Annotated in this window: 221 protein-coding genes (2 of these 221 cut by a window edge); 93 read left to right on the forward strand and 128 right to left on the reverse strand. The window is 64.3% G+C overall.

The features are described from left to right. The 4 genes from D0T21_RS13795 to D0T21_RS32075 form a co-directional block, all read right to left on the reverse strand. Window positions 1–172, reverse strand: partial view of an MASE4 domain-containing protein gene (locus tag D0T21_RS13795; protein ID WP_116990159.1) — the 5' portion only. Its footprint begins 2,315 nt before the window's first position; 172 of the gene's 2,487 nt are visible here — the first part of the coding sequence; the start codon lies at window positions 170–172; its stop codon lies off the left edge, out of view. A gap of 65 nt (window positions 173–237) precedes the next feature. Beyond that, the gene (locus D0T21_RS32730; protein WP_116990160.1) at window positions 238–1,113 is read right to left on the reverse strand and encodes a LytTR family DNA-binding domain-containing protein; all 876 of its coding nucleotides are present in this window, start codon (window positions 1,111–1,113) and stop codon (window positions 238–240) included. Then, on the reverse strand, window positions 999–1,454 hold the full coding sequence (locus D0T21_RS13805; protein WP_116990161.1) for a sensor histidine kinase: 456 nt from the start codon (window positions 1,452–1,454) through the stop codon (window positions 999–1,001). Before D0T21_RS13805 ends, D0T21_RS32730 begins: the two co-directional genes overlap by 115 nt. Next, the gene (locus D0T21_RS32075) at window positions 1,397–1,588 is read right to left on the reverse strand and encodes a hypothetical protein (RefSeq protein WP_158568009.1); all 192 of its coding nucleotides are present in this window, start codon (window positions 1,586–1,588) and stop codon (window positions 1,397–1,399) included. The genes D0T21_RS13805 and D0T21_RS32075 overlap by 58 nt, the downstream gene beginning before the upstream one ends. Before the next feature lie 211 nt (window positions 1,589–1,799). Here D0T21_RS32075 and D0T21_RS13810 point away from each other — a divergent pair, with 211 nt between their 5' ends. Then, the gene (locus tag D0T21_RS13810; RefSeq protein WP_199538467.1) at window positions 1,800–2,642 is read left to right on the forward strand and encodes a DUF2306 domain-containing protein; all 843 of its coding nucleotides are present in this window, start codon (window positions 1,800–1,802) and stop codon (window positions 2,640–2,642) included. On the opposite strand, the gene D0T21_RS13815 is transcribed toward D0T21_RS13810, so the two are convergent. Continuing rightward, window positions 2,639–3,094, reverse strand: coding sequence for a nuclear transport factor 2 family protein (locus D0T21_RS13815; RefSeq protein ID WP_116990162.1), 456 nt, complete (start codon window positions 3,092–3,094; stop codon window positions 2,639–2,641). The genes D0T21_RS13810 and D0T21_RS13815 overlap by 4 nt on opposite strands. Before the next feature lie 72 nt (window positions 3,095–3,166). Here D0T21_RS13815 and D0T21_RS13820 point away from each other — a divergent pair, with 72 nt between their 5' ends. Further along, entirely contained in the window at window positions 3,167–3,766 is a 600-nt protein-coding gene (locus D0T21_RS13820; protein WP_116990163.1) for a TetR/AcrR family transcriptional regulator, read from the forward strand. Here D0T21_RS13820 and D0T21_RS13825 read toward each other — a convergent pair. After that, complete coding sequence (locus tag D0T21_RS13825) at window positions 3,743–4,129, reverse strand: hypothetical protein (RefSeq protein WP_116990164.1); 387 nt, start codon at window positions 4,127–4,129, stop codon at window positions 3,743–3,745. The genes D0T21_RS13820 and D0T21_RS13825 overlap by 24 nt on opposite strands. A gap of 100 nt (window positions 4,130–4,229) precedes the next feature. Between D0T21_RS13825 and D0T21_RS13830 the strand changes: the two genes are divergently transcribed. Further along, window positions 4,230–4,649: a hypothetical protein gene (locus tag D0T21_RS13830; RefSeq protein ID WP_116990165.1), complete on the forward strand. Its 420-nt coding sequence runs from the start codon at window positions 4,230–4,232 to the stop codon at window positions 4,647–4,649. Then, entirely contained in the window at window positions 4,646–5,101 is a 456-nt protein-coding gene (locus D0T21_RS13835; RefSeq protein ID WP_147328104.1) for a hypothetical protein, read from the forward strand. The genes D0T21_RS13830 and D0T21_RS13835 overlap by 4 nt, the downstream gene beginning before the upstream one ends. A gap of 27 nt (window positions 5,102–5,128) precedes the next feature. Here the strand turns inward: D0T21_RS13835 and D0T21_RS13840 are convergent, their stop codons facing one another. The 7 genes from D0T21_RS13840 to rpsF all read right to left on the reverse strand — a co-directional run bounded on the left by D0T21_RS13840 (window position 5,129) and on the right by rpsF (window position 9,874). After that, entirely contained in the window at window positions 5,129–6,139 is a 1,011-nt protein-coding gene (locus tag D0T21_RS13840) for an inorganic phosphate transporter (RefSeq protein WP_116990167.1), read from the reverse strand. A gap of 23 nt (window positions 6,140–6,162) precedes the next feature. Beyond that, on the reverse strand, window positions 6,163–6,789 hold the full coding sequence (locus D0T21_RS13845) for a DUF47 domain-containing protein (protein ID WP_026334225.1): 627 nt from the start codon (window positions 6,787–6,789) through the stop codon (window positions 6,163–6,165). A gap of 74 nt (window positions 6,790–6,863) precedes the next feature. Further along, window positions 6,864–8,249: a replicative DNA helicase gene (locus tag D0T21_RS13850; RefSeq protein ID WP_116990168.1), complete on the reverse strand. Its 1,386-nt coding sequence runs from the start codon at window positions 8,247–8,249 to the stop codon at window positions 6,864–6,866. Between the two features lie 121 nt (window positions 8,250–8,370). Beyond that, window positions 8,371–8,823, reverse strand: a complete 453-nt coding sequence (rplI, locus tag D0T21_RS13855; protein ID WP_116990169.1) for a 50S ribosomal protein L9 — start codon at window positions 8,821–8,823, stop codon at window positions 8,371–8,373. Between the two features lie 34 nt (window positions 8,824–8,857). Continuing rightward, window positions 8,858–9,148, reverse strand: a complete 291-nt coding sequence (gene rpsR / locus D0T21_RS13860) for a 30S ribosomal protein S18 (RefSeq protein WP_008450941.1) — start codon at window positions 9,146–9,148, stop codon at window positions 8,858–8,860. 15 nt (window positions 9,149–9,163) lie between these two features. After that, a complete protein-coding gene (gene priB, locus D0T21_RS13865; RefSeq protein WP_116990659.1) occupies window positions 9,164–9,469 on the reverse strand; it encodes a primosomal replication protein N in 306 nt (101 codons plus the stop codon). An 18-nt stretch (window positions 9,470–9,487) separates the two neighbouring features. After that, window positions 9,488–9,874, reverse strand: a complete 387-nt coding sequence (gene rpsF / locus D0T21_RS13870) for a 30S ribosomal protein S6 (protein ID WP_026334223.1) — start codon at window positions 9,872–9,874, stop codon at window positions 9,488–9,490. Between the two features lie 240 nt (window positions 9,875–10,114). On the opposite strand from rpsF, the gene lexA reads away from it, so the two are divergent. Next, window positions 10,115–10,753, forward strand: coding sequence for a transcriptional repressor LexA (lexA, locus tag D0T21_RS13875; RefSeq protein ID WP_116990170.1), 639 nt, complete (start codon window positions 10,115–10,117; stop codon window positions 10,751–10,753). Window positions 10,754–10,757: 4 nt separating this feature from the next. Here lexA and D0T21_RS13880 read toward each other — a convergent pair whose 3' ends face one another. The 21 genes from D0T21_RS13880 to D0T21_RS13980 form a co-directional block, all read right to left on the reverse strand. After that, entirely contained in the window at window positions 10,758–11,252 is a 495-nt protein-coding gene (locus D0T21_RS13880) for a hypothetical protein (protein WP_116990171.1), read from the reverse strand. A 59-nt stretch (window positions 11,253–11,311) separates the two neighbouring features. After that, complete coding sequence (locus D0T21_RS13885) at window positions 11,312–12,556, reverse strand: cystathionine gamma-synthase family protein (protein WP_116990172.1); 1,245 nt, start codon at window positions 12,554–12,556, stop codon at window positions 11,312–11,314. Between the two features lie 55 nt (window positions 12,557–12,611). Then, window positions 12,612–14,135: an amidophosphoribosyltransferase gene (gene purF, locus D0T21_RS13890; RefSeq protein ID WP_116990173.1), complete on the reverse strand. Its 1,524-nt coding sequence runs from the start codon at window positions 14,133–14,135 to the stop codon at window positions 12,612–12,614. A gap of 39 nt (window positions 14,136–14,174) precedes the next feature. Then, the gene (locus tag D0T21_RS13895) at window positions 14,175–14,663 is read right to left on the reverse strand and encodes a CvpA family protein (protein ID WP_116990174.1); all 489 of its coding nucleotides are present in this window, start codon (window positions 14,661–14,663) and stop codon (window positions 14,175–14,177) included. 17 nt (window positions 14,664–14,680) lie between these two features. After that, window positions 14,681–15,703, reverse strand: a complete 1,023-nt coding sequence (locus tag D0T21_RS13900; protein WP_116990175.1) for an SPOR domain-containing protein — start codon at window positions 15,701–15,703, stop codon at window positions 14,681–14,683. A gap of 22 nt (window positions 15,704–15,725) precedes the next feature. Further along, window positions 15,726–17,015 carry a bifunctional tetrahydrofolate synthase/dihydrofolate synthase gene (folC, locus tag D0T21_RS13905; protein ID WP_116990176.1) on the reverse strand — a complete coding sequence of 430 codons (1,290 nt, stop codon included), beginning with the start codon at window positions 17,013–17,015 and terminating at the stop codon, window positions 15,726–15,728. Window positions 17,016–17,197: 182 nt separating this feature from the next. Beyond that, complete coding sequence (accD, locus tag D0T21_RS13910; RefSeq protein ID WP_116990177.1) at window positions 17,198–18,070, reverse strand: acetyl-CoA carboxylase, carboxyltransferase subunit beta; 873 nt, start codon at window positions 18,068–18,070, stop codon at window positions 17,198–17,200. Between the two features lie 122 nt (window positions 18,071–18,192). Beyond that, a complete protein-coding gene (locus tag D0T21_RS13915) occupies window positions 18,193–18,474 on the reverse strand; it encodes an antitoxin (RefSeq protein ID WP_116990178.1) in 282 nt (93 codons plus the stop codon). A 3-nt stretch (window positions 18,475–18,477) separates the two neighbouring features. Beyond that, the gene (locus tag D0T21_RS13920; RefSeq protein WP_116990179.1) at window positions 18,478–18,756 is read right to left on the reverse strand and encodes a BrnT family toxin; all 279 of its coding nucleotides are present in this window, start codon (window positions 18,754–18,756) and stop codon (window positions 18,478–18,480) included. 69 nt (window positions 18,757–18,825) lie between these two features. Continuing rightward, the gene (gene trpA, locus D0T21_RS13925; protein ID WP_116990180.1) at window positions 18,826–19,623 is read right to left on the reverse strand and encodes a tryptophan synthase subunit alpha; all 798 of its coding nucleotides are present in this window, start codon (window positions 19,621–19,623) and stop codon (window positions 18,826–18,828) included. Window positions 19,624–19,633: 10 nt separating this feature from the next. Next, on the reverse strand, window positions 19,634–20,887 hold the full coding sequence (trpB, locus tag D0T21_RS13930) for a tryptophan synthase subunit beta (RefSeq protein WP_373886671.1): 1,254 nt from the start codon (window positions 20,885–20,887) through the stop codon (window positions 19,634–19,636). Further along, on the reverse strand, window positions 20,832–21,545 hold the full coding sequence (locus tag D0T21_RS13935) for a phosphoribosylanthranilate isomerase (RefSeq protein WP_116990660.1): 714 nt from the start codon (window positions 21,543–21,545) through the stop codon (window positions 20,832–20,834). The genes trpB and D0T21_RS13935 overlap by 56 nt, the downstream gene beginning before the upstream one ends. Window positions 21,546–21,554: 9 nt before the next feature. Further along, window positions 21,555–22,358, reverse strand: coding sequence for a tRNA pseudouridine(38-40) synthase TruA (truA, locus tag D0T21_RS13940; protein ID WP_116990182.1), 804 nt, complete (start codon window positions 22,356–22,358; stop codon window positions 21,555–21,557). A gap of 48 nt (window positions 22,359–22,406) precedes the next feature. Beyond that, window positions 22,407–25,106 carry a FimV/HubP family polar landmark protein gene (locus tag D0T21_RS13945; protein ID WP_301546338.1) on the reverse strand — a complete coding sequence of 900 codons (2,700 nt, stop codon included), beginning with the start codon at window positions 25,104–25,106 and terminating at the stop codon, window positions 22,407–22,409. A gap of 294 nt (window positions 25,107–25,400) precedes the next feature. Further along, the gene (asd, locus tag D0T21_RS13950) at window positions 25,401–26,528 is read right to left on the reverse strand and encodes an aspartate-semialdehyde dehydrogenase (protein ID WP_116990184.1); all 1,128 of its coding nucleotides are present in this window, start codon (window positions 26,526–26,528) and stop codon (window positions 25,401–25,403) included. 33 nt (window positions 26,529–26,561) lie between these two features. Beyond that, window positions 26,562–27,632 carry a 3-isopropylmalate dehydrogenase gene (gene leuB, locus D0T21_RS13955; protein ID WP_116990185.1) on the reverse strand — a complete coding sequence of 357 codons (1,071 nt, stop codon included), beginning with the start codon at window positions 27,630–27,632 and terminating at the stop codon, window positions 26,562–26,564. A gap of 15 nt (window positions 27,633–27,647) precedes the next feature. Continuing rightward, window positions 27,648–28,295 (reverse strand): 3-isopropylmalate dehydratase small subunit, encoded by a 648-nt coding sequence (gene leuD, locus D0T21_RS13960; protein ID WP_116990186.1) that lies wholly within the window; start codon window positions 28,293–28,295, stop codon window positions 27,648–27,650. 54 nt (window positions 28,296–28,349) lie between these two features. Next, the gene (locus D0T21_RS13965) at window positions 28,350–28,475 is read right to left on the reverse strand and encodes an entericidin A/B family lipoprotein (RefSeq protein ID WP_008450980.1); all 126 of its coding nucleotides are present in this window, start codon (window positions 28,473–28,475) and stop codon (window positions 28,350–28,352) included. A 31-nt stretch (window positions 28,476–28,506) separates the two neighbouring features. Further along, the gene (gene leuC / locus D0T21_RS13970) at window positions 28,507–29,910 is read right to left on the reverse strand and encodes a 3-isopropylmalate dehydratase large subunit (protein ID WP_116990187.1); all 1,404 of its coding nucleotides are present in this window, start codon (window positions 29,908–29,910) and stop codon (window positions 28,507–28,509) included. Between the two features lie 240 nt (window positions 29,911–30,150). Then, window positions 30,151–32,058 carry a chemotaxis protein CheA gene (locus D0T21_RS13975; protein WP_116990188.1) on the reverse strand — a complete coding sequence of 636 codons (1,908 nt, stop codon included), beginning with the start codon at window positions 32,056–32,058 and terminating at the stop codon, window positions 30,151–30,153. Next, on the reverse strand, window positions 32,058–32,882 hold the full coding sequence (locus tag D0T21_RS13980) for a protein phosphatase CheZ (RefSeq protein ID WP_116990189.1): 825 nt from the start codon (window positions 32,880–32,882) through the stop codon (window positions 32,058–32,060). The genes D0T21_RS13975 and D0T21_RS13980 overlap by 1 nt, the downstream gene beginning before the upstream one ends. Before the next feature lie 390 nt (window positions 32,883–33,272). Here D0T21_RS13980 and D0T21_RS13985 point away from each other — a divergent pair, with 390 nt between their 5' ends. From D0T21_RS13985 to D0T21_RS14010, 6 genes are all read left to right on the forward strand, one after another. Beyond that, on the forward strand, window positions 33,273–33,740 hold the full coding sequence (locus D0T21_RS13985) for a universal stress protein (RefSeq protein ID WP_116990190.1): 468 nt from the start codon (window positions 33,273–33,275) through the stop codon (window positions 33,738–33,740). A 92-nt stretch (window positions 33,741–33,832) separates the two neighbouring features. Then, window positions 33,833–34,477, forward strand: a complete 645-nt coding sequence (locus D0T21_RS13990) for a response regulator transcription factor (RefSeq protein WP_008450985.1) — start codon at window positions 33,833–33,835, stop codon at window positions 34,475–34,477. Window positions 34,478–34,778: 301 nt separating this feature from the next. Beyond that, the gene (locus D0T21_RS13995) at window positions 34,779–35,576 is read left to right on the forward strand and encodes a Crp/Fnr family transcriptional regulator (RefSeq protein ID WP_116990661.1); all 798 of its coding nucleotides are present in this window, start codon (window positions 34,779–34,781) and stop codon (window positions 35,574–35,576) included. A gap of 174 nt (window positions 35,577–35,750) precedes the next feature. After that, window positions 35,751–35,951: a hemin uptake protein HemP gene (gene hemP / locus D0T21_RS14000; RefSeq protein ID WP_116990191.1), complete on the forward strand. Its 201-nt coding sequence runs from the start codon at window positions 35,751–35,753 to the stop codon at window positions 35,949–35,951. A gap of 87 nt (window positions 35,952–36,038) precedes the next feature. After that, entirely contained in the window at window positions 36,039–36,371 is a 333-nt protein-coding gene (locus D0T21_RS14005; RefSeq protein WP_116990192.1) for a hypothetical protein, read from the forward strand. A 14-nt stretch (window positions 36,372–36,385) separates the two neighbouring features. Next, on the forward strand, window positions 36,386–37,687 hold the full coding sequence (locus tag D0T21_RS14010; protein ID WP_116990193.1) for a DUF2325 domain-containing protein: 1,302 nt from the start codon (window positions 36,386–36,388) through the stop codon (window positions 37,685–37,687). A gap of 57 nt (window positions 37,688–37,744) precedes the next feature. On the opposite strand, the gene D0T21_RS14015 is transcribed toward D0T21_RS14010, so the two are convergent. The 6 genes from D0T21_RS14015 to D0T21_RS14040 all read right to left on the reverse strand — a co-directional run bounded on the left by D0T21_RS14015 (window position 37,745) and on the right by D0T21_RS14040 (window position 45,180). After that, window positions 37,745–40,489: a TonB-dependent receptor gene (locus tag D0T21_RS14015; protein WP_116990194.1), complete on the reverse strand. Its 2,745-nt coding sequence runs from the start codon at window positions 40,487–40,489 to the stop codon at window positions 37,745–37,747. Window positions 40,490–40,769: 280 nt separating this feature from the next. Further along, window positions 40,770–42,134, reverse strand: coding sequence for a sulfite reductase subunit alpha (locus tag D0T21_RS14020; protein WP_116990195.1), 1,365 nt, complete (start codon window positions 42,132–42,134; stop codon window positions 40,770–40,772). Then, window positions 42,131–43,141 carry an FAD:protein FMN transferase gene (locus D0T21_RS14025; protein WP_116990196.1) on the reverse strand — a complete coding sequence of 337 codons (1,011 nt, stop codon included), beginning with the start codon at window positions 43,139–43,141 and terminating at the stop codon, window positions 42,131–42,133. Before D0T21_RS14025 ends, D0T21_RS14020 begins: the two co-directional genes overlap by 4 nt. Window positions 43,142–43,158: 17 nt before the next feature. Further along, window positions 43,159–43,989: a DUF4198 domain-containing protein gene (locus D0T21_RS14030; RefSeq protein WP_116990197.1), complete on the reverse strand. Its 831-nt coding sequence runs from the start codon at window positions 43,987–43,989 to the stop codon at window positions 43,159–43,161. A gap of 9 nt (window positions 43,990–43,998) precedes the next feature. Then, window positions 43,999–44,514, reverse strand: a complete 516-nt coding sequence (locus tag D0T21_RS14035) for a DUF2271 domain-containing protein (RefSeq protein ID WP_116990198.1) — start codon at window positions 44,512–44,514, stop codon at window positions 43,999–44,001. An 18-nt stretch (window positions 44,515–44,532) separates the two neighbouring features. Continuing rightward, window positions 44,533–45,180 carry a PepSY-associated TM helix domain-containing protein gene (locus D0T21_RS14040; RefSeq protein ID WP_116990199.1) on the reverse strand — a complete coding sequence of 216 codons (648 nt, stop codon included), beginning with the start codon at window positions 45,178–45,180 and terminating at the stop codon, window positions 44,533–44,535. 169 nt (window positions 45,181–45,349) lie between these two features. On the opposite strand from D0T21_RS14040, the gene D0T21_RS14045 reads away from it, so the two are divergent. Continuing rightward, entirely contained in the window at window positions 45,350–45,847 is a 498-nt protein-coding gene (locus D0T21_RS14045) for a pyridoxamine 5'-phosphate oxidase family protein (RefSeq protein ID WP_116990200.1), read from the forward strand. 61 nt (window positions 45,848–45,908) lie between these two features. On the opposite strand, the gene D0T21_RS14050 is transcribed toward D0T21_RS14045, so the two are convergent. The 3 genes from D0T21_RS14050 to D0T21_RS14055 all read right to left on the reverse strand — a co-directional run bounded on the left by D0T21_RS14050 (window position 45,909) and on the right by D0T21_RS14055 (window position 47,723). Further along, window positions 45,909–46,268, reverse strand: a complete 360-nt coding sequence (locus D0T21_RS14050; protein WP_116990201.1) for a KGG domain-containing protein — start codon at window positions 46,266–46,268, stop codon at window positions 45,909–45,911. Between the two features lie 147 nt (window positions 46,269–46,415). Continuing rightward, on the reverse strand, window positions 46,416–46,547 hold the full coding sequence (locus tag D0T21_RS32735; protein ID WP_301546339.1) for a hypothetical protein: 132 nt from the start codon (window positions 46,545–46,547) through the stop codon (window positions 46,416–46,418). A 222-nt stretch (window positions 46,548–46,769) separates the two neighbouring features. Next, the gene (locus D0T21_RS14055) at window positions 46,770–47,723 is read right to left on the reverse strand and encodes an aldo/keto reductase (RefSeq protein WP_116990202.1); all 954 of its coding nucleotides are present in this window, start codon (window positions 47,721–47,723) and stop codon (window positions 46,770–46,772) included. 89 nt (window positions 47,724–47,812) lie between these two features. Between D0T21_RS14055 and D0T21_RS14060 the strand changes: the two genes are divergently transcribed. Both D0T21_RS14060 and D0T21_RS14065 read left to right on the forward strand, forming a co-directional pair. After that, the gene (locus D0T21_RS14060) at window positions 47,813–48,703 is read left to right on the forward strand and encodes a LysR substrate-binding domain-containing protein (RefSeq protein ID WP_116990203.1); all 891 of its coding nucleotides are present in this window, start codon (window positions 47,813–47,815) and stop codon (window positions 48,701–48,703) included. A gap of 77 nt (window positions 48,704–48,780) precedes the next feature. Continuing rightward, window positions 48,781–49,287, forward strand: coding sequence for a GAF domain-containing protein (locus D0T21_RS14065; RefSeq protein ID WP_116990204.1), 507 nt, complete (start codon window positions 48,781–48,783; stop codon window positions 49,285–49,287). An 11-nt stretch (window positions 49,288–49,298) separates the two neighbouring features. Here the strand turns inward: D0T21_RS14065 and D0T21_RS14070 are convergent, their stop codons facing one another. Next, entirely contained in the window at window positions 49,299–50,042 is a 744-nt protein-coding gene (locus tag D0T21_RS14070) for a GntR family transcriptional regulator (RefSeq protein WP_116990205.1), read from the reverse strand. A gap of 285 nt (window positions 50,043–50,327) precedes the next feature. On the opposite strand from D0T21_RS14070, the gene D0T21_RS14075 reads away from it, so the two are divergent. Further along, window positions 50,328–53,006, forward strand: a complete 2,679-nt coding sequence (locus D0T21_RS14075; protein ID WP_116990206.1) for a TonB-dependent receptor — start codon at window positions 50,328–50,330, stop codon at window positions 53,004–53,006. 110 nt (window positions 53,007–53,116) lie between these two features. After that, entirely contained in the window at window positions 53,117–53,386 is a 270-nt protein-coding gene (locus D0T21_RS14080; protein WP_116990207.1) for a hypothetical protein, read from the forward strand. A gap of 6 nt (window positions 53,387–53,392) precedes the next feature. Here D0T21_RS14080 and D0T21_RS14085 read toward each other — a convergent pair whose 3' ends face one another. From D0T21_RS14085 to D0T21_RS14115, 7 genes are all read right to left on the reverse strand, one after another. After that, the gene (locus tag D0T21_RS14085) at window positions 53,393–54,616 is read right to left on the reverse strand and encodes an RNA polymerase sigma factor (protein WP_199538480.1); all 1,224 of its coding nucleotides are present in this window, start codon (window positions 54,614–54,616) and stop codon (window positions 53,393–53,395) included. 31 nt (window positions 54,617–54,647) lie between these two features. Beyond that, window positions 54,648–55,460 carry a YciI family protein gene (locus D0T21_RS14090; RefSeq protein ID WP_116990209.1) on the reverse strand — a complete coding sequence of 271 codons (813 nt, stop codon included), beginning with the start codon at window positions 55,458–55,460 and terminating at the stop codon, window positions 54,648–54,650. A 34-nt stretch (window positions 55,461–55,494) separates the two neighbouring features. Beyond that, window positions 55,495–55,908 (reverse strand): YciI family protein, encoded by a 414-nt coding sequence (locus tag D0T21_RS14095; protein WP_116990210.1) that lies wholly within the window; start codon window positions 55,906–55,908, stop codon window positions 55,495–55,497. Window positions 55,909–55,920: 12 nt separating this feature from the next. Further along, window positions 55,921–56,394, reverse strand: a complete 474-nt coding sequence (locus D0T21_RS14100) for a VOC family protein (protein WP_199538468.1) — start codon at window positions 56,392–56,394, stop codon at window positions 55,921–55,923. A 105-nt stretch (window positions 56,395–56,499) separates the two neighbouring features. Next, complete coding sequence (locus tag D0T21_RS14105) at window positions 56,500–57,435, reverse strand: alpha/beta fold hydrolase (RefSeq protein ID WP_116990212.1); 936 nt, start codon at window positions 57,433–57,435, stop codon at window positions 56,500–56,502. A 164-nt stretch (window positions 57,436–57,599) separates the two neighbouring features. Continuing rightward, window positions 57,600–58,181: a cohesin domain-containing protein gene (locus tag D0T21_RS14110; RefSeq protein ID WP_116990662.1), complete on the reverse strand. Its 582-nt coding sequence runs from the start codon at window positions 58,179–58,181 to the stop codon at window positions 57,600–57,602. An 87-nt stretch (window positions 58,182–58,268) separates the two neighbouring features. After that, entirely contained in the window at window positions 58,269–61,181 is a 2,913-nt protein-coding gene (locus D0T21_RS14115) for a M12 family metallo-peptidase (RefSeq protein WP_229211476.1), read from the reverse strand. Between the two features lie 434 nt (window positions 61,182–61,615). Between D0T21_RS14115 and D0T21_RS14120 the strand changes: the two genes are divergently transcribed. The 3 genes from D0T21_RS14120 to D0T21_RS14130 all read left to right on the forward strand — a co-directional run bounded on the left by D0T21_RS14120 (window position 61,616) and on the right by D0T21_RS14130 (window position 66,160). Continuing rightward, the gene (locus tag D0T21_RS14120) at window positions 61,616–62,401 is read left to right on the forward strand and encodes a CPBP family intramembrane glutamic endopeptidase (RefSeq protein ID WP_158568010.1); all 786 of its coding nucleotides are present in this window, start codon (window positions 61,616–61,618) and stop codon (window positions 62,399–62,401) included. 118 nt (window positions 62,402–62,519) lie between these two features. Then, window positions 62,520–65,210: a DNA mismatch repair protein MutS gene (gene mutS, locus D0T21_RS14125; protein ID WP_116990216.1), complete on the forward strand. Its 2,691-nt coding sequence runs from the start codon at window positions 62,520–62,522 to the stop codon at window positions 65,208–65,210. After that, window positions 65,210–66,160, forward strand: a complete 951-nt coding sequence (locus tag D0T21_RS14130; RefSeq protein WP_373886674.1) for a hypothetical protein — start codon at window positions 65,210–65,212, stop codon at window positions 66,158–66,160. Before mutS ends, D0T21_RS14130 begins: the two co-directional genes overlap by 1 nt. 10 nt (window positions 66,161–66,170) lie before the next feature. On the opposite strand, the gene D0T21_RS14135 is transcribed toward D0T21_RS14130, so the two are convergent. Continuing rightward, window positions 66,171–66,713 (reverse strand): peptidylprolyl isomerase, encoded by a 543-nt coding sequence (locus D0T21_RS14135; protein WP_116990219.1) that lies wholly within the window; start codon window positions 66,711–66,713, stop codon window positions 66,171–66,173. Between the two features lie 103 nt (window positions 66,714–66,816). On the opposite strand from D0T21_RS14135, the gene D0T21_RS14140 reads away from it, so the two are divergent. The 3 genes from D0T21_RS14140 (at window position 66,817) to D0T21_RS32860 (ending at window position 68,971) form a co-directional block, all read left to right on the forward strand. Further along, on the forward strand, window positions 66,817–67,938 hold the full coding sequence (locus tag D0T21_RS14140; protein ID WP_116990221.1) for a cupin domain-containing protein: 1,122 nt from the start codon (window positions 66,817–66,819) through the stop codon (window positions 67,936–67,938). 17 nt (window positions 67,939–67,955) lie between these two features. After that, window positions 67,956–68,432 (forward strand): hypothetical protein, encoded by a 477-nt coding sequence (locus D0T21_RS14145; protein WP_116990223.1) that lies wholly within the window; start codon window positions 67,956–67,958, stop codon window positions 68,430–68,432. 296 nt (window positions 68,433–68,728) lie between these two features. Next, on the forward strand, window positions 68,729–68,971 hold the full coding sequence (locus D0T21_RS32860) for a hypothetical protein (RefSeq protein ID WP_116990225.1): 243 nt from the start codon (window positions 68,729–68,731) through the stop codon (window positions 68,969–68,971). A 123-nt stretch (window positions 68,972–69,094) separates the two neighbouring features. Here D0T21_RS32860 and bamC read toward each other — a convergent pair whose 3' ends face one another. The 10 genes from bamC to D0T21_RS14200 all read right to left on the reverse strand — a co-directional run bounded on the left by bamC (window position 69,095) and on the right by D0T21_RS14200 (window position 78,558). Beyond that, window positions 69,095–70,210 carry an outer membrane protein assembly factor BamC gene (gene bamC / locus D0T21_RS14155; protein WP_116990227.1) on the reverse strand — a complete coding sequence of 372 codons (1,116 nt, stop codon included), beginning with the start codon at window positions 70,208–70,210 and terminating at the stop codon, window positions 69,095–69,097. A gap of 138 nt (window positions 70,211–70,348) precedes the next feature. Then, a complete protein-coding gene (dapA, locus tag D0T21_RS14160) occupies window positions 70,349–71,224 on the reverse strand; it encodes a 4-hydroxy-tetrahydrodipicolinate synthase (RefSeq protein WP_116990229.1) in 876 nt (291 codons plus the stop codon). Between the two features lie 84 nt (window positions 71,225–71,308). Beyond that, a complete protein-coding gene (locus tag D0T21_RS14165; RefSeq protein ID WP_116990231.1) occupies window positions 71,309–71,857 on the reverse strand; it encodes a bifunctional 2-polyprenyl-6-hydroxyphenol methylase/3-demethylubiquinol 3-O-methyltransferase UbiG in 549 nt (182 codons plus the stop codon). Continuing rightward, window positions 71,854–73,056: a tryptophan--tRNA ligase gene (locus tag D0T21_RS14170; RefSeq protein ID WP_116990233.1), complete on the reverse strand. Its 1,203-nt coding sequence runs from the start codon at window positions 73,054–73,056 to the stop codon at window positions 71,854–71,856. Before D0T21_RS14170 ends, D0T21_RS14165 begins: the two co-directional genes overlap by 4 nt. Window positions 73,057–73,064: 8 nt before the next feature. Beyond that, window positions 73,065–73,742 carry a site-2 protease family protein gene (locus tag D0T21_RS14175; protein ID WP_116990235.1) on the reverse strand — a complete coding sequence of 226 codons (678 nt, stop codon included), beginning with the start codon at window positions 73,740–73,742 and terminating at the stop codon, window positions 73,065–73,067. Window positions 73,743–73,849: 107 nt separating this feature from the next. Continuing rightward, window positions 73,850–74,473, reverse strand: a complete 624-nt coding sequence (locus D0T21_RS14180) for an L-threonylcarbamoyladenylate synthase (RefSeq protein WP_116990236.1) — start codon at window positions 74,471–74,473, stop codon at window positions 73,850–73,852. A gap of 43 nt (window positions 74,474–74,516) precedes the next feature. After that, window positions 74,517–75,401: a protease HtpX gene (gene htpX, locus D0T21_RS14185; RefSeq protein WP_116990238.1), complete on the reverse strand. Its 885-nt coding sequence runs from the start codon at window positions 75,399–75,401 to the stop codon at window positions 74,517–74,519. Window positions 75,402–75,517: 116 nt separating this feature from the next. Further along, complete coding sequence (locus tag D0T21_RS14190; RefSeq protein WP_116990239.1) at window positions 75,518–76,351, reverse strand: 3',5'-nucleoside bisphosphate phosphatase; 834 nt, start codon at window positions 76,349–76,351, stop codon at window positions 75,518–75,520. 29 nt (window positions 76,352–76,380) lie between these two features. Next, window positions 76,381–77,421 (reverse strand): threonine/serine dehydratase, encoded by a 1,041-nt coding sequence (locus D0T21_RS14195; protein ID WP_116990240.1) that lies wholly within the window; start codon window positions 77,419–77,421, stop codon window positions 76,381–76,383. A gap of 252 nt (window positions 77,422–77,673) precedes the next feature. Further along, entirely contained in the window at window positions 77,674–78,558 is an 885-nt protein-coding gene (locus tag D0T21_RS14200) for an alpha/beta fold hydrolase (RefSeq protein WP_116990242.1), read from the reverse strand. 166 nt (window positions 78,559–78,724) lie between these two features. Here D0T21_RS14200 and D0T21_RS14205 point away from each other — a divergent pair, with 166 nt between their 5' ends. Next, window positions 78,725–79,249 carry a gamma carbonic anhydrase family protein gene (locus tag D0T21_RS14205; protein WP_116990244.1) on the forward strand — a complete coding sequence of 175 codons (525 nt, stop codon included), beginning with the start codon at window positions 78,725–78,727 and terminating at the stop codon, window positions 79,247–79,249. Window positions 79,250–79,252: 3 nt separating this feature from the next. Further along, window positions 79,253–80,218 (forward strand): Hsp33 family molecular chaperone HslO, encoded by a 966-nt coding sequence (hslO, locus tag D0T21_RS14210; RefSeq protein ID WP_116990246.1) that lies wholly within the window; start codon window positions 79,253–79,255, stop codon window positions 80,216–80,218. A gap of 54 nt (window positions 80,219–80,272) precedes the next feature. Here hslO and D0T21_RS14215 read toward each other — a convergent pair whose 3' ends face one another. The 5 genes from D0T21_RS14215 to D0T21_RS14235 form a co-directional block, all read right to left on the reverse strand. Beyond that, the gene (locus D0T21_RS14215) at window positions 80,273–80,569 is read right to left on the reverse strand and encodes a hypothetical protein (protein ID WP_116990248.1); all 297 of its coding nucleotides are present in this window, start codon (window positions 80,567–80,569) and stop codon (window positions 80,273–80,275) included. Further along, on the reverse strand, window positions 80,566–80,997 hold the full coding sequence (locus D0T21_RS14220; protein WP_147328105.1) for an SUKH-3 domain-containing protein: 432 nt from the start codon (window positions 80,995–80,997) through the stop codon (window positions 80,566–80,568). The genes D0T21_RS14215 and D0T21_RS14220 overlap by 4 nt, the downstream gene beginning before the upstream one ends. A 71-nt stretch (window positions 80,998–81,068) precedes the next feature. After that, a complete protein-coding gene (locus tag D0T21_RS14225) occupies window positions 81,069–81,356 on the reverse strand; it encodes a hypothetical protein (RefSeq protein WP_116990250.1) in 288 nt (95 codons plus the stop codon). Window positions 81,357–81,367: 11 nt separating this feature from the next. Beyond that, window positions 81,368–81,781 (reverse strand): hypothetical protein, encoded by a 414-nt coding sequence (locus D0T21_RS14230; protein ID WP_116990252.1) that lies wholly within the window; start codon window positions 81,779–81,781, stop codon window positions 81,368–81,370. 10 nt (window positions 81,782–81,791) lie between these two features. Further along, window positions 81,792–82,115: a hypothetical protein gene (locus D0T21_RS14235; protein ID WP_116990253.1), complete on the reverse strand. Its 324-nt coding sequence runs from the start codon at window positions 82,113–82,115 to the stop codon at window positions 81,792–81,794. A 114-nt stretch (window positions 82,116–82,229) separates the two neighbouring features. Here D0T21_RS14235 and D0T21_RS14240 point away from each other — a divergent pair, with 114 nt between their 5' ends. Both D0T21_RS14240 and D0T21_RS14245 read left to right on the forward strand, forming a co-directional pair. Continuing rightward, window positions 82,230–84,629 carry a TonB-dependent receptor gene (locus tag D0T21_RS14240; protein WP_116990255.1) on the forward strand — a complete coding sequence of 800 codons (2,400 nt, stop codon included), beginning with the start codon at window positions 82,230–82,232 and terminating at the stop codon, window positions 84,627–84,629. Between the two features lie 128 nt (window positions 84,630–84,757). Then, window positions 84,758–85,798: a glycerophosphodiester phosphodiesterase gene (locus D0T21_RS14245; RefSeq protein ID WP_373886675.1), complete on the forward strand. Its 1,041-nt coding sequence runs from the start codon at window positions 84,758–84,760 to the stop codon at window positions 85,796–85,798. 70 nt (window positions 85,799–85,868) lie between these two features. Here D0T21_RS14245 and D0T21_RS14250 read toward each other — a convergent pair whose 3' ends face one another. Further along, the gene (locus tag D0T21_RS14250; RefSeq protein WP_116990258.1) at window positions 85,869–87,281 is read right to left on the reverse strand and encodes a HAMP domain-containing sensor histidine kinase; all 1,413 of its coding nucleotides are present in this window, start codon (window positions 87,279–87,281) and stop codon (window positions 85,869–85,871) included. Beyond that, window positions 87,278–87,973, reverse strand: a complete 696-nt coding sequence (locus D0T21_RS14255) for a response regulator (protein ID WP_116990259.1) — start codon at window positions 87,971–87,973, stop codon at window positions 87,278–87,280. Before D0T21_RS14255 ends, D0T21_RS14250 begins: the two co-directional genes overlap by 4 nt. A gap of 158 nt (window positions 87,974–88,131) precedes the next feature. On the opposite strand from D0T21_RS14255, the gene D0T21_RS14260 reads away from it, so the two are divergent. Further along, the gene (locus tag D0T21_RS14260; RefSeq protein WP_158568011.1) at window positions 88,132–88,911 is read left to right on the forward strand and encodes a MipA/OmpV family protein; all 780 of its coding nucleotides are present in this window, start codon (window positions 88,132–88,134) and stop codon (window positions 88,909–88,911) included. Here D0T21_RS14260 and D0T21_RS14265 read toward each other — a convergent pair. Further along, window positions 88,905–89,591, reverse strand: coding sequence for an SCO family protein (locus D0T21_RS14265; RefSeq protein ID WP_116990263.1), 687 nt, complete (start codon window positions 89,589–89,591; stop codon window positions 88,905–88,907). The genes D0T21_RS14260 and D0T21_RS14265 overlap by 7 nt on opposite strands. After that, the gene (locus D0T21_RS14270) at window positions 89,572–90,858 is read right to left on the reverse strand and encodes a selenium-binding protein SBP56-related protein (protein WP_116990265.1); all 1,287 of its coding nucleotides are present in this window, start codon (window positions 90,856–90,858) and stop codon (window positions 89,572–89,574) included. Before D0T21_RS14270 ends, D0T21_RS14265 begins: the two co-directional genes overlap by 20 nt. Window positions 90,859–91,007: 149 nt before the next feature. Between D0T21_RS14270 and D0T21_RS14275 the strand changes: the two genes are divergently transcribed. Together D0T21_RS14275 and D0T21_RS14280 are read left to right on the forward strand one after the other, a co-directional pair. Next, complete coding sequence (locus D0T21_RS14275) at window positions 91,008–91,274, forward strand: type II toxin-antitoxin system Phd/YefM family antitoxin (RefSeq protein WP_116990663.1); 267 nt, start codon at window positions 91,008–91,010, stop codon at window positions 91,272–91,274. A 7-nt stretch (window positions 91,275–91,281) separates the two neighbouring features. Beyond that, window positions 91,282–91,539, forward strand: a complete 258-nt coding sequence (locus tag D0T21_RS14280; RefSeq protein WP_116990267.1) for a Txe/YoeB family addiction module toxin — start codon at window positions 91,282–91,284, stop codon at window positions 91,537–91,539. 8 nt (window positions 91,540–91,547) lie between these two features. Here D0T21_RS14280 and D0T21_RS32435 read toward each other — a convergent pair whose 3' ends face one another. The 3 genes from D0T21_RS32435 to D0T21_RS14295 are packed head-to-tail and all read right to left on the reverse strand — an operon-like array spanning window position 91,548 to window position 95,882. Continuing rightward, a complete protein-coding gene (locus D0T21_RS32435) occupies window positions 91,548–92,300 on the reverse strand; it encodes a DUF4440 domain-containing protein (RefSeq protein WP_116990268.1) in 753 nt (250 codons plus the stop codon). A 57-nt stretch (window positions 92,301–92,357) separates the two neighbouring features. Next, on the reverse strand, window positions 92,358–93,539 hold the full coding sequence (locus tag D0T21_RS14290) for a hemin-degrading factor (RefSeq protein ID WP_116990271.1): 1,182 nt from the start codon (window positions 93,537–93,539) through the stop codon (window positions 92,358–92,360). Between the two features lie 9 nt (window positions 93,540–93,548). Then, window positions 93,549–95,882, reverse strand: coding sequence for a TonB-dependent receptor domain-containing protein (locus tag D0T21_RS14295; protein ID WP_116990272.1), 2,334 nt, complete (start codon window positions 95,880–95,882; stop codon window positions 93,549–93,551). Between the two features lie 198 nt (window positions 95,883–96,080). On the opposite strand from D0T21_RS14295, the gene D0T21_RS14300 reads away from it, so the two are divergent. Continuing rightward, window positions 96,081–97,157 (forward strand): poly(3-hydroxybutyrate) depolymerase, encoded by a 1,077-nt coding sequence (locus D0T21_RS14300; RefSeq protein WP_116990275.1) that lies wholly within the window; start codon window positions 96,081–96,083, stop codon window positions 97,155–97,157. A gap of 18 nt (window positions 97,158–97,175) precedes the next feature. Continuing rightward, window positions 97,176–97,664 carry a hypothetical protein gene (locus D0T21_RS14305; RefSeq protein WP_116990277.1) on the forward strand — a complete coding sequence of 163 codons (489 nt, stop codon included), beginning with the start codon at window positions 97,176–97,178 and terminating at the stop codon, window positions 97,662–97,664. Window positions 97,665–97,741: 77 nt separating this feature from the next. Here the strand turns inward: D0T21_RS14305 and D0T21_RS14310 are convergent, their stop codons facing one another. The 14 genes from D0T21_RS14310 to D0T21_RS14375 all read right to left on the reverse strand — a co-directional run bounded on the left by D0T21_RS14310 (window position 97,742) and on the right by D0T21_RS14375 (window position 107,830). Beyond that, entirely contained in the window at window positions 97,742–98,077 is a 336-nt protein-coding gene (locus tag D0T21_RS14310) for a hypothetical protein (RefSeq protein WP_116990280.1), read from the reverse strand. After that, a complete protein-coding gene (locus tag D0T21_RS14315) occupies window positions 98,070–98,444 on the reverse strand; it encodes a hypothetical protein (RefSeq protein ID WP_116990282.1) in 375 nt (124 codons plus the stop codon). Before D0T21_RS14315 ends, D0T21_RS14310 begins: the two co-directional genes overlap by 8 nt. A 93-nt stretch (window positions 98,445–98,537) precedes the next feature. Continuing rightward, window positions 98,538–99,071: a gamma carbonic anhydrase family protein gene (locus D0T21_RS14320; protein WP_116990664.1), complete on the reverse strand. Its 534-nt coding sequence runs from the start codon at window positions 99,069–99,071 to the stop codon at window positions 98,538–98,540. A 4-nt stretch (window positions 99,072–99,075) separates the two neighbouring features. Next, window positions 99,076–99,702 carry a glutathione S-transferase N-terminal domain-containing protein gene (locus D0T21_RS14325; RefSeq protein ID WP_116990284.1) on the reverse strand — a complete coding sequence of 209 codons (627 nt, stop codon included), beginning with the start codon at window positions 99,700–99,702 and terminating at the stop codon, window positions 99,076–99,078. A 15-nt stretch (window positions 99,703–99,717) separates the two neighbouring features. Next, window positions 99,718–100,410: an aspartate/glutamate racemase family protein gene (locus D0T21_RS14330; protein WP_116990286.1), complete on the reverse strand. Its 693-nt coding sequence runs from the start codon at window positions 100,408–100,410 to the stop codon at window positions 99,718–99,720. A 93-nt stretch (window positions 100,411–100,503) separates the two neighbouring features. Continuing rightward, window positions 100,504–100,893, reverse strand: a complete 390-nt coding sequence (locus D0T21_RS14335) for a VOC family protein (protein ID WP_116990665.1) — start codon at window positions 100,891–100,893, stop codon at window positions 100,504–100,506. 53 nt (window positions 100,894–100,946) lie between these two features. Further along, window positions 100,947–101,258, reverse strand: coding sequence for a DUF4124 domain-containing protein (locus D0T21_RS14340; protein ID WP_116990287.1), 312 nt, complete (start codon window positions 101,256–101,258; stop codon window positions 100,947–100,949). A 78-nt stretch (window positions 101,259–101,336) separates the two neighbouring features. Next, window positions 101,337–102,251, reverse strand: coding sequence for a L,D-transpeptidase (locus D0T21_RS14345; RefSeq protein WP_116990288.1), 915 nt, complete (start codon window positions 102,249–102,251; stop codon window positions 101,337–101,339). Between the two features lie 51 nt (window positions 102,252–102,302). Beyond that, on the reverse strand, window positions 102,303–102,704 hold the full coding sequence (locus D0T21_RS14350; RefSeq protein ID WP_116990289.1) for a VOC family protein: 402 nt from the start codon (window positions 102,702–102,704) through the stop codon (window positions 102,303–102,305). A 4-nt stretch (window positions 102,705–102,708) separates the two neighbouring features. Beyond that, complete coding sequence (locus D0T21_RS14355; protein ID WP_229211477.1) at window positions 102,709–103,506, reverse strand: transporter substrate-binding domain-containing protein; 798 nt, start codon at window positions 103,504–103,506, stop codon at window positions 102,709–102,711. 7 nt (window positions 103,507–103,513) lie between these two features. Then, window positions 103,514–103,834: a cell division protein FtsB gene (gene ftsB, locus D0T21_RS14360; protein ID WP_116990291.1), complete on the reverse strand. Its 321-nt coding sequence runs from the start codon at window positions 103,832–103,834 to the stop codon at window positions 103,514–103,516. A 43-nt stretch (window positions 103,835–103,877) separates the two neighbouring features. Continuing rightward, window positions 103,878–105,161, reverse strand: a complete 1,284-nt coding sequence (gene eno / locus D0T21_RS14365) for a phosphopyruvate hydratase (RefSeq protein WP_116990292.1) — start codon at window positions 105,159–105,161, stop codon at window positions 103,878–103,880. A gap of 129 nt (window positions 105,162–105,290) precedes the next feature. Then, on the reverse strand, window positions 105,291–106,145 hold the full coding sequence (gene kdsA, locus D0T21_RS14370; protein ID WP_116990293.1) for a 3-deoxy-8-phosphooctulonate synthase: 855 nt from the start codon (window positions 106,143–106,145) through the stop codon (window positions 105,291–105,293). Next, window positions 106,142–107,830 carry a CTP synthase gene (locus tag D0T21_RS14375; RefSeq protein ID WP_116990294.1) on the reverse strand — a complete coding sequence of 563 codons (1,689 nt, stop codon included), beginning with the start codon at window positions 107,828–107,830 and terminating at the stop codon, window positions 106,142–106,144. Before D0T21_RS14375 ends, kdsA begins: the two co-directional genes overlap by 4 nt. A gap of 223 nt (window positions 107,831–108,053) precedes the next feature. On the opposite strand from D0T21_RS14375, the gene D0T21_RS14380 reads away from it, so the two are divergent. Together D0T21_RS14380 and D0T21_RS14385 are read left to right on the forward strand one after the other, a co-directional pair. Further along, entirely contained in the window at window positions 108,054–108,473 is a 420-nt protein-coding gene (locus tag D0T21_RS14380; protein WP_116990666.1) for a PRC-barrel domain-containing protein, read from the forward strand. Further along, complete coding sequence (locus D0T21_RS14385; protein WP_116990295.1) at window positions 108,473–108,658, forward strand: hypothetical protein; 186 nt, start codon at window positions 108,473–108,475, stop codon at window positions 108,656–108,658. Before D0T21_RS14380 ends, D0T21_RS14385 begins: the two co-directional genes overlap by 1 nt. Here the strand turns inward: D0T21_RS14385 and D0T21_RS14390 are convergent. Further along, the gene (locus tag D0T21_RS14390) at window positions 108,655–111,828 is read right to left on the reverse strand and encodes an error-prone DNA polymerase (protein WP_116990296.1); all 3,174 of its coding nucleotides are present in this window, start codon (window positions 111,826–111,828) and stop codon (window positions 108,655–108,657) included. The two genes, D0T21_RS14385 and D0T21_RS14390, sit on opposite strands and share 4 nt — an antisense overlap. 343 nt (window positions 111,829–112,171) lie before the next feature. Between D0T21_RS14390 and D0T21_RS14395 the strand changes: the two genes are divergently transcribed. From D0T21_RS14395 to D0T21_RS14425, 8 genes are all read left to right on the forward strand, one after another. Beyond that, complete coding sequence (locus D0T21_RS14395) at window positions 112,172–114,454, forward strand: TonB-dependent receptor plug domain-containing protein (RefSeq protein WP_373886672.1); 2,283 nt, start codon at window positions 112,172–112,174, stop codon at window positions 114,452–114,454. A 139-nt stretch (window positions 114,455–114,593) separates the two neighbouring features. Beyond that, complete coding sequence (locus tag D0T21_RS14400) at window positions 114,594–115,055, forward strand: DUF2844 domain-containing protein (protein ID WP_116990298.1); 462 nt, start codon at window positions 114,594–114,596, stop codon at window positions 115,053–115,055. A gap of 10 nt (window positions 115,056–115,065) precedes the next feature. Further along, complete coding sequence (locus D0T21_RS14405) at window positions 115,066–116,838, forward strand: DUF3443 domain-containing protein (RefSeq protein ID WP_116990299.1); 1,773 nt, start codon at window positions 115,066–115,068, stop codon at window positions 116,836–116,838. A 319-nt stretch (window positions 116,839–117,157) separates the two neighbouring features. Continuing rightward, window positions 117,158–119,254 (forward strand): bifunctional 2',3'-cyclic-nucleotide 2'-phosphodiesterase/3'-nucleotidase, encoded by a 2,097-nt coding sequence (locus D0T21_RS14410; protein ID WP_116990300.1) that lies wholly within the window; start codon window positions 117,158–117,160, stop codon window positions 119,252–119,254. A gap of 58 nt (window positions 119,255–119,312) precedes the next feature. Further along, window positions 119,313–120,056 (forward strand): tetratricopeptide repeat protein, encoded by a 744-nt coding sequence (locus tag D0T21_RS14415; protein WP_116990301.1) that lies wholly within the window; start codon window positions 119,313–119,315, stop codon window positions 120,054–120,056. 72 nt (window positions 120,057–120,128) lie between these two features. Then, a complete protein-coding gene (locus tag D0T21_RS31705; protein ID WP_116990302.1) occupies window positions 120,129–120,413 on the forward strand; it encodes a hypothetical protein in 285 nt (94 codons plus the stop codon). Window positions 120,414–120,415: 2 nt separating this feature from the next. Beyond that, the gene (locus D0T21_RS14420) at window positions 120,416–120,706 is read left to right on the forward strand and encodes a type II toxin-antitoxin system RelE/ParE family toxin (protein WP_116990303.1); all 291 of its coding nucleotides are present in this window, start codon (window positions 120,416–120,418) and stop codon (window positions 120,704–120,706) included. Between the two features lie 81 nt (window positions 120,707–120,787). Then, entirely contained in the window at window positions 120,788–121,294 is a 507-nt protein-coding gene (locus tag D0T21_RS14425; protein WP_116990304.1) for a hemerythrin domain-containing protein, read from the forward strand. A gap of 22 nt (window positions 121,295–121,316) precedes the next feature. Here D0T21_RS14425 and coaD read toward each other — a convergent pair whose 3' ends face one another. From coaD to D0T21_RS14450, 5 genes are all read right to left on the reverse strand, one after another. Then, window positions 121,317–122,465 carry a pantetheine-phosphate adenylyltransferase gene (coaD, locus tag D0T21_RS14430; protein WP_116990305.1) on the reverse strand — a complete coding sequence of 383 codons (1,149 nt, stop codon included), beginning with the start codon at window positions 122,463–122,465 and terminating at the stop codon, window positions 121,317–121,319. Between the two features lie 32 nt (window positions 122,466–122,497). Next, complete coding sequence (locus tag D0T21_RS14435) at window positions 122,498–123,874, reverse strand: ATP-binding protein (RefSeq protein WP_229211478.1); 1,377 nt, start codon at window positions 123,872–123,874, stop codon at window positions 122,498–122,500. A gap of 8 nt (window positions 123,875–123,882) precedes the next feature. Next, window positions 123,883–124,542 (reverse strand): response regulator transcription factor, encoded by a 660-nt coding sequence (locus tag D0T21_RS14440; RefSeq protein WP_020701705.1) that lies wholly within the window; start codon window positions 124,540–124,542, stop codon window positions 123,883–123,885. A 43-nt stretch (window positions 124,543–124,585) separates the two neighbouring features. Beyond that, the gene (locus tag D0T21_RS14445; protein ID WP_116990307.1) at window positions 124,586–126,094 is read right to left on the reverse strand and encodes a Do family serine endopeptidase; all 1,509 of its coding nucleotides are present in this window, start codon (window positions 126,092–126,094) and stop codon (window positions 124,586–124,588) included. A 156-nt stretch (window positions 126,095–126,250) separates the two neighbouring features. Next, window positions 126,251–126,709, reverse strand: coding sequence for an Hsp20 family protein (locus D0T21_RS14450; protein ID WP_116990308.1), 459 nt, complete (start codon window positions 126,707–126,709; stop codon window positions 126,251–126,253). Window positions 126,710–126,971: 262 nt separating this feature from the next. Here D0T21_RS14450 and D0T21_RS14455 point away from each other — a divergent pair, with 262 nt between their 5' ends. The 4 genes from D0T21_RS14455 to D0T21_RS14470 all read left to right on the forward strand — a co-directional run bounded on the left by D0T21_RS14455 (window position 126,972) and on the right by D0T21_RS14470 (window position 130,973). Continuing rightward, entirely contained in the window at window positions 126,972–128,852 is a 1,881-nt protein-coding gene (locus tag D0T21_RS14455) for a M61 family metallopeptidase (RefSeq protein WP_116990309.1), read from the forward strand. A 117-nt stretch (window positions 128,853–128,969) separates the two neighbouring features. Further along, on the forward strand, window positions 128,970–129,839 hold the full coding sequence (locus tag D0T21_RS14460) for a sensor domain-containing diguanylate cyclase (protein ID WP_229211479.1): 870 nt from the start codon (window positions 128,970–128,972) through the stop codon (window positions 129,837–129,839). A 99-nt stretch (window positions 129,840–129,938) separates the two neighbouring features. After that, window positions 129,939–130,577, forward strand: coding sequence for a glutathione S-transferase family protein (locus D0T21_RS14465; RefSeq protein ID WP_116990311.1), 639 nt, complete (start codon window positions 129,939–129,941; stop codon window positions 130,575–130,577). A 48-nt stretch (window positions 130,578–130,625) separates the two neighbouring features. Then, complete coding sequence (locus tag D0T21_RS14470) at window positions 130,626–130,973, forward strand: hypothetical protein (protein ID WP_116990312.1); 348 nt, start codon at window positions 130,626–130,628, stop codon at window positions 130,971–130,973. Between the two features lie 5 nt (window positions 130,974–130,978). On the opposite strand, the gene D0T21_RS14475 is transcribed toward D0T21_RS14470, so the two are convergent. The 3 genes from D0T21_RS14475 to imuA are packed head-to-tail and all read right to left on the reverse strand — an operon-like array spanning window position 130,979 to window position 133,893. Further along, a complete protein-coding gene (locus D0T21_RS14475; RefSeq protein ID WP_116990313.1) occupies window positions 130,979–131,734 on the reverse strand; it encodes a S9 family peptidase in 756 nt (251 codons plus the stop codon). A 31-nt stretch (window positions 131,735–131,765) separates the two neighbouring features. Beyond that, a complete protein-coding gene (locus D0T21_RS14480; RefSeq protein WP_116990314.1) occupies window positions 131,766–133,244 on the reverse strand; it encodes a DNA polymerase Y family protein in 1,479 nt (492 codons plus the stop codon). Continuing rightward, window positions 133,174–133,893, reverse strand: coding sequence for a translesion DNA synthesis-associated protein ImuA (gene imuA, locus D0T21_RS14485; RefSeq protein WP_116990315.1), 720 nt, complete (start codon window positions 133,891–133,893; stop codon window positions 133,174–133,176). Before imuA ends, D0T21_RS14480 begins: the two co-directional genes overlap by 71 nt. Before the next feature lie 133 nt (window positions 133,894–134,026). On the opposite strand from imuA, the gene D0T21_RS14490 reads away from it, so the two are divergent. After that, window positions 134,027–135,280, forward strand: a complete 1,254-nt coding sequence (locus tag D0T21_RS14490) for a putative Na+/H+ antiporter (RefSeq protein WP_116990316.1) — start codon at window positions 134,027–134,029, stop codon at window positions 135,278–135,280. A 3-nt stretch (window positions 135,281–135,283) separates the two neighbouring features. On the opposite strand, the gene D0T21_RS14495 is transcribed toward D0T21_RS14490, so the two are convergent. After that, complete coding sequence (locus D0T21_RS14495; RefSeq protein WP_199538470.1) at window positions 135,284–136,432, reverse strand: PHB depolymerase family esterase; 1,149 nt, start codon at window positions 136,430–136,432, stop codon at window positions 135,284–135,286. An 89-nt stretch (window positions 136,433–136,521) separates the two neighbouring features. Further along, entirely contained in the window at window positions 136,522–140,874 is a 4,353-nt protein-coding gene (hrpA, locus tag D0T21_RS14500) for an ATP-dependent RNA helicase HrpA (protein ID WP_116990317.1), read from the reverse strand. Between the two features lie 55 nt (window positions 140,875–140,929). Here hrpA and argA point away from each other — a divergent pair, with 55 nt between their 5' ends. Together argA and D0T21_RS14510 are read left to right on the forward strand one after the other, a co-directional pair. Then, entirely contained in the window at window positions 140,930–142,240 is a 1,311-nt protein-coding gene (gene argA / locus D0T21_RS14505) for an amino-acid N-acetyltransferase (protein WP_116990318.1), read from the forward strand. A gap of 34 nt (window positions 142,241–142,274) precedes the next feature. Continuing rightward, window positions 142,275–142,547, forward strand: coding sequence for an oxidative damage protection protein (locus D0T21_RS14510; RefSeq protein WP_116990319.1), 273 nt, complete (start codon window positions 142,275–142,277; stop codon window positions 142,545–142,547). A 44-nt stretch (window positions 142,548–142,591) separates the two neighbouring features. Here D0T21_RS14510 and D0T21_RS14515 read toward each other — a convergent pair whose 3' ends face one another. Next, a complete protein-coding gene (locus tag D0T21_RS14515; RefSeq protein ID WP_229211480.1) occupies window positions 142,592–142,972 on the reverse strand; it encodes a hypothetical protein in 381 nt (126 codons plus the stop codon). After that, complete coding sequence (gene rpiA / locus D0T21_RS14520) at window positions 142,972–143,649, reverse strand: ribose-5-phosphate isomerase RpiA (RefSeq protein WP_116990320.1); 678 nt, start codon at window positions 143,647–143,649, stop codon at window positions 142,972–142,974. The genes D0T21_RS14515 and rpiA overlap by 1 nt, the downstream gene beginning before the upstream one ends. 228 nt (window positions 143,650–143,877) lie before the next feature. On the opposite strand from rpiA, the gene D0T21_RS14525 reads away from it, so the two are divergent. The 6 genes from D0T21_RS14525 to D0T21_RS14550 all read left to right on the forward strand — a co-directional run bounded on the left by D0T21_RS14525 (window position 143,878) and on the right by D0T21_RS14550 (window position 147,248). After that, complete coding sequence (locus D0T21_RS14525) at window positions 143,878–144,249, forward strand: response regulator (RefSeq protein WP_116990321.1); 372 nt, start codon at window positions 143,878–143,880, stop codon at window positions 144,247–144,249. Window positions 144,250–144,251: 2 nt separating this feature from the next. After that, window positions 144,252–144,878, forward strand: coding sequence for a chemotaxis protein CheC (locus D0T21_RS14530; protein ID WP_116990322.1), 627 nt, complete (start codon window positions 144,252–144,254; stop codon window positions 144,876–144,878). Next, window positions 144,875–145,849, forward strand: coding sequence for a sensor domain-containing diguanylate cyclase (locus D0T21_RS14535; protein WP_116990323.1), 975 nt, complete (start codon window positions 144,875–144,877; stop codon window positions 145,847–145,849). The genes D0T21_RS14530 and D0T21_RS14535 overlap by 4 nt, the downstream gene beginning before the upstream one ends. A gap of 74 nt (window positions 145,850–145,923) precedes the next feature. Next, the gene (locus D0T21_RS14540; RefSeq protein ID WP_116990324.1) at window positions 145,924–146,331 is read left to right on the forward strand and encodes a DoxX family protein; all 408 of its coding nucleotides are present in this window, start codon (window positions 145,924–145,926) and stop codon (window positions 146,329–146,331) included. A 63-nt stretch (window positions 146,332–146,394) separates the two neighbouring features. Continuing rightward, complete coding sequence (locus tag D0T21_RS14545; protein WP_116990325.1) at window positions 146,395–146,823, forward strand: DUF6265 family protein; 429 nt, start codon at window positions 146,395–146,397, stop codon at window positions 146,821–146,823. Further along, window positions 146,820–147,248, forward strand: a complete 429-nt coding sequence (locus D0T21_RS14550) for a VOC family protein (protein ID WP_116990326.1) — start codon at window positions 146,820–146,822, stop codon at window positions 147,246–147,248. The genes D0T21_RS14545 and D0T21_RS14550 overlap by 4 nt, the downstream gene beginning before the upstream one ends. 8 nt (window positions 147,249–147,256) lie before the next feature. Here the strand turns inward: D0T21_RS14550 and D0T21_RS14555 are convergent, their stop codons facing one another. Continuing rightward, window positions 147,257–148,105 (reverse strand): AraC family transcriptional regulator, encoded by an 849-nt coding sequence (locus D0T21_RS14555; RefSeq protein WP_116990327.1) that lies wholly within the window; start codon window positions 148,103–148,105, stop codon window positions 147,257–147,259. A gap of 91 nt (window positions 148,106–148,196) precedes the next feature. Between D0T21_RS14555 and D0T21_RS14560 the strand changes: the two genes are divergently transcribed. From D0T21_RS14560 to D0T21_RS14570, 3 genes are read left to right on the forward strand one after another with little or no spacing between them, the layout of a single operon-like run. After that, window positions 148,197–149,633, forward strand: coding sequence for a cytochrome P450 (locus D0T21_RS14560; protein WP_116990328.1), 1,437 nt, complete (start codon window positions 148,197–148,199; stop codon window positions 149,631–149,633). Window positions 149,634–149,686: 53 nt separating this feature from the next. Further along, on the forward strand, window positions 149,687–150,259 hold the full coding sequence (locus D0T21_RS14565) for a hypothetical protein (protein ID WP_147328106.1): 573 nt from the start codon (window positions 149,687–149,689) through the stop codon (window positions 150,257–150,259). A 48-nt stretch (window positions 150,260–150,307) separates the two neighbouring features. Next, complete coding sequence (locus D0T21_RS14570; RefSeq protein WP_116990330.1) at window positions 150,308–150,823, forward strand: hypothetical protein; 516 nt, start codon at window positions 150,308–150,310, stop codon at window positions 150,821–150,823. A gap of 18 nt (window positions 150,824–150,841) precedes the next feature. On the opposite strand, the gene D0T21_RS14575 is transcribed toward D0T21_RS14570, so the two are convergent. Beyond that, window positions 150,842–151,702: a hypothetical protein gene (locus D0T21_RS14575; RefSeq protein ID WP_147328107.1), complete on the reverse strand. Its 861-nt coding sequence runs from the start codon at window positions 151,700–151,702 to the stop codon at window positions 150,842–150,844. 222 nt (window positions 151,703–151,924) lie between these two features. On the opposite strand from D0T21_RS14575, the gene D0T21_RS14580 reads away from it, so the two are divergent. Next, on the forward strand, window positions 151,925–152,239 hold the full coding sequence (locus D0T21_RS14580; protein ID WP_116990332.1) for a transcriptional regulator: 315 nt from the start codon (window positions 151,925–151,927) through the stop codon (window positions 152,237–152,239). 43 nt (window positions 152,240–152,282) lie between these two features. Beyond that, a complete protein-coding gene (locus D0T21_RS14585) occupies window positions 152,283–152,453 on the forward strand; it encodes a BrnA antitoxin family protein (RefSeq protein WP_229211509.1) in 171 nt (56 codons plus the stop codon). A gap of 13 nt (window positions 152,454–152,466) precedes the next feature. On the opposite strand, the gene eda is transcribed toward D0T21_RS14585, so the two are convergent. Next, window positions 152,467–153,090, reverse strand: coding sequence for a bifunctional 4-hydroxy-2-oxoglutarate aldolase/2-dehydro-3-deoxy-phosphogluconate aldolase (eda, locus tag D0T21_RS14590; RefSeq protein ID WP_116990334.1), 624 nt, complete (start codon window positions 153,088–153,090; stop codon window positions 152,467–152,469). A 3-nt stretch (window positions 153,091–153,093) separates the two neighbouring features. Then, window positions 153,094–155,016: a phosphogluconate dehydratase gene (gene edd, locus D0T21_RS14595; protein WP_116990335.1), complete on the reverse strand. Its 1,923-nt coding sequence runs from the start codon at window positions 155,014–155,016 to the stop codon at window positions 153,094–153,096. 209 nt (window positions 155,017–155,225) lie between these two features. Here edd and pgi point away from each other — a divergent pair, with 209 nt between their 5' ends. The 6 genes from pgi (at window position 155,226) to D0T21_RS14625 (ending at window position 161,165) form a co-directional block, all read left to right on the forward strand. Further along, a complete protein-coding gene (pgi, locus tag D0T21_RS14600) occupies window positions 155,226–156,875 on the forward strand; it encodes a glucose-6-phosphate isomerase (RefSeq protein WP_116990336.1) in 1,650 nt (549 codons plus the stop codon). A gap of 4 nt (window positions 156,876–156,879) precedes the next feature. After that, window positions 156,880–157,776: an SMP-30/gluconolactonase/LRE family protein gene (locus D0T21_RS14605; RefSeq protein ID WP_116990337.1), complete on the forward strand. Its 897-nt coding sequence runs from the start codon at window positions 156,880–156,882 to the stop codon at window positions 157,774–157,776. Window positions 157,777–157,896: 120 nt separating this feature from the next. Then, entirely contained in the window at window positions 157,897–159,369 is a 1,473-nt protein-coding gene (gene zwf, locus D0T21_RS14610; protein WP_116990338.1) for a glucose-6-phosphate dehydrogenase, read from the forward strand. After that, entirely contained in the window at window positions 159,370–160,224 is an 855-nt protein-coding gene (locus D0T21_RS14615; protein WP_116990339.1) for an SIS domain-containing protein, read from the forward strand. It begins immediately after the preceding gene. 100 nt (window positions 160,225–160,324) lie between these two features. Then, entirely contained in the window at window positions 160,325–160,819 is a 495-nt protein-coding gene (locus tag D0T21_RS14620; protein WP_116990340.1) for a hypothetical protein, read from the forward strand. After that, the gene (locus tag D0T21_RS14625; RefSeq protein WP_147328108.1) at window positions 160,803–161,165 is read left to right on the forward strand and encodes a hypothetical protein; all 363 of its coding nucleotides are present in this window, start codon (window positions 160,803–160,805) and stop codon (window positions 161,163–161,165) included. Before D0T21_RS14620 ends, D0T21_RS14625 begins: the two co-directional genes overlap by 17 nt. Window positions 161,166–161,192: 27 nt before the next feature. On the opposite strand, the gene D0T21_RS14630 is transcribed toward D0T21_RS14625, so the two are convergent. Further along, window positions 161,193–162,335, reverse strand: a complete 1,143-nt coding sequence (locus tag D0T21_RS14630) for a serine hydrolase (RefSeq protein ID WP_116990342.1) — start codon at window positions 162,333–162,335, stop codon at window positions 161,193–161,195. Window positions 162,336–162,521: 186 nt separating this feature from the next. On the opposite strand from D0T21_RS14630, the gene tal reads away from it, so the two are divergent. From tal to D0T21_RS14660, 6 genes are all read left to right on the forward strand, one after another. After that, window positions 162,522–163,457 carry a transaldolase gene (gene tal / locus D0T21_RS14635; RefSeq protein WP_116990343.1) on the forward strand — a complete coding sequence of 312 codons (936 nt, stop codon included), beginning with the start codon at window positions 162,522–162,524 and terminating at the stop codon, window positions 163,455–163,457. 177 nt (window positions 163,458–163,634) lie between these two features. Continuing rightward, entirely contained in the window at window positions 163,635–164,861 is a 1,227-nt protein-coding gene (locus D0T21_RS14640; RefSeq protein WP_116990344.1) for an efflux RND transporter periplasmic adaptor subunit, read from the forward strand. A 12-nt stretch (window positions 164,862–164,873) separates the two neighbouring features. Further along, a complete protein-coding gene (locus tag D0T21_RS14645; protein WP_116990345.1) occupies window positions 164,874–168,026 on the forward strand; it encodes an efflux RND transporter permease subunit in 3,153 nt (1,050 codons plus the stop codon). After that, window positions 168,019–169,524: an efflux transporter outer membrane subunit gene (locus D0T21_RS14650; RefSeq protein ID WP_116990346.1), complete on the forward strand. Its 1,506-nt coding sequence runs from the start codon at window positions 168,019–168,021 to the stop codon at window positions 169,522–169,524. The genes D0T21_RS14645 and D0T21_RS14650 overlap by 8 nt, the downstream gene beginning before the upstream one ends. 96 nt (window positions 169,525–169,620) lie before the next feature. Continuing rightward, entirely contained in the window at window positions 169,621–170,706 is a 1,086-nt protein-coding gene (locus tag D0T21_RS14655; RefSeq protein WP_116990347.1) for a patatin-like phospholipase family protein, read from the forward strand. A 135-nt stretch (window positions 170,707–170,841) separates the two neighbouring features. Beyond that, window positions 170,842–172,569: a methyl-accepting chemotaxis protein gene (locus D0T21_RS14660; RefSeq protein WP_116990348.1), complete on the forward strand. Its 1,728-nt coding sequence runs from the start codon at window positions 170,842–170,844 to the stop codon at window positions 172,567–172,569. On the opposite strand, the gene D0T21_RS14665 is transcribed toward D0T21_RS14660, so the two are convergent. The 6 genes from D0T21_RS14665 to D0T21_RS14690 all read right to left on the reverse strand — a co-directional run bounded on the left by D0T21_RS14665 (window position 172,566) and on the right by D0T21_RS14690 (window position 178,786). Further along, window positions 172,566–173,810, reverse strand: a complete 1,245-nt coding sequence (locus tag D0T21_RS14665) for an anthrax toxin-like adenylyl cyclase domain-containing protein (protein WP_158568012.1) — start codon at window positions 173,808–173,810, stop codon at window positions 172,566–172,568. The two genes, D0T21_RS14660 and D0T21_RS14665, sit on opposite strands and share 4 nt — an antisense overlap. Window positions 173,811–173,898: 88 nt before the next feature. Beyond that, window positions 173,899–175,158 (reverse strand): radical SAM family heme chaperone HemW, encoded by a 1,260-nt coding sequence (gene hemW / locus D0T21_RS14670; protein ID WP_116990350.1) that lies wholly within the window; start codon window positions 175,156–175,158, stop codon window positions 173,899–173,901. Continuing rightward, window positions 175,155–175,739: an RdgB/HAM1 family non-canonical purine NTP pyrophosphatase gene (rdgB, locus tag D0T21_RS14675; protein ID WP_116990351.1), complete on the reverse strand. Its 585-nt coding sequence runs from the start codon at window positions 175,737–175,739 to the stop codon at window positions 175,155–175,157. Before rdgB ends, hemW begins: the two co-directional genes overlap by 4 nt. A gap of 301 nt (window positions 175,740–176,040) precedes the next feature. Beyond that, on the reverse strand, window positions 176,041–176,772 hold the full coding sequence (gene rph / locus D0T21_RS14680) for a ribonuclease PH (RefSeq protein ID WP_116990352.1): 732 nt from the start codon (window positions 176,770–176,772) through the stop codon (window positions 176,041–176,043). A 12-nt stretch (window positions 176,773–176,784) separates the two neighbouring features. Then, a complete protein-coding gene (locus D0T21_RS14685) occupies window positions 176,785–177,750 on the reverse strand; it encodes a PP2C family serine/threonine-protein phosphatase (protein WP_116990353.1) in 966 nt (321 codons plus the stop codon). Between the two features lie 19 nt (window positions 177,751–177,769). Then, window positions 177,770–178,786 (reverse strand): serine/threonine-protein kinase, encoded by a 1,017-nt coding sequence (locus D0T21_RS14690; protein ID WP_116990354.1) that lies wholly within the window; start codon window positions 178,784–178,786, stop codon window positions 177,770–177,772. A gap of 88 nt (window positions 178,787–178,874) precedes the next feature. On the opposite strand from D0T21_RS14690, the gene D0T21_RS14695 reads away from it, so the two are divergent. Together D0T21_RS14695 and D0T21_RS14700 are read left to right on the forward strand one after the other, a co-directional pair. Then, a complete protein-coding gene (locus D0T21_RS14695) occupies window positions 178,875–179,765 on the forward strand; it encodes a YicC/YloC family endoribonuclease (RefSeq protein WP_116990355.1) in 891 nt (296 codons plus the stop codon). Window positions 179,766–180,021: 256 nt separating this feature from the next. Then, complete coding sequence (locus D0T21_RS14700; RefSeq protein ID WP_373886676.1) at window positions 180,022–181,410, forward strand: NCS2 family permease; 1,389 nt, start codon at window positions 180,022–180,024, stop codon at window positions 181,408–181,410. A gap of 46 nt (window positions 181,411–181,456) precedes the next feature. Here the strand turns inward: D0T21_RS14700 and D0T21_RS14705 are convergent, their stop codons facing one another. The 10 genes from D0T21_RS14705 to D0T21_RS14750 are packed head-to-tail and all read right to left on the reverse strand — an operon-like array spanning window position 181,457 to window position 193,530. Next, window positions 181,457–181,825, reverse strand: coding sequence for a response regulator (locus D0T21_RS14705; RefSeq protein ID WP_116990357.1), 369 nt, complete (start codon window positions 181,823–181,825; stop codon window positions 181,457–181,459). Window positions 181,826–181,841: 16 nt separating this feature from the next. After that, entirely contained in the window at window positions 181,842–183,314 is a 1,473-nt protein-coding gene (locus D0T21_RS14710) for an ATP-binding protein (protein WP_116990358.1), read from the reverse strand. Further along, the gene (cheB, locus tag D0T21_RS14715; RefSeq protein ID WP_116990359.1) at window positions 183,311–184,402 is read right to left on the reverse strand and encodes a chemotaxis-specific protein-glutamate methyltransferase CheB; all 1,092 of its coding nucleotides are present in this window, start codon (window positions 184,400–184,402) and stop codon (window positions 183,311–183,313) included. The genes D0T21_RS14710 and cheB overlap by 4 nt, the downstream gene beginning before the upstream one ends. Next, window positions 184,399–186,732, reverse strand: coding sequence for a response regulator (locus D0T21_RS14720; protein ID WP_116990360.1), 2,334 nt, complete (start codon window positions 186,730–186,732; stop codon window positions 184,399–184,401). The genes cheB and D0T21_RS14720 overlap by 4 nt, the downstream gene beginning before the upstream one ends. Before the next feature lie 15 nt (window positions 186,733–186,747). Continuing rightward, the gene (locus tag D0T21_RS14725) at window positions 186,748–188,520 is read right to left on the reverse strand and encodes a methyl-accepting chemotaxis protein (protein WP_116990361.1); all 1,773 of its coding nucleotides are present in this window, start codon (window positions 188,518–188,520) and stop codon (window positions 186,748–186,750) included. Further along, window positions 188,521–189,063 carry a YfiR family protein gene (locus tag D0T21_RS14730; protein WP_116990362.1) on the reverse strand — a complete coding sequence of 181 codons (543 nt, stop codon included), beginning with the start codon at window positions 189,061–189,063 and terminating at the stop codon, window positions 188,521–188,523. Next, window positions 189,051–190,988 (reverse strand): TonB-dependent siderophore receptor, encoded by a 1,938-nt coding sequence (locus tag D0T21_RS14735; protein ID WP_116990363.1) that lies wholly within the window; start codon window positions 190,986–190,988, stop codon window positions 189,051–189,053. The genes D0T21_RS14730 and D0T21_RS14735 overlap by 13 nt, the downstream gene beginning before the upstream one ends. Window positions 190,989–191,001: 13 nt before the next feature. Continuing rightward, window positions 191,002–191,613 (reverse strand): chemotaxis protein CheW, encoded by a 612-nt coding sequence (locus D0T21_RS14740; RefSeq protein WP_116990364.1) that lies wholly within the window; start codon window positions 191,611–191,613, stop codon window positions 191,002–191,004. Then, window positions 191,613–193,088 (reverse strand): protein-glutamate O-methyltransferase CheR, encoded by a 1,476-nt coding sequence (locus tag D0T21_RS14745; RefSeq protein ID WP_116990365.1) that lies wholly within the window; start codon window positions 193,086–193,088, stop codon window positions 191,613–191,615. Before D0T21_RS14745 ends, D0T21_RS14740 begins: the two co-directional genes overlap by 1 nt. Then, window positions 193,078–193,530 (reverse strand): chemotaxis protein CheW, encoded by a 453-nt coding sequence (locus D0T21_RS14750; protein ID WP_116990366.1) that lies wholly within the window; start codon window positions 193,528–193,530, stop codon window positions 193,078–193,080. The genes D0T21_RS14745 and D0T21_RS14750 overlap by 11 nt, the downstream gene beginning before the upstream one ends. A 148-nt stretch (window positions 193,531–193,678) precedes the next feature. Here D0T21_RS14750 and D0T21_RS14755 point away from each other — a divergent pair, with 148 nt between their 5' ends. The 4 genes from D0T21_RS14755 (at window position 193,679) to D0T21_RS14770 (ending at window position 197,825) form a co-directional block, all read left to right on the forward strand. Next, window positions 193,679–194,431 (forward strand): DUF72 domain-containing protein, encoded by a 753-nt coding sequence (locus D0T21_RS14755; protein ID WP_116990367.1) that lies wholly within the window; start codon window positions 193,679–193,681, stop codon window positions 194,429–194,431. 83 nt (window positions 194,432–194,514) lie between these two features. After that, window positions 194,515–195,153 (forward strand): guanylate kinase, encoded by a 639-nt coding sequence (gmk, locus tag D0T21_RS14760; protein ID WP_116990368.1) that lies wholly within the window; start codon window positions 194,515–194,517, stop codon window positions 195,151–195,153. A 24-nt stretch (window positions 195,154–195,177) separates the two neighbouring features. Then, complete coding sequence (rpoZ, locus tag D0T21_RS14765) at window positions 195,178–195,381, forward strand: DNA-directed RNA polymerase subunit omega (RefSeq protein WP_026334175.1); 204 nt, start codon at window positions 195,178–195,180, stop codon at window positions 195,379–195,381. Between the two features lie 113 nt (window positions 195,382–195,494). Further along, on the forward strand, window positions 195,495–197,825 hold the full coding sequence (locus D0T21_RS14770) for a bifunctional (p)ppGpp synthetase/guanosine-3',5'-bis(diphosphate) 3'-pyrophosphohydrolase (protein ID WP_116990369.1): 2,331 nt from the start codon (window positions 195,495–195,497) through the stop codon (window positions 197,823–197,825). Between the two features lie 52 nt (window positions 197,826–197,877). Here the strand turns inward: D0T21_RS14770 and D0T21_RS14775 are convergent, their stop codons facing one another. The 5 genes from D0T21_RS14775 to D0T21_RS14795 all read right to left on the reverse strand — a co-directional run bounded on the left by D0T21_RS14775 (window position 197,878) and on the right by D0T21_RS14795 (window position 204,895). Then, the gene (locus D0T21_RS14775; RefSeq protein WP_116990370.1) at window positions 197,878–199,632 is read right to left on the reverse strand and encodes a hypothetical protein; all 1,755 of its coding nucleotides are present in this window, start codon (window positions 199,630–199,632) and stop codon (window positions 197,878–197,880) included. Between the two features lie 32 nt (window positions 199,633–199,664). Then, the gene (locus D0T21_RS14780; protein WP_116990371.1) at window positions 199,665–201,335 is read right to left on the reverse strand and encodes a hypothetical protein; all 1,671 of its coding nucleotides are present in this window, start codon (window positions 201,333–201,335) and stop codon (window positions 199,665–199,667) included. 315 nt (window positions 201,336–201,650) lie between these two features. Beyond that, window positions 201,651–202,499 carry a hypothetical protein gene (locus tag D0T21_RS14785; RefSeq protein WP_116990372.1) on the reverse strand — a complete coding sequence of 283 codons (849 nt, stop codon included), beginning with the start codon at window positions 202,497–202,499 and terminating at the stop codon, window positions 201,651–201,653. A gap of 19 nt (window positions 202,500–202,518) precedes the next feature. Next, on the reverse strand, window positions 202,519–203,085 hold the full coding sequence (greB, locus tag D0T21_RS14790) for a transcription elongation factor GreB (RefSeq protein WP_116990373.1): 567 nt from the start codon (window positions 203,083–203,085) through the stop codon (window positions 202,519–202,521). A 64-nt stretch (window positions 203,086–203,149) separates the two neighbouring features. Next, complete coding sequence (locus tag D0T21_RS14795) at window positions 203,150–204,895, reverse strand: carboxypeptidase-like regulatory domain-containing protein (protein WP_116990374.1); 1,746 nt, start codon at window positions 204,893–204,895, stop codon at window positions 203,150–203,152. 172 nt (window positions 204,896–205,067) lie between these two features. Here D0T21_RS14795 and D0T21_RS14800 point away from each other — a divergent pair, with 172 nt between their 5' ends. The 12 genes from D0T21_RS14800 to D0T21_RS14855 all read left to right on the forward strand — a co-directional run bounded on the left by D0T21_RS14800 (window position 205,068) and on the right by D0T21_RS14855 (window position 218,143). Beyond that, window positions 205,068–205,637 (forward strand): hypothetical protein, encoded by a 570-nt coding sequence (locus tag D0T21_RS14800; protein WP_116990375.1) that lies wholly within the window; start codon window positions 205,068–205,070, stop codon window positions 205,635–205,637. Between the two features lie 26 nt (window positions 205,638–205,663). Then, window positions 205,664–206,848, forward strand: a complete 1,185-nt coding sequence (locus tag D0T21_RS14805; protein ID WP_116990376.1) for a sensor histidine kinase — start codon at window positions 205,664–205,666, stop codon at window positions 206,846–206,848. A 33-nt stretch (window positions 206,849–206,881) separates the two neighbouring features. After that, complete coding sequence (locus tag D0T21_RS14810; RefSeq protein ID WP_116990377.1) at window positions 206,882–207,529, forward strand: response regulator transcription factor; 648 nt, start codon at window positions 206,882–206,884, stop codon at window positions 207,527–207,529. Between the two features lie 172 nt (window positions 207,530–207,701). Further along, the gene (locus D0T21_RS14815; protein ID WP_116990378.1) at window positions 207,702–209,279 is read left to right on the forward strand and encodes a GGDEF domain-containing protein; all 1,578 of its coding nucleotides are present in this window, start codon (window positions 207,702–207,704) and stop codon (window positions 209,277–209,279) included. A gap of 298 nt (window positions 209,280–209,577) precedes the next feature. Beyond that, complete coding sequence (locus D0T21_RS14820; protein WP_116990379.1) at window positions 209,578–211,188, forward strand: flagellin; 1,611 nt, start codon at window positions 209,578–209,580, stop codon at window positions 211,186–211,188. Between the two features lie 90 nt (window positions 211,189–211,278). Then, entirely contained in the window at window positions 211,279–211,668 is a 390-nt protein-coding gene (locus D0T21_RS14825; RefSeq protein ID WP_116990380.1) for a flagellar protein FlaG, read from the forward strand. A 245-nt stretch (window positions 211,669–211,913) separates the two neighbouring features. Next, entirely contained in the window at window positions 211,914–214,604 is a 2,691-nt protein-coding gene (gene fliD, locus D0T21_RS14830) for a flagellar filament capping protein FliD (RefSeq protein ID WP_116990381.1), read from the forward strand. 28 nt (window positions 214,605–214,632) lie between these two features. Continuing rightward, window positions 214,633–215,067, forward strand: coding sequence for a flagellar export chaperone FliS (gene fliS / locus D0T21_RS14835; RefSeq protein ID WP_116990382.1), 435 nt, complete (start codon window positions 214,633–214,635; stop codon window positions 215,065–215,067). 3 nt (window positions 215,068–215,070) lie between these two features. Beyond that, window positions 215,071–215,400 (forward strand): flagellar protein FliT, encoded by a 330-nt coding sequence (locus D0T21_RS14840; RefSeq protein ID WP_116990383.1) that lies wholly within the window; start codon window positions 215,071–215,073, stop codon window positions 215,398–215,400. Between the two features lie 14 nt (window positions 215,401–215,414). Continuing rightward, window positions 215,415–217,049, forward strand: coding sequence for a flagellar hook-length control protein FliK (locus D0T21_RS14845; RefSeq protein WP_116990384.1), 1,635 nt, complete (start codon window positions 215,415–215,417; stop codon window positions 217,047–217,049). Then, a complete protein-coding gene (locus tag D0T21_RS14850) occupies window positions 217,046–217,378 on the forward strand; it encodes an EscU/YscU/HrcU family type III secretion system export apparatus switch protein (protein WP_116990385.1) in 333 nt (110 codons plus the stop codon). The genes D0T21_RS14845 and D0T21_RS14850 overlap by 4 nt, the downstream gene beginning before the upstream one ends. Before the next feature lie 6 nt (window positions 217,379–217,384). Then, window positions 217,385–218,143 carry a flagellar brake protein gene (locus D0T21_RS14855; protein WP_116990386.1) on the forward strand — a complete coding sequence of 253 codons (759 nt, stop codon included), beginning with the start codon at window positions 217,385–217,387 and terminating at the stop codon, window positions 218,141–218,143. On the opposite strand, the gene fliE is transcribed toward D0T21_RS14855, so the two are convergent. Then, on the reverse strand, window positions 218,140–218,484 hold the full coding sequence (fliE, locus tag D0T21_RS14860) for a flagellar hook-basal body complex protein FliE (protein WP_116990387.1): 345 nt from the start codon (window positions 218,482–218,484) through the stop codon (window positions 218,140–218,142). The two genes, D0T21_RS14855 and fliE, sit on opposite strands and share 4 nt — an antisense overlap. A 227-nt stretch (window positions 218,485–218,711) precedes the next feature. Between fliE and fliF the strand changes: the two genes are divergently transcribed. The 4 genes in view from fliF to fliI are tightly spaced (at most 1 nt apart) and all read left to right on the forward strand, a layout consistent with a single transcriptional unit that may run on beyond the window. Further along, the gene (fliF, locus tag D0T21_RS14865) at window positions 218,712–220,463 is read left to right on the forward strand and encodes a flagellar basal-body MS-ring/collar protein FliF (protein WP_116990388.1); all 1,752 of its coding nucleotides are present in this window, start codon (window positions 218,712–218,714) and stop codon (window positions 220,461–220,463) included. Continuing rightward, window positions 220,456–221,454, forward strand: coding sequence for a flagellar motor switch protein FliG (fliG, locus tag D0T21_RS14870; RefSeq protein ID WP_008451337.1), 999 nt, complete (start codon window positions 220,456–220,458; stop codon window positions 221,452–221,454). Before fliF ends, fliG begins: the two co-directional genes overlap by 8 nt. Then, window positions 221,454–222,209 carry a flagellar assembly protein FliH gene (locus D0T21_RS14875; protein ID WP_116990389.1) on the forward strand — a complete coding sequence of 252 codons (756 nt, stop codon included), beginning with the start codon at window positions 221,454–221,456 and terminating at the stop codon, window positions 222,207–222,209. The genes fliG and D0T21_RS14875 overlap by 1 nt, the downstream gene beginning before the upstream one ends. A gap of 1 nt (window position 222,210) precedes the next feature. Continuing rightward, window positions 222,211–223,379, forward strand: the 5' portion of a protein-coding gene (fliI, locus tag D0T21_RS14880) for a flagellar protein export ATPase FliI (RefSeq protein ID WP_116990390.1). Its footprint extends 256 nt past the window's final position; 1,169 of the gene's 1,425 nt are visible here — the first part of the coding sequence; its start codon is at window positions 222,211–222,213; the stop codon falls past the right edge of the window.

A 223,379-nucleotide genomic window follows, 5' to 3' on the forward strand; every position in this document is an offset into this window, starting at 1 on the left:
AGATGGGGATGAAGGCGGCCAGCGCTGGCAGCGGCTCCTTGGTGTAAGGCAGCAGCGCGCAAAAGACCAGCGCCGACACCAGCGTGAGCACCAGCGCGCGCTTGCGCGCCGGCCGGTCTGCTTCCATCAATGGCAACAATGGCAAGTTTGCTGCCGGCGACGTCTCCGTCATGCATCCTCCGCGGTGGTTGCGGGCCTTTCAGCCTGCAAGTCATTGTACATCGGCGCGCAGCGGACTTACATCTGGCGAAATAAATGCAGGTAACTGCGGCTTACCTGCAACACATCCTGGCGATGCTTCAGATGGATTTGCGCGGTTTCATTGTCGCCACGTATCACATGGCTGATCGCGCCCAGCCTGACCACCGCCGAACGGTGCACCTGGGCGAAATGCTGGGCATCGAGCTGAGCCAGCAGTTCCTTCAGCGGCGTGCGGATCAGGGCTTCGCCCGCCTGGCCGTGGTCGCCGCGCCAGGCCACCAGCGTGTACTTTTCATCGGCGCGCAAAAAATCGATCTCGTCGACTGAAATCATGCACAGCGCCTGCCCCACTTGCGCACGTATCCAGCGCAGCTGCGGCGGCGCTTCCGGCTTGGCCAGCTGCGCCGACAACTGCGCCAGCAGCAGCGCCATGTCCGGCGCCGGCTGGGCATCGGCGCGCACGCGCTGCTGCAAGCGCGCCACGGTTTCCGCCAGCCGCACCGCCTCCACCGGCTTGACCAGGTAGTCGAGCGCGCCTCGCTCGAAGGCCTGGATCGCGTATTCGGTGTAGGCGGTGACGAACACCAGGTGCGCGCGGCGGCCGATCTGCATCGCCGCCTCCACGCCCGACAGGCCAGGCATGTGCACGTCGAGAAAACAGATGTCGGGTTGCAGCGCGTTGAATTGTTCGACCGCCTCGCGGCCGTTGCGCGCCTGCGCCACCACGTCCAGCTCGGGCCAGGCTTGCGCCAGCAGGCGGGTCAGCGATAGCCGCAGCAGCGGTTCGTCGTCGGCAATCAGCGCGGTGGCGCGCGCACCGTCATCGCCGGCCCGCCCGCATCGGCAAGTCCAGCTCGGCGCACACGCCGTGCGGCTGCACCGCGGACAGGCGCAAGGCCGCGTCGGCGCCAAACACCAGCAGCAGCCGTTCGCGCAAAGAACAGGCCGCTGCCGGCCGCTTGCAGGCCGATGCCGGTATCGATCACCTGCGCATGGCAACGGCCATCGCGCAGCCGCACGCTGAGGTCGATGCGGCCGCCTTCTTCGCTGGGATCGATGCCGTGGCGAATCGCGTTCTCGACCAGCGTCAGCAAGGTGGTCGGCGGACATTGCAGCGGCAAGGCGGCATCGTCGGCCGACAGCGTGAACTGCAAGCGGTCGGGCATGCGCATATGCATCAGCTCCAGATAGGCGATCAGGCTGCCCAGCACGGCCGATGCCTGCGGTGAGCCGGAGTCAACCAGCTCGCGCACATGAAGCTCGAATGCCAGCCGAGGCCGATCGGCAGCCCGATCACGAAGGATGCACACAGCGTGAAGCGCACGCGCCGCCGGCCCAGCAGCAAGGCGAAACCGTGCGGCGGCGCGGCGGTCAAAGTAGTAGACATGAGCCGATTATAGGCCACGGATTCAGGCGGAATTTCGGCATCGGCGGGGTTATTTTTCAGCCGCCTGCAGCCATCGTCATTCGTCGGCGCCGGCCGTGCTTCGTCGCAAAAGGGTCGTCGTTGGTCGGATACGACTGGTGTGCACCGGCGCCTTCGGCCATATTCCGATGCGGCGCCGGCATGCGGCGAAGCACAACCCTGGAGGAGTGAGATGTCGGATACCCTGATGATGAACGGCGCCGCGCCCTATGGCCGCAAGATGCGCGTACGCGCCGGCCAGGCGCTGAAGGCCGCGGCCGCGTTCTGGTTCGCGGCGATGGTGGCCGGCCAGGCGGTCTTCGTGACCTATATCGTGTCGTTCTATGGCGGCGCGGTGGCGGCGGGCGATTGGATGCGCTGGAATAAGGTACTGCCGGTCGGTTACGTTCCCGGCGATCGCGTGGGCAACTCCGCGCTGGCCGCGCATCTGGCGATCGCCGCCCTCGTCACGCTGGCGGGACCGTTGCAGCTGATCCCGGCGATACGGGCGCGCTTCCCGGCGTTCCACCGTTGGAACGGGCGCATCTATGTAACGGTCTCCATCGTCACCGGCATCGCCGGCACTTACATGGTCTGGACCCGCAACGCGGCCGGCGACATGACCCAGCATAGCGGCACCACGCTGAACGCCGTGCTGATCACGCTGTGTGCTGTGATGGCGGTGCGCCACGCGCTCGCGCGCCGGCTGGACGTGCACCGGCGCTGGGCGCTGCGACTATTTCTGGTGGTGAGCGGCAGCTGGTTTTTCCGCGTCGGCCTGCTGTTCTGGATTCTGGTCAACGGTGGTCCGGTCGGTTTCGATCCCAAGACCTTCACCGGCCCGGCGCTCAACGTACTGGTGTTCGGCGAATCGCTGCTGCCGCTGGCGCTGCTGGAACTTTACCTGCGTGCGCGCGACGCTGGAGGCCCTGCGCGCAAGCTGGCCGCGGCAGCCGGCCTGACGCTGCTGACGCTGGCAATGGGAGTGGGAATTTTCGGCGCCAGCATGGCTATGTGGCTGCCCCATATTCCCTAGGCGTCGCTGATCGGCGCGGCGGCGGCCTCGGCGATGCCGCTCGCGGCCATGCCGCGGCAGTAGCGCTCCAGTTTCGCCGTGTCGCAGTGGACCTCCAGCTTGCTCACGCGGCCCCAGCGCAGTTCGAATTCATGCACGCCCTGGTTGGAGCCGGTGCTGCCGTCTGGCAGCGTGAAGCGGTCCTTCCACGTCACGGTGGCGACCGTGCGCCACGGCCAGCCGGTGACGGCGATGGCGTCGATCTCGAAGCGCAAGCCCGGCAGCAGCCGCGCCAGGCGCGCGTACCACTGCGCGGTCGACGCCATCGTGCGGCGCTCGCCAGCCAGCGGATGTTGACCGTGCATCACGTGACGGTGCGCGGTCGCGAACTGCGGCAGTACCCGCTCGTAGGCGCCGGCATTGATATCCCCAAAAGCACGCCGCAGCTTGCGGTCAACGATAAAGTGGTACATGGCGAACTCCAATCTTTACACTGGAAAGATCTGTATAGTGCGATGATATCTTTCTCATGTCAAGATAACTTTATGGTCACCAAACCCTACCACCACGGCAATCTGCGCGACAGCCTGCTCGATGCCGCCGACGCCCTGCTGGCGCAGGATGGCGCGCAGGCGCTCACCTTGCGCGAAGTGGCCAAGGCGGCCGGCGTGTCGCATGCAGCGCCCTACCATCACTTCGCCAGCCGCGAGCAATTGCTGGCGGCGGTGGCGGCACGCGCCTTCGCCGGACTGGCTGCGGCCATGGCGACGGCAGACAACGACCATACGCGCGGCCAGGGCGAGCGGCTGATGGATATCTGCGAGGTGTATGTCGAATTTGCGCGCGCGCGGCCGGCGCAATTCCGTTTGATGTTCGGCCCGCTGCTGGCGCAGAAGTCCCACTACCCGGATTTGAAGCAGGCGGCCGAAGGCGCGTTCAATGTGCTGGTCACGGCGGCCACCGCTTTCGACGCGCCGCGCGGCCCGGAACTGGCCTTGACCGGATGGAGCCTGGCGCACGGACTGGCCAACCTGGCGATCGACGAGGCGTTCACGGATTTACCGATAGCAGTGCCCGCGCCGTCGGTGCTGGCGCGGGCGATGACGGCGCGGATGCTGGGATTACAGGGCGGCGTCGACCAGTAGCTGCGGCTGCAAGGCGCGGATGCGCAGCTCGGTAAAGTAGCCGCCCGCCTCGTTGTAGCGCAGGTAGTGGCGACCGCAGTTCAGGCAGCGCGAGACCTGGCTCAGGTTGCACGGATAGTAGCGCGGCGCGATCGGCGCGTCGTCGCTTTCGTAGCGCGTGCCGTGCGGGTGATATTCGGCGAAGGTCGGCTCGTCGTACGGATCGTCCATCAGCGTGCCGATTTCCTCGAAGCGATCCAGCTCCAGCGACGTCGGCAAGCGCTGCCAGGCCGCCAGCGAAACAGTACTGCAACTACAGGGTGCCGTCACTCCAGCAGAAGTCTGGGCCAACAGCATCAGTTGCGCAAAATCGATTTTCAGCATGGAATGCCCATCAAAAGGATTTTCGATTCTACTGCAATCCAGATCAACTTGCCGCCACGTGAAGAGGCCTCAATTACCCTAGCACTTCGGCGAGGAGAATATGGAGCTCAGAATTTTAACGTGGCTGTTTCCCTGGTTGATGGCTGTGCTTGAGTTCCTACTGAGAGCCAGTTCGGGAAATCCTGATGCGGTGGCATTCATCGGCCCAACTGTCGGCGGCACGGCCCTGGGGATGTTGTTGCCACTTACGCACGCCAGCTTATTAGTGAAAGGGCACTCCCCGCAGGCCGAAGGCTCCGCGAACACAGGCTTGATTGATCCAACCGCCGACCAGTGGGCTCAGCGCATCAATATCATTCTCTGGCTCGGCCTGGCTGCGTGGGCAGCCAGCCTTTATCTCAGCATCAATCACAGTAGCCCCTACTTTCCGCAACTGGATGGAGTGCGAACTTCGCTCTTAATTGGTTTTATACTTTGGACGTGCGCCGTCTTAGCAGACCTCATTCGAGGAGGCAAATGATGAACTGGGAATCACTCAAGGAAGGCCTTTTATTGATAGGCATCGGGATGACGGCCTCAGTAATTGTCGGCATCATCGCCACGATCATCCGAGATCGTTATCTCCAGAGAAAACCGGAGGATGACTACACCTACGTCGTCAAGAGTAAAAAAGGAGGCAAAAAGACCGTCGTCGTATTGCCGCCGGACCTACCAGAAACCGCACAGCAAGATATTATGCGCGTAGCGTATGAAAACCTGGGATTACCCCCGATGGTGCACTATCCTGTACCGATGCCCAGATGCGAAAGCAATCTTTGGCTCTTGCGCCACCATAAAACCAAAGCATTCAAGAATGGCGATTCACAGGCAGTCCGAATCCCGACAGAAATCGCTTACGATCGGCCGGATATTGATTTGGATATCCAGCGTATCGGCGACGAGCTCCGCATTCGTCCGGCACAAAGCCAATAAAAAAGGGAGCCGAAGCTCCCTTGCGTATTACATGATGTGGTGACCAACCCACCAGGCCAGCGCGGCCACGAAGGCCGAGGCCGGGATCGTGAACACCCAGGCCCACACGATATTGCCCGCCACGCCCCAGCGCACCGCCGACATCTTCTGCGCCGAACCGACGCCGACGATCGCACCGGTGATGGTGTGCGTAGTCGAGACCGGCACGCCGAAGTGCGAAGCGATCAGCAAGGTCAGCGCGCCGCCGGTTTCGGCGCAGAAGCCGCCCACCGGTTTGAGCTTGGTGATCTTCTGGCCCATGGTCTTGACGATGCGCCAGCCGCCGAACAGCGTGCCGAACGAGATCGCCGTGTAGCACGAAATCACCACCCACAGCGGCGGCGCCGTGTCGCCGACCGGCACCTGGCCGACCGCGATCAGCAGCATCCAGATGATGCCGATGGTCTTCTGCGCATCGTTGCCGCCGTGGCCCAGGCTGTATGCGGCGGCCGACGCCAGTTGCAGGCGGCGGAACCACTTGTCGACCCGGCGCGGCGTCGAGCGCACGAAGATCCACGACACGATCAGCATGATGATGGAGCCGAACACAAAGCCCATCAGCGGCGACAGGATGATCCACTGCACCGTCTTCAGCAGGCCGCCGCCGACCAGCGCGCTGGTGCCGGACTTGGCCACCGCGGCGCCGACCAGGCCGCCGATCAGCGCGTGCGACGACGACGAGGGAATGCCGTAGTACCAGGTGAACAGATTCCACACGATGGCGCCGACCAGCGCGCCGAAGATCACGTATTGATCGACGATGCCCGGATCGATGGTGCCCTTGCCCACCGTCGAGGCGACGTGCAGGCCGACCACGAAGATCGCGGTGAAATTGAAGAACGCGGCCATGGCCACCGCCGTCTGCGGCTTGAGCACGCCGGTCGAGACCACGGTGGCGATCGCGTTGGCGGCGTCGTGGAAGCCATTCATGAAGTCAAACACCAGCGCCAGGGCGATCAGGATGCCCAGCACGTAGATGCTGATTTGTAGGGTATGCATGTTGGACTATTCTTTTGTAGTTATTATGCGTTTTCGACGATGATGCCTTCGATGATGTTGGCCACATCTTCGCAACGGTCGGTCACGGTTTCCAGGATCTCGTAGATGGCCTTCATCTTGATCAGGTTGCGCACGTCCGGTTCATCGCGGAACAGCTTGGACATGGCGGCGCGCATCACGTGGTCGGCGTCCGATTCCAGGCGGTCGATCTCTTCGCAGATGGCGACGATCTGGCGCGAGTTGTCCATGTTGTGCAGCAGGGCCACGGCGTCGCGCACCTTCTCGGCGCAGGCCAGCACCAGCTCGGCCAGGCGCTTGGCTTCCGGCGTGACCGAATGCAGGTCGTACAGCGAGACGGTCTGGGCGGCGTCTTCCAGCAGGTCGAGGATGTCGTCCATGCGGGTGATCAGCTTGTGGATGTCGTCGCGGTCGATCGGCGTGATGAAGGTCTTGTGCAGCAGGTCGACGGTGGCGTAGGTGATCTTGTCGGCTTGCTTTTCGATGCTTTCAATCGCGTGCACGCGATTTTCCAGATCGTCGAAATTGGACATCAGGCCCAGCATTTCTTTTGCACCTTTGACGCACAGCTCGGCGTGTTGGTTAAACAGGTCAAAAAATTTGCCCTCGGTGGGCATCAAACGTCCAAACATTTTATTCTCCGTTCCATTAATTACTGCAGATCGCCGTCCAGGATATGGACGGCGTAAAGATTAGTCGCCCTGGCTTAATCGCCTTGATACAGCGCCAGGTTACCGACATAGTTGCCAAACTTGGTGTACTGGCCGATCCAGGTCAGGCGTACCGAGCCGATCGGGCCGTTACGCTGCTTACCGATGATGATCTCGGCCGTTCCTTTATCGGGCGAGTCCGGGTTGTAGACCTCGTCGCGATACAAGAAGATGATGACGTCCGCATCCTGCTCGATAGCGCCGGATTCGCGCAAGTCGGACATGACGGGACGTTTATTGGGACGTTGCTCCAGCGAGCGGTTCAGCTGCGACAGCGCGATCACCGGGCACTGCAGCTCTTTGGCCAGGCCCTTGAGCGAGCGCGAGATTTCCGAGATCTCGGAGGCGCGGTTGTCGCCCTGGGTCGAGCCTGTCATCAGCTGCAGGTAGTCGACCACGATCAGGCCCAGCTTGCCGCATTGGCGCGACAGGCGGCGCGCGCGGGCGCGCATTTCGATCGGGTTCAGCGCCGGGGTCTCGTCGATATAGACCTGGGCGTCGTTCATTTTCTGGATGGCGTGCGTCAGGCGCGGCCAATCCTCGTCGTTCAGCTTACCGGTACGCAGGCGGTGCTGGTCCAGCTGACCGACCGAGCCCAGCATACGCATGGCCAGCTGCACGCCGCCCATCTCCATCGAGAACACGGCGACCGGCAGGCCCTCTTCCACCGCGACGTTCTCGGCGATGTTCATAGAGAACGCGGTCTTGCCCATCGACGGACGGCCGGCCACGACCACCATGTCGCCCGGCTGCAGGCCGGAGGTCATGCGGTCGAGGTCGATCCAGCCGGTCGGCACGCCGGTGATCTCGGACTGGCTTTCGCGTGAATACAGTTCGTCGATGCGCTCGACCACCTGGGTCAGCAGCGGCTGCACGGGGGTCCAGCCGGCGGCGCCGCGGGCGCCCTGCTCGGCGATGGCGAAGATCTTCGATTCGGCCTCGTCGAGCATCTGCTTGACTTCCTTGCCTTGCGGGCTGAAGGCCTGGCCGGAAATTTCGTCGGCGACCGTGATCAGCTGGCGCAGGATGGAACGATCGCGGACGATCTCGGCGTAGCGGCGGATGTTGGCGGCCGATGGCGTGTTTTGCGCCATCGCGTTCAGGTAGGTCAGGCCACCCACGTCCTCGGCCTTGCCCAGCTGGGACAGGGTTTCAAACACGGTGATGACGTCGGCCGGCCTGGACGCGTTGATCATCTTGACGATCTGCTCGAAGATGATGCGGTGGTCGTAGCGGTAGAAGTCGTCCGGATTCATCATATCCGCAATGCGGTCGAACGCCGCATTATCGCGCAGCAGGCCGCCGATGACGGACTGTTCTGCTTCGATGGAATGCGGCGGGACGCGGAGTGAATCTATTTGCGGATCGGAGGGGGCGTTCATGGCGCGAATTATACCTGCTTGCTTGAGCCGTATTACAAATTTATGACGAGAAAAAAGCCGGGCAAGCCCGGCTTTTTCAATGTGTTGCCATACCGACCAGACGTCGCCGCCCGGTCGAATATTAGGCGGCTTCGCCTACGACAGCAACGGTCACTTCTACCACCACGTCGGTGTGCAGAGCAACGCTTACTGGGTGCTCGCCAACGGTCTTCAGAGGACCGGTAGGCATGCGCACAGCAGCTTTTTCAACAGCGAAACCAGCTTTGGTCAGCGCTTCAGCGATGTCGAAGTTGGTGACCGAGCCGAACAGACGGCCGTCAACACCAGCTTTTTGCGAAACGGTCACGGTCATGCCGTTCAGTTTCTCGCCTTGGGCTTGAGCAGCAGCCAGCTTTTCAGCAGCGGCTTTTTCCAGTTCAGCGCGCTTGACTTCGAATTCAGCAACGGCGGACGCGGTAGCGCGGCGAGCCATTTTTTGCGGAATCAGGAAGTTACGTGCGTAACCGTCTTTAACTTTAACGACTTCACCCAGGTTGCCCAGGTTGACGACTTTTTCTAACAGAATGATTTGCATAGTTCTTCTCCAGGATCTTATCTAGACGACGCGATTAAGCGTGGTGCAGATCGGTGTAAGGCAGCAGCGCGAGGTAGCGAGCGCGCTTGATTGCGGTGTCAACTTGACGCTGGTAGTGCGCCTTGGTACCGGTCAGACGTGCTGGCATGATTTTGCCGTTTTCCTGGACGAAGTCTTTCAGGGTGTCGACGTCTTTGTAGTCAACTTGTTCTACGTTTGCGGCGGTGAAGCGGCAGAATTTCTTACGCTTGAACAAAGGATTCTGTTGCTTGCGCTTTTCTTTCAGCTTGAGCTTGTTTTTGTCGAACTTTTTACCGAATGCCATTTTAGGCTCCTGTATCTAAATTGAGCTGTCTGGGACAGCACTAAAATCAATGATGTGAAACACCAGGCTTTTGCTATTGCGATTCTTCTTGTTCAGGAAACCGTTGAACTGATACATGCCTGCCAGTGGCGCCTGACTGAAGCGGCCTGAAATCTCGCCCGCGGCAACCGCGGAAATTTCAAACTCGCTCAATCGGGCGATGCCTGCCTCGGTCTGCTGGGATCGGTGCTGGAGTACAGCGTTCACGATCGGCATGCCGGCCGGGGTGTAGCGCAAGGCGTCCCGTTCGGCGATCAAGGCAATAAACTGGAGCTGGTTCAGCTCGGCTCCTGGCAACAATTAGGCCGCAGGAGCAGCAGCAACTGCTGGAGCTTCGGTGCGATGCGATTTCGCTGCATCTTCACGTTGTACCGACTTCATCATCGGCGAAGGAGCGGTTTCCGCTTTCTTCATCTTGACGGTCAGGTGACGCAGCACGGCATCATTGAATTTGAAGGCGGTTTCCAGCTCGACCAGGGTCTCGTTGTCGCATTCGATGTTCAGGCAGATGTAGTGTGCTTTAGCCAGTTTCTGGATCGAGTAAGCCATCTGACGACGACCCCAATCTTCAACACGGTGCACGGCGCCGCCGCGGGTGGTTACCGAGGCTTTGTAACGCTCGATCATGGCGGGCACTTGCTCGCTCTGGTCCGGGTGGACGATAAATACTATTTCATAGTGACGCATGCAAACTCCCTTAAGGACTGTGAATATAGCCCACCCTGGCGTCAAGACAGGTGTGGGAAGAGGTAAGCCCGCGACTATATCAGCTTTTCCGGCAAAAGACCAGCACCTGCGGCGACGCCAAATCCCCTCTCCTATGAGCCTTCATGAATTTATTTCGCGCAAAGCAACAAATTCCCTTGCATTTCGCTTCACACTGTACAAAAATACAGACTGTCTATATACACAGGCCCAAAGCACTCTATGATCAAGCTCACCGCAAGACAGGAACAAATTCTCAATCTGATCAAGGATGCCATCGAAAACACCGGCTTCCCGCCGACCCGTGCCGAAATCGCCAATGAACTGGGCTTCAAATCCGCCAACGCGGCCGAGGAGCATCTGCAGGCGCTGGCGCGCAAGGGCGCGATCGAGATCGCCGCCGGCACTTCGCGCGGCATCCGCCTGCTGGGCGTGCACGCCGAGCCGGCCGCCTCCAAGGTGCCGGTGTCGCTGATGATGTCGCTGCCGCTGATCGGCCGCGTGGCCGCCGGCTCGCCCATCCTGGCGCAGGAAAATCTGGAGACCAGCTACAGCGTCGATCCGGCCATGTTCTCCTCCAAGCCGGACTACCTGCTGAAGGTGCGCGGCGAATCGATGCGCGACGCCGGCATCATGGACGGCGACCTGCTGGCCGTGAAGAAGGTGGACAGCGCCAAGAACGGCCAGATCGTCGTGGCCCGCATCGGCAACGACGTCACCGTCAAGCGCTATCGCAAGACCGGTTCCCTCGTCGAACTACTGCCGGAAAACCCGGACTTCAAGATCATCAAGGTCGATCCTGAAGCGGACGAGTTCGCGCTGGAAGGCCTGGCGGTCGGCCTGATGCGCAGCTGGCACTAAACGCCTAGCGCTTGCCGGCCGTCTCCGGCAGGTGCGACAGGTCGCGCGCGCTCAAGGCGATGTCGCCGCGCCGGCCTTCCCACGCGGCCTGCGCCAGCGTGACCGCATCCGCCTGGCGCCTGGCCTCGTCCGCCACCCGCACGAACACCTCGCTCATCAAGGTCTGCGCGGCGTCGATTTCATCGTCTGTCATCAGGTCGGCCAGGTCGGGAGGAATGCTCTTGCCGACCGGGAGCGCGGCATTGTAATTGGCAAGGAACTGGTCGTAGCAGCTGCGCCACGCGGCCAGCGCCCGCGTCACCGCAGGGCCGCCGGCCAGAGCCGGACGCATCGGAATGTTGGGAGGCTGGCAGTTGAAACGGGCCAGCGCAATATCGGCGCCGTCGTAGCGGCTGGTGTAATACTCGATCTCGGCTTGCCGCGCCAGGCGGCGAGCCTGATCGTCGGCGAAGGCGTTACTTGACAGCACGGTCAAGGCAAGTACCCATGCTGCTCTCATAACGCCTCCTCCCGCTTAGCAAAATTGAAAGCTTAGATTATCACAACTCGGCGCACCGATCAGCAAGCTTCCAGTGCGCAGGTGAAGTCGTCCAGCAAATCGTCGGTATCCTCGATGCCGACCGAGACCCGTATCAGCGACTCGGCAATGCCCATCGATGCCCGGCGTTCGGCGCCCATCTCGAAGAAGATGGTGTGCGCCACCGGGATGATCAGCGTGCGCGTATCGCCCAGGTTGGAGGCTGGAATGGCCAGCTTCAGGCGGTTCAGGAAGTCGAAGCAGTCGATGCCGTCCTTCAGCTCAAAGCTCAGCAGCGAGCCGAAGCTGCGGAACAGTTCGCTGGAGATGGCGTGCTGCGGGTGCGACGCCAGGCCCGGGTAGTAGACGGCGGCCACGCGCTCGTCCGCCTCCAGCAGCCTGGCCAGCGCCAGCGCATTGGCGCTGGTGCGCTCCATGCGCAGCGCCAGCGTCTCGGCGCCGACGGCGATGTGGTGCGCCGCTTCCGGCGCCAGCGACGAGCCGAAGTCGCGCAAGCCCTTGGCGCGGATCTGCGCCAGCCCCCATTGCAGCGGCGCGGCCTTCTTGTAGTTCTCGTAGATGTTCGGGAAGCGGGTCCAGTCGTAGGCGCCGGTATCGGTCAGGCTGCCGCCCAGCGCGTTGCCGTGGCCGCCGATCGACTTGGTCAACGCGTTGACCACCAGGCCGGCGCCGACCGACTTCGGACGGAACAGGTATGGCGTGGTCATCGTGTTGTCGACGATGTAGAGGATGCCGCGCTGCTGGCACAGCTCGCCGATGCGCTTGAGGTCCGCCACTTGCGTGCGCGGGTTGGCGATGGTCTCGACGAACACCACGCGGGTCTGGTCGGTGATGGCGGCGGCGACGTTGGCGACATCGGTGGCGTCGACAAACGACACGGCCACGCCCTGCGCCATGGTGGTCTGCCACAGGCTGTTGGTGTTACCGAACAAGAACGACGACGACACCACATGGTCGCCCGCGCGCAGCAGCGACTGGAACACGGCGCCGATCGCGCCCATGCCGGTGGCGAAGCAGATCGTGCCGACGCCCTGCTCCATCTTGTTGACCTTGTCTTCAAGGGCGGAGATGGTCGGGTTGCCCTGGCGGCCATAGCGGAAGCCCGGCTCCTTGCCCTGGAACACCGAGGCCAGCTGGCGCGCGTCGGCGTAACCGAAGGCGACCGAGGTGTGGATGGGCTTGTGCAGCGAACCGTGCTCGATGCCCTTCTGGCGATCGTTATGCAGAATGGTGGTGGTGAAGCCGTAGTTTTTCTTGTCGTTCATGTTCAAGCAGTCAAAAAAAAAGCCCGGTGCGGAATGATCCGCACCGGGCGCGACATCAGCCTTCGGCGGTCGCGAGATTCAGATTCAGTTGCGAGCGTCCAGCATCCTCGGGGCCGGCGGCCTTCGGATGGTGGCGCGCGTATTCCAGCTTGTCCAGGTAGTCCTTGGAGATGTCGCCGGTGACGTAGACGCCGTCGAAGCACGAAGCCTCGAAGTTCTTCAGCGCCGGGTTGACGTCGGAGATGGCGCGCTTCAACGCGTCGATATCCTGGTACACCAGGTGATCGGCGGTGATCTCGCGGCAGACTTCCTCGGTGCTGCGGCCGTAGGCGATCAGCTCGTCACGGGTAGGCATGTCGATGCCGTACACGTTAGGGAAGATCACCGGTGGCGCCGCCGAAGCGAAGATCACCTTCTTGGCGCCGGCTTCGCGCGCCATCTGCACGATCTCGCGGCTGGTGGTGCCGCGCACGATGGAGTCATCCACCAGCAGCACGACCTTGTCCTTGAACTCGGAAGCGATGGCGTTCAGCTTCTGGCGCACCGACTTCTTGCGCGCAGCCTGGCCCGGCATGATGAAGGTACGGCCGATGTAGCGGTTCTTGATGAAGCCTTCGCGGTATTCCACGTTCAGCGCCAGCGCCAGCTGGATCGCTGCTGGACGCGACGAATCCGGAATCGGCATGACGACGTCGATCTCGCCATCCTTGAATTCGCGCTTGATCTTCTCGGCCAGGTACTCGCCCATTTTCAGGCGGGTGGCGTACACGGAGGCGCCGTCGATGACGGAATCCGGACGGGCTAGGTAGACGAACTCGAACACGCAAGGGTTGAGCGATGGATTGTCGGCGCACTGGCGCGAATGCAGCTGCTTGTCGGCGTCGATGAAGACGGCCTCGCCCGGCGCGATGTCGCGCACGAAGCGGAAGCCCATGCCTTCCAGCGCCACGGACTCGGAAGCGATCAGGTACTCGGCGCCCTGCTCGGTTTCGTTGATGCCCAGGCACAGCGGACGGATGCCGAACGGATCGCGGAAGGCCAGCAGGCCGACGCCGGCAATCTGCGCCACGGCAGCGTAGCCGCCGCGCACGCGGCGATGCAGCACGGTCACGGCGTTGAAGATGGTTTCAGCGTCGATCGAGATGCCGGTGGTGGCTTTCTGGATCTCGTGGGCCAGCACGTTCAGCAGCACTTCCGAATCGGAATCGGTGTTGATGTGGCGACGGTCGTTCTGGAACATTTCTTTTTTGAGCTGTTCCCAGTTGGTCAGGTTGCCGTTGTGCGCCAAGGTGATGCCGAACGGGGCGTTGACGTAGAACGGTTGCGCTTCTTCCTCGCTCGACGAACCGGCGGTTGGATAGCGGCAGTGACCGATGCCGGAATTGCCTTGCAGCGTACGCATGTTACGGGTACGGAAAACGTCACGAACGAGGCCGTTGGCCTTGTGCATGGCGAACATGCTGCTGTGATTGGTCGCGATACCTGCCGCATCCTGGCCGCGGTGCTGCAGCAGCAGCAATGCGTCATACAGCAGTTGATTGACAGGTTGATGGGATACGACGCCGACGATGCCACACATGATGTTGCTCCTGGACTTGGTGCTACAGATTTAAAGAATTCAAAAATTCACATGCTGCGCCATGGCAGCGGGAAGAAAGGCTTTCACCGTATGCGCTCCGGTCTCCGCGAGCGGACTCAATAGCGCATCCTTCCAGAATGCTTGTTGCGGTATCGACGTCATCCCACACAGGATGACACCAGCCAGCACAATTACAAGGCCGCGACCGAAGCCGAACACCATGCCCAGCGCGCGATCAACCAGGCTGAGGCCGCCGGCATCGAGCAAGGCGCCCAGCGCCATGCCCAACAGGCCCGTCAAAATCTTCACACCGATAAACAGTGCGATAAAGGCAAGGATCAAGCGCAGCACCTCGCCCGGCACCACCGGCGGCAGCATAGTCGCCAGCACGGCGGCGTAGGCGTTGGCGACCACGAAGGCCACCACCCAGCCCGCCAGCGACAACACTTCCTTCACCAGGCCGCGCATCATGCTGATGATGACCGACGCAACCAATACAAAAATCACCAGATAATCGAATATCGTCACGTCGGGCGCCTGCGGGGTCAGACGGTTTCGAGACGGCCGCTCAGGCCCATGGCGCTCAGCTTGGCCCGCACTTTTTCGGCCTCATCCTTGTTGGTGAACGGTCCCACGCGCACGCGGGTGATGTCACCTGACGGCGTCTTTTGCGTGAAGGAGCTGATGCCGGCCTTCTTCAATTTGTCGCGCAGCTCGTCGACCTTGCCCTGGTCGCTAAACGCGGCCACCTGCAATACGAATTTCTGGCCGGTTTCGGCAGCGGCGGCCGGCTTGGCGGCGGACTTGCCTTCCAGGATGGCCAGCGCGCGGGCGTCTTCCGAGGTCGCGGCCGGCTTGGCGTTGTCGGCCTGCTTGGCGGCCTTGGCTTCGGCCAGCTTGCGCTCGGCGTCCGCCTTGGCCTTGGCTTCGGCTTTCACTTCGGCCTGCTTGCGTTCGACTTCCAGCTTGTAGTCGGCGTCCTGGCGGGCCTTGGCTTCGTTGTCCGCTTTGTTCTTGGCGATGGTCTCCGCCTTGGCCTTGGCTTCGGCCTTCAGTTCGGCATCGCGCTTGGAGGTATCGACCTTGACGGGCGCCACCACCAGCGGAGCGGCCGGCGCGGCGGCAGGCTTGGCCGGCTTGACGTCGTCGACGATTTCTTCCCGGCTGTCCAGGGCGGCGCTCTGCGCTACCGGCGCGGCGGCGGCCGCAGCAGGGGCTGGCGCAGGAGCAGCCTCGGCTGGCTTGTCCTTGGCGGGAATCTTGATTTCAATATCGGACGCCAGCGGCTTCGGTTCGGAATCTAGCACCATCGGCAAGCCGATGGCGACGCCCAGCGCCAGCGCGATGGCGCCAACCAGGCGGCGGCGCGCGCGTTTCTTTTCCGGCAACACCGGATCGTCCGCTTCGCGGTCTTTGCCGCGGCGGGATTTGGCGGAACCATCCGCCGACGAGGCGCGCTTGGAGCGTGCGCGCTCCGTCGCGGCCTGGTCATCTGCGCTGGTGTAATAGCCGCTGTCCTGACCAGCGGTCTCTTGCTTGTTTTTACCGAGTTTCGAGAACAAGCCCATGCGTGATTTCAGTCCTGTGCGTTCAATGGAATGCGGATTTTCGTGCCGCCATGACGCCGGCGACCGTGAGGAAAGATCCAAAGACCACAATTCTATCATTCTCCCCGGCTCGGCTGATCGCATTTGCATACGCCGCGGCCGGATCGTCGAAGATATTGATGGTGCGCTCGGCTTTTTCTTCTTGCACGATTTGCACCTTGGCCGCCAGTTCCGAGGCGCTGGCCGCGCGCGGCGACGGCAGGTTGGTCAGGCACCAGTGGTCCACGTGCTCGGACATGGCGGCGATCACGCCGTCGATATCCTTGTCGTGCATGGAGCCGAACACGGCATAGGTGTACGGGTGGAAGCCCATATTGCCGAGGTTCTGGTTCAGCGCCGAGGCCGCGTGCGGATTGTGCGCCACGTCCAGGATCACCGTCGGGCGGCCAGGCAGCACCTGGAAGCGGCCCGGCAGCTCCACCGTCACCAGGCCAGTGCGCACTTCCTGCGCGCCGACCGGCAGTTCCATCTTCAGCGCCTCCAGCGCGGCCAGCACGGCTGCGGCGTTGAGGATCTGGTTGGCGCCGCGCAGGCTAGGATAGGCCAGCGAATTGCGGCGCTGCGAGCGGCCGCCGTAGTTCCATTGCTGCTTGTCGCCGGAATAGTTGAAGTCACGGCCCATCAGCCACAGGTCGGCGCCGATGGCGTTGGCGTGGTCGATCAGCGATTGCGGCGGCACCGGGTCCGAGCAGATCGCGGTCTTGCCGGCGCGGAAGATGCCGGCCTTTTCGAAGCCGATCGCCTCGCGCGTGTCGCCCAGATAGTCGGTATGGTCGATATCGACGCTGGTGACGATGGCGACGTCGGCATCGACGATGTTGACCGCATCCAGGCGGCCGCCCAGGCCCACTTCCAGGATCGCGACATCCATGCCGGCGCCCGCCAGCAGGTGCATGATGGCCAGCGTGGTGAATTCGAAATAGGTCAGCGGCGTATCGCCGCGCACCGCTTCGACCGCGTTGAAGGCGGCCACCAGCACTTCGTCGCTGGCCAGCTTGCCGTTGATGCGGGCGCGCTCGTTGAAGTCCAGGAAGTGCGGCTTGATGTACAGGCCGACCTTGTAGCCGGCGCGCATCAGCACCGATTCCAGCATGGCGCAGGTCGAACCCTTGCCGTTGGTGCCGGCCACCATGACGACCGGGCAGCTGAAACTCAGTTGCAGGCGCTCCTTGACGGCGAGCACGCGGTCCAGGCCCATGTTGATGACGGTTTCGGCGTGGCGCGACTCAAGCAGTGCAAGCCAGGCGGGCAAAGTAGTTGGGAGATTCGGCATGATGGGGGCTCAGAAATGAAAAACGGCGCGCAGGCCGGCATGATAGCCGATTGCGCGCCGTAGCGTGAGGGAGTGACTAGGCGGTTGCTTCAAAATGAGCGCAGCAAGGCGCGGCGGCGAAGACAGTGCGTTAGCACGGCGAGACGCCGCAACGCCGCTGCGGTCTTTTTGAAGCGACCGCTTTAGGCCAGCACTTCCACCGCTTGATTTTGCAGCAGTGCCATCAGACGGGCGATTTCTTCGCGCATCTTGCGGCGGTCGACGATCATGTCGACGGCGCCCTTGGTGACCAGGAACTCGGCACGCTGGAAGCCTTCCGGCAGTTTCTCGCGCACGGTGTTTTCGATCACGCGCGGGCCGGCGAAGCCGATCAGCGCTTTTGGCTCGGCGATCACAACGTCACCCATGAAGGCGAACGATGCGGACACGCCGCCCATGGTCGGGTCGGTCAGCACGCTGATGAACGGCAGCTTCTTGTCGGACAGCTTGGTCAGCATGGCGGTGGTCTTAGCCATTTGCATCAGCGACAGCAGGCCCTCTTGCATGCGGGCGCCACCGGTGGCGGTGATGCAGATGAACGGCACTTTCTGTTCCAGGGCCACTTGCGCGCCGCGCACGAAGCGCTCGCCGACCACGGAGCCCATCGAGCCGCCCATGAATTCGAATTCGAAGCAGGCCACCACGCAAGGCAGGCTCATGATGGCGCCGCCCATGACGATCAGCGCATCGGTCTCGCCGGTGGCTTCCATCGCTTGCTTGAGGCGGTCAGGGTATTTCTTGCTGTCTTTGAATTTCAGCGTATCGACCGGCAGGGTGTCCATGCCGATTTCGTAGCGGCCGCCGGCGTCGAACAGGCTGTCGAGGCGTTCACGGGCGCGGATGCGCATGTGATGGTCGCATTTCGGGCAAACGTGCAGGTTCGATTCCAGATCGGTGCGGTACAGCACGGCTTCGCAGGATGGGCACTTGACCCACAGGCCCTCGGGCATGGTCTTGCGTGCGGCAGCGTCGGAACGCTGGATACGTGGGGGCAGCAGTTTTTCCAACCAACTCATAAATTCTCCTTGCAGCTAACTTGTGGCCGAAGTGTAGCCGTTTCTTGCCCCCCTGTCGAACTTTGCTGTACAACAATTTTTAAGGTTCGTCATGGAATTGGCGGGTTTTTAGAGGTAAACCACTACGTCTTCGTCTCGAGTTCGATCTGCCGTTCAATGTAGGCATCCAGGTCTTTCCGCTCTTCCAGTGTCGGAAAACCAATGTTGAGCACCCTGCCAGCACTCGCTAGCTTCTGCAAATAGAGCTGCATCACCTTTTCTACAGGAAAGCCAAAGGCGTCGCCAAGCTTTTGAAAGTAAGCCAGGGAATCGAAGTCCAATCGGAACGCAACTTCCTTACTCAGCTTCTCGAAAAAAGGGTTCGGCACCCGTTTCATCTTGGAAAAGTCATACTCTTTACGCATTGATCACTCCTCAGAATACTGTTTCCGCTCCGATTTTGATGCTCTTCTCGCGGAAATGATGCGAACACCGTCATCGCCCAGAAAACAGTAGCTAATCAACAATAAAATTTCGCGGCGCCGGCTTTGGGCTAATAGCTGGTGACGGTCTTCGTGATCGGCATGCCCGGAATCCAGCCATGATTGGGCATATGGATCTCGGAATGCATCTTTGGCCTCGTCAAAACTCACTCCATGCTTGCGGAGGTTGGATCTGGCCTTGCGGGCATCCCATTCGAAGCGCACGACCGCTCCCCTTCAACATAGTCAGTTCTTAACTATGTATCAAGGTGAGCGGTCGGGATTTGCGGGAGGTCAGGCGTCGAGGGCGGCGCGGATGCCGCTGACGAAGGTTTGCACGGCGGCGACGGCGCCGTCTTTGCCGGCGGTTTCGATTTCCTGGATGATGCGGCTGCCGATCACAACGGCGTCGGCCACCTCGGCCACGGCGCGCGCGGTGGCGCCGTCGCGGATGCCGAAGCCTACGCCGATCGGCAACTGCACATGCTTGCGGATCGCCGTCAGGCGCTCAGCCACTTCCACCGTGTCGATATTGCCGGCGCCCGTCACGCCCTTCAGCGAGACGTAGTAGCTGAAACCGCCACCGACCTTGGCCACCTGCGCGATGCGCTGCTCGGTCGAGGTCGGCGCCAGCAGGAAGATCAGGTCCAGCTCGGCGGCGCGCATGGCGGCCGCGAACTCTTCACACTCTTCCGGCGGGTAATCCACCACGATGGCGCCATCCGCCCCCACCGCCTTCGACTTGGCGATGAAGGTGGCCGCGCCGATGCGCTCGATCGGATTGGCATAGCCCATCAGCACCACCGGCGTGGTCTGGTTGGTCTTGCGGAATTCCGCCACGTAGCCGAACACGTCATGGATGCCGACGCCGTGGGCCAGCGCCCGCTCGCAGGCGCGCTGGATCACCGGGCCTTCGGCCATCGGATCGGAAAACGGCACGCCGAGTTCCAGGATGTCGGCGCCGCCGGCCACCATGGCGTGCATCAGCGGCACGGTCAGTTCCGGCGCCGGATCGCCGGCGGTGATGAAAGTGACGAGCGCGGTTTTTTTGTGCGCCTTCAGGGCGCTGAAAGTTGCTGCGATTTTGGACATGTCGTTTTCCTTAGTTGAAGTTCAAACCCATACGTTCTGCAACCGTATGCATGTCCTTGTCGCCCCGACCCGACAGGTTGGCCAAAATAATTTGATCTTTAGGCAAGGTTGCCGCCAGCTTGGCCGCGTACGCCAGCGCGTGCGACGATTCCAGCGCCGGAATGATGCCTTCGATATGACAACAATCGTGGAAGGCCTGGAGCGCCTCCTCGTCCGTGATCGACACGTATTCCGCGCGGCCAATGTCCTTCAGGTAGGCATGCTCCGGCCCCACGCCCGGATAGTCGAGGCCGGCAGAGACCGAATGCGTCTCGATGATCTGGCCGTTCTCATCCTGCAGCAGATAGGTGCGGTTGCCGTGCAGCACGCCCGGATAACCCTTGGTCAGCGAAGCGGCGTGCTTGTCGCCGTCCAGCCCCTCGCCCGCCGCCTCGACGCCGATCAGGCGCACCTGTTTCTGGTCGATATACGGATAGAAGATGCCCATGGCGTTGGAGCCGCCGCCGATGCAGGCGACCACGCAATCTGGCTGGCGGCCGGTCATTTCCGGCATCTGCACCAGGCACTCCTCGCCGATCACCGACTGGAAGTCGCGCACCAGCATCGGATAAGGATGCGGGCCGGCCACGGTGCCGATGATGTAGAAGGTGTTTTCAATGTTGGTGACCCAGTCGCGCATCGCTTCGTTGAGCGCATCCTTCAAGGTCTTGGAACCGGACTCCACCGGCACCACGGTCGCGCCCAGCAGCTTCATGCGGTAGACGTTCTGCGCCTGGCGCTTGACGTCCTCGCTGCCCATATAGACCACGCACTCCAGCCCGAAACGGGCGCAGATGGTGGCGGTGGCGACGCCATGCTGGCCGGCGCCGGTCTCGGCGATGATGCGCGGCTTGCCCATGCGCTTGGCCAGCAAGGCCTGGCCGATGACGTTGTTGATCTTGTGGGCGCCGGTGTGGTTCAGGTCTTCGCGCTTGAAGTAGATCTGCGCGCCGCCGGCCAGTTCGGACCAGCGCTTGGCGTAGTAGATCGGCGACGGCCGGCCGACAAAGTGCTTGAGCTCGTAACGGAACTCGTCGAGGAACTCGGGATCTTTGCTGTAGCGCTCGTAGGCTTCGTTGAGCTCGGCCAGGGCGTAGGTCAGCGTTTCGGCGACGAAGGAGCCGCCGTAGGGGCCGAAATGGCCTTTGGTATCGGGAAGGTTGTAGTCTTTAGCGTGGAACAACGGCTTCGCTGGGGCGTTCATCATGGTGGATTTCGCTTTCATTCATGGTATCTCCGGCCCGCACCGCCGCGACAAAGTCGGCGATCTTGCGGGCATCCTTGATCCCCCTGGACGCTTCGACACCACTGCTGATGTCGACGGCGTAGGGGCGTACACCGACCACCGCGTCAGTCGCGTTGTGTACGCTCAAGCCACCACTTAAAACGACCCGAGGCGCGAGATCTTTTGGAATGAGAGACCAATCAAAACCCTTTCCTGCACCGCCATAGGCATCCACATAGGTATCCAGCAACAGGCTGGTGAACAAGGGACTGGCGGCGCGGCATAGCTGCTCGTATTCTAGCAAATCGGACGGAAGTGTGTCGGGTTTGACGCGGAACACGCGCATGAACTGCCGCCCGGCCGCCGCCGCGATGGCGGCGGACTGCTCCACCGTCTCGTCGCCGTGCAGCTGGATCAGCGAGATCGGCGCGATGTTGCAGGTGGCCGCCACTTCTTCCGGCGTGGCGTTGACGAACAGGCCGGTGCAGGTGATGAACGGCGGCACGGCGCGGATCAGCTCGGCGGCCTGCTGCGGCGTCACGTAGCGCGGGCTCTTCGGATAGAACACGAAGCCGATCGCATCGGCGCCGGCCGCCACCACGGCTTGCACATCTTCCAAGCGGGTCAAACCGCAAATCTTGATACGCGTGCGTGCCATGTTCATCCTTTAAAACCAGGGCAAGGCGCTGGTGATCTCCAGCGGCAATTCCCATTTGGGGTCGTAGTCGATTTTGGCCAGGTACAGGCCGTCCGGCATGAAGGTCGGCGCGGCGGCGTGGCGGTCCTTGGTTTCCAGCAGCTGGCCCAGCCATTCCGGCTTTTCGCGCCCGGTGCCAATATAAACCAGCGAGCCGACCAGGTTGCGCACCATATGATGCAGGAAGGCGTTGGCGGTGATGGTGAACACCACCAGCTCGCCATGACGCTTGATCTGGATGTCATGCATCAGCTTGACCGGCGACTTGGCCTGGCATTGCGCGGCGCGGAAAGCGGTGAAGTCGTGCCAGCCGAGCAGCGGCGGGATGGCCTGCTGCATCAGCTCCACATCCAGCGGACGGAAGCAGAAGCCGGCGCGCCCTTCCAGCAGCGGCGAACGGGTCGGATTGTTGTACAGCACGTAGTGATAGGTGCGGGCGCGGGCGCTGAAGCGGGCGTGGAAGAAGTCGTTGACGCTCGGGTCGCCATCGAGCTGCTTGGCCCAGCGCACCGCGATCGACGGCGGCAGGAAAGCGTTGACGCCGCGCACCCAGGAATGGGTATCGCGCACCAGCTCGGTGTCGAAGTGGACCACTTGTTCGAGGGCGTGGACGCCGGTGTCGGTGCGGCCGGCGCAGGTGGTGGCCAGCGGCACCCTGGCGAATTTCTCCAGCGCCTGTTCCAGCTTATCCTGGACCGTGTGGCCGTCCGCCTGTTTCTGGTAGCCGTTCCACGCGGTTCCGTCGTACTGGACGCCGATTGCTATCCGTTTCAATTGCTGCCCGATGTGATGTCAGAGTCAGCCATTATATACGGAGCGGCATTACCCCAATTGGGCGCGCATCGCGTTGGCCTTGGCGATCTGGTCGTCGCTGCCGCCGCGCAGCACTTCGTCCAGCAGTTCGCGCGCGCCTTCCTTGTCGCCGATCTCCTGGTAGGCGATCGCCAGGTCCAGCTTGGTGTCCATTTCCATGTGGTGCGCCGACAGCGTGTCGTCGCGCGCGTGGGATGGCGCGGCGTCGGCCGCAGCCGGCGCGCCGGCGCCGCCCAGCGCGGTATCCAGGTCGAGGTCGATGCCGGACAGGTCGAACTCCTGAGCGGCCGGAGCCGGTGCCGGGGTGACTTCTTCCGCGCCTTGCAGCGCGTCGGCGAAGTCGCCGGCGTCGAACTCGGCGGCCTGCGCCGGGACAGGCGCAGGCACGGCCGGCAGTTCCGGAATCTCAAAATTCATCAGGTCGAGGTCCAGCGGGTCAGTGCTGGCCGACGGCAATCCAGGCGCCACCGCCTCGGCCGGCAGGTCCAGGCCGAAGTCCATGCTCAGGTCTTCCGCCGGCGCAGGCGCTGGCTCTGGCGCCGGAGCCGGTGCGGCCGGTGCGTCGAAGGCCAGGTTGAAGGCGTCTTCCGGCGAGGCTTCCGGTTCGGCCGCAGGGGCCGGCGCTGGCGCGGCGGCGGCCGGCTCGAAACTCAGGCCGCCCAGGTCGAAGTCCATCAGGTTGTCGGTTTCCGCCGCCACCGAAGCTGGCGACACGGAGGCATCGGCTGCCTGCGGCAAGGCGGTATCCATCTCGCTGCCGAAATCCATCAGGTTGCTGTTGTTGTCGCTGGCGGCAGGCGGGGCGTCGAAACCCAGATCCAGGTCGAGACCGCCTGCAGCAGGCGCCGGAGCCGGCGCAGGTGCGCTGAAGTCGTTGCTGAAGTCCGATGCGCTGAACGCGGCGGCGCCGGCGGCGATACCGGCGGCGGCCACGGCCGGCGCGGCGGCGAACATGCCGGCGCCATCGTCGGCGGCAGCACCGCCTTCGGCGTACAACGGATTGCCGGCATCCAGCGTGCGGCCCATGGCGGCGGCTTGCGCCCATTCATCGCCCTGGCCGCGCGTCATCGAATACAGCTCGGAGGCCTGGCTCTCGAACGCGCGCGCGTCCTTGCGGGTCACGTAGATTTCCAGCAGCTTCAGGCGCACCGCGTGGCGTTCCGGATGGCTGCGCAGCGCCTCTTTCAGGATTTCTTCTGCCTGGGCGTCGCGGCCGTAGGCGATGTAGACGTCGGCTTCCGCCACCGGATCGACTTCATTGGTGTCGAGCTGGCTGGCCGATGGCGCGAAGTTGGAATTGAACACGCTGTTGTTGGTGTCGACGCTCTGGCCGCCGGCTTCGGCAATCAGCGCCTGCGACGGGATCGCGGTGTCGCCGAGGATGCTGGTCTCGTCCTTTGGCACTTCGAACTTCTTGCGGCGGCGCGAGGCGATCAACGCGCCGACAGCTGCCAGCAGGGCCGCCGCGGCCACACCGACGTATTGCAGGTTGTCCATGATCGTTTCGAACAGGCTAGGCTCGGCCAAATGCTTGGGCGGCACCACCAGTGAACGCTTGGGCTTGGCCGGCACGGACGCTTCCACCTGGGCCGAAGCTGAAGCCGACACAGGCGCGGAGGCCACCGCCGAAGCCGATGGTTTCGCGCTGTCCGCGCCAGCCTTGCTCTTCACCGCCATCAGGTTTTCCAGGTCGTGGACGTTCTTTTCCAGTTCCTTGGTGCGGGCGGCGGCTTCGTCCAGTTCCTTCTGGTGGGCGATCTTGTCTTCCACCGCCATGCCGGTCTTGCCCGCGACCGGCGCGCCGGAGGTGGTTTTCGACAGTGTCAGCTTGTCCTTGGCGGCGTTGACGGCGTTTGGTTTTTCTTCCACCTTGGCGGTGATCTTGCCCGACACGTTCTGGCTGGTGTCCGGCTCCTTGGCCGGCGTGCTGTTGGCCACCTGCCCCGCCAGCTTGGCGCGGTAGGCGTTGAAATCGGCCGCATGCGCGACCACCACGCCGCGCGCCTCGCCTTCCGGCGCGGTGTTGCGGATGGTGTCGGCGTCCGGCACGGCCAAGATCTGGCCCGACTTCAGGCGGTTCATATTGTTGCCGGAGAAGGCTTCCGGATTGGCGCGGTACAGCGCCACCAGCATCATGTCCAGCGACACATCGACCGGCTTGACCTGGTTGGCGATGCGGGTCAGGTTGTCGCCGGATTTGACGGTGTATTCGCTGGCGGCCTGCTTGGCCGGCGCAGCAGGCTGGCGCACCGGCGCCGGCGTACTCTGCGCCACCGGTGCTGCGGCCGGCGCGGCCGCGACAGGCGCGGCGCTGCGGCCCAGGTCGACCGGCGCGGCCACTTGCGGCGATTGCGTCGCGCGCATGTCAGCCGGGTCCAGCAGGAAGGTGTATTCGCGGACCATGCGGCCACCGGTCCAGTTCAGTTCCAGCAGCATGTCGACGAAGGGCTCATTGACCGGCTGGGTCGACGTCACGCGTATCAACTGGCGGCCGTTGCGCTGTTCGATTTCGAAGCGCAGCGACAGCAGGGTCGGATTGAAATCGATATTGGCGGTGCGGAAGGCTTCGGCCGGCGCCAGCTTGGCGACCAGCGCGCCGGCTTCGTCCGCCGAGACCGCGGTCAGTTCGATCTCCGCTCGCAGCGGCTGCCCCAGCGACGATAGGACCGTCAGCTTGCCGAGCCCGGCGGCGTTGGCGGAGGCCGCCACTAACACTGCACTGGCGACAGCCCCGGTGAGTGTCTTCAACGCGAAGGAAACAATGCTGGAGCGAGTTGGTACGTGCATAGTGGGCGGCATCAGGTTGTCAGAGGGAAAATGTTACTTTCCCAGATATACCAACATATCATCATGCTCCAGAGCATGCAAGCTTTGCACGATGTTTCTCTAGTGATACATGAGGATGTGTAACGTCTATGCCTACTTTAAACCAAAAAAAGGGGTTTTCCCTATGAGAGCTCATAGAGAAAACCCCTTCTGCTTTAACAATTGCCCGAGGGCTTGTTACTTGTCCAGCACGATGCGCAGCATGCGGCGCAGCGGTTCGGCCGCGCCCCACAGCAGCTGGTCGCCGACGGTGAAGGCCGACAGGTAGTCGTCGCCCATGCTCATCTTGCGCAGGCGGCCGACCGGGATCGTCAGGCTGCCGGTGGCGGCCGCTGGCGACAAGTCCTTGACCGACGCTTCACGGGTGTTCGGCACCACTTTGACCCACTGGTTGTTGGCGGCGATGATGTCGTGGATCTCGTCGATCGGCACGTCTTTCTTCAGCTTGATGGTCAGCGCCTGCGAGTGGCTGCGCATGGCGCCGATGCGCACGCACAGGCCGTCGACCGGGATGGCTTTCGAACCGAAGTCCGCGCCCAGGCCCAGGATCTTGTTGGTCTCGGCGCCGCCCTTCCACTCTTCCTTCGACTGGCCGTTGCCCAGGTCCTTGTCGATCCAAGGGATCAGGTTGCCGGCCAGCGGCGCGCCGAACTGCTTGGTCTCTTCGGCGCTCAGGCCGTGCTGGGTGGCCAGCACCTGGCGGTCGATTTCCAGGATCGCCGCAGCCGGATTGTCCAGCAGCGATTTCACCGACGAATTGATGGTGCCGAACTGGGTCAGCAGTTCGCGCATGTGCTGGGCGCCGCCGCCCGATGCCGCCTGGTAGGTCATGGAGGTCATCCACTCGACCAGGTTGTGCTGGAACAGGCCGCCCAGGCCCATCAGCATGCACGACACGGTGCAGTTGCCGCCGATGTAGTTCTTCACACCCTTGCCCAGCGCGTCCTTGATGACGTGCAGGTTGACCGGGTCCAGCACGATGACGGCGTCCTTCTCCATGCGCAGCGTGGAGGCGGCGTCGATCCAGTAGCCGTTCCAGCCGGCCGCGCGCAGTTTAGGGAACACTTCGGTGGTGTAGTCGCCGCCCTGGCACGAGATGATGATCTCGCACTTTTTCAGTTCGTCGATGTCGGTCGCGCTTTTCAGTTTGGTTTCATTCTTCGCCATCGCCGGGGCGTCGCCGCCCGGGTTCGAGGTGGTGAAAAACACCGGTTCGATGTGGGCGAAATCGCCCTCTTCCTGCATGCGCTGCATCAGGACCGAACCAACCATGCCGCGCCAACCTACCAAGCCTACGAGTTTCATTTTGCTCTTCCTTGTCTTAAATATTTATACCGTTTATACCAAAGCCTTGACCACCGCGTTGCCCATCTCTTCCGTGCCCACCTTGGTGGTGCCGGCTTCGTAGATATCGGCGGTGCGCAGGCCTTGCGACAGTACGTGCTTGACGGCGTTCTCGATACGGTCGGCCTGTTCGGCCTTGTTCAGCGAGTAGCGCAGCATCATCGCGGCCGACAGAATCGTCGCCAGCGGATTGGCGATGCCCTTGCCGGCGATGTCGGGCGCGGAACCGTGCGACGGCTCGTACAGGCCCTTGTTGTTGGCGTCCAGCGAGGCCGACGGCAGCATGCCGATCGAACCGGTCAGCATGGCCGCCTGGTCGGACAGGATGTCGCCGAACATATTGCCGGTGACGATGACGTCGAACTTCTTCGGCGCGCGCACCAGCTGCATCGCGGCGTTGTCGACGTACATGTGCTCCAGCGCGACGTCAGGGTATTCCTTGTGCACGTCGGTGACGATGTCTTTCCAGAACTGGAAGGTTTCCAGCACGTTGGCCTTGTCGACGCTGGTCAGGCGCTTGCCGCGCTTTTGCGCGGCCTGGAACGCCACGTGGGCGATGCGACGGATTTCGCCTTCGGCATAGCGCATGGTGTCGAAGCCTTCGCGCTGGCCCTTGAAGGCGCCGTCCGGGCACTCGCGCACGCCGCGCGGCTGGCCGAAGTAGATGTCGCCGGTCAGTTCGCGGATGATCAGGATGTCCAGGCCGGACACCACTTCAGGCTTCAGGGTCGAGGCGTTGGCCAGGTCCGGATACAGGATGGCCGGACGCAGGTTGGCGAACAGGCCCAGCTGCTTGCGCAGGCCCAGGATCGCCTGCTCCGGACGCAGCGCGCGTTCCAGCGTGTCGTACTGGTAGTCGCCGACGGCGCCGAACAGCACCGCGTCGGCCGCCTTGGCCAGCGCCAGCGTGCCTTCCGGCAGCGGGTGGCCGTGGGCCGCGTAGCCGGCGCCGCCGACCGGCGCGCTTTCCAGCTCAAATTTTTCGCCCAGCACGTTGAGGACCTTGACGGCTTGTGCGACGATTTCCGGGCCGATACCGTCGCCCGGGAGGATAGCGATTTTCATGGTTACTTTTCGAGATTAGATGACGTTGGCCAACCAAGGTTGGGTTGCCAGATGGCGCTCTTCGAAGCCGCGGATAGCGTCGGCGTGACGCAGGGTCAGGCCAATATCGTCGAGCCCGTTCATCAGGCAGTATTTGCGGAAGGCGTCGATCTCGAAGGGATAGGAGACGCTGCCATTGCTGGTGGAGATGCGCTGCTGCTCAAGGTCGACCACCAGACGGTAACCGGGGAAGGCCTTGACTTCATTAAACAGATGGTCGATCTGCGTTTCGGATAAAACGATGGGCAGCAAGCCGCTTTTGTAGCAGTTGTTAAAGAAGATGTCGGCGAACGACGGCGCGACGATGGCGCGGAAGCCGTACTGGTCCAGCGCCCACGGCGCGTGCTCGCGCGAGGAGCCGCAGCCGAAGTTCTTGCGGGTCAGCAGGATCGAGGCGCCCTGGTAGCGCGCCTCGTTGAGCACGAAGTCGGGATTGAGCGGACGCACACTGTTGTCCTGGCCCGGCTCGCCGTGGTCCAGGTAGCGCCACTCGTCGAACAGGTTCGGGCCGAAGCCGGTGCGATGAATCGACTTCAAAAATTGCTTCGGAATGATGGCGTCGGTGTCGACATTGGCGCGGTCGAGCGGGGCCACCAGTCCTTCGTAGATCGTAAATTTATCCATGATTCTCGTTCGGGTTGTGCGACGGCGGACCGTCGCGGCCCGCCGTGCTGCGGTTTATTTTTTGGTCGAAGCGCCTTCCAGCGACTCACCGACTTTTTTGACGTCCTTGCCGAAGCCGTTGACGGTGTTGCAGCCGGTCAGGATCAGCGCGATGATGGACAGGGCGAATAGTTTTTTCATGATGAGGATTTCTCGTTATGGTTCAATCAAATCAACGCAGGCTGCGTACGTCGACGAAATGGCCGGCGATACCGGCTGCCGCTGCCATCGCGGGAGACACCAGATGGGTGCGTCCGCCCTGGCCTTGGCGTCCTTCAAAATTGCGGTTCGAGGTGGAGGCGCAGCGCTCGCCCGGTTCCAGGCGGTCGGCGTTCATCGCCAGGCACATCGAGCAGCCCGGGTCGCGCCATTCGAAACCGGCGTCCTTGAAGATGCGGTCCAGGCCTTCCTTCTCGGCCTGGTCTTTCACCAGTCCGGAGCCCGGCACCACCATCGCCAGCTTGACGTTGGAGGCGCGGTGCTTGCCGCGCACGACGTCGGCGGCGGCGCGCAAGTCCTCGATGCGCGAGTTGGTGCAGGAGCCGATGAAGACCTTGTCGATGCGAATGTCCTCGATCGCCGTGTTGGGCTTGAGGTTCATATACACCAGCGCCTTTTCCATCGCATCACGCTTGACGCTGTCTTTTTCCAGGTCTGGATCCGGCACGCGGCCGTCGATCGAGGTCACCATTTCCGGCGACGTGCCCCAGGTCACCTGCGGCTTGATCTCGGCGGCGTTGAGCGTGACCACCAGGTCGAACCTGGCGCCGGCGTCCGAATGCAGCGTGCGCCAGTAGTCGACCGCGCGGTCCCAGTGCGGACCGGCCGGCGAAAACGGACGGCCCTTGACGTAGTTGATGGTGACGTCGTCGACGCCGATGATGCCGGCGCGCGCGCCCGCTTCGATCGCCATGTTACAGACCGTCATCCGGCCTTCCATCGACAGCGCGCGGATGGTCGAACCGCCGAACTCGATACAGTAGCCGGTGCCGCCGGCGGTGCCGATCTTGCCGATGATGGCCAGCACCACGTCCTTGGCGGTGACGCCGACCGGCAGCGCGCCGTCGACCTGCACCAGCATGGCCTTGGATTTCTTTTGCAGCAGCGTCTGGGTGGCCAGCACATGCTCCACTTCCGAGGTGCCGATGCCGTGCGCCAGCGCGCCGAAGGCGCCGTGGGTCGAGGTGTGCGAGTCGCCGCAGACCACGGTCATGCCCGGCAAGGTCGCGCCCTGCTCCGGCCCGATCACGTGGACGATGCCCTGGCGCTTGTCGTTCATGTTGAAGTAGGTCAGGCCGTAGGACTTGGCGTTCTTGTCCAGCGTTTCCACCTGCAGGCGCGAAACCGGGTCGGCGATGCCGTCGGCGCGGCCGGTGGTCGGCACATTGTGGTCGGCCACCGCCAGGTTGGCGGACACGCGCCACGGCGCACGGCCGGCGGCGCGCAGGCCGTCGAATGCCTGCGGGCTGGTGACTTCATGCACCAGGTGGCGGTCGATGTACAGGATCGTGGTGCCGTCTTCCTCGGCCTTGACCACGTGGGATTCCCAGAGTTTGTCGTAAAGCGTCTTCATGATGATTTATGAGTACCCAATTAAGGGAACTACTTCTGCCTGTGTGAGTGATCCACTTCGATTATGCCATATTGTGCAATGCGGTAGCGGCCGCCGCTGGCCGGCCTCGTGAGCCGATGCAGTTCCGCCTACTGATACACTTTTTATGACTCCTTTTGCAAAATTCGGTGTTGAAACAAAACTGCGAATAAAAAAAAGCCTGCGTGAACGCAGGCTTTTGGACTTTCTGGCCCTGTCCTCAGACTAGGCCGCCATGCGTACACTACCTCGACATCCGTCCATTAGGAACGATAGGCCCACCACTAGCACCAGTTCGCCTTCGGCCGAACGCGCGGTGCCGGTAATACCTTCGACACTAATCGCGGTCATCGGTTTAATCACCAGGTCGGCAGTACCGTCGACCGCTTCCACCGCCAGAATGTACGGCTGTGGTGCAGCGACAACAATACCCACCTTCTCGCGGCAGCTCTCGTAGCCCAGCGAATCGGCCAGCGAACGGACCGGCAACGGACGACCCTGGTCTTTCAGCACCGGCGCGCCGCCCACTTCCATGAACACTTCCGGCAGCTCGACCACGCGCTGTACCACGGCCATCGGCAGCGCCAGCGCGGCGCCCGAGGTCGAGACCAGCATGGTCGGCACGATCGACAGCTCGATCGGCAGGCGGATGGCGAACTTGGTGCCCTTGCCCAGCGCCGATTCGATGTGGATGGCGCCGCGGTTCTTCTCCACCGCGGTCTTCACCACGTCCATGCCGACGCCACGGCCGGACACGCTGGAAGCGACTTCCTTGGTCGAGAAACCCGGCAAGAATACCAGCTGGAAGCATTCGTCGTTGGTCAGCTGCACCGATTCCGAGATCAGGCCTTTTTGCTGAGCCTTGGTGCGCAGCACCACCGGATCCATGCCTTTGCCGTCGTCCTGAAGCACAATCATAACGCTATTTGCTTCCTGCCATGCTTTGAGCGAAATATAAGCCTTGGCCGGCTTGCCCGCCGCGAGGCGGTCTTCCGGCGATTCGACGCCATGGTCCAGCGAATTGCGCAGCATGTGCACCAGCGGATCGTACAGGCTGTCCACCACCACGCGGTCGACTTCGGTCTCCGCGCCTTCGATGGTCAGTTCGACGTCCTTGCCCAGGTCTTTCGCCAGTTCGCGCACCAGGCGCGGGAACTTCTGGAACAGGCGGCCGACCGGCTGCATGCGGGTCGCCAGGGTGGCGCGCTGCAGTTCGGTGGAGTAGCGCGAGGCGCGTTCCAGCGTTTCCGCCAGAGTCGCCATCAAGGTCTGGGCCTGGCCTTCGAACTTGAATTGCAGCAGGCGCTCCAGCAGCACGGCGGCCTGGTTGGCGGCCTGCACCGATTCGCCGGCCACTTCCAGCAGTGCGTCCAGCTTGACGGCGTCGACCCGGATCGATTCTTCCTTGGCCGGCGCGGCGTGCGGACGCTCTTCGCGTTTTTCGGCGGCTTCGCGCTTGGCGGGACCGGAGGTCGGACCGGCGGCGTGCACGGCGGCAACGACGGCGGCCAGTTCGGCGGCCGGCAACGGGGCCGATGGCGCACGCGTTTCTGCGGCTGGGGCCGGCGCCGCTGCCGATGCGGCAGGTTTGGTGTAGCTACCGGCAGGCATCACGGTTTCATACATGCCTTCCCAGTCCAGGCCGTCAGGCGACGGCGCGGAAGCTGGTGCCGCGGCTGGGGCCGGAGCGGCGGCAGCCGCGGCCGGGGCAGGCGCCGGCGCGGCGGCCTTGGCCGGAGCAGCGGTGGTCTTGCCTTCGATGGCGTCGGTCAGGATGACTTCCAGATCCTTGGGCATGGCCGGCAGGCTGTCCGGCTCGGCGCCGTTGTTCAGTTCGGCCAGCTGGTCGGCCACGAAGCCGGACGCTTGCAGCGCCGCCTCGATCGCGATCGGCGTCACCGGCGCGGCGCCGGTGCGCAGTGCGTCGAACAAGTTCTCGGTCAAGTGACATGCCGCCACCATCGCCGGCAGGCCCATGAAACCGGCGCCGCCCTTGATGGTGTGGAAGGAGCGGAACACCGCATTCAATGTTTCTTTATTGTCCGGGTCGCGTTCGAGCCGCAGCAGATGCTCTTCAACGTTGACCGCAAGATCCATCGCCTCGACGACGAAATCCTTCAGCATATCGTCCATTAGAATCCCAGGTCAGCAAGCAGGTCGTCGACATTGTCCTGGTTCAGCGCTACGGCTGGAGCCGAAGGGCCGGACATCAGGGACACTTCTTTTTGCGCGATTTTCTCGCGTACCGCCGGTGGTGCATTGTCGCGCAGCAGTTCTGCCAGTTCGTGCTCCACCGTCTTGGTGATGGTCACGACTTTCTTGATCAGCTGGCCGGTGATGTCCTGGAAGTCCTGGGCCATCATGATTTCCAGCAGGCGGGCTTTTTCCGCTTCGGTGGCCACCGACACGGCCGCCGCAAACGCCTGCGAGTCGCCGGCCAGCTGCTTGAACTGGTCCAGGCTCAGCTTGCCTGCGAACAGGTCGGCCCAGCGGGTTTCCATTTCCTTGGATTTCTTCGACAGCACATCCTGCTCCGGCATGCCCTCGTCCAGGGTGTTGAGCACCTTGTTGGCGGCTTGTTCGGTCAGGGTGGCGACGTATTCGAGGCGGTCCTGGGCGTCGTTGATCTGCGACGACGCCTCGGTCAGCGCCTTGTCGTAGCCCAGTTCGCGCAGCGAATCGTGCAGCAGGCGCACGATGCCGCCCAGGCGTTCGAACATCGGCTTGTCTTCGCCGTCGGCGCCAGCCTCGGCCGGCGCTGCGGCGGACGCAGCGGCAACAGGCGCCGGGGCGGGAGCGGCAGGCGCTGCATCCGCAGGCCGGGCCGACGACACTTCGTCGAACAGGCTTTCCAGGTCGTCCTCGGCGGGAGCAGGCGCTGGAGCAGGCGCTGCCGTCTTGCTCTGAGCAGACACTTCATCAAATAGTGCGTCGAAATCGTCAGCGGCGTTGGTCATAATCCCTGCTTCTCCATAATTTGTAAAATTGCTGCCCTAAACTTGCATGCTTGTGATGACGCTCGGCAATATAACGCTCTTACCCGAGTGTAGCAGGGCGCAGCCAGATTATTCAATCCCAGAGTCGGGTCGCCTGCCCTGCGCTCCGGGTCCAAGCCAAGTTTCGTTGTATTTGGAGATACTAACATTGGTTAGATAGACAAAACACGCCTTGAGACACAAAAGTAGTGCTCGGGTGCAAAAAAAGCGGGTAAAAAGTATGAAAGCCAACACGGGCGCCTCAGCATAAAGCGCTTTTATTTGATAATCATCAAGTCTTTCCATACTAACAATAATGTAAATCGGGGCTACAATTAAGAGCAGCCAGCTGGTTTTAAAAGGAGGTTCATCATGTACCGCAAAATCTTGATTACCACCGACGGTTCCGCCGTTTCCAGTAAAACCGCCTGCGCCGGGGTGGCGTTTGCCGAACAGATGAAGGCCGAAGTGCTGGTGCTGTTCGTGGCGCCGGAATACCAGTATCCGATCTATGTCGAAATCATCCCGCCCAGCTACCCCAGCGAGGATGAATACCGCGCCGCCATGCTGCGCGCCGGCCAGGAACATACGCAGGATGTGGTCGAGTCCTGCGCCAAACGCGGCGTGCCGTGCGAGGCGCTGACGGCGTTTGCGGAAAGCACCGCGCACAAGATCGTCGATGTGGCGGAAAAACACCATTGCGACCTTATCTTCATGGGCTCGCATGGCCGCAGCGGCTGGGGCCAGCTGCTGCTGGGCAGCGTAACCAACAAGGTGTTGTCGCACGCTAAGACACCGGTGCTGGTGCATCGCCTGATCAAGGAGCCCGGCAGCAAATAAAACGCGGTCGAGATGCTTTTTGTAGTAAGATAATAAGATTAGTTCAAACACAATAATACTTACTTTTAATTACTTTTTCCTCAAGCATCTCTATGATTCGAATTGTCATTGCCGACGACCACACCATCATGCGCGAAGGCCTCAAGCGCATACTCGACGGCGCTCCCGACATCGACATCGTAGGCGAAGCCATCGACGGCTTCGAAGTCCTGGGCCATGTGCGCCAGGGCGGTTTCGACCTGCTGCTGCTGGACTTGTCCATGCCCGGCCGCAGCGGCGTCGACCTGATCCGCCAGATCAAGGCGGAGGCGCCCAAGCTCGCCATCCTGATCCTGACCATGCATGAAGAAGAGCAGTACGCGGTGCGCGCCATCCGCGCCGGCGCCCAGGGCTATCTGACCAAGGAAAGCGCCGGCACCCAGCTGGTCGGCGCCATCCGCAAGGTCGCTTCCGGCCGCCCCTACATCAGCACCGAAGTGGCCGAGCAACTGGCGCTGAACATCATGATGCCCAACGAAAGCCTGTTGCATAAACAGCTGTCGGACCGCGAGTTCGAAGTGTTTTCGCTGTTGGTGGCCGGCAAGTCGATCACTGAAATCGCCAACAGCCTGCACCTGAGCGTCAAGACCGTCAGCACCCACAAGACCCGCATCATGCAGAAAATGGGCATGAGCTCGCTCTCGGAGATGGTTCAATATGCTGTGGCTCATCGTCTGTTATCCCCCTTCAAGACCTGATTTTCTCGTCCGCCGTTAGGACAACTCCTACAATGCTGCGCTGCCTCCTACGCGCATATTCAGCCATTGCTGATATCTATCTCCTCCCCTCGTTGGCATACTGAAATCATAGATTCATGCTGCACGGCTACAGACTCGCAGCAAGATGCCGTGCGACACCACAACAGGAAACCAAGCAGCGCGGCGCAGCCCAGTTCCCACCCTATCGAAAAGCAATACCTGTACACAGGAGATCAACATGCTGTCTACGCAAACGTCTGAAATTCGCCCGGCCACCACTGCCACCATGCAGTCCTCCTCGATGGAGGCAGGCCGTCAGCGTCAGGGACGGCTCTGGTCGAACCTGAAGGAAGTCTGCGATTTGCTACACATCCCGGCGGCCTGTTCGGTCACCAACGAGGAGCTGCTGTTCCAGCACGTGCAGTTCAAGACGGGGCAGCGCATCCACACCATCGGCCAGCCCTTCGACACGCTGTACATCGTCAACTCCGGCTTCCTGAAGACGGTGCTCATCGACGAGTTCGGCAACGAGCAGGTGCTCAGCTTCCCGATGAAGGGCGACATGCTGGGCGTGGACGGCATCCACACCCGCCACTACTCGTCCGAGGCGGTGGCCTTGTCCGACTGCGACCTGATACTGCTGCCGTTCAAGAAGCTGACGGCGCTGGGCCGGGTCCACCTGGAGCTGGAAAACATGATGTACGGCGTCATGAGCCGCGAGCTGGTGCGCGAGCAAGCCATGATCGGCATGCTGGGCGCGCTCAGCGCCGAGGCGCGCGTGGCGCGCTTCCTGGTGTCGCTGGCCGAGCGCTTCGCCCAGATGGGCTACTCCAGCAAGCTGTTCAACCTGCGCATGACGCGCCACGAAATCGGCAGCTACCTGGGGCTGACGCTGGAGACCGTCAGCCGCACGCTGTCGGCCTTCAACGAAATCGGCCTGATCAGCGTGGACCAGCGCACCATCGGCATCAAGGATCCGGAAGCGCTGAAAACCCTGCGCCGCCTGCCGCCCTCGCGCACCCGCGCCAAGCAGCTGGCGGCCGCCAAGACCAAGGGCGCCGAGAGCGACGCCCCGGCGCAATTGCTGGCGGCGCTGTGATGTAAGCACGCGCCAGCTCATGAACCCAGCTTGGGCCCGGTCACTCCTGCCGGGCTCTTTTTTATTCCCCTCCACATGGTGGCTCAATAACTCCTAAATAACACTTGCATTCCTTCCGTGCTTCCACAATAATGAATGCAAATACGAATCATTCTTATTTAAGGAACTCCAAAGATGACCACCGCCCTGCCCGCCACCCCACCCGCCATCACCGCCCACGCCAAAACCATCGTTGCCGCGCCGGCGATCGTGCCGATCAAGCGCATCACCAGCGCCAGCCTGATGGAAGACGGCCGCGAAGTCGAGATCGAACATGCAGGCCGCATCTACCGCCTGCGCATCACCCAGCTCAACAAGCTGATCCTGACCGCCTGAGGTCACCCCGGGCGCCGCCGCGCCCGCCCCGCCCGAGTAGCCAGCCGCAAGCCAGCCAGACTTCCTAACTGAAACCAGGAGCGTTTGATGGCCATAGACCGTAGCAATCCGATTTTTCTCGCCCCCTCCCATGGCGGACACAATCCAGAACTGATGCTGTCCGCCGTGCTGCATCTGATGTCGCACTACACGGCCGGCAGCGACGAGGCCGGCGGCTGTGTCAAGCTTGCCTCGGTGATCGAACGCCACCTGAAAGCGCTGGCCAGCCTGCCGGACCTGGCGCCGGTGCTCAGCGCCACCTGCCAGCAGCTGTCCGAGCAGTGGGCCGGCGTGGTCGAGCGCAATATGCACCTGCAGGAAAAGAGCAACTTCCTCAGCCGCATCATGGCGCGCGCGCGTATCGCGCCGGCCACGGTCTAAGGAGAGCCATTCCCATGTGCGACAAACACGATCCGCTGGCGGCCATCATCGCCGCCGCCATGCCGCAGGTGGCCGGCACGCTGGCGCCCGCCTCCACCGCGCCGCCGCGCCCCGCCGAGCAGCAGGTGCTCAAGCCCGCCATCACCAGCGTCATGGCGGCGCTGCGGCCGCAGGACGACACCCACGCCTCGCGCCGCCGCCGGCTGTGGGAGCTGGGCCATGCCTGCCATTGCCCGCTGGTCGGCGTCGGCTTTCCGCTGGGCGTGCTGCGCAAGCTGGTCGACAAGGTCACGTCCGGCAAGGTGCTGGCCGACGACTATGAAGTGCACGTCGGCGCCGTCACCGAGTGCGGCAGCCGCAACCGCCTGTCGGAAGCGCTGCAAAAGGAACTGGAGCGCCGCTACGCCGCCGTGCTGCTGCGCTTCCGCGCCGCCAAGAGCACCGCCCAGGTCGCCGAGCTGTGGAACACGGCAGTCGCCAACGGCGACGTCGCCGGCGCCTTCTGGGCCGGCCTGACGCATCCGCGCTGCAACGCCGAACTGGAAGAACAGATGTGCCGCGACCTGCACATGGTGCAGCACCAGGCCGGCGCCTGCGTGCGCGCCGACATCAACAAATTCAACGCCACGCTGGCCGACAATGCGCGCCTGACGCACGACCTGGCCAAGGCCCAGCAACGCGCCGCCGCGCTGCTGGCCGACAAGAGCGCGGACGCCGAAAAGCACGCTGCCCAGCTGATGCAGCAGCGCGCGCAGGCGGTCGGCAAGGACAGCATGATCGATTCGCTCAAGGCCGAGCTGGAGCAGTTGCGCGAGTCCATCCCCGGCCTGGAGACCCGCGCCAAGCTGGCCGAGCGCCTGATGCAGATGGATGAACGCGAGCGCGCCATGCGCAACCAGATCACCGAGCTCAAGCTGGAACTGGCGAAGCTGCAGACGGCGGCGGAACCGGCGCCGATACTGGAGGAAACGCGCCAGGTCGTCGAGCACGTCATGAAGATGCCGCTCAGCCTGAACGACCGCGCGGTGCTGTGCGTGGGCGGGCGCAGCGGCAACGTCGCCACCTACCGCGAACTGATCGAACGCGAAGGCGCGCAGTTCGCCCACCACGACGGCGGCCTGGAAGACAACGCCAACCGCCTCGACGCCAGCCTGGCGGCGGCCGACCTGGTGATCTGCCAGACCGGCTGCATCAGCCACAGCGCCTACTGGCGGGTCAAGGACTACTGCAAGCGCACCGGCAAGCGCTGCGTGTTCATCGACAACCCCAGCATCTCCAGCCTTGCACGCGGTCTCGAACAAGCGAGCGCCGAATAAAAAAAGCCCTGACCAATACTACCGGTCAGGGCTTCATTACATTACAGGATCAACAGCTTAGAACGCCAGCGTGCCGGTCATGTAGAAGGTGCGGCCCAGCTGGTCCGCGTAGCGTGGATCGAAGCCGACCTGGTGGCCCGACGAAGCGCGCAGCGACAGCGGCGGTTCGCGGCCGGCCAGGTTCTTCACGCCCATGCGGATAGCCGCGGTCTTGGTCAGCGCCAGCTTGCCCTGCCAGTCGATCGTCAGGTACGACGGCACCCACAGACGGATGATCTCGTCCTTGCCGCTATCGACGTTACGCACGGTCGCTTGCGCGTCCTGGTAGCCGTTGCGATAGTTCGCGCTCAGCGTGTTGCTTACTTTGCCGGTATCCAGCGTCAGCGCGGCGCGCACGATGTGGCGGAAGGCTACCTTGTTGTCGACGCCGAAGAAGTTCATGTCGCTGGTCCAGTCGCCGTCGGTGCCCGGACGGGTGTAGTCCGACTTCATCAGGTAGGTGCCGTTCAGGTTGGCCGTCAACTGGCCGAACGAGAACTTCTGGCGACCCACCATGTCGTAGTCGATACCCTGGTTGTGGGTCTTGCCGATGTTGATCGACAGACTCTTCATCGCCCAGTAGGTGTTGCCGGTCGACGGTTCGGTGAAGGTGGTGAACAGGTCACGGAACTTGGCCGGGGCGGCAAAGATCTGCTGCTCGCTGATCGACGACACGGCGTCGGTGATCTTCACATCCCACAGGTCGGCGCCGAACGAGAACGAGGCGTTAGGCTCGACGCGGAAACCGATCGAGTACTGCTTGGAACGCTCAGGCTTCAGGTTCTCGTTACCGCCGGACAGCAGGTTGTACTGCACATTGCCTGGACGGCACTGGTCGGTGCCAGGGAATGGGCAAGCGTAGCTGTTCGAGGTCACGCCGGCGCTGACCAGCGGCTGGCCGATGTCGAGCATGCTAGGCGCCTTGAAGCCGGTGCCGTAGGAGCCACGCACCAGCACCGTCTTGACCGGCTGCCAGCGGGCCGACACCTTGTAGGTGCTGGCCGACTGGGTCTCGCCCATCTTGCGGTTGACCAGCAGGTTGTCGATGCCGGCAATGCTGTCGTAGCGGCCGGCCAAGGTCACTTCCAGTTCCTTGGTCAGCGGCGCCAGCAGCTCGCCGAACACGCCGTACGATGCGCGCTTCATGTCGTAGGCTGGCTGGGCGGTCAGGTTGTAGATCTTGCCGCCGGCCGCGTCGGCCGATGGAGTCTGCTCGTAAGCATACTCGCGGTAGTCGGCGCCGATACCCAGGTTGGCGGCGCCGCCTGGCAGCGTGAACACTTCACGCGAACCGTGCGCGTCCACACCCTTCAAGGTGGTCGACGCTTCGCGCACCGAACCGTGGTAGATCGAGTTGGCGATCTGCGCCTTGGTGGCGTCGCTCTGGTTGCCGATCGGCGCGAATGGATTGAAGGCGTTGGTGGCCAACATGTCCTTGAATTCCTTGGTCATCGCGTAGCCGCCGACATAGCGCTCGTCGAGCTTGTTGCGCGACCAGGTCAGGCCGGTGCCGAAGCTCCAGGCGCCGATATCGCCTTCCGCGCCCACCACCAGGTGCTGGGCGTCGGTGATGGTCTGGCTGTCGCGGGTGCCCCAGTCGTAGGTGCGGTAGCTGCCCGACACTTGCTTGACGTTGGCGGCCTGGTCGGCGGTCAGGTAAGGCAGCACGTAGGTGTTGTAGCGGTCCGAACCGGGCGCGATGGTGAACGGCGCGATGTTCTGCGCGATGCGCGCGGTCAGGTCCAGGCGCGACAGCGCCATTTCGGCGAACACGGTGATGTCTTCGCTGGCCTTGTACTGGGCCTTGGTGAAGAAGCTGTCACGCTTGTTCTGCGGCGAGATTTCCACCGCTGGCGTCGAGTCGAACGAGCAGTTGTGGGTATCGGCCGTGTTGTTCAGGCTCAGGTAGGTCTGCGTCGGGCAGCTGCCGTTCTGCATCAGGTACGGGCTGAAACCGATAGGCGCCAAACCCTTGTTGAAGGTCACGCCGACGTTGGCAGGTGCGGCCGCCGGGCTGGTACGGTCGTAGATGTAGTTGTGGCCGTTGTAGTTGAACGGGATATACGAAGTCGATGCGAACGAACGGTCGGTCGCCTTGACCGGGCTCTGCTCGTCGTGGCGGTAGGTCGCCAGGATGTTGTAGCGGTCTTCCTGCAGGTCGCCGAAGCCGTAGGTCAGGTTGGTGTTGTACGACTGGCCTGGACGGCCGCTGGTCGGCTGCGAGTAGGTAGCATCGATGGTGCCGCCGTGGGCGTTTTTCTTCAGGATGAAGTTGATCACGCCGGCGATCGCGTCCGAACCGTACAGGGCGGAAGCGCCGTCGGTCAGGATCTCGACGCGCTCAACCGCGCTCATCGGAATGGAGTTCAGGTTGATGGTGCTGCCCGAGCCGGTCGGCGCAATGCGGCGGCCGTCCAGCAGGACCAGGGTGTAGCTCTCGCCGATGTTGTGGATCGAGGCCGAGACGATGCCGCCCGAGTTCGAGCCGGCCGCGGTGGCGGCGATGCTGAAGCCCTGCATCGCTGGCAGCGATTGGATCAGGTCGGCCACGGTGGTGGCGCCGGTCTTGGCGATTTGTTCCTGCGACAGGCGCTGCACTGGCAGTGCGCCTTCCACGGCGATGCGCTTGATGCTCGAGCCGGTGATTTCAACCTTCTGCATGGCCTCGTCCGCAAACGCCTGGCCCGCGATCAGTACGGTGCCGGTCAGCACGCTCAGGGCGATGCGCACGGAGCGTACGCCGATTTTTTCTTGCAATACCATTCAAACTCCCGAATAAAAACATAGAAATCGAGAGCAATACCAACAACGCTATAAGTCGAAGTGGCCAACATTGCTCTTCGATAACGGAATTATCGGGCCTGGCCGTACAATATGGTACATAGTTGAAACAAATTTAGAACAAACCTCACAAGTTCGACATTTACGCCAATTTACAAAATTTAATTTCAATATGCGAAAATTTTATATCATATAAAACGTAATATTTTATTATCATCAGAACAACTGGATTTGCACCGCATTGGTGCGTTGTAATAAAGCGTCAATAAACGTCGCGCCGATAGCGTCCGGCGGCGGCCAGCTGGTCCAGTGCCTCGCGCCCCAGCGCGGCGGCCAGCGCGGCGTCGACGCCGGCCGCCATGCCGTCCAGGCTGCCGCACACATAGATGGCGGCGCCGGCCGCGACCCAGGCGCGCACCGCGTCCGCCTGCTCGGCCAGACTGTCCTGCACGTAGCGACGTTCAGGCTGGTCGCGCGAGAACACCATGTCCAGTTTTTCCAGTTTGCCGTGCAGCTGCCAGGTCGCCAGCTCGTCGCGATAGTGGTAGTCGTGGGCTTCGTTGCGCTCGCCGAACAGCAGCCAGTTGCGAGCCCGTCCGTTCGTCGTGCGCGCCTTCAGGTGGCCGCGCAGGCCGGCGATGCCGCTGCCGTTGCCGATCAGGATCAGCGGCCGCTGGGCGTTGTCCTCCAGGCGGAAGCGGCGGTGCTGGCGCAGCCGCAACTGGACCGCCTCGCCCAGCCCGGCCTGCTGCGTCAGCCAGCCGGAGGCGGCGCCGTGGCTGCCGTCCGCATGCGTGTGCAGGCGCACCAGCAAATGCACGCGGCCGTCGGCCGGCATCGAGGCGATCGAGTATTCGCGGGCGCGCTCGGGATCGGACGGCGCCGCTACCTGCACCAGGTCGCCCGACTCCCAGGCCGGCAGTTCGCCGTCCTGCGGTTCCAGTTCCAGGTGGTAGAGCGGCGCGCCGGCGCTGCCCGGATTGAGCAGCTTGCGTTTGACCAGCCGCCACTGGTCGAAGGCCGGCGCGCTCCAGTCCGGCGCATCGCTGGTGCCGGCCAGATGGCTGAGCTGCTGACGCCAGGCGCCGATGGCCTCGGCCGAACTGCGGTTGACCTCGATGCGCGGGAACAGGCTTTGCGCGCCCTGCGCTTGCAGCCACTGGTCCAGCGCACGGCCGAAGCCGCAGAACTGGGCGTAGGCGCTGTCGCCCAGCGCCAGCACGGCGTAATGCAGTTGCGGCAGCGCCAGGCCGTTAGTCATCAGGCGGCCGGCAAAGGCGGCGGCGGCGTCCGGCGCATCGCCCTCGCCGTAGGTGCTGACCAGGAACAGGATGCGCTCGGCGCGCTGTAAATCTTCGGCATGCAGTTCGGACAGCTCGCTCATCTGCGCGGAGATGCCGGCCAGCCGCAGCGTCGCCAGCGTCTGCCCGGCCAGTTCCTCGGCGTTGCCGGTCTGGCTGGCGTAGGCGACGATCCAGCCGGGGTTGGCGGCAGCCTCGGCCTTGGCGCGCTGCGCCGCCACGCGCTTGCGGCGCATGCGCAGGTAAGGCGCCAGGCACACCAGCGCGTAGCTCATGGCCAGGCTGGCTACCAGCATCAAACGGGTGGGGTCGTTGGTCCAGATCATTCGTCGAGCATGCTGCGTAAATGGGTACTCATGTGTTCGGTGAAACCGCCGTCGCGCTGGCGGACGACGAAGCGCACCGCCAGTCCTTGTTGTTCGGCCAGGCGCAGGCCGTGCTCGCAGCCCAGCACCGTCAGCGCGGTGGACCAGGCGTCGGCCGCCATGCATTGCGGATGGACCACGGTGACCGAGGCCAGGTCGTTGGCGATCGGCATGCCGCTGCGCGGATCGATGGTGTGGGAATAGCGCTGGCCGTCCAGCTCGAAATAGCGGCGGTAGTCGCCCGAGGTCGCCACCGACAGGCCGTGCAGCGCCAGCACCAGTTCGTCAGGCTGCGGCGCTGCCGTGTCGGCCACCTGCTCCAGCGCCACCCACCACGGCTGGCCGTCCGGCTTGACGCCGGCGCCGCGCAGCTCGCCGCCGACTTCGACCAGGCAGTGGGCGTAACCCTGGGTCTTCAAAAAATACGCCAGCCGGTCCACGCTGTAGCCCTTGGCCACGGCCGACAGGTCCAGCTGCACGCCGCCCGGCTGCAAGGCACGGCGGCCTTTGCGCTCCAGCAGCACCGGCTGCGACGCAAAGGCCGCGCCGATCTGCGCGGCCGACGGCGGCACAAAATCCGGCTGGTCGAACCTGCCATACGGGCCGAAGCCCCACAGGTTGACCAGTGCGCCGGCGCAGGGATCATAGGCGCCGCCCGACGCGCTGGCCACGTCCAGCGCAAAGGCCAGCACATCGAAAAACGCCGGCGGCAGCTGCTGCCAGCTGCCCGCGTCGGCGCGGTTGAAGCGGCCCAGGTCGGAGTCACTTTCCCAGTGGCTCATCTCCGCCACCACGGCGTCCAGCTGCTGCTGCAACCCTTGCTGCAGATGGGTGCAGGCATCCTCCGGCGCGCACACCAGCCGCACCGACCAGCTGGTGCCCATGCTGCGTCCGCCGAAATCGCGGATCACGCCGCCGGCGGGCGCCGGCTCGTCGTCAACGACATGGGGCAGCAATACACGACGCATGGCAGAAATACCGCGCCTTATTGCGGCAGGATTTCCACCGTCGCCGCATAGCTGACGCGGCGCGGAGGCATCTGCGGCGGCTGGCCCGGCGCTTGCGGCGCGACGGCTGGCCACGCGCTGCTGACCAGGTACATGCCCGCAGCCGGCAGCTCGAACGTCACTTCGCCGTTGGCGTCGGTGTTCTTGCGCAGCTCACCCAGCGTGCCGCGATAACGCACGCCGCCCGGGATCAGGCTGAAGCCTTGATTAGCGGCCGGCTTGCCATCCAGCAGGAAGCGCCAAGTGGCCTTCTCGCCTGCGCGCATATCGTTCGGGTGCGTCACCGGCACCAGCTCCAGGCCGACGCCGGTCGGCTTGAACACCGCCAGGTCCGGCGCGCCGGTCGAGACGAAGGTCTCCAGGCGGCTCTGCATGCGCGTCAGCTTGACGTCGGTCGCATCGGCCGGCACATCCTTGGCCAGCGTTTCCTCGCTGCCGCGGAAGCGCTTCATCTCGCCTTCCTTGCTCTTGTAGCTGCCCGTCACGCCCTGCGACACCAGTGCGATCTTGTAGGTGCCTGGCTTCGGCAGCTTGAGGTCGAAGGTGTTGCGCAGCTTGCCGTTGTTGACGTTTTCCATGGCCAGCTTGCCGCCGTCCGGGCCGGTGATGACGATGCCGTCCAGCTTGAGCGGCTGGTGGTCGATATCGAACAGGCCTTCGGAAATGGCGGCGTCCACGGTCAGCCAGGCTTCCTTGCCTTCGACGATGGTCGACGACGGCAGCAGCCACGGCTTGTGCGCCTGCGCGTTCAGCGACACGGCCGACAGGCCGGCCAGCGCCAGCGCGATAAACGATTTATACAGTTTCATGGACAGGCCTTAAGGTTTGAGTTGTACCACCACGGCGCCCAGCTCTTCCTTGCCCTGGCCACTCACGTTCTGCGCCGACTTCGGCGGCCATTGCAGCGGCACCTTGACGGCTTCGCGGCCGCCGGCTTCGCGGGCCGCTTCCACCACCAGCGTGTACTGGCCGGCCGGCAGCTTGTCCAGCGCCGCTTTCGCGCCCGGGAAGGTCAGTGACTGTTCGCCCGGCGCCCTGGTCGCGCCGCTGACGCCGTCCATCGGCATTTCCACGTCGCGGCCGCTCTTGCGCCACCACTGGCGCACATCCTTGAGCCACTTGGTGCCGGCGTTGTCCTTCTTCTTGACGTCGTACAGCACGGCCAGGTTGGCGACCACTTTCTGGTCGGCGTTTTCCAGCCACGCGGCGATGTAGGGACGGTGGTATTCCGCCACGTTCAGTTGCGGCACTTCGAGTTTGAGCGCCAGCTCGGCGCCCATGGCCGTGGCGCTGGCCAGCGGCAGACTGAGGGCGATGGAATAGCGTAATTTCATGGAGTACCTGTCGTGAGTTTAATGAATGAACAGCAGTGCAATGACAAATGGAATCAGGATGCCCAGGCCCACCATCGGCCAGGTAAAGGGCCGGTTGGCCGCGTGGAATTTCAGGATCAGCAGACCGGTGATGCAGAACACCAGGCAGGCGCCGGCGAAGATATCAATGAACCAGTTCCAGGCGGCGCCGGTGTTGCGGCCCTTGTGCACGTCGTTGAGCCAGGAGATCCAGCCGCGGTCGGTGTTTTCGAATTCGGCGGCGCCGTCTTCCAGCGCGATGCGCACCCAGGCGTCGCCGCCGGCCTTCGGCAGCGGCAGGTAGACTTCATCGGCGGCCCACTCGGCGACGCGGCCGCCGGCCTGCACCTTCCACGTATCGCGCAGCCATTGTTCGGCGGCGGCCGGCAGCGGCTCCCTGGCGCCGTCGTGCCCGGCGGCGTAGGCGCGCAGCTGCGCCGTCAGCGCGGCGGGCGCGGTGGCCTGCTGGCGCACGACGGCCGGCTTGGCCTCGATCTGCGTCGAATGGTTGAGGGTGATGCCGGTAATGCTGAACAAGAACATGCCCATCAAGCACATCGCCGAACTGACCCAATGCCATTGGTGCAGATGCTTGAGCCAAACGGCACGGCTGGCGTTGCGGGCGGAGGCTGCGGCTTGGGCGCTCAAGGGCTATCCTTCAATCGGTGAAAAGTAGATGATAATGATTATCATTTGCAAAGTCAATCGCCAGCATGTATCGCAAATGTAAAACTACGTGAAGTCACGCACGGTGTTCATCCCCTCATGCGGCTAAGGTGGAGCATAACTCTGTCCACCCTCATCACGGAGGCGCATCATGCCGCTCTACAACCAGGAACAAATCGCCACGCTGGCCGCCAAGATCAAGGATGTGCGCTTCGGCATGTTCACCACCTGCGACGACGAGAGCGTGCTCAGCAGCCGCCCGCTGGCGCCGCAGCAGATCGACAACGAAGGCAATCTGTGGTTTTTCACCGCGGACGACGCCGACTTTACCACCGCCTTGCAGCAGCATCCCGGCGTCAACATCAGTTTTTGTAATCCGGCGGAGAACCTGTACCTGTCGGTGTTCGGCCAGGCCAGCCTGTTGAAGGACCGCGCCAAGGCACGCGAGCTGTGGCGCCCGATGACGCGCAGCTGGTTCCCCGGCGGCCTGGACGATCCGCACCTGGCGCTGATACGGGTGCGCATCCAGACCGCCGAATATTGGGATGTGGGTGCCAGCAAGATGAAGCAGCTGTTCGAACTGGCCAGGGCCGCCATCGGCGGCCGCACGCCGCAGCAGACGGGGCCGCATACGACGATCTGCCTGTAAAGAAGACGACGAAAAACGCCCGCACGGAAGTCCATGCGGGCGGCCAACTATCGTTCAACGCTTACGACTTGGAGCTGGAACCGCTCGACGATCCCGAACGGCTGGAGCCGCTGCGACCGCCTTTGCTGTTGTCCTCCTCGTCTTCCTTGCCGCCGCTCTGCGACGAGCTGCCGGGTGTGCTGCTCTGGCTGCTGCGCGCATCGTTCTTGTGGCTCATGCTGCCGGCCCGGCGCGCTTCTTCGGACGTGAATTCGTGCGCCGTGCCTTTCTCGTGAGCCGCGCGGCCTCCTTCGGCCGCGATCTCACGCTGCTGTTGCGGGTCCATGGACGCGAAGCCGCGCTTGCTGGTGTCCTTCTGCTGGCTGCCCGTTTTATCGCCTTGCTTGCTGCCTTGGTCATTGCCCTGATTGGAAGTGGCCATGATGGTCTCCTCGTGAAAACTACCGCTAACTGACCCTGCTTGCTACACAGGAGCAGTCATCGTAGTTCACGACCCAACCGCACAATATAGGACGCGTGCAGACGGCGACGTAGGACCATTCCGTGTACCGGTTACACGGCCGCCGGTTCAAACGGTATCGATGAATTCCGTCATGAAGCACAGGTTGTCGTTCACCTCCTGGTTGATGATGACCTGCTCCTCGCCCACCATCAGCATGGCCTGGATATCCGGCGACAGCCTGGGCGGCCCGTATGGCACTGCCTTTTCTCCGTTGGACGATATTCTCTGTTTCCCCTGACGCGGTAAGACGGCGTTCTTTTTTCTGGTCGACATATGTTATCCGTTTTCGATGGTCAACAAACGCGCGCGACGCGTGGGCCGCAACGCACTGACTCCAAGAGTATCGCGAGCCGCGCGCGCGCGCCATCGGAGGCTGCCTACAACTTTCGTAGGAGTGTCTCGGAAAACGGCTAGGAGTCGCTAGGAGTTGAGTCCTTTCATGCCTTCCTGCGGGTAGCGCGCGCCGACGGCGATACCGGGCGGCAGCGCCGCGCCGATGCGGGCCAGCTCTTCCGCGCTGAGCTGCACGCGCAGCGCGCCCAGGTTCTCCAGCATGTAAGGGATGCGCTTGGTTCCCGGGATGGGGACGATGTCGTCGCCCTGCGCCAGCAGCCAGGCCAGCGCCAGCTGCGCCGGCGTGCAGCCCTTGTCGCCGGCGATCTCGCGCACGATGTCGACGATGCGCTGGTTGGCCGCCATGTTTTCCTCGGCAAAGCGCGGGCTGAACTTGCGGAAATCGCCCTCTTCCAGCGGCACCGCTTTGCCGGTCAGGAAGCCGCGGCCCAGCGGGCTGTAGGCGCAGAACGCGGCGCCCACTTCGCGGCAGGCTTGCAGCACGCCGTCTTCCGGATCGCGCGTCCACAGCGAGTATTCGCTTTGCACGGCGGCCACCGGATGCACGGCGGCGGCGCGGCGCAAGGTGGCGGGCGATACTTCGCACAGGCCGATGCCGCCGATCTTGCCCTGGCGGACCAGTTGCGCCAGGGCTTCCATCGATTCTTCCAGCGGGGTCTCCGCCAGGTTCAAACGGTGTATATAGTATAAATCGATATGCTCGATATCCAGCCGGCGCAGCGAGGCCTCGCAGGCGGCGCGAATGTAGGCCGGCGAGTTGTCGATGCGGCGCTCGTAGTTGCCGGCCTTGCGCACCAGGCCGAACTTGGTGGCCAGCGTCACCTGCCCGCGCTTGCCGCGCAGGAAGCGGCCCAGCAGCTCTTCGTTGTGGCCGGCGCCGTAAGAGTCCGCCGTGTCGAACAGCGTCACGCCCGCCTCGTAGGCGGCCTCCAGCGTGGCCAGCGATTGCGCGTCGTCGGTGGCGCCGTAGAACTCCGACATGCCCATGCAGCCAAAACCCATACCCGATAATTTCTTCATGCTGAACTCCGTTGTTGGTCGATGGAGATGAGTCTAGCCACTGTGCGCGGCGGGCGGAATGAGCAAAAACGTGATACCTTTTTAGTATCATGAGAAAACTCGATACCAACGCATTACAGATGTTCGTCGCCGTCGCCCAGTGCCTGAACTTTCGCCAGGCCGCCGAGCAGCTGCACATGACGCAGCCGCCGCTGAGCCGCGCGGTGCGGCAGATGGAGGAGCGCCTCGGCGTCAAGCTATTCGAGCGCGACACCCAGCACGTGGCGCTGACGCCGGCCGCCAGCGAACTGCTGCCGCGCGCGCTGCGCATCCTGGCGCTGCTGGACCAGGCCGAACAGGCGCTGCAAGCACGCCAGCCCGCCATGCGGCTGCGGCTGGGCATGACGTCGTCGATGGAGTCCGACCTGTACCGCGCCTTCACCGACGGTATCTCGACCGAGCTCGGCGGCGTCGACGGCGCGGCGCTGGACACCGTGTTCGACGCCTCGCCGCGCCTGGTCGCCCGCCTGCGCGCGCGACGGCTGGACGCGGCCATCATCGCGCTGCCGACCAAGACCTTCGACCTGCCCGTGCTGCAACTGGGCAAACAGCCGACCCTGGTGGCGCTGTCGAGCCGCCATCCGCTGGCCAAGCGCCGCAGCCTGGCGCTGGCCGACCTGCAAGACCAGCCGGTGTACTGGTTCGAACGGGCGCGCCAGCCGGCCTTCTTCGACCACAGCCACGCGGTGTTCCGCAAGCACGGCTTCGCGCCACGCTTCCTGCTCGAGCCGCACGACCATCATGTGCTGCTCAGCGACGTCGCGGCCGGCAAGGGCATGGCGCTGCTGCCGACTTCGTTTGCGGCGATCAGCCGCAGCGGCGTGGCCTACCGCAAGCTGAAGGAAGGCGACGAACTGGCCGCCGGCCTGGGCCTGATCGTGGCCGAAGACCACCCTGCCGCCGCCCTGCTGCGCCGGCTGGCGACCGAGACGCTGGGCTAGTCCTGGGCCGATACACAGCACGTTGGCGTGGAAACGGCTACCATATCGTCCTGGAAAATTTTTCTTAAAAGATCATCATGACTTTCACCCTCAGCGACACCGCCTACAGCACCGACACTCCCGAAGCCAAGCTGGCCATGTTCGACGACCTGCGCTCGCAGCTGACCGGCCTGGTCCACGGCGAAAGCGACCTGATCGCCAACACCGCCAACTTCAGCTCGCTGGTGTTCAACAGCATGCCGGGCCTGAACTGGGCCGGTTTCTACTTCCTCAAGGGCGACGAACTGGTGCTGGGACCGTTCCAGGGCAAGCCGGCCTGCATCCGCATCAAGAAGGGCCGCGGCGTCTGCGGCACCACGGTGGTCGAAGGCAAGTCCATCGTCGTGGCGGACGTGCACGCCTTCCCGGGCCACATCGCCTGCGACGTCAACTCGCGTTCGGAGCTGGTGGTGCCGGTGCGTGGCGTGGACGGCGAGATCGTCGGCGTGTTCGACCTCGACAGCCCGCTGCCAAACCGCTTCGACCAGACCGACGCCGACGGCGTCGAGATGCTGGTCAAGATTCTCGAAGCCACGCTGGTTTAAGCAGCGCTTGCTCAGACCGAGCTGAGCTCCGCCACGAAATCGTAGGCGTCGCCGCGGAAATACGAGCGGCAAAACTCCACCACCCGGCCGTCGGACAGGAAACCCAAGCGTTCGACGGCCAGTCCCGCATCCGCCTCGCGCGCCCCCAGCAGGCGCGCCTGCTCCTCGCTCAACAGCAATGCCGACAGCCGCTGCAAGGCCCGCACCGGCCGGTTGCCGCTGCGGTTCAACGCCTCGTACATCGATTTATCCACCGCGTCCAGCGACGGCAGGCAGTCGGCCGGCACCGTCGCGTATTCCACGCACATCGGCGTGTCGTCGGCAAAGCGGATGCGGTGGAAACGATACACCGGCTCGCCCGGGCTGAGGCGCAGCCGCGCCGCCTCCTCGCTGGTGGCGGCGCCGGCGCTGCGGTCCAGCCAGGTGCTGCTGGGCTGCCGGCCGCGCGCCCGCATGTCCTCGGAAAATGAACTGAGCTTGGAAAAATTCTGCTCGATGCGCGTGTGGTTGATGAAGTTGCCCGAACCGGGACGCCGCACCAGCAAGCCCTCCGCCACCAAACCGTCGAGCGCCTTGCGCACCGTCAGCCGCGACACATTCAAATCGCTGGCCAGCTTGCGCTCCGGCGGCAGGGCGTCGTCCGGCAACAGCACGCGCTGAGCGATGGCCTCGCGCAAGGCGCGCTGCAACTGGTGATACAGCGGCAGGCTGCTGGTATCGCTGAGCACTTTCATGATGTTGGTCAATGTCACCATACGATTCCCTTTGCCACACTAGTACCAATTAAGTACCAAAATTTAACGGTCGTCTTGAAGTATTTTTAACATTTCGCACCAAACAGGTGAATATTAAGCGATTTTTTGTCTAAAAAACACCACAACCACCTTATTTTTCACAACTGGTAGCGCTTTGGTATCATTGTTTACAGTATATTGGCATCGAACTGGTTTGGTTGTTTGGTTTGCAAGGGGGAATCTTGCGAAAGATTCATCATCACAAGAAGTGAACAGGCCCGTCCTGGGCCATTTTGGAGATTTGCAATGACGTTTCGACATCACGCAGCAAGCACCACCACCTCGGCCCGCACTGGCCTGACACCGATCGCCGCCGCCGTCGGCATGATGATCGCCGCCGCCGTCTACGCAACGCCGGCCATGGCGCAACAGGCCACGCCGCCTGCCGACGCCCCCTCCTCCATCGTGACCGTTTCGGGCGTACGCGCCGCCCTGGAACAGTCGCTGAAGCAAAAGCGCAATGCCGACTCGGTGGTTGAAGTGGTGACCGCCGAAGACATCGGCAAGATGCCGGACAAAAACGTCGCCGACGCCATCCAGCGCCTGCCCGGCGTGAACATCCAGTCGTCGGCCGGCGGTGAAGGCGGCTTCGGCGAGAACGACCGCGTCAGCCTGCGCGGCACCAGCCCATCCCTGCAACAGACCCTGTTCAACGGCCACGCCATCAGCACCGGCGACTGGTTCGTGCTGAACCAGTTCGGCGGCAACGTCGGCCGCTCCAGCAGCTTCTCGCTGCTGCCGTCCGAGCTGGTCAGCTCGGTCGTGGTGCACAAATCGCAGACCGCCGACCTGGTCGAAGGCGGCGTCTCCGGCGCCATCGACGTCATCACCCGCCGTCCGCTGGAATTCAAGAAGGCGCTGACGCTGGAAGCATCGGTGCAGGCCGTGTACAACGATCTGGCCAAGAAGACCGAGCCGCAATTCTCCGGCCTGTTCAACTGGAAGAACGACACCAACACCGCCGGCGTGCTGGTGCAGGCGTTCTCGGAAAAAACCACGGTGCGCCGCGATGGCCAGGAAGTGCTGGGCTATGTGACGGTAGGCAAGAACAGCGCGGCCGCCACGGCCAATCCGGCGCTGGCAGGCCTGTACGTGCCGACCTTTATCGGCGCCTCGCTGTTCGAACAGAAGAAAAAACGCGAAGGCGGCGCTTTCGACGTTGAAATCAAGCCGTCGAAAGAGCTGACGCTGGACCTGAACGGCTTCTACTCCAAGCTGGACGCACCGCACCAGAACACCAACTGGCTGGCGGCGCCCGGCAACTCCTTCAACCGCGACAACCGGGTGCCATTAAGCGTCGTCACCAAGGGCGGCACCATCACCGGCGCCTCCTTCGCCACCAACTCGGGCGAGGTCGACAACATCTACCGTCCGGACGCCGGCGGCGAAGCCTACTACGTCGATTTCAACTTCCGCTACCGCGCCACGCAGGACCTGACCTTCAGCGGCAAGGCCGGCATGACCCACGGCGAAGGCTGGGACCATGGCGACGTCTACTACCAGAACAATGTCAGCGGCGGCATGACCTACCAGCTGAATGGCCTGAGCCCTGCCAGCGTTTCCTATCCCGGCGGCGTCACCACCTCGCCGGGCAGCACCGCCTGGGGCGGCGGCGGCGAGTCGCAGTCGATCGACAAGGAACACTACGCCCAGCTGGACGGCGAGTTGCGCATCAGCGAAGGCGTGCTCGATTCGATCAAGTTCGGCGTCCGCGCCACCGACCACAAACGCAGCGCCGAGCACCCGCTGGAATCCAAGCTGGGTCCGCTGGGCGCCACCAATCCCGGCCCGGCCTGGAGCGGCCAGCAGTATCCGAGCGACTTCGGCTCCAACCTGGGCGGCAACCTGTCGTCGGCCTACTTCCGCTACGACGGCGCGGCGATCGGCGCCTGGGGCGCGGTGCCGGGCAACCGCGTGCTGGACTTCGTGGCCCGCCACAACTGGCAGGATGAATTCAAGGTCAACGAGAAGACCACCGCGCTGTACGGCATGGCCAACCTGACCGGCGACAGCTGGAGCGGCAACGTCGGCCTGCGCGGCGTGCGCACCAAGCAGACCTCGATCGTCAACCTGTCCGGCGGCACCAACCCGATCACCGGTTCGGCCTTCGGCCCCTACACGCCGACGACCTTCGAACGCACCTACAACGACGTGCTGCCTAGCGCCAACGTCAAGTACGACGTGAACCAGGACCTGGTGGTGCGCGGTGCGCTGGCCCGGGCGATCTCGCGTCCCGACTACAGCGCGCTGGGCGGCTCGGTGTCGCTGAACGACGATGCGCTCAGCGCTTCGGGCGGCAACGTCAAGCTCGATCCGGTCCGCTCCAACAACGCGGAAGTCAGCGCCGAGTGGTACTTCGCGCCAAAATCCTCGCTGTCGGCCGGCCTGTTCTACATGGACCTGGTGTCGGTGGTGGCGCAGGGTGGCAGCGTGGGCACCTTCTTCAACAACAAGCAAGGCAAGATGACGGAGTACCAGATCACGTCACCTTACACCACCAGCGGCAAGAACAAGGGCGTGGAGCTGAGCTACCAGCAGCCTTTGTTCAGCAGCTTCGGCGTGCTGGCCAACTACACCTACGCCGACGGCAAGCTGGCTGACGGCACCGAGCTGCTGAATTCCTCGAAGAGCACCTACAACATCACCGGCTTCTACGAGGATGCCAAGTTCAGCGCTCGCCTGGCGTACAACTACCGTTCCAGCTACAAGGCCGGCGTCGACCGTGGCGCCGCCCAGCACGTGAAGGGCGCTGGCAATCTGGCGGGCTCGTTGAACTACAAGATCAACGAGCAGCTGTCGATCACCTTCGACGCGCTGAACCTGACCAACACCACCATCAAGATGTACGCGGAAACGCCTGACCAGCCGCGCGCGTTCTACTCGAACGGCCGCACCTTCTACCTGGGTCTGCGCGCCAAGCTGTAATCGCTGGGTTGTAACAAGGTTGTTGTACCAAGGTTTGCTGGCCCTTAACTCCCGTGGGGGCCAGCTTTTTTTGCTACAATTTTCTTCATCGTGAAAAATGAGGAAATATCATGAAAAAGTTTATTGCTTTGGCACTGACAGCGCTGATGTTGAGCAGCGAATCGGCCTATGCGGCCGGATGTCTTAAAGGCGCCGCTGTCGGCGCTGTTGCGGGCCACGTCGCCGGCCATCATGCGGTTGCGGGAGCCGTCGGCGGGTGTATCGTTGGTCGCCATCTGGCCAAGCAAAAGGCCAAGCAGGAAAAGCAGGAGAAGGAAGCCGCGGAAGCTGCGCAAGCGAAACAGTCGCCGCAGCCTCCGCAATCCGCGCCGGCTAAATAACGCCGTTTATTGGGCGGCGGCGCGCGCCAGCAGCAGGGTGCGCTCGCGCTCGTTCTGCGTCAGTTGCGCCGCGCGTTCGAATTCGTGGCGCGCTTCGTCATGGCGTCCCAACTTGGCCAGGAAGTCGCCGCGCACGCTGGGCAGCAGGTGGTAGTTCTTCAGCGCCGCCACATCCATCAAGCCATCGACCACTTCCAGCCCGGCCGCCGGCCCGAAGGCCATCGCCAGCGCCACCGCGCGGTTCAGCTCCACCACCGGCGACGGCGTCAGCTGCGCCAGCGCGTCGTACAGCGCGGCGATGCGCTGCCAGTCGGTATCGGCCGCCTGCCGCGCGCGCGCATGGCAGGCCGCGATGGCCGCCTGCACGCCATAGGAGCCGAGACCGCGCCCGGTTTGCTCGGCGCGCGCCAGCGCCGCCAGGCCGCGCCGTATCAGCAGCTGGTCCCAGCGCGCGCGGTCCTGTTCCAGCAGCAGGATGGGTTCGCCCTTCGGCCCCACGCGGGCGCGGGCGCGCGAGGACTGGATTTCCATCAACGCCACCAGGCCGTGCACTTCCGCTTCGTCCGGCGCCAGCTCGGCCAGGATGCGGCCCAGCCGCAGCGCCTCCTCGCACAACGCCGGCCGCATCCAGTCGGCGCCGGCGCTGGCGGAATAGCCTTCGTTGTAGATCAGGTAGATCACTTGCAGCACCGACGCCAGCCGCTCCACCAGCTCGTGCGCGCGCGGCGCTTCGAACGGCACCTTGGCCTCGGCCAGCGTGCGCTTGGCGCGCACGATGCGCTGCGCCACCGTCGCTTCCGGCACCAGGAAGGCGCGGGCGATTTCCTCGGTGCTCAGGCCGCCCAGCATGCGCAAGGTCAGCGCCACCCGGCCGTCGGTCGGCAGCACTGGATGGCAGGCCACGAACACCAGCCGCAGCAGGTCGTCACCGATATCGTTTTCCAGCGCGTCGGCCACGGCCGCATCGAGGTTGGGCGCGGCGTCCTGCAGCACGCCTTCGATTTCGTAGGTAAGTTCGGCTTCCTTTTCCTGGTGCAGTTGGCGGCGGCGCAGCACGTCCAGCGCGCGGTTCTTGGCGACCGTGGTCAGCCAGGCGGCCGGCTGGTCCGGCACGCCGGTTTCCGGCCAGCGCTCCAGCGCCATCACCAGCGCATCCTGCGCCAGCTCCTCGGCCTGGCCAACGTCGCGCAGCATGCGCGCCAGCACGGCAATGATCTTGGCGGATTCCATCCGCCATACCGCCTCGACAATCTTGGGGACGTCAGCCGCCACGGGCTTTTTTCCTGAAGGCTTCGCGTAGGCCGGCCTCCAGCAGCTCGGCGCGCAGGCGCTCTTCGGCGGCGCGCATTTCCGGCGTAAATTCCTGGTGGGCGATGCGCTCGCAGGCTTCGCGGATTTCCAGCGTCAGGTCGCCGGGGCTTGGGTAGGGATAGGTCTTGGCCCAGGCGATGGCCTCGTCGAGCGAGGCCGCCTGCACCATCCAGTAGCCGGCGATCAGTTCCTTGACTTCGGCGAACGGACCGTCGACCACCGAGGTTTTCGAATTGGCGAAGTGGACACGGGTGGCGGAGGCGCTGGCCATCAGGCCCTCGCCGGCCAGCAGCACGCCCTGCTGCACGCCCGCTTCGTTGTAGGCGTTCATCACATCGATGACTTCCGGCGGAGGCACCAGATCGGCCTCGAGGTCGGCATCGGAACGGATGAAAATAACATAGCGCGTCAAGGCTTCGTCGCGGCGCGGCAGCGTGCCCGCCGCCGTGCCGCGTTCGTCGAAGCCGAGGCAATTGCCGGGGCAACCGGCATCGCGGATTTCATACACTGCGCCGCTGTCGAACAGGGGCCACCAGCGCACCTGTTCGATGGCGTCCTCTTTCGATTCTGCCTCGATCAGCGTCAAGCCGGCCACCAGTTCCCTGGGCGCGAACGGCCCGTGCAGCAGGCTCCACTCGCCGTCGCGCCGCAACAGGCGCACCGCCTCCGTGCTGGGTTTGAGAAAGGTTCCCGGTTCCAGCGCGGGCGGCTGCTGGCCGCGTTCGGTGCTCTGGTTGGCGCGGCGCAGTATCATGAATTCCATCGCATACTCCTAGTTTTCCGCTAAGGTAGCAGCATCACATGCGGGCGCGCAAGGCCTCTTCCTGCGCGACCAGCTCCGGCGTGGCGACCTCGCCGAAATCCTCCATCTCGAACACCTGGCGGATTTCGATTTCCGACGGCACGTCGAACGGATTCGGGCAACGCTTCATCCACTCGATGGCCTCCTCCTTCGATTTCACCTGCAACAGCCAGAAACCGGCGATCAATTCCTTGGTCTCGGCGAACGGGCCGTCGATGACGGTGCGCTTGGGGCCGTCGTACAGGATGCGCGCGCCCTTGGAGCTGGGATGCACGCCCTCGCCGGCCAGCAGCACGCCGGCATTGACCAGTTCTTCATTGAACGCGCCCATCGCGGTCAACAGCTCGACGCTCGGCATCTTGCCCGCCTCGGAATCCTCGGTGGCTTTAACGATAATCATGAAACGCATGGTGCTCTCCGGTTAGCCGCAATCAGGCATTTGCTGTTTCATCGCCGCGTTCATTTCCTCCGGCGTCATGTCCTTGGTGTGGGTGGCGATTGACCAGACGTGGCCGAACGGGTCGGTGACCTGGCCGTAGCGGTCGCCCCAGAACATGTCGGCCGGCGGCATTTTCTCGGTGGCGCCGGCGGCGATCGCCTGGGCGTAGGTGGCGTCGGCATCGGGCACATAGATATGCAGCGTGACCGGGCTGCCGTTCAGCTTCTTGGGGCCGAGGTTGCCGAAGTCGGGGAACTCGTCCACCAGCATGACGGTGGAATCGCCGATGCGGACGGCCGCGTGGATCAGCCGGCCGTTCTGGCCGGGGATGCGCGCGCACTCGGTGGCCTTGAACGCTTTTTTATAGAATTCGATGGCGTCTGCCGCGCCATCGACGACCAGGTGGGGGGTGACGCTGTGCATGCCTTCTGGAATCGGATCTACTTTTGCAGTCATGATGCTCTCCTTTATGTGGGGTGGGGGCGAGTGAGAATGCTCACTCTACCTCCACGACGAAGCAGCACGCGTCAAATCGACAGATTTTTTTTAAATATTTTTAAATTATTTTATGAACTCGACCAGCGCCGGCACCACCTGCTCCGGCGCCTCGTCGATCAGCCAGTGGCCCGAACCCTGGACGATGATGCTCTTCACGTCCGTGGCCACCGTGCCGACCTGCTTGCCGAGGAATTCGCCGGCCGAGTATTGGCCGGCCAGCGTCAGCACCGGCATGGTCAGCTTGGTTTGCGACATCGGGCCGAAGTCGGCGGCGTCGCGCTCGAAATCGCTGAAGTAGGCGAAGCCGGCGCGCATGCCGCCCGGCTGCGCATAGGCCGCCGTGTACAGCTTGCGGTCCGCTTCCTTCACCGACTTGGTCTTGTCGGCCGAGAAGTCGTTCCAGAAGTGTTCGAAGTAGATGCGTTCGCGGCCCTGCACCAGCGCCAGCGGCGTTTCGCCGTAGAAGTGGAAGTGCCACACGGCCTTGGCCGGGAAGGCGTTGCGCCAGTCGCCGACGCCGGGAATGAAGGCGTCCATCAGCACCAGCTTGCTGGTGTCGGCCGGGAACTGGGCGGCGTAGCCATAGGCCACCATCAGGCCGATGTCGTGGCCGACCACGGCGGCCGGCTCGCTGCGGATGCCCTTGACCAGTTCATGGATGTCGACCGCCATGGTTTTCTTGTCGTAGCCGCCGGCCGGTTTTTCCGAGCCGCCGGCGCCGCGCAGGTCGGGGACGATGACGGTATGGTGCTTGACCAGTTCGGCCATGGCCGGCGTCCACATGTGGCCGGTCTGGCCATAGCCGTGCAGCAGCACGACCGGGCTGCCCTGGCCGCCGATCTTGTAGTGCAGTTTGACGCCGTTGACTTGCGCGTATTGGTCGGCGAAGCCGTCGACCTTGACGTCGATCGGCGCGGCGGCCGCGGCGGCCAGGCCGGTGCTCAGTACGAGGGCGGCGGCGACCAGGCTGCGGCGGATAATCGTGGTGGTGGTGTTCATGTCAGGCTCCTGAGTGGTGGGTTGGTGTAGTCACTATATGCTTCACACTTACCATCATCAATGCACTAGACACCAACATATCATTCATAATTTATGAATTTTATGCACCTATCGATCCCCGCCCTCCTCCTGCTGCCGCAGCAAGGCGGCAGCGCGGTGAAACATTAGCCGACTCGACGGCGGCGCAGCGCCGCCAGGCCGAGCAGGCCAACGCCCAGCATCAGGTAGGTCTGCGGTTCCGGCACGGCGGTGGTCACCAGCGTTTGCGTGCTCAGCTGCGGCGTGATGTCGGCCAGGTGGGAATCCAGGAACACCGCGTCGGTGAATTTCAATGTGCTGGTGCCGGCGCCGATCACGTTGAAGCTCAGGTGCGCCAGGCTGCCGCTACCGCTGACGCCGGGCACCAGGCCGAACTTGCTGCCGTACACGTAGGACACCAGCCCCGGTGTGCCGGACACATCGGCCACGTAGAAGTCGGTAGGGCCGCCGTCGGATCCCAGGAAGCCACCCTCGCCGGCGCCGGTCGCCTTCAGGTAGGCCGGATCGAACACCAGCGAGAAGTTGTAGCCATGCAGGTCGGTCACGCCGGCGATGCGGATGTCCAGCTCGATGGTCGAGCCCACCACGCCGCTCGACGGGGTGGCGACGATGCTCAGCACCGGATCGGCCGCGTACGACGGTGCGGCGAAAGCGGCGGCCAGCAGTGCGGCGCCGGCCTGGAATTTCCATTTATTCAAACTCAACATATTCATTTTCCTTTGCCCATCCGGGCTTAGATTCAGCATCGGCGCCGCGCCGGGTGTGCCCCGGCGGCGGCGCTAGTGTGTGGCGGCTTACAGGCGGCAACCGCCTGCTATGCGTTGCGTCTCGGCCGACAGGTCGCGGGCGTCGACCACGCCATCCTTGTTCAGGTCGGCGCGCGCATCGAAGCCGGCCTGGCCCGTGCGTTTGCCCAGCGCGGCCTTGATGATCGCCAAGTCGTCGCAGTTGACGACGCCGTCGCCGTTGACATCGCCCACCAGGCGGATCGTGAAGTTGGCGTTCGACACATCGAAGAAGATGTTGTCGATCGCTTCCACCTTGATGCGCGCCGTGGTACTGGCCACCAGCGGCAGCGTGACCGCTTTGCTGCCGTTGTTGGCCGTGCTGGCCGCCAGCGTGTACGGATAGGTGTTGCCGCCGTCGGTGGACAGCGAGATCTTCACGTTGGCGGTGTTCACTGGTGCGACGTCGGTGTTGGCCACGCTCCAAGTCACGGTCTGGGTCGAGCCGCCGTCCAGCGACACCGCGCTGTTCGGCGACGTCACCAGGAACGGGCCGGCGTTGGACGCCAGCACCAGCTTGGTGCTGGCGTTGCCCACGCCGCCACGGCCGTCACGCGCCGTCAGGCGGAAGTTCAGCGAGGCCGGGCTGGCGTTGGCGCCGAAGCCCACGTAGTCGGCGGTCGGCAGGAACTCCGAGAAGCACTCGATGTCGGTCGGCGTCGGCGTCGCGGCGGCGACCGGGCAGGCGCCCGTTTCGGCGTTGGTGTTGTTGGTCAGGATCTGCGACATATCCGGGAACACGCGGGTCGGATTGGTGGTGACGTGGTTTTCACCCGGCGAACCGTACTTGATGGTGTCGTCGTTGCTGACCACGGCGCGCACGCCGAACTGGCGGAACAGCGGACCGTTGGTCTTGGTGTTGCTGATCAAGCCGGTGCCGATGGCGTCGGCGCGGTCGTTCTGCTCCCACAGATAGGTCAGGGTGTCGCCTTCGCCGTCGGTGGCGCTGCCGGTCAGGGCGAACGGCGTGCGCACCGGAATGGTGTAGCCCGCAGGCACCGTCACCACCGGCGTGGTATTGCCGGTGAACGACAGCGCGCCGCGGCGGGTGGTAGTGCCGCCGACGGCGATCTCGCCGACGTAGCCGCTGCAACCGCCGCTGCAATTGACCAGTTGCAGCAATGGCACCGGCGTGCCGGCCAGCGCGCCGTTGAAGGTCACCGTGGCGGCGTTGCTGCTCAGCGAGCTGACCGTCACGGTGCCGCCCGCAGGCCAGCCGGCGATGCCTTCGATCGCCGCCTTGACGCCGGAGGTGGTGTAGTTGCTGCCGTTGATGATGGCGATCGAGTCGTTGCCGTTATAGCGCAGCTTGAATTGCTGGGTGCCGCCGAAGTTGGTCAGCGCCAGCATCTGCACTTCGTTGATGATGGTTTCCGAGCCCGAGGTGTAGGCGACGATCTCGTCGAAGCTGCGTTGCGACCAATAGGCATCGCTGTGGGTCTGCAGATCGTCGGTGCCGCAAATGCCGGCGTAGGCCATGATCGACGAGCCGCTGCCCGGTTCCACCGAAGTGCCGGCGTTGCGATTGCCGCCCGAGCAATTGCTGATCACACCGTTGAAGGTGTGGTTGCCGGAGAACTGGTGGCCCATTTCATGCGCCACATAATCGACCGCGTAGAAGTCGCCGACCGGGGTAGGAATGCCGGTGCAACCCTGGGCCTTGCTGTTGCCGCCGACCACGCCCAGGCTGGCGATGCCGCCGCCGTTGAGGCCGAGCGCGATATGGCCGACGTCGAAGTTGCGGGCGCCGACGAGCAGGCCGGCGACGACACGGTTGCGGGACAGCGTGCCGCTGCCGCAGCTGCCCGCCTGGGAGGCGCTGAAGCAGGCGTTGGCGCCGCACGGGCCGTTGGCGCCGGTCATTTGGGCGGCGGTGTCCAGGTTCAGGGCGTCGGTATTGTTGATCAACATCAGGCGGATCGCGGTCTCGTCTTCATAGACCTGGGTGACGCGGTTGATCAGCGTGACCTTGGCCGCCGTCACGTTGGCCGGGCCGCCGAAATAGGTGGCGTAGGACGGATCGGTGACCAGCGCCAGGCGGTAGGTGCGCAGCTGGTTGCCGGAAGTCGGGCCGGCCACGGCCTGGTCGTCCACCACGTGGTAGGCCGCAGTGCTGGTCGAATTGCCGTCGGAGGCGCTGACTTCGAAGGCGCCGGTGTTGCGCGACGGATCGGCCACCAGCGAGGTGTTGATCACGCCTTCCGCATCGGCGGTGACGACCACGCTCTGGCGCGTGCCGCTATCGCCTTCGTTGCGCACCGACACGGTGACCGAGGCGCCCGGCGTGAAGCCGGCGCCGCGCACTCCGACCTTGTCGTCGGCGTGGTAGAAGCCCTGCGACAAGGCGATCTGCGCCTCGGTCAGCGGTGCCTCGCGCAGCGCGCCGTGCCTGTTGCCCAGGTCGCGGCTGTGATAGCTGTTGTAGACGCTGTCGTCCAGCGCGGTTTGCGGATCGACATACCAGGCGCCGGTCGGCGTGCGCACCGAGGCGTGCAGGCCCAGCGGGGTGATGTCCATGCGCAGGCTGGCGTTCGGATCGTCGATGCCCTTGCCGGCATAGGTCTTGATTTCAGGGTGCTTGGCGGCCAGGCCGGCTTCCATGATCGGCGAATCGACGATGGCGAAGCGCTGGTAGCCGCCGTCCGGGTGCGGCAGGGAAATGATCAGCGGGCTGACGGCGGCGGCGTCGGTATGCTCCAGCGGCGCCGACTTGGCCAGTTGCTTCAGGCCGTTGCGATTCAGGCTAGCGGCGTGGAAGCGGCGCGGGCCGGACGTGCTGGCGGCCTGCGCGGTCTTGCCGCTGGCGGCGCTCACGTCCTGCCAGAAGTCGCCGGTGGCCTGGCTAGCGGTCGGTCCATCCTTGGCGATGACGGCGGCGGAACTGGAGATGGTCCAGCCCAATGCCATGAAGGCGAATAACATGCGTCCAGCGGTAGGACGCAGCGTTGCCCCGGCCTTTTTGAGGCGGGGAGTCGGTGACGGGTTCACTGAAAGTTTCATGCCTGCTATACCCTTAATTTTATTGTTGATCCGAAAAAGCCAACCGATTTCACCCTGAACATATCCATTTCCAATGAAAAATATGCCCAGTGAAACATTCATGTGTTGCGAACAATGCATGCAAAAGTTTCAACTTAAGTATTGCTTAATTAATTTTTCGTCACAACAGTTGACGGAGGTTTTTTTGCGGCGGGACTGGAAACATGGGCGTTTCAAGGGTAAGTATAAAAAATCACTGTTGTCTTTAATACACAGTTTTGGTTTGTATGTTCGTCAAGCCTGGGGAAGGCGAAGGAGGGAGATGGAAACGGCTTTCGTTTCATCGCCGCCGAGGTGCGTTCATGTACTATTGCCACATGAAAAGACTCCAAATTACTTTACCGTTGGCGCTGGTCGCGCTGGCGGTGTGGCTGGGCCTGACCTTGGGCGTCGGCAGGCTGTTCAGCGGCGGCCGGCAGCAATCGTTGTTTGATTCGGTGGCCGCTGGCATCGGTCCGGCTTGGGTGCTGGCGGTCTTGTTTTCAGTGGTGGTGGCGCTGGCTTCGACCGAACGCCGCGCCGCCGGCCTGCGTGCGCCGGAATCGTGGAAATCGCTATGGCTGGTCTGGCCGCCGCTGCTCTATTCGCTGCTGATGCTGCTGGTGGCGTGGGCGGGCGGCTGGCCGCCGTCGCATGTGCTGCTGATCGTCGGCTGCAACACGGCACTGGTGGCGGTGTCGGAAGAGCTGATGTTCCGTTCGGTACTGCTGCAAGGCTTGCTGAGCCGGCATGCGATCTGGCCGGCCGTGCTGATCTCGTCGTTGCTGTTCGGTGTGGTGCACACACTCAATGGCTTGGCTACCGGCGACTTCAGCAGCGCGCTCTGGCAAGCGGTGGCGGCCTTCCTGCAGGGCGTGGGCTATGCCGCCATCCGCCTGCGCACGCGTTCGGTGTGGCCCATGGTGGTGGTGCACGGCCTGTGGGACTTTGCGTTGGTGACCTCGGCGCTGACGGCGGCGAACACCGGCGAGGGTTCGGTGCTGCCGCTTGCCGCCGTGCTGGCGGTGCTGCCGCTTTGCCTGTACGGCGTGTACCTGCTGCGCGGCAGCCAACGGGCGCTGCTGCGCCCGATGTCGACTGAAGAAAACTCGGTCGCAAGCTGAAGAGCTCTCATCGATCTTTCACCAGTAGCACAGCCGAAAGCGGTAAAATGACAGGTTACGCGCGGGGGCTGTTTTAACCCCTGCAAAACCAGACTCACGCACCGCCGAAAAAGAACCAATGACCACCGTCCCGAACGAAATCAACGCCGCCGCCGTCAAGAACAGCCCCACCGAAAAAGTCACTCCCATGATGCAGCAGTACCTGAGCATCAAGGCCGAATACCCGGACATGCTGGTGTTCTACCGCATGGGCGACTTCTATGAGCTGTTCCACTCGGATGCGGAAAAGGCGGCGCGCGTTCTGGGCATCACGCTGACCGCGCGCGGCAGCTCGGGCGGCCAGCCGATCAAGATGTGCGGCGTGCCTTTCCATTCGCTCGAAGGCTACCTGGCCAAGCTGGTCAAGATCGGCGAATCCTGCGCGATCTGCGAACAGATCGGCGACCCGGCCACTAGCAAGGGCCCGGTCGAACGCAAGGTGCTGCGCGTGGTCACGCCAGGCACGCTGACCGATGCCGACCTGCTGCCGGAAAAGGCCGAACGTCCGCTGCTGGCGATGTGCATCATCAGCCAGCGCAAGGTGGCCACGGCCGGCCTGGCGTGGCTGTCGCTGGCCAGCGGCGCATTGAAACTGATGGAGTTCTCCGGCGACACCCGCACCGTCACCGCCCGCATGCAGCAGGAACTGGAGCGCATCGCGCCGGCCGAGGTGCTGCGCGGCGATAACGCCGACCTGTTCGAAGAAACCCTGAGCTGCCACGTCAACCGCGTGCCGGACTGGCACTTCGACGTCGTCGGCGGCCACAAGGCGCTGCTCGATCAACTGAGCGTGGCCACGCTGACCGGCTTCGGCGCCGACGGCCTGGGCGCGGCGTTCGGCGCGGCCGGCGCGCTGCTGCGCTATGCCCAGTCGACGCAGGGACGCGGCCTGCAGCACGTACGCACGCTGACCATCGAAACCGAAAACGAATTCATCGGCCTCGATGCCGCCACCCGCCGCAACCTGGAACTGACCGAGACCATACGCGGCCAGGAATCGCCTACCCTGTTCTCATTGCTGGACCACTGCCGCACCGCGATGGGTTCGCGCCTGCTACGCCACTGGCTGCACCACGCGCGCCGCGACCAGGCCATCGCCCGCTCGCGCCATGAAGCCATCGCCGCGCTGGGCCACGCCGACGCCACCGGCACGCTGTCGCACACGCTGGCGCAGGTGCCGGACATCGAACGCATCACCACCCGCATCGCGCTGCTGTCGGCGCGTCCGCGCGACCTGGCCAGCCTGCGCGACGGCGTGCAGCAACTGCCTGCCCTGCGCCACGCGATGCAGCGCGCGCTGGGCGACACCGACGGCCTGCTGTCCGCGATCCACGCCGACATGGCCACGCCCGACGCCTGCCTCGATCTGCTACAACGCGCGGTGGCGTTGGAACCGGCGGCGATGGTGCGCGACGGCGGCGTGTTCGCACGCGGCTTCGACGCCGAACTCGATGAACTGCGCGCGCTGTCCGAAAACGCCGGCCAGTTCCTGGTCGACCTGGAGACGCGCGAACGGGCCCGCACCGGCATCGCCAACCTGCGCGTGGAGTACAACAAGGTGCACGGCTTCTACATCGAAGTCACGCACGGCCAGACCACCAAGGTGCCGGACGACTACCGCCGCCGCCAGACCTTGAAAAACGCCGAGCGTTACATCACGCCGGAACTGAAAGCCTTCGAAGACAAGGCCTTGTCGGCGCAGGATAAAGCGCTGGCGCGCGAGAAGATGCTGTACGACCAGCTGCTGGGCGACCTGGCGCCGTTCATCGGCTGCCTGCAGACCATCTCGAAGGCGCTGGCGCAGCTCGACGCCCTGACCTCGCTGACCGACCACGCGCTGCGCCACAACTGGTGCGCGCCGCAGCTGGTGGACACGCCGTGCATCAACATCGCCGAAGGCCGCCATCCGGTGGTGGAGAACCAGATCGAACGCTTCATCGCCAACGATTGCCGCTTCGTCGAAGACCGCCGCCTGCTGCTGATCACCGGCCCTAACATGGGCGGTAAATCGACCTTCATGCGCCAGGTGGCGCTGATCACGCTGCTGGCCTACGTGGGCAGCTACGTGCCGGCCACCAGCGCGACCATCGGCCCGATCGACCGCATCTTCACCCGCATCGGCGCCACCGACGACCTGGCCGGCGGCCGCTCGACCTTCATGGTGGAGATGACCGAATCGGCGGCGATCCTGAACGGCGCCACCGAGCACTCGCTGGTGCTGATGGATGAAGTGGGCCGCGGCACCTCGACCTTCGACGGCCTGGCGCTGGCGTGGGCGATCGCGCGCCACCTGATCGACACCAGCCGCAGCTTCTCGCTGTTCGCCACCCACTACTTCGAACTGACGCAGCTGCCGGAGAGCCATCCGACGGCGGCCAACGTCCACCTATCGGCGGTCGAGCACAAGGACAGCATCGTGTTCCTGCACGCGGTGCAGGACGGCCCGGCGTCGCAGAGCTACGGCTTGCAGGTGGCGCAGCTGGCCGGCGTGCCGCAGCCGGTGATCAAGGCCGCGCGCAAGCACCTGGCGCGCCTGGAAGCACAGGCGTTGGACGCCACGCCGCAGCTGGACCTGTTCGCCGCGCCGACCACCGATGCCGACGACGAGGAACTCGATGCGCCGGCGCACGGCGCGCCCGCAGCCGCCAGCCCGGCGATGCGCGAGCTGCTGGAAGCGCTCGACGATCTCGATCCCGATGCGCTGACCCCGCGCGAAGCGCTGGAACGCCTGTACCAGATCAAGCGCCTGACGGAGACGGCACAGGCATGATGCCGCTGCGCGTCCTGCTGACAGCGGCGCTGGCCGGCCTGGCCGCGCTGGCCGCCGGCCACGCGCAAGCCGTGCAGCCGGCCGTGCGCGGCTTCCAGTTCGGCGTGATCGGCCACTCGTTCAAGAGCGGGCCGGATGAATCGGTGCTCAGGCGCGCCATCGCCGACGCCACGCAGATCGCGCCCGCCTTCATCGTCGCCACCGGCATCAAGTCCAGCACCGAGCCTTGCAGCGACAAGCTGTATGCCCAACGCCGCGCGCTGCTGAGCGAGGCGGCGCCACCGATGATCGTCTCGCTGGCCGGCAGCGACTGGAGCGGCTGCGTCAATTCCATCGGCCGCTCAAGCGCCATCGAGCGCCTGAACCGCCTGCGCGAATTGTTCTACGCCGACGGCGAATCGCTGGGCGAGCGGCGCCTGCCGCTGACACGTTTATCGTCCAGCGCCAAGTTCCGCAGCTACGCCGAGAACGCGCACTGGGAATACGGCAAGGTGCTGTTCGCCACCATCAATTTGCCGGCCAACAACAACCACTTCCGCGCCGAGGCCGGCCGCAACAGCGAGTACGAAGACCGGCTGGTGGCCAACCGCGCGTGGCTGCACCGGCTGTTCACGCTGGCGGAGCGGCAGAAGATGCAGGGACTGGTGCTGTTTTCGGACGGCGACGTCGGCGTGCAGGCGGAGCAAGGCTTCTCGCTGCTGCCGAGTTTTCAGTCGAAACAGGATGGCTTCGCCGAACCGCGCCGGCAGATACGGGCGATGGCGGAAAAATTCAAAGGGAAGGTGCTGCTGGTCGATACCCAGGGCGGCGCCGGGACCGAGCCGTCCATCGTCTGGCGCGGCAATGTGGGGCATATGAGCCTGGCCGCGGAATGGGCCGAGGTGCGCGTCGCACCCGGCACCGCCGCCCTGTTCACGCTCAAGGGCGGCAGCGCCGAGACGACGCCGTAACTGCAGCTGCTTAGTGGATCGGGTGGATGGCGACGTGATCGCCCTCTTCGCCTTCGTCGTCCTCGTCACCGTGGTGGTGGCCGTGGGCGCCGTGCACGTGGCCGTGGGCGATTTCTTCTTCCGATGCTTCACGCACGTCGGCTACGTTCAGCGCGAAGCGCAGCGCCATGCCGGCCAGCGGGTGATTGCCGTCCAGGACTACTTTGTCGTCAGCGATTTCGGTGACGGTGAAGATCATCGCTTCTTCGCCATCGTCGCCATCCGGCATGCCTTCGAACTGCATGCCCACTTCCAGCGGCTCCGGCAGGCGGTTGCGCGGCTCGACCTTGACCAGCGCGGCGTCGTAGTCGCCGAACGCATCTTCCGGCTCGATCTGGATGATGGAGGAATAACCGACTTCCTTGCCGTCCAGTTCTTCTTCAATTTTTGGCAAGGTGTTCTCGTAGCCACCATGCAGGTAGACCATAGGCTGACGGCCGTCTTCGATCAGATTGTCCTGGGCATCGGACAGCTTGTAATTCACAGTCACGACCGTGTTCTTGGCAATCTTCATTTTGTAATTCCTTTCTGTATATAAGCCCCGGAATTATACCTTGGATCGCCGGGCGAACCGCCGCCAGCCCGACAATCGACGCGGCGATGGTTATAATGAGCGCATGAAAAAATTACCTCTCCTCGGCGACATCACGCCGGCGCAGTTCCTGCGCGACTACTGGCACAAGAAGCCCCTGCTGATCCGTAACGCCATCCCCGGCTTCAAGCCTTTGCTGAACATGGAGGCGCTGACCAAGCTGGCCTCGACCAACCACGCGGAATCGCGCCTGGTGACCAATGTCGACGGCCAATGGAATATGCAGCACGGCCCGCTGGAAAGCCTGCCTCCGATGGACCAGAAGGAATGGACCATGCTGGTCCAGGGCGTCAATCTGTTCGACGCCAAGGCCGACGCGCTGCTGCGCCAGTTCCGCTTCATTCCCGACGCCCGCCTGGACGACCTGATGGTCAGCTTCGCCACCGATGGCGGCGGCGTCGGCCCGCACTTCGATTCCTACGACGTGTTCCTGCTGCAAGCGCAGGGCCAGCGCCGCTGGAGCATCGGCCCGCAGAAGGACCTGACCCTGGTCGAAGGCCTGCCGCTGAAGATCCTGGCCAATTTCAAGCCGAACGAGGAGTTCGTGCTCAATCCGGGCGACATGCTGTACCTGCCGCCGCACTACGCGCACGACGGCATCGCCATCGGCGATTGCCAGACCTATTCGATCGGCTTCCGTTCGCCGTCCTATCAGGAGCTGGGTGAAGCCTTCCTGCAATTCATGGCCGATTCGATCGACCTGCCGGGCCGTTACGCCGATCCGGAGCTGGAAGCGACCGCCAAGCCGGCGGAAATCCCGCGCCACATGCTGAGCGCGATCGCCGAGGAAATGAACAAGGTCCGCTTCACCGAGGAAGACATCACCATCTTCCTGGGCGAATACATGTCCGAGCCTAAGCACAATGTGTTCTTCACCGGCCCGGCCAAGCCGCTAACGGTCGGCAAATTCGCCGAAAGCGCGGCGAAAAAAGGCCTGGTGCTGTCGCGTAAGACGCAAATGCTGTACCGCGGCAAAAACGTGTTCATCAACGGCGAATCGTTCGGCGTCGGCCGGGCCGACAAGGTCACGCTGGAGCTGCTGGCCAACACCCGCGCGCTGGACGGCGCGGCGCTGGCCGAGGCGTCGGACGACGTCATGGACGCCCTTTACACCTGGTACACGGACGGCTGGATCGAGTTGGGCTAATCACACGGGGAGGCAGCATGGAACGGCAGAGTTTTCCATTCACCACGAAGGCGGAGTTTCTCCAGCACCTGTCCAGCTGTATCACCCGCGCCGAGCACAAGCTGACCATGTTCGACCCGGATTTCGCCATCTGGGAGCTGGGCAGCAGCGCCACCGACGCCCTGCTGCGCCACTTCCTGCGGGCCGGCGGGCATTTGCAGCTGGTGGCGCACGATGGCCATGCCGTCGAGCGCGACGCGCCCCGTTTCCTGCGCCTGATCAAGGACTATGGCCACCTGGTTGAGGTGCGCCGCAGCAGCCAGCAATTACGCCAGCTGACGGACTCGTTCTGCATCGCCGACGATCGCGATATTGTGCGCCGTTTTCATGCAGATCATTTCCGTGGCGAAGCAGTTTTTGACGGGCCGGAAGATACCCAAACCAGCACCGACCGTTTTATTACGATTTGGTTAGAATCTACGCCCGGTTTGTTCGCAAACTCAACTGGATTATGAGTCAGTTCAAGGTAAAATGCCGGTGTTCGATGCGAACGCTGGTATTCTGTGCGGATTCTGCTAGAGTAGAGTCGAAACCGAAATGTTGCGATATCGCAAAATAGTTGTGCTTACAGCTGTTTGTCCTATTGCGACGCACTAAAAATCGCTATAATATTCGGTTAGGAAGTTTCCGTTGTCTGGCAGGCACCATTCTAGGTACGAAAGCCTTCGAAGACGACCTAATGAGCGATAATTACCGGTAATTATTAATCGCAACAATTGTGTTTAATTTTGAATTAATTAAGGAAAACCCCATGAAAAAATCCCTGCTGATCGTTTCCCTGCTGGCTGTTGCTCTGGCTGCTTGCTCGAAAAAAGAAGAAGCTCCTGCTGCTCCAGCTCCAGTAGCTGCTCCAGAAGCCGCTGCTCCAGCTGCTGCTCCAGCTCCAGCACCAGCTGCTGACGCTGCTGCTCCTGCTGCTGCTGCTCCTGCTGCTTCGGACGCTGCTGCTGCTCCAGCCGCTTCGGCTGCTGCTGCTCCTGCTGCTTCGAAGTAATCAGCTTGCGAAAAAAAGCCGACCTTCGGGTCGGTTTTTTTTCGTCTAAAGCTTTTGTATCGGCATTTAACTGCAGATATAAAAAAACCGGCTAGTAGCCGGTTTTCTTTTTTGTGAAACACTTTACTTCAATTGCTCGTGCAGCAGCGTCAGGATCTTATCGGCGACTGGCGTGGCTTCCGCTTTGCCTGCATTGCTCAACACGGTAACGGTGCTGCTGTTACCCGCGCCGGCTTTCACCGAAATGCGATAGCGCTGCGCTTCCTTATCGGCTTCCGACGACGAACCCCAGCTGAACAGCTTGCCGAAGAAGCCCTTGGTTTCGGTCGTATCGTCGACGTAACGCACGAAGTAAGTACCCTGGGTGCGATCGCGGTCTTCGACGGTGAAGCCGGCGCGGTCCAGCGCCAGGCCCACACGGCGCCAGGCGCGGTCGAAGCCCTCGTCCACCTGCACGGCGCGGTCGGCGCCTGCGCCCACCAGCGACGCATGCTGCGGCTGCACAATCGCGGTATCGACGGCGGTCTTGGCTTGCGCCACTTCCGAGCCGTTGCCCAGCTTGGTCATCAGGCGCGCCAGGAATTCAGCTTCCAGGCCCGGATCGTTAGGACGCGGGGTCCAGGTGGTCGATTCCTTCTGGGCGCCGGTCACCACTTCCTGGGCGCCGCGATGGCTGATGTAGATCTCGCTGGCGCCGTCGGCGCGGCGCTCGATACGGGTGCGGAACTTGTCGCGCTCGCCGCTCGAATACACCGAGTCAAAGACCTTGCCGATGGTGTTGCGGATGAAATCTTGCGGGATCTTCGCGCGGTTTTCATTCCATTCGGTTTCCATGGTGCCGGCGGTGGCGTTTTCCTTGCCCAGCACGAAGCCCGAATCTTCCCAGAACTGCTTCAGCTGTGGCCACAGCTGCTCAGGCGTCTGCTTGATCACCAGCCAACGCTGGTTGCCGTCGCGCTCGACCTTGATATCGTTGATGCTGGTCGGCACCACGGTACCGGCGGCAGGCGTGCCCGGCATGATGGCGGCAGGACCGGTGGCGATACCCTTGGAGGCGTTGTAGCCGGAAGCGGTGGCGACACCGTTGTTCGAATCCGGCAGCGAGTAGCGGTTATCTTTCTGCAATTGCGTCAGATCCGGCGGCACGTCCAGCGTGCTGGCCTTCTTGGCGGACTTGTAATCCACCTTATCATTACCGACAACGGAGCTGATCATGCCGCAACCGGTCAAACTGGCCATCAATGCGCCTACTACGACGGCGCGCTGCGAGGAAATAGAAGCTGTCTTGCGAATAGTCATGTCGTTACTGTTTAAGAAGCTGAAAAGCAGCAAATCAGGGATGATCCGAACCGAAGTCGGGGCTTGTTGCTAAGGTTTTTACAGTACGCCGGCTTCTCGCAGGGCCGCGCGTACCGCTTCGTGGCATTCGGCCGCCAACGGCACCAGCGGCAGACGGATGCCGGCTGGCATTTTGCCCATTTCCGCCAGCGCCCATTTGACCGGCACCGGATTCGGCTCGATGAACAGTTTCTGGTGCAGCGGGAACATCTTATTGTTCAGTTCCACGGCCTTGGCGATGTTGCCGGCGATGGCAGCTTCGCACATGTCGGCCATGTCGCGCGGGGCGACGTTGGCGGTGACGGAGATGTTGCCGGCGCCGCCGGCCAGCATCAGGGCCATCGCGGTCGGATCGTCGCCGGAATACACGGCGAACGATTTCGGCGCCAGGCGCAGCAGGTCGTAGCCGCGGCCGATGTTGCCGGTCGCGTCTTTCACGCCGACGATGTTCGGGATTTGCGCCAGGCGCAGGATGGTCTCGTTGCTCATGTCGGCAACGGTACGGCCCGGCACGTTGTACAGGATCACTGGCAGGTCCACCGCTTCAGCGATGGCCTTGAAGTGCTGGTACATGCCTTCCTGGGTAGGACGGTTGTAGTAAGGCACCACTTGCAGCGTGGCGTCCGCACCGGCTTCCTTGGCGAAGCGGGTCAGCTTGATCGCCTCGGCGGTCGAGTTGGCGCCGGCGCCGGCGATGATCGGGATGCGGCCCTTGGCGTGGGCGACGGTCGCCTTGATCAACGCGCAGTGCTCATCCACGCTCACCGTGGCCGATTCGCCGGTCGTTCCGGCGATGACGATGCTGTCCGTACCTTCGGCGATGTGCCAGTCGATCAGCTGATTCAGACCCTCGAAGTCCAGACTGCCGTCTGCGTTCATCGGGGTGACGATTGCTACTATGCTGCCCTTAATCATAGGAAACCACTGCATAAAGTATTAAAACAACGATTGTAGACGATAGGCCGCTCATATGGTGCATTCAGGGCGACAAATCGGCCGTCAAAATGGCGGTAAAAGTGCCGCCACGCGGGGGAAATCAGGCTTCACGGCGCACAGACGTTGCACCATGGCAGCTTTTGGCGTATCGATGACGCCGTCTTCAAAGGCCACCACCCGCAAACTGTGGGTGGCTGCCCATTCCAGCAACTCGCCGGCTTGCAGCAAAAAGGCCGGATTCGACGGTTTGCCGAACTGCGCATTGCCGTCCGCGAAGGTTTCGTAGATCAGCACGCCATTCGGCGCCAGGCTGCTCAACATGTCGGCGATTAGCGGCCGATGCAGGTAGTTTGTGACCACGATGCCGGCAAATCGATCAGGTCCGAAGGGCCAGGCGGCGCCCACCTCTTCCAGGTCGATGGTGGAAGTGGTGATTTCCGACCCGGCCGCGGCGGCCAGCGCCTCGGCATCGCGGTCCACCGCCACCACCGCATGGCCAAGCGAGGCCAGGTGGCGCGCATGGCGGCCGTTGCCGCAGGCCAGGTCCAGCACTTCGCCGCCCGGTATCAGTGGCGCGTAACGCCGCACCCAAGGGGAGATCAGTTCACTCATGTGTAGGCCAGGCCCATCGCTTCGCGTACGTCGCGCATGGTTTCCAGCGCCAGCTTGCGGGCCGCGTCATTGCCGTCGGCGACGATGGCGCGCACCAGCGACGGGTCGTCCAGGTACTGCTGGGCGCGCTCGTGCATCGGTTCCTGTTCCTTGACGATGGCGTCGATCACCGGCTGCTTGCATTCGATGCAGCCGATGCCGGCGGATTTACATCCTTTTACCACCCATTCCTGGGTATCGTTGTTGGAATACACCTGATGGAACTGCCAGACCGGGCAACGGGCCGGATCGCCGGCGTCGGTGCGGCGCACGCGGGCGGGGTCGGTCGGCATGGTGCGGATCTTCTTTTCGACCGAGGCTTTGTCCTCGCGCAGCGCGATCGAGTTGCCGTAGCTCTTGGACATCTTGCGGCCATCCAGTCCCGGCAGGCGCGAGGCGACCGTCAGGCGGGCTTGCGGCTCGACCAGGATCAGCTTGCGGCTGCCTTCCAGATAGCCGAACAGGCGCTCGCGGTCGCCCATCGACAGGCTCTGGGCGTCGTCCAGCATGGCCTTGGCCTGCTCCAGCGCCTCGTCCTTGCCATCCTGCTGGTATTCGGTGCGCAGTTCGTTGTAGAGCTTGGCGCGCTTGCTGCCCAGCTTCTTGACGGCGTCTTGCGCCTTTTCTTCGAAGCCTTTTTCCTTGCCGTACAAGTGATTAAAACGCCGCGCAATTTCGCGCATCATCTCGATATGCGGCACCTGGTCGTCGCCCACCGGCACCTGGCTGGCGCGATAGATCAGCACGTCGGCCGCCTGCAGCAGTGGGTAGCCGAGGAAACCGTAGGTGGCCAGGTCCTTGTTGGACAGGTTCTCGATCTGGTCCTTGTAGGTCGGCACGCGCTCCAGCCAGCCCAGCGGCGTGGCCATCGACAGCAGCAGGTGCAGCTCGGCGTGCTCCGGCACCCGGGACTGGATGAACAGCGTGGATTGCGATGGATCGACGCCGGCGGCCAGCCAGTCGACCAGCATCTCCCAGGTACTGCGCTCGATGACGGACGGGTCGTCGTAATGCGTGGTCAGCGCGTGCCAGTCGGCCACGAAGAACAGGCAGGGCAGCTCGGACTGCATCTTGATCCAGTTCTTCAAGGCGCCGTGGTAGTGGCCCAGGTGCATGGCGCCGGTGGGGCGCATGCCGGATACAACACGATCGGGGTACATAGTCAGGCTCAGTTAAGAAGGAAAATAAGGGGGTACAACAGCACGTGGAAAATGCTCTGCAAGATGTGCATGCCACCGATCAGGAAACCGGTCAGCATACCAAATTGCATCATCAGGATCAGGCCGATGAACACATACATGCCATAACGCTCGATCTGCGCGTATTTGCGGGCCAGCGGCAACGGCAGGATGCCGGTGACGATGCGGCCGCCATCGAGCGGCGGCAAGGGGATCAGGTTGAAAATGCACATGGCCGAATTGACGCCTATGCCGGCCTTGCTCATCTCGATGAAGAAATCGTCCTGCGGCACGCTCAGCGCGTAGGTCAGCACCACCCACAGCGCCATCCAGCCCAGGCCCATGGCGAAGTTGGCCGCCGGGCCGGCCGCCGCCACCAGCGCCATCTGCTTTTTCGGATTGCGCAGGCGGCCGTAGTCGACCGGCACCGGCTTGGCATAGCCGAGCGCCGGCAAGTGCAGCAGGCTCAGGATCAGCGGCAGGATCACCGTGCCGAACGGGTCGATGTGGCGCAGCGGATTGAGGCTCAGGCGGCCTTCGTTGGCGGCGGTGGGGTCGCCGAAATAGCGGGCGACGTATCCGTGTGCGGCTTCATGCAGGGAAATTGCAAAAAGAACAGGGATCAGATAGACCGCGATGGTCTGGATAATACTGTCGGTTTCGTTCATGAGGGGGATTTTACCAGAGGCTACGGAGTGTTCTTGCTGCGCCGTCAAGGGCCGGCGCACGTGCCCAATTAAAAGCCTGACAATGACAGTCCAGGCTTAGGCCAGGCTTACAGGCCGAACATGGCCGCATCGCCCCTGCCCTGGCGCACCAGCTCGGCGCCTGGCCCGCTGAGGTCGATCACCGTGGTCGGCTCCAGGCTACAAGCGCCGCCGTCGATGATCAGCTCGATCTGCTTGCCGAGCCGCTCGCAGATGGTGTCGGCGTCGTTCAGCGCATCGTCCTCGCCCGGCATGATCAGGGTCGTGCCCAGCAGCGGTTGTTGCAATTCTTCCAGCAGCGCATGGACGATGGCGTCTTCCGGCACCCGCAGGCCGATGGTCTTGCGCGATGGATGGCTGAGCCGGCGCGGCACGCACTTGGTCGCTTCCAGGATGAAGGTGAACGGCCCCGGCGTGGCCGCCTTCAGCAGGCGGAACTGGCGGTTATCGACTCGTGCGTAGACGCCGATCTCGCTCAAGTCGCGGCACAGCAGGGTCAGGTGGTGTTTCTCGTCGATGCCACGGATGCGCCGCAGCCGCTCGACGGCGGCCTTATCGTCCAGATGGCAAACCAGCGCGTAACAGGAATCCGTCGGCACGGCGACGATGCCGCCGTCGTGCACAATCTGCGCCGCCTGCTTGATCAGGCGCGGCTGCGGATTGACGGGGTGGACCTGAAAAAATTGACTCATATGGCCGCTGCCGGGGCAAGCTGCCGGCCGCTGTTATTAACGGTTAAGATTGTACGCTACGCAAGGCGGCAATACGTTGCTCAAACGGCGGATGGGTCGAAAACAATGCCGTCCAGCCACTACCGGCCGTGATGCCGGCCGCCGCGATCGACTGCGGCAAGGCGCCCGGCTCCATGCCGTTCAGGCGCGCCAGCGCGTGCTGCATCGGCACGCTGCTACCCAGCAACTTGGCGGAACCGGCGTCGGCGCGGAATTCGCGCTGGCGCGAGAACCAGGCCACGATCAACGATGCGGCCAGGCCGAAGATGATTTCGCAGACGAACACAGTCACCATGTAGCCGATGCCGGGGCCACGACGTTCGTTGTCGTTATTTTTCAGCAGCATGTTGTCGACGAAGAAGCCGACCACGCGCGCCAGGAATACCACGAAGGTGTTCACCACGCCCTGGATCAGGGTCATGGTCACCATGTCGCCGTTGGCGATGTGGGCGACTTCGTGCCCCAGCACGGCTTCCACTTCGTCGCGATTCATGTTTTCCAGCAGGCCGGTGGAGACGGCCACCAGCGCCGAATTCTTGAACGCGCCGGTAGCGAAAGCGTTCGGTTCGCCGTCGTAGACCGCCACTTCCGGCATGCCGATGCCGGCGCGCTCGGACAACGCCTTGACAGTGTTGACCAGCCACAGCTCAGTCGACGAGGACGGCGTGGCGATCACGCGGGCGCCGGTCGACCACTTGGCCATCGGTTTGCTGATCAGCAGCGAAAAGATCGCGCCGGTAAAGCCGACCACCAGCGAAAACGCCAGCAAGCTGCCCAGTTGCAGCGTGTTGCCCGATCCCGGACGGCCGATACCCAGCAACGACAGGACGATGGACAACACCAGCATCACGGCGAGGTTGGTGGCGATAAACAGGATGATGCGTTTCATTGGAGGTCTCCGATACGGACAAAATTTGCCCAAATAGTAAGGTATGACCGAGCGAACGCAAATTCAAGATACAAGCTATTACATCGCGCCGGTAATCGGCGCGGTAATCTACCGCCTTAGAACCAGTCGTGCCAGACCGGGGTGACGCTGGCCGGCAGTGGCGGCAACAGCGCAAAATCGACGCGGGATTCACCCGGCGCATGGAAATCGGTGCCGCGCGAGGCCAGGAAGCCGTAGCTGTTGGCCAGCTGCGCGTAGACCGCATACTGCTCCGGCGTGTGGCTGCCGGTGACCACCTCGATCGCCGTGCCGCCCAGCTGCTTGAACTCGTCGAACAGTTGCCCCTGGGCCAGCTGGCTGAACTTGTAGCGGCCCGGATGGGCGATCACGGCCACGCCGCCGGCGCCGCGTATCCAGTTGACCGAATCGGCCAAGGTGGCCCAGCAATGCGGCACGTAGCCCGGTTTGCCTTCGGACAGGTACTTCTTGAACACGTCGGGAATATTGGCGCAGGCGCCGATTTCCACCAAGTAGCGGGCAAAATGCGTGCGCGACATCAGGTCCGGATTGCCGACATATTTCAGCGCGCCTTCATAGGCGCCCATGATGCCGACCTTGGCCAGCTGGTTGGCGATCTCGCGGCCGCGGTTGTCGCGGCCGGAGCGGGTGCGGGCCAGGCCGTTGACCAGCCCGGCATTGTTTTCATCGATCTGCAAGCCGACGATGTGCACCGTTTCGTTGGCCCAGGTAATCGAAATCTCCACCCCGGTCACGAAGCGCATGCCCTGCTCCTGCGCGGCGACGCGGGCGGCGGGAATGCCGCCCACTTCGTCATGGTCGGTCAGCGCCCACACGTCCACCCCCGCCTTGCGCGCGTGTTGCGCCACGGCGGCCGGCGCGAGGACGCCGTCGGAAACGTTGGAATGGCAATGCAGATCGACTTTCAACATATGGCTCTATAGTTACGGCAATGAAGTGATCATTGTACGCTGCCTGCGCAAAAGCCATCCATCGCCAGATCAAGGCCGGTGCTACGGACCCGCGCGCCACGCGCCAGCAGTTCGGCAAAGCGCACCGGATCGATGTTGGAGCCGCACACCAGCAGCGCCACGCGCTTGCCCGCCAGCCGCTCGCGCAGCGGTCCGAACAGGGCGGCCGTCGCCACCGCAGCGGCCGGTTCCGCCACCAGCTTGGCATCGCGGAACAGATGCAGCATGGCCAGGCAGATCTCGTCGTCGGTCACCCGCACCACCTCATCGACGAAGCGCCGGCAGACGCCAAAACTGTAGGCCATCGCATACGGCGCGCCCAGGCTGTCGGCCACGGTGTCGACCCGTTCCAGCGCTTCCGGCTGGCCGGATGCGAAGCTGCGGTACAGCGCGTCGGCGCCGTAGGGCTCCACGCCATACACCGCGCAGGCCGGATTGATCTGCTTGACGGCGGCGGCGATGCCGGCACACAGGCCGCCGCCGCCCACCGGCACCACCACCGCGTCGAGGTGAGGCACTTGCGCCATCAGCTCCAGGCCAACCGTCGCCGTGCCTTGCGCCGTCAGCGGCCCCTCGTAGGGATGCAGCATGGTGCGCGCCTCGTCGCGTTCGATCTCGCGCCCGCGCGCAAAGGCCTGGTGTACGTCGGGCATCAGCAGCACTTCTGCGCCCAAGTCGCGGCAAGCTGCGATGCGGGCCGGGCTGGCGTGCTGCGGCATCACCACCTTGGCGCCGCACCCCGCCAGCCTGGCGGCATAGGCAGCGGCGATCGCATGATTGCCGGCGCTGACGGCGACGATGCCACGTTGCCGCGCCGCCTCATCCAGTGCGGCGATGCAGTTGAGGGCGCCGCGCAGCTTGAAGGTGCCGGTCTTTTGAAACAGTTCCAGCTTGAGCCAGACTTCGCCGCCGGCAAACTGCTGCTCGACGACGCCGGTCTGCCAGCGCCACACGGGCGTTTCAAGGATTTTGCCTTGCAGGCGATGGGCGGTAGCGCGGATCTCGGCCAGCGAGGGATAGAGTTGGGTCATGGTGCAGCTCCATAGAATATTCGAGGGAATGCGGCTCAGCCGCGTGAGGGGCTGGGGGCGCCGAGCACCGGCGCAGCCGCAGCTCAGCGACCCTGAATAATTCGAATAATGGAGACGGCGAACAGGCTCCGACCGGCGAACGCGACAGCACCAGCGTCGGAAACGACGTGGCGGCGGGTTGGCAAGATGGTCGGATATGAGGTCATGGGTTTAATCATGCCAAATAAGCAAAGCCTTTGCAAGCGATTCCTGTCAGCGCGCCAGGAAGGCCTCGATCAGGTGCGCCAGTTCCTCCGGCTGGTCGTGGTGCAGCATATGGCCTGCATCGGCCAGCACTTTGCACTCAACGTCGCGCAAATGGCCGAGGCGGCGCTCCAGTTCGGCACGCCCTTCCTGCTCGCCGCCCATCCAGGTCCACATATTGGTCTGTTCGGCTTCCACCCACAGCGTCGGCGCGGTGATGGCGCTCCAGCAAGCCATGATGTCTTCAACGTGGTACGGCAACGGCCCCGGCTGCTTGTGCGCCGGATCGCCGAGGATTTCCCATTCGCCCGCATCGTTCTGCGCCGACCAGTGCTGCGCCAGGAAGGCGGCGCGCTCGTCGCCGAGGCGCGGATTGGTCTTTTGCAGGCGCGCGGCGACGGCGGCCTGCGACGGATAATTGCGCATTTCCGGCTGTTCCAGCACCGCATCCATCCACTTGGCGTAGCGGCCCGGAGCCTGCTCCGGCTTGCTGGAACGCAGGCCGCCGCCCTCCAGGTTGATCAGCTTGCGGATGCGCTCCGGCCGCGCGCCGGCGTAGATGCCGACCACATTACCGCCCATGCTATGCCCCAGCAAGTTGACCGCCTCATCCGGCGAGTAATGGCGCAGGATGGCGTCCAGGTCGGCCAGGTAGTCGGGGAACCAGTAAGTATCGGTGCCGCAGCGCTGCGACAGGCCGAAGCCGCGCCAGTCCGGCGCGATCACGTGCCAGTCGCCCTGCAAGGCGTCGACCACGAACTGGAACGAGGCGCCCACGTCCATCCAGCCGTGCAGCATGAAGATCTTGGGCGCGCCTTCCCGGCCCCAGTGGCGCAGGTGGCAGCGCAGGCCGCGGATGGTCAGGAATTCGGAACGGGACGAAGTGAAGGTCATGATGGTCCTTGAAAATGCGTAGGCCGGCGCAATATCAGTTGCTTGCTGGCGATGAAGTAAAATAATAGCACGACCGTTCGATAGCCGCTCAAGCGTAAAATAGCACCATCCCACCGCTCATCAGCGCTGAATTCAGCACTTTCAGCTCAACTAAGTAAGGTTTCCAATGTCTATATATCAACTGGGCGAACATGCGCCCGAGATCGATGCATCGTCATTTGTTGCCGACACTGCCACAGTGATCGGCAAAGTCAGCCTGCACGCCAACACGTCGGTGTGGTTCGGTGCGACGCTGCGCGGCGATAACGAACGCATCACCATCGGCGAAAACAGCAATGTACAGGAAGGCACCGTCATGCATACCGACATGGGCTACCCGCTCACGGTGGGCAAGAACGTCACCATCGGCCACCAGGCCATGCTGCACGGCTGCACCATCGGCGACGGCGCCCTGATCGGCATCCAGGCCGTGATCCTCAACGGCGCCAGGATCGGCAAGGGCTGCCTGGTCGGCGCCGGCGCGCTGGTCACCGAAGGCAAGGAATTCCCGGACAACTCGCTGATTATCGGCTCGCCGGCCAAGGCCGTGCGCACGCTGACCGACGAAGACGCCGCGCGCCTGCTCGCCAGCGCCGACAGCTACGTCAAACGCGGCCAACTGTTCAAGACGCAACTCAAAAAGATTGGATAAAAAATGAGCATCACCCCCATCATCGGCCAGGATACCCTGCAAAAATTCATCTTCGACAACGCCTCCGTGCGTGGCGAGTTCATCGACATTTCCGCCACCTGGCGCGAAGTGCTGTCGCGCCACGCCTACCCTGCCCCGGTCAAGAAACTGCTGGGCGAAATGGTGGCCGCCGCCGCGCTGCTGTCGGCCAACCTGAAGTTCAACGGCACCATCATCATGCAGATCCACGGCGATGGTCCGGTGAACTTGCTGGTGGTCGAGTGCGACGCCGAGCTGCATCTGCGCGCCACCGCCAAGCTCGCTTCCGACGCGGTGATCGCCGACGACGCCACCTTGCCGTCGCTGCTGAACGCGAGCGGCAAAGGCCGCTTCGTCATCACGCTCGACCCGGCCGACAAGATGCCGGGCCAGCAACCGTACCAGGGCATCGTGCCGCTGGACGGCGACGATGTCAGCACCGTCATTGAAAACTACATGCTGCGTTCGGAACAGCTGGACACCAAGCTGTGGCTGGCGGCGGACGACAACGTCTCGCGCGGCCTGCTGCTGCAAAAGCTGCCTTACCACGGCGGCACGACCGCCGTCGAGACGACGCCGCTGACCGAAGACGAAGCGCTGGAGACCTGGAATCGCGCGGTGATCCTGGGCTCGACCTTGAAGCAGGAAGAGATACTGTCGACCACCATCGACGTGCTGATGCAGCGCCTGTTCTGGGAAGAGACGATCCGCGTGTTCGACCCGCTGCATCCGTCCTTCCACTGCACCTGCACCCGCGAGAAGGTCGGCAACATGCTGAAGATGCTGGGCCGTCCGGAAGTCGACAGCGTGCTGGAAGAGCTGGGCCACGTCGGCGTTAACTGCGATTTCTGCGGCCAGCACTACGACTACGACAAGGTCGACTGCGCCCAGCTGTTCGCCACCGACGCTCCGGTGGAAGCGCTGATACCGGCTGGTGAAGTGAAACACTAAACCGCAAGCACTCAAAAAAAAACCGCGCCCGACGTTCACGTCCGGCGCGGTTTTTTATTCTGGATCAGATGGCGACCGCGGCGCGACGCGCGACCAGATTGCCTCGAAATCCGCCGGGGCTATCTCCACTCCATTAAACTCCTCGCTGGCGTTGATAACACCAAGCGGCGGCACGGGGGCCGAACCGAGTTCAACCCCAAGCGAAGCTGCCGATGCGCAGGCGAAGCCAATACAGCCATCGCTAAAAAATTCCAGCTTTCTCGTTTCGTAGTCGTCTTGGTCCAGCTCCGACAACAATCGAACCGGGTCTTCACTATTTTCGTGCAGCCACTGAACGTCTATGTATTTCATGCCGGTGTTCCCACCAAGGGAAAACCGTAGCTCAACCCCAGTAACAGTTTCTCCATCGCCGACGAAAAATCCGGACCAAGGTCGTACAGTTGTTCGTCCGGGTCGGTATAGGCGTAAAAATTTTGGGTGCCGGTATAAACGATGATGTGATCGCCATGAGCTGTTGCTATCGCCTCAACCTCACCGGTCTGCGCCATCCAGGGGGCCAACAATTGCTTGGTTGCCGGCCTCAATTGCGTATAGAAGCAAACATCGCCCCTGCCTCCTTCAATGCCTGGTCCCTCACTGCCAACACGTAAGCCACCGAACTGGCGCAACAAAACCATTGCCCTGTCTTGCAGGGTTTGCAATGGCATCGGATCGTCCCATTCGGGTTTCCATCCTGCCTCTTTAAAATAAGGACAGACAATTTCAGACAATTCAAACATGCAGGTTCACTTTTTTAGTCCGAGCAATATGCCGTCGAGACTGACGGCGCTCATATCGTGCATAAGATTCATTATGGCATCGTCGTGGCGACGGCCAGCATGGCGCCCGACGCGAGCAGTGCCAATATCCCGAATAAGAACAGCAGGCTGGCCACGGCAAATACAATCCGCCCCGACAACGGCCAGCCGCGAGTCATCCGCCATAGTCCGGCCAGCGAAATAGCAACAGCAGCCACAACGGCCATGCCGCCATACATCGGCGTATCCCATTTACGCCCTGTCGCAGGGTGCAGATAGGCGAGCCATAATAGAACCGGAAACACAAATGACAGGGCAAGGTCGAAAAAAATTCTCTTCATTTAACGGTCTATCAGGCGCCGCAGTCGACCGTGACTTTGATACGTTTCACTAACGAGCCGCGCTTGATGTCGACAAACCCGCGAAATTCAGCAGCGTCGTCGCCGCGCCCGGTCTCTGCCAGATCCAGCGCCACAGTGATACCGCCAGCCTGAAAGGTCTCTTTCCAGCGTTTGGTTTTTAATTGCCTTTCAAAATCCGCGTTCGATCCAGCACCGGTGAACTGCACCATCTTGCCGTCAACCTTCATCCAAAACTTCGTCAGCCAGTCACTGGCCAGGACCGTCCCGTTACCTTTTTCGGTGAAGTCACATTGGCTACCGTCCAGATGAAGGCTGTCCAAGTCGAAGCGATTGATGCGCAATTCTTCAGCCGATGCGGACGATACCCACAGCGCGGCCAATACCAACAAAGTATATTTTTTCATGCCTGCCTTTTCAGAACTTGGCGCAACGGACTTCCATCACATCGATCGCGCCCAGCGTCTGTGTGGAGGTGGCGCTGCGCATCAGGTCGACCCGCTCCAGGCAGGAACCGCGCAGCAGGCGCGGCTGGTCGCGGGTGCAGATCGTCACTGAGCCTGCGGTACTGGTATTGCAGTTAAATCCTTCGGCCCGCATGCGCACCAGCGCCTGGTCCAGCGGCATGCCCGGCTGCACCGTCTGCGTGACGAAGTTGCCCAGCGCCGCCTGGTTCACCGTGTAGCAGCCGGCCAGCTGGGCTACCAGCCCCGCCAACGCCAGCATCAAAAGTTTGCGCATCGCGATCCTCTCGTTATTTCCAGCCTGCAGTGTATCGCACCGGCGTCATCACCCGGTAACACTCGGTGCCTATCATGCGCAAAGTTTCCATTTCCTCCATCTCCAAGGCAAATCATGAACAAGAAATTATCCGCAGTGTGCTTCGCCGCGCTGAGCTTCCCCATGCTGGCGATGGCCGCCAACGTCGCCGCCGCCGTGGCCGACATGGCCGCCGATGCGCCCGCAGCCGCCGCGCAAGGCCACGCTACGGAAGCCGAAGCGGCCGCCGCCGCACCGGTCGCCACGATTGAAATCGCCACCCGCAAAACCCGCTCCTCGGTCGCGCTGACCAAGGGAGACATGCAGAAAATCCTGCCGGGGATTAATCCTTTGAAAGCCTTGGAAACCTTGCCAGGCGTGAGCTTCCAGACCGCCGACCCATGGGGCAACAACGAGCAGAACCTGTCGCTGTTCGTGCACGGCTTCAGCGGCCCGCAACTGGGCTACACCATGGACGGCGTGCCGCTGGGCGACCAGCAGTACGGCAACTACAACGGCCTGTCGCCGCAGCGCGCCGTCATCAGCGAGAACGTCGGCAGCGTGATCCTGTCGTCCGGCGCCGGCGACCTGTCGACCGCCTCGACCAGCAACCTGGGCGGCACCATCGAGACCTTCTCCAGCGATCCGCAGCGCAGCCGCAACCTGGCCGTGCAGCAGACCGTCGGCAGCTACAACACCTCGCGCACCTTCCTGCGCTACGACACCGGCGACTTCGGCAACGGCAACAGCGCCTACATCTCGGCCGTCCACCACGAGCAGAAGGCCTGGGACTTCAACGGCCGCCAGGGCGGCGACCAGGTCAACGCCAAGTACATCAACCAAAGCAACGCCGGCAAGCTGACCCTGTACTTCAACTATTCGGACAAGATCGAGCCGAACGAAGACGCCACCGTGCGCTCGGCCACCGAAAAGTACCAGCCCTACACCCGTCCGTTCATGTACCCGAACTTCCAGACCGCGCTGGCCTACCTGTCGCCGACCGGCGCCACGCCCGCGGCAGAAGGCAACAACTACCGCAACTACTACAGCGACGCCCAACGCAAGGACTACCTGACCTACGCCAAGTACGACATGAACCTCGGCGAATCGACCACCTGGTCCAACCAGGTCTACTACCACAACGACGACGGCGTCGGCGTGGTGGCCGGTCCGATCGGCGTAGCCGGCCTGCCTGGCCTGTTCGCGGTCTACTTCCCCGGCCAGAACCTGAAGCAGGTGTTCGGCAACTCCGGCTACGCCACCCGCACCACCGAATACGCGATCAACCGCAACGGCTGGCTGTCGACCCTGACCAGCGAATTCGGCAACCACAAGCTGCAAGGCGGCCTGTGGCTGGAACATAACCGCTCGTCGGCCTACCGCCGCTGGTACGCGCTGGACGTGAACAACCCCAGCTCGCCATACGACCGCCCGAGCAATCCGCTGATCACGCAGTACGGCAGCGAGATCGACAACAAGGTCGCCCAGGTCCACGTGCAGGACGAATGGCGCGTGCGCGACGACCTGGCGCTGCAGGCGGGCTTCAAGTCCAGCCTGCAATTTGCCGACGGCCAGTTCCCGGTACAGCCGGCCAAGGGCGCGATCGCCAACGGTTCGCTGGCCTTGCCGGTGGGCGAGATCATCACCAAGAAATGGTTCCTGCCGCAGGTCGGCGCGCGCTGGGACATCACGCCGCAAGACCAGATGTTCGTCAACGTGCAGAAGAACATGCGCCAGTTCGTCACCTATGGCGGCGGCGGTGCTTCGCCGTGGAGCCTGGCGAGCCAGGCTGCGTTCGACCTGTTCAAGAGCAGCGCCAAGCCTGAAACCTCGATCACCTACGAACTGGGCATGCGCACCAGCCACCAGCTGGACCTCGGCCCGCTGAAGGCCATCGACGGCCAGGTCAACCTGTACCACGTGGACTTCAAGGACCGCCTGCTGACCATCAGCCCGACGCCGGTGATCACCTCCATCATCGGCGGCAATCCGGTGCTGGCCAACGTCGGCAGCGTCAAGACCGACGGTATCGACATCTCCGGCACGCTGCACTTCGGCCGCATGTTCTCGTTCTACGATGCGCTGTCGTTCAACCGTTCGACCTACTCGGACAACTACAACAACGGCAAGGACGTAGTGCCGACCGCCGGCAAGGCCGTGCCGGGCAGCCCGGAGTGGATGAACAAATTCGTCGCCACCGCCACCGTGGCCGACACCGAGTTCCAGCTGATCGGCGACTATGTCGGCAAGCGCTACGCCACCTACACCAACGACCTGGACGTGCCGAGCTACTTCCTGATGAGCCTGGGCGTATCGGGCAAGCTGCCCTTCCTGAATAACAGCTGGGTGAAGAACGCGCGCTATCGTTTGAACGTCAGCAACCTGGCCAATCGCGAAGGCAGCCTGAATGTGGTGGTCGGCGCGGCCAGCGGCACTTACAATACCTTCCCGATCGCTCCACGCCAGGGCTTCCTGACTTTGATGGCTGACTTCTGATGAACAATCTTTATTTGCCCAAGCGCCTGTCGCGGCGCGGTTTCATTCAAGCGGCGGCGGTGACTGCCGGCGCTACGCTGATCCTGCCGGGCTCGGTGCTGGCGGCGGCCACGCCGGACCTGTCCGGCATGCCGGGCATCGGCCCGGTTGGTGCGGGTCCGAAGACCCCGCTGGTGTTCGGCCACCGCGGCGCCAGCGCGCTGCGTCCCGAGCACACGCTGGGCTCCTACGCCAAGGCCATCGCCGACGGCGCCGACTATATCGAGCCGGACCTGTGCAGCACCAAGGACGGCGTGCTGGTCGCGCGCCATGAAGCCTTCCTCAGCGAAACCACCGACGTCGCCAGCCATCCCGAATTTGCGAGCCGCAAGACCCGCAAGACCATCGACGGCGAAACCCACGAAGGCTGGTTCGTCGACGACTTCACGCTGGCCGAATTGAAGACGCTGCGCGCGGTGGAACGCCTGCCGCAATTCCGTCCCGGCAGCGTGCAGTACAACGGCATGTTCCAGGTGCTGACGTTTGAAGAGATCATCGACTTCACCGCGGCGGAAGCGGCGGCGCGCGGCCGCATCATCGGCCTGGTGCCGGAGCTGAAGCATTCGACTTACTTCGCCAGCGTCGGCCTGCCGCTGGAGGACCGCTTCCTGTCCATTCTTGCCGCGCACGATTACACGCGCCGCAATCCGGTCGAGATCCAGTCGTTCGAAGTGGCCAACCTGAAGTACATGCGCGGCAAGCTGGGCCAGCGCGCCAATCTGCGCCTGATGCAGTTGGTGATCGGCGAGAACGTGCGGCCGATGGACGTGGCCAAGGCCGGCGGCACGCTGACCTTCGCGCAGATGTGCACGCCGGCCGGCCTGCGCGACATCGCCCAGTACGCCGACGTGGTGGCGCCGCCGACGCGCTCGCTGATTCCACTGAAGAAGGATGGCAGCCTGGATCAGCCTAGCTCGCTGGTGGACGATGCGCACAAGGCGGGCTTGCGGGTAGAGCCGTGGACCTTCCGTCCGGAGAACCATTTCCTGGCGGCGGACTTCCGCAACAACGCCGGCGACGCCGCGCGCAACGAGGCCGGCTCGATCGCCGAAATCAAGCGCTACATCGCCACCGGCATGGATGGGTTCTTCACCGACGATCCGGCACTGGGCCGCGCCGCCCTCGCCTGAAAGCCGGGGGTCAAGTCTGACATTCGGACACGAGCTCTACCGCAACAGCGGTAGAGCTCGTGTCCGAATGTCAGACTTGCCCCCCACAGAGCGGCAGCTGGACCTGTGCCAGCAAGCCGCCGCCCTGGGCATCGCTCAGCTCGATGGTCCCGCCGTGGCTGGCAGCCACCGAGGCCGCGATCGCCAGCCCCAGTCCGCTGCCGCTCTTGGTCTGATGCGGATCGCGGAAAAAGCGGTCGAACACACGCGTACGCAGTTCCGGCGCGATGCCCGGCCCCTGGTCCTCCACCGTCAACACCGCCTGCCCGGCAACACAGGCCAGACTGACCCGCACCACCCCATGTGGCGGACTGTACTTGATCGCGTTCTCCACCAGATTGTCCACCAGCGACACCAGGCTTTCGCGCTGCCCCATGACGCACACCGGCTCCGCCGCCGCCAACTCCAACTCCACACCCCCGCGCGACGCCAGCCCCGACAACGCCGCCAGCCTGTCCTGCAACAAGGCATCCAGCGCCAGCCGCGCGTGCGGCTCGCTGCCGGTGGCGTCGCTGCGCATCAGCTGCAACAACTGGCCGACCAGCCGCCCGGCGCGGTTGCCGCTGCTGAGTATGCCGTTCAACAGTTCACGCTGCACCGGCCCGTTGGCCTGTCCCTGCATGGCTTCCGCGTTGACCCGCATGGCCGCCAGCGGCGTGCGCAGTTCATGTGCGGCGTCGGCGATGAAGCTGCGTTCGCGCAGCGCGCTCTGATTGACCCGCAGCAGCAAGGCGTTGACGCTGTCGACCATCGCCGCCAGCTCGCGGTGCGGCGGCTTGAACGACAGCGGCGTCAAGTCCTGCGGGCCGCGCGCCGCCACCTCCTGCGCCACGCGCCGCCACGGCCGCATCGCGATCCGGATCGACCACCACGCCGGCAAGGGCAGCAGCGGCAAGCTGATCAGCAAGGGCAGCAGGAAGTAGCCGCGCGAGTTGATCGTCACGAATACATTCAGGACGCCGACCGGCCCCGCCATCATCACCTGCGTATCCGAGGTGGACGAGCGCACGGTACGCGCGCGATAGCGTTTATCCTGGATGTACAGGGTCTCCATGTCCTCGGTGCCGCTACCGCGCAAGTCCGGCGGCGCGCCCTTGGAGCGGTAGACCAGCCGGCCGCCTTGCCAGACCAGCATGATCGGCCCGAGTTCGCCCAGATCGCTGGCCTCGAAATCATCGCGCAGCGCACTGTCGATGATGCTCAGGCTCTGCCGCTGGCGCTCCGGCTGGCTGGCCAGATTGTCGGCCACGCTGATGACGGCATCGAAGTTCCTGGTCGACTTCAGATAGCCGGAGCTGTCGCCGCCGTTGTGGACGATGATGGCGATCACGCCGCCCCACATCACCAGCACCAGCACTACCTGCACCAGCATCAAGCGGCGCACCAGGGTCGGCTCGGCGACCACGCGCCACAGGCGTTGCAGCCAATAACGCAGCCAACTCATGCGGCACCGCCCGGCGCCTGCTGGTCGATAACATAGCCGATGCCGCGCACGGTGCGGATGTAGCCCTCGCCTATCTTGCGCCGCAGGTTGGCCATGTGGACGTCCAGCGTGTTGCTGGCGTTGGTCTGGCTGCCTGGCAGGGTTTGCTCTTCCAGCACGCGCCGGGTCAGCACGCGGTCGGTGCGCATCATCAGCATCTTGAGCAGCGAATACTCGCTGGCCGTCAACTCCACCGTGCGGCCGGCCACGCTGACGCGCCGGGTCGGCGCATGCAGCACCAGGCCGCGCACGTCGATGGTCTCGCCGTCGTAACCGTAGCTGCGGCGCGCCAGCGCGCGCACCCGCGACAGCAGCTCGGCCAGCACGAAAGGCTTGACCAGGTAATCGTCGGCGCCGCCGTCCAGGCCGGCCAGGCGGTCGTCCAAGGTATCGCGCGCGCTGAGGATCAGCACCGGCAGGCTACCGCTGCTGTCGCCCTGCACCTTGTTGCGGCGCAGTTGCCCAAGCAGGGTCAGGCCGTCGCCATCGGGCAGGCCGAGGTCGAGCAACACCAGGTCGCAACCGTCGCGCTCCAGGCTGCGCCGGGCATCGTCGAGGGTGCGCACCCACACCACCTCCATGCCCTGCTCCGTCAGTGCGATGCGCACGCCGTTGCCCAGGTCCAGGTCGTCTTCTATCAACAGGATTTTCATAGGCGGTATTAGAACATCCGAATCTGAAGATGAGCTAAAGAAGTCGTCTTCATGTTTTCTTCATCAAAGGCTCAGATTGCCTTCATGACGGCTCTCCATACTGCACGCAGTTGACCGGGCCATCGTGGCGCCGGCGCTACTTATGAATGGACTCAACCATGAACCCACGCCTGATCTCCATCGCAGCGGCTTGCCTGTTGCTTCCCTCCTTGGCCCTGGCGGCCGACGACAGCCAGTTCCTGCTCGGCGGCGGCGTTGCGGCCGGCGCGCGCTATTCCGGCTCCAAGCAGAACACCGTCGCGCCGCTGATCCTGCTGGACTACAGCCACGCCAGCGGCTTCTTCGCCAGCACCATGCGCGGCGTCGGCTACGGCGGCCAGGAAGGCCCGCTGAGCTACAGCGCGGCATTGGGCTATCGTGGCGAGCGCAAGGAAAAGAACGAGAAGGGAGCTTTCGGCAACACCGGCAGCGCGGAGCTGAAAGGCATGGGCGACATCAAGGGCAGCGCCAGCGCCATGCTGAGCCTGGGCTACAAACCCTTGTCCATGCTGGAGCTTAACGTCAGCGCGGACATTCCGCTGTCGCAGCGCGAAAACGGCAAGAACTTCCACACCGGCGTGACCGCCCAGTTGCTCAACGCCCCCAACGACCAGGTGTCGCTGAGCGCGGCGGCGGGCTTTGCGGACAGCAAGTACGCGCAGACCTACTACGGCGTGACGGCCAAGCAGGCGACGACGTCGAACTTCAAGGCCTACCAGGCCAAGTCCGGCCTGTACGAAGCGAACCTGATGCTGAGCTGGCAGCACAAGATCGACCCGAAATGGAGCGTGACCACGATGCTGGGCGCCAACCACCTGCTGCGCGACGCCTCGCGCAGCCCGCTCACCCAGCGCAAGACCAGCCCCACCGGCGCGGTCTACGTGAGCTACGCCTACTGAGTTTCCAGCAGCAGGGTCTGGATGTCGCGGTAGATCAGCTCGGGCTGCAGGAAGGCCGGGCTGTAGATCTCGCGCACCCTCCCCTGCGGGTCGAGCAGGAACAGCTTGACCTGATGGTAGTACAGCCGCGTAGGCTTGCCCTGACTATCGAGCTGGACCGAGGTGCTCTGCCCCAGTTCGTCGAGGATGGGTTGCAGCTGCTCGACCGAGCGCGAGGTCAGGAAGTGCCAGCGCAACGGCTGGCCGGGACGTCCCAGCGCGCCGCCGTAGTTACGCATGGCTTCCGGCGTGTCGTTGACCGGATCGAAGGAGATGCTGGCGAACTGCACCCGGCGCGCCAGCGCGGGCGTCTGCAGCAAGCGTAGCCGCAGATCATGCAAAGTGGAAAACAGCGCCGGACAGCCGACCGGGTCGCTGCAATAGGTGTACATGAAGTTGAGCAGCGTGACGCGGCCGGTGATGTAGCGTTCCAGCGGCATGTCGCGGCCTTCGCTGTCGAGCACCATGCCGCGCGGCCCCGGCTGGATCACCGGCAGGCTGTAGCTGCCGGCCGCCGGCACGATCAGTTGCGACGGCGCGGGCGACGGCCGTTGCGCCGCGCCGGCGGGCGGCGCCGCATCGGTTCCACTCAACAGCAGCACCAGCAACAACGGCCAGGTGTTAGCGCGCCAACGCCACATTGGGGGCCGGCTTGGCGCTGAACTTCATGTGGTGCGGACGGCCCAGTTTCTCCTTGTAGAAATCGATCTTCCATTGCTGGACCAGCTCCTTGCCGTCCCAGTGGTAGAGCTTGATGAAATGGTCGTCGTTGTCCAGGTCCCAGTGTTCCAGCAGGCTGGTGGTGACGTACAGGCGCTTGCCGTCCCAGCTCTGGCTGATCATGTTGACGTGCTTGCCGGTGACCTTTTCATAGACCTGGCGCGGCGCTTCCGGATTGCTCAGGTCAAACAAGCGGGTCTTGCCGTCCATGAAGGTGTTGACCCACAAGCCCTTGCCGTCGGCCGTGATCGACATGTCGACCGGCAGCGGGGTCGTGGCCGGATCGCCAATCGGTCCGACGTCGCGCGCCTGCCAGCGGCCGCTGGCGTCGGGCTTGACCAGCCACAGCTTGGAGGTCAGCGCGGTGGCGGTGATCGCCCAGTTGTCGCCGCTGGCCTGCGACCAGCGCACTTCCAGCGGCGCGCCGGGGGTGCTGAAGATCTGCAGCGGCTTCATGGCCTTGAAGTCCCACAGCACCATGGTGTTGCCGAATTTTTGCATGGCCGCCGGGTCCTTGATCAGCTTGCCCAGGTCGGTGCGGTAGTTGTTGTAGCCGGTGAAGCTGGAGGTCAGCATGGCGTTGCGGGCGGGGTTGATCGCCAGGTCGTAGCCATAGCCGTCGCCCTGCACGTCGCCGATCTTGCCGGTCGGGTTGGGATAGCTGGCCACCACGTCGCCCTTGTTGTTGTACACCGCCATGCCGGTGGCGCCGCCCATGTCGCGCGGGTTCGACAGGAAGCCGACCAGCATCCGGCCCGGCAGCGCATAGAAGGTGTGCGGGCCGACGAAGCCGCTCTTGTCGACCGCGTCATTGATGGTCTTCACCAGCTTGGGGTGGGCCGGATCGGTGCCGACGTCGAACACGAAGATCTTGCTGTCCTGCAGACGCCCGGCCCACAAGTATTTGCGGTCTTCGGTGAAGCCGACGTGGTGGGCGTCGCCACGGCCCGGCACCGACAGCTTGTTGATCACCTTGCCGTATTGGGGCGAGGCCGGATTGACGTCGATGGTGACCAGCTTGTCGTTGCCGTCTCCGATGCCCTGGATGCCCAGCGTCCAGACGTGGACGTAGTCTTCCTGGCCCTTGATCAGGTTGGACATGTAAGGAGAGTTGCAGGTTTCGTCGGCGCCGGCCGGGCCGGCCAGCAATGCGGCAACGAGCAAACTGGCGATAGGCAGCAATTTCATTCCGGCCTCCGTATATAATTATTAATATATACAATTTGACATCATCGACTTAAAAAATCAACCGTTACTTTGCGTTTGTTCGTGTAGACTTTAACTTGTACGATTTACAGTACAGGTGAATTACCTAAATTGAGGCGATGGAGTGCCAAATGAGAATCATCAATTTTTCCGATGCTCGCAGCAATCTGCGCACTGTGATCGACCAGGTGGTCGAGGATGCAGACGTCACCATTATCTCGCGCCGCGATGCGCCAGATGCAGTAGTCATGTCCTTCGACCATTACAGCAGCCTTATGGAGACTGTGCATTTGTTGAGTTCGCCTGCTAACGCGGCGCACCTGGCAAAATCAATCGCTCAGGCACGCGCAGGTCAGGCGCAGCAGCGGGAACTCATCGATATTCCCGCTGCGGAGTAAGCGCAATATGCGCAACGTGAAGTTTACTGATGAGGCCTGGAACAGCTACATCTATTGGCAAACGCAAGACAGGAAGACACTCAAACGCGTCAATGATTTAATTAAAGACGCGCAGAGAGACCCCTTCAGTGGCATCGGCAAGCCTGAGGCGTTAAGGCATAGCCTCTCTGGTTTATGGTCCCGGCGAATAGATGAGACAAACCGCCTGGTCTACGAAGCCACGGAAGAGGACTTGGTGATCATTTCTTGTCGATACCACTACTAGTACTGTATTTACAGCACCGCGCTGCTGTGGACAACGACCAGTTGCCACTGACCGTTATCCGCTTGTCGCCAGATGCGGGTGAAGCGCAGCAAGGCATCGAAGTCCTGTCCGCCGTATGAGCCGTCGAGTTTGACGCAGATGGAGGTCATCGGCAGCGCCGCATTGCCCAGCACTTGCAACTCCTCCGTTTCAACGCTGCGGAAGCGCAGCGTGCCGGAACGGTGCAGCTCCAGGTCCTGCGCCTTGCTGACGACCTGCCCCATGTGGTTGGTGAACAGCAGGTCGTCGGCCAGGATCCGGTCCAGCTCTTTCACGTCCGAGGCCAGCATGGCCAGCCGCAGGCGCTCTTCGGCCGCGCGGATTTCCACGTGGCGCTTCAACGCGCCCAATACTTCGGGAAAGTCGCCCACCACCATCGGGCCGAACTCGGCCTCCTGCGGTCCGGTGATCTCGGTGCTGTAGCTGATGCGCGCCTGGCCCGATGGCAGCGCCTCGATGCGGTGGGACACCAGTACGCGATTGCCGTCAACGACGGTCTCGTCGGTGAACTCCTGGTTCTCGCGTACAGCCCGCAGGGTGCTGGTGAAGATGTCGTCACCCGGCACCTGCATCGTGAAGCTGGTGCCTTCCGCGAACGGTCCGTGCAACTCGATATTAACGATGCCGGGGTTCCAGCGCTTCCAGCCGGCGACGTCCGACCACAGCGCCCAGACCTGCGCCGGCGTGGCGCTGGTTTCTATGCTTGATACATGGGTCCACATGGAATTCTCCTCGATTCGATGAAGACCCAGCATAGCCAAACATTAGCAATAAAGCAATCAGCGGCTGGCCTGGCGTGCGGCGCTATCCGGCTTGGGCAGTGCGGCCGTCATGTCGACCCAGCTCTGCGGCTGCGGCTTGTTACGCTCGCCCACGCCGAAGAAGCTCACCACCAGCTCGCCGTTCTTGTCGAAGAACTCCACCGACGTCACGCCGGCGCGCTTGATGACGTAGCCGCTGTTGAAGGCGTTGTCGCGCAGGTGCAGATTGAATTCCGGATCCAGCACATTGAACCAGCCGCCCGCTTCCTGCACCTTGTTGACCTTGCCGCTGAAGATCTGGATCGTCGATTCATTGCCGAGGAAGGCCATGATGTCCAGTTTCTGTTTGGCCGATTCTTCCAGCAACTGGCGCACCGCCAGCGGCGTGACGCGCCGCACCGCGCTGGCCGGCGCCAGCCGCATCGCCTGCTCGCGCGAGACGCCAAACTCGGTCAGCAAGCGGTTGAACTGGTGGACGTCGGTCAGCTCGTTCCACGCCATCTGGAATTCCTTGACGTCGACCGCGCTGTCCGGCTTCTCGGCCGCCCTGGCCGGCGCGGCGGTCACTTTCAGGTCGGCGCTCTGCACCGGGTTGCGGAACTCGGCCACCAGTTTGTCGAACACCGGCACGCCGGCTTCGCTCTTCACGTAGATCTTGTGGGCGGCGTTGCCGTGGGTGTCGAAGAATTGCAGGCTGCGCGTGACCACGCCATCCTTGCCCGGCTGGACCACTGCGAACGCGTACTTCCAGTTCTTGAAGGTGAAGCGCAGGTCGATCTCGCCGCCCAGGTAGCCGCCGGCGATGTTGCGCAGGCGGGCTTCGCGTTCCTTTTCCTTGTCGGCGTCGAGGCCGACGATTTCTTCCTGCGGCTTGAGGCGGGTGGCGACGCCGGTGCGTTCCAGCACGCCGTTGTCGTTGCGGGTCAGCGCCATGACGGTGCCCAGGTCCAGCGCGCGGCGCATGATTTCGCGCGGCACGTTCTCGCCTTCCTGCAAACGGGTGACGGTCTTGCCGATGCCGACCGCCAGCAGATCGGCCTCGGAAACGTTGAGCGTCTTGGCGGCGTCGCGCAGTTGCAGCTTAGGTTGTTCGGCACGCAGCGCGTCGTAGCGCTCGGCCAGGCTGGCGGCGTTGGCCGGCAGATTAGTGAGCAGCAAGGCGCCGGTCAGCGCCAGGGCAAAACGGTGATGAGCTTTCATGTGGACTCCTTAGTAGATCACTTTGAGGTTGACCGCGTAGTTGCGGCCCGGACGGACATTGCGTTCGATATCGGCCAGCGTCGCGGCGGTGGTGCCGGCCGGCAGGCCGCGCGCCGACGCGTAATCCCAGTACTTCTTGTCGCCGAGGTTGTAGACGCCGGCGTTGATGACGGCGTGCTTGCCAATGTTCCAGTAGGCGGTGAGATCCATCACCGTCGAGCCGGGCACGGCGAAGCGCGCGACGGCGGCGTCGGCGATGATGTCGTCGCCCGCTTTCTTGCCGCGCACGGTGCTGACCACGAAGGCCGCGCCACCGCGCAGCGCTGGATCGTCGTAGGCGAAAGTGGCGTTGGCCTTGTACGGCTGGATCGACGACAGCTCGCCCTTCTTGCCGGTCAGGCGGTTCTCCGCCGTGCCGCGCGATACGCCGCCGGCCAGTGCCACGCTGTAGCCCTTCATCGGCGCTATCCACTGGCCCAGCAGGAAGCGGCTGCTGACCTCGCCGCCCCAGGTGGTGGCCTTGCCGACGTTTTCAGGACGGTAGAGGCCGAAGGTGATGGTCGGATAGTTGACCGGATCCGGCGCTTGCGCGGCATATTCGATCAGGTTGCTGTAGCGGGTGTAGAACACCGACGAGCTCAGCTCCACACCGCTGTTTGGCCCGCCTTTCAGGCCCAGCTCGAAGGCGTTGCTGGTTTCTTTTTTCAGGTTCGGATTGCCCAGCACCGCGTAGCCATTGCCGGCGCCGGTATAGCTGAAGGAATCGTAGGTGCCGGTGCGTTCGGCCGAAGTCGGCAGGCGGGTGCCGCGGCTGTACTGTCCATAGGCGCTGAAGCCCGGCGCCAGTTCAACCGACAGGTTCAGGCTCGGCGTGAAGAAGGAGTCGGTGCTCTCCGTGATCTCCTTGGCCGCGCTCGGCACGGCGATCAGGTAGGCCGCCAGGTTCTTCGGCGTCAGCTTGCGCTGCTCGCCGCGCAGGCCGGGCGTCAGCGTGGCCTGGTGGCCGAGCAGTGTGAAGCCGAACTCGCCGCGTACGTAGGCGGCCAGTTTATCGGTGTCCATGTCGGCCATGCGGTTCTTCATGGTGATCTGGTGCGCGCCGGTCTTGATGACGGTGCGGTCTTCCAGCCACGGACGGCGCGACTCCTGTTGCTCGTAGCTGATGCCGTAGCTCAGCATGCTCAATGGATCGAGCTGCTTGCTGGCGTCCAGCGCCAGGCCCTTGCTGTTGTTGTAGAAGCCGGTCGAGATATTGCGCAGATAAGGCTGGCCGCCGGTCAGGTAGCTGGCGCGGGTCAGGTCCACCACCGATGAGTTCTGCGTGTAGGCGCGGGTGTCCAGCGTGTCGAACAGCAGGCCGGAGCCCGGCGTGTAGTGATGCTCGATGCTGTAGCGGGTGCGCTCGGTGCGCGAATCCTGGGTCGTGCCCTCCGGATAGGAAGGACCCAGTTTGTTGGCGAAGACCCGGTCGTGCTGGGCCTTGTAGTTGTCGACGGTGAAGTTCAGTTGCTGGTCGCGCGCCAGCTTCCAGTTCAGCTTGGCCAGCACGGCGTCGGAGCTCCAGTCGTCCGGGTTTTGCGGCGCGCTGCCCTTGCTCTTGCTTTGCTCGCCTTCGCGGTGCACGCCGACGATCAGGCCTTTCAGGTTTTCGCTGAGCTTGGCGGCGGCGGTCACCGCGTGCATGCGCTGCGCGTGGTCGGAGGTGTAGCCGAACTTGTAGTCGGCGTAGAGGTTGCGGGTGCTCAGGTAGTCTTCCGGCGCCTTGGTGATGAACGAGACCGAGCCACCGATGCCTGGCGTGCCGGCGCCGGCCGGGCTGGTGCCGGAACCGATGCGCACTTCGCGGAAGATTTCTGGATCGAAGTAGTCGCGGCCGATGCCGAAGGCGTTGGTGCTGGTGCCGTCCGGCTTGGGCGCGGCGTCGGGCAGCGCGATGCCGTCCAGTTCCAGGCTGACGCGGTTGCCTTCGGCGCCGCGGATATTGAAGCCGGTATTGCCGGCGCCATCCCAGATATTGCCGGAACCGCTGGCGGCGGCCGGCACGCTGATCAGTGGCGAATAGCGGGCGATGTTGGCCATGTCGATGGCGTTGTTCTGGCTGATCTGCTCGGCGCCGATGACGACGGTGGCGCCGCTGCGGGTGTTGCCGCTGTCATCGCGCTTGGCTTTGACCAGGATCTCGCCCAGCGCCGTCGCGGCGGGCGGATCGGCGGCTTCGGCGGCATGGGCGGGCAGCAGCGCGGCTCCCAGCAGGGTCAACAAGGCGGATTGCACCGCCAGCGTGACGGCGTGTAGGGACAAAGGCGCGGCCGTATGCCGGGCGCCCGAAGTGATAGCGGCCATAGAGTTCCAAGAGTGGGGTGACGGCTGGCTCTCGGACCTACGGCGATTGCTGGCAAAAACACATCTTAACAATAATGATTCTCATTTACAAGCATCTATTCAATCTTCGGGTAGCTTGATATGGCTCAACCGCCTTCCATGGGGCGCCCGCAGAATACCGCTTCTACGCGATGATTCAACCCCACCAGGAGGTCCACGATGGCTGCAAATGCAAACGGGAAAATTGTTCAACTCGGATCGTACAAGGCGTCGAAACAGAATAATTCCATCTCAGGCCTGTCGTCCGGGGCCTTCATGACGGTGCAGTTGCATCTGGCGCGCTCGGCCAGCTTTGCCGGTGCGGGCATTATCGCCGGCGGCCCGTTCCGCTGCGCCGAGACCTACCAGCCAGTCGGGCCGGTGACGGCGGAAGATTCGCGCATCGAGAACTCCATGTACATCTGCATGAATCCGCTGACCCCGCAAACCGGCCCGGATGCGCAACGCCTGGTCGCCATGGCCAAGGACACGGCCGATGCGGGGCTGATCGACGACATCGCCAATCTCGCCGACGACAGGCTCTACATCTTCACCGGCAGCAAGGACGACGTGGTGTATTCCGACGTCGTGGAGAGAACCCGGCAGTTCTACGAAATGCTGGGGGTGCAGCAGAAAAATATCAGCTACCGTGACGATGTGCCCGCAGGCCACAGCATCATCACGGACAACCCGGAAGATTCGGAGCTCGATCTCAATCAGCCGCCCTACATCAACAACGGCGGCTTCATGCAATCGCACGACATCCTGCGGCATATTTATGACGACTTGAAAGACCCCGCCGAGCAGCTCACCGGGAAATTGCTGTGTTTCGACCAGCGGGAATTTCTTGGCGCGGATGCGCCGTGGGCCAGCATGAGCCACTTCGGCTACGCCTATATCCCGTCCAGGGTGCTGGCCGGCGAAGTGAAGGAACCGCGCGTGCACATCGCCCTGCACGGCTGCAAGCAAGGCTACAACTACACCGACTACGTCAACGGCCGCGCCGACACCGCCAACCAGCCGCCATACGGCAACCGCTACATCACCACGACCGGCTACAACCACATCGCCGAAAGCAACGACATCATCGTGCTCTACCCGCAGGCCGAAGGCACGGACAACGGCCAGATCCAGAATCCGGATGGCTGCTGGGATTGGTGGGGCTACAGCAACAAGGACGAAAACTCACCCTACTATTCGCGCGATGCCGTCCAGATCAAAGCGATCCACGCCATGCTTGACCGCCTTTGCGCTTGAGCGACTACGGAGTATGTCATGAGCAAATTTCCCATTTCTACCGGATCGAATTCCCTGCCAAAAGAAGGCGTCGCCGCCGAATCCATGGCGCTGGCGTCGAACACGTTTGCGCCGCTGGCGCACGCGATGACCGCGCAAAGACTGGTGCAAAAAGACGCCACCCACCTGGTCAACAACGGCGCCATGACCTTGGCGCTGGCGGCGAAGCTCTGGAATCCCAGCGTTTGGAGCGAGTGGACGCAGTTGCAGGCAGCCATAGCGCTGCGCCTGTACGACCAGAACCAGGACTGGCACAAGGGTTGCGCGATTCTGGTCGAGGATTATGGGCAGCTAAAGCAGGCCAATACCATGTCCAAGCTGATGGAAAAACAGGGCAATCTGGTCTCGCAATCGGCCGCGCTCCTGACCAGCCAGACCACCAATTTCGTGGCGCTGCTGGAGAATATCGACGTCGATTTCGGCTACTGGATGAGCCAGAAAATACAGCAGGATCAGCCCGCCAGGTAGTTGTCGGGGGCAATTTCGGTAACCTGCCATCTTGGCCGATTGCTGGAACTGCCCCTGCTCTGCAGTCGGGCAAGCTCTCAGCTGTAACGGCTCTTTTTTGATCGGATTACTTGAAGTGCGTTATCGTGCTGTGAGCCTGCAACGATATCTCTCAAATGCAATATGCCTGCGTCATACTGCACGTGGAACCGCCAGCCCGATATCTTGTCCACGTCGGCACGGTAAATCGCCTGCTGTACACCTCGCACTTTGTGAAGGCGAGTGACGGGAAATTGTTTCGACTTGTGGCATTCGTTGTTCTCAAGTTCGACAAGCCCCGCGAGGAACTGCAAGCGATGCCGGTCATCGGGCAATATTTTTTGCGCGTCGTAGATAACGCCGAAATGATCTGCAAGTGGTTTCTTTTCAGGCATGTTGCCATCCCCGGGCCGAAAGATCAGGATAAAGAAGGTCAATGGCAGACTCAATTGCTTGATCAAATCCTGAACGAGATACCACGCGCAGCAGGGTCCAAACTACCCGCTCAAACACAGGGTCATGCTCCATGGTCAGCACAACATGGATACGCTCGTTGATTCGCAAGGAATAGAGACTCGACTCCAGCGCCCCAGGCAACACGACAGTATGCCGTCGAAAAAATCGTGAGCTCGGGACGCTGCCGCTTTCATCCAACATTGCGCTGTACCGGTTCAGTTTGGCGGCAATCAGTTTTCGGTCGGAGGCAGAAAATTTCACCAGGTCGGCATCGAAGCCAGCGGTGATATCGAACCGAATGTCCATACGGCCTCCACGTCTGATCACTATCACCACTATAGCAGCCGCACCTCGCACTACAATCCGGCTCAGCGTTCGCCGTTGAGCAAACGCATTGAGCTATTGCCCGGCGAGGTAGTTGTTCTTCACGCGCACATAGTGCTCGGCCGAGTACTTCAGGTAGGCGATCTCCTCGGCGGTGAGCGCCCTCACCTTCTGCGCCGGGCGGCCAACGTACAGGTGGCCGCTCTCCAACACCTTGCCGGGCGAGACCAGGCTGCCGGCGCCGACCATCACGCGGTCCTGCACGACCACGTCGTCCATGATGATGGAGCCCATGCCGATCAGGCACTCGTTGCCGATGGTGCAGCCGTGCAGCAGCACCGAGTGGCCGATGGTGACGTAGTCGCCGATGATCAGCGGCGAGCCGTCCGGCTTGGCGGCGTTCTTGTGCGAGACGTGGCCCATGGCGAAATCCTGCACATTGCTGCACGCGCCGATGACGATGCGGTTGACGTCGCCGCGCAGCACGGTGTTGCACCAGACCGAGCTGTCGCGGCCGATGCGCACGTCGCCGATCACTTGCGCGGAGGCGTGCAGATAGATGTCCTCGCCGAGGACGGGGCTGGTGTTCAGATAGCTCGATACGGGCATGGCGTCAGGCGACATAAGTGCTGTCGCCGTGCGGCGCAGCGTGGAAGGCAGGCAATGCTTCGGCCTGGCGCGAGAATTCAGCTTGCAGCGGATAGCGCGACGCATCGACCACTTCCGGCAGCATCTGCTGCATGAAGTGCCAGGTCACGGCCGTCATCACGCCGGCGTGGTCCATCTGCGCCGCCGACAACGGATGGGCGCGCAGCTCGGCTTCCAGCGCATCGAAGGCCGCCAGCATCTGCACGGTCACGCGCTCCACCCACGGTTGGTGCAGCTTCTCGGCCGGGCGCACCATGCGCTCGTACACCAGCTGCACGCCCTTGTCGCAGGCGGCCAGCGCCAGGCCCAGAACGCGCAGCGAGCGCAGCAACTCGGTCGGCATCGACGGCGTCAGGCGGCTGGCCGGCATCGCCAGCGCTTCCGCGTACTGCACGATCAGCGTCGAATCCATCAGCACGGTGCCGTCGTCGGCCACGAAGGTCGGCGCCTTGACCACCGGATTGAGCTGGCGGAACTGCTCGAAGGTGCTGAACACCGACAGCGACTGGTGCTCGAAGCGCACGCCCATCAACTGCAAGGTCACCGCCACGCGGCGGACATAGGGGGAATCGAGCATGCCGATTAATTTCATCTTTTTCTCCAGTAGTTAAGCCAGCGCCCACTCGGCGGCCTTGCGCGCGTGGATGGCGGTGGTGTCGAACAGCGGCACGTCGGCGTCCGCCTGCGCGATCAGCAGCGAGATCTCGGTGCAACCCAGGATGATAGCCTGTGCGCCCTGCGCCACCAAGCCGGCGATGATGCGGCGGTACTCGTCGCGCGAGGCGTCGACGATGCGGCCCAGGCACAGCTCTTCGTAAATGATGCGGTGGACGATGTCGCGGTCGTGCTGGTCCGGCACGATCACGTCGAGGCCGTGGCGCTCGTGCAGGCGGTCCTTGTAGAAGGCCTGCTCCATCGTGAAGCGGGTGCCCAGCAGGCCGACCTTGCCGTAGCCGGCGTGCTTGATTTCCGTGGCGGTGGGGTCGGCGATGTGGAACAGCGGAATGTCCACCGCCGCTTCGATGGCGTGCGCGACCTTGTGCATGGTGTTGGTACACAGCACCAGGAAATCGGCGCCGGCGGCGCGCAGCGAGCGTGCGGCGTCGGCCAACAACGCGCCGGCCGCGTCCCAGTCGCCGGCATGCTGCAAGCGCTCGACTTCATGGAAGTCCACGCTGTACAGCACCACCTTGGCCGAATGCAGCCCGCCCAGATGCTGCTTGACCGTCTCGTTGACCTGACGGTAGTAAGGCACCGTCGATTCCCAGCTCATGCCGCCTATCAGTCCGATTGTTTTCAACTGCGCTCCTTCCAGAAATCCGGCCTTGCGATCCGCTGCCGCTGGACGCAAGCATACACGGCGCTGCGCTTTTGCGCTGCCGACGCGGGCGCTTCAGGCTTCTGGACGGGCGTAGCTGACGGTCAGGATTTCCCACTGGTGGCCGCCGGGCTCGCTCCAGTAGACGATGCTGCCGCCGTTGTAGCTGCCGACCTGGTAGTCCATATCGGCAAACACCGAGCTGCGGTATGGGATGCCGGCGGCCTTGATGCGGCCGAGGATGGCGTCGAACTCGGCCTGCTCGACGCGGAAGCAGTAGTGCTGGAGCGGGATGGGTTCCGGCCACTGGTCGAAGTCGATGGTCAGGCCGTCGTTGACGAACACCGGCGCGAACGGACCGACGCCGGTGGGCGACCACGGCACGTCCAGCAATTCCGCCAGCTGCTTTGCCGCCGCGAGCTTGTCGCGCACCGGCACCAACAAATGATCAAGATGAATAGTCATATGCACCTCCACCGCCATTGTAAAACAGCCCGGCGGCGGCAGGCGCGAGATAGTCAGGACTGTCGGCTGGCCACCTGCTGCGGCGCGGGCTGCTGGCGCGGACGATAGTTAGGCGCCAGCAGCTTGTATTGCTGGCGGCGTTTGAATTCCGCGTCGCGCTGCTGCCAGGTCGGGCCATTGGCTGGCGGCGCCGGCAGCACGGTCGGCTCACCGTTCATTTTCAACTCGGCGATCGGCGCGTTGCCGGCATCGTCCTTGTTGTCGGTGTAGTGTATGCGGCCTTGGGCGTCGGCCCATTTGTAGATTTGCGCGTGACCGCTCGCGCAGGCGCACAGCAAAGTGATAGTCAGTAATGTTCGGGACATGGAGGATTGTTCTCATGAAGAATCGACCCGCCGATTGTACAAAAAATTACTATCTAGAAATCTATTGAAATGTCACCACTATTGCAATAGCACCACCGCCCCGCGCGCGATCGAATGCACTACCGCCATCACGTCCCAGTTGGTGAGGCGGATGCAGCCGTGCGATTGGGTCTTGCCGATCTTGCCCGGCTCGGGCGTACCGTGGATGCCGTAGTGTTCCTTGCTCAGTTCTATCCATGCGAGGCCGACCGGATTGTTGGGACCCGCCGCGATGCGGGCCTTGGCGTCACCGGCCTTGGCGTCCCAGAACAGCTTGGGGTTGTAGCGGTATTCGGGATTGGTGGCGACGCCGCGCACCTGCCAGCGGCCTTCGGGCAATGGATCGTGCTTGCTACCGGTGCTGGCGGGGAACTGCGCGAACGGCATGCCGCTGGCGTCGAGCAGGGTCAGCGTGCCTTCGCGCGCATCGACCAGAATGGAGCTGGCTTTCGGCAGCGGCTTGGCGGCGGCCACGTTGGGTACGGTCAGCTGGGTGCCGGCGCGCGTCAGCGACTTGCCGGGATTGAGGCGGCGCAGCAGATCCGGGCTGCTATGGAAGCGTTCTCCCAGCGCCTCGGCCAGGCTGGCGTAACCCAGCGCGGGCAGCTTGGCCTTGGCCATCATGCCGGCCGGGACCGGCGTGTAGGGACCGGCGACGTCCTGCGCAGTGATGGTGTAGGTATCGAGCACCGGCGCCTGGTCGCGCTCCAGCTCGGTCCAGGTGGCGGCATCGACCACGCCGGTCAGCGGCAGCTGGTGCAGCTTCTGGAAGCCGCGTATGGCCTGGCGCATATTGCTGCCGTAGGCGCCGTCCATTTCGCCGGACGAAAAGTGTGCGCGGTCCAGCAGCACCTGTGCCCGCAACACCTGATCGCCTTTGGCATGCGGGCCGATGGTTGCCGCGTTGGCGATGCCGGCCACCGCCAGCGCTCCTGCAAAAAATAAGACTCTCAAACCAGAACTCGAATGACGATGTGGGCGCTTATTCTAGCTTAAGCGTGCTCGCTACGGCGCTTGTAAAAGTTGTTGTGCGACCTCCCAGCTGTGGCCGGCAGGGTCGACGAAGTTAGCGGTGCGCATGCCCCACGGACGATTGACGGGTCCGGCCAGCACGGTCACGCCGCGCTGTTGCAGCTGCGCGCAGACCGCATCCACATCCGGCACCCAGATGCTGATCTGGAAGCGCGAACCGGCGTCACGCGGCGCCACCACGCCCGGCGCGATGATCTCCGGCGCGCTGCCCGTGTGCAGCAGGTTGACGATCAGGTTGTTGAACTTGAGCGCGGCCGAGACCGCGTCCTCGTACACGACCGGCACGCCAAATACTTCAAGATAAAATGCCTTGGCCGCCGCCACGTCTTCGACAAACAGGCTGATCGCGCTCAGGTGGTTCAAATGGGATGTCATCGGCTTACTCCGGTTTGCGGTATTTTTGCATCACGTCGCCGAGGCGGCCGCGGTGCGAATCCAGCCAACTCCACAGCGCTTCGACTTGCTCGTGATGGGCGCGATAATAATTGGCGTTGAAGGCCAGCCACAGCCGCGTGTTGATCAACGGCTGCGGCAGCTGCACCACCACGCCGCGATAACGTTTCAGCGTGGCCGCCAGGTGCTCGGGCTTGACCAGGTTGACCACCACGCCGTCCACCCGGCCCAGCTTGAGCTTCTCGATATTGCGCTCGAGGTCGCGGGCGCCGTCGTCCAGCGTCAGGCCCGATTCGCGCAGGCGGACATTGTAGCCATTGCCTTGCACCGAACCCAGCACCTTGCCGCGAAAGTAGTCGTTGGGATTGGTGCTAGCCGGCAGCTTGTCCTTGACGCGCACCAGCACCACCAATGTGTTGTGCAGCGCGCGGTTGCGGTCGACGTTGCCGTCCTTGTCGCGCGGCAGCGCGATCTCGGCCGCGTAGCTGGGCTGCTCGCCCAGCGGCGTCATGTCGATGTCGCCCGCTTCCAGCGCCACCCGCAGGCGCGCCACCGGCAAGCGCACCAGCGTCGGCAGGCAGTTGAAGCCGGAACCCATCACCGCGTTGCGGATCAGGTCGACCGCCGCACCCGGCGGTTCAGGCACTTGCTCGCCCTCGCCTATCCAGTACGGCGGACGGTTCTGGTCCATATAGCCAACCCGCAGCGGCGTGCAAAGGCCTGCGCCATGCGCAAGGGGGACAAGCGTGGCCAACATCAGCAGTATGCCAGCACGGATCGTCATGGATGACTCAGTTTTCGGGAGGTTTGGGCGCCAGCGGCGGCGGTGCGGCGGCCTGGCCTTTGCCGACGATCTGGATGAAGATTTCGTTTTGCTTGATCATGCTGAGCTCGTAGCGAGCACGCTCCTCCACTGCACCGGTGCCGTCCTTGAGGTCGCGCACTTCGGAGTCGAGCTTGGCGTTGCGGGCGATCAGTTCCGCGTTTTTCTTGTGGGCGGTGTCGACCTGGCCCTCGAAGTCCTTCACGCGCAGCCATCCCCCCTTCCCCAGCCATAGTGGGTACTGTATCAACAGCAGCAGGGCTGCCAGTGCGAGGGTGATCAAACGCATGGAGTCGACAGCGGCCGGAGGTTGTCCGGCCGCGCTTGCTTAATTACTTCAGATTATAGAACGCGTCGCGGCCTGGGTAGGAAGCGATATCGCCCAGATCTTCTTCGATACGCAGCAGCTGGTTGTACTTGGCCATGCGGTCCGAACGCGACATCGAGCCGGTCTTGATCTGCAGGGCGTTCATGCCAACGGCGATATCGGCGATGGTCGAATCTTCGGTCTCGCCCGAACGGTGCGAGATCACGGCGGTGTAGCCGGCGCGCTTGGCCATTTCGATGGCGGCGAAGGTTTCGGTCAGGGTGCCGATCTGGTTGATCTTGATCAGGATCGAGTTGGCGATGCCCTTCTGGATGCCTTCTTTCAGGATCTTGGTGTTGGTGACGTACAGGTCGTCGCCCACCAGTTGGATCTTCTTGCCCAGTTCCTTGGTCAGGATCGCCCAGCCGTCCCAGTCGCCTTCGTGCATCGCGTCTTCGATCGAGATGATCGGGTACTTGTCGCACCAGGTCGCCAGCAGGTTGGTGAACTCGGTGGCGGTCAGGCTCAGGCCTTCGCCTTCCAGCTCGTACTTGCCGTCCTTGTAGAACTCGGAAGCTGCGCAGTCCAGGCCGATGGCGATCTGGGTGCCTGGCTCGTAGCCGGCTTCTTCGATCGCCTGGATGATCAGCTTGATCGCTTCTTCATGGTTGGCCAGCGATGGCGCGAAACCGCCTTCGTCGCCCACGGAGGTGCTCAGACCCTTCTTGTGCAGGATCTTTTTCAGCGTGTGGAACACTTCGGCGCCGTAGCGGACCGCTTCCTTGAAGGAAGGGGCGCCGACTGGAATGATCATGAATTCCTGGATGTCCAGGTTGTTGTCTGCGTGCGCGCCGCCGTTGATGACGTTCATCATCGGCACTGGCAGTTGCATCGCGCCCGAACCGCCGAAGTAGCGGTACAGCGGCAGGCCGGCTTCTTCAGCGGCGGCTTTGGCGACAGCCATTGACACGGCCAGCATGGCGTTGGCGCCCAGGCGTGCCTTGTTTTCGGTACCGTCCAGGTCGATCAGGGTGCGGTCCAGGAAAGCTTGCTCATTGGCGTCCAGGCCCATGATGGCTTCCGAGATTTCGGTGTTGATGTTCTCGCAGGCTTGCAGCACGCCCTTGCCGAAATAACGCTTCGGATCACCGTCACGCAGTTCGATCGCTTCGCGCGAACCGGTCGATGCACCCGACGGTACGGCGGCGCGGCCCATGACGCCCGATTCCAGCAGCACGTCGCACTCGACGGTAGGATTGCCGCGCGAGTCAATGATTTCACGTCCGATGATGTCAACAATAGCACTCATGTCATTCTCCAAAGTTAGGCGATGCGAAGTCGCTACGCGTTCTGATGCGCGTTGCGGACGAAATAACGGGAATTGTACCCGGCGCAAGAGCGCCACTCATACGAAAACTCGTACGCCAGGTATGTTGCATTAGTTGAAGCTGTTTTCCAGGAAGCCAGCTTTTTTGGTGATGCGGTCCAGCTCGATCAGCGTGGACAGCAACTCCTTCATGCGACCCAGCGGCACGGCGTTCGGGCCGTCCGACAGGGCTTCTGCAGGGTTGGGATGGGTTTCCATGAACAGGCCGGCCACGCCGACCGCCACCGCCGCGCGCGACAGCACCGGCACCATTTCGCGCATGCCGCCCGAAGAAGTACCGTTACCGCCCGGCAGCTGCACCGAGTGGGTCGCATCGAACACCACAGGGCAGTTCGATTCGCGCATGATGGCCAGCGAACGCATGTCCGAGACCAGGTTGTTGTAGCCGAAGGAAGCGCCGCGCTCGCAGGCCATGAAGTTGTCTTCGTTCAGGCCCTTGGCCTTGGCGGCCAGGCGGGCTTTGTCGATGACGTTCTTCATGTCGTGCGGGGCGAGGAACTGGCCCTTCTTGATGTTGACCGGCAGGCCGGACTCGGCGCAGGCGACGATGAAGTCGGTCTGGCGGCAGAGGAAGGCCGGGGTTTGCAGCACGTCGACCACCGCCGAAACTTCAGCGATTTCGTCGATCGAGTGCACGTCGGTCAGCACCGGCACGCCCAGTTCGCGCTTGACGTCGCCCAGGATCTCCAGGCCCTTCTCGCGGCCGGGACCGCGGTAGGTGGTACCGGAGGAACGATTGGCCTTGTCGAACGAGGACTTGTAGATGAACGGAATGCCCAGCGCGGCCGTCATTTCCTTCAGCGCGCCGGCGGTGTCGAACGCCATCTGGCGCGATTCGATCACGCAGGTGCCGGCGATCAGGAAGAACGGCTGGTCGAGGCCAACGTCAAATCCGCACAGTTTCATGCTGCATCTCCTTGCAGTGCATCGGTCACAGCGTGCAGGCGGTTGCCGCCGGCGGCCTTGTGGGCCAGTGCTGCCTTGATGTAGGACGTGAACAGCGGATGGCCGTCACGCGGGGTCGATTTGAATTCTGGGTGGTACTGCACGCCCATGTACCAAGGGTGCGAATTCTCGCCGGTACGCGGCAGTTCCATGATTTCGCACAGGTCTTCGGTCGGGGTACGGGCCGCGACCACCAGGCCGGCCGCTTCGACGCGCGGCAGGTAGTGGTTGTTGGCTTCGTAGCGGTGACGGTGACGCTCGGTGACCACCGCGCCGTAGATTTCCGACGCCAGCGTGCCCGGCTTGATGGCGCAGGTTTGCGCGCCCAGGCGCATGGTGCCGCCCATATCGGAATTCTCGTCGCGTTTCTCGACCTTGCCGTCCTGGCCTTGCCATTCGTCGATCAGGGCGACGACAGGCTGCGAGGTTTCCAGGTCGAACTCGGTCGAGTTGGCGGTGGTCAGGCCGGCCTTGTGGCGGGCGTATTCGATCAGCGCCACCTGCATGCCGAGGCAGATGCCCAGGTAAGGGATCTTGTTTTCACGGGCGAACTGGGCGGCCATGATCTTGCCTTCCACGCCGCGCTTGCCGAAGCCGCCCGGTACCAGGATGGCGTCGTACTTGCCCAGCGCGGCGCAGCCGATGGTCTCGATCTCTTCCGAGTCGATGTACTCGATGTTGACCTTGGATTCGTTGTGGATGCCGGCGTGGCGCAGCGCTTCGGTCAGCGACTTGTACGACTCGGTCAGTTCCACATACTTGCCGACCATGCCGATCGACACTTCGGTCTTCGGATGTTCCAGCGTGTAGATCAGACGGCTCCAGACCGACAGGTCGGCCGGGGCCGGGTTCAGGTCCAGCGCTTCGCAGATGATCGCGTCCAGGCCCTGGTCGTGCAGCATCTGTGGCACTTTGTAGATGGTGTCGACGTCCCACACGGAGATCACGGCCTGCTCTTCGATGTTCGAGAACAGCGAGATCTTGGCGCGTTCGTCTTCCGGGATGGCGCGGTCGGCGCGGCACAGCAGTGCGTTCGGCGAGATGCCGATTTCGCGCAGCTTCTGCACCGAGTGCTGGGTCGGCTTGGTCTTCAGTTCGCCGGCGGAGGCGATGAACGGCACCAGCGTCAGGTGGACGAAGGCGGTGTTCTTGCGGCCAGCGCGCAGGCTCAGCTGACGTGCGGCTTCCAGGAACGGCAGCGATTCGATGTCGCCCACGGTACCGCCGATTTCGCACAAGGCCACGTCGTAGCCTTCGGCGCCACGACGGATGTAGTCCTGGATTTCGTTGGTGATGTGCGGGATCACCTGCACGGTCTTGCCCAGGTACTCGCCGCGGCGTTCCTTGCGGATCACCGATTCGTAGATCTGGCCGGTGGTGAAGTTATTCACCTTTTTCATGCGGGTGGAGATGAAGCGCTCGTAGTGACCGAGGTCGAGGTCGGTTTCGGCCCCGTCGTCGGTGACGAAGACTTCACCGTGCTGCATAGGGCTCATCGTGCCAGGATCGACGTTGATATACGGGTCGAGCTTGAGCATGGTGACTTTGAGGCCGCGCGATTCGAGGATCGCGGCGAGAGAGGCGGCGGCAATCCCTTTACCAAGGGAAGACACGACGCCGCCGGTGACGAAGACAAATTTGGTCATTGCAGATGGTGCCGAACGGCACGTGCGGGAAATTGAAATTATACCCTAAAACGTCCGATTCTTCACCTTCCTGCCCGGAAAAATCCGCAATCGGGCGGGAAACTCCTATGAAAGAAAGTGCAAAAATAGCCAGTTTGCCTATCCGCCAGCACTGTGTTGCACCGTACAGACCGCCGCCCTCAACAAGGCAAAAATGACAACTCACTCAATCAGGGAGGTCATGATGAACTACGAAGAACTCGATGCCTTGGGCATGTATGTCGACCACGGCCACAAAGGCCCCGGTCCGGAACTGATGGGCGCCGATACGCTGATCGGCAACCACGTCCACAACCTGCAAGACGAGCACCTGGGCGAGATCAAGGAAATCATGCTCGACATGCGCACCGGCAACATCGCCTATGCGGTGATGGCGTTTGGCGGCGTGTTCACGTTGGGCGAAAAGCTGTTCGCCGTGCCTTGGGAAGCGTTGACCCTGGACACCGTCAACAAACGCTTCACGCTGAACCTGGACAAGGAACGCATCGAAGCGGCACCCGGCTTCAACAGCGACCAATGGCCCAATATGGCCAACCAGACCTGGGCCAGCCAGATCCATACCTACTACGGCACCAGCGGCAATCGCAGCGCCGGTCTCCGATAATGTTCGCCGCCATCATCGTGCTGGGCGGGATCGCAGCCGGCGCCGGTTTGGCCGTCAGCTGGCTGCTTCACCGCCATCGCCAACGTCCGCAGCGCCGGCAGGCCGGCGTGCCCGTCATGCTCAGCAGCTGGTCCGGTCGGGACGAATCGACGGTGGCGGTCCATTTACGGCGCGGCCAACGCTAGCAAAAATCACGGCTGACGGTCGGCAGCCGTCCCAGCAGATGGGACATATCGACCAGCCGCTTGGCCACCAGGTGGCGTACCACGCCTTCCTGCTGCCAGACGCCATACACTCCCAACAACGGCGCGCTCAATACTTCGCGCCGCTGCTGCTCCACCAGCGCCGGCCAGATGATGACGTTGACGTTGCCGGTCTCATCCTCGATGGTGATGAACAGCACGCCCTTGGCCGTACCGGGACGCTGCCGCACGGTGACCATGCCGCAGGCGCGCGCCAGCATGCCGTTGGTGTAGGTGTTGAGCGTGGACGCCGGCAGGAAGCGGTGCTCCAGCAGTTTGGAACGCAGCAGCGCCAGCGGATGCCTGCCCAGCGTCAGGCCGTGCGAGCGGTAATCGCCCAGTATTTCCTCGCCTTCCGTCGGCGGTTTCAACACCGGGATGTCTTCGTCCGGCATAGTCGGGCGCAGCAAATCCTTGTCCGGCACGGCGCCGATCGCCTGCCACAAGGCTTGCCGCCGGTTGCCGGCCAGATGTTGCAGCGCGTTGCCACCGGCCAGTACTTGCAGGTCGTGGCGCTCCAGGTCGGCGCGCCGCGCCAGGTCGGCCACGCTGGCAAACGGTTGCGCGGCACGCGCCTGCTCGATGCGTTCGGCCGCTTCGGCGCGCATGCCCTTCAGCAGCGACAGACCCAGCCGCACCGCCGGTTGATTGCGCCGCCCCACCCGCTCCTCCAGAGATGAATCCCAGCCGCTGACGGTGACGTCGATCTCGCGCACCTGCACGCCGTGGCGTTTGGCGTCCTGCACCAGTTGCGACGGGCTGTAGAACCCCATCGGCTGGCTATTCAGCAGCGCGCACAGGAAGGCGGCCGGCTCGTGGCACTTGAGCCAGGAACTGGCATAGGTCAGCAGTGCGAAGCTGGCGGAATGCGACTCGGGGAAACCGTATTCGCCGAAGCCTTCGATTTGCTTGCAGATCGCATCGGCGAAATCAGCCTCGTAGCCACGTTCGCGCATGCCGTCCTTGATGCGCTGCTCATACTTGTCCACGCCGCCCTTGCGCTTCCAGGCCGCCATGGCGCGCCGCAGTTGGTCCGCCTCGCCTTCGCTGAAGCCAGCGGCAATGACGGCGATCTGCATCACCTGCTCCTGGAAGATCGGCACGCCCAGCGTGCGGCCCAGCGCTTCCTTCAGCCTCGGCGGATAATGGATTTCCTCGCGCCGCATGCGCCGTTGCAGATACGGGTGCACCATGCCGCCCTGTATCGGCCCCGGCCGCACGATCGCCACCTCGATCACCAGGTCGTAAAACTCCCGGGGGCGCAAGCGCGGCAACATGCTCATCTGCGCGCGCGACTCAATCTGGAACACGCCGATGGTGTCGGCCTCGCACATCATGTCGTAAGTGGCAGTGTCTTCCTTGGGGATGTCCTGCATCGTGAACGGCGCGCCGCGCTGTTCGCCGACCAGCGCCAGCGTGCGCCGCAGCGCCGACAGCATGCCCAGAGCCAGCACGTCCACCTTCATCAACCCCAGCTCTTCCAGATCATCCTTGTCCCACTGGATGACGCAACGCCCTTCCATCGTGGCGGCCTCGATCGGCACCAGCCGCGACAGTTTTTCGTGCGAGATGACAAAGCCGCCGGGATGCTGCGACAAGTGGCGAGGGAAACCCAGCAAGGCGATCGCCAGCGCGGCCCATTGCTGCGCCAGTTGCGATTCCGGGTCCAGTCCACATTCGGCCAGCCGGCCCAGCAGGTCGTTGCGGCTGTCGAACCAGTGGTGCGCCTTGGCCACCTTCTCGACGATCGCCAGATCCACGCCCAGCGCCTTGCCGCTGTCGCGCAGCGCGCTCTTCGGACGATAGCTGATGACGACGGCCGCCAGCGCGGCGCGGTCCGCGCCGTATTTCTTGTAGATGTACTGGATCACCTCCTCGCGCCGCTGGTGTTCGAAGTCGACATCGATATCAGGCGGCTCGTTGCGCTCCCTGGAAATGAAACGCCCGGTCAGCATATTGCTGCGCTCGGGATCGACCTCGGTCACGCCAAGGCAATAACAGACCACCGAGTTGGCCGCCGATCCCCTGCCCTGGCACAGGATATTTTGCGACCGGGCGTAACGGACAATATCGTAGACTGTCAGGAAGTACGGCTCGTATTCCAGTTCCGCGATGAGCTCCAGTTCCTTCTCAATCTGCTTGCGCACCTTGTCGGACACGCCGGCCGGAAAGCGCCGCTGCGCACCGGCATACACTTCCTGCCGCAGATAGCTGGCCGGCGTATGGCCTGCTGGCACCAGCTCACGCGGATATTCATAGCGTAGCTGGCTCAGATTAAATGTGCACTGCTGCGCAATACTCAGCGTTTCCGCCAGCGCCTGCGGCGGATACAGGTTCGCCAGCCGCAGCCGCGAGCGCAGGTGCTGCTCGGCGTTCTGCGCCAGCGCGTAGCCGCATTCGGCCACCGGCTTGCCGACCCGCACCGCGCACAAGGTGTCATGCAGCGGCTTGCGCGAACGCACATGCATGCACACATGCCCCAGCGCCACCACCCGCATGCCATGCTGTAGCGCCACCTCGTCGATGCTGAGGCGGTGCGCCTCGTCCAGCGCGCGCTGCAACAAGTTCAGGCCCATCCAGCTACGGCCCGGAAACGTCACCTCCATCCACGCCGCCTGCGCGTGCAGGCGGTCGACGTCGTCCGGCTGGAACGCCGGGTAATGCGGCAGCAAGATCATCAGGCAGCCGGGCAAGCCTTGCAGGTGGGCGTAGGCCGGCGGCGGCGCGGCCAGGTCGGCCGGCGTGAGCAGGTAGCTGCCCTTGGCGACCCGGTTGCGCCCTATCGTGATGAGTTCGCAGAGATTGCCGTAGCCCTCGCGGTCCTGCGCCAGCGCGATCAGCGACAAGGCCGGGCTGCCGTCGGGATGCTTCAGGTGGAAATGGCTGCCGATCAGCAGCGGCAGGCCGGCCGCCTTGGCCTGGGCGTGAGCGCGCACTACGCCGGCCAGCGAGCATTCGTCGGTGATGGCCAGCGCGGCATAGTCCAGCTGCACCGCGCGCGCGACCAGCTCCTCGGCGCTGGAGGCGCCTTGCAGGAAGGAGAAATTGGTCAGGCAGAACAGCTCGGCATATGCCGGCAAGCCTTGCGTGGTCGGTGTGGTAATCGGCATCATGATACTGTGTTTTTATACAGTATAATACACCGTACGCCAATTGCTACCTGATAGATGAAGCAATAATTGACTAAAACTATGGCACTACGTAGCACTACGTAGTGCCGGAGTCACTCTGGCGCGGCAAAACAACAGTAAATAAAGTTTGGCTGCAAAATTATCAAAAAAGTCATGTCCTTATGAGCTATTTGACTAGAATCAAATTTTTCACGGGAGAGAAAACTTGTTCGCCAACACGCCATTACGTCATGCAGTACTGCTCAGCCTTTACGGCGCAGCCGCCCTCAGCTTCGCACCATCCGCTTTCGCACAGACAGCACAGGAAGCCAAACCAGACACCCCCATGCAATCGGTCAGCGTAGTCGGCTCGCGCCGCGCGACCACTTCGTCCACCGACACCGTGGTGCCGGTCGATATCATCCCGATGAGCAAGTCCACAGAACAAGGCGGCCAGTTCGACCTGGCGCAAACGCTGACTTACATCTCGCCATCGTTCAACTCGACCCGCCAGAGCGGCTCCGACGGCGCCGACCTGGTCGACTCCGCCGCGCTGCGCGGCCTCGGTTCCGACCAGACCCTGGTGCTGGTCAACGGCAAGCGCCGCCACACCACCGCGCTGGTCAACCTGTTCGGCGCGCGCAACCGCGGCAACACCGGCACCGACATGAACACCATCCCGCTGCTGGCGATCAAGGACGTGCAGGTGCTGCGCGACGGCGCCGCCGCCCAGTACGGCTCGGACGCCATCGCCGGCGTGATCGACATCGGCCTGAAGAAAAGCAAGGGCTGCGAAGCCGTCGCCGGCTTCAGCGAATACTCTAGGCGCGACGGCAAGAACTACCTGACCTCGGCCTACTGCGGCTTCGAGATCGGCAACGGCGGCGTGCTCGGCATCACCGGCGAATACCTGGACCGCGGCCGTTCCAACCGCGCCGAAGCCGACAACCCGCGCATCATCGGCGACACCAAGACCAAGAACCAGACCATCTACCTGAACGGCGAACTGCCGACCACCGGCACCGGCAAGCTGTACTTCACCGCCGGCGGCCAGACCCGCAACGCCTCCAGCGCCGCCTTCGCGCGCGGCGGCATCGGTTCCGACGACATCCCTAGCCGCAACTCGGCGGCCATGTACCCGAACGGTTTCGTGCCGTTCATCAACGCCGACATCGACGACCAGTACGCCATCCTCGGCCATCGCAGCATGGTCGGCGACTGGAACCTGGATTTGTCGCAGACCTATGGCTACAACAAGATGCGCTACAACATCAGCCATACGATCAACGCCTCGATCGCCAACAAGGACTTGCTGGCCGGCGGCAAGGGCATCAGCCCGGACCGCTTCGACGCGGGCGGCTTCTCGTTCCAGCAGCTGACCACCAACCTCGACCTGAACCACTACTATGACGGCCTGGTCGGTGACGGCCTGAACGTCGCCTTCGGCGGCGAATACCGCAGCGAGAACTACAAGATCTTCGCCGGCGAGCCGGGCTCGTACAACGACGTAGACGGCATCGGCTTCGGCGGCAACGCCGGCAGCCAGGGTTTCCCCGGCTTCCAGCCGGCCGACCAGGTCAACGCCAAGCGCCACAGCACCGCCGCCTACCTCGACCTGGAAGCGGACCTGAGCAAGATCGTCAAGCTGCAGGGCGCGCTCCGCTACGAGAAGTTCAGCGACTTCGGCTCCACCGTCACCGGCAAGCTGGCCGGCAGCGTGCGCGTGGCCGACAGCGTGCTGCTGCGTGGTTCGGGCAGCACCGGCTTCCGCGCACCGTCGCTGCAACAAGTTTATTTCTCGTCGACCTTCACCGACTTCATCGGCGGCGTGCCGACCGACGTGGTGCTGGCGCCCAACGGCGGCACCGTCGCCAACGCGGCCGGCATTCCGAAGCTGAAGGAAGAAAAGTCGACCAGCTTCACGCTGGGCACCACCTGGACGCCGAACGCCGCCGTCTCCGTGACCGCCGACCTGTACAACATCAAGATCAAGGACCGCATCGTGCTGTCGGGCCGCTTCAATGCCGACACCTATCCTGACCTGGCCGAGCGCCTGGCCAAGCTGGGCGTGGGCGAGGCGCAGTTCTTCGTCAACTCGGTCGACACCAAGACCCAGGGCCTGGACCTGACCGCGTCGCACAAGACCAACTTCGGTTCCAACAAGCTGACCACCTTCCTGGCGCTCAACGTCAGCAAGACGGAAGTGACCGGCATCCACGCGCCGGCTTCGCTGAAAGGCTTCGAGGACGTGCTGCTATCGGAGAAGGAACGTCTGTACATCGAGCAGGGCGCGCCACGCTCCAAGGCCACGCTGGGCTTCGACTACGTGACCGGCCCATGGGAAAGCGACCTGAAGATCATCCACTTCGGTCCGCAAACCTTGGGCACCTTCGACGGTACGGCAGCCGGCGTGCCTAACCAGCACTACGAGTCGAAGACCTCGGCCGACCTGAGCTTCACCTACACCATCAACAAGAACATGAAGTTCACCTTCGGCGGCAACAACATCTTCAACGTCAAGCCGACGTCGCAGAACGCCGACGAGACCGACAACGGTTTCAAGTATGAAAGCGTGCAGTTCGGTTTGAACGGCGCTTCCTACTTCGGCCGTCTGTACGTCAAGTTCTAAGCTCTTTATTCCTTGCATCGACGGCGCCTGCGGGCGCCGTTTTCGTTGGCGGCAATCGTAACGTTTGCTTACATATCGCTAACGCTATCCAACCCGCTGCCGTTCTACACTGCCTACATCTTAGGCACAGGAGCGTTTCATGCGCCGCGCACTCTTACTCATGTTGTTACTCCCCCTGCTGCAAGGCGCGCTGGCCTATGCCGCGCTGGGCACTGCCCCGTCCAATTTCGGTACCACGCCGGTCAGGCAGGGGGGGCGCAGCCTCGCGGCGGCCACTACCGACAGCACCACGGTCTACACCGTCAGCCAGAGCACGCTCGATAGCGGCACCGTCGTGCGCGAATATGTGAACACGCAAGGCACGGTGTTCGCCGTCAGCTGGAACGGACCCGCCCTGCCCGACCTGCGCACCCTGTTGGGTGACAAGTTCGCCGTGCTGACCACCGCCGCCGGCAAGCGTCCCAAGGCGGGGCACTCGCAGCTGGCGGTCGAGCAATCGGACCTGGTGATCGTCTCCGGCGGCCACATGCGCGCCTATGCCGGCCATGCGTGGATACCGAGCGCGCTGCCGGCGGGCTTCGATACTTCCATCATCGAATAGGCATACGCGCATGGTCCGCTTCCTCCCCACCGGCCGGCTGCTGCATAGCGCCGGCGCGGCCTTGCTGGCCGCGTCCAGTTCGACCTGGTTCATCTACGTCGCCAGCCTCATGTTCGCGCTGATCCTCAGCGCCTGCGGCGGTGGCGGCAGCACCGCTGCCACCACCACGACCACCCAGGCCGCCGCCGCCGTCACGCCGGTGGTCAGCATCAGCGCCACGCCGACCGCCACCACCGTCGGCCAGGTCATCACGCTGAGCTGGAGCGTCAGCAATCCCAGCTCGACCGGCTGCACCGCCTCGGGCGCGTGGAGCGGCGCGCTGGACAACAGCGGCTCGCAGACCGTCACGGCCGGCGCGGCCGGCACCGCTTTCTACACCATCACCTGTAGCGGCGTCAGCAAGACCACCAGCGTCGTCGTCAGCACGCCGCCGCCCTCGCCCACCGTCAACCTGACGCTGGCGCCGGCCAGCATCACCACCGCGCAGACTTCAGTGCTGAGCTGGTCGTCGGCCAACGCCAGCAGCTGCACCGCCAGCGGCGCCTGGAGCGGCGCCAGGGCCACCTCGGGCTCGATCAGCGTCGTGCCCAATGCGGCGGGCAATTTTGTCTACACCCTGTCGTGCACCGGCGACGGCGGCAACGTCAACGCCAGCGCCGCGCTCAGCGTGACTGCGCCGCTCAGCAACAGCACCGCCATCGTGGTCGACAGCGGCCCCACCGGCATCAACGGCTCGATCAATATTCCGTACGTCAGCGTGACGGTGTGCCAGCCCGGCACCACCACCTGCCAGACCATCGACCACGTGCTGCTCGACACCGGCTCCTACGGCCTGCGCCTGCTGGCCCCGCTCGATGCGGCGCTGAACCTGCCGGCCGTGAAGACGCCGTCCGGCGCCGACGCCGGCGAATGCGGCAAGTTCATCAGCGGCTACACCTGGGGCGCGGTGCGCCAGGCCGACGTCAGGATAGCGGACGAGAAGGCGGCTGGCATTTCGATCCAGGTGATCGCCGACAGCGGCGCCAATTACGCGGCCACGCCGTCCAGTTGCAGCAGCGCCGGCAACAACCTCGGCACGCTGGCGGCGTTGGGCGCCAAGGGCGTGCTCGGCGTCGGCCTGTTCAAGCAGGACTGCGGCGACAACTGCGCCAGATCGGCGGTCAGCGGCTACTACTATGCCTGCACCAGCAACGGCTGCACCGCCAGCAGCATGGCGCTGGCGTCGCAGGTCAGCAATCCGGTGGCCTCGTTCGCGGTCAACAACAACGGCGTGCTGGTGCTGCTGCCCAGCGTCGGCACGGCCGGCCTGACTTCGGTCAGCGGCACGCTGATCTTCGGCGTCAACACCCAGAGCAACAACACCATCGCCGGCGAGACGCTGTACAAGACCAACAGCAGCGGCGACTTCAGCACCACCTACAAGGGCAAGACCTACAGCGCCAGCTTCATCGACAGCGGCTCCAACGGCTACTTCTTCAGCGACAGCACGATACGCACCTGTTCGGGCGGGGATTTCTATTGCCCGGCTGCGACGCTCTCGCTCAGCGCCACCAACGCGGCAGCCGACGGCAGCGCCAGCGGCGTGGTGAACTTCAACGTCGCCAACCTGGTGCAACTGGCGTCGACCATCTCGGCGGCGCAGGTGGGCGGCACGGTGGGCAGCAGCACCAACGCCGGCAATTATTTTGATTGGGGATTGCCCTTCTTCTACGGCCGCCGCGTGTTCGTCGTGTTTGAAGGGGGCGCCGTCAACGGCAAGACCGGGCCGCTGTGGGCATATTAGGATAGACCCGCCGTTGCCGGCAGCGCCCGATAAGCGCTGCCGTCAGAGCCGCTGTTGTAGTCCATCTTTGGGGTTTTGCCTACCTTCTCTCCGTGGGTGTCTGGTCGAAGGATGATGCATCTCTGCGCGCACCGGCGGTTTGTGGCCGCAGCACGACTTGCCAGAATAGCGACCGACGCCCCGACGGTATCGCGAAATCACGACAAACCCCTGTTAAATCGCGCCACGGCTCGCCAAGCAATTGTTTGTGTTTTGTCACGCCCATGTCATGTACGTTGGGTAAAGTCGCCACCTTGAAATTTCTTAATTTGAGGGTGCAATGAAAACAAATCTGGTGATGTTGGCTGCGTTGACGGCAGCGGGTCTGGTTGGATGCGGCGGCGATTACACGCCACCACCGGCGATCGCGGAAGGCACGACCGTCACGCTGGCGCTGATGGAAACCACCGACATCCATGCCAATGTGATGAGCTACAACTACTACTCACTGGCGGAAGACACCAGCCTGGGCCTGGAACGCACCTCGACCCTGGTCAGCGCGGCGCGCGCGGAAAACCCGAACAACCTGCTGCTGGACGACGGCGACGTGATCCAGGGCACCCTGCTGGGCGATATGCAAGCCGTCACCAAGCCGATCGCCTGCACCGACACCATGGCCGTGCACAAAGTCATGAACGCCATGAAGTACGACGGCGGCGGCTTCGGCAACCACGAATTCAACTACGGCCTGCCGCTGCTGAGCCAGATCACCAATACCGACTTCGGCATTCCAGGCGTGAGCAAGCCGGCCGGCACCTGCGGCGCCCCGGCCTTCCCGCTGGTGCTGACCAACGTCACCGGCGTGGCCAGCAACAAGCCGATCGTGCAGCCGTACACGCTGCTGCCGCGCACCTTCACCGCCACCAAGCTGGACGGCAGCAAGGTGGACGTCAAGCTCAACATCGGCATCATGAGCTTCGTGCCGCCGCAGATCCTGGACTGGGACCAGAAGAACCTGGCTGGCAAGGTTGCCGTGACCGGCGTGCAGGAAGCGGCCAAGCAGTACGTGCCTGAGATGCGCAGCAAGGGCGCCGACCTGGTGGTGGCGCTGTCGCATGGCGGCCTGGACCCAAGCGCCTACAGCCCGAAAATGGAAAACGGCAGCTATCACCTGACCAGCACCGGCATCGACGCGCTGCTGATCGGCCACTCGCACCTGATCTTCCCGAAAGGCAAAGAGACCGGCGCCGCCGCGCTGGATCCATCGTTCGCCGCCTTCCCGGCCAGCGCCAAGATCGACGCCGTCAACGGCTTCGTCAACGGCGTGCCGACCGTGATGGCGCAAAGCTGGGGCCGCCGTCTGGGCATCATCAAGATGACGCTGGTCTTCACCGGCGGCAAGTGGGTGGTGCAGCAGGATAAGACCAGCGTGGAATCGCGCGGCTTCAAGTACACCGACGGCGTCACCAACGTCAAGGCCGATCCAGCCATCGCGCCGATCGTCGCCACCGAGCACGCCGCCACCATCGCCTACGCCAAGCAGCCGCTGGGCGTGACCACCGACTTTGAAATGTCGGCCTACTTCTCGCTGGTCGGCGACGTCAGCGCGATCCAGCTGGTCAACCAGGCGCAGCTGGACTACGTGAAGAAATTCATCGCCGCCAGCACCGACGCCACCATCGCCAGCTACAAGAACATTCCGGTGATCTCGTGCAGCGCGCCGTTCAAGGCCGGCCGCAACGGTCCTTCCGACTTCACCGACGTCGCGCCGGGCGCCAGCGCCGCCGCGCCGATCGGCCTGCAAGTGCGCAATCCGGGCGACCTCTACCTGTACAGCAACAACAACCTGCAGGCAGTGAAGATCAAGGGTTCCGACCTGAAGGCCTGGCTGGAAACGGCGGCCAAGCAGTTCGGCCAGATCGATCCAACCAAGACCACCGAGCAGGACCTGGTGCCGTCGTATGGCACGATCTACAACTACGACGTGTTCTATGCCGAGAACAACGCGCTGACCTACCAGATCGACGTGACCAAGCCGGTCGGCAGCCGCATCGTCAACCTGACCTACCTGGGCAAGGCCGTGGCCGCCGGTGACGACTTCATCGTCGCCACCAACGACTACCGCGCGGGCGGCGGTGGCGCCGTGCCTGGCATCGACGGCAGCAAGACCATCATCAAGTCGCCGGACGCCAACCAGACCGTGGTCAGCAACTACCTGACGGCGCAAGGCGCGGCCAGCGGCAAGGTCACGCTGGCCGGCAATGGCAGCGCGCGCAGCTGGAGCTTCGTCAAGGTGGCGACCGCCGGTCCGGTGATCCTGCGTTCGGCGCCTGGCCACCTGGCATTGGCGAAGAGCAGCGGCATCACCGCCGTGACGGCCGAAGGCGCGCAGGATGCCAGCGGCTTCGCCAAGTACTCGGTGGATCTGAGCAAGTAATTCGAGCGGGGTGTGCGGGGCCGGTGACGCCGGCTCCGCTTATCGTGAGGTTCTGATCATGCAAGTTAAAAATTATCCCGGCGTGGCGTTGATTAGTCTGTTGATCGGCGTATTTCTGTTCGGCTGCCAGCTGCAACAGGAAAAGCCGAACTCGGCGCAAATCGAGACGGTGGGCATGAAAGCCATGCAGCAGGCTGACGCCAGCGCCGAGCGCAAGCTGATGTCGTGGTCGGCGCAGAATATGCCGGTGGCGCAGCGCGAGCTGGCGTTGCTGTATCAAACCCGCCCTGAGCAACGGGCGGAATCGCTGAAGCTGTTCGAGCAAGCCGCGCGCGGCGGCGACGTCGATGCCGCCTACCAGCTGGGCGAGATGTTGCGCGTGGGCGTGGCCGGCGTGCCAGCTGCGCCGGCTGCAGCAGCGCCGTGGTACGCCATGGCGGCCAGACAGAATCACGCGCGGGCGGCGCTGATGCTGGGCATGCTCTACAAAAACGGCGACGGCGTCGCGCGCGACGATGTGCAAGCCGCGCACTGGCTGAACATCGCCAGCGGGCTGGGCAATCCACACGCGATGTTCCTGCTCTCCTACATCTATCGCGAAGGCCGCGGCGTCGCGCCGGACAGCGCCCAGGCCCGCCACCTGCTGGAAGAAGCCGCCGAGCACGAATACCCACCGGCGATCCAGGAGCTGGCGATGACGGTACAACTAGGCGACGCCCTCAGTCCCAAAGACGAACGCCGCGCCGGCTACCTGCTCAAGGAAGCCGCCGAGCACCGCCACAACAACTGGAATCGCTTCTGACGTTTCATTGATCACACCGCAAGTCCCACATCCCCGCAGTGCTAGAATTATTTCTCACTGTGGGAGGATGCCATGCCAAAACTCACCATTGAATTGCCAATCGCACTTAGTCGGAGTCTCAATGCAATCACAGACAACGATACGATCAAGGCGCAAGATTTTATTCTGGAGTCCATAGCGGAGAGGATAGCCCTGTTGACCGAAAAAGAAAGAATCCACACAATCGCAGACGCACGGTTCGAAAAATTCCTGAAGAACAAAGAATCCGTTTCCTGGGCAGAAGTCAGCAACTACCTGGCGCGTCGAGCTGCCGGTGAAACCCCTCCACGGCCAACGCCTAAAAAATTCATCCCCTGATCATGGCGCACCTGGAACTGATGCCCCAGGCGATTGACGATCTTGATCGTATTCTGGATTTTCTAGTTCAAAACAAGACGCCTAACGCCTCCGCCAGAATTCAGGAAATTCAGCAGTCAATCGATGTTCTGAAATTTACCCCGTTGATCGGCCATGCCGCCCGCGATGGCAAACGTGAACTACTGGTGGGTAAGCGAAGACATGGCTATGTCGCGATTTACAGGTACTTTGCCGACATCGACACGGTGTTTGTGCTTGCAATACAGAGCCAGCGACAACAACGGCAACGTTGAACAACGCACAGACCGCTATTGGCCGCGCTCCTAGACTGGGTAAGCAGCATCCCCCAATCATTCGCAACGCAAGGAGCCGACATGAGAACCACCGCCCGCCCGCAGGACAAAATCCCCAAGCCTATCCCGACCGAGACCGATGTTCAGGATGCGATCACGCTGCTGACGGAAGACCATGAGCACGTTAAGTCGCTGTTCGAACAGTACGAAGAGTTGGGCGACCGCGCGCATGCCAGCAAACAGAAACTGGCGCTGCAGATCTGCACAGAACTGACCAAGCACGCCACGGCCGAAGAGGAAATCTTCTACCCCGCCGTGCGCGCCGCCACCAAGGATGACGACATGCTCGACGAGGCCGTCGTCGAGCACGCCTCGGCCAAGGACCTGATCGCACAGATCATTGCGATGGAATCCACCGACGATCTGTACGATGCCAAGGTCAAGGTGCTGTCCGAGCTGATCGACCACCACGTCCAGGAAGAAGAGACCGAGATGTTCCCCAAGGCCCGCAAGGCCAAGCTCGACCTCGACGCGCTGGGCGCCGAGATCGCCGCACGCAAGGAGCAAGTCGAACTGCCGCCGCACTAAGCCTGGTTCAGCGCGACATCCTTCACTTCACCGCCAGCCGCTCCATCTCCCGCTGCATATTGTCTATGGCGCGCTCGTTGTACTGGTCGGCAAAGTAGTCGTTGCCGAACAGCTGGCCGGCGTCGGCCTTGCGGCACAGATGGGCCAGCGCACCGCCGCGCTGTTCGCGATACTTGGCGTCCGGCAGGTGGATGTACTCCTGGCGGATGGCGCGCGCATAGTTCTGGTAGACCTCGTCGTCCTGCCCGAGGATGGCCAGGTCGACGCTGAGCAGCGTGTCCTTCAGGCGATGGCTGATCGAGGCTTCCTGGAAATGGTCGGTGGCGCGTATCAGTTCGGCCGCGTCGCCCATCTCCTGCCCCAGGTGGCTACCCAGCCAGAGCTGGGCGCTGGCTTCCTCGTTGGTCAGCGCGCCCGGCTCGCCGCTGTGGCCGTACTCAGCGTCATGGAACCAGAAGGCTTGCTTGACGATGTCGACGTCGGCCGGATCGGGACGGGTGTTGGCGGCCCACACGCGGATCTCGCACAGGCCGTGCACCAGGTGGTCGAGGTTGTGATAGTGGCGCGCCGGGCCGCCGTAGGCCGTGGCCCCGGTCAGCTGCACGAACCACTGGTCGGCGTGGGCGATGGCGGTGGCGTCGCGGTGCTCGTAGTCCCACAAGGTTTCCCATTCCTTGCGCAGCCAGCTCAGCACCCAGGCGTGGTAGGCCGGACCGGGCACGAACTTCTTCATGATCCAGTTCCAGCCGATCGGCCCTTCCAGCGCCTTGACGAAGCTGGAGCTGACCGAACCGAGGTCGCGCGGCGGCATGACGAAGATGGTCTTGGCGCCCTGTAGCACGTCGACGTTGGTTTGCTGGATCAGGTTTTCGTAGTCGAAATCGGCGGTGGTGCGGATGCCGCGTATCAGGCAGTGCACGCCCTGCTTCTTGGCGGCGCGCGCCGTGTAGTCGCCCTTGACGATGACCACCTGCACATTGTCCCAGCCCTGCTCGGCGCAGCTGAGGGCGATGATGCTCTTGCGCTCCTCGGCCGAGAACTTGGGCTTCTTGGCCGGATTTTCAGACAGGAAGACCACCACCTCGTCCGCCAGCGAACGGGCTTCGTTCATCACCCACATGTGACCGTTGGTGATCGGGTCCAGGGTGCCCGAAAAGCCGATTTTCTTCATACGCCACTCCAACGCCATGTCAAAGTAGCATTTTAGACTGGAGCGGCCCTTGCAGTCTCAGGAAAATCGAGTTTGATCAGCAACCCGCCCAGGCGCTCGGACTCGCCCAGCGTCAGCGCGGCGCCGTGGCGTTCGGCGATCGACTTGATGATCGCCAGCCCCAGCCCGCTGCCGCCGGCCTGGCTGCCCGGCACGCGGTAGAAGCGGCCGAACACCCGCTCGCGCTCTTCCAGCGGGATGCCGGGACCGGAATCCTCGACCGTGAGGACGACCCGCCCCGGCGCGGCTTTTGTGGCGCCGGCGCTACGGCGCAGGTCGATATCGACGGTGCCGCCGGCCGGCGTGTACTTGGTGGCGTTGTCGATCAGGTTGCGCAGCAGGATGATCAGCGCATCGGGCTGGCCGTCCACCGAGGCCTCGTCCGCGTGTTCCAGGCCGAGGTCGATCTGGCGCGCCTGCGCCAGCCCGGCCATGTCGCCCAGCGAGCGCTTGACCAGCTCGGTGAGGTTGACCGGTTCCAGCTTGACGTCGTTGACCGAGCCTTCCTGCCGCGCCAACACCAGCAACTGTTCCACCAGCCGCGTGGCGCGTTCGATGCCGGCCGTGACGCGGCCGATGGCGACGCTGCGCGCGGCCTCGTCCTGCGCGCGTTCCAGGCTCAGCACCTGCAACTTGAGCGCGGCCAGCGGCGAGCGCAGTTCGTGCGCGGCGTCGGCGACGAAGTGCTGCTGGGCGTCGAAGGCGGTGCGCACACGGCCGAACAGCAGGTTCAGCTCGTGCACCAGGGGCAACACTTCATCGGGCAAATCGTTTTCGGAGACCGGCGACAGATCGTCCGCCTGGCGCGCCGCCACCTGCCGCTTGACGCGCGACACCGGCGCCAGCGAACCGCTGACCACCCACCACACCACCAGCATCAGCACCGGCGCCATGACGGCGATCGGGCCGACCGTGCGCAGCGCCAGCGTGCCGGCCATGCGCTGGCGCACGGCCATGTCCTGCGCCACCTGCACGGTCTGGTTGCTGGTCTGTACCGAGAAGATGCGGTAGGTGGTGTTGTTGGCCTTGACGTTGGAGAAGCCCAGCACCGCCCGCTGCGGCAGCGCCGCGCGCGACAGCGAACGGAACACTTGCGCGCCGTCCGGCGTCCACACCTGCACCACCAGGTCGTCATTCTCGGGATCGGCCGCCGTGTCGGCGGCCTTGTTGGTCAGCGTGGCGCTGGAACGCAGCGACATCGCCATCTGCTGCATGTGATAGTCGAAGATCTGGTCGGCGTCGCTGAGCGCGCTGCGGTAGGCGATCATTGCCTGCGCGATGGCCGCCATGGTGATGGCGGCCAGCAGGAACCACAACAAGCGCCCGCGCAGCGAGTGCGTTACCACGGGCACCCGCGGCATCGACGGCATCTTCACCTTCATAATTTCGGTACCATGTATCCTAGGCCGCGCACGTTTTGGATCAGTTCCGCACCGAGCTTCTTGCGCAGGCCGTGGATGTAGACTTCGACCGCGTTGCTGTTGACTTCATCCTTCCAGCTGTACAGCTTTTCTTCCAGCTGGTGCCGCGACAGCACGATGCCGGGCCGCGCGATCAGCGCCTCCAGCACCGCCCATTCGCGCGCCGACAGGCTGACTGCCTTGCCGTCGGCCAGCACTTCACGGGTTTGCGGATTGACACTGACGCCGCCATGTTCGAAGATCGGCTCGGCGCGGCCGGCCGAACGGCGCAGCAAGGCGCGGATGCGCGCCAGCAGTTCGTCGAGGTCGTAGGGTTTGAGCACGTAATCGTCGGCGCCGGCGTCGAGGCCGGCGATGCGCTGTTCCTTGGCGTCGCGCGCGGTGGCCACCAGCACCGGGGTCAGTTCCTTGCGCGCGCGCATCGAACGCAGCACTTCAAGGCCGTCCTTGCGCGGCAGGCCCAGGTCCAGCAGCACCAGATCGTAGGTCTGGGTTTGCAGCGCGGTGTCGGCCATCGCGCCATCCTTGACCCAGTCGACCGCGTAGTGCTCGGCCCTCAGCAGGTCGAGCACCACCTCGCCGATCATCGTATCGTCTTCCACCAGCAGAAGTCGCATATTGTTTCCTTTCTATTTTTGTGTTGCGTTCTGCCGATCCGACTTATCCGAGTCGCACCGGTATGAAGATTTTATCGTCGCCGCGCTGTATCAGCAATGCCACCGACTTGCCGGACTTGCCAACCACCTCGCGCACCTGGTCGATCGAGTTGACCGGACGGCCGTTCACCGACAGCAGCACATCGCCCGGCTGCACGCCGGCATCGGCCGCAGCGCCGCGCGCATCCTCGATCAGCAGGCCGTTGGCGATGCCGGACTGGCGCTTCTCCATGCTTTCCAGCGGACGCAGCGACAAGCCCAGCTTCAGCTTGGCGCTGGCCTGGTCGGTGCGTTCCCCCTCGGCCGCGGCAACCTTGTCGTTGGCGTTGCCCAGCGTGGCGCTCAATTGTACCGGCTTGCCCTGGCGCCAGACTTCCATCGTCACTTTATCACCTGGCGTGGCCAGGCCGACGATGGCCGGCAAATCGCCCGAGCTGATGATCTTGGCGCCGTTGAGGGTGCGGATCACGTCGCCCGCCTTCAGGCCGGCCTTGTCGCCAGGGCCGCCCTTCTCGACGTTGGACACCAGCGCGCCTTCCGGCGTGGCCAGGTTGAAGGAATCGGCGAAGCCCTGGTTGATCTCCTGCACCGTCACGCCCAGCTTGGCGTGGGTGACCTTGCCGGTCGAGACGATCTGGTCCTTGATCTTGCCGGCGACATCGATCGGAATCGCGAACGACAGGCCCTGGTAGCCGCCGGTCTGGCTGTAGATCTGCGAGTTGATGCCGACCACTTCGCCGCGCGTGTTGAACAGCGGGCCGCCCGAGTTGCCGGGGTTGACGGCGACGTCGGTCTGGATGAAGGGCACGTTCCCGTCCGGCAGCGAACGGCCCTTGGCGCTGACCACGCCGGCGGTGACGGTGTTGTCGAGGCCGTATGGCGAACCGATCGCCAGCACCCATTCGCCCACTTTCAGGTCGTTGCCCTTGGCCAGCGGCACCACCGGCAGATTCTTGGCGTCGATCTTCAGCACGGCGACGTCGCTTTTGGGATCGGAGCCCAGCACCTTGGCGCGGAACTCGCGACGGTCGGTCAGCTTGACCACCACTTCGCTGGCGTCGCGCACCACGTGGGCGTTGGTCAGGATGATGCCGTCGGCGCTGATGATGAAGCCGGAGCCCAGGCCGTGGGTCGGCACGCTGCGCTGGCCGCCACGCTGCTGCGGGCCCTGGAAGCGGCGGAAGAATTCGTAGAACGGATCGTCGGCGAAGGGATCGCCACGGCCGGCCTGTTCGGCGCCGTCGTAGGAGGTCTTGGTACTGCCGGTGACGCTGATGTTGACCACCGCCGGGCCGTTGTGGGCGGCGATGACGCTGAAGTCGGGCAGCGTCATCAGCGGCGCAGGGACGGCGGCCGGCGCGGCGGCCTGGGCCGGTGCTGCGGCTTGCAGGGCAACTGCGGCGGGGGCGGCGGCAACGGCATTGCCTTGTTTGACGGCGACGGCGCCGCCGACGCCTATCACGCCCAGCACTGCCACGGCGAGGGCTGCACGTTTGAGAGTAGATTCGGACATAGCTGCACTCCTGAATTGACTGAGGTTTGTAGATGTATCCAATATGAGGGTAAAAACTTAGACCCGTCTTAACTATACAATTGCTTACAACCAACGCTGGTTTACGCAAAACTGGCCGGATATACCGGCCAGTCGGGACTACTCAGCTACGATGGATCAGGCGGCCTGGCGCTGCTCCAGGGCGGTGACGTTGTCGCTGCCGTCGATGACGATCTTGCGTGGCTTGAGCGCTTCAGGCACTTCGCGCACCAACTCGATATTCAGCATGCCGTTGTCGAAGCTGGCGCCGGTCACTTTGACGTGGTTGGCCAGCTGGAAGCGCTGCTCGAAATCGCGGGCGGCAATGCCGCGGTGCAGATAGGTGCGCTCGGTGGCGTCCTTCTGTTTGCGGCCGACGATGTGCAGCGAATCGCGTTCGAAGGTGATGTCGATTTCCGAACGGTCGAAGCCGGCCAGCGCCATCACGATGCGGTATTGGTCGTCCGACACCAGTTCGATGTTGTACGGTGGGTAGCTTGGGGTGGCATCGCCGCGCTGGGCGTCGTTCAGCATTTGTGCCAGACGATCAAAGCCGATGGCGGAACGATACAGTGGGGTCAGGTCAAAAGTACGCATGGTGAATATCCTTTTCAAGTTAAGCGATATGGGCGGGGAAGATTCCCCTCGGTGGCCCCCATCTGGGCAACCACTGAGTCCGATATAGGATGGTTTTCCGGCCTTTCAAGGCCTTGAAAAACGGCCACAAGATCCCCAGAGCCGCAAAATTTTTCAAAATATTTTCGCTGCACCGCGCCACGCTTTTGTCAGTTTTTTTGCCAGATTTGCAAGTTGCCTGCGTGCTACACTCGCCTTCCTGTCCAACCTCGTTATCGACCACATGTCCATGTCCCGTGCCGCCCTCGCCGTCCTGCTGGCTACCGCCTTCAGCGCCCAGGCAGAAGCCATCTCCGAACAGCCTTACCCAGGCACCATCGTCTTGAAAGTGGACGCCACCAACACGGCGCAGCAAATCTTCCGCGTGCGCGAAAGCATCCCCGCCAAGCCGGGCAAGCTGACCCTGCTTTATCCGCAGTGGATACCGGCCAACCACGGCCCCAGCGGCGCGCTGAACCAGTTCGCCGGCCTCAAGGTCAGCGCCAACGGCAAGCCGCTGGACTGGAAGCGCGACACGGTCAACGTCTACGCCTTCCACATCGAGGTGCCGAAGGATGCGTCGTCGGTGGACGTGGAATTCCAGTACCTGTCGCCGACCGAGGCCAACCAGGGCCGCACCACGATCACCAACGACATCGTCGGCGTGCAATGGCAATCGCTGACCCTGTACCCGGCCGGGTACAACAGCCGCCGCATCACCATGCAGCCCAACCTGACGGTGCCGGCCGGCTGGCAGTACGGCACCGCGCTGGAGACCGCCGCGCGCAACGGCGACGAGATCGCCTTCAAGCCGCTGGACCTGGAAGCGATGATGGATTCGCCGCTGTTCGCCGGCCGCTACTTCCGCCGCATCGACCTCGATCCGGGCGCGAAAGTGCCGGTGCACCTGAACGTCGTGGCCGACTCGGCCGAGCAGCTGGAAGCGACGCCGGAACAGATCGCCCCGCACCGCGCCATGGTGCAACAGGCCTACAAGCTGTTCAACTCGCAGCACTACCAGCACTACGATTTCCTGTTCGCCATCAGCGACGAGTTCGGCGGCATCGGCCGCGAGCATCACCAGTCGAGCGAGAACGGCGTCAAGCTGGGCTACTTCGCCGAGTGGGCCAAGCAGGAGGCCCGGCGCGAACTGCTGCCGCATGAATTCACCCACTCGTGGAACGGCAAGTTCCGCCGCCCGGCCGACCAGAACGTCCCCAACTTCAACACGCCGCTGCAGAACACGCTGCTATGGGTGTACGAAGGCCAGACCCAGTACTGGGGCGCGGTGATCGCCGCCCGTTCCGGCCTGATCAAGCAAGAGCACACGCGCGACCTGCTGGCCGCCACCGCCGCCCGCTACGACAACACCAAGGGGCGCGAATGGCGCGCGGTGCAGGACACCACCAACGATCCGATCGTCAACGCCCGCCGTCCGCAAGGCTGGAACAACTGGCAGCGCGCCGAGGACTACTACTCGGAAGGCGAACTGATCTGGCTGGACGCCGACACGCTGATACGCGAAAAGTCCGGCGACAAACGCTCACTCAACGACTTCGCCCGCAACTTCTTCGGCGTCGACGACGGCGTCAACGTGGCCAAGCACTACACCTTCGACGACGTGGTGAAGGCGCTCAACGCGATCCAGCCTTACGACTGGGCCAGCTTCCTGCGCACCCGCCTGGACGGCCACGGCCCCGGCGCGCCACTCGACGGCCTGGCGCGCGCCGGCTGGAAACTGGTCTACACCGACAAGCCGACCGACTTCCTCAAAGCCCAGGAAGAACAAAACAAATCGGCCAACTTCCAATACTCGCTGGGCTTCTCGGTCGGCGCGGAAGGCAAGCTGGAAGGCTTCCAGTGGGAAGGCGTGGGCTTCAAGGCCGGCCTGTCGGGCGGCAGCACGCTGCTGGCCGTCAACGGCCGCGCCTACAAGGCCGAGGTGCTGCGCGCCGCCGTCACGGCCGCCAAGACCGGCAAAGAGCCTATCAACTTGCTGGTCAAAAAAGGCGGTTTGTACCAGACCTATGCGCTCGACTACCACGACGGCCTGAAGTATCCGCGCCTGGAACGCATCGAGGGCACGCCGGACCGCCTTGATGCAATTCTGCAACCATTGAAGTAATTATCATCCTGGAGGGGGCCGGTGAATTGTGCCGGCTCGCCATCGGGTTATACTTGTCTCATGCCCGATCGGACCGATACCCAGCCTCCACCGCGCACCGAGCTAGACGAGCTGCGTGTGTCTGACCGCATTTTCCACGCCCTGCTCGACAATGCGCCGGTCCTGATCTCCACTAAGGATTTGCAAGGCACCGTCACGATGGCCAACCGCCATTTCGACATCCTCGACGGCTACAATCCTGCCACCTTCGTCGGTTCCAATGTCTTCGAACTGTTTCCGCGCGAGATAGCCGAACAGCTGTGGCGCAACGACCGCACGGCCGCGCTGGAACGGCGCCCCATCCAGGAAGAAGAATCGGTCTACCACCGCGACAAGACGCTGCACACCTACATGACGGTGAAGTTCCCGCTGTTCGATAACGACGGCCAGGTCTACGCCACCTGCGCCGTCTCCACCGACATCACGGAAGCCAAATCCGCGCAGGCCGACAGCGTGACCGACGAGCTGACCGGGCTGAAGAACCGGCGTTACTTCAACATCCGCTTCAACGAAGAACAAAAGCGCGCCCACCGCGACCAGCGTCTGCTGACTCTGCTGCTGATCGACGTCGACCGCTTCAAGGAATACAACGACAGCTACGGCCATCCGCAAGGCGACCAGGTGCTGAAGGCGGTGGCCGACGCCATGCGCCAGGCGCTGAGCCGTCCGGGCGACCTGAGCTTCCGCATCGGCGGCGACGAGTTCGCCTGCCTGTTCGCCAGCAACAGCGCCGACGAGAGCCAGGCGCTGGCCGAGCAGATCCGCGCCGACCTGGAGGCGCGCCTGATCCCGCACCAGGGCAACCAGCCATGCGGCCACGTGACGCTGTCGCTGGGGCTGGCCTTCATCGCGCCGGACGCGAAGCTGACCCAGGAAGACATCTACCAACAGGCCGACCAGGCCTTGTACCGGGCCAAGCACAAGGGGCGCAATACCGTCTCGCGCTAGCCATTGTTCAGGATATCGAAACACCGTAGTCAGCTTTTGCCGCTTTATCTCGCTCCTTGAAAGGCCTACAGTGCAGGCACTTTACACACAAGGAACGCGATGATTACGCTGCACACCTGGACCACCCCGAACGGCCGCAAGATTTCCATCATGCTGGAAGAGCTCGGCATCCCCTATGACATCAAGGCCGTCAACATCACTCAGGGCGAACAGCTGAAGCCCGAATTCCTGGCGATTTCCCCCAACAACAAGATCCCCGCCATCGTCGACACCGACGCCGGCGGCCAGACCGTCAGCGTGTTTGAAAGCGGCGCCATCCTGACCTATCTGGCGGAGAAAACCGGCAAGCTGCTGCCGGCCGCCGGCGCGGCGCGCTACAAGGTGCTGGAATGGCTGAACTGGCAGATCGGCGGCCTCGGCCCGATCCTGGGCCAGGTCGGCTTCTTCGAGGTGTTTTCGAAAGAGAAATCGGCGCTGGCCAGCCAGCGCTTCATCGACGAAGCGGACCGCCTGCTGGGCGTGATGGACCGTCAGCTGGCCCAGCACACCTACCTGGCCGGCGAAGACTACAGCATCGCCGACATCGCCAGCTATCCGTGGACCTTTGGCCTGACCCTGATGCTGAAGCCTGCGCTGGGCGACAAGCTGGCCAGCAAACCCCACCTGCAACGCTGGATGGCGCTGATGGCCGAGCGCCCTGCGGTACAGCGCGGCATGGCCCTGCCAAAGCTGGGTTAGCACGGGCGTAGCCTTGGCGTTTTGCTGTTTTGGTGTATGCTAATCGCTATGAACAAAGACACCGACATCCAACTCAGCGGCCCCTTCAAGGCCTCCGACGGCTCCGGCCGTGCCCACGACGCCAAGGCGATCCGTATCTTCGACGAAGGTTACGGCGCGATCGACGTGTATGTGGACTTTTCTGCTTCGATCAGCGGCCTGCACAAGGACAAATCGCTGATCGACGCCGTGGTAGCGCAACTGCGCACCGTCGGCTACAAGGGCCCGGCCCTGACCGCCGGCGATTCCGTGCTGCAGGAAAGCAAACTGCTGGTGCTGGAAGCGCCGGACGAATTCAACACCTTCGCCGCCGGCAAAGGCTGGAAAGACCTCGCCGAAGAATTCGACGACGAGTAATCGACTCACATGTAGCGGTCGCTCCAGGCCGCGATCAGGTTCGCCACGTAGACGGCATCGTCGCGCTCGGTCAGCAGGTGGTCCGCGCTGTCGAGCGAGATGAAGCTCTTCGGATGCTTGGCGGCGGTAAAAATCTCCATCGCATTGCTGATGCCGACCGTGTCGTCGCCCGGCGCGTGCATCACCAGCAAGGCCCGCTTCAGGCCCGCGATCTTCACCTTCAAATTGTGCCCGCCCGCATCCTCGACAAATTGTTGCTTGATGCGGAAAGGCCTGCCCGCCAATTGCACCTGCGCCTCGCCCTCGCTGGCGATCTGGTCGAGATGCTGGCTGAACAAGCCGGTCACGCGCACCGGATCGCTGGGCGCGGCCAACGTCACCACCGCCTTCGCCTCCGGCACCTGCCCGGCCACCGCCAGCACCGCCGCGCCGCCCAGGCTGTGGCCGATCAGCAGGCTGGGCGCCTTATGGCTGGCGCGCAGGTAGGCGGCGGCCGCCAGCAAGTCCGCCAGGTTGGATGAGAAATTGGTGTTGGCGAATTCGCCCTCGCTGGCGCCCAGGCCGGTGAAGTCGAAGCGCAGCACGGCGAAGCCATGCTCGGTCAGCGCCTGCGCGATGCGGCTGGCGGCAAACACGTCCTTGCCGCAGGTGAAGCAATGGGCAAACAAGGCGTAAGCCCGGATGTCGCCGTCCGGCACATCCAGCCGGGCTGCCAGCTTCTGGCCGTCGGCGCCGAGGAATTCCTGTCGTTGTGATCGCATGCGCTGTCCCGTTGATAATGCCAGACGCTATTTAACCAAACAAACCGTGCAGATACCAGCGCGCCGACTGCTCCCCCTCGTGGCCGGTGCGCTCGCGGTACAGCCAGTAGTGGGCGAAGTCCTCGCCTTCGGCCATGAAATAGTCGCGGGTTTGCATGGCGCCCCACCAGCCGGCCTCGATCCGCTCGCCGGTGGACATGATCTTCAGCGGCGAGCCGTAGAACGGCCGGTGGTCGCGCATCAGCAAGGGGATCGGCTTGGCCAGCAACCAGGCCGGACGCGGCAGGCCGGGCATGTCCGGCGGCAGCTGGGCGCGGGCGTCGGCGGGACGGATTTTTTCCTGCACGCTGACCCAGGCGTTGGCCTGCTCGGGGCGGTAGTCGGCACGCGGCGCCGCTTGCAGCACGTTGTCCGGTCCCAGCCGCGCGGTCAGCAGTTCCAGCAGGCGCTGCCAGTCCTCCTTGCTGCCGCCCGGTTCGGGGAACAGCGTATCGCTCGGCGGCGCCATCGCCTGCACCTGCGGCGCTTCCAGGCACAGGCCGATCACCGGCGCATCCAGCGCCTGCTTGGCGAGCCGTTCCTTGAGCAGGCGCACCAGATGCTCGTCGCGCCAGGTCGGCTCGGCCAGCACGATGTCGATCACCGTCGGCGGACCGGCCACCTTGCCGCGCTCATGCTCCAGCAGCAGCCGGATGCGCTCGACCGCGAACTGGCGCGCGCTGAGCCAGCCGGTCAGCTGCTGCAACAAGCGGCGTGCGCCGAACAGCAATGCCTCGGCGTTCTCCACGCGGTCGAACAATTCCAGCTTGGCGCGGAAGCTGGCCGGCGCTTCCAGCCAGCGATGCATCTCGGCCCGTTCGCCGTAGGCATCGTCCAGCATGTCCAGCAAGGCCCGTCCGCAGCGGCGCTGCAAGCCGGGACGCGGTAGGCGGCGCATCTCGCCCAGCGTCAAGCACCCTATGCCTTCCAACCAGCTCAGGTAGGGCCGAGCCGGAGGCAGCAGGCTGCTGGGCAAGCGGTCCATGCGCCGCACTAACGCGTCCATCGTCAAGGCCCGTCCGGCATTGCTGCGGGCCAGCAGCCAGGCGCCGCGCGCGGTGGGCGCGCAGCTGAGCGTGGCCGTAAAACCGAGTGTCTCCATGCTGGCCGCCACCTGCCGGCACAGTGCGCGGATGCCGCCGAACAGGCGCAGGCTGGCGCCGACGTCGAGCAGCAGCGTGGCTTCCTCCGCCTGCGCCAGCTGCGGCGTAAATTGCAGCAGCGCCAACGCCACCGCCTGTTGCGCATCCACCTCCCGCTGCGGTGCGCGCTGCTGGAACTGCGACTGCGGCGCCAGCATCAGCGCGCCGCCGCGCCGCATGCCCACGTCGATGCCGGCCTGCCGCGCCAGTGCCGACATGGCCACTACCCGTTCCTGCTCCAGCACCACCGTGCAGCCGTCATCCGACCAGCGCGGGCAGAATACTTCGAGCGGGAGCCGTGGCAGGTGTAGTCCGATCCAGAGGCGCATGGCGTTGTAAGAGCGATGGGGTTAATGGCAAAAATAATGGGGTGTCGCGCTGCGGTCCTCGTCGTTTGACAAAGCCGATGTTGATGCCGCCCGGCGCCGTGTGCAGCGACAGCCGCAGCGGCGCCGGCGAGGCATCCTGCGCGGCCGCCAAGGGCCGCAACATGCAGAACAGCGTGTCGCCGCTTTGCGCCGCCAGATGCAGGCGGCGCAGCGTTTCGCCGCGCGCATGGTTTTGCCACAGCAGCAGCGCGCCGCAACAGCCGCTGCGCAGCACTTGCTCCGCGGCCCACAAGGCGTCGCCGCTCTTGGCGCCGCTGCGTATCCAGATCAGCTGCGACGGCTCCAGTCCCAAGGCCGCCAGCGCCAACGCCTGCGGCGCATGCGGCGGTTGCAGCAGCACGATGGGCCGCTTGCCCAGACCCAGCAAGGCCGGCCGCAGCAGGCGCAGCTCGCCGATGCCGTGCTGCTGCACCAGCAGATCGGTCAGCACGCCCAGCGGCCAGCCGCCGCCCGGCAACTGCGCCGACAAAGCGGCAAAGCCGGTGTCGACGCAGCGGGTGGCGCTGTGCGCCAGTTGCGACGCCAGCCATAACGATGGATGGACGGTTTCGGGAGCAAGGGCAGCGGAATGGGTGGCGGATCGGCTCATGATGTGAATCGGATTCTACCGCAAATACTGTATAAATACACAGTACTATTTGTTGGCGTTTTTGGCAAGGCCAATCTGTATCGTGCGCCTCATGCTGTACCATGTAGTTCAGGCAACTCAACAAGGACATCCTTTGCAAACCATCCAACTGGTCGGCGCCATCCTGTTCGGACTGGCGCTGCTGCACACCTTCGCAGCCAAATCCTTCGAGGTGCTGTCGCACCGCCACCCGCGCCATGCGGGCCTGCTGCATCTGCTGGGCGAAGTGGAAGTGGTGTTTGGCTTCTGGGCCTTTATCCTGATAATCGCGATGGCAGTGCTGAGCGGGGGCGACGCCGCCATTCAATACGCCGAATCGCGCCAGTACACCGAGCCGCTGTTCGTGTTCACCGTGATGGTGGTGGCGGCCTCGCGGCCGGTGCTGGACATCATGCAGCGCATGCTGCTGGTGCTGGCCAAACTGCTGCCGATGCGCGCCGAACTGGCGTTGGTGTGGTTCGGCCTGGCGCTGGTGCCGCTGACCGGTTCGCTGATCACCGAGCCGGCCGCGATGACCTTGGCCGCGCTGATGCTGGCGCCGCTCGTGTTCCGCGATGGTATGCCGGAGTGGCTGAAGTATGGCGCGCTGGGCGTCCTGTTCGTCAACGTCTCGATCGGCGGCACGCTGACTGCCTACGCCGCGCCGCCGGTGTTGATGGTGGCCAGCACCTGGCAATGGGACAGCGCTTTCATGGCCACGCATTTCGGCTGGAAGGCTGCCATCGCGGTGCTGATCAACGCGACCGTGATCACTTTCGTGCTGCGCAAGCATTTGCGCGCGCCGGCCGCGCCGTCGGCTGAAGTCCAGGCCGCACCGGCCGTGCCGTTGACGGTTACCGCGATCCACCTGGTCTTCCTGGCGGCGGTGGTGGTGCTGGGTCATCACCCGGTGCTATTCCTCGGCATCTTCATGCTGTTCCTGGGATTCACGCAGGCTTACCAGCGCTACCAGAATCCGCTGATCATCAAGGAAGGCTTGCTGGTCGGCTTCTTCCTGGCCGGGCTGGTGGTGTTGGGCGGCATGCAGCAATGGTGGCTGCAGCCCATCGTCGAGAGCTTGCCGCCGGTGGCGCTGTTCTTCAGTGCGCTTGGCCTGACGGCGATTACCGACAACGCCGCGCTGACCTATCTCGGTTCGCTGATCCAGGGGATTTCGGCGCAGTCGCAATACATGCTGGTTGCCGGCGCGGTGGCCGGCGGCGGCCTGACGGTGATCGCCAACGCGCCGAATCCGGCCGGCGTATCGCTGCTGCGGCGCGGCTTCCAGGATGAATCGATAGGCGCTATCGGCCTGCTGGCCGGCGCGCTGGCGCCGACGGCCGTGGCTGCGCTGGCGTTTCTGCTGTAACGCCTACACGCGCTGGTGGCGTGAGAAAAATTCCAGCATCATCTTGCTGGCGTCCGGTCCGGCCTTGGCGTTGAAGGCCAGGGCCGGATCGCCGCCGCTCCAGGCGTGCTCCAGGTCGGCGATCTGGGCGACGCGCAGCAGCAGTTTTCTTCCTTCGTAAAAATCGTGCAGCTGGTGGGCATTGTGGCGACCGCCGCGCCCTTGCGGCTTGTGGGTGATCTTCGGCTCCGTCGACAGTCGGTTCAACAGCCTGCTTTGGCGCGCCAGCTGGAGCTGGTTGATCGGGCGGACTATCTTGTCGCCCTCCCCCTGGATCAGGATCGCAGGCATGCCGGGGAATTGTGGGTGGCGCATCATCACCTCGTGCGCGGCGGCTTCGGACCGCGTGGCGGCGCCGTGCTGCATCACGCCCAGCGCGCCGATGGTGTTGTGGCCAGCGCCGAACACCGGGCCTGAATGCAGCCCGACGGCGGCGAACAACTGCGGATGATTCAGCGCGACGATGTTGGCCATGCCAGCGCCGGCCGAAATGCCGGCGATGTAGATGCGCGAACGGTCGATGGCGTATTGCGTCATCACCTTGTTGATCATGCCGACGATGACGGGGACGTCGCCACCGCCCTCCTGCGTGGCGCGGTCGTACCACTTCCAGCAGCGCTGCGCCTGGACGCTGACCAGTTGCTGAGGATAGAGGACGGCGTAGCCCATCTGCTCGGCCCACTGGTTCATGCGCGTGCCTTGCGCGAATTGGGTCGCGGTCTGGTGGCAGCCGTGCAGCATCACCAGTAGTGGCAAGCCTTTGCGCTGCGTGTCTTCGGGCGGATTGTTTGGCAGGTAGAGCCAGTAGCTCATGCGGCGCGCCGGCCTGCCGACGCCTGGCGGTGCGCTGAAGTGTGAGGCCAGCCATTTGCCCGGCGATGGCGGCACGTGCGTGGCGGTGGATGGAACGGTGCGGACTGTGGTGCGAGGCGCGGCAGACGTCGTGGCGCGCGCACGGGGCGCAGCCGGTTTGGCGGCCGGCTTGCGTTTTCGTTTAGGCTTGGCGGCTGCGGGGACGGCGAACAGCGCCGTCACGATCTTGCTGACGGAACGGCTTTGCCGCTTCCCCGTGCGGACCAAAGTGCGCAACAAACTGCTGGCGGCTTTCTTCATCGCAATGATCTCCTGTTGCGATAAAGTCTACCCCGAAAGCCGCTCCAACCTGCGTACGCCAGCGCTCATAGCAGCCGATTGGCAGCCGATCAGCGCTGCATCGACTCCCATACTTTCAACAGCCGCTTGGCCGATACCGGCATCGGCGTGCGCAGCTCCTGCGCGAACAGCGATACGCGCAACTCCTCCAGCATCCAGCGGAATTCCACCATCTTCGGATCGGTGTTCTTGCCGGCCGATTTGTCCTTGTTGGCGCGCTGGTACAACGTGGCCGCCTGCTGCCATTCGGCCATCAGCTTGGCGTCGCGCGCGGGGTCGCCACGCAGCTTTTCGATGCGCACGTTCATCGCCTTCAGATAGCGCGGGAAGTGCGACAGCTGGCTGTACTCGTTCTCCGACAGGAAGCGCTTGTTGACCAATCCCTGCAACTGCGACTGCATGTCGGCCGCCGCCTGCGCGGGCAAGCCTTGCAAGCGCTTCGGCAACCCATGGAACTCGGTCAGCACCTGCGACAGCAGACGCGCGATCTCATTCACCAGCAGCACCAGGCGCGATTTACCCTCATCCTTGCGCTTGGCGAAACTGGCCGCATCCAGCGGCAACGGATCCTGCAGGCAGGCGATGTCCAAAGCCTTGTTGATGATCTGCTCGCGCAGCTCCTCTTGCGTGCCCATGCTCATGAACTGCATGCCCATCTGCTGCAAGCCGGGGATGCCTTTTTCGATGAACTTGATCTGGTCCTTCATCTGCAAGGAGAACAGGCGGCGCAGGCCGATGCGGTGCGTGCGCGCGGCCACGGTCGGATCGTCGAACACTTCCAGGTCGCAGTGCGTGCCTTTGTCCACCAGCGCCGGGAAGCCGATCAGCGTCAGCTTGCCCTGCGCGATTTCCAGCAGCTCCGGCAACTCGCCGAAGGTCCATGAGGTCAGGCCGGTCAGCGTGATGCCGCTGGCGGCCGTCGGCGCGGCGCCGGCGGCTGCCGGAGCCCCCTTGCCTTGCGCCGCCGGTGCGCCAGCTTTCGCCGACGTCGCAGGCGATGCAGAAGACGACGCCGTACTGCCACTGCTGCTCAGCGCGCGCATGCTGACGCCCTGGCCGCCCGACGACTCGGCCATCTTCTGGAAGCTCTCGCGCGCCTGCGTGCCGAATTCCGCTTGCAGCGTGGCCAGGTTGCGGCCCATCTCCAGCTGGCGTCCGTGCTCGTCGATCACCTTGAAGTTCATGAAGTGGTGGGCCGCCAGCGTTTCCGGCTTGAAGTCGCTGGTCAACACCGAGATCGTGATCTGCTTGCGGATATCGGCGATGATCGCGTCGATCAAATCGCCACGACCGAACACACCCGCTTCATGCACACGCTCGCAGAACTTGGCGGCGTAATCCGGCAGCGGCACGCAATGGCGACGCAGCTTTTGCGGCAGGGACTTGAGCAGCAGGTGCACCTTCTCCTTCAGCATGCCCGGCACCAGCCACTCGCAGCGCTCGCGCGGCAGCTGGTTCAAGGCAAACAGCGGCACCGCCATGGTCACGCCATCGCGCACGCTGCCTGGTTCGAAGTGGTAGGTCAGCTGCATCTCCAGCCCCGTCACCGACATCATCTTCGGGAACAGGTCGGTGGTCACGCCTGCCGCTTCGTGGCGCATCAACTCATCGCGGTTCAGGTACAGCAGCTTCGGCTCGGCGGCCGTCGCATCCTTGTGCCACTTCTCGAAGCCGGCGCCGTTGACCACATCGGCCGGTATCAGCTTGTCGTAGAAGGCGGCGATCAGTTCATCGTCCACCAGCACGTCGAGACGGCGCGACTTATGCTCAAGGTTCTCAATCTCCTTGATAAGCTTGTGGTTGTGCGCGAAGAACGGCGCCCGCGTTTCGTAGTCGCCGCCGACCAGAGCATCGCGAATGAAGATCTCGCGCGCCTCGGTCGGATTGAACAAACCGTAGTTGATGCGGCGCTGGCTGTACACCACCAGCCCGTACAGGGTGGCCCGTTCGGACGCGCTGACCTGCGCCGATTTCTTCTCCCAGCGCGGTTCGCCCCAGGATTTTTTCAGCAGGTGGCCGCCAACCTTCTCCAGCCACTCCGGCTGGATCTGCGCCACGCAGCGCGCGTACAGGCGCGTGGTGTCGACCAGTTCGGCCGCCATGATCCACTTGCCAGGCTTCTTCAGCAGCGAGGAGCCCGGCCAGATATTGAACTTGATGCCACGCGCGCCCAGGTAGCCGGCGCCCGGCTCGTCCTCGCCCTTGAAGCCGATGTTACCCAGCAGGCCAGTCAGCAGCGCCAGGTGCAGGTTCTCGTAGGTGGCCGGGGTTTCGTTGATGCGCCAGCCCTGCTCCTTGACGATGGTCAGCAGTTGCGAGTGCACGTCGCGCCACTCGCGCAGGCGCAGCTGCGACAGGAAGTTGGTGCGGCAGTTGTCCATCAGCTGGCGATTGGTCTTCTTGTGCTCAATCGCGTTTTCGAACCACTTCCAGATCTTGATATAGCTGAGGAATTCGGACTTCTCGTCGGCGAACTTCTTGTGCGCCTCGTCGGCGGCCTGCTGGTGCTCCATCGGCCGGTCGCGCGGATCCTGCACCGACAGCGCGGAGGCGATGATCAGCACTTCGTTCAGGCAGACGTTGTCCAGCGCGGCCAGGATCATGCGGCCTACGCGAGGATCCAGCGGCAGCTTGGAGAGCTTGTTACCCAGTGGCGTCAGCTGGTTGTATTCGTCGACCGCGCCCAGTTCCTGCAGCAGCTGATAGCCGTCGGCGATGGCGCGCGCCAGCGGCGGTTCGATGAACGGGAAGGTCTCCACGTCCGTCAGGTGCAGGGACTTCATGCGCAGGATGACCGAGGCCAGCGACGAACGCAGGATTTCCGGTTCGGTGAACTTCGGCCGTTGCAGGTAGTCCTGCTCTTCGTACAGGCGGATGCAAACACCGTCGGCCACGCGGCCGCAACGGCCGGCACGCTGGTTGGCCGCCGATTGCGCGATCGGTTCGATCTGCAGCTGCTCGACTTTGTTGCGGTAGCTGTAGCGCTTCACGCGCGCCAGGCCGGCGTCGACTACGTAGCGGATGCCTGGAACCGTCAGCGAGGTTTCGGCGACGTTGGTGGCCAATACAATGCGGCGGGCGTTGGTCAGCTTGAACACGCGCTCCTGCTCTTCAGCCGACAGGCGGGCGAACAGCGGCAGGATTTCCACGTGCGGCGGATGGTGCTTGCGCAGGGCTTCGGCGGCGTCGCGGATTTCCCGTTCACCGGGCAGGAACACCAGCACGTCGCCGGAGCCGAGGCGCGACAGTTCGTCGACGCCGTCGATCACGGCGTCCATCAGGTCGCGCTTTTCGCGGGCGGCGGCGGTGCGCTGGCCTTTGCCTTCGGCGTTGGCCACGGCCGGATTGACGATATCGCTTTCGATCGGGCGGTAACGCACTTCCACCTTGTACAGGCGGCCGGAGACTTCGATCACCGGCGCCGGTTTCTCCGGCGTGCCGAAGTGGCGCGAGAAGCGGTCGGCATCGATGGTCGCGGAGGTGATGATCACCTTCAGGTCCGGGCGGCGCGGCAGCAGCTGCTTCAGGTAGCCAAGCAGGAAATCGATGTTCAGGCTGCGCTCGTGCGCTTCATCGATGATGATGGTGTCGTAGTTGCGCAGCAGCGGGTCGGTTTGCGTTTCGGCCAGCAGGATACCGTCGGTCATCAGCTTGACGGAGGCGCCCTTGGTCAGCGTGTCGGCGAAGCGGACTTTGAAGCCTACCGTTTCGCCCAACGGCGTGCCCAGCTCCTGCGCGATGCGCTTGGCGGTGGACGAGGCGGCGATACGGCGCGGCTGCGTGTGGCCGATCAGGCCTTTCTGGCCGCGGCCCAGTTCCAGGCAGATCTTCGGCAGCTGCGTGGTCTTGCCGGAGCCGGTTTCGCCGGAGACGATGATGACCTGGCTGTTTTGCAGCGCTTCGGCGATTTCGTGGCGGCGGCCGGAGACCGGCAGGTCTTCAGGGTAGGTAATCGGCGGCAGCGGGTTGCGGAACGCGCGTTCGGCATCGCGCGCAGCCTGTTCTTCAGGCGTCAGGCGAGGCCGTGGCTCACGACGAGGCGGCGCAATCAGTCCGCCCTCGCCGTCCGGCAGCGGCGCACGGGCCGGGCGCGCGGCGCGCGGTTGCTGGCCGCCTTCCGGGCGCGGACCACGGCCTGGCTGCGCCGGCGCACCATCAGCGCGCGGTGGACGCTGCTGCGGCCGCTGCTGGCCACCTTGCGAGCCGCCTTCCGGGCGCGGGCCGCGCGGCTGCTGCTGGCCGGCCGGACGCGGTTCGCCGCTGCGCGGGCGCGCCTCCCCTTGCGGGCGTGGCTGGCCCTGCCCTGGCCGGGCGTTGGGCGCTTGCGGAGTGCGGGAGGGGGCGTTCTGCGTGCTGGCGGGCGTGCTGGACGCGCCTTTAGACTTGTTGCTGGCTTCTGACATTGTTTTTTACAAAGGTTTTGGCGCGGAAGTCGCGCACCGAATTATAATGCGGCTAATGGAAAACCCTACCCAATTCGTCCAATGGCTGCGCTCAGTCGCGCCGTACATCCACGCCTTCCGTGGCAAGACCTTCGTGGTCGCCTTCCCTGGTGAACTCGTCAGCGCCGGCGCGCTGCAAGTGCTGGCGCACGATTTGTCGCTGCTGCACGCGCTGGACATCAACGTCACCGTGGTCTACGGCTCACGCCCGCAAGTGGCCGAGCAGCTGGCCCTGCGTAACGTCGAGGGCCGCTTCCACAACGGCCTGCGCATCACCGACATCGCCGCCATGGAGTGCGCCAAGGAGGCCGCCGGCGAGCTGCGCCTCGATATCGAGGCCGCCTTCAGCCAGGGTTTGCCCAACACGCCGATGTCGCACGCGGCCATCCGTATCATTTCCGGCAACTTCATCACCGCCCGTCCGCTGGGCGTGATCGACGGCGTCGACCTCGAGCTGACCGGCATCACCCGCAAGGTCGATGCCGAGACCATCCACTCCATCCTCGGCTCGGACGGCCTGGTGCTGCTGTCGCCGCTGGGCTTCTCGCCGACCGGCGAGGCCTTCAACCTGACCATGGAAGACGTGGCGTGCAGCACCGCCATCGCCCTGCACGCCGACAAGCTGATCTTCATCACCGAAACCCCGATGATGACCGACGCCGGCGGCACCGAAATCCGCGAACTGTCCTCGCACCAGGCCGAAGCCGTGCTGCAGGCGGGCTTCCTGCCGGATGCCACCGCCTTCTACCTGAAGCACTGCGTCAAGGCCTGCGACAACGGCGTCGAGCGCTCGCACATCGTGCCGTTCGAGATGGACGGCTCGGCCCTGCTGGAGCTGTTCACCCACGATGGCGTGGGCACCATGATCTCGCACGAGAACCTGGAATCGCTGCGCCAGGCCACCATCGAGGACGTCGGCGGCATCATCAAGCTGATCGAACCGCTAGAGGCGGACGGCACGCTGGTCAAGCGCGGCCGCGAGCTGATCGAGCGCGAGATCGATTATTTCTCCGTCATCGACCACGATGGCGTGATCTTCGGCTGCGCCGCGCTGTACCCGTTCCCGGAACAGAAGATGGCGGAAATGGCTTGCCTGACCGTCAACCCGGAAGTCCAGGCCCAGGGCGACGGCGAGCGCATCCTCAAGCACATGGAAAACCGCGCGCGCGCCATCGGTGTGCAAAAGCTGTTCGTGCTGACCACCCGCACCTCGCACTGGTTCCAGAAGCGCGGCTTCGTGCCGTCCACCGTGGACGCCCTGCCGAAGGACCGCCAGCGCATGTATAACTGGCAGCGCAAATCCCAGGTTTTGATTAAGACCTTATAATCTCGTTTTACCTACCGCTTTAGGAGCAACACAGATGGCCCGCACCGTTCAATGCATCAAACTCAACAAGGAAGCCGAGGGCTTGGACTTTCCACCATATCCGGGTGAACTGGGTAAGAAGATCTATGAATCGGTTTCCAAGGAAGCCTGGGCGGCCTGGCTGAAGCACCAGACCATGCTGGTCAACGAAAACCGCCTGAACCTGGCCGATCAGCGCGCCCGCAAATACCTGGCGACGCAGATGGAGAAACACTTCTTCGGCGACGGCGCCGACGCCGCCATGGGCTACGTGCCGCCGGCCGAGTAAGTTGGCTGGAACCGCCGGCGGCGCCTGCTGCCGGCGTGTAATTCTTACATCGCTTTACACTGCTTCAGTTCGCATTTCGCCATGAAAACTTTACCGTTTTCGCAAGTCATGCGATACACCTCGACCGGTCCCGGTTCGCTCACCAAACCCGCACCCCAGCCGCCCGTGCAGCCCTGCTGCTTGGCCAGGCTTTCCACCGTCGCCGACGAGACGCCGGCGCGGAACGGTACTTTCTGGATTTCGACGCCGTCCACATAGCCCAGCGGCGTGCCGTCGTCGGCCGTGGTGCGCGGCGCCGGCTTGCGCGGCGCAGGTTGCTCGTCGCGCGACTTGCCAAACGACGGCATCCCCGAGCAGCCGCTCAGCACCGAAGCGCCCAACAGCGCGCCCGCCCACACCAGCAGGACCAGCGGACGGCGGCTCATCAGAATTTCAGCGTCTTGACGCCGTCCGCCATGCCCAGCAGGCAGACGTTGGCGCCGCGCGCGGCGAACAGGCCGACCGCGATCACGCCGACGATCTGGTTGATCTGCTGCTCCAGCGCCACCGGATCGGCGATCGCCAGGCCGGCCACGTCGATGATCATGCCGCCGTTGTCGGTGATGAAGGCTTCCTCGGTGCCCGGCTTCAGGCGCAGCTTGGGCGTGCCGCCCAGCTTGGCCAGCGCGCGGGTGACCGAGGCGCGCGCCATCGGCAGCACTTCCACCGGCAGCGGGAACTTGCCCATCACCTCGACCAGCTTGGAACCGTCGGCGATGCAGACGAACTGTTTCGACACCGAGGCGACGATCTTCTCGCGCGTCAGCGCCGCGCCGCCGCCCTTGATCATCGCACCGGCATTGGTGATCTCGTCGGCGCCGTCGATGTAGACGGCGATTTCCGGCACGTCGTTGAGGTCGAACACCTCGATGCCGTGGCCGCGCAGGCGCGCCGCGGTCGCTTCGGACGAGGCCACCGCGCCCTTGATGCGGTGCTTGATCTTGGCCAGCTCATCGATGAAGAAGTTGGCGGTCGAGCCGGTGCCGACGCCGATGATCTCGTTTTCCACCACGTATTCGATGGCGGCGCGGGCTACGGCTTGTTTCAGTTCGTCTTGGGTCATGATGTTTCTATAAGAGAGAGAGGGGAATTCAATTCCGCTATTTTAACGGATCGCCCCTGTCCGCCACCGTTTTCGGCCAAAAATTGCGCCTAGACAACACCAATCCGGCGCCGGTGTCGCAGACTGGCACAAGCGCTGCGGCGACGCAACGATGGTTGCCAGCGACGGGGCGGGATATGCGAGAATGGTCGTCACGCAGGTCCTAAAAACGATCGCCGGGGATGAGACATGACGCCTACCAAAACAGTCTTGATAGTCGATGACAGCCGCGTCTCGCGCCTGATGGCGCGCCAGTACATCACCGGCCTGCATGCCGACTGGATCGTCGAGGAAGCCGGCACCGGCGAGGAGTCGCTGCTCAAGGCGCGCGCCACGCCGCCGGACCTGATCCTGATGGACGTCAACATGCCCGGCATGGGCGGCATCGCCGCCGCCGAGCTGCTGCGGCAGGAATTCCCCGCCGTGCCGATCTCGCTGCTGACGGCCAATGTGCAATCGGCCACGCGCGACCGCGCCACCCAGCTCGGCATCGGCTTCATGGAAAAACCGATCACCGAGGCGCGCATCGCGCAGCTGCTGTCCACGCTGGAAGCGGTCTGATCATGTTCTCCCTGTCCGAACTGGAAAACGACGCGCTGATCGAGATCTTCAACATCGGCGTCGGCCAGGCGGCCGCCTCGATGAGCGCCATCGTCAACGAAGCGGTGCGCATGTCGGTGCCGTCGGTGAGCTTCATCAACCGCACCGAGGCCGCCCGCCTGCTCAACGGCAAGTCGCCCGAGGCCGAGAGCATCTGCGGCGTCAGCCAGCACTACGAGGGCGCGTTCGCGACCGAGGCCATCCTCATGTTCCCCGAGGATAAAAGCCTGGAGATCGTGCGCCTGATGGTGGGCGAATCGGTGCCGCTGAAGGAGCTGACCGAGATGGAGCAGGAGGCCATGTGCGAGATCGGCAACATCATCCTCAACTCCTGCGTCGGCACCTTGGCCAACATCTTCCAGCACGAGCTGCACGGCTCGCTGCCGCAATACCACATCGGCACCAGCGATGAAATCCTGGTCGCCTCCGGCAGCCTGCCCGACACCGTGGTGCTAATGCTGCACATCGACTTCCTGCTGGAGAAGCACCAGATCCACGGCTACGTCGCCTTCGTGCTGGACGTCTCGGCGCTGCACGACCTGAAGGAGCAGATCAACCTCTACATCGCCCGCGCCATGGGCCAGGCATGATGAGTCCGTTGACCGAAGCCCACCGCCTGCATCTGCTGCACAGCGTGCTGTGCACGGTGAACCTGGGCGCCATCGTGCTCGACAACGAACGCCGCATCGTGCTGTGGAATTCCTGGATGATCAAGTATTCCGGCCTGGGGCACGAGAAGGTGCTCGGCGCCGATTTCTTCACCGTCTGCCCCGGCTTGCGCGGCGGCCGGGTCGAGGCGGCGATCCAGCAGGCGCTGTACAACAACTTCCCCTCGCTGCTGTCGCAAACGCTCAACAAGGCGCCGTTCGCGCTGTACGCCAGCCCGGTGGCGGCCGCCCGCAACGAGCGCATCCAGCAGGCGGTGGAGATCACGCCGATCGCGATCGAAGGCGCGCCGCGCCACTGCCTGATCCAGGTGAACGACGTCAGCATCGCGGTCGGCCGCGAGAAACTGCTGCGCGAGCAGGCCATGGTGCTGCGCTCGCAAACCTTCGCCGACGGCCTGACCGGCATCGCCAACCGCCGCCACTTCGACGTGGCGATCGAAAAGGAGCACCGGCGCGCCAAGCGCGGCGGCACGCCGCTGTCGCTGCTGATGATAGACATCGACCACTTCAAGGCCTACAACGACTACTACGGCCACCAGAAGGGCGACCAGTGCCTGATCCAGGTGGCGGCCGCGCTGGCGGCCATGCTCAAGCGCCCGTGCGACCTGATGGCGCGCTACGGCGGCGAGGAGTTCGCCATGATCCTGCCGGAGACCGACGTCGAGCAGGCCACCATGATGGCCGAGGCGATCCGCGCCCGCGCCCAGGAGCTGGCCATCCCGCACGAGCGCAACGGCAGCGAGACGCGGCAGGTCACGATCAGCATCGGCCTCGCCACCCGCAAGGTCGATGCGGCGGTGGAGATCGAAGCGCTGATCGGCGCCGCCGACCGCGCGCTCTACCTCGCCAAGCGCAACGGCCGCAACCGCACCGAAGTGTTGCTGCCGGCCTGATATGCCGCGCGGCGCGCCTGTGCTAGAGTGCCTCCGCAGCCATGCAAAAACAATAATATTTTCGGAGACCTACGATGAAAATCTTTGCACGCGCCAGCGCCGGCACCGACCTGCTGCGCCTGGTTTTATGCGCCATCCTGTTCACCCACGGCGCCTACCGCTTCTACGAGGGAAGCAGCCCCATCCTGGGCCAGATCCTCGAGGAGGAAGGTTTCCCGGCCGGCAGCGGCACCCTGCTGGCCTATGCGGTCAACCTGGTCGAGACACTGGGTTCGGCGCTGTTGGCGCTGGGCATATTTACCTTGCCGGTGTGCGCCGCGCTGACTATCATCTACACCACCGGCATCATCCTGTTCCACCGCCACAACGGCTTCTTCGTGGTCGGGCCGGGCACCGGCGGCTGGGAGTACAGCGCGCTGCTGATCACCTGCCTGCTGACCACCGCCTGGGAAGAGTTGAAGCAGAAAATCCCCGTACGATAAACGTCTACACCGAGGATCACCATGCGCAAAGTCACCGTTTTATTGGCAGCCTGTAGCGCAATCTTGTCCGTCCACGCGGCGCCGCTGGAGCAGCTGTCCTGGCTGAGCGGCTGCTGGGTCGACCCGGGCGGCGAGGCCGGGTCCGGCGAGCAGTGGACCACGCTGGCCGGCGGCTCCATGCTGGGCATGGGCCGCACCGTCAAGGGCGGCAAGCTGGTCACGTATGAATTCATGCGCATCGCCGACGGCGGCGACGGCAAGGCGGTGTTCCACGCGCAGCCGGCCGGCAAGCCGGCGGCCAGCTTCGGCGCCATCGCGCTGGGCGCCACCGAAGTGGTGTTTGAAAACCTGGAACACGATTTTCCGCAGCGCGTGATCTACCGCTACGAAGCGCCGGCGACGCTGCGCGCCAGCATCGAAGGCATGCGCAACGGCGCGCTCAAGCGCATCGAGTTCCCGCTGGTGCGCGGCGCCTGCGGAGGCACCCTATGACGCAGCTGGCGCCCAACCGTTCGATCCAGGACGTGATGGTGATCCCGGTGCTGCACTACCAGGATGTGGCGGTGGCGGCGCAATGGCTGTGCGAGGCGTTCGGCTTCAGCGAGCGGCTGCGCATCGGCGACCACCGCATCCAGCTCGACATCGCCGGCGGCGGCGGCGCGGTGGTGGTGGCGCAGCGGCCCGCGCCGGCGCCGCCCTGCCCCCATCCCTGCCACTCGATCATGGTGCGCATCAGCGACATCGACCAGCACTACAAGCGCGCCATGGCCGCCAAGGCGCGCTCGCTCAGTCCGCCGACCGGCTATCCGTTCGGCGAGCGGCAGTATTCGGTGGCCGATCCGGGCGGGCATGTGTGGACCTTCACGCAGACCATCGCCGACGTCGATCCGGCCGCCTGGGGCGGCACGCTACTTTAACCCCGGGGTCAGGTCCAGATGCGGTAGATCCAGTAGCTTTCGTCTTCGGACTTCATGATGCGCGCCAGTTCGTGCGGACTGTGGCCGGTGATCTCGCGCGCCTCGCGGCAGAGGTGGGCCTGGTCGGAATAGCCGCCGCGCGCGGCCACGTCGGACCACACCACCCGCCCCGCCAGGAACTCGTCGCGGGCGTCGAAGAAGGATTGCTCGGCGCGCTGTAGGCGCAGCAGCTTGCGCATCGGCTGGCCGGCGCGCGCCTTGATGTGGCGCTCGATGCTGCGCACGCCGCGACCGAGCGCGGTATCGGCCACCTGCCACGCCAGGTGGCGCACCCAGTCGCTCGCCGTCGCAGCGGGGCCGCCGGGACGCGCAGCCTGCCAGCGCGGGGCCAGGAACGCTTCCAGCACCGCCAGCCGCGCCGCATCGTCGGCCGCGGCCAGCAACGCCTCGGACATCGCGCCCCACTCAGGCCCCAGCACCTGCCCGACATCATCCCAGCGATTGACCCAGGCCGGCACGTCGATGCCGCTCAGCGCATGCATGGCCTGCGGATAAAACATCACCATCAGTATCCGCACCGGCCCCGGATTGTAGGTCGCCATCGGCCGCGTCTGCGGGCCGACGAACACGGCGCGCACTTCGGTCTTCGGTATCCCGGGCGGCTGCACCACCTCGGCCTCGCCCTCGATGAACCAGGTGATCGAGCAATGCGGCGTGGCCGGGAAGTGATTGAAGCGATCCGCCGGATCCGTCAGCGGCTGCTCCACCGTGCTGCGCGTGATGTAGGCGCGCACGCAGGAGGCCAGCGCGAAAGGCGGCACGATCAAACGCGTCAGGGAAGGTTCGGTGTTGGACATTTGTAAAGTTTATACCAAAGCTGTCGCAAACGTTCAATACGCGCCGGCGGCGGCACGGCATAGTGAGGCATCGTCACTCAAGGAAGCCGCCATGGAACACACGATCACCGCCCCAGCCGCCCACCAGCTGCGCACCATCGAAAGCCTGCCGGGGCCGCGCCCCTGGCCGCTGATGGGCAACCTGCCGAACATGAAGCTCGATAAGATCCACCGCAGCGTCGAGGAATGGAGCAAGCGCTACGGGTCCATGTTCAAGATCAACATCGGCCCGGTACCGATGGTGGTGCTGGCCGATCACGAGTTGGTCAACGCCGCGCTGCGCGACCGGCCGGACGGCTTCCGCCGCCCTTCCATCACGGCCGAGGTGTCTAACGAGATGGGTGGCCGCCCCGGCCTGTTCCTGGCCGAAGGGGCAGCCTGGCGCAACCAGCGCCGCATGGTGATGACCGCGCTGGCGCCGCATGCGGTGAAGGCCTACTTTCCTTCGCTGGTATCGGTCGGCCTGCGGCTGCAACGGCGCTGGCGCCAGGCCGCGCGCGATGGCAGCGCGATCGACCTGACCGAGGACCTGAAGCGCTTCAGCGTCGACGTCGTCGCCGGCCTGGCCTTCGGCAGCGACGTCAACACCATCGACGGCGGCGAGGACGTGATCCAGCGCCACATGGATGCGATCCTGCCGGAAGTGTCGCGCCGCTCGTTCGCGCTGTTCCCCTACTGGCGCTACGTCAAGCTGCCGCGCGACCGCAGGCTGGACGTATGCAGGAGGGAACTGGACAAGGCGGTCGACGAACTGATCGCCACCGCGCGCACGCGTCTGGCTGCCGAACCGCAGCGGCGCGAACGTCCCGCCAACTTGCTCGAAGCGATGATCTGCGCCGCCGACGAAGGCGACAGCGGCGTCGACGATGTCGCCGTGGCCGGCAACGTCACCACCCTGCTGCTGGCCGGCGAGGACACCACCAGCAACACGCTGGCGTGGATGCTGTACCTGCTGCAAAAGAACCCGGCCGCGCTGCGCAAGGCGCGCGAGGAAGTGCTGCGCATCGCGCCCGACACGGCCGCCTTCACCATCGAGCAAATGGATGCGCTGGACTACCTGGACGCCTGCGCCCAGGAGGCCATGCGTTTGAAACCGGTGGCGCCCTTCCTGCCGCTGGAAGCCTTGCGCGACAGCGTGATCGGCGACGTGCAGATTCCCAAGGGCGGCCTGGTATGGTGCGTGATGCGCCATGACAGCGTCAGCGAAAGCCACGTGCCGCAGGCCGACCAGTTTGATCCCGAGCGCTGGCTGAAAAAAGGCGACGGCGCGATGGACAAGCATGTGTCGATGCCGTTCGGCTCCGGCGTGCGCACTTGCCCTGGGCGATATCTGGCGCTGCTGGAAATCAAACTGGCCGGCTCTATGCTGCTCAGCAGCTTCGACATCGCTACGCTGGACACGGTGGACGGCAAGGAGCCGGACGAGCTGATGGCCTTTACGATGTCGCCGGTCGGCCTGCGCATGCAGCTGCGCGAGCGCATCGCGTAAGCACCATGCTGCACAAGATCCATCGCACGGGCGCCGGTGTACTCGGCGCTTTCTTGACGCTGCATTTGTTCAACCACCTGCTGGCGATCGGCAGCCCGGAGGCGCACATCCACTTCATGGAGGCGTTTCGGGCCGTGTACCGCAACCGGGTGGTTGAAGTCATCCTGCTGCTGTGCGTCGCCAGCCAGGTCGGCAGTGGCTTGACCTTCGTCCGCCGCCGCTGGCGCGACCGGCACGAAGGACTCGACCTGTTGCAGCTTGGCTCAGGGCTGTACCTGGCGTTCTTCCTGCTGGTGCACGTGGGCGCGGTGCTGGCCGGGCGCATGCAGCTCGGGCTGGATACGAACTTCTACTATGCCGCCGCCGGCCTGCACGTGCTGCCGTATCGCTACTTCTTCATGCCCTACTACTTCCTTGCCGTGCTGGCGATCACGGTCCATCTGGCGCGGGCGCTGCACTGGCTGGCGCACGACCGCCTGGGCGCGGGGGCGATGCGCATCGCCACGACGCTGCTGATGGTCTCCGGCTTCACTGCCGCCACGCTGATCGTCGCGGCCTTCTCCGGCGCGCTGTATGAGGTAACGGTGCCGGCGAAATACCTCGCCACATTTGTGTTGGGCGGCTGAGCGTATATACTTCGGCGCTGAAGACCCAGTCACCAATGAAAGAAGTTTATGAAGATGCTGTCTCGCGTTGACGCGAACGTCGCTGTCGAAATCAATCGGCAGTTTCCGCAATTGAAGCAAATCAGGGAGTTGGACTCGGACGGCGGCATGGAGCGCCTGGCGATCTCCGTGTTCGACCACTGGCTCGACGACGAGAGCGAATGGCATCTGCTGGACTGTTTCGAAGGCCAGGAGCGCGTACAGCGCAACAAGAAGTTCGAGCAGCACTGGGCGGCGCTGTTCGACCTGACGCCGGTCTACACGCTGCGCTACCGCGGCCGCTGGCCGGCCAAGGCTAAGCCGGTACTGAAACGCTACACCGACCGCGAAGGCTTCCTGCGCCAGTCGCGCTTCAACGACTACGGCGTGCCGTCGCAATTCATCATCCTGCCGGAGCTGGGCTGCATCTACGCGGCGGGCTGGGACGATACCAACATCCTGTACTTCAAAAACCGTGAGCAAGCGGCGCCGATACTGGAACTCGCCGCCAAAGCGGGCCTGCATTCCTTGAATCCCAACCGCTGATACGCTCGCTTAACCGCGCTAGGCACCGCCAACCGTGATACCTCCGCTGGGTACCAACAGGTAGCCAACGAAACGGAAATGCGCAAAGTTCACATATTTGCCCGATTGGCACCCCAGCAATGCCTGGGCCACATTGTCATCGATCGGCACATAGCGCGCAGTACGACCGGGCTTGGAAGGCGGCCAAAGCGCCGCCCCGGTTTCCACCTCCGAGCCCAGACCGCCATTCTTATGGCTCCACAGGCCAGTAGACGAATCGCGCCGCATGAAATGAAAGCCGTCATCCTTGGCCACCATGCCGACCAGATAATGCGTGCTGCCGGCGCGTGCGATCGGAGGAAACGAAACAGGAGGGTATTCGCCGTCCGCCGGCCCGGACAGGATTTCGACCGTGCGGCCGCACGCTCGCGCATCGTCCACCACCCCTTCCAACAAGCTGTAGTGGTAGCGGACTTTTTGCTGTTGTTGCTGCCAGCGCCGATCCGCTGAATCGACCTTGTGTCCCGCAGCTACGCCGGGGGTTGGCACCCGGCCGGCGAATACCTTGCATTTCATGGCATAGGCATAGCAATTGGCCATGGTGTTCCAACCGGTCTCAATCGCCGGCAATAACAGGGCCTGCTGCTCGTTCATCCAGGCCTTGAAGTCGGCCAGCGAACCGTTACGATTGCGTACGGACACATGCACGTCGGCCTTGGAACTGGCCCAGTCATCGTAAGCATCCTGCAGGAGATATAGCGCCTTCTGTTTGTTAAACTCATTGGCAAACTGAAAAGCGCGCAAGCTTTCATCGACCGCCTGCAACAAGAGCGAGCGTTGGCTGGCCTTGATGGTCGATGTCTCACGTATCCATGTCTCCTGCGTCCAATTTCTGGGCATGCCCGTCCTCCGCGTATTGGTTGGCAATATGGTCTGCCGCACAAGTTTAACAGGATGCTCAGCAAATACTCCTGAGAAGGAGTCCCTCCGTTACGCAGTTTGATCGAAAGGATCAAAACTCCTGGCTACTCTCCGCGCTACGCTTATGGAAGCCCCCTCCGGAGCCCTCGATGACAATAGCAATTCCTCACGCAGCCTGGCTGTTCGGCGTAGAATTTCATCATGCGAACCGTGGCTGAAACGCCTGTTTTCGTCGGCTACGCCGCCGAAGTCTGGAGCGATACCGAACGCACGGAGTTCATATCGTGGATCGCGAGCCATCCGGATGCGGGTGATGTTATTCCTGGCAGTGGCGGGTGCCGAAAGGTAAGATGGTCGCGGCGGGGACAAGGCAAGCGAGGCGGGGCAAGAGTGATCTATTTTTGCGGTGCAGACGAGGTTATCTGGCTACTTATCGTCTATGCAAAATCCGAATTCGACAAGCTACCGACAACCTTCCTTGCCGAATTAAAAAAGGAAATTAGAGATGCCATCTGAGAAAGAACAGTTCCAACGCGATTTACTGGAGTCAGCAAAACAAATGCGTTCAGGGCAAGCAACACGGATAACGCAACTGGAACCGCAACAAACGGCAGGAGGTGCGGTAGATGTATCATTGCGCCTCCCCGTTGACGTTATCGAGCGCTGGAAAGCCACCGGCCCAGGATGGCAGCAACGCATGAGCGACTTGCTCAGTAAAACGGCGCCCTAGGCGCCGTTTGATCTTACCGCAGGCCGCTGGCCGCCTTGGCCAGGTCCGTGATGCGCTGCCAGTCGCCGGCGGCGATGGCGTCTTTCGGCGTCAGCCACGAGCCGCCTACGCAGGCCACGTTTTTCAGCGCCAGGAACTGCGACGCGGTCTCTTGCGAGATGCCGCCGGTCGGGCAAAACATCACGTCCGGCAGCGGACCGCCAATCGCGTTCAGCATGCCGATGCCGCCCGCCGGCACCGCCGGGAACAGCTTCAACTGACGGAAGCCATGCTCACGCGCCGCCATCACTTCCGACGGCGTCATCACGCCCGGCAGCAGCGGCAGGCCGCTGCTCTTGGCGGCGGCGATCAGCGCCGACGTCAAGCCCGGCGACACGCCGAACACCGCACCCGCATCACGCGCGGCGGCAAATTCTTCCGGCTGCGTCAAGGTGCCGACGCCGACGATGGCACCTTCCACTTCCGACATGGCCTTGATCGCGGCCAGGCCGTGCTTGGTGCGCAGCGTCACTTCCAGCACGCGGATGCCGCCGGCCACCAGCGCGCGCGCCAGCGGTACTGCATGTTCAGGTTCGTCAATCGCGATCACTGGGATCACGGCCGAGGTACGCATAATGTCGAGCAGAGTCATGGTCATGATTTACGCATCTTTCTTCATCGAGTAATCTTCATCGGAACCTGGCACGGTATTGCCGACCGGGTCTTTGTCATGCAGGCCTACCGTGGTGGCGATCGGCGACGGCAGCGCGAAGGTGGTCGCGCCCTTCTCCGCTTCGCACACGCTGTTGCGGAACATGGCGAACAGCTCGCGGCCCATGCCCACGCCATTCGGCGTCAGGTCGGCCGTGGCCAGTGAGCGCGCATGCCATACGCTCGATTCGACCAGCGCCTCCAGCGTGCCGCTGCGGGCGCAGACGCGGATGATGTCGCCGTCGCGCACCAAGCCCAAAGGACCGCCGGCCAGCACCTCAGGCGACACGTGGATCGCCGCCGGCACCTTGCCCGACGCGCCAGACATGCGGCCGTCGGTGACCAGCGCCACGTGGCGGCCGGCGTCTTGCAGGTTGGCCAACGCCGGCGTCAGCGCGTGCAGTTCCGGCATGCCGTTGGCGCGCGGGCCCTGGAAGCGCAGCACGGCGACGAAGTCGCGATCGAGTTGGCCCGCCTTGTAGGCGTCCATGAAATCTTCCTGCGAGTTGAACACCAGCGCCGGCGCTTCCACCGTCTGATGCTCAGGCTTGACGGCCGAAACCTTCATCACGGCGCGGCCCAGGTTGCCCTGTACCAGCACGGTGCCGCCGTCCGGCGAGAACGGCGCGGTGATCTTGCGCAGCACCGCTTCGTCGCCCGACTCGGTCGGCGAATCCTTCCAGACCACGCCCTTGCCTGCTTCGCCCAGGAACGGCTCGGCGCAGTGCGCGCGCAGGCCCTTGCCCAGGATGGTGGTGACGTCGTCGTGCAGCAGGCCGCCATCCAGCAGTTCGCGGATGACGAAACCGGTGCCGCCGGCGGCGTGGAAGTGGTTCACGTCGGCGTTGCCGTTCGGGTAGATGCGCGTCAGCAGCGGCACTACTTTCGACAGCTCGTCGAAGTCGTTCCAGTCGATGACGATGCCGGCCGCCTTGGCGATGGCCACCAGGTGCAGCGTATGGTTGGTCGAACCGCCGGTGGTCAGCAACGCAACGATGGCGTTGACGATGCACTTCTCATCGACCACATGGCCGACCGGCAGGTATTCCTGCGATTGCGCGGTGATGACGGCGGCGCGCTTGGCGGCAGCCTTGGTCAGTTCGTCGCGCAGCGGGGTGTTCGGGGTGATGAAGGCGGCGCCCGGCAGATGCAGGCCCATGACTTCCATCAGCATCTGGTTGCTGTTGGCGGTGCCGTAGAAGGTACAGGTGCCGGCACTGTGGTAGGACTGCGATTCGCCTTCCAGCAGCTCGGCGCGGCCGACTTTACCTTGCGCGTACAGCTGGCGGATCTTGGCTTTCTCGGAGTTCGACAGGCCGGTGGTCATCGGGCCGGCCGGCACGAACACCGCAGGCAGGTGGCCGAAGTGCAGCGCGCCGATCAGCAGGCCGGGTACAATCTTGTCGCACACGCCCAGGTAGACGGCGGAGTCGAACATATTGTGCGACAGCGCGATGGCGGTCGCCATGGCGATGGCGTCGCGCGAGAACAGCGACAGTTCCATGCCCGGCTGGCCCTGGGTGACGCCGTCGCACATGGCGGGCGTGCCACCGGCGTACTGGGCGACCGCGCCGACTTCGCGCACCGCATCCTTGATCAGCGCCGGGAAGCCTTCGAACGGCTGGTGGGCCGACAGCATGTCGTTGTAGGCCGAGACGATCGCCACCGATGGCTTCTTGAGTTCCTTCAGCGACAGCTTGTCGTTGGCGGGGAAAGCGGCAAAGCCGTGGGCCAGGTTGGTGCAGGCCAGGGCGCCGCGCTGGACGCCTTTGACGCGGGCAGCTTCAAGATGGGCCAGGTAAGCGCCGCGCGATGGTTTGCTGCGCTGGATAATGCGTGCGGTGACGGTTTCTAGGACTGGATGCAACGCCATGATCGTTCCTTATGAATGAATTCCGTGAAATTTTACTACAAAATTTCGAATTCAGCCTACTTTTATTATCCCGCTGGCGCCTGAGGTATCAGACCACCCACGCTGCGCAGCCCGGAAAGGATAGTTTTGACGGAACCGTAGTGAATTTACCGGATTTTCATGTATCATTCACGCATCCCCTCCCTCAGACTTAACGACGCCACTCAATTATGCGCCAGCCAGCACTGACCTCCACTCCCAGCTTCCAAGCCCTCGAATCCCATGCCGCCACCGCGAAACACTGGCAATTGCGCGAGCTGTTCGCAGCCGATGCGCAGCGCTTCCCCAAACTGACGGTGGACGCGGCCGGCCTGTTCCTCGATTATTCGAAGAACCGCCTGGACGCCAGCACCATCGACCTGCTGCTGGACCTGGCCCGCGAACGCGGCGTGGAGCGCCAGCGCGACGCCATGCTGAATGGCGAGAAGATCAATCTTACCGAACATCGCGCGGTGCTGCACACGGCCCTGCGTATGCCGCGCGGCAAGGCGCTGACGGTGGACGGCCAGGACATCGCGCACGACGTGCACGCGGTGCTGGACCACATCAAGGATTTCACCGACCGCGTGCGCAGCGGCGCCTGGCTGGGCCACACCGGCAAGCCGATCACCGACGTCGTCAACATCGGCATCGGTGGTTCGGACCTGGGTCCGAAGATGGCCGTGCTGGCATTGCGTTCGTATGCGCATCCGCGCCTGAAGATGCACTTCGTCTCCAACGTCGACGGCCATGACATGGACGCCGCGCTGGCGCAGGTCAATCCCGAGACCACGCTGTTCATCATCGCCTCCAAGACCTTCGTCACCGCCGAGACAATGCTCAACGCCGGCACCGCCCGCAGCTGGTTCCTGCAATCGGCCAAGGAAGAAGACCTGGCGCGCCACTTCGTCGCCGTCTCCACCAACACCGAGGCGGTCAAAGCCTTCGGCATCGATCCTGCCAATATGTTCCCGTTCTGGGACTGGGTCGGCGGCCGTTATTCGGTATGGTCGGCGATCGGCCTGGCGGTGGCGCTGGCGGTGGGCTACGGCTACTTCACCGATTTCCTGGGCGGCGCGCATGCGATGGACGAACACTTCCGCGAGGCGCCGCTGGAGCAGAACATGCCGGTACTGCTGGCGATGATCGGCTTCTGGAACCGCCAGTTCCTCAACGCCGCTTCGCTGTCGATCGCGCCGTATCACCAGGACCTGAGCCGCTTCCCGGCCTACCTGCAACAGCTGGACATGGAAAGCAACGGCAAGCGCGTCACGCGTGGCGGTGCCGAAGTCGACACGCCGACCTGCCCGGTGGTGTGGGGCGAGTGCGGCACCAATGCGCAACACGCTTACTTCCAGCTGCTGCACCAGGGCACCGACGTCACGCCGATCGACTTTATCGCCGCGCTGCGCGCCACGCATGACCTGGCGGGACATCACGATTCGCTGCTGGCCAACTGCTTCGCGCAATCGGAAGCCTTCATGACCGGCAAGACCGCCGGCGAAGTGCGCGCCGACCTGACCGCGCAGAAGCTGAGCGAAGCCGAAATCGACGAACTGGTGCCGCACAAGACCTTCCCCGGCAACCGTCCGTCCAACACCATCCTGATGGACCAGTTGACGCCGTCCACGCTGGGCGCGCTGATCGCGCTGTACGAGCACAAGACCTTTGTGCAGGGCGTGATCTGGGACGTCAACAGCTTCGACCAGTGGGGCGTGGAACTGGGCAAGGTACTGGCCAAGAACATCCACGCGGAGCTGACCGGCGACATCAAGCCGGAACGCCACGACAGTTCCACCAATGGCCTGATCATCATGGCCAAAGCTGCGCAGCACATCTAAGACCATGAGCACACCTCACATCGAAATCGCCTACGACGCCGTCATGCAAACCGGCGAGTGCCCGTTGTGGCACGCGCAGGAGCAGGCGCTGTACTGGGTCGACATCCCCGCCTTCACGGTGCACCGCCTCGATCCCGCCAGCGGCGCGCATCGTTCATGGAAGCTGTCGAGCGAACCGGCCACGCTGGCCGTCAGCGACCAGGGCGGCCTGGTGGTCGCCATGCGCAGCGGCTTCGCGCACCTCGACACCAGCAGCGATGAAGTACGCCTGACCGAGATCGCCGCCGCACCCTACGACACCGCCATCACCCGCTTCAACGACGGCCACGTCGACGGCGCCGGACGCTTCTGGGTCGGCACCATCTACGAGCCGCGCGACAAGCCGGCCGCCGAGATGTTCGTGCTGGAACGCGGCGCGATCCGCAAGGCCTGGTCGGGCGGCATGACCAATTCGAATGGCTTGGGCTTCAGCCCGGACTACAGCGCCATGTACCACGCCGACACCAGCGCGCACCGCGTCACCAAACTGGACTTCGACGTCGCCACCGGCACGGTCTCCAACCAGCACCTGCTGCACCAGTTCTCGATGGACAAGGAGAACAACTACGGCGGCCGTCCCGACGGCGCCGCGGTCGATAGCGAAGGCAACTACTGGGTCGCGATGTTCGAAGGCGCGCGCCTGGTCAAGCTGTCGCCCACCGGCGAGTTGATCGGCGAGATCGCGCTGCCGGTGCGCTGCCCGACCATGATGGCCTTCGGCGGCGCCGACCTGCGCACGCTGTACGTCACCAGCGCAGGCGCCCGTCCGGCGCCGGAACTGGCGCAGTTCCCGCTCAGCGGAAAACTGCTGTCCATCCGCGTCGACGTGGCCGGCCGCACGGAGCCGGCATATATCGAATAAACTATATGCTGCAGTCGCAGCATATGTAGTAAATTTTCTTGCAAAACGACAAATCGTGTAGTAAATTTACAGTCACGACTAGTAATCCCTCTTTCAGCACTCTACATACTGCGAATAATTATGGCTCTTACCGATTTTGACCTGGTTCTGTTTGGCGGCAGCGGCGATCTGGCGATGCGCAAATTGCTGCCCGCGATGTACGCCCGCGATGTTGCCAATGACTTGCCCGCCACTGCCCGCATCATCTGCGTCGGCCGCGCCGACGCCAGCCAGCAGGACTTCCTGCACACGGTAGAGACCACGTCCAAGCCGCACATCAAATCGCCGGCAGTGACGCCGGCCGCGTGGGCCAAGTTCACCGCCCGCATCGTGTATGTGTCGCTCAACGCCACCGACTCCGACAGCTACAAGTCGCTGGTCGAGGCGCTGCGCAAGGACGAAGCCATCACCAAGGTCTACTACCTGGCGACGCCGCCGGCGATCTTCTCGCAGATCTGCGAGAACCTCAAGGCCAACGGGCTGGTGACCAAGAACTCGCGCGTGGTGCTGGAAAAACCGCTGGGCCGCGACCTGGCCTCGGCCAAGCAGATCAACGCCGAAGTGGGCCAGGTCTTCGAGGAATCGCAGATCTACCGTATCGACCACTACCTGGGCAAGGAGACCGTGCAGAATCTGCTGGCCCTGCGCTTCGGTAACATCCTGTTCGAGCCGCTGTGGCGCCGCGAGTGGATCTCCGACGTGCAGATCACCATCGCCGAGAAGCTGGGCGTGGGCAACCGCATGGGCTACTACGACACCTCGGGCGCGCTGCGCGACATGCTGCAGAACCATTTGCTGCAACTGCTGTGTATCGTCGCCATGGAACCGCCGACCTCGATCGCGCCGGACGCCGTGCGTGACGCCAAGCTGCAGGTGCTGCGTTCGCTGAAAAAATTCACCCCGACCACGCTGGCGCAGAACATCGTGCGCGGCCAGTACCGCGCCGGCCACGTCGATGGCAAGGCCGTGCCGAGCTATCGCGACGAACCGGATGCGCCGGAACATTCGCGCACCGAGACCTTCGTGGCGATGAAGGCGGAAATCGACACCTGGCGTTGGGCCGGCGTGCCGTTCTACCTGCGTACCGGCAAGCGCATGGCCGACGGCCTGGCCGAGATCGTGGTGCGCTTCAAGCAGATCCCGCATTCGATCTTCGCGCAGCCGACCAACAGCTTCCAGCCCAACTCGCTGGTGATTCGCCTGCAGCCGGACGAAGGCCTGCGCATGAACCTGATGGCGAAGACGCCGGGCGACGGCATGCGCCTGAAGCAGGCCGAGCTGGAGCTGGACTTCCGCGAATCGTTCAAGTCGCCGCGCATGGATGCTTACGAGCGCCTGCTGCTCGACGTGCTGCGCGGCCAGTTGACCCTGTTCATGCGCGGCGACGAGCTGGAAGCGGCGTGGGAATGGGTCGAGCCTATCCTGAACAACTGGGAAGCGGACGACAGCTTCCCGATTCCTTACGCCTCCGGCACCTGGGGTCCGGCCGCCGCGTCGGCCCTGATCGGCCGCGACGGCCTGCAGTGGCGTGAAGAAGCTTTGCCTGAGGATTAAATGCTTTTAGATTCCATCCGCACCCAGCTCGACTCGCTCTCCAAATCGGAGCGCAAGGTCGCGCTGGCCGTGCTTGATCATCCGGGCCAGACGGTCAGCCAGAACATCACGGCGCTCGCCAAGAGCGCGCAGGTGTCCGAGCCGACCGTGGTGCGTTTTTGCCGCACGCTGGGTTACGACGGCTGGCATGAGTTCAAGCTCAAGCTGGCGCAAGGCCTGGCGCTGGCCCTGCCCGGCCTGAACGAACAGCCGACCCAGGACGACCTCGCGGCCGACCTGGTCAACAAGATCTGCAGCCGTTCGATCAACACCCTGCTGGACCTGCGCAACAACCTCGACCCGGAAGCGATCCAGCGGGCGCTGGACATCCTGTCCAAGGCCAACAAGATCGAGTTCTACGGCCAGGGCACCTCCGGCATCGTGGCGGCGGACGCACAGCACAAGTTCTTCCGCTCCGGCGTGCCGACGGTGGCCTATGCCGACCCGCACATCCACAGCATCGCCGCCGCCCTGCTGCGCACCGGCGACGCGGTGGTGGCCATTTCGCAGCGCGGCAACAGCCCGTCGCTGGTGCGCTCGATCAAGCTGGCGCGCCGCGGCGGCGCCGACGTCATCGTGCTGGCGCCGTCCGGCACGCCGCTGGCGGACATGGCGACGGTGCTGATCCCGATCGACCTGATCTTCAACATCGATCCCTACACACCGATCTCGGCGCGCCTGGCCTACCTGGTGGTGATCGATGTGCTGGCCGTAGGCCTGGCGCTGCAACGCGGCCCCGAATTCCGCAAGAAGATGCAGAACGCGCAGAAGGCCCTGCAAGAGTTCGACCTGCAATTCGATTCCTTCATCGGCTGAGAGTAAAGCGGACGTCGACGACGTCTGCTTTGCTGCAAAGCGTCCACATCAAGGCCGCGATAAGCTGGCGGTTGTTCTAACCTCCGGCTCTTTTTCCCACATGGACTACATCGGCGTCAGCGGCTTGGTCGTTTCCATCGCCGGGTTTGCCCTGTCGCTGTGGCAAATCGGCAAAGCGAGAACGGCTGCCGAGGCTGCAACGACTGCCGCCAGGGAGGCCGTTGCAGCCGTGCGCGCGATTCATGCAGTTGCCGACATCCAGGAAATTTGCGGCCGCTCCCGCAACCTATTGCATCTAGTCCGAGCCGGAAACATAGAAGCAGCCGCAACCGCAGCATTCGAACTCCGTGAACTGGTCGCCCGGTTTCATGCGACTGATGCCGCGCACCGGTTGGCAAGCGCAGAAACATGGCGGCAAGCATTCGACAGTCTGTGTTCGATACACGATAGATTTGAGACCGCAGCTATGGTAAAAACTCTTCATCATGACGAGCGCAAAACCTCGCTACACGAGATATCTCAGCTCCATACCCAGTTCAGCACTTTCGCGGCAGCCGCTGCGGATACAGGAGTCAATCATGACAATTCCCATTGAATACCAAGATATTATTGCAGGGCTCTCAAAAGCAACAAATGAAGAGCGCATCAGATGGACCTTGGAACAATTTGGTTTGGAATTCGAGGTGGCCGGCTTCAAACTTGTTCTCGATATAGGCAATGATTACGAACGCAAGCTGGCATACGTAACGTTCGCGCTCACAGAAAAGAACGGAAAAATGCTGGACATCTGGCGCGTCGATGAAGGGTCTGAGGAATATGACTTTTTGTACGACATGTATCTGCGGGCCAGGCGCAAGGCATTGGGCATTCCCCAACGTCTGGACAGTATCAGGGAGGAACTCAGGAAATCGAACATTCTCGGCCAGGACATCCCCGCTTAATCCTCACCCGGCATCCGGATGCATCCCTTATTTGGCCACAGGCTTTTCCAGTGTATCCCAGTGATAGGCCGTCGCGACACGGTCGGCGATCTGGTTCATCAATGCCATGCCATTGTCGCCGTTGGCCATGATGACCACGCCGTACCCTTTGCGAACATGCCCGCTGATCCAGGCGCGATAGCCCCAGTTCGACCCGCTGTGCGTGAAATACCAGCCGTCGCCACGCTGGCCTAGCGTCAGGCCCACCGCGTATGGTCCCACGCCCGCCGGCGACAGCATCTCCCTGGCGTATCGCGGCTCCAGCACCATGCCTTTCGCACCGCGCAGGCCGGTCTGTATCTCGATGATGAATTTCGCCAGATCGCTCGGTGTGGTCCATAAGCCGGCGGCGGCCTGCTCCGGGTAGAGCTTCCACGGCGCCTCCATGCGGCGCCCCTGCGCATCGTGCGCCAGGGCCGCATAGCTTGGCTGTTCGAAGGAACTGTTGGACATCCTCAGCGGCGCCAGCACAGTCGACTGCATCAAGCGTTCAAACGGCAAGCCGGTCAATTCCGTCAGCGCCAGTTGCATGATGACCAGTCCACCGCCAGAGTATTTATAGGCCTCGAAGGGCGCGCGCGCGAAGACCACCTTGCCGACGTTCGATGGCGAACGGCCGTCGAGTATCTGCACCAGCGAAGGCAACGGCGCACCCGGTGCGTAGCCGGGAAAGCCAAATCCATCATCCGCGCCCGACGTGTGGCTGAACAGCGAACGCGGCGTGACCGCCTGCGTCCGCGTCAACTCCGACGCGGGCACACGCCATGACTTCAGCATGGTGTTGACGTCGGCGTCGAGATCAAGTTTGTGTTCCTGCACCAGGCGCATGGCGGCCAGCGCCGTCACGGGCTTGCTGATGGACGCCGCCTGGAAGCGGGTTTCCGTATCCACCAGGCGCCCGGTTTCCATGTCGGCGACGCCATATCCCTTCGCCCAATGCAGTTTGAAATCCTTGATGACCGCGATGCTGACGCCGGGGACGTGCAGCCGTTCCATCAATGCCGGCAAACTCTGCGCATCGAGCGGCGCCTCGACGCGCGCCATCAGCAATCCGGCCTCATCCTGGGCTCGGGCGACGCTCATCGATAGCGCAAAGCAGGCCAGGCAGATCCGCACGAAACAGCGAGTCATCAGTATTCCTTTCACATTGCCAGCAATATAACATCGACGCCATGACGGCGCCGCATTGCCTAAACGGCAAACTGAGCTTTATTGCGTGTCAATATAGAGACTGTTGAATTTCGCATTCTTTAACAATTGTTCATGGTTGAGTACAATAAGGCAAGCCTCACTCCCCTTAACCGACTGGCAGCGCACATGAACCAACTCGAACAGCTCAAGAAATTCACCACCGTAGTCGCCGACACCGGCGATTTCCAGTCCATCCAGGCCTACACCCCGCGCGACGCCACCACCAACCCTTCGCTGATCCTGAAGGCGGTGCAGAAGGACGAGTACAAGCCGCTGCTGGAAAAAGCCGTGCGCGACAACCTCGACAACTCGATCGCCGAGACCATCGACCACCTGCTGATCGCCTTCGGCAAGCAGATCCTGCGCATCATCCCGGGCCGCGTATCGACCGAAATCGACGCCCGCCTGTCGTTCGACGTCGAAGGCTCGGTGGCCAAGGGCCGCGAGCTCATCAAGCTGTACGAGCAGGCCGGCATCGAACGCGAGCGCGTGCTGATCAAGATGGCCGCCACCTGGGAGGGCATCCGCGCCGCCGAGATCCTGGAAAAAGAAGGCATCCACTGCAACATGACCCTGCTGTTCTCGCTGGGCCAGGCCATCGCCTGCGCCGAAGCGGGCGCGCAGCTGATCTCGCCGTTCGTCGGCCGCATCTACGACTGGTATAAAAAATCCACCGGCATCGACTACGTCGGCGCCGAAGATCCGGGCGTGCAGTCGGTCAAGCGCATCTACAACTACTATCGCAAGTTCGGCTACAAAACCGAAGTGATGGGCGCGAGCTTCCGCAACACCGGCCAGATCCTGGAACTGGCCGGCTGCGACCTGCTCACCATCAGCCCCGACCTGCTGCAAAAGCTGGCCGACACCAACGCCCCGGTCGAACGCAAGCTGAGCGCCGAGAGCGCACCGGCCGCCGGCATCATCAAGCTGTCGCAGGACGAGAAGACCTTCCGCTTCCAGCTGAACGAAGACCAGATGGCTTCCGAGAAACTGGGCGAAGGCATCCGCGCCTTCTGCGCCGACTCGGGCAAGCTGAAGCAAATCATCTCCGGCATGCGCTGATCCAGCGCCGGCCAGGATGGGAAAGCGGTAACGCGGCGTAGGCCGTGTTACCGCTTTTTTGTTTTATATCTATACAAAACGTTACATAACTAGCTGTATTACAATATTGCAACCTCAGCCAGCCACCCCGCCTGGCCGATCAAGCGCACCATATAAAACTTTTTACGAGAACCGTCCATGAGATTAGTACCTCGTTACACTGCAATTGCCTCCGCCGTTTTCGCCTTATCCCTGCTGGCCGCCTGCGGCGACAAAGCAGCCGCTCCCGGCGCCCCGCCGCCCGCCACTGTCGCCGTGATCACCGTCGCTCCCGCCGCCGTCACCCTCAGCACCGAACTGCCGGGCCGCACGGAAGCGTCGCGCATCGCGCAGGTGCGCGCGCGCACGGCCGGCATCGTGCTGCAGCGGGTGTTCAAGGAAGGCGGCGACGTCAAGGCCGGCGAGGTACTGTTCCGCATCGATCCCGCCAGCTTCCAGGCTTCCTACGACAGCGCGCAGGCGGCCGTCGCCAAGGCCGAGGCCAACCTGGCCCAGGCCGATTTAAAGGTAAAACGATATAAACCGTTATTGGCGGCGCAAGCCGTCAGCCAGCAGGAATACGACGACGCCGTCACCGCGCAGAAGCAGGCCGCCGCCGACCTGGCCACGTCCAAGGCCGCGCGCACCAACGCCGGCCTGACGCTGGGCTACGCCACCGTGACTTCGCCGATCTCCGGTCGCATCGGCCGTGCGCTGGTGACCGAGGGCGCGCTGGTGGGACAAGGCGAAGCGACGCCGATGGCCACCGTGCAGACACTGGACCCGATCTACGTCACCATCACCCAGTCGTCGACCGAGCTGCTGCAACTGCAACGCGCGCTCGCCAGCGGCAAGATCAAGGGCGCCGGCAAGAACGAGGCGCGCGTCACACTGGTCACCGAAGACGGCCAGGCCTACCCGCAGGCGGGCAAGCTGCTGTTCTCGGACGTGTCGGTGGACGAGAGCACCGGCGCGGTATCGATGCGCGCCGAGTTCCCGAATCCTCAACGCACCCTGCTGCCGGGCATGTACGTGCGCGCGCGGCTGGACCAGGGCGTCAACGACGCCGCCATCACCGTGCCGCAGCAGGCCGTGGTACGCAGCCCTGAAGGCTCGTCGGTGCTGATCGTCGGCGCCGACAACAAGGTGCTGGCGCAGCCGGTCACCGCCACCGCCAACGATGGCCAGAACTGGGTGGTCAGCTCCGGCCTCAAAGGCGGCGAGCGCATCGTGGTGGAAGGCTTCCAGAAGGCCAAGCCCGGCGCCACGGTCAATCCGCAGCCGTGGAAAGGTCCCGCCGGCGCAGCTCCGGCTCCAGCCCCGGCCCCGGCCCCGGCCCCGGCATCCGCTTCCGCCGCCGCATCCGATCGCGGCACCGCCAAATAACAGGGAGTCCCGATGGCCAAGTTTTTCATCGATCGCCCCGTGTTTGCGTGGGTGATCGCACTCTTCATACTGCTGGGCGGGATGCTGGCGATCACGGTATTGCCCGTGTCGCAGTACCCAACCATCGCGCCGCCATCGATCGTGGTGACGGCCAACTACCCCGGCGCCACCGCGCAGGTGCTGGACGACGCCGTCACCAGCGTGATCGAACAGGAGATGAACGGTGCCGACGGCTTGCAGTACGTCGAATCGTCCAGTGAGGCCAGCGGCGCCGTCACCATCACCGTCACCTTCGTCCCCGGCACCAATCCGGACCTGGCGGCGGTCGACGTGCAGAACCGCATCAAGCGCGTGGAGTCGCGCCTGCCGGCCGCCGTCACGCAACAGGGCGTGCAGGTCAACAAGGCGCGTTCCAACATCCTGATGTTCGTCGGCCTGACCTCGACCGACGGCCGCCTCGACCCGACCGGCCTGGGCGACTACCTGGCCCGCAACGTGGTCAATGAAGTCAAGCGCATCCCTGGCGTGGGCCAGGCGCAGTTGTTCGGCACCGAACGGGCGATGCGCATCTGGGTCGATCCGGCCAAGTTGATCGGCCTGAAGATGACCATGGCCGACGTCACCGCCGCCATCCGCGCGCAGAACGCGCAGGTCACCTCCGGCACGCTGGGCGACTTGCCCAGCCCCGCCAAGCAGACCTTCTCCGCGCCCATCGTGGTCACGGGCCAGCTGTCGTCCACCACCGAATTCGGCCAGATCGTGCTGCGCGCGAACCCGAACGGTTCGCTGGTGCGCCTGAAGGACGTGGCGCGCATCGAAATGGGCGGCGCCAGCTTCAACATCAACGCGCGCCTGAACGGCGCGCCGTTCTCCGCCATCGCGGTGCAGCTGTCCCTGACCGGCAACGCGCTGCAGACGGCGACCGCCGTGCGCGAGAAGATGGACCAACTGGCCAAGTACTTCCCGCCGGGGGTGAAGTACACCATCCCTTACGACACCTCGCTGTTCGTCAAGATCTCGATCGAGGAAGTGGTCAAGACGCTGCTGGAAGCGGTGCTGCTGGTGTTCCTGGTGATGTACCTGTTCCTGCAGAACTTCCGCTACACCCTGATCCCGACCATCGTGGTGCCGGTGGCGCTGATGGGCACCTTCGCGGCGATGCAGCTATTCGGCTTCTCGATCAACGTGCTGACCATGTTCGGCATGGTGCTGGCGATCGGCATCCTGGTCGATGACGCCATCGTGGTGGTGGAAAACGTCGAGCGCATCATGAGCGAGGAAGGCTTGTCGCCGCGTGACGCCACCCGCAAGGCCATGGGCCAGATCACCGGCGCCATCATCGGCATCACGCTGGTGCTGATCGCCGTGTTCATTCCGATGGCCTTCTTCGGCGGCGCGGTCGGCGCGATCTACCGCCAGTTCTCGCTGGCGATGGTGTCGGCCATGCTGTTCTCGGCGCTGATGGCGCTGACCCTGACGCCGGCGCTGTGCGCCACCATTCTGAAACCGGTGGAAGCCGGCCATCACCATGAGAAGAAAGGCTTCTTCGGCTGGTTCAACCGCAGGTTCGCGGTGACCGCCACCGGCTACCAGGGCGTGATCGCCAAGATGATCAAGCGCACCGGCCGTTACCTGGTGGTGTTCGCGCTGATCTGCGGCGTAGTGGGCTGGCTGTATGCGCGCCTGCCGTCGTCGTTCCTGCCGAACGAGGACCAGGGCTACCTGATCGCCAACGTGCAGCTGCCGGCAGGCGCTTCGACCAGCCGCACGCAGGCCGTGCTGGCGCAGGCCGACGCCTACTTCCGCAAGCAGCCGGGCGTGGCGCGCACCATCGCGGTGGCGGGCTTCAGCTTCTCCGGCAACGGCCAGAACGCCGGCCTGGTATTCATTCCGCTGACGGACTGGAAGGAACGTGGCCCGGAACAGTCGGCGCAGGCGATCGCGCAGCGCGCGTTCGGCGCGCTGTCGAGCATCCCGGATGCGATCATCTTCCCGCTGTCGCCGCCGCCGATCCGCGAGCTGGGTAACGCCACCGGCATCACCGCGCGCCTGCAAGACCGCAGCGCGCTCGGTCACGATGCGCTGATCGCGGCGCGCAACCAGCTGCTCGGCATGGCCGGCAAGAGCGCCATCCTCAAGGGCCTGCGTCCCGAAGGACTGGAAGACGCGCCGCAGCTGCAGGTCGATATCGACCGCGAGAAGGCCAATGCGCTGGGCGTGACGTTCGCCGACATCAACGCGATGATGTCGACCGCGCTCGGCTCATCCTACGTCAACGACTTCGCCAGCAGCGGGCGCCAGCAGCGCGTGATCGTGCAGGCCGACGCGCCGCGCCGTTTGCAACCGGCGGACATCATGCAGCTCAACGTGCGCAGCGCGGCCGGCACGATGGTGCCGTTCTCCTCGTTCGCCACCTCGCACTGGATACAAGGTCCGGTGCAGCTGGTGCGCTACAACGGCTACCCAGCCATCAAGCTGACCGGCGACGCCGCGCCAGGCCGCTCGACCGGCGAGGCGATGGACGAACTGGAACGCCTGGCGGCGCAGCTGCCGCCGGGCTTCAGCATCGAATGGACCGGCCAGTCGCTGGAAGAGAAGACTTCCGGCTCGCAGGCGCCGATGCTGTTCGCGCTGTCGCTGCTGGCCGCCTTCCTGGTGCTGGCGGCGCTGTATGAAAGCGAATCGATTCCGGTGGCGGTGCTGCTGGTGGTGCCTCTGGGGATCCTGGGCGCGCTGCTGGGCGCCACCATGCGCGGGCTGCCGAACGATGTGTACTTCAAGGTCGGCCTGATTGCGATTATCGGCCTGTCGGCCAAGAACGCGATCCTGATCATCGAATTCGCCAAGGACTTGCAGGCGCAGGGCAAGGGCCTGATCGAGGCGACGCTGGAGGCGGTGCACCTGCGCTTCCGGCCGATCATCATGACGTCGCTGGCCTTCATCCTCGGCGTGCTGCCGCTGGTGATCGCCACCGGCGCGGGATCGGCCAGCCAGCGCGCCATCGGCACCGGCGTGATGGGCGGCATGATCACGGCCACGGTGCTGGCGGTGTTCCTGGTGCCGGTGTTCTTCGTCGTGATCCGCAAGATCTTCAAGGGCAGCGAACGCCAGCGCAAACTGGCCGCACATGAAATGAACGATAAGAACCATGAAACCTATGATTAATTTTGCACATAAGCCCGCCCTGCCCCTGGCCGTGCTGGCGGCCTTGCTGTCTGCCTGCTCGCTGGCGCCGACCTACCAGCGTCCCGACGCGCCGGTGGCCGCCGCCTTCCCGGCCGACAGCGCCGGCGCCGCCGCGCGCACCAGCGTGCCGCTGCCGCTGGCGGCCGGCGCGCGCGACGCCGTCGATACCGGCTGGCGCGACTACTTCGCCGATCCGCGCCTGCAGCAGCTGATCGCCGCCGCGCTGGAAAACAACCGCGACCTGCGCACCGCCGCGCTGCGCATCGAGGAGGCGCGCGCGCAGTACGACATCCAGTCGGCCGACCGCCTGCCCAACCTCAACGCCAACGCGGCCGCCACCAAGGCCAAGACACCGGCCTTCCTGTCGCCGAGCGGCCAGACCACCATAGGCAAGCGCTATGACGCCGGGCTGGCGCTATCGGCCTTCGAGCTGGATTTCTTCGGCCGCGTGAAAAGCCTGAACGACGCCGCGCTGGCGGCCTACCTGGCCACCGACGAAGCGCGCCAGGCTGCGCAAATCAGCCTGGTGACGCAGGTGGCGCAAGCCTATTACACCGAGCGCGCCTACGCCGAGCAGTACGCGCTGGCGCAGCAGACCTACGATGCCCGCGCCCGCACCTACAAGTTGACGCAGCAACGCGCCGAAGTGGGCGCCTCGTCGCGCCTCGACCTGCGCTCCAACGAAACGCTGATGGAAACCGCGCGCGCCGCCGCGCTGACGCTGGCGCGCCAGCGCGCGCAGGCGGACAACGCCTTGACGCTGCTGGTCGGCCAACCGGCCAGCGCCGCCGTTGCCGCCACCGGCGCTACCGCCGGCGCTGCGGTCGGTACTGGCGCCGGGTCGGGCACGGCCGCCGGCGCCATGCCGAGCGACCAGCAGATCGACACTCTGAGCGCGCTGCCGACCGGCCTGCCGTCGGACCTGCTGGCGCGCCGGCCCGACATCCGCGCCGCCGAGCAGCGATTAAAATCGGCCAACGCCAACATCGGCGCCGCGCGCGCCGCCTTCTTCCCGCGCATCAGCCTGACGGCCGCGCTGGGCAGCAGCAGCCCGTCGCTGAACGGCCTGTTCGACGGCGGCTCGGGCAGCTGGTCGTTCGCGCCGCAGCTGACCTTGCCGATCTTCGACGCCGGCCGCAACCGCGCCAACCTGGGCCTGGCCGAAGTGCGCAAGAACCTCGCCGTGGCCGACTACGAGAAGACCATCCAGACCGCCTTCCGCGAAGTGGCCGACGCGCTGGCCGCGCGCGACTACCTGGGCGAGCAGGTGTCCGCACAGCGCGCCGTGCAGGAAGCACAGGCCGACCGCCTGAAGCTGCTGCAACTGCGCTTCGACAACGGCGTGGCCAGCTCGCTGGACGTGCTGGACGCGCAGCGCGAGCTGTTCAGCGCGCAGCAGACGCTGGTGCAGGCGCGCCTGCTGCGCACCACCAGCGCCATCGACCTGTACCGCGCCCTCGGCGGCGGCGTAAAATAACCCGGGGGTCAAGTCTGACATTCGGACACGAGCTCCACCGTAACGGCCACTACGGCAGAGTTCGTGTCCGAATGTCAGACTTGACCCCAATTGAATATGACTTCTCCGATCACCATCCGCCTGGGCGCGCGCGCCCGCCAGCGCATCGCCGCCGAGGGCGTGCGGGCGGCCGATGTCGCCATCGTGCCGGCCGCCGCCGGCGGGCCGAAGGGCCTGATCCTGCATGGCCTCGACTGCTGGATGTTCGGCGGCTGGCTGCAGGCGGCGCCGCGCCAGCGCAAGCTGGTCGGCGCGTCGATCGGCGCCTGGCGCATGGCAGCGTCGGCCTTCGACGATCCGGTCGCCGCCCACAAGCGCCTCGCCCGCCTGTACGCCGGCCAGCGCTATCCGGCCAAGGTCAGCGCCGCCTACGTCAGCCAGACCGTCCGCGCCCTGCTCGATGAACTGCTCGACGGCCGCGCCGCCGAGGCGGTCGGCCATGCCGACCACCACGTCTCGGTGCTGACCATGCGCGGCGTCGGCCCGCTGGCCCGCACCAACGGCCAGCGCTGGCGCGAGGTGGCCGGCTTCGCGCGCGCGGCGGCCGGCAACGCGCTGTCACGCCGGCGTCTGGCGGGGGCGATGGAGCGGGTGGTGTTCCACAACAGCCGCGACGACGCCGACTGGTTGCGCCAACAGTTCGACGCCTTCACCGGCCATTTCGTCGGCCTGAGCGAGGCCAACCTGCGCGACGCGCTGCTGGCCTCGGGCTCGATCCCGCTGGTGCTCGAGGCGGTGTCGGGCATCGCCGGCGCGCCCGACGGCGCCTACTGGGACGGCGGCCTGATCGACTACCACCTGCACCTGCCCTACCAGCGCGATCCCGGCCTGGTGCTGTACCCGCACTTCAACGACTACATCGTGCCCGGCTGGCTGGACAAGGCCATGCCGTGGCGCCGCGCCCGCGCCGGCGCCCACAACCCGGCGCTGGACAATGTGATCCTGGTGTCGCCGTCGGCCGAGTTCGTCGCCAGGCTGCCCAACGGCAAGCTGCCCGACCGCAAGGACTTCCAGTTCTACGGCCAGGACCACGCCGCCCGCAGCCGCGACTGGACCCGCGCCATCGCCGAAAGCGAACGCCTGGCCGAAGCCTTCGCCCGCTGGTGCGACAAGCCCGACCTGGCGCAGGCCGCCGCCTTCTAATTGTTTCAAAAAAGCAACGCGACGGTCTGAAGTTGCATGACCGCCACGGCGCGGCGGGTGCATACTTGTAGCCTGCCAGCCGCGTCTTCCGGCGCGCCTGCGCAGCCATCCTCGGGCCACCTCGGAGCGTCCATCATGAATCTACTGTCTCAGCTGCGCATCGGCACCCGCCTCGCGGTCGGTTTCGCCATCGTCCTGTTGCTCGCCATCTGCGCCACCTCGGTGGCCTTGTACAACGCCCGCGTCAACGCCGAGGCCACCCGCCACATGATGGAGAAACCGCTGGCCAAGGAACGCCTGGCCTCCGACTGGTACGTGCTGATCTACTCGGCCGTGGCGCGCACCGCGCTGATCGCCCGCAGCAGCGACGACAGCCTGTCGACCACCTTCGCCGACGTCATCGCCGACAGCAGCAAGAAGGGCGGCGAGCTGATCGCCAAGCTCAAGGAGCTGCTCATCAGCGACGAGGAAAAGGCCGTGTTCGACGCCTCCGGCGCGCTGCGCGCCACCTACCAGAAGGCCAAGACCGACATCATGAACGCCAAGAAGGCCGGCAACGCCGAGGAGGCGGAAAAGCTGTACAAGGATGTCTTCATGCCGTCGGCCACGGCCTACCAAAACAAGGTGCAGGCGCTGCTGACCCTGCAGCGCAAGGCCATCGACGACACCGCCCACGCGATCGACACCGCCAACGACCGCAGCAACATGCTGCTGATGGTGCTGGCGGTGCTGATGGTGTCGATCGGCTCGCTGGCGGCGTGGGTGATCTCGCGCTCGATCACGGTGCCGCTGAAGTCGGCGGTGGAGATCGCCGCCACCGTGGCCAACGGCGACCTCACCACCCGCTTCGACGCCGAGACCAGCAAGTGCGAGATCGGCGACCTGATGACCGCGCTCAAGGGCATGAACGATGCGCTGCGCAATGTGGTCAGCCAGGTGCAGAGCGGCACCAACACCATCGCCACCGCCTCCAACGAGATCGCCGCCGGCAATATGGACCTGTCGCAGCGCACCGAGGAACAGGCCAGCTCGCTGGAGGAAACCGCGTCGTCGATGGAGGAGTTGACCAGCACCGTGCGCCAGAACGCCGAGAACGCCAAGCAGGCCAACCAGCTGGCGCAGGCCGCCTCCGACGTGGCCGAGCGCGGCGGCACCATCGTCGGCCAGGTGGTCGACACCATGGGCTCGATCGACGCCTCGTCGCGCAAGATCGTCGACATCATTTCCGTCATCGACGGCATCGCCTTCCAGACCAACATCCTGGCCTTGAATGCCGCGGTGGAAGCGGCGCGCGCCGGCGAGCAGGGACGCGGCTTCGCGGTGGTGGCGTCCGAGGTGCGCAACCTGGCCCAGCGCAGCGCGGCGGCGGCCAAGGAAATCAAGGAGTTGATCGGCAATTCGGTCCAGCAGGTCGACATCGGCGCCAAGCTGGTGCAGCAGGCCGGCACCACCATGGACGACGTGGTGGCCAGCGTGCGCCGCGTGACCGACATCATGGGCGAGATCACCTCGGCCAGCAGCGAGCAAAGCATCGGCATCGACCAGGTCAACACCGCCATCACGCAGATGGACCAGGTGACGCAGCAGAACGCGGCGCTGGTGGAGCAAGCGGCGGCGGCCGCGGCCAGCATGCAGGACCAGGCGGCGCGGCTGGCCGATGTGGCGGCCTCGTTCAAGCTGGGCGACGAGGGATTGCGGCCGGCGCTGGCGGCGCCGGCGCGCGCCAAGGCGGCGCTGCCGGCGGCGCGCCCTGCCCCGGCTGCCCGTCCGGCGCCGCGTCCGGTGGCGGCCAGGCCGGCCGCCAAGCTGACGGCCAGCAAGCCGGCCACCGTCGGCGGCGACAAGGACTGGGAAGAGTTTTAAACCGCCCGCTGGGCGTCGCGGATCGACATGCCCCACGCCGCGTTGCGGGGCAGGAAGTAGCCGGCGTCCTGCAACAGCCCCGCGTAGACGCGGAATTCGCGCATATTGAGCAAGGTCGCGACATTGCCGTAGGCGGCGATGGCGGGGCTGCGGATGCCGGCCGCGTCGGGCTGGAACACGGTCAGCGGGAAGCCGTCGTTGTCGTTTTCCATGTCGGCCTGGGTCAGCGCGCCGAACGCCACGTGGCGGTGCGATTCGGCGTTGTGGTGCACGCGGCGGAAGGCGCCGTTGCCGTTGACCATGCGGCCGTTGAGCAGGTTGATGCAGCGCAGGATGCGCGGCGTGACGTTGCCCATGTCGTAGTGCTCCTCGTTGCCGAAGCCGGCCGGCGCCTGCCAGCCCTGCGGGCGCGGGCGGCCGGTGCTGCTCTCCATGGTCAGCACCTTGTCGAGGTTGGTGCCGCGCTCGAACACCTGGCCTAGGCGCGGCGCCATGCCGTTCATCACCAGCCCCGGCTTGGCGATCTGCGCCGAACTGGTGCTGCCGTAGTCGCTCCAGCGCGGGCACACCGCCATCAAATCGTAGTCGCCGGTCATGGGCCGGTTGTTGGCGCCCGCTTCGGACGAGCACATCACCTCCAGCGGCAGCAGCAGCCGCGAGGCCATGCCGTGCGCGCTGAAGTCGGTGGCGATGGTGTAGACATGGATCTGGTAGACCGCCTCGCCCGCCGTCGGGCCGGCGCGATTCCAGCGCGCCAGGAATTCGAACAACTGGCCGTCGCCGGAACGCTGCGCCAGCAGCGAGTAGTCGCGGGTGCCGGGCACGGCTTCCATGAACTGCAAGGCGGTGCGCGGCGGCATTTCCTCGGCCAGCAGCATCTGCAGGGTCAGCTGCTCCAGCGTCAGCTCCAGCACGCGGGCGCTGGCGAAACGGTCGTTGATGCCCTTCTGGTTGGCGCGCGTGCCCTTCTGCGCCTTGCCCTGGTTGTGGCCGACCTTGCTGTAGGTGCCGTCGTACGGCACGAAGCCGGCCTGCGGCCCCCAGTCCGAGCTCTTGCCCTTGACGTGGAAATTCTTGCTGGGATAGCCGTCCTCCAGCCAGCGCCGCGACCACGGCCCGGTCGAACGGAAGATGATCACTTCGTCGAGCTCGTTGGCCACCCGCTGGCTGGCGATCATGTCGAGCCGGGTCATGCCGTTTTCCGGATCGTCGAACGAGGGGGCTAAACCAAATAAGGGCATGGCTGCTCCAGGCTGGATAGAGGTTACCCAGTATCCGAGCCTGTCCATTTGACGTCAAGAAAAATGGTTAAAAATGCCAGCTTTTGTATCAGCCGTTGAGGAACATCTGTTGCAAATCGTTGAGGAAACGTTGGCCCAGCTCGGTCGGCTTGATCAGCTTGTAGTCGCGGTAGAGCAGGCCCTTGGCTTCGGCAGCGTTGAGGTTTTTCTCGATCGCGTTCAGGCTCAGGCCGGTGCGCTCGGCGAACAGGTTGGGATCGAAGCCGCCGTGCAGGCGCAGCGTGTTGAGCATGAACTCGAAGCCCATGTCGTCGCGGCCGATCTCGTACTCTTCCTGCACCGGCGCGCCCAGGCGCACCTGCTCCATGTAAGCCTTGGGCTGCTTGTAGCGGGCCTGGCGCAGGATGCGGTGCGGGAACGACAGCTTGGAATGCGCGCCGGCGCCGATGCCCAGGTAGTCGCCGAATTCCCAGTAGTTCAGGTTGTGGCGGGCGCGGTGGCCTTCCCTGGCGTAGGCCGACACCTCGTACTGGCCGTAGCCGTTGGCGGCGGTCAGCTCGGCGATCATGTCCTGCATGTCGGCGCTGGCGTCGTCGTCCGGCAGCGCCGGCGGGTACTTGGCGAACAGCGTATTCGGCTCCATCGTCAGGTGGTACAGCGACAGGTGCGGCGGCTGGAAGGCCATCGCGGTCTCGACGTCGTGGCGCGCTTCCTCCAGCGTCTGCGACGGCAGCGCGTACATCAGGTCGAGGTTGAAGTTGTCGAAGTTGGCCAGCGCGATCTCCACCGCGCGTTTGGCTTCGTTGTCGTCGTGGATGCGGCCCAGCGCCTTCAGGTGGCGGCTGTTGAAGCTCTGGATGCCGATCGACAGGCGGTTGATGCCGCTGGCGCGGTAGGACTTGAACTTCTCGGCCTCGAAGGTGCCGGGGTTGGCCTCCATCGTGATCTCGCAGTCGCTGTCCAAGGGCAGCAAGGTGCGCACGTCCGACAGCAGGCGATCCAGCCCGGCGGCCGACATCAGGCTGGGCGTGCCGCCGCCGATGAAAATCGTATAAATCTTTCTGCCCCAGATCAGCGGCAGCGCCATTTCCAGGTCGGTGCGCAGCGCGTCCAGGTATTCCTGTTCCGGGAAAGTGTGGCCGTCCTTGGCTTCGTGCGAGTTGAAGTCGCAGTAAGGGCACTTCTTCACGCACCACGGGAAGTGGATGTACAGCGACAGCGGCGGCAGCGCCTGCAGGTTCAGCGAACCGGCCTGCAGGTACTTGGCGGCGACGCCGGCGGCTTCGCTGATGTCGGTGGCCGGCTTGGCTGCCTTGCTGGTGGCGCCGACGATTTTAATCGGGATCATTTCAGCTTCTCTACCAGTGCGCGCAGGGCCTGGCCGCGGTGCGACAGCGCGTTCTTCTCATCGGCCGTCAGCTCGGCGGCGCATTTGCCCAGCGCCGGAATGTAGAAGTGCGGGTCGTAGCCGAAGCCGCCGTTGCCGCGCGGGGTGGCGATCATTTCGCCGTTCCAGCGGCCGTCGGCGATCACCGGTTGCGGGTCGTCGGCGTGGCGCACGAACACCAGCACGCAGTAGTAGTACGCGGACTTGTCGGCGTGGGCGGCCAGGTCGGCGATCATTTTCTCGTTGTTGCGGGCGTCCGATTTCGGCTCGCCGGCAAAGCGCGCCGAATACACGCCGGGCGCGCCGCCCAGGGCGTTGACGCAAACGCCGGAATCGTCGGCCAGCGCCGGCAGCCCGGTCAGGCGCGCGGCGTGGCGGGCTTTTTGCAGGGCGTTTTCAACGAAGGTATGGAACGGCTCGTCCGCTTCCGGGACGTCGTACTCGCCCTGGGCGTGGACGGAAAAGCCCACGGTGGACAGCAGTTCGTTGAATTCTTTGAGTTTGCCGGCGTTGTTCGAGGCGAGGATCAGGCGTTGGGTCATGGTGTGGGCTACAGAGGGCAAGTAAGGCGATGAAGCCGACATTGTAAACCCTTTGGGCCCGGCCCCGCCGGAAGCCAGCCGGACGCGGCGGCAAGAGGATGCGCGTGCCGGAGGCCTTGCGCGCTCCTTCTGAAAAACGATACTGAATCGCCTCTCTGATTCCATCTATTTTTGATGGTTTTTTGCTTTGTGCGGGTGCAGCAAAAAAAATAGAGAAAACCAGAGAGGCTTAGTCAGGAAGAGCAAGGCGAAATAGCATGGTTAGTTCGAAGGAGCGCGCCGCCCTGCCCCAACCCCACCCCTAAGCCAGACCCAGCGCCTGCTTCTGCAGCTTGATCAGGTCGGCGATGCCGCCCTGGGCCAGGTCCAGCAGGCGGTTCATGCCGGCGCGGTCGAAGGCGGCGCCTTCTGCCGTGCCCTGCACTTCGATGAAGTGGCCGGCGTCGTTCATCACCACGTTCATATCGGTGTCGCAGCCGGAATCTTCCACGTAGTCCAGGTCCAGCACCGGCATGCCCTGGTAGACGCCGACCGAGATCGCCGCCACGAAGCTTTTCAGCGGAATCGCCGGCACCGCGCCGCGCGCCACCAGCTTGGAGAAGGCGTCATACGCCGCCACCATGGCGCCGGTGATGGACGCCGTGCGGGTGCCGCCGTCGGCCTGGATCACGTCGCAATCGAGATGCAGCGTGCGCTCGCCGAACGCTTCCAGGTCGAACGCCGCGCGCAGCGAACGGCCGATCAAACGCTGGATCTCCTGGGTGCGGCCGGACTGCTTGCCGCGCGCCGCCTCGCGGTCCATGCGGGTGTGGGTCGAGCGCGGCAGCATGCCGTATTCGGCCGTCATCCAGCCCTGGCCTTTGCCCTTCAGGAAGCCCGGCACCTTCTCTTCGATGCTGGCGGTGCAAATCACCTTGGTGTCGCCGCATTCGATCAGCACCGAGCCTTCGGCGTGCTTGGTGTAGTCGCGGGTCAGGCGCAGGGTGCGCAGCGCATCGACGGCGCGGCCGCTCGGACGGGATTCAAATGGCATAAACAGTATTCCTTATTTCAGTATTTGGGAGGATTTTTCGATGGCGCCGCGGATCTCGGCGATGGCCTTTTCGATCTCGTCGTCGTCGAAGGCGTCGACCGCCGGCGCCGGCGCGGCGGCCTGCTCCGGCACCGGCGCGCTGTTGATCGTGGTGCTGTGCAGGTCCTGCGGCAGGGCTTCGGTCGAGATCACGGTCGACAGTTCGGCCGCCGTCATCGCCCCCATGCCGTCGACCATGGAGCTGCCCTGCCACATGATGGCCAGCGCGGTGACGTTGTCGCTGGCGCTGCCGGCCGCGCCCAGCGCCGCCTGCAGCAGGTCCGGCACGGCGCGCACCACAGTCTGGCTGTGCAGGCGCCGCACCAGTTCGTCGTCCGGCAGCATAGACCACAAGCCGTCGGAGCACAACAGCATCAGGTCGCCCGGCAGCATGCCGGCGCCGCCGGAGATTTCCACTTTCGGCAGGCTGTCCGCGCCGAGGCAGTTATACAGCTTGTTGCGGTCGGGATGGGTGGCGCGCTCGGACGGCTGCGCCAGGCCCTTGGCGATCAGGCTTTCCACATGCGAGTGGTCGCGCGTGCGCGCCAGGATCTGGCCGTCGCGCATCCAATACAGGCGCGAATCGCCGCAGTGCGCCCAGGTCGCCGTGTTGTGCTGGATCAGGCAGGCGACGATGGTGGTGCGCGGCGTCTCCGGCAGGCCATGGTCGGCGCGGTACTGGTGGATGTCGCGGTGCGCCGTCAGCAAGGCTTCCTCCAGGAAGCGCTGCGGCTTTTTCACGTACGGCGTGGCCTGCTGCTGGAACAGCGCCGAAATCGATTGCAGCGCCACGGTGGCGGCGATCTCTCCGCGCAGGTGGCCACCCATGCCGTCGGCCAGCACCAGCAGCAGCGCGTCGCGGGTGAAGCTGTAGCCCATGCGGTCCTGGTTGACCTTGCGGCCGCCGATGTGGCTTTCCTGATACACGGAGAATTGCATGGTTCCTGCCTTTTATGGGTTAAATCAGCGTGTCGGGGCCGGACTTGGCCTTGGGCTTGCCCAGGCCGCCCAGCCGGTCGACCAGACCTCGCCAGCCCTGGCCCAGCTTGTCGATCACGCCCGGCGGCGGCGTTGGCGCGGCGGGCGCGGCCGCCGCGGCCGCCTGCAGCACCTTCTGCAAGGCGAACAGGCTTTGCGGGCGCTCCAGCGGGTCCAGCTCCAGGCACCAGCGCACCATCTTCACCAACTCCGGCGTGTACAAGCCTTCCAGCTTGTCGAAATGGCCGGCCATTTTATCCTCGCTCTTGCGCTGGTCGGCCGGCTGCGGCGGCGAACCCACCATGCAGGCGAACATCGACGCGCCGATGCTGTACACGTCCGACCACGGCCCCAGGCCGCCGGTCTTGGAGTACAGCTCGGGCGGCGCGAAGCCCGGAGTGTACATCGGCGTCAAGGTCGGCATATCGTTATTCACCGTCTGGCGGGCGGCGCCGAAGTCCAGCAGCATCGGCGTGCCGTCGGTGCGCAGGTAGATATTGGCCGGCTTCAGGTCCAGGTGCAGCAGCTTGTTGGCGTGCACCTCGCGCAAGCCCTTGAGCACCTGCAGGAAGATGGTGCGGATGAAGGCCTCGCCCACCTTGCTGCCCTTGCTGCGCTGCCTTTGTATATGTTCTTGCAATGAATGGCCGGATTCGTAGGCCATCACCATGTAAACGGTTTCGTTGGCGCGGAAGAAATTGAGCACGCTGACAACGTTCGGATGGGAGATGCGGGCCAGCGCCCTGCCCTCCTCGAAGAAGCACTTGAGGCCGATGCGGAACACCGGCAGATGCGCCTTGGAGATGGCCGGCACCAGTTCGCCCTCCTGCCGCAGGGCCAAAGAACTGGGTAAATATTCCTTGATCGCCACCGCCACGCCGTCGCCGTCGTACGCCAGGTAAACAATACTGAACCCACCGGACGCAATTTTCTTTACAATGCGATATCCAGCAATTTCCAGACCATCGGGTAACGGGGCGTTGTTTTGTGCTGCCATAGGATTCCTCGCCTCAACAACCGGATTGTGTGGATAAATCACTGTTTTGTAAAGATTAAATCGGGGACATCCATTGAGCATTTCCAGTATGACGGGCTACGCGGTCGCCACCAGTGAAAGTGCGGCGGGAACACTGACTATCGAAATCAAGAGTGTCAACTCACGATTTCTAGACCTTCAGTTTCGAATAAACGACGATTTACGAGCGCTTGAACCCGATTTGCGCTCGGCAATCATGGCGGCCATCACCCGCGGCAAGGTCGAATTGCGCCTCAGCTTCGGCCGCAAGGCCGCGAGCACCGGTTCGCAGGCGCTGAACCTGCCGCTTTTGACCGAATTACAACGCATGCAGGCCGAAGTGAGCGGCCATTTCCCGGCCGCCGCCACCATGTCGGTGGCCGAGCTGCTGCGCTGGCCCGGCGTGATCGAGGAAGCCCAGATCGGCCAGGAATCGCTGCAGGCCGACGTCGCCGCGCTGACCGCGCGCACCGTGCAAGCCTTCGTCCACAGCCGCCAGCGCGAAGGCGCGGCGCTGGAAACCATGCTGACCTCGCGCATCGAGGCGATGGAAGTGATCGTCAAGCGCATCACGCCGCTGATCCCGCAGGTGGTGGCGGCCTTCCAGCAAAAAGCCATCGAGCGCATGCAGGACGCGCTGGGCCTGGCCTGCCAGGGCTCGAATTCGGCGCTGTCGCGCCAGGACGCGCTCGAGCGCATCCGCCAGGAAGTGATCCTGTACGGCATCCGCATCGACGTCGCCGAAGAGCTGGGCCGCCTGTCGGCCCACCTGACCGAGACCCGCCACATCCTGAAAAAAGGCGGCCAGGTCGGCAAGCGCCTGGACTTCATGATGCAGGAGCTGAACCGCGAAGCCAACACCTTGGGCGCCAAGGCCTCGGTCAAGGAACTGGCCGACGCCTCGATGGAACTCAAGCTGCTCATCGAACAGATGCGCGAACAGGTGCAGAACCTGGAGTAAGTCTGTCCCTCCGCCGCCACACCGCGCAACATCGTTGCATTGCGCGCGCCGTGGCGGCCGCCTTCCCGGCCACCCTCCTCATAGGGGATTCCCCCTCCCCGGCGAATGCAATACGCGTACGGCTATGACAGGTATCGACAGCCGCCGCGCAGCGCCCACACGCTTTCCCCTAAGCTCTCCTTGCAATACACATAACGAGACACCACCCAGAGCGGCCGCCACGGTCGCCTAGGCGGACAACAACAGGAGCAGCATCATCATGTCCCAACCCCAGCCACAACTCCGCCCCGTGCGCGAGGAAGCCACGCCTGCCGTCCCCCTCACCAAGCTCGACCAGTATTTCCAGATCACCGAACGCGGCAGCACCACGCGGCGCGAGGTGCTGGCCGGCGTCACCACCTTCCTGGCCATGGTGTATTCCGTGTTCGTCGTGCCCGGCATGCTGGGCGCGGCCGGCTTCGACGTCAGCGCCGTGTTCGTCGCGGTCTGCCTGACCGCCGCCGTCGGCTCGCTGCTGATGGGCGTGTGGGCCAAGCTGCCGATCGCGGTCGGCTGCGCCATCTCGCTGACCGCCTTCACCGCCTTCGGCCTGGTGCTGGGCAAGGGCCTGTCGCCGGCCGTCGCGCTGGGCGCGGTGTTCCTGATGGGCGTGGTGTTCACGGCGATCTCGGTCACCGGCGTGCGCTCGTGGATCCTGCAGAACCTGCCCGCCGGCGTGGCGCACGGCACCGGCGTGGGCATCGGCCTGTTCCTGCTGATGATCGCCTCCAGCGACGTCGGCCTGGTGGTCAAGAACGCCGGCGCCGGCCTGCCGGTCGCGCTGGGCAAGATCACCTCCTTCCCGGTCGTCATGAGCATGCTGGGCCTGGCCGCCATCTTCGGCCTGGAGCAGCGCAAGGTGCCGGGCGGCATCCTGCTGGTGGTGATCGCGCTGTCGGCGCTGGGCCTGGCCTTCGACCCGGCGGTGCACTTCACCGGCGTGTTCGCCATGCCGCAACTGAGTTCCCCCGGCCACCCCTCGCTGATCGGCGCCATGGACATCCGCGGCGCGCTCAGCGTGGCCGTGCTGCCCAGCGTGCTGGCGCTGGTGATGACCGCCGTGTTCGACGCCACCGGCACCATCCGCGCGGTCGCCGGCCAGGCCGGCCAGGTCGAGCCGAACGGCTACATCCGCAACGGCGGCAAGGCCCTGACGGCCGATTCGCTGAGCTCCATCTTCGCCTCGCTGGTCGGCGGCGCGCCGGCCGCGGCCTACATCGAGTCGACCGTCGGCACCGCCGCCGGCGCCCGCACCGGCCTGACCGCCGCCGTGGTCGGCGTGCTGTTCCTCGGCCTGATCTTCTTCTCGCCGCTGGCCGGCCTGGTGCCGCAATACGCCACCGCGCCGGCGCTGATGTATGTCGGCCTGCTGATGCTGGGCAGCGTCGCCCACATGAAGATGGACGACAAGCTGGACGCGCTGTCCGGCCTGGTGTGCGCGGTGTTCATCCTGCTGACCTGCAACATCGTCACCGGCATCATGCTGGGCTTCTGCACCCTGGTGGTGGGTCGCCTGGTGTCCGGCGAATGGCGCAAGCTCAACGTCGGCACCGTCGCCATCGCCATCGCGCTGGCCGTGTTCTACGCCGGCGGCTGGGCCATCTGATCCCCGCCCCTGCCCCGCCGCCAGCAGGCGGCGGGATATTCCCGCCTCAACCGCCGCCCAGCGCGGCCTCGACCAGGGCCACGAACTCGTCCACGCTGATCGGCTTGCTGATATAGCCGTCGCAGCCGGCGGCGCGGATGCGGTCGGCGTCGCCCGTCATCGCGAAGCTGGTGAAGGCCAGCACCTTGATCGCGCCGGTGCGCGCATCGGCCTTCAGCGCGCCGGTCGCCTCCAGCCCGTCCATGCCCGGCAGCTGCACATCCATCAGGATCAGGTCCGGCAGCCGCTCGCGCGCCAGCCGCAGCGCGCCTTCGGCCTCGTCCGCCTGCAGCACCTGATGGCCCGCATGCTCCAGCAGGAAGGTCGCCAACAGCATGTTGGACGGATTGTCTTCAACGATCAGGATAGTTGCCATCGCGCCCGGGCCTCCCTCATGCTCCGGCGCCGCCGCACGGCAGCCACAGGATGAATTCCGAACCGGCGCCCGGCGTGCTGCGCACGGCCAGCGCGCCGCCGTGCAATTCCACCAGCTGCTTGACCAGCACCAGCCCCAGGCCGGTGCCCTCGTACTGGCGCGACAGCTTGCTGTCGAGCTGGACGAACTGGCGGAACAGCCGCGGCAAATCGTCGGCGGCGATGCCGATGCCGCTGTCGCTGACGCTGATCTCCAGATAACCGTCCGGGTCCGCCTTGAGCGCGACGCCGCCGCCGACCAGCGCCATCCCGGCCGGCCGCGCCGGCGCCACCCGGCAGGCGCGCAAGGTCACGCTGCCGCCGTCGGGCGTGAACTTGACCGCGTTCGACAGCAGGTTCAGCACCACCTGGGTCAGCTTGCGGCGGTCGGCCGGCACCGGCGCGGACGGTTCCGCCTCCAGCTGCAGCGCGATGCGCTGGCGCAGCGCGCGTTCGCGCACCACCACCAGGCACTCGCCCAGCAGCGCCGCGATGTCCACCGGCGCCTGCTCCAGCTCCATCATGCCGGCCTCGATCTTCGACATGTCCAGCACGTCGTTGATCACCGCCAGCAGGTGCTTGCCGCTGAGCAGGATGTTGCCGGCGAATTCTTCCTGCTGCGCCGTCAGCTTGCCGGCCATGCCGCTGCGCAGCACCTCGGAAAAACCGTTGATGGCGTTGAGCGGCGTGCGCAGCTCGTGCGACATATTCGCCAGGAAGGCCGACTTCATGCGGTTGGCCTCGCCCAGCTCGAGGTTCTGGCGCGCGATCTCCCGGTTGGACGCCTCCAGCTCGGCGTTCTTGCGCTCGACCTCCCGGCTCGAGTGCTCCAGCTGGGCGGCGTGGCGGCGCAGCTGCAGGTTCAGGTCGTTGACCTGCTGCTCGCGCGACTGCAGTTCGCCGTTGACCTGCACCGCCTGCTCGTAGGTCGCCACCAGCAGGTCGAGGATTTGCTGGCGCTCCGAATGGATGGTGTGCTCGCGCCCGTTCAGGTAGAGCACGATGCCCTGGGCCGGGTCGGTCTGCTGGCGCAGCCGGCGGTTGGTCAGCACCTGCTCCAGCCGCGCCAGCAGGTAGGCCGGCGCGTAGGGCTTGCGGATGAAATTGTCGGCGCCGCATTCGAGGCCGCGCACGATGTCCTCCGGATCGAACAGCGAGGTGATCAGCACCACCGGGATGTCACGCCAGTCGGGGTTGGCCTTGACCGCCCGGCACAGCTGGTAGCCGTTCATTTCCGGCATCACGATGTCCGACAGCACCAGCTCCGGCACGCGCTCGGTGATCGCCGCCAGCGCCAGCTTGCCGTTGGCCGCCGTGCGCACCGCGTAGCCCTGCCGCTCCAGCAGGTGGCGCAGGTGCTCGGCCTGGGTGCGGCTGTCCTCGACGATCAGGATCTCGGCGCCGGCCGGCGCCGCGCCGTTGTCCGCGCTGGTGTCCACGCCGGTGCTCATCGCGCCCCCGGCGTCAGGCTGTTCAGCAAGCCGGCGATCGCTTCCGGCGCCAGCACGTGGCGCGCCGCGCCCAGCCGCACCGCCTCGCCCGGCATACCGTTGACGATCGCGCTGTCCGCGTCTTGCGCTATGGTCAGCGCGCCGGCCTGCTGCATGGTCAGCAGTTCCTGCGCGCCGTCGCGCCCCATGCCGGTCAACAGCACCCCGGCCGCGCGCGGCCCGAACGCCGCCGCCGAGTGGAACAGCTGGGCCACCGCCGGCCGCGCGCCGTGCTCCGCCGGCGCGCTGGACAAGGCGATGCGCGCCACGCCGCCCTCCGCGCGCACCGTCATGTGGGCGTCGTCGGGCGCCAGGTAGACATTGCCGGCCAGCGCCAGCTCGCCATGCCCGGCGACCCGCACCGCGCCGCCGCAACCGCGTCCCAGCCATTCGACCAGGCCGGCCACGAAGCCCGGCGAAATATGCTGGACCACCAGGATGGGCGCGGCGAACGGCTGCTTCAGGCGCGCCAGGATGGTGTGCAGCGCCAGCGGGCCGCCGGTCGAGGCGCCGATCACCACCAGCCGCAGCTCGGCGCCGGCCACCGGCGCCGGCGCTGGCGCCGCTGACGCCGATGCCGATGCTCCGCCGGCGCCCCAGGTTTCGCTGCGCCGCCAGCGCCGCACCACGCTGACCTCGGCCATCAGCTTGATGGTGCGCAGCAGCTCCTCGGTGATCTGCGCGTGCTCCGGATGGCCGGGACCGGACGGCTTGGCCAGCACCGCCAGCGCGCCGGCCTCCAGCACGCGGAAGTTGTCCGCCACCTCGTGCGCGACCGGACTGGCGGTGACCATCACGATGCGGGTCGGGCAAGTCTCCATGATCATCCGGGTGGCGGCGTAGCCGTCCAGCCGCGGCAGATGGATGTCCATGGTGATGACGTCCGGCCGCAGGCGCGCCGCCGCCTCCACCGCCTGCTCGCCGTCGGCCACCACGCCGATCACCTCCAGCGCCGGATCGGAATTGAGCAGATAGGCCAGCAGCTCGCGCGCCACCGGCGAATCGTCCACCACCAGCACCCGGATCACGGGCGTGAGCGGGCCGCTCATCGCAGCAACCTGCGCACGGTGGCCAGCAGATTGCCCTGCTCCAGCCCCTGCTTGGCGATGTAGGCGCTGGCGCCGACGTCGACGCCGCGCTCGCGGTGCTCGCGCGAGGCCAGCGAGGTCACCAGCACCACCGGCAACTCGGCCAGCCGGCGGTCGGCGCGGATGCTGGCGGTCAGGTCGAAGCCGTCCATGCGCGGCATCTCGACGTCCGACACCACCAAGTCGTAGCCGCCGCCGCGCAGCGCGCTCAGCGCGTCGACGCCGTCGACCGCCACCGTCACCCGGTAGCCGCCCACCTCCAGCATGTTCTTGAGCAGCGCGCGCGAGGTGATCGAATCCTCCACCACCAGCAACTGCTGGCGCGCCGCCTGCGCCGCCGGCGCCGGCAAGGGCGTGCCGCCCACGCCCGCGCCGAGCGCCGACTTCAGCAGGTCGGCCACGTGCAGGATGGGCACCACCTGGCCGGCCCCCAGCACGGTGGCGCCGGCGATGTTGGGCACCCGCCGCAGCTGCGGCCCCAGGCCCTTGACCAGCACCTCCTGCTCGCCCAGCACCGCGTCCACCAGGCAGGCCATGCGGCGGCTGCCGCTGGTCAGCAGCGCCAACGTCAGGTAGCCGGACGGCGCCGACGGCGCGGCCAGCCCCAGCACGCGCCACAGCTGCACCAGCGCCAGCACCTCGCCCTCCAGCACCACGGTGGGATGGCCCTCGACGCTTTGCACCGATTCCGGCAGCACGCGCGCGACCCGCTCGACATTGCGCGACGGCAGCACGAACTGGCGCCCGGCCGCCGTCACCAGCAGGCCGCGGAAGGTCGCCAGCGTGGCCGGCAGCACGATGCGGAAGCGCGTGCCGCCGCCCGGCGCCGCCTCGGCCGCCACGCTGCCGCCCAGCTTCTCAGCCTTCTCGCGCACGATCGCCAGCCCCAGGCCGCGCCCGGACAGGTCGGTCAGCATGGCGCTGGTCGACACGCCCGACTCGAACACCAGCGCCAGCATCTGCGCCGTGCTCAGCGCCGCGCCGGCCTCGGGCGCCAGCAAGCCCTCGCGCACGGCGCGGTCGCGCACCTGCAGCGGATCGATGCCGCGGCCGTCGTCGCTGACCAGCAGCTCGACCTTGTCGCCGTCGCGCGGCAGCACTTCGATCGACAAGCGCGCGCGCTCCTGCTTGCGCGCCAGCCGGCGCTCGGCCGGTGTCTCGATGCCGTGGTCGATGGCGTTGCGCAGCAGGTGCACCAGCGGATCGCGCATCTGCTCCAGGATGCGGCGGTCGATCTCGATCGCCGCGCCGTCGATGCGCAGCTCGACTTCCTTGCCGCTGTCGTGGGCCAGGTCGCGCACCAGGCGCGGCGCCATTTCCAGCAGCGTGGAGAACGGCAGCATCAGCGTGCGCTTCATGTCTTCCAGCAGATTGTCGACCATGCCGGCCAGCGCGCGCCGCTCCTGCCAGGCGCTGCGTTCGATCTGCACGAAGCGCTCGCTCATGGTCTTGGCCAGCAGCGCGTCGCGCTCGACCGCTTCCAGCAGGCGCTCCAGCGGCGGGCCCTTGCGGGTGGCGCCGGCCGCGCCGTAGCGGCGCTCGCCCGCGCGGACTATGGCGCGCGCCTCGCCGACGGTGCGGCTCCAGTGCTTGCGCCAGCCTTCCAGTTCGGTGTGCAGCGCGCGCAGGTCGGCGGCCATGTGCTCGGCGCTGAACTTGAAGGCCAGCAGTTCCTCGGCCTGCAACAGCAGCGCGGTCAGCTTGGCGGTGGAGATGCGCACCGTCTGCTCCGGCTCGGGCGCGGCGGCGGGCGTGGATGGCGCGGCCGCCGCAGGCATCGCGGACACGGCGGCCATCGGCGACATCGGCGACATCGGGAGCGTCAGCGACATCGGCTGCATCGGGAGCGGCGGCATCAGCGGTGCAGTGCCTGCGATAGCCGGCGCTGCGGACAAGCCGTACTGCGCTTCCGTCAAGGCCTGCAGCAGCCCGCCCAGCTCATATGCACCGCCATCGAGCAGCCCGCGCAGCACGTCGATCGTCAGGTACAGCAGCTCGAACATGGGCACCGGCGGCGCGCACTGCGCGCGCTTCAGCAGGGCCAGCACGCTTTCGAGCGCCTGGCACACGGCCTCGATGTCGGCCAGGTTGACCGCGCGCGCCGCGCCCTTGAGGCTGTGCACCTCGCGGAACAGCGTCTCCACCAGGCCGGCCGCGCGCGCGGACCCACCAGGTTCGTCCGGCCGCTCCAGCTCCAGCACCAGCGCCGACATCGCGCCGACATGCTCGTCGGCCTCCAGCCTGAAGGTCGCGAGCAGGCGCTGCAAGAATCGTTCGTCGTCCGTAGCCATGCGCCCCCCTTCGCTTTACACCCGATACCGCCCGACCATCGCCTTGAGCTTCTGGCCCAGCGCATGCAGATCGTGCGCGGCCGCCTCGGCCTGGCGCGTGCTGGCCATGTTCTGGGTGGTCGAGACCTTGATGTTTTCCATCGCCAGCGCCAGCTGGTCCATGCCGGCCAGCTGCTGGTGCGCCGACACCGCGATCTGGCTGGCCGCCACCGCGCTGTCGCCGATGCTCTCGGTCAGCTGGCGGATCGCCTCGCCGGCGTCGCGCGACTGCCGCACGCCCAGCTCGACCGCCTTGGCGCCCTGCTCGGTGGCCAGCACCGCGCTGCCGGTGGCCTTCTGGATGTCGCCCAGGATGGTGCGCACCTGGGCCGTGGCTTGCCGCGACTGCGCCGCCAGGCTCTTGACCTCCTGCGCCACCACCGCGAAACCCTTGCCGTGCTCGCCGGCCTTGGCGGCCTCGATCGAGGCGTTCACCGCCAGCAGGTTCGATTGCTCGGACAGGTCGTTGACGCTGGCGATCAACTCGCCGATCGCCTGGCTCTGCTCGGACAGCCGCATGATGCTCTCGGCGATCAGCTCCATCTGCTCGCGGATCTGCTGCATGCCCTCGATCGACTCCTCCACCGAGCGCTTGCCGGTCTGCGACACCTGGGCCGCGCGCTGCGCCGCCTCGGCCACGTTCTTGGCCTTCTGGCTGGCCATCAGCGCGGTCTGCTTGACCTCGTCGAGCGTGGCCGAGGTCTCGCTCATCACCGCCGCCGCCTCGCTGGCGCCGGCCGCCACCTGGGTGGTGCCGGCCAGGATCGCGCTCGACGACGCCGCCAGCACGTCGACCCCCTCGCCGATCTCGCGGTTCATCTCGCGCAGGTTGAGCACCATCGCCGCGAAGGCCTTGCCCAGCACGTCGTGCGCGGACGGCGGCGCCAGCGCCCCGGTCAGGTCGCCGGTGGCGATGCGCTCGGCCGCCGCGGCCTTCTCGCGCAGGTTGTCGACCATCGCCGCGAACGCCATGCCCAAGGCGTCCTGCTCGGAGCGCGGCACCACCTGCAGCAGCAGGTCGCCGGAAGCGATGCGGGTGGCGATCGCCACCTTCTCCTGCAGCGACAGCGCCATCTCGCGGAACTTGTCCTGCAACAGGCCGATCTCGTCGGCGCGCGCGCGCCCGGCCGGCCGCACCACGATCTCGCCGGCCGCCACCAGCCGCGCCGCCTCGGCGATGTCGCGGATCGGCTGCACGATCACCGCGTGCAGGCGCAGCGCGCTGGGCAGCGAGATCAGCAGCGAACCGACCATCACCAGCAGGATGATGCCGCCATAGCGCACCATGCGCGTGAGCATGGGCTCGGTGCTCAGGCGCAGATACACGCTGCCGACCTGGCGCTGCTTTTCCCGGATCGGCCAGGTTCCCAGCAGCTCGTCGCCGACGAAGCGCTGGCCCGGCGCCTCGGCGCGCGCCGGCAGCGGCAGCGCCTGCCGGTCCGGGCGGGCGTAGCTGGCGAACGGCGCGCCGTCGGCCGCGTACAGCGCGGCGGCGGCGATCTCCGGGTTCGCCTGCAGCGCGTTCAGGTATTCCTGCGCCGCCTTGGGGTCGCTGAACACCAGCGACGGCGCCACGCTGGCGGCCAGGATCTCGGCCTGCACCGCGATCTCCTGCTGCTTCTGGGCGCGGTAGGTGTAGACGTCGTAGCTGACGATCACCGTGCCCGCCATCAGCAGGGCGATGGCGCTGGCCAGCACCGTGATCAGCATCAGCTTGCGGCGGATCGGACTGTCGATAAACCAGTGCATTTAACGGCCCTCCTTGCCGGCGCGCGGCTTGACGCTGAGCGCCATGTTGAGCAGCTTGGAGCTGATCAGCAGGCCGTTGCGCGCGGCCGCCTCGTCGTCGACGTTGAAGCGCACGCGGTTGTCCTTGAGCGCGAAGCTGATCACGCCGCCGCCGCGCACCTCGCTGATGGTCAGCACCCCGCGCAGCGGCTCGTGCGGCGCCTCGGCGCCGCCCAGGTAGGCCACGTGGCAGCCGGACTCGCGGGTCAGGCTCTTCAGGCGCCGCAGCTGCACCGGATGGCTGTCGACATGCTCGCTGTTGACGGCGGCGTCCAGCGCGGCGCCGAACGGGTCGTCGCCGACCACGCACAGCACCAGCGGGCTGGCGGGGGCCGCGAAGGCGCCGGCCGGCCACTCGATGTACAGGCCGAACTTGTACAGGTAGGCGCCCTTGACCGCATATTCCAGCGTCTCGCCCTCGGCCGCGCAAGCGGTCGGCGGCGCCAGCGCCAGCGCCAGCAGCAGCGGCAAGGCCGAACGCGCGAGGCGGGTCAGAATTTCCATGTCAGTTGCAGGTAGAGACTGCGTTCAAAGACGGCGCGCGGCGTCGTGCCGGTGGTGGTGCCGAACTCGACGTGGCGATGGTTCAACAGGTTGACCGCGCCCAGCGCCAGCTCCAGCCGCGCGGCCGGATGCCAGCCCAGCCGGGCGTCCAGCGAGGTGTAGGCCGGCACCTCGGGATAGGGCAAGGCCGCCACCCGGTCCAGCGACAGGTCCAGCTCCATCCCGCGCGGCAGGTCGTGGCTGGAGCGCAGCGTGTAGCGGTGCGGCGGATCGTTGCCGAACAGCGTGTTCGGCCCGCCCGGCGGCGGCGGCACGCTGGCGCCCGGTTGCAGGTTGATGCGCTCGCGCAGCAAGGTGTGGCTGGCGCTCAGGCGCCAGTCGCGGCTGACCTGGTAGTTGCCCCAGATTTCCAGGCCGGCGACATTGCCCTCGGCGTGGTTGGCGACCTGGAACGTGTTCTTGACCGGGTCGTAGTCCACGGTGCGCAGATCGTCGTACTTGTTGTAGTAGGCGTTGACCGAAAACGACAGCCGCTCGGTCGGCTGGGCGCGGTAGCCCAGCTCCAGCGCGGTCAGCCGCTCCGAGCGGAAGTTCGGCCCGCCGCGCAAGGCCGCGGTCGGGATGCCGAAGATATAGGCCTCGCGGTCCACCCGCGACGGCGTGCGCAGCGCCCGCGACAGCGCGGCCCACCACAGCGAGTGGGCGTCCGGCTTCCACGCCAGCCGCAGGTTGGGCTGGAACTCAAGGCCGGTGTAGGAATTGCGCTCGGCCTTGGCGCCCAGGGTCAGCTTCCACTGCGGGTCGAGCGCGATGGTGTCCTGCACGAACAGATTGACCAGGTGGGTCGCCACCTGCTCCGGCAGGAACTTCAGGAACGCGCCGTTGGTGGCGGTGCTGCGCCACAGCCGCAAGCCGCCGCCCCACACCAGCTCCTGGCGATCGCCCAGCGGCAGGCGGTGCTGGGCCTCGACGTCGTAGGTGTCGTTCGATTCGCCCAGCATGATCACGCCCGGGATCAGGTTGTTGACGCGGTCGTAATAGCCCTGCACCTGCAGCGCCGCGCCGTCGGCCAGCGCGCGGTCCCAGCGCGCCAGCAGGTTGCCGCCGGAACGGTGGCGCTCGCTGCCGGCCAGCTGGTCCAGCTGGCGGTCGTACAGGTCGCCCTGCAAGGTGACGCCGTTGTCGCCCGCGCCCCAGTCGGCGCGGAAGCCCAGCTGCCGCCCGGACCAGCGATCGCCCGGATCGGCGCCGGTCATGGTCTGGTTGGCGTCGCGCCGGAAGCCCTTGGCGTACACCCGCATGCTGGCGTCCTCGCCCAGCCGCCAGCCCTGGCGCACGGCGACGCCGCGCTCCTCGTTGCCGCCGCCCAGCGACACCAGCGTGCCCTGGGTATCCTTGCTGGACCGGGTGATCACGTTGATCACGCCGTTGACCGCGTTCGAGCCCCACAGCGTGCCGCCCGGACCGCTGATCACCTCGATCCGCTCGATATCCTCCATCATCACGTCCTGGGCTTCCCAGAACACGCCGGCGTTGAGCGGGTTGTACACCACCCGGCCGTCGATCAGCACCAGCAGCTTGTTGCCGTTGCCGTTGCTGCCGCCGCGCGCGGTGACCGCATACGTGTTGCCGTTGGTGCGCGCCACCTCCAGGTTGGGCGCCAGCCGCAGCGCCTCCGCCAGGCTGGTGGCGCCGCTGCGCCGCACGTCCTCGCCGGTGATGATGTACACCGCGGCGGCGGCGTCGCCCAGCGGCTCGGCCTTCTTCGACACCGAGGTGATCGGGATCTCCGCCAGTTCCTCGATGCTCATGCGCGACAGCTGGCTGGGCAGCTGCTGGGCCGACGCGCCGGCGGCACACAACAGGCCGGCGCCCAGCCACAACGGCGCACAGCGGCGCCGGTCCGGTATCGATAAACGCTCCATCGCATCTCCTGGTTCAGGCTACATGCTGCTCCACCACCATGGCCGGATCGGACAACAGGCGCCCGCCGTCCAGCACGATCAAACGGGCGGCCGTCACGCCCTTCAGGTAATCGGCGCGGATCCCGCCCAGCGTCGACGGCGGCGGCTGCAATTCGGCCAGCAGCAGCTTGTTCACGCCCAGGATCTGGTCGGCCAGCACGCCAAAGCGCATGGCGCCGCCGCGCAGCACGATGATCTTGTTCAGGTCCGTCAAGCCCTGCTGCGGCAGGCCGAAAAAGCGTTTCAGGTCGACCAGCGACAAAATCCGCCCCCGCACATTGACGATGCCCAGCACGAAGTCCGGCGTGCACGGCAGCGGCGTCAGGTCGCGCAGCACGTGCACCTCGTGCACATGGCTCATCTCCAGCGCGTAGCGTTCGTGGGCCAGCATGAATTCCAGCACCTCGGCCTCGGCGTCGGGCGCCGGCGCGGCCGGCGGCACGCGCGCCAGCAGCTGTGCGCGCTCCTCCAGCAGCGCGCGCTGGCGTTCCGGCGCCACCGCCGTTTGCTGCCGCGCCGTGGCGGCCGCCGCGGCCAGCCGCGCGCGCACCCGCTCCCAGTCCAGTTGCTGGCGCCGGGCCGGCATCAGGCGGCCCCGGCGCCGGCGCGCATCAGATCGGCCAGTTCGCCCGCGCGCACGCCGCCCGAGTGCGCCAGCACGTCGTCCGGCGCGTGTCCGCGTAACAGTTCCAGCGCGTTGGCGAAATGACGCTGCGCCTCGCGCGCCGCGCCGTTGCGCCGGCACAGGCTGCCCAGCGTGAAATGCGCCAGCACGAAGTCCGGGTCCAGATAGAGCGCGTCCTTGAGGGCGCCGATGGCTTCGGCGGTGCGGCCTTGTTCTTCCAGGATCAACGCCCGCAGATAGCGCAGCTCCGGGTCGCATTTGTCGGTGGCGATCGCGGCGGCGCAGCACAGGCTGGCGTCGTCCAGCAGGCCGCGGTCGGCGCTCAGGCGGGCCCGCAGCGCCAGCGCGGGGGCCGGATCGGCGGGCGCAGCCACGATGGACGCCTGCCCGGCAGGCGCGACGGCGATCGGCGCGGGCCCGGCCGGCGCGGCGACGATGGCGGCCGCGCACGCGGCTGGCTCGGTGGGCGCGACGTCAGTGCTTGCCGTTCCGGCGGGGGCGACCGCAATGGCAGCGGCTGCGGCGGCCGGCACGGCGGAGTGCAAGCCGGTAACGGCCGCCGCCAATTCGGCCCGGAGCGCCTCCGGCCGCTGGCGATACAGCAGCGCGGAGGGAAAGCGCACCGGCTCGAACGGCGTCAGCAGCGCGTGGCCGGCCTCCGCCATGCCGACCGCCAGCCAGCCGTCCGGCGCCAGCGCGCGGCCCAGCCGCTGCAAGGCGCGCGCGGCGCTGGCAGGTTCGAAATACATCAGCACGTTGCGGCACAGGATCAGGTCCATGGTCGGCGCGCCCACTTCCGGGCCGGGAAACAGGTCGGCCGCCAGGTTCAGGTAGTCGAAGCGCACGCCCCGGCGCAGCGCCGGCGCGATGGCGCGCAAGCCGTCCTGCGGCGCCCCGAAGTGGCGCCACACCAGCCAGGCCGGCACGGCGCGGAACGACCAGTCGCGGTAGCGGCCCTGCTCCGCCTTGCGCAGGAAGCCGGGGTTGACGTCGGTGCCGAGCAGGGTGATGCGCCAGTCAGCCAGGTCGGGTATCAGGCGCTGCAGCAGGATCGCCACCGAATACAGTTCCTCGCCGGTGCAGCAGCCGGCGCTCCAGATGCGCAGCGTGCGGCCGGCGGCGCGGCGCGCGGCGATCAGCGCCGGCAGCACCTCGTGTTCGAGCGCGTCGAACACGGCCGGCTCGCGGAAGAAATAGGTCTCGCCGACGGTCAACTGGTGGGCCAGCTGTTCGATCTGGCTGCGGGTCGGCGGCGCCGCCATCAGGCGCCGCATGCAGGCGCCGGCGCCGGCGGGGTCCAGCGCCTCGGCCGCGCGCACCAGCTCGGGCCATTGTCCGCGCGGGAAATGCAGGCCCAGGTGCTGCGTGATGTAGCCGCTGAACGCCGTCAGCAAGGCATCGGACGGCGCGGCTTCGGTATCGCGGTCATTCGGCATCGGACAGCGCCTTCTCGAGAGCTAATTCCTCGTCCAGTGACAGGAAGCGATCCAGGTCGTGGATCAGTATCATGCCGTCGTCCAGCTTCAGGACGCCGCTCATGTACTCGGCGCCGGGAACGACATGGCCGGCGGCCACCACGGCTTCGTCGGCACACTCGGCGACGCCGTTGACGGCATCGGCAATCAGGGCCAGGCGCCGGTGCGCGCTGCGCGCCAACACCATCTGGTCGCTCAGCGCGATGGCGCGCGCCGGCAGTTGCAGCCTGCGCCGCAGGTCGATCACGGCCACCACCTGCCCCTGCACGTTGACGATGCCGCACACCGCGCCGGGCGCCGCCGGAAACGGCGTCACCGCAACCGCGCGCACTACCCGCTCCACCGCCGCCAGTGGCAGTGCGTAGCGTTGCCCTTCCAGAGTCCAGATCAGCAGCTGTGGCACGATGGCTTGGCCCGTCAGAGAGTTCCCGATTAATTGTGATACAGAAATGATGAGAAATCCATCCAATTGTCACGCTATCCTCTTTTTACAACAATGCAACGAACGGGCGTCTGCGCTATCATTTCGGGATAGACTCGGGGGGCGAAGTATGGCGAAAACAGGCACTGTACGGGTAGGCATAGGCGGCTGGGATTACGCGCCGTGGCGCGAGACTTTCTATCCGCAAGGCGTACCGCAGAAGAAGGCGCTGGAATACGCCAGCCGCCAGCTCAGCAGCATCGAAATCAACGGCACCTTCTACCGCACCGCCAAGCCCGAGCACTTCGCCTCGTGGGCCGCGCAGACGCCGGACGATTTCGTCTTCTCGGTCAAGGCCAGCCGTTTCGCCACCAACCGCAAGGTGCTGGCCGAGGCCGGGGAATCCATCGAGCGCTTCATCAACAGCGGCCTGAGCGAGCTGGGCGACAAGCTCGGCCCCATCCTGTGGCAGCTGGCGGCCACCAAGCAGTTCGACCCCGACGACCTGCAAGCCTTCTTCAAGCTGCTGCCCGCCAGGCTGGGCACGCGCAAGCTGCGCCACGTGCTCGACGCCCGCCACGCCAGTTTTCTGTGCGACGACTATTACCAGCTGGCGCGCAAGCACAAGATCGCCACCGTCATCACCGACTCGCCCAAGTATCCCAACATCGGCGAGGTCACCGGCGAGTTCGTCTACGCGCGCCTGATGAACGCGCAAAGCGAGGTGGAAACCGGCTACACCAGGCCGGCGCTGAAGCAATGGGCGGCGCAAGCGCGCCTGTGGCAGCAAGGCGCCAAGTCCGGCGACGCCTACGTCTACTTCATCAACGGCGCCAAGGAACGGGCGCCGGCCGCCGCCCTGCATCTGCTCACACTGCTGTAAATTGGATGCAAGGGCTTGCTCTTGGTAAAATACATCTTTGGGCGAAGCAATTGTTCGCCCGTTGACGTTTTCGAAAGAGAGACATGAGCTCAACCACCTCATTCGCCGGCAGTCTGTTCATGGTCGTCGCGCCGTCGGGCGCCGGCAAGTCCACGCTGGTCAACGCGCTGCTGGCGCAGGAACCGACCATCAAGCTGTCGATTTCCACCACCACCCGCGCGCCGCGTCCGGGCGAGACCCACGGCAAGGAATACTACTTCACCACCGCCGAGGATTTCGTCCAGCGCGCCGACGCCGGCGAGTTCCTGGAGTGGGCCGAAGTGCACGGCAATTACTACGGCACCTCGCGCATCATGGTCGAACAGCAGATGAAGACCGGCACCGACATCCTGCTGGAAATCGATTGGCAGGGCGCGCGCCAGGTGAAGAAGCAGTTCCCGCAGGCGGCCGGCATTTTCATCCTGCCGCCGTCGATCGACGCGCTGGAGGAACGGCTGAAGAAACGCGCCACCGACGAACCGCATGTGATCACGCGCCGGCTGCTGGCGGCGGGCGGCGAAATCGCCCACGCTCCCGAGTTCGAGTATGCTATCATCAACGAAGAATTTGCAGTCGCCCTGTCGGAATTGACGGCGATTGTCAGAGCGGCCCGTTGCCGGTTTGCGCAACAAGCGGCGCGCAACGCCTCGCTATTTGCCCAATTGGGTATCCACGCTGAATAAATACACAAGATTTTAGGAGTTAAGATGGCCCGCATTACTATTGAAGATTGTTTGAAACATATCCCTAACCGTTTCCAGCTGACCCTGGCCGCGACCTATCGCGCCCGCCAGCTGCTGCAAGGCCACACCCCTAAGGTCGAAGCCAAGGATAAGCCGACCGTCGTCGCCCTGCGTGAAATCGCCGCCGGCAAGGTCGGTCTGGAAATGTTGAAAAAGGTCCCAATGTAAGTTGGGCCCGGCGTTCCCGAACAATGTGAATGGTGCGGTTAGTCAGTAAGTATGGGATATTCCGGTATCGAATATCCTGATTTCACATTCTCATCGAGACGGAACGCAAAAGTATGAATCTGATCCCTGCCGATCCGACACTGAGTGGCAAGCCCGCACGGGCCAACCAGCCGGCCCCTGCGCCGGCTGCGCCCACATCAGGGGCCGACGCAGGGGATAGCACCACCACCCTCGCCTCATCCGCACCAGCTCCCATCCCGCCTGTGATTTCTTCGTCGCCCCTGGCCACGCCTACCCTGACCGCGGGCGTTGCCTCCGTCACGCATCTGACCGAAAAACTGGCCGAGTACATGAACGCCGCCGACCTGAAAAAGGTCAAGGAAGCCTACCGTTTCTCGGACGAAATGCACCTGGGCCAGGTGCGCAAATCGGGCGAGCCGTATATCTCGCATCCGATCGCCGTGGCCGAGATCTGCGCCGACTGGAAGCTCGACGCCCAGGCCATCATGGCGGCGCTGCTGCACGACGTGATGGAAGACCAGGACGTCAAGAAGGAAGAGCTGATCGAACGCTTCGGCGCGCCGGTGGCCAACCTGGTCGACGGCCTGTCCAAGCTGGAAAAGATCGAGTTCCAGAGCCAGATCGAGGCGCAGGCGGAGAACTTCCGCAAGATGCTGCTGGCGATGGCCTCGGACGTGCGCGTCATCCTGATCAAGCTGGCCGACCGCCTGCACAATATGCGCACGATGGAGGTGATGGCGCCGGCCAAGAAGGCGCGCATCTCCAGCGAAACGATGGAAGTGTATGTGCCGATCGCCCACCGCCTCGGCCTGAACAACATCTACCGCGAGCTGCAGGACCTGTCGTTCTCGCACCTGTATCCGCTGCGCTACCGCACCTTGGCCAAGGCCGTCAAGGCGGCGCGCGGCAACCGCCGCGAGGTGGTCAAGAAGATCCTCGAATCGGTCAAGAACACGCTGACCATGGCCAATATCGAGGCCGAGGTCTACGGCCGCGAAAAGACGCTGTACGGCATCTACAAGAAAATGCGCAGCAAGCACCTGTCGTTCTCGCAGGTGCTGGACGTGTACGGCTTCCGCGTGGTGGTCGACAGCTTCCCGAATTGCTACGTGGCGCTGGGCACGCTGCACTCGCTGTACAAGCCGATGCCGGGCAAGTTCAAGGACTACATCGCGATCCGCAAGCTCAACGGCTACCAGTCGCTGCACACCACCCTGATCGGCCCGTACGGCACGCCGGTGGAGTTCCAGATCCGCACCCAGGAAATGCATCGCACCGCCGAATCGGGCGTGGCCGCGCACTGGCTGTACAAGAACGGCGACTCGAACCTGTCGGACATGCAGCAGCGCACCCACGCCTGGCTGCAGTCGCTGCTCGACATCCAGCAGCAGACCGGCGACTCGGCCGAATTCCTCGAACACGTCAAGGTCGACCTGTTCCCCGATTCGGTGTACGTGTTCACGCCCAAGTCCAAGATCATCGCCCTGCCGCGCGGCGCCACGCCGATCGACTTCGCGTATTCGATCCACACCGGCATCGGCGACCACACGGTGTCGGTCAACATCAACAACGAACCGGCCTCGCTGCGCACCGAGCTGCGCAACGGCGACATCGTGGAAATCGTCACCGACGCCAATTCGCGGCCCAGCCCGACGTGGTTGTCGTTCGTGCGCACCGGCAAGGCGCGCTCGGCGATCCGCCACCACCTGCGCACCATCAACCTGCCGGAATCGATCACCCTGGGCGAGCAGCTGCTGTCGCAGGCGCTGACGTCGCTGGGCATCAATCCGGTGCTGGAAGAGCATCTGGTCGAGCGCCTGCTGAACGAATCGAGCGCCAAGTCGCTCGACGAGCTGTATGCCGACATCGGCATCGGCAAGCGCATGGCGGCGCTGGTGGCGCGCCACATCTTCGGCCTGCGCGGCGGCGAATCGGCCAGCGCGCCGGTCGACCACAACAGCGCGGCCGAGCTCGATCCGGTGACCATCTGCGGCAGCGAAGGCGTGTCGGTGCAACTGGCGCCGTGCTGCCTGCCGATCCCGGGCGACTCCATCATCGGCCAGCTGCGCCGCGACCAGGGCCTGCTGGTGCACACCAGCGACTGCATGCTGGCCAAGCGCCAGAAGGTCAAGGAACCGGACCGCTGGATCGCGGTCAAGTGGGGCACGGAATTGAACCGCCGTTTCGACAGCCGCATCAAGCTGCTGATCAACAACGAGAAGGGCATCCTGGCGCGCGTGGCGGCCGAGATCGGCGAGTCCGACGCCAACATCACCTACGTCGGCATGGACGAGGACAAGGAACACGTGCTGCACCAGCTGCGCTTCACGATCCAGGTGAAGGACCGCGTGCACCTGGCGGGCCTGCTGCGCAATGTGCGCCGCGTGGCCGGCGTCAACCGCATCCTGCGCGAGCGCAGCTAGGTCGCGGCTTCAGCGAAAAAAAAGGGCAGGCATCGCGCCTGCCCTTTTGCGTTTACTGCTGCGCCGGCGGCAGGCTGATCGGCGGTGGCGGCAGGAAGGCGATGGTGATGGTGCGCACCACGCTCTTGATGCCGTCGGCCTGCGCGTCGAGATCGATCACGCCTTCGGTGTAATTGGTCAGCATGTAGCGCCACTGTCCCTGCGCGTCGGCGACCGTGCTCACCGAAGACAACCAGCCGGTGCTGCGGTTCACGGCCGTCAACAATACCGTCGCGCCCGGTGCGGCGGTGCCGGTCAGGGGCAGCTCGGTGCCGTTCCAGGTGATACCCGGCAGCACGATGGTCGGCGTGATGCCGTCATTGATCGTCACCGTGACATCGGCTGGCTTCACCACGTTGTAGTTCACATCGGCGCTGGTGACGGTGTGGACGATGGCGGCGCTATGCGGCCCTTCCGCCACGCCGTCCGCCACGGCCTGCACGCTGACCACTTGCGGCTGGGTCCAGTTATCGGGCGTAAAGGTCAGCTCGCTGCGGGCCAGGTTCAGCTGCGTGCTGGTTCCCAGCGCGACCTTCACATCGAACTCCGGCGCCTGCGTCAGCGCCATGCTGTAGGTGCCGGCGATGCCGCCCTCCGTCAACGACAGCGTGGTGGCGGACAAGGTGACGTTGGCGGCGACGCCCAGGTCGGCGATGGTCACCGATTGCATATTGCCGGCCGGGTTGCTGGTCGTGAAGACCACATAGCGGCCGTCGCTGGAGAAGCGCGGCGGGCCGTAGGCCGTGAGCGCGCTCAACACGATTTTACGGGCGATCTTGGTCAGGCGGTCATGCACATACATGCTGCCTCCCAATATATAACCGACATAGCGTCCGTTGCCGCTGATCGCGCTGCTGGTCACGTGGGCGTTGATGACGCCACTGATCTGCTCCGTCTTGCCAGTCTTCCTGTCTCGCACAAATGCAGCATAAAGACCCTTGGGGGTCGCCTGCGTTGCCAGCGCCGTATCGGGCGATGTGAACACTACGGCGGAACCATCCTCGCTGATCGTCGGTTCGGTCGGGTTGGCGGTGCTGCGGCTGCCGTCGGGGAGCACGTCGACCGCCTCGGTCACGCCGGTCCTGCGGTCGTACACCGAAACGTTGGGATTGCCGGCGAACCCGGCTCTGCCGAGATAGGCGATGTAGCGGCCATCGGCACTGATGGAGAGGCGCGAGTTGCCGCCGGCATTCACGAACTGCGCATTGGTGCCGCTGGTCGTCTTGTTCACCATGTCGCGGACGAAGATTTTGCTGACGCCCGACGCCGTGTTCGTGCGGAACGCAACGTAGCGACCGTCCGCGCTGATGCCCGTGGCGTAGCCAGTGGCGGGCCGGTCGTCGCCTGTGTCGGGGATCATTTGGGTGGTGTTGGTCACGCGGTCATAGACGAAATACCCCGCCCCGCTCTTGGTCACGGCCCCCATCGTCGCCGCCGCGCATCCGAACGCAACATAGCGACCGTTCGCACTCATCGATGGATAATCGCAGGCCCCGCCCACGGCCCCCTTCAACGTGACATTGGCTGGAATCCGCTGGTTCGTGACCATGTCCTGGATGTAGATGTAGCGTGCATAACTGCCAGGTCCGCGCTGCTCGAATTTATACGCCACATAGCGGCCGTCCGCGCTGATGGTTGCCAGGGCGTCTTGCGCGTAGGCATTGAACGGAATGGTGCGGACTGTGATGTCGGGTGCGGCAAAGGCCGGGCTGGCCGCCGCCACGGCAACCAGCAACAGCCCTGCGGCTGACTTGATGTGATTCTTCATATAGAAACTCCTGGAAAGATATTTTGGTGGGTTTATTGCTGCGCCGGCGGCAGGCTGATCGGCGGTGGCGGCAGCAGCGCCACGGTGATGCTCTGCACCGCGCCGTGGATGCCGTCGGCTTGGGCGTCGATCTCGATCACGCCATCGCTCAGGCCGCTCAGGGTGCGGCTCCAGTGGCCTTGCGCATCGGCCAGCACACTGACCGAGGTCAGCCAGCCGGTGCTGCGGTTGGCGGCGGTCAGGATCACATTGGCGCCCGGCGCGGCGGTGCCGGATACCTGCAGGTCGGACTGTGTCCACGTCGCGCCCGGCAGCACCACGGTCGGCACCACGGCGTCGTTGATTGTCACCGTCACGCTGGACGGTTTGACCACGGTATAGTCGATGTCGGTGCTGGTGACGGTGTGCGTGATGACGCCGCTGTGTTTGCCTTCGGCCACGCCATCCTGCAGCGCCTGCACGCTGACCACCTGCGGCACATTCCAGTTATCCGGCGTAAAGACCAGCTGCGTGCGCGCCACGTTCAGCTGCTTGTCCGGCGTGACCGCCACAGTGACGTTCGCGCTCGGCACTTGCGTCAGCACCATGCTGTAGGTCGCTGCAGCGCCCCCTTCGGTCAGCGCCAGGCTGTTGGCGGACAGACTTACCTCTGCGGCAGCGCCGAGGTCGACGACCAGCAGCTTGCGTTTCTTCTCCGCCGGGATGTTGATGTCCATGGAAATATAACGGCCATCCGCGCTCAGCGTCGGATAGACCGCGGTATTACCATTGCCAAGCACGCCTTGTATCGTGCGCGTGGTCTTGGTAAGGCGATCATATCGATACAGGCGGCTAATGGTTTCACCGGTCTTGGCGCCGATATAGACGACGTAACGGCCATTGGCACTAACGTGAGGGTACATATACGCCCCGTTCCCCTCGCTGATGATTTCCGTCTTCGCCGCCGCGCGGTCGCGCACATAAATCTGCAGACCGACCGGTGCTCCTGGCACCGTCCAGATTTTTGTATAGTCGGACATATAGACTGCGACATTCCCGTCCGCGCTCATGGACAGATCCTGTTTATTGGGTGATTTGTCGGGCAGGCCATTGGTGGTGAAATCGACCCGCTCGGTGACGCCGGTGCTGCGGTCAAATACCGACATATCCATATAGGTGCTGTAGATCGTTTCCCGTCCCTGATAGGAGATGAAGCGCCCGGTGTCGCTCACGAACAGATAAGCCGGCGACGTTCCGACGTTGATCGATCCCGGCGTATACACCTGGGTCGTTTGATTCGCCCTGTCGCGCACATTCAGATAGGTGTGCCCGTCCACACTGGTACGATAGGCGACATAGCGGCCATCGGCGCTAATGCCTGCCGCAAGAACTCCGGCGATCGGCCCAGCCGCCGGGGTGGCGGCGACCACCTCGGTCTTTCCACTGACCCGGTCATAAAGGAAATATCCCTGCCCGGTTGTCGCTTGGGGATATGCCATATCAATGGAGTAGCAGGCAAAAACCACAAAGCGGCCATTACCGCTGATCACGGGCGTATAGCAGCGGGAGTTCGTGGTGGGCAGGTTACCGTTCAGCATGCGATTCGCCTGCTCGGTGGTCCCGCCAATCCGGTCATAGATAAAAACGTTGGCCAAGGTTCCGCCGCTCGGCGCGTATCGGAAGGCGGTATAACGCCCATCGCCGCTGATGCGCATATTGGTCATCGAGCCAGGCGCCAATTCGAGGAACGACAAAGCCGGGTCTGGCGGCACCGCCGCTCGGGAAGATCCAGCGGACACACTTAGGCCAAGCATGATGCCAACCGCGCCAACCCGGTGTTTTACCGACCTACGGTTACTCAATAACTCCATACAAGCTCCTTAAAAGGTATATGCCTTGACTAGGCTGCAAGGCCGGCAGCTCCGCGTAAATTTTCTGCAGTTCAACATTATTATATGGCAATAAATATCAAATACTTACATTTGACTTATTTACAATAATTAGAGCAAAAACTTGCTCGCAGCGCTGCGGTTTCCTGCTTATTTGGGCTCGAAGGGGTCGTACCAATAGGCCTTGTTGGCCAGCGGCGTTTGCGGGGAGAGCAAGGGATTGTCCAGCTTGAAGATGCGGCGCTGGCGCAGCCCGGCCTTCTCGATCAGGCCGTCATAGAATTCGTGGAAGATCTGGTCGAAGCGTCCGTCCGCGATCAGCTGTTGCAGCCCATACTCCAGCCGCTGCGCCAGCCTCGGTTGTCCGCCGATGAAGAAGTAGCGCGGCAACGGCACATAGATCGCAAAGCTGCGCTCCACCGCCAACTGCGGAAACCCCGGCGCATATTCGTCGCGCTCGAACAGCGCCTCGTCTATCGAACGGGGAAAATACTGGAAGCGGTGCGCCGCCAGCATGCGGTGCAGGCCCGAGGTCGTCGCGCCGGCCTGCACCGTGAAACCGGATTGCAGCAGCACCGCCGTCGAACTCCACTGGCGCCCCGCTCCCAGGCTCTTGGCCTTGAGCTGCGCCAGCGTGCGCACCTTGGAAAACTCGGCCTGGTCGCGGCCGTCGATCAGCGCGATGCGGTAGCCCGACAGCCCCTTGTCCACCGGGATCCGCACCGGAATCAGCTTCTGCTCCCATTCCGGCGACGTCACCTGCGCGCTCAGGTTGACGTCGCGCGCGCTCATCATCTCCAGCATCAGCCGGTCGCGCTGCACGCGCAGCGTCGAGATCTTCACCTCGAACGCGCCGTATCTGGCGCGCGAGGCCTCCAGCGCCGCCGTCAGCAGGCGCTTGATATGGCTGTCGTTGTATTCGGACTTGCTGGAATTGAGGTCGATGACGTAACTATCCAGCGCCGCCGCCTGCGCCTGCCAACCCAGCAGCGCCAGCAAGCAAGCCCAGCGGCGTAGGCTAATCGGCAGCCGGGGCCGGATATGTCACCTCAAGGATTTCCAGCTCCTCGACGCCGTGCGGCGCCTGGAAGGTGATGACATCGCCTTCGCGCGCCTTGGTCAGCGCGCGCGCCACCGGCGCCACCCAGCTGATCTTGCCGTTCAGGGGGTCGAGCTCGTCGATGCCGACGATGGTGATGGTGCGCGTCTCATCCAATTGGTTGCAATAGGTGACGGTGGCGCCGAAGAACACCTGGTCGCTGCCGTGATGCACGCTGGGGTCGACGATGGCGGCCGAATCCATGCGCTTGGTCAGGAAGCGGATGCGGCGGTCTATCTCGCGCAGCCGCCGCTTGCCGTAGATATAGTCGCCGTTTTCCGAGCGGTCGCCGTTGGACGCGGCCCAGTGCACGATGCGCACCACCTCCGGGCGGTCGACGTCGATCAATTGCAGCAGCTCATCCTTGATGCGCTGGTAACCTTCCGGCCGGATATAGTTCTTCGACCCGGCCGGGATCGCCAGGGCGAGCGCCGCGGCTTCCTCGTCGTCGTCCTGGTCCGACTCTTTGACAAATGCTTTGTTCATGCGGGCTATTGTAACGGCTTCGGCGGTGGAAGGGGAATCGGCTCCCCTCCCCCCTCAGCGACGGCTACAGCGCGACGGTGACAGTCTGCGGCACACCGTGTATGCCGTCGGCCTGTACGTCGAGTTCATGCGTACCGCTGGTCAAGCCAGTCAGAACATAGCTCCAATGGCCTTGCGCATCGGCGACCGTGCTCACCGACGTCAGCCAACCGGTGCTCTGGTTGGTCGCGGTCAGCATCACGGTGGCGCCAGGCGCCGCCGTGCCCGTCAGCGGAAGGTCGGAATGATTCCATGCCGGCGCCGGCACCACGATCGTCGGAACCACCGCATCGTTGATGGCGACTGTGACCTTGGCAGGCTTGATGACCGTGTATTCGACATCGCTGCTGCTCACCGTGTTGGTCACGGCGCCGCTACGCGGACCTTGTGCAATCCCGTCGTTCGGCGCTTGCACGCTGACGACTTGCGGCTGGTTCCAGTTGTCCGGCGTAAAAGTCAGCTGCGGACGCGCCAGGACCAATTGCATATCGGCCGACAGCGCCACGTTGACGTCGGCATCCGGCACCTGCGCCAGCACCGCGGTGTAGGTGCCGGCTATGCCGCCTTCCGTCAACGACAAGCCGCTGGCGGAGAGATTCAAACCAGGTCGCGCGCCGAAGTCGATCAGCATGATGGCGCGACCGGGTCCGCCAGGCATCTGGTTAACCTGGGATACGACGTAGCGGTTATCTGCGCTGACCCGCGTTCCCACGCTGTACGCCGCGGGAGCGCTGCGAGTTTTTTTAGTCAGGCGGTCGTAGACGCACAAGTTACTGTTGCTAAAGTAGGACACGTACCGGCCATTGGCGCTCAGGGACACCCCACCATAGGTCGCCACCGCGGTTCCGCTGATCAGCTCAAGTTTGCCGCTGCTGCGGTCCCGCAAAAAAACGCCGCGGGTGGCCCCAGTTTGGCTGGCCACCAGATTAGTTGCGCCGGAAGCAAATGCGACAAAATTGCCATCCGCGCTCATCGCAACTTCGGCCTCGCTACCATTGCTGTGCACACCGGCTGCGTTTACGTTGACCACTTCGGTCACGCCTGTGACCTTGTCGAACACCGCCAGGTCGCCAATCACGCTGCCCGGCGTGGCCCTGCCCGAATAAGACACGTAACGGCCATTCTGGCTGATGTTCAACAGTACCATCTGTTGGCCGATATTGGCCGACGTCGCAGCCGTTTCCTGGCTCGTTTTGCTCGCCATATTCCTGATCGTGAGCGTGTACGAGCTGTTGCCATTAGCGAGAATTCTCCGGGTGCGGAAGGCCGCATATTTTCCGTCCACACTGAGGCCTATCGCATTGGTCAGGTCAATGATGGCGTTGGCGGAACCTTGTGCTATCAGCTCGGTTTTGTTTTGCAGCCGGTCATACACCAGATAGGACTGTCCGGCATATTTCACCTCGCTACCGGCCACGCCCATCGGCAAGCCACTGCAGACAAACACCGCATACAAGGCCTCATTGCTCAGAACCGGCAAGTCGCACTTGGCGTTCACGGGAATGCCGCCGCCTAGCTTCAGGTTGGCTTGGGTCGTCGCGCCGGTATTCCTATCATAGATGTAAATATCGCTGGCCGTACCGGTCGGAGTATCTTGCCGGAATGCCAGATACCGGCCATCCGGACTGATCGTGATAGACGAAAGATTTCCTGCAGCGGCGCCCAGCGGCTGCAGATAGGAAATGATGGGCGTTGGTGCAGCCGAGGCCCATGCCGCGATCGTCAAACCCAGTGCAGCTCCGGCACAACGGGTGTAGCGCAATATTTTCATGTGAATTCCTAAATGTATTTGGTAAAAATAATTACAAACGAGAAACTAATTAAATATTATCACGGAAATATTGACTAAATGAGTTACAAAAAACTTAATTTCATGGGGCGACCACTTTCCCGCGCGCGCAAAGCTTCACGTATGATGATGCCCATAGAACAACGCTGAGACGATGAAACCCTTCCACCGCTTTTTCCGCTCACTGTTTGCCCCGCTGGTCTACCTGGCGGCCCTGCTGTTGCTGCTGGAAGACTGGCTGTGGGACGTCGGCATGCGGATGCTGCGGCGCCTGTCGTCCTGGCCGCCGCTGCACCGGCTGGAAGCCTGGATCTGCACGCTGGGCCCGCGCGCGGCGCTGGCGCTGTTCGTGCTGCCGGCCACGCTGCTGTTCCCGGTCAAGCTGCTGGCGCTGTGGGCGATGGCGCACGGCCACGCGCTGCTTGGCCTGCTCGTGATCGTGCTGGCCAAGCTGGGCGGCGCGGCGGCGGTGGCGCGCATCTTCCTGCTGACGCGGCCGGTGCTGATGACCATCGTCTGGTTCGCCCGGCTGCTGCACTGGTTCCTGGCGCTGAAGGAACGCTGGATAGCACGGCTGCGCGCCACCCGCGCCTGGCGCCGCGTCAGCGCGCTGGCCAAGGCCTGGCGCCACTGGCGCCAGCACGCCGTGCCCTCGCCGCGCAGCTGGATGGCGCGCTTCCGCCGCCTGCTGCGGCGCTTCCGCGCGCGTTGGCGCGCCCGTTAACCTTACATACTATTTAGATCATTATCATGAGCGCAGCTTCCCTCCCCCACCCCGACAGCGCGGCCATGGCCGACGAACTGGAACAGGTGCGCGCGCGCTTCGACGCCATCGTCTCCAACACGCCCGGCCTGGTCTACCAGTTCGTGCTGCACGCCGACGGCCGCGTCAGCTTCCCCTACCTGAGCGACGGCTGCCAGGCGCTGCTGGGCCTGACGGCGGCCGAGCTGCACGAGCAGCCCGAGCGCTTCCTGGAGCTGATCCTGTCGGACGACCGCAAGTCCTACCTGGACGCCATGCAAGCCTCGGCGGCCGCGCTGTGGAGCTGGAACTGGGAAGGCCGCATCTGGGTCGACGCCTGGAAGGACGTCAAGTGGATCAACCTGCGCTGCACGCCGCACGCGCTGGCCGGCGGCGCGGTGCGCTGGGACGGCATCATGACCAATATCAGCGAGAGCAAGCAGGAGCAGCTGGAAGTGCGCCACTCGCGCGCCCGCCTGGCCGAGCTGAGCGCGCATGCCGAGCGCGTCAAGGAGCAGGAGCGCACCCGCATCGCGCGCGAGATCCACGACGAGCTGGGCGGCAACCTGACGGCGATCAAGATGGCGGTCGCCATGCTGGCCGCCCGCCTGGACGAGGTGGGCGACTTCCCCGCGCTGCGCGAACGGACCGACTATGTCGACGCCCTGGTCGACCGCACCATCGACGCCGTGCACCGCATTTCGCTGGACCTGCGCCCGGCGCTGCTGGACCTGGGCCTGGCGGCGGCGCTGGAGTGGCAGGTCAAGGAATTCGAAAAGCAGACCGGCATCGCCTGCACTTTCAACGCCAACCAGCGCGAGATCGAGCTCGACAACGACCAGGCCACCGCCCTGTTCCGCATCGCCCAGGAGGCGCTGACCAATATCGCCAAGCACGCCGGCGCCACCCGCGTCAGCGTCAAGCTGGCGCGGCTGCGGCACCACATCAGCCTGAAAATCGGCGACAACGGCAGCGGCATCCGCCAGGCCGACCGCGCCAAGCCGGCCTCGTTCGGCCTGCGCGGCATGGCCGAGCGCGCGCGCGCGCTGGGCGGCACGTTGGCGCTGAGCCACGCGGCCGGCGGCGGCACCGTGGTGGCGATCAAAATTAAGCGCGAAACCGAGCGCGCGGCCCTCATCGCGGCCGCCGCCGGCGCTACAATAGCGGGTGAAAACATTTCTGCTGTGAAATAGCAAATATAGTAAAAATAGGAAGCAGAGACCCGCATGTCAGAAAAAGCCATCATCAAGGTCTTCATCGCCGACGACCACGCCATCGTGCGGGAGGGCTTGAAACAAATCCTGGCCGAGACGCGCGACATCGTCGTCGCCGGCGAGGCCGAGAACGGCCTGGACGCCATCAAGCTGTTCCGCAAGTCGGACTGCCAGGTCATGCTGCTCGACATCTCCATGCCCGACCGCAGCGGCATCGAGGTGCTCAAGCAGATCAAGAAGGAAAAGCCGGAACTGGCGGTGCTGATGCTGTCCATGCACCGCGAGGACCAGTACGCGATCCGCTCGCTCAAGGCCGGCGCGGCCGGCTACCTGACCAAGCAGAGCGCGCCGCGCGAGCTGGTCACGGCGATCCGCCAGGTGGCCGGCGGCCTCAAGTACATCAGCCCGGCGCTGGCGCAGGAACTGGCCAACCACGTCGGCGAAGACCACGAGGCGCCGCCGCACGACACCCTGTCCGACCGCGAATACCAGACCCTGACCATGATCGCCTCCGGCAAGACGGTGGGCATGATCGCCAAGGAACTGTCGCTGTCGGTCAAGACGGTCAGCGAGTACCGGGCCCGGCTGTTGGTCAAGATGAAGCTGAAAAACAGCGCGGAACTGACCCATTACGCCATCAAAAACCAGCTGATAGAGTAGACAATGAGTAGATAATGAGTAGGCTATGAATAAGCGCCCGCCGCGCACTTGCCGCTTTGCCTACGCTTGATACTCTAATGAAAGCTGCCTTCCGGCCTTTTATTCAAGCTATGCCGATCGGCGCGCGGACTTATTATGGTTTAATGAACAAACCTTTAAGAGGCAGCATCTGATGTCCAGCAAACCATCCACTCCCGAGCAGAATCCGGCCGAGATCGCGCGCGAGGCCTTCAAGCGCCTGGCGGTGCGCCGCATCGCGCCGACGCCGGAAGCTTACCGCGACATCTACAACGAAATCGCCGGCGTCACCGCCGCCCCGGCCGCCCCGATCGGCGCGGTCGATCCCGGCCCGGAATCGGTGCTGAGCCAGTTCGCCACCCGCCTGACCGAAAACACCGGCGACCTGGCCGACTTCGGCCGCCGCTTCAACCGCGCCGTCAAGTCGCGCGACTGGGAAGGCTATGCCAAGGCGCTGTCGCAGCTGGTGGAAAAACACTTCGTCGGCAAGAAGGGCGGCATCGAAGTGGCCGGCCTGCTGCCCGAGGACGAGCAAAGCCGCACCCTGCGCGACCTGCTGAGCCGCACCCTGACCTTCGCCGTCGCCTCCTTGCTGGCGGGCGCGCCGGTGCTGGTGGCCGAGGCCGAATCGCTGGGCGCGGCCACCAAGCTGGCCCACAGCGAAGAGGCGCTGGCCGAGATCGCCGTGCGCCTGAAGCAGCTGTGCTACCAGATCGAGCTGCGCGGCGGCGACAGCGGCGAGCAGCAGGAATTGCTGCTGCGCCTGTTCAAGCTGCTGCTGGAAAACGTCAGCGAGCTGCTCGACGACGACAGCTGGCTGCGCGGCCAGATCGAATCGGTGCAAAACCTGATCACCGGCCCGATCGACGTGCGCGCGCTGGAGGAAGCCACCCGCAGCCTGAAGGAAGTGATCTACAAGCAGGGCCAGCTCAAGCACAGCCTGTCGGACGTCAAGCTCACCGTCAAGAACATGATGATGACCTTTATCGACCGCCTCGGCCAGGTGGCGGCCTCGACGGGCGACTTCCACGAGAAGATCGGCGGCTATTCGGAAAAGATCAGCAAGGCCGACAATATCGCCGAGCTCAACACCATCCTCGACGACGTCCTCAAGGAAACCCGGCTGGTGCAGAGCGAGGCGCTCAAGGCGCGCGACAAGATGGTGCTGGCGCGCCAGGAAGTGCAGGACGCCGAGAACCGCATCCACGCGCTGGAGGCGAAGCTGCAGCATTTGAGCGAACTGGTGCGCGAAGACCAGCTGACCGGCAGCCTCAACCGCCGCGGCCTGGACGACGTGTTCGAGCGCGAGACCGCGCGCGCCGACCGCCGCGGCACGCCGCTGTGCATCGCCATCCTCGACCTCGACGACTTCAAAAAGCTCAACGACACCTACGGCCACATCGCCGGCGACGCCGCCCTCAAGCACCTGGTCAAGATCGTCAAGGACACCCTGCGCTCGATGGACGTGATCGCCCGCTTCGGCGGCGAGGAATTCCTGATCCTGATGCCGGAGACCTCGGTCGAGGCGGCGTCGAGCACCATGACCCGTCTGCAGCGCGAGCTGACCAAGCACTTCTTCCTGCACGATAACGAGAAAGTGCTGATCACCTTCTCGGCCGGGGTGGCGCTGCGCCGTCCCAACGAGGAGCAGACCGAACTGGTCAAGCGCGCCGACAAGGCCATGTACACCGCCAAGCAGACCGGCAAGAACCGGGTGGTGGTGGCCGAATAAGCCGCTTTATTATCAGTTTGACCCCAGCCCGGCGCCCGCCGGGCTTTTTTTTGCCCAAAAACAAGGGTGAAAAATAATTATTTTTGCCCTAAAGATTCCGCCATTGCTGTCGTTTAAACGGGCATAGGTGTTGAACTTTAGGCCTGCCAGAGAAAATTTCCCCTCTTTCCGCCCCTTAATTTTCCCACTGGGCAACCGTTACCAGTAACAACAGCGGTTTGATTGTCTCGGAACGTGGAGGCAGACCAATGGGAACTGAGCATATCGCCGAATCGAAGTATCAGTCTGGAGAAACATCATGGCACAAGTCATTAACACAAATATTGCATCGCTGAATTCGCAACGTAACCTGACCACGTCGCAAGCCTCGCTGTCGACTTCCCTGCAACGCCTGTCTTCCGGTTTGCGCATCAACAGCGCAAAAGACGACGCCGCCGGCCTGGCGATTTCCGAGCGCTTCACCTCGCAAATTCGCGGCAATACCCAGGCAGCACGTAACGCCAACGACGGCATCTCGCTGGCTCAAACGGCTGAGGGTGGCTTGAGCACCGCAGGCGATCTGCTGCAGCGTATCCGCGAACTGGCAGTCCAGTCCGCCAACGGCACCAACTCCGATTCCGACCGCAAATCGATCCAGGGCGAGGTTTCGGCCCTGTCGAGCGAGCTGGACCGCGTGGCCAACACCACCCAGTTCAACGGCCAGAACGTGCTGGACGGTTCGCTGACCTCGGCCCAGTTCCAGGTCGGCGCCAACTCCGGCCAGACCATCAATATCGGCGTCGGTTCGGCCAAGGCCACCGACCTGGGCAACAACACCGCCACCTCGGCCTATGCCGGCGCCCGCATTTCGGAAGCGCTCACCGGTAACAAGAACAACGTCGCCGCCGACGAAACCCTGACCCTGAGCTCGGGCGCCGGTGTCACCACCAACGTCGCGGTCAAGGCCGGCGACAGCGCCAAGACCATCGCCTCGGCCATCAACAGCCAGGCCGGCACCAGCGGCGTGAAGGCCTCGGCCGTCACCAGCGCCACGCTGTCGGGCTCCGATCCGACCAACCCGACCACCGGCCTGAAAGACGGTTCCTACCAGTTCACGCTGCGCGGTTCCAACTCGGTGGCCAATGACAAGGAATCGAGCGCCGTCACCATCGCGGCCCAGGTCAAGGGCGGCGACGTATCCTCGCTGGCGCAGGCCATCAACGCCCAGAGCGGCACGACCGGCATCAGCGCCACCATCAAGACCAATTCGGCCGGCACCGCCAAGGAAATCGCCCTGAGCGACGCCAACGGCGATGACATCCAGATCCAGAACACCAACACGGCTGCAGACGACGGCCTGTCCGGCGCCTTCCTGCGCGGCGCCGACAAGCCAGCGTCGGGCACCACCGCCGCCGTGATCGCCGTCGGCCAGTCCTTCGGCATCGGCGGTGCCGCCGATACCGTCGACAACTCGGGCGCCACCCCGGTCGTCAACGCCGGCGCCGGCTCCAGCATCACCGTCGGCGGTCACCTGGACTTCACGTCGGACAACGGCTTCTCGATCAGCAGCACCGGTCAGGCCGTCGTCGCCGCCACCCAGGCCAGCTCGCTGCAATCGGTAGCCAAGCTCGACGTCAGCACCGTGGCCGGCTCCAACGCCGCCCTGAAGACCATCGATTCGGCCCTGAACCAGATCAACAGCAACCGCGCGTCGCTGGGTGCGATTCAGAACCGTTTCGCCTCGACCATCTCGAACCTGAATACCGCGACCGAGAATCTGTCGGCCTCGCGTAGCCGGATTCAAGATACCGACTTCGCGTCGGAAACGGCCAACCTGACCCGCGGCCAGATCCTGCAACAAGCTGGTACCGCCATCTTGGCCCAGGCCAACTCGCTGCCGAACGGCGTGTTGTCCCTGCTGCGTGGCTAAAATCCGGGGCAGGGTTGACGCGGTAAGGTCGCTCTGACTAGGTTCCCCGGTTGATTTATTCAGCCGGGGATTTTTCACAAAGGAAGCATCATGACTATCGATACCATCGGCTCGGCCACCCAGGCCCGCCCAGCAGACCGTCCGGCCAGTGCCGCCGGCGGCGAAGTCGCCGCCCACGGCGCAGCGCGCGCGCCGGCCACGGCCGTCGAAACCGCGGCCGCCGTCAAAGGCCCTGCCAACGTTCCGACGCTGGACCAGGTCAACCAGGCCGTATCGCAACTGAACAAGTCGGCCCAGGCCAAGTCGCAAGGCCTGGAGTTCTCGGTCGATACCGACACCAAGCGTACCGTGGTGAAAGTGATCGACCAGACCACCAAGGAAGTCTTGCGCCAGATTCCCTCGCCCGAAGCGCTGGAAATCGCCAAATCGCTGGAATCGAAATCCGGCGCCTCCGGCTTGCTGATCCAGCAAACCGCCTGAAGCGGCCGCGCTCGCGCGCGCCGCTTTTTCTGTCTTCATGGCATCCTGCCAACAGGAGTGCCGCCACCGCGGATCTGACCGGCCACGCCCGTTGCGCAGCCCGACCGCCGTCCCGTCACGCCCTGCGCCGCCGAGCGCTGCCCGTTTTTTCAGCTTTGCCTGAACTGGCAGGTATTCTCCCCTCTCAAGTCCGGTTTGATTCTGCCGATATTGTCTTATATTATTGCTTTACTTAGGAGCGCAACGTGGGCATCTCTTCACCAGGCATCGGCTCGAACATCCCGGTCGACTCCATCGTCAGCAAGCTGATGGCGGTCGAGTCGGCGCCGCTGGCCGATTACGACAAGAAGTCGGCCAGTTATCTGGCGCAGGTGTCCGCGTTCGGCAATCTATCCGGCGCGCTGGGCTCGTTCCAGACCGCGCTGGCCGGCCTGACCTCGGTCTCCAGCTTCCAGACCCTGATCAGCGCGCCCAGCGACACCAGCGTGATGACCGCCACCGCGGACAGTACTGCGCAGCCGGGCAACTACCGCGTCAACATCAGCCAGATCGCGCAGGCGCAAACGCTGGCCTCGACCGGCTACAAGAGCACCACGGCCGCCATCGGCCTGGGCGCCAAGACCACCATCAATTTTTCGCTCGGCACCACCAGCGGCGGCACGTTCGGCATCGCCGGCACCCAGCTCGGCGCCAGCCTGTCGAGCGGCGGCGTGTCGACCGGCTCGCTCAGCATCAACAACACCGCGATCGCCACCGACGGTTCCACCCGCAGCGCGCGCCTGCTGGCTGACGCCGTCAACGCCAAGAGCAGCACCACCGGCGTGTCGGCCAAGGCCTCCGCCACCGCCACCGACGTCACCCTGTTCGGCGCCGCCGGCGCTTCCAGCTTCGGCAATGTCGACACCAGCGGCGGCGGCACCTATAAACTGACGGTCGGCGGCGTGGAAATCGCCGCCCAGGCGACCGGCGTGGCGGCCGGCGCGGCCGGCGGCGTCACCGCCGCCTCGCTCGATGCCGCCCTGGCGCCGACCACCGCCGTCGGCCGCGCGCTGGCCGACGCCAACATCACCATCAAAGGCACGGCCGTCGGCGGCGACCTGCAATTCCTCAATGCGGACGGCAGCAACATCGCCATCGCCGAAGCCGTCGACGGCAGCGTCACCGGCGGGATCGGCAACAGCGGCACGGCCAACATCGGTTCCAGCACGACGGCGGTCGGCGCCATTACGCTGGTGTCGGCGGACGGCAGCCCCATCACCGTCGGCGGCACCGATCCGTCCAAGGCCGGCTTTACCGCCGGCGTCGGCGGCGCCTATCTCGGCGCCAGTTTCGCGGCCGATTCCAGCCGCACCAGCGGCAACATCGTCATCGACAGCTCGAACAATACGCTGCAGGGCATCATGGCGGCGATCAACAAGGGCAACTTCGGCGTCACCGCCAGCATCATCTCGGACGGCTCGACCGGCACCAACGCCACCCCGAATCACCTGATCCTGACCTCGTCGGCGACCGGCGCCAGTTCGACCATGAAGATCACCCTGGCCGGCTCCGGCGGCAATCCGCCGGACGACAAACTGGCTGCCCTGCTGGGCTACGATCCGGGCGGCGTGCAGAACCTGAGCCAGAAGGCGGCGGCGGCCGATACGCTGGCCACCGTCAACGGCATCGCCGTCACCAGCCCCAGCACCGGCATCAACGGCGCCATCAGCGGCATCAGCATCAACGCCCTCAAGGTCGGCAGTTCGTCGCTGTCGGTGAGCAAGGACAGCGGTTCGTTGACCACCTCGGTCAACGGCTTCGTCAAGGCCTACAACGACTTGAGCGGCCAGATCGCCCAGCTGGGCGCCTACGATCCGGACACCAAGACCGGCGGTCCGCTGCTGGGCGATACCACCCTGCGCAATCTGCAAGCCTCGATCCGCCGTCAACTGGGCACTTCGATCACCGGCTTGCAGGGCACCAGCCTGACCAATCTGTCGCAGATCGGCATCTCGTTCCAGAAGGATGGCACGCTGAGCCTGGACAACACCAAGCTGCAAAAGGCCGTGACCAACAACTTCAGCGACATCGCCGGCCTGTTCGCGGCGGTCGGCCATGGCAGCGATCCGGACGTCAAGTTCGTCAGCTCCGGCACCAACAGCAAGGCCGGCGATTACGCGATCGACATCACCCAGCTGGCCACCCAGGGCACGCTGCAGGGCACCGCCGTGCTGCCGGCCGAAACCGTGATCGATACCGACACCACCTGGACCGTGACGCTGAACGACACCAAGCCGGCCACGCTGTCCAACACCGCCACCATTTCGCTGCCGGCCGGCAGCTACAATCCCAGCCAGCTGGCCACGCTGCTGCAATCGTCGATCAACGGCGTCAGCGCGTTTGCCAGCGCCGGCGCCACCGTCAGCGCCACCATCGGCGACGATGGCAAGCTCAAGCTCGCTTCGACCAACTACGGCGCGAAATCGAACATCCATGTCGCCACGGCGACCGGCACCGACATCTCGGCCGCATTCGGCACCGGCGTGCCGGTCGACGGCCTGGACGTGGCCGGCACCATCGGCGGCTACACCGCCACCGGCAGCGGCCAGACCCTGACCGGTTCGCCGGGCGCGCCGGTCGACGGGCTGAAGTTGACGATTACCGGCGACACCACCGGCTCGCGCGGCAGTTTCGGCTTCTCCCAGGGGTATGCCTACCAGCTCAACTCGCTGGCGGCCGGCTACCTGGGCTCCACCGGCGCGATCAACAGCCGCACCGTCGGCCTGAACAACTCGGTGAAGGATGTCGCCAAGCAGAGGGACGCCTTCGCCGCCCGCCTGACCGATATCGAAGCGCGCTACCGCGCGCAGTACACGGCGCTCGATACGTCGATCGCCAGCATGAATACCACCGCGTCATTCTTGACGCAACAGTTCGCGGCGCTTGCCAAGCAATAGCCGCTGACGCTTTAACAGGAGACAGAGTATGTTTGGATCTCGACAAACTGGCGTGAACGCCTATGCCAAGGTTGGCATGGAAACCGGCGTGGTCGCCGCCAGTCCCCACAAGCTGATCGTCATGCTGTTCGACGGCGCCATGGTGGCCTTGAACGCCGCGCTGGCCGGCATGCGCAATGGCGACATCGGCGAGAAGGGCAAATCGATCTCCAAGGCCATCATGATCATCGACAGCGGCCTGCGCGCCGCGCTCGACAAAAAGGCCGGCGGCGAGATCGCCGAGGGCCTGGACGCGCTGTACGAATACATGAGCGCACGCCTGCTGACGGCCAACCTGAACAACGATCCAGCGATCCTGGAGGAAGTGCAGCGCCTGCTGACCGAGTTGCGCGACGCCTGGAATGCGATCGCCGACACCCCTGCCGCCACCGGCATCCGCCCTACCAATCTCGCGAGCGCCTGATTCATGATGACCAGCCAAGATATCCTTTCCGTGTACGCCGCCATGGCCGAGCTGACCGAACAGATGGTGCAGGCCGCCACCAGCAGCGACTGGGACCAGCTGGTGTTGCTGGAGCAGCGCTGCGCCGCCCACGTGCAGGCGCTGCGCGCACAGGAACCGGCGCAGCCGATGCAGGGCGCCGAGCGCGAACGCAAGATCAGCCTGATCCGCCAGATGCTCAACGCCGACCGCCAGATCCGCGACCTGACCATGCCGTGGATGGCGCAACTGTCCAAACTGATCAACGCCACCGGCACTGAACGGCGCGTGATTAACGCCTACGGCAGCGTCTAAAGCAGGGGCGCGCCATGCTGCCGCCCGTGGTCACCATCCTGCCGGTCGGTCCGGCGGCCGATGTCGGCGGCGTCGCGCCGGTCGGCGACGGCCGCCAGGCGGCCTTTCAGCGCGCGCTGCAAAGCCTGGTCGGCCAGTCGGTCACGGCCGAAGTGCTGTCCAAGTTCAACGACGGCAGCTTCCTGGTCAAGGTGGCCGACAACGCGGTGCGCATGATGCTGCCGCCGGAAGTGCAGGTCGGCGCCGAAGTGCCGCTGACCGTGCTGACCGCCAATCCCCGTCCCACTTTCCAGCTCGGCAATAACAGCCCCGGCAGCTCGGCCACGCTGGTCTACAGTGAACCCGCCGAGGCCGGCGACGGCCTGTACTCGCCCGCCCTGCCCTCGCAAGACGCGCCGGCCGCCCTGCCGCCCACGCCCCGCCCACCGGCCGGCGCCGCGACGCCGGGCCAGCCGGCCACGCCCGGCGCGAGCGGCGCCGCAGCGGGCCTGCCGGCCGAGGCGGACGGACTGCCGGGCCAGCTCAAACCGGGCACGCCGGCGGCCGCCGGAACGCCGGCCGGCACGGCCGCGCCGGCGACGGGCGCAGCGCAAGCCGCAGCCGCTGCGGCAGGCGCCGCCGGCGCCACTGCGGAAACCGCCGAAAATCCGGCCACAACGGCAGGCCGTCCCGCCAACACGCCGGCGGCTACCGCCAGCACGGCGACGCCGGCCACGACGGCGCCAGGCACAGCCGCAACGCCAACCGCCGCCGGTGCTGCTGCCGTGGCCACCGACGCCCGTGCCGCGGCACCAGCCGCTGGCGCCGGTGCCGCCCCCCAGGCTGGCGCCGCCGCCGCGCAAAGCGCCGGCGGCGCGGCCCCGACTGAAGCAGTCAAACCGCAAAGCCTGGCCGCCACCTTGCTCGGCAAGGCGCCGCTGACGCCGTCCAACGAATTGCCCGACCTCGACCCCAGCACGCCGCAAGCGACGCTGAGCAACACCGCCCGCGTGCTGACCACCGTCCTCAGCACCGCACAGGGCAGCGCCGGCGCGCAACTGGCGCTGGTCGGCAAGAGCGCGCTGTTCGGCAACGCCGCGCCGGCCGCAGAACAGCTGGCGCAAAAACTGCAAGACACCATCTCGCAAAGCGGCCTGTTCTACGAGTCGCATGTCACCGAATGGGCCAAGGGCGAGCGCACCCTGCCCGAGCTGATGCGCGAGCCGCAGATGCAGCGCATGCTGCAAAGCGGCGAAAGCGCCGCCCGCGCCGCCGCCAGCGGTCCCGACCTGAGCGCCGCGCAACTGATCAACCAGCAACTGCACACCCACGAGCAAGGCCGGGTGCAATGGAACGGCGAAGCGTGGCCGGGCCAGCACATGCAGTGGGAAATCCGCCGCGAACAGCGCGAAGGCCGCAAGGACGAGGGCAATGGCGCCGACGGCGAACCCGAACAAGTCTGGCGCAGCGGCGTACGCTTCCGCTTCCCGATGCTGGGCGCGGTGTCGGCGGCGGTGACGCTGATCGGCGGCCAGGTGCATATCCAGGTGCAAGCCGACGACGGCGACACCGCCGACACCCTGCGCGCCTACGCCAGCCAGCTGGAGCAGGCAATGGAGGCGGCCGGCGCGCCGCTGTCCTCGCTGACCATCGGCCAGGAGCCGCCATGACCGACGACCTGCCGCGCCGCCCGCTGCAGCAGGCGGTGGCCCTGACCTACGAGAACGGCGCGCCGGCGCCCAAGGTGGTGGCCAAGGGCCGCGGGCTGGTGGCCGAGCAGATCATCAGCGTGGCGCTGGAGGCCGGCGTGTTCATCCACGAGTCCAAGGAGCTTGTATCTCTGCTCATGGATGTAGATCTAGATCAACAAATTCCGCCAACGCTCTATAGGACGATTGCGGAACTATTAGCGTGGCTATATCATATTGAATCAGCGCAAAAGTCTGGATTGCCGCTTCCAGCGGCGCCGGACACCAGCATCCCCCTTACAGAAACTTGACGCCCGATGTACCCACACTTTCAGGATGCGGAATTGGAAAACTGGCACGATTTTGAAGTCGAATCACGGAAGGAGATCATCTCCTTGCTGCGCGGTATCGGCGAAAAGAATCAACTGATCCGCATGCTGATCCATGGCGAGTCCGACGTCTGCGTGACCTCGATCCTGGAAGTGGACGAGCAGAACAGCACCGTCTACCTGGATTGCTCGATCGACCGCGAGCAGAACAAGCGCATCCTGGCTTCGCGCCGGCTGTCGTTCGAGACCACGCTGGACAAGGTGCGCATCCTGTTTGGCGCCGACCGCATCGAGACGGCGACCTTCGAAGGCAATCCGGCGTTCAAGATCGTCGTGCCGCCGACGCTGATCCGCCTGCAGCGGCGCGAGTACTACCGGATTGCGACGCCGGTGACCAACCCGGTGCGGGTGCTGATCCCGCTGCCGGAAGAGCTGGGCGGCAGCACCACCTTCCCGCTGGCCGACATCAGCTGCGGCGGCATCGCCATCCTGGACAACAAGATGATCCTGGGCGACGCCATCGGCCGCAACTACCTCGATTGCAAGATCGACCTGCCGGAAGTGGGCCAGGTGGCGACCTCGCTGCAGATCCGCAACTCGCTGGACCTGACGCTGCTCAACAACAAGACCAACCGCCGCCTGGGCTGCGAGTTCGTCAACATCTCGCGCGGCATGCTGTCCTACGTGCAGCGCTACATCACCAAGCTGGAACGCGAACGCAACGCCCGCATCGCCGGCCTGATCTAAACCTGCATGTTCATGATGTCGTGATAGGCTGAGACCAGCTTATTGCGCACCTGAATGGTGGCCTGGAAGTTGATGCTGGCCTTCTGCATCGAAATCATCATGTCCGACAGGTTGACGCTGTCGTCGCCCATCGCGAATTTCTTGCCCATGTCGTCGGCCTGCACCTGGCTGGTGTTGACGCCGTCCAGCGCGTTTTTCAGCGCGTCGGAAAACTCCACCTTGGCCGCCGGCGGCGCTTCGGTCTTGATCACCGGCGGCGTCAGCCCCGGACGCGTGGCGTGCGCCTTCAACTGGGCGATCATGGCCTGGATCTGGCTGCCGTCGATTCCACCTGTTTTCATCCCATCCTCCATCTTGTTGCTGCCGTGGAACAAATTCCAACGACATAGCCGAGCGCGGCGTTACAATACGGCACGGCTCTATCAGTGCTGCCAGAATACCAAGGGCAAGGCCAGTCCCCATGGCCGAGCAGGACCGTAAACGGCGCTCTGTTTGGCCGATTGATTTGCCCGCAGCCGGGCAATAATGGCTCATCCTCTCTAGAACCTCGCACCGGAAACCAACCATCATGGCCGTAGCCGAACAAATCGACAACGACACAGCAGCCGACGCCGCGGATGACGGTGCCGAGAAGCTGCCCTTCATCCAGACGCCGATGGGCCGCAATTTCCTGCGCGCAGCCGGCGCGGCGGCCATCGCCGCCATCCTGCTCGGCCTGTGGCTGTGGAACAAGCCGCCCGACTACGGCGTGCTGTTCTCCAACTTCACCGACCGCGACGGCGGCGCCATCACGGCCGAACTGGACAAACTGAACGTCAAGCACAAGTTTTCCGAGAACGGCACCGCCATCCTGGTGCCGACCGAGCAGGTGCACGATATCCGCCTGAAACTGGCGGCCCAGGGCTTGCCCAAGGGCGGCAACGTCGGCTTCGAGCTGATGGAAAACCAGAAGCTGGGCGTGTCCCAGTTCCTCGAACAGGTCAACTACCAGCGCGCGCTGGAAGGCGAACTGGCGCGCTCGATCCAGTCGCTGGCCGCGATCGAAAACGCCCGCGTCCACCTGGCGCTGCCCAAGCCGTCGGTGTTCGTGCGCGACCAGCAAAAGCCGACCGCCTCGGTCATCGTCACGCTGCACCCGAACCGCCAGCTCGACCCGGCCCAGACCGCCGCAATCGTGCACCTGGTCGCCTCCAGCGTGCCGGAACTGCTGCCGGCCAACGTCAGCGTCATCGACCAGGCCGGCAACCTGATTTCCGACCAGAACAAGAACGGCAGCGCCGGCCTCAACGCCAAGAACATGGACGAGACCCAGCTCAAGTATGTCAAGGACATGCAGCTGCAGGTCATCAAGCAGGTCGAATCGATCATCATCCCCATCGTCGGCGAAGGCAATGTGCGCGCCGAAGCCACCGCCGACGTCGACTTCGCCCAGATCGAGCAGGCCGCCGAAACCTACAAGCCGAACTCGCCGCCGGCCGCCTCCGCCATCCGCAGCCAGCAGAGCAGCGAAACCAACGGCAACAGCGGCAACAACAATCCGGGCGGCATCCCTGGCGCGCTGTCGAACCAGCCGCCGGGCACCGCTACCGCGCCGTTGACCCAGACCGCCGGCTCGCCGACCGGCACCGCGCCGGCGCCGGGCACGCCGCCGGGCGCGGCCGGGACCAGCACGGCCACCGGCCCCAACCACAAGGAATCGACCACCAACTACGAAGTCGACAAGACCGTGCGCTACGAGCAGCGCGGCATGGGCGGCCTGCGCCGCATGACGGTGGCGGTGGTGGTCAATTACAAACGCATCGTCGGCAAGGATGGCAAAGTCACCATCAAGGCCTATACTCCTGAAGAGATGGCCAAGATTAACGACCTGGTCAAGCAGGCCATGGGCTACAACCAGGACCGCGGCGACGCCGTCAGCGTGGCCAATTCGCCGTTCGACGGCGTCGACAAACCGTTCGAACCGCCGCCGGAATGGTGGCGCGATCCGGCAAACTTGCCGATGGCCAAGGATCTGGCGAAGTTCCTGATCACCGCGCTGATCTTGCTGTACATCGTGCTGCGTATCGTCAAGCCGATGATGCGTCCGGTGTTCAAGAAGATCGACGAGATCAACGCCCCGGAGCCGGAGCCGGAAGAGCCGGAGGAAGTGGTCGAGGACGGCCCGGACGAGGCCCTCATCGCCGAAGAAGAACTGCGCAAGATGGAAGAAAACACCGTGCGCTCTTACCGCGAAAATCTGGCCATGGCCAAGAAACTGGCCACCGAGGATCCGCGCATCGTTGCCAACGTGATCAAAGAATGGATAGGCGCAAATGACTGAGAATACCGGACTGCAAAAGGCCGCCATCCTGATGCTGGCCATGGGCGAGAGCGAGGCCGCCGAGGTGATGAAGTTCCTCGGCCCGCGCGAAGTGCTCAAGCTGGGCGCCGCCATGGCGACCATGAAGAACGTTCCCCACGAGGAAGTGGTGGGTACGCTGGACAACTTCCGCGACATGGTTGCGGCCGCCTCCACCGTGGGCCTGGACTCGGACGAGTACATCCGCCAGGTGCTGACCAAGGCGCTGGGCGACGACAAGGCCTCGGTGCTGCTGTCGCGCATTCTGGGCGGCAAGGACGCCTCAGGCATCGAATCGCTGAAGTGGATGGATTCGCAATCCGTGGCCGAGCTGATCCGCAACGAGCACCCGCAGATCATCGCCACCATCCTGGTCCACCTGGAGCGCGACCAGGCTTGCGAAATCCTCGGCCACTTCACCGACCGCCTGCGCAACGACGTGGTGCTGCGTATCGCCACGCTGGACGGCGTGCAGCCGGCCGCGTTGCGCGAGCTGAACGACGTGCTGACCAAGCTGCTGTCGGGCAACGAGAACATCAAGAAATCGTCGCTGGGCGGCGTGCGCGCGGCGGCCGAGATCCTCAACTTCATGTCGGGCGAGCAGGAAGGCTCGGTGATGGACAACATCAAGAACTACGACAACGACATGGCGCAGAAGATCATGGACGAGATGTTCGTGTTCGACAACCTGATCGATATCGACGACCGCGGCATCCAGCTGCTGCTGCGCGAAGTGCAGTCGGAAATGCTGATCATCGCCTTGAAGGGCGCGTCGCAGGAATTGCGCGACAAGATCTTCAAGAACATGTCGGCCCGTGCTTCGGAAATGATGCGCGAAGACCTGGAATCGAAAGGTCCCGTGCGCCTGTCCGAAGTGGAAACCCAGCAGAAGCAGATCCTGCAAATCGTCCGCCGCCTGGCCGACGAAGGCCAGATCGTGCTTGGCGGCAAAGGTGAGGATTCCTTCGTCTAATGTCTCTGCTACCAAAAGAACAGCAGTCGGCGTTCCAGCGCTGGGAGATGACCTCGTTTGGCGACGAGCGTCCCCGCGTGATCGCGCAACGCGAAGCCGAACAGCGCGAGCGCGACGCCGAACAGGCCCGCCTGGACGCCGAGCAGCGCGTGCAGGATGCGCTGCAGGAGCAGCAGGATGCGCTGGAAATGGGGCCGCCGCTGCCGCCGCCGATGGAATACCCCACCGTTGAAGAACTGGAAGCGATCCGCGAGGAAGCCCGCAAGGATGGCTACGACGAAGGCCACGCGGCCGGCCACGCCGACGCCATCGAGGCCGGCAAGCTGGTCACCGCCGAGGAGCTGGAGCACCTGCGCAGCCTGGCCACCAGCTTCACCACCTCGCTGCACGACGCCGACCAGCTGATCGCCAGCGACGTGCTGGAACTGGCCTTGCAACTGGCCAAGGGCATGCTGAAGAACGCGCTGCAAGTCAAACCCGAGCTGATCCTGCCGATCGTGCGCGAGGCCATCGAATACCTGCCGGTGCTGCAACAGCCGGCGCTGCTGGTGCTACACCCCGACGACGCCGCCGTGGTGCGCGGCGGCATCGGCGAAGAGCTCGACAAGGGCGGCTGGCGCGTGGTTGAAGACCCGCAGGTCGGCCGCGGCGGCTGCAAGGTCGATACCGCCAGCAACCAGATTGACGCCACCGCCGCCGCCCGCTGGCAGCGCCTGAGCCATGCGCTCGGCAAAGAAGTGGACTGGCTGGCCTGACATGGACGCCGTCGCTCCCGCCGCCCCACCCGCCCCTTCCAGCCCGCACGCAGGCCGCTGGAAATCCTATCTGCACGATTGCGGCGCGCTGGTCGGCTTCGTCGAACCGATGCAGGTGTCGGGCCGCGTCACGCGTGTGGCCGGGCTGGTGATGGAAGCGGTCGGCCTGCGGCTGGCCGTGGGCGCCGCCTGCACCGTGCCGCTGCCGTCCGGCGGCAAGATCGAGGCCGAAGTGGTCGGCTTCGAAGGCGACAAACTGTTCCTGATGCCGCAAAGCGATGTCGAAGGCGTGGTGCCCGGCACCCGCGTGTTCCCGGTCGAGCCGGCCATCCCCCGCCCCGGCACCGTCAACCATCCGCGCCGCCGCCCCAGCGACCGCGCGCGCCACCTGCCGGTCGGCCCCGAGCTGCTGGGCCGCGTGCTGGACGGCGCCGGCCGTCCGCTCGACAGCCTCGGCCCGCTGCACGCCTCCGACAGCGCGCCGATCAACACCCGCCCCGCCAATCCGCTGGGCCGCGCGCCGATCACCGAAACGCTGGACGTCGGCGTACGCTCGATCAACGCCATGCTGACCGTCGGCCGTGGCCAGCGCATGGGCCTGTTCGCGGGCTCGGGCGTCGGCAAGTCCGTGCTGCTGGGCATGATGGCGCGCTACACCGAAGCCGACGTCATCGTGGTCGGCCTGATCGGCGAACGCGGCCGCGAGGTCAAGGAATTCATCGAACAGATCCTCGGCGAGGAAGGCCTGGCCCGCTCCGTGGTCGTGGCGGCCCCGGCCGACACGCCGCCGCTGATGCGCCTGCAGGGCGCGGCCTACGCCACCGCGATCGCCGAGCACTTCCGCGACCAGGGCCAGAACGTGCTGCTGATCATGGATTCGCTGACCCGCTACGCCATGGCGCAGCGCGAGATCGCGCTGGCCATCGGCGAACCGCCGGCCACCAAGGGCTATCCGCCGTCGGTGTTCGCCAAGCTGCCTATCCTGGTGGAACGCGCCGGCAACGGCGAAATGGGCGGCGGCTCAATCACCGCCTTCTACACCGTGCTGACCGAGGGCGACGACCAGCAGGATCCGATCGCCGACTCGGCGCGCGCCATCCTCGACGGCCACATCGTGCTCAACCGCCGCCTGGCGGAAGCCGGCCACTACCCCGCCATCGACATCGAACA

The organism is Duganella sp. BJB476, assembly GCF_003416895.1.
Classification (GTDB): Bacteria; Pseudomonadota; Gammaproteobacteria; order Burkholderiales; family Burkholderiaceae_D; genus Rugamonas.

What these genes read in the sequence shown, in the direction of transcription:
- D0T21_RS14025 (WP_116990196.1), bottom strand. Translation starts at nt 43,141, where the DNA reads ATGCGTCGTGTATTGCTGCCCCATGTCGTTGACGACGAGCCGGCGCCC.
- D0T21_RS14325 (WP_116990284.1), bottom strand. Translation starts at nt 99,702, where the DNA reads ATGAAATTAATCGGCATGCTCGATTCCCCCTATGTCCGCCGCGTGGCG.
- greB (WP_116990373.1), bottom strand. Translation starts at nt 203,085, where the DNA reads ATGAACAAAGCATTTGTCAAAGAGTCGGACCAGGACGACGACGAGGAA.
- D0T21_RS14115 (WP_229211476.1), bottom strand. Translation starts at nt 61,181, where the DNA reads ATGTTATTCGCCTTCATGGCATTGGGCTGGACCATCTCCAGTTCCGCC.
- D0T21_RS14550 (WP_116990326.1), top strand. Translation starts at nt 146,820, where the DNA reads ATGACGCAGCTGGCGCCCAACCGTTCGATCCAGGACGTGATGGTGATC.
- D0T21_RS14010 (WP_116990193.1), top strand. Translation starts at nt 36,386, where the DNA reads ATGTGCGACAAACACGATCCGCTGGCGGCCATCATCGCCGCCGCCATG.
- D0T21_RS14415 (WP_116990301.1), top strand. Translation starts at nt 119,313, where the DNA reads ATGCAAGTTAAAAATTATCCCGGCGTGGCGTTGATTAGTCTGTTGATC.
- accD (WP_116990177.1), bottom strand. Translation starts at nt 18,070, where the DNA reads ATGAGTTGGTTGGAAAAACTGCTGCCCCCACGTATCCAGCGTTCCGAC.
- D0T21_RS14455 (WP_116990309.1), top strand. Translation starts at nt 126,972, where the DNA reads ATGTCCATGTCCCGTGCCGCCCTCGCCGTCCTGCTGGCTACCGCCTTC.
- D0T21_RS14275 (WP_116990663.1), top strand. Translation starts at nt 91,008, where the DNA reads ATGAGAATCATCAATTTTTCCGATGCTCGCAGCAATCTGCGCACTGTG.
- D0T21_RS14005 (WP_116990192.1), top strand. Translation starts at nt 36,039, where the DNA reads ATGGCCATAGACCGTAGCAATCCGATTTTTCTCGCCCCCTCCCATGGC.
- cheB (WP_116990359.1), bottom strand. Translation starts at nt 184,402, where the DNA reads ATGAGCGGCCCGCTCACGCCCGTGATCCGGGTGCTGGTGGTGGACGAT.
- D0T21_RS14410 (WP_116990300.1), top strand. Translation starts at nt 117,158, where the DNA reads ATGAAAACAAATCTGGTGATGTTGGCTGCGTTGACGGCAGCGGGTCTG.
- D0T21_RS14425 (WP_116990304.1), top strand. Translation starts at nt 120,788, where the DNA reads ATGAGAACCACCGCCCGCCCGCAGGACAAAATCCCCAAGCCTATCCCG.
- D0T21_RS14450 (WP_116990308.1), bottom strand. Translation starts at nt 126,709, where the DNA reads ATGCGTACTTTTGACCTGACCCCACTGTATCGTTCCGCCATCGGCTTT.
- D0T21_RS14355 (WP_229211477.1), bottom strand. Translation starts at nt 103,506, where the DNA reads ATGACGATCCGTGCTGGCATACTGCTGATGTTGGCCACGCTTGTCCCC.
- D0T21_RS14080 (WP_116990207.1), top strand. Translation starts at nt 53,117, where the DNA reads ATGAAAAAGTTTATTGCTTTGGCACTGACAGCGCTGATGTTGAGCAGC.
- D0T21_RS13975 (WP_116990188.1), bottom strand. Translation starts at nt 32,058, where the DNA reads ATGGACGATATGCTGAAGGATTTCGTCGTCGAGGCGATGGATCTTGCG.
- D0T21_RS14690 (WP_116990354.1), bottom strand. Translation starts at nt 178,786, where the DNA reads ATGGCAGCACAAAACAACGCCCCGTTACCCGATGGTCTGGAAATTGCT.
- D0T21_RS14815 (WP_116990378.1), top strand. Translation starts at nt 207,702, where the DNA reads ATGTCCAGCAAACCATCCACTCCCGAGCAGAATCCGGCCGAGATCGCG.
- D0T21_RS14250 (WP_116990258.1), bottom strand. Translation starts at nt 87,281, where the DNA reads ATGAGTTGGCTGCGTTATTGGCTGCAACGCCTGTGGCGCGTGGTCGCC.
- D0T21_RS14265 (WP_116990263.1), bottom strand. Translation starts at nt 89,591, where the DNA reads ATGTGGCGTTGGCGCGCTAACACCTGGCCGTTGTTGCTGGTGCTGCTG.
- D0T21_RS14065 (WP_116990204.1), top strand. Translation starts at nt 48,781, where the DNA reads ATGACTTTCACCCTCAGCGACACCGCCTACAGCACCGACACTCCCGAA.
- D0T21_RS13815 (WP_116990162.1), bottom strand. Translation starts at nt 3,094, where the DNA reads ATGTACCACTTTATCGTTGACCGCAAGCTGCGGCGTGCTTTTGGGGAT.
- D0T21_RS13840 (WP_116990167.1), bottom strand. Translation starts at nt 6,139, where the DNA reads ATGCATACCCTACAAATCAGCATCTACGTGCTGGGCATCCTGATCGCC.
- D0T21_RS14350 (WP_116990289.1), bottom strand. Translation starts at nt 102,704, where the DNA reads ATGACATCCCATTTGAACCACCTGAGCGCGATCAGCCTGTTTGTCGAA.
- rpsR (WP_008450941.1), bottom strand. Translation starts at nt 9,148, where the DNA reads ATGGCATTCGGTAAAAAGTTCGACAAAAACAAGCTCAAGCTGAAAGAA.
- fliE (WP_116990387.1), bottom strand. Translation starts at nt 218,484, where the DNA reads ATGAAAACAGGTGGAATCGACGGCAGCCAGATCCAGGCCATGATCGCC.
- D0T21_RS32075 (WP_158568009.1), bottom strand. Translation starts at nt 1,588, where the DNA reads ATGTCTACTACTTTGACCGCCGCGCCGCCGCACGGTTTCGCCTTGCTG.
- D0T21_RS14070 (WP_116990205.1), bottom strand. Translation starts at nt 50,042, where the DNA reads ATGGTGACATTGACCAACATCATGAAAGTGCTCAGCGATACCAGCAGC.
- gmk (WP_116990368.1), top strand. Translation starts at nt 194,515, where the DNA reads ATGAGCTCAACCACCTCATTCGCCGGCAGTCTGTTCATGGTCGTCGCG.
- D0T21_RS14740 (WP_116990364.1), bottom strand. Translation starts at nt 191,613, where the DNA reads ATGCCGGCCCGGCGCCAGCAACTGGACTGGGAGCGGGTGCGCGCGCGG.
- D0T21_RS14435 (WP_229211478.1), bottom strand. Translation starts at nt 123,874, where the DNA reads ATGCCGTCGATGCCGCGGGTGCCCGTGGTAACGCACTCGCTGCGCGGG.
- D0T21_RS14075 (WP_116990206.1), top strand. Translation starts at nt 50,328, where the DNA reads ATGACGTTTCGACATCACGCAGCAAGCACCACCACCTCGGCCCGCACT.
- D0T21_RS14730 (WP_116990362.1), bottom strand. Translation starts at nt 189,063, where the DNA reads ATGGAAATTCTGACCCGCCTCGCGCGTTCGGCCTTGCCGCTGCTGCTG.
- D0T21_RS14390 (WP_116990296.1), bottom strand. Translation starts at nt 111,828, where the DNA reads ATGATGCCGATTACCACACCGACCACGCAAGGCTTGCCGGCATATGCC.
- hslO (WP_116990246.1), top strand. Translation starts at nt 79,253, where the DNA reads ATGAGCATCACCCCCATCATCGGCCAGGATACCCTGCAAAAATTCATC.
- D0T21_RS14800 (WP_116990375.1), top strand. Translation starts at nt 205,068, where the DNA reads ATGAAACCCTTCCACCGCTTTTTCCGCTCACTGTTTGCCCCGCTGGTC.
- D0T21_RS13810 (WP_199538467.1), top strand. Translation starts at nt 1,800, where the DNA reads ATGTCGGATACCCTGATGATGAACGGCGCCGCGCCCTATGGCCGCAAG.
- D0T21_RS13850 (WP_116990168.1), bottom strand. Translation starts at nt 8,249, where the DNA reads ATGAACGCCCCCTCCGATCCGCAAATAGATTCACTCCGCGTCCCGCCG.
- rdgB (WP_116990351.1), bottom strand. Translation starts at nt 175,739, where the DNA reads ATGACCCAACGCCTGATCCTCGCCTCGAACAACGCCGGCAAACTCAAA.
- D0T21_RS14270 (WP_116990265.1), bottom strand. Translation starts at nt 90,858, where the DNA reads ATGAAATTGCTGCCTATCGCCAGTTTGCTCGTTGCCGCATTGCTGGCC.
- D0T21_RS14100 (WP_199538468.1), bottom strand. Translation starts at nt 56,394, where the DNA reads ATGACTGCAAAAGTAGATCCGATTCCAGAAGGCATGCACAGCGTCACC.
- D0T21_RS14105 (WP_116990212.1), bottom strand. Translation starts at nt 57,435, where the DNA reads ATGAACACCACCACCACGATTATCCGCCGCAGCCTGGTCGCCGCCGCC.
- asd (WP_116990184.1), bottom strand. Translation starts at nt 26,528, where the DNA reads ATGAAACTCGTAGGCTTGGTAGGTTGGCGCGGCATGGTTGGTTCGGTC.
- hemP (WP_116990191.1), top strand. Translation starts at nt 35,751, where the DNA reads ATGACCACCGCCCTGCCCGCCACCCCACCCGCCATCACCGCCCACGCC.
- D0T21_RS14570 (WP_116990330.1), top strand. Translation starts at nt 150,308, where the DNA reads ATGAAGATGCTGTCTCGCGTTGACGCGAACGTCGCTGTCGAAATCAAT.
- rpoZ (WP_026334175.1), top strand. Translation starts at nt 195,178, where the DNA reads ATGGCCCGCATTACTATTGAAGATTGTTTGAAACATATCCCTAACCGT.
- purF (WP_116990173.1), bottom strand. Translation starts at nt 14,135, where the DNA reads ATGTGTGGCATCGTCGGCGTCGTATCCCATCAACCTGTCAATCAACTG.
- D0T21_RS14855 (WP_116990386.1), top strand. Translation starts at nt 217,385, where the DNA reads ATGTACCCACACTTTCAGGATGCGGAATTGGAAAACTGGCACGATTTT.
- dapA (WP_116990229.1), bottom strand. Translation starts at nt 71,224, where the DNA reads ATGATTAAGGGCAGCATAGTAGCAATCGTCACCCCGATGAACGCAGAC.
- D0T21_RS14195 (WP_116990240.1), bottom strand. Translation starts at nt 77,421, where the DNA reads ATGACCCAACTCTATCCCTCGCTGGCCGAGATCCGCGCTACCGCCCAT.
- D0T21_RS14240 (WP_116990255.1), top strand. Translation starts at nt 82,230, where the DNA reads ATGAACAAGAAATTATCCGCAGTGTGCTTCGCCGCGCTGAGCTTCCCC.
- D0T21_RS14555 (WP_116990327.1), bottom strand. Translation starts at nt 148,105, where the DNA reads ATGTCCAACACCGAACCTTCCCTGACGCGTTTGATCGTGCCGCCTTTC.
- D0T21_RS13980 (WP_116990189.1), bottom strand. Translation starts at nt 32,882, where the DNA reads ATGACCAACGCCGCTGACGATTTCGACGCACTATTTGATGAAGTGTCT.
- mutS (WP_116990216.1), top strand. Translation starts at nt 62,520, where the DNA reads ATGACCACCGTCCCGAACGAAATCAACGCCGCCGCCGTCAAGAACAGC.
- fliF (WP_116990388.1), top strand. Translation starts at nt 218,712, where the DNA reads ATGGCCGTAGCCGAACAAATCGACAACGACACAGCAGCCGACGCCGCG.
- D0T21_RS14170 (WP_116990233.1), bottom strand. Translation starts at nt 73,056, where the DNA reads ATGTACCCCGATCGTGTTGTATCCGGCATGCGCCCCACCGGCGCCATG.
- D0T21_RS13985 (WP_116990190.1), top strand. Translation starts at nt 33,273, where the DNA reads ATGTACCGCAAAATCTTGATTACCACCGACGGTTCCGCCGTTTCCAGT.
- D0T21_RS32860 (WP_116990225.1), top strand. Translation starts at nt 68,729, where the DNA reads ATGAAAAAATCCCTGCTGATCGTTTCCCTGCTGGCTGTTGCTCTGGCT.
- D0T21_RS14145 (WP_116990223.1), top strand. Translation starts at nt 67,956, where the DNA reads ATGGAACGGCAGAGTTTTCCATTCACCACGAAGGCGGAGTTTCTCCAG.
- D0T21_RS14625 (WP_147328108.1), top strand. Translation starts at nt 160,803, where the DNA reads ATGACAATTCCCATTGAATACCAAGATATTATTGCAGGGCTCTCAAAA.
- leuB (WP_116990185.1), bottom strand. Translation starts at nt 27,632, where the DNA reads ATGAAAATCGCTATCCTCCCGGGCGACGGTATCGGCCCGGAAATCGTC.
- rplI (WP_116990169.1), bottom strand. Translation starts at nt 8,823, where the DNA reads ATGCAAATCATTCTGTTAGAAAAAGTCGTCAACCTGGGCAACCTGGGT.
- D0T21_RS14130 (WP_373886674.1), top strand. Translation starts at nt 65,210, where the DNA reads ATGCCGCTGCGCGTCCTGCTGACAGCGGCGCTGGCCGGCCTGGCCGCG.
- D0T21_RS14525 (WP_116990321.1), top strand. Translation starts at nt 143,878, where the DNA reads ATGACGCCTACCAAAACAGTCTTGATAGTCGATGACAGCCGCGTCTCG.
- D0T21_RS14055 (WP_116990202.1), bottom strand. Translation starts at nt 47,723, where the DNA reads ATGAAGAAATTATCGGGTATGGGTTTTGGCTGCATGGGCATGTCGGAG.
- D0T21_RS14420 (WP_116990303.1), top strand. Translation starts at nt 120,416, where the DNA reads ATGGCGCACCTGGAACTGATGCCCCAGGCGATTGACGATCTTGATCGT.
- D0T21_RS14230 (WP_116990252.1), bottom strand. Translation starts at nt 81,781, where the DNA reads ATGAAAAAATATACTTTGTTGGTATTGGCCGCGCTGTGGGTATCGTCC.
- D0T21_RS14465 (WP_116990311.1), top strand. Translation starts at nt 129,939, where the DNA reads ATGATTACGCTGCACACCTGGACCACCCCGAACGGCCGCAAGATTTCC.
- argA (WP_116990318.1), top strand. Translation starts at nt 140,930, where the DNA reads ATGGAAAACCCTACCCAATTCGTCCAATGGCTGCGCTCAGTCGCGCCG.
- D0T21_RS14175 (WP_116990235.1), bottom strand. Translation starts at nt 73,742, where the DNA reads ATGAACGAAACCGACAGTATTATCCAGACCATCGCGGTCTATCTGATC.
- D0T21_RS14140 (WP_116990221.1), top strand. Translation starts at nt 66,817, where the DNA reads ATGAAAAAATTACCTCTCCTCGGCGACATCACGCCGGCGCAGTTCCTG.
- D0T21_RS14710 (WP_116990358.1), bottom strand. Translation starts at nt 183,314, where the DNA reads ATGAGCACCGGCGTGGACACCAGCGCGGACAACGGCGCGGCGCCGGCC.
- D0T21_RS14695 (WP_116990355.1), top strand. Translation starts at nt 178,875, where the DNA reads ATGACGGGCTACGCGGTCGCCACCAGTGAAAGTGCGGCGGGAACACTG.
- D0T21_RS14480 (WP_116990314.1), bottom strand. Translation starts at nt 133,244, where the DNA reads ATGCGCCTCTGGATCGGACTACACCTGCCACGGCTCCCGCTCGAAGTA.
- D0T21_RS14135 (WP_116990219.1), bottom strand. Translation starts at nt 66,713, where the DNA reads ATGAAGATTGCCAAGAACACGGTCGTGACTGTGAATTACAAGCTGTCC.
- trpA (WP_116990180.1), bottom strand. Translation starts at nt 19,623, where the DNA reads ATGTCCAAAATCGCAGCAACTTTCAGCGCCCTGAAGGCGCACAAAAAA.
- ftsB (WP_116990291.1), bottom strand. Translation starts at nt 103,834, where the DNA reads ATGCGTTTGATCACCCTCGCACTGGCAGCCCTGCTGCTGTTGATACAG.
- D0T21_RS13830 (WP_116990165.1), top strand. Translation starts at nt 4,230, where the DNA reads ATGGAGCTCAGAATTTTAACGTGGCTGTTTCCCTGGTTGATGGCTGTG.
- kdsA (WP_116990293.1), bottom strand. Translation starts at nt 106,145, where the DNA reads ATGAAACTGTGCGGATTTGACGTTGGCCTCGACCAGCCGTTCTTCCTG.
- D0T21_RS14560 (WP_116990328.1), top strand. Translation starts at nt 148,197, where the DNA reads ATGGAACACACGATCACCGCCCCAGCCGCCCACCAGCTGCGCACCATC.
- trpB (WP_373886671.1), bottom strand. Translation starts at nt 20,887, where the DNA reads ATGAAAGCGAAATCCACCATGATGAACGCCCCAGCGAAGCCGTTGTTC.
- D0T21_RS14630 (WP_116990342.1), bottom strand. Translation starts at nt 162,335, where the DNA reads ATGACTCGCTGTTTCGTGCGGATCTGCCTGGCCTGCTTTGCGCTATCG.
- D0T21_RS14110 (WP_116990662.1), bottom strand. Translation starts at nt 58,181, where the DNA reads ATGTTGAGTTTGAATAAATGGAAATTCCAGGCCGGCGCCGCACTGCTG.
- D0T21_RS14825 (WP_116990380.1), top strand. Translation starts at nt 211,279, where the DNA reads ATGACTATCGATACCATCGGCTCGGCCACCCAGGCCCGCCCAGCAGAC.
- D0T21_RS14220 (WP_147328105.1), bottom strand. Translation starts at nt 80,997, where the DNA reads ATGTTTGAATTGTCTGAAATTGTCTGTCCTTATTTTAAAGAGGCAGGA.
- D0T21_RS13900 (WP_116990175.1), bottom strand. Translation starts at nt 15,703, where the DNA reads ATGGGCTTGTTCTCGAAACTCGGTAAAAACAAGCAAGAGACCGCTGGT.
- D0T21_RS14035 (WP_116990198.1), bottom strand. Translation starts at nt 44,514, where the DNA reads ATGAAATTACGCTATTCCATCGCCCTCAGTCTGCCGCTGGCCAGCGCC.
- tal (WP_116990343.1), top strand. Translation starts at nt 162,522, where the DNA reads ATGAACCAACTCGAACAGCTCAAGAAATTCACCACCGTAGTCGCCGAC.
- D0T21_RS32435 (WP_116990268.1), bottom strand. Translation starts at nt 92,300, where the DNA reads ATGTGGACCCATGTATCAAGCATAGAAACCAGCGCCACGCCGGCGCAG.
- D0T21_RS14655 (WP_116990347.1), top strand. Translation starts at nt 169,621, where the DNA reads ATGACTTCTCCGATCACCATCCGCCTGGGCGCGCGCGCCCGCCAGCGC.
- coaD (WP_116990305.1), bottom strand. Translation starts at nt 122,465, where the DNA reads ATGAAGAAAATCGGCTTTTCGGGCACCCTGGACCCGATCACCAACGGT.
- D0T21_RS14060 (WP_116990203.1), top strand. Translation starts at nt 47,813, where the DNA reads ATGAGAAAACTCGATACCAACGCATTACAGATGTTCGTCGCCGTCGCC.
- D0T21_RS14300 (WP_116990275.1), top strand. Translation starts at nt 96,081, where the DNA reads ATGGCTGCAAATGCAAACGGGAAAATTGTTCAACTCGGATCGTACAAG.
- D0T21_RS14315 (WP_116990282.1), bottom strand. Translation starts at nt 98,444, where the DNA reads ATGGACATTCGGTTCGATATCACCGCTGGCTTCGATGCCGACCTGGTG.
- D0T21_RS14850 (WP_116990385.1), top strand. Translation starts at nt 217,046, where the DNA reads ATGACCGACGACCTGCCGCGCCGCCCGCTGCAGCAGGCGGTGGCCCTG.
- D0T21_RS14295 (WP_116990272.1), bottom strand. Translation starts at nt 95,882, where the DNA reads ATGGCCGCTATCACTTCGGGCGCCCGGCATACGGCCGCGCCTTTGTCC.
- D0T21_RS14620 (WP_116990340.1), top strand. Translation starts at nt 160,325, where the DNA reads ATGGACTACATCGGCGTCAGCGGCTTGGTCGTTTCCATCGCCGGGTTT.
- D0T21_RS14660 (WP_116990348.1), top strand. Translation starts at nt 170,842, where the DNA reads ATGAATCTACTGTCTCAGCTGCGCATCGGCACCCGCCTCGCGGTCGGT.
- D0T21_RS14705 (WP_116990357.1), bottom strand. Translation starts at nt 181,825, where the DNA reads ATGGCAACTATCCTGATCGTTGAAGACAATCCGTCCAACATGCTGTTG.
- D0T21_RS14280 (WP_116990267.1), top strand. Translation starts at nt 91,282, where the DNA reads ATGCGCAACGTGAAGTTTACTGATGAGGCCTGGAACAGCTACATCTAT.
- D0T21_RS14445 (WP_116990307.1), bottom strand. Translation starts at nt 126,094, where the DNA reads ATGTCCGAATCTACTCTCAAACGTGCAGCCCTCGCCGTGGCAGTGCTG.
- D0T21_RS14770 (WP_116990369.1), top strand. Translation starts at nt 195,495, where the DNA reads ATGAATCTGATCCCTGCCGATCCGACACTGAGTGGCAAGCCCGCACGG.
- leuD (WP_116990186.1), bottom strand. Translation starts at nt 28,295, where the DNA reads ATGGATAAATTTACGATCTACGAAGGACTGGTGGCCCCGCTCGACCGC.
- D0T21_RS14615 (WP_116990339.1), top strand. Translation starts at nt 159,370, where the DNA reads ATGCTTTTAGATTCCATCCGCACCCAGCTCGACTCGCTCTCCAAATCG.
- D0T21_RS14245 (WP_373886675.1), top strand. Translation starts at nt 84,758, where the DNA reads ATGCCGGGCATCGGCCCGGTTGGTGCGGGTCCGAAGACCCCGCTGGTG.
- D0T21_RS14845 (WP_116990384.1), top strand. Translation starts at nt 215,415, where the DNA reads ATGCTGCCGCCCGTGGTCACCATCCTGCCGGTCGGTCCGGCGGCCGAT.
- folC (WP_116990176.1), bottom strand. Translation starts at nt 17,015, where the DNA reads ATGCCGAATCTCCCAACTACTTTGCCCGCCTGGCTTGCACTGCTTGAG.
- D0T21_RS14475 (WP_116990313.1), bottom strand. Translation starts at nt 131,734, where the DNA reads ATGCGATCACAACGACAGGAATTCCTCGGCGCCGACGGCCAGAAGCTG.
- htpX (WP_116990238.1), bottom strand. Translation starts at nt 75,401, where the DNA reads ATGAAACGCATCATCCTGTTTATCGCCACCAACCTCGCCGTGATGCTG.
- fliS (WP_116990382.1), top strand. Translation starts at nt 214,633, where the DNA reads ATGTTTGGATCTCGACAAACTGGCGTGAACGCCTATGCCAAGGTTGGC.
- D0T21_RS14030 (WP_116990197.1), bottom strand. Translation starts at nt 43,989, where the DNA reads ATGAAACTGTATAAATCGTTTATCGCGCTGGCGCTGGCCGGCCTGTCG.
- D0T21_RS14255 (WP_116990259.1), bottom strand. Translation starts at nt 87,973, where the DNA reads ATGAAAATCCTGTTGATAGAAGACGACCTGGACCTGGGCAACGGCGTG.
- D0T21_RS13990 (WP_008450985.1), top strand. Translation starts at nt 33,833, where the DNA reads ATGATTCGAATTGTCATTGCCGACGACCACACCATCATGCGCGAAGGC.
- D0T21_RS14875 (WP_116990389.1), top strand. Translation starts at nt 221,454, where the DNA reads ATGTCTCTGCTACCAAAAGAACAGCAGTCGGCGTTCCAGCGCTGGGAG.
- D0T21_RS13825 (WP_116990164.1), bottom strand. Translation starts at nt 4,129, where the DNA reads ATGCTGAAAATCGATTTTGCGCAACTGATGCTGTTGGCCCAGACTTCT.
- D0T21_RS14585 (WP_229211509.1), top strand. Translation starts at nt 152,283, where the DNA reads ATGCGTTCAGGGCAAGCAACACGGATAACGCAACTGGAACCGCAACAA.
- D0T21_RS14805 (WP_116990376.1), top strand. Translation starts at nt 205,664, where the DNA reads ATGAGCGCAGCTTCCCTCCCCCACCCCGACAGCGCGGCCATGGCCGAC.
- D0T21_RS13835 (WP_147328104.1), top strand. Translation starts at nt 4,646, where the DNA reads ATGATGAACTGGGAATCACTCAAGGAAGGCCTTTTATTGATAGGCATC.
- hemW (WP_116990350.1), bottom strand. Translation starts at nt 175,158, where the DNA reads ATGATCCCGATTAAAATCGTCGGCGCCACCAGCAAGGCAGCCAAGCCG.
- D0T21_RS14650 (WP_116990346.1), top strand. Translation starts at nt 168,019, where the DNA reads ATGATTAATTTTGCACATAAGCCCGCCCTGCCCCTGGCCGTGCTGGCG.
- hrpA (WP_116990317.1), bottom strand. Translation starts at nt 140,874, where the DNA reads ATGTCAGAAGCCAGCAACAAGTCTAAAGGCGCGTCCAGCACGCCCGCC.
- D0T21_RS14780 (WP_116990371.1), bottom strand. Translation starts at nt 201,335, where the DNA reads ATGACCAATATGCGCATCAGCGGCGATGGGCGTTATACCGCCTTCCGA.
- D0T21_RS14225 (WP_116990250.1), bottom strand. Translation starts at nt 81,356, where the DNA reads ATGAAGAGAATTTTTTTCGACCTTGCCCTGTCATTTGTGTTTCCGGTT.
- D0T21_RS14720 (WP_116990360.1), bottom strand. Translation starts at nt 186,732, where the DNA reads ATGGCTACGGACGACGAACGATTCTTGCAGCGCCTGCTCGCGACCTTC.
- D0T21_RS14205 (WP_116990244.1), top strand. Translation starts at nt 78,725, where the DNA reads ATGTCTATATATCAACTGGGCGAACATGCGCCCGAGATCGATGCATCG.
- D0T21_RS31705 (WP_116990302.1), top strand. Translation starts at nt 120,129, where the DNA reads ATGCCAAAACTCACCATTGAATTGCCAATCGCACTTAGTCGGAGTCTC.
- D0T21_RS13915 (WP_116990178.1), bottom strand. Translation starts at nt 18,474, where the DNA reads ATGCGTAAAGAGTATGACTTTTCCAAGATGAAACGGGTGCCGAACCCT.
- D0T21_RS14745 (WP_116990365.1), bottom strand. Translation starts at nt 193,088, where the DNA reads ATGCCGAATGACCGCGATACCGAAGCCGCGCCGTCCGATGCCTTGCTG.
- D0T21_RS14725 (WP_116990361.1), bottom strand. Translation starts at nt 188,520, where the DNA reads ATGCACTGGTTTATCGACAGTCCGATCCGCCGCAAGCTGATGCTGATC.
- D0T21_RS14380 (WP_116990666.1), top strand. Translation starts at nt 108,054, where the DNA reads ATGAACTACGAAGAACTCGATGCCTTGGGCATGTATGTCGACCACGGC.
- D0T21_RS14120 (WP_158568010.1), top strand. Translation starts at nt 61,616, where the DNA reads ATGAAAAGACTCCAAATTACTTTACCGTTGGCGCTGGTCGCGCTGGCG.
- D0T21_RS14190 (WP_116990239.1), bottom strand. Translation starts at nt 76,351, where the DNA reads ATGTTGAAAGTCGATCTGCATTGCCATTCCAACGTTTCCGACGGCGTC.
- D0T21_RS14840 (WP_116990383.1), top strand. Translation starts at nt 215,071, where the DNA reads ATGATGACCAGCCAAGATATCCTTTCCGTGTACGCCGCCATGGCCGAG.
- D0T21_RS14050 (WP_116990201.1), bottom strand. Translation starts at nt 46,268, where the DNA reads ATGGCCACTTCCAATCAGGGCAATGACCAAGGCAGCAAGCAAGGCGAT.
- D0T21_RS14775 (WP_116990370.1), bottom strand. Translation starts at nt 199,632, where the DNA reads ATGAAGAATCACATCAAGTCAGCCGCAGGGCTGTTGCTGGTTGCCGTG.
- D0T21_RS14165 (WP_116990231.1), bottom strand. Translation starts at nt 71,857, where the DNA reads ATGAGTGAACTGATCTCCCCTTGGGTGCGGCGTTACGCGCCACTGATA.
- rpsF (WP_026334223.1), bottom strand. Translation starts at nt 9,874, where the DNA reads ATGCGTCACTATGAAATAGTATTTATCGTCCACCCGGACCAGAGCGAG.
- rpiA (WP_116990320.1), bottom strand. Translation starts at nt 143,649, where the DNA reads ATGACCCAAGACGAACTGAAACAAGCCGTAGCCCGCGCCGCCATCGAA.
- D0T21_RS13995 (WP_116990661.1), top strand. Translation starts at nt 34,779, where the DNA reads ATGGAGGCAGGCCGTCAGCGTCAGGGACGGCTCTGGTCGAACCTGAAG.
- imuA (WP_116990315.1), bottom strand. Translation starts at nt 133,893, where the DNA reads ATGAGCCGATCCGCCACCCATTCCGCTGCCCTTGCTCCCGAAACCGTC.
- eno (WP_116990292.1), bottom strand. Translation starts at nt 105,161, where the DNA reads ATGAGTGCTATTGTTGACATCATCGGACGTGAAATCATTGACTCGCGC.
- D0T21_RS14470 (WP_116990312.1), top strand. Translation starts at nt 130,626, where the DNA reads ATGAACAAAGACACCGACATCCAACTCAGCGGCCCCTTCAAGGCCTCC.
- D0T21_RS13880 (WP_116990171.1), bottom strand. Translation starts at nt 11,252, where the DNA reads ATGAGAGCAGCATGGGTACTTGCCTTGACCGTGCTGTCAAGTAACGCC.
- D0T21_RS14045 (WP_116990200.1), top strand. Translation starts at nt 45,350, where the DNA reads ATGCCGCTCTACAACCAGGAACAAATCGCCACGCTGGCCGCCAAGATC.
- edd (WP_116990335.1), bottom strand. Translation starts at nt 155,016, where the DNA reads ATGGCGTTGCATCCAGTCCTAGAAACCGTCACCGCACGCATTATCCAG.
- eda (WP_116990334.1), bottom strand. Translation starts at nt 153,090, where the DNA reads ATGACCATGACTCTGCTCGACATTATGCGTACCTCGGCCGTGATCCCA.
- D0T21_RS14795 (WP_116990374.1), bottom strand. Translation starts at nt 204,895, where the DNA reads ATGAAAATATTGCGCTACACCCGTTGTGCCGGAGCTGCACTGGGTTTG.
- D0T21_RS14260 (WP_158568011.1), top strand. Translation starts at nt 88,132, where the DNA reads ATGAACCCACGCCTGATCTCCATCGCAGCGGCTTGCCTGTTGCTTCCC.
- fliG (WP_008451337.1), top strand. Translation starts at nt 220,456, where the DNA reads ATGACTGAGAATACCGGACTGCAAAAGGCCGCCATCCTGATGCTGGCC.
- pgi (WP_116990336.1), top strand. Translation starts at nt 155,226, where the DNA reads ATGCGCCAGCCAGCACTGACCTCCACTCCCAGCTTCCAAGCCCTCGAA.
- D0T21_RS14665 (WP_158568012.1), bottom strand. Translation starts at nt 173,810, where the DNA reads ATGCCCTTATTTGGTTTAGCCCCCTCGTTCGACGATCCGGAAAACGGC.
- D0T21_RS14405 (WP_116990299.1), top strand. Translation starts at nt 115,066, where the DNA reads ATGGTCCGCTTCCTCCCCACCGGCCGGCTGCTGCATAGCGCCGGCGCG.
- D0T21_RS14095 (WP_116990210.1), bottom strand. Translation starts at nt 55,908, where the DNA reads ATGCGTTTCATGATTATCGTTAAAGCCACCGAGGATTCCGAGGCGGGC.
- D0T21_RS13820 (WP_116990163.1), top strand. Translation starts at nt 3,167, where the DNA reads ATGGTCACCAAACCCTACCACCACGGCAATCTGCGCGACAGCCTGCTC.
- D0T21_RS13845 (WP_026334225.1), bottom strand. Translation starts at nt 6,789, where the DNA reads ATGTTTGGACGTTTGATGCCCACCGAGGGCAAATTTTTTGACCTGTTT.
- lexA (WP_116990170.1), top strand. Translation starts at nt 10,115, where the DNA reads ATGATCAAGCTCACCGCAAGACAGGAACAAATTCTCAATCTGATCAAG.
- D0T21_RS14085 (WP_199538480.1), bottom strand. Translation starts at nt 54,616, where the DNA reads ATGGAATCCGCCAAGATCATTGCCGTGCTGGCGCGCATGCTGCGCGAC.
- D0T21_RS14510 (WP_116990319.1), top strand. Translation starts at nt 142,275, where the DNA reads ATGGCCCGCACCGTTCAATGCATCAAACTCAACAAGGAAGCCGAGGGC.
- zwf (WP_116990338.1), top strand. Translation starts at nt 157,897, where the DNA reads ATGGCTCTTACCGATTTTGACCTGGTTCTGTTTGGCGGCAGCGGCGAT.
- D0T21_RS14440 (WP_020701705.1), bottom strand. Translation starts at nt 124,542, where the DNA reads ATGCGACTTCTGCTGGTGGAAGACGATACGATGATCGGCGAGGTGGTG.
- D0T21_RS14540 (WP_116990324.1), top strand. Translation starts at nt 145,924, where the DNA reads ATGAAAATCTTTGCACGCGCCAGCGCCGGCACCGACCTGCTGCGCCTG.
- D0T21_RS14290 (WP_116990271.1), bottom strand. Translation starts at nt 93,539, where the DNA reads ATGAAAGCTCATCACCGTTTTGCCCTGGCGCTGACCGGCGCCTTGCTG.
- D0T21_RS13935 (WP_116990660.1), bottom strand. Translation starts at nt 21,545, where the DNA reads ATGGCACGCACGCGTATCAAGATTTGCGGTTTGACCCGCTTGGAAGAT.
- D0T21_RS14235 (WP_116990253.1), bottom strand. Translation starts at nt 82,115, where the DNA reads ATGCGCAAACTTTTGATGCTGGCGTTGGCGGGGCTGGTAGCCCAGCTG.
- D0T21_RS14575 (WP_147328107.1), bottom strand. Translation starts at nt 151,702, where the DNA reads ATGCCCAGAAATTGGACGCAGGAGACATGGATACGTGAGACATCGACC.
- D0T21_RS13965 (WP_008450980.1), bottom strand. Translation starts at nt 28,475, where the DNA reads ATGAAAAAACTATTCGCCCTGTCCATCATCGCGCTGATCCTGACCGGC.
- rph (WP_116990352.1), bottom strand. Translation starts at nt 176,772, where the DNA reads ATGCCATTTGAATCCCGTCCGAGCGGCCGCGCCGTCGATGCGCTGCGC.
- D0T21_RS14340 (WP_116990287.1), bottom strand. Translation starts at nt 101,258, where the DNA reads ATGTCCCGAACATTACTGACTATCACTTTGCTGTGCGCCTGCGCGAGC.
- D0T21_RS14685 (WP_116990353.1), bottom strand. Translation starts at nt 177,750, where the DNA reads ATGCAATTCTCCGTGTATCAGGAAAGCCACATCGGCGGCCGCAAGGTC.
- D0T21_RS14810 (WP_116990377.1), top strand. Translation starts at nt 206,882, where the DNA reads ATGTCAGAAAAAGCCATCATCAAGGTCTTCATCGCCGACGACCACGCC.
- bamC (WP_116990227.1), bottom strand. Translation starts at nt 70,210, where the DNA reads ATGGCCAGTTTGACCGGTTGCGGCATGATCAGCTCCGTTGTCGGTAAT.
- D0T21_RS14640 (WP_116990344.1), top strand. Translation starts at nt 163,635, where the DNA reads ATGAGATTAGTACCTCGTTACACTGCAATTGCCTCCGCCGTTTTCGCC.
- D0T21_RS14495 (WP_199538470.1), bottom strand. Translation starts at nt 136,432, where the DNA reads ATGAAGAAAGCCGCCAGCAGTTTGTTGCGCACTTTGGTCCGCACGGGG.
- D0T21_RS14090 (WP_116990209.1), bottom strand. Translation starts at nt 55,460, where the DNA reads ATGGAATTCATGATACTGCGCCGCGCCAACCAGAGCACCGAACGCGGC.
- D0T21_RS13885 (WP_116990172.1), bottom strand. Translation starts at nt 12,556, where the DNA reads ATGAACGACAAGAAAAACTACGGCTTCACCACCACCATTCTGCATAAC.
- D0T21_RS14200 (WP_116990242.1), bottom strand. Translation starts at nt 78,558, where the DNA reads ATGACCTTCACTTCGTCCCGTTCCGAATTCCTGACCATCCGCGGCCTG.
- D0T21_RS14385 (WP_116990295.1), top strand. Translation starts at nt 108,473, where the DNA reads ATGTTCGCCGCCATCATCGTGCTGGGCGGGATCGCAGCCGGCGCCGGT.
- D0T21_RS14015 (WP_116990194.1), bottom strand. Translation starts at nt 40,489, where the DNA reads ATGGTATTGCAAGAAAAAATCGGCGTACGCTCCGTGCGCATCGCCCTG.
- D0T21_RS14755 (WP_116990367.1), top strand. Translation starts at nt 193,679, where the DNA reads ATGGCGAAAACAGGCACTGTACGGGTAGGCATAGGCGGCTGGGATTAC.
- D0T21_RS14375 (WP_116990294.1), bottom strand. Translation starts at nt 107,830, where the DNA reads ATGACCAAATTTGTCTTCGTCACCGGCGGCGTCGTGTCTTCCCTTGGT.
- D0T21_RS14020 (WP_116990195.1), bottom strand. Translation starts at nt 42,134, where the DNA reads ATGATCTGGACCAACGACCCCACCCGTTTGATGCTGGTAGCCAGCCTG.
- D0T21_RS14335 (WP_116990665.1), bottom strand. Translation starts at nt 100,893, where the DNA reads ATGACTATTCATCTTGATCATTTGTTGGTGCCGGTGCGCGACAAGCTC.
- D0T21_RS14400 (WP_116990298.1), top strand. Translation starts at nt 114,594, where the DNA reads ATGCGCCGCGCACTCTTACTCATGTTGTTACTCCCCCTGCTGCAAGGC.
- D0T21_RS14320 (WP_116990664.1), bottom strand. Translation starts at nt 99,071, where the DNA reads ATGCCCGTATCGAGCTATCTGAACACCAGCCCCGTCCTCGGCGAGGAC.
- D0T21_RS14535 (WP_116990323.1), top strand. Translation starts at nt 144,875, where the DNA reads ATGATGAGTCCGTTGACCGAAGCCCACCGCCTGCATCTGCTGCACAGC.
- D0T21_RS14530 (WP_116990322.1), top strand. Translation starts at nt 144,252, where the DNA reads ATGTTCTCCCTGTCCGAACTGGAAAACGACGCGCTGATCGAGATCTTC.
- D0T21_RS14735 (WP_116990363.1), bottom strand. Translation starts at nt 190,988, where the DNA reads ATGGAGCGTTTATCGATACCGGACCGGCGCCGCTGTGCGCCGTTGTGG.
- D0T21_RS14310 (WP_116990280.1), bottom strand. Translation starts at nt 98,077, where the DNA reads ATGCCTGAAAAGAAACCACTTGCAGATCATTTCGGCGTTATCTACGAC.
- D0T21_RS14820 (WP_116990379.1), top strand. Translation starts at nt 209,578, where the DNA reads ATGGCACAAGTCATTAACACAAATATTGCATCGCTGAATTCGCAACGT.
- D0T21_RS14395 (WP_373886672.1), top strand. Translation starts at nt 112,172, where the DNA reads ATGCAATCGGTCAGCGTAGTCGGCTCGCGCCGCGCGACCACTTCGTCC.
- D0T21_RS14305 (WP_116990277.1), top strand. Translation starts at nt 97,176, where the DNA reads ATGAGCAAATTTCCCATTTCTACCGGATCGAATTCCCTGCCAAAAGAA.
- D0T21_RS14515 (WP_229211480.1), bottom strand. Translation starts at nt 142,972, where the DNA reads ATGAGCCGCCGTCCGCTGGTCCTGCTGGTGTGGGCGGGCGCGCTGTTG.
- D0T21_RS14580 (WP_116990332.1), top strand. Translation starts at nt 151,925, where the DNA reads ATGCGAACCGTGGCTGAAACGCCTGTTTTCGTCGGCTACGCCGCCGAA.
- D0T21_RS14180 (WP_116990236.1), bottom strand. Translation starts at nt 74,473, where the DNA reads ATGAGTCAATTTTTTCAGGTCCACCCCGTCAATCCGCAGCCGCGCCTG.
- D0T21_RS14215 (WP_116990248.1), bottom strand. Translation starts at nt 80,569, where the DNA reads ATGAAATACATAGACGTTCAGTGGCTGCACGAAAATAGTGAAGACCCG.
- D0T21_RS14645 (WP_116990345.1), top strand. Translation starts at nt 164,874, where the DNA reads ATGGCCAAGTTTTTCATCGATCGCCCCGTGTTTGCGTGGGTGATCGCA.
- D0T21_RS14605 (WP_116990337.1), top strand. Translation starts at nt 156,880, where the DNA reads ATGAGCACACCTCACATCGAAATCGCCTACGACGCCGTCATGCAAACC.